Genomic DNA, 227,402 nt, shown 5'->3' on the forward strand with positions numbered 1-227,402 from the left:
TGGGTCACAGACGGCGCCCATGGCGACATGGGCTGGATGGCCGAGACGCTGGACCGCCGCGCCGATCCCCTGACGCTGTGGCCGGACATGCGCAGCGTCATCATGCTCGGCCTCAATTACGGACCCGCCGAAGACCCCCGTGCCGTGCTGGCCCAGAGCAGCGCAGGCGCCATCTCGGTCTATGCGCGGGCCGAGGATTATCACGACATCATCAAGCCGAAGCTCAAGCGCGTCGCCCGCGCGCTGCTGGCGGAGGCAGGCAAACGCGGCGTCACGGCCGACGTGAAAGTGTTCGTGGATACCGCTCCGCTCATGGAAAAGCCGCTCGCCGCCGCCGCGGGCCTCGGCTGGCAGGGGCGGCACACCAATCTCATCTCGCGGGATTTCGGCTCCTGGCTGTTCCTCGGTGCCATCGCGACCACGCTGGAGCTTAAGCCCGACGCGCCCGAAAAGGACCATTGCGGCTCCTGCCGCGCCTGCCTCGACGCCTGCCCGACCGCCGCCTTCCCCTCGCCTTACGTCATCGATGCGCGGCGCTGCATCTCCTACCTCACCATCGAGCACAAAGGTCCGATCCCGGCTGAGCTGCGCCCGCTCATGGGCAACCGCATCTATGGCTGCGACGACTGTCTCGCCGCCTGCCCCTGGAACAAGTTCGCGCAAATGGGCCAGGAGGCGAAGCTCGCCGCGCGGGCCGAGAACGACGCGCCGCCGCTGGCCGAGCTGGTGGTACTGGACGACGCGGCCTTCCGCGCCCGCTTCCCGAAAAGCCCGATCAAGCGGGTGGGGCGCGACCGCTTCGTGCGCAACGTGCTGATCGCCATCGGCAATTCGGGAGATGCCGCGTTTCTGTCCCTTGCGGAGGCGCGGCTGGCGGATGAATCCGCTCTGGTCAGAGGTGCTGCGGTGTGGGCGCTCGGGCGGCTGGCGGACCGCGGGACGATCGCCCGCAGGGGCGCAGAGCGGGAGCCGGCGGAGACCGATCCGGCGGTCGCGGCCGAGTGGGCCGCAGCGACATCCGGGGCGTGAGACCCGCCGCCCATTTCCAATCCTAGCGTTTGCCGGTAGGATCAAAAGCTCACGGAACCATGAAGGGGGCGACAAGAGCTGGCGTCACGATCGCGTCGCGCCCACACGCGAAGATCGACGGCGACAGAACAGGCGACATGCACGAGCCCCGCAAGCTTTATGTGAAGTCCTTCGGCTGCCAGATGAACGTCTACGATTCCCATCGTATGGCGGACACGCTGGCGCGCGAGGGATACGTGGAGACGCAGGACCCGGCCGAGGCCGACCTTGTGATCCTCAACACCTGCCATATCCGCGAGAAGGCCGCCGAGAAGGTCTATTCAGAGCTTGGGCGCCTCAGGAAGCAGAAGCAGGAAGCCGGCTCCGACACCATGATCGCCGTCGCCGGCTGCGTCGCCCAGGCCGAAGGCGCCGAGATCATGCGCCGCGCCCCGGTGGTGGACGTCGTGGTCGGCCCCCAGAGCTACCACCGCCTGCCCGAGCTTCTGGCCGAGGCGAAGGCCGGCAAGCGGGTGGTGGACACCGAATTCCCCGCCGAGGACAAGTTCGATCACCTACCCGCGCCCACCCGCACCGCCACCCGCAAGCGCGGCCCGGCGGCGTTCGTGACGGTGCAGGAGGGCTGCGACAAGTTCTGCACCTTCTGCGTAGTGCCCTACACCCGCGGCGCCGAGGTCTCGCGTCCGGTCACGAAGATCCTCGACGAGGCCGCCCGCCTCCTCGACCAGGGCGTGCGCGAGATCACCCTCATCGGCCAGAACGTCAACGCCTTCCACGGCGAGGGGCCGGACGGCAAGGTCTGGAGCCTCGCCCGGCTCATGGAGCGGCTCGCTGAGATGGAGGGGCTGGCGCGGCTGCGCTACACCACCTCCCATCCTCGTGACATGGGCGACGACCTCATCGCCGCCCACCGCGACCTGCCGCAGCTGATGCCCTATCTGCACCTGCCGGTGCAGTCCGGCTCCGACCGGATTCTGGCGGCCATGAACCGCAGGCACGGCCGCGACCTGTTCCTGTCCCTCATCGAGAAGATGCGCACCGCGCGGCCCGACCTCGCCCTGTCCTCCGACTTCATCGTCGGATTCCCCGGCGAAACGGATCGCGACTTCGAGGATACGCTCGATCTGGTGCGCGAGGTCGGCTTCGCCAGCGCCTATTCCTTCAAGTACAGCGCCCGACCCGGCACGCCCGCCGCCGAGCACGAAGGGCAGGTGCCGGAAGAGGTGATGGCCGCGCGCCTCGAGGAACTGCACAGGCTGCTGGAGGCCTCCAAGACGGCCTTCGACGCCGCCTGCCGGGGCCGCACCTTCGATATCCTGCTGGAGAAGCCCGGCCGCCAGCCGGGCCAGCTCATCGGCCGATCGCCGTATCTCCAGAGCGTGGTGGTGAACGACCCGCCCGCCGGCATCGGCGAACTTCTCACCGTCACCATCACCGACGTCGGCCCGAACAGCCTCGCCGGCGTCCCCGCCGAAACGACCCCTTCCCCCGCCCATTCCCGGCCGCTTGCGGCCATGGAGGCCTGAGCTTGCGCAGATCCGGCAGCGACAACCGTGATCGTCCCCTTGCGGCCTCCGGCCAGCAGGCCTCTCCCGGCCCCGCCCGCGCGGCGGTGACGGCCCCCTGGGCCGATCCGGACGAGCCGGCCGCCGCCCATGTGGTGCTGGCCTTCGACGACAACCGGCTCGCCACCCAGCTGTTCGGCCATTACGGCCGCAACCTTGCCCTCATCGAGCGCAAGCTGGGGGTGAAGGCGGATTCGCGCGGCAACCACGTGACGCTGGAAGGCGAGCGCGATGCCTGCGAGCAGGCTAGGGCCGTGCTGGAGCACCTGTACGAGGCGCTGCGCAAGGGCCGCGACATCAGCCAGGGCGACGTGGACGGCGCCATCCGCGAAGTCACTTCGCAGGGCTCCCTCTTCGATTTCGACCCGGCCGAGCAGCGCCAGTCGTTCGACGAGATCCACCTGCGCCGCCGCCCGGTGCGCGCCCGCACCGCCGCGCAGGATGCCTATATCCGCGCGCTGAAGCGGCACACGCTCGTGTTCGGCAACGGCCCCGCCGGCACCGGCAAGACGTGGCTCGCGGTGGCCTACGCCGTCCATCTGCTGGAGCGGCGGATGGTGGACAAGATCATCCTCTCCCGTCCCGCCGTCGAGGCGGGCGAGCGCCTCGGCTTCCTGCCGGGCGACATGAAGGAGAAGGTGGACCCCTATCTGCGGCCCATCTACGACGCGCTCTATGACCTGATGGACCGCCCCTTCGTCGAGCGGGCCCTGCAGTCCGGCGAGATCGAGATCGCCCCGCTCGCCTTCATGCGCGGACGCACGCTCTCCAACGCCGCGGTGATCCTGGACGAGGCGCAGAATGCCACCTCCATGCAGATGAAGATGTTCCTCACCCGCCTGGGCGAGAACTCCCACATGATCGTCACCGGCGACCCGAGCCAGACCGATCTGCCCGGCGGGCAGATTTCCGGCCTCGCCGAAGCGGTGCGGCTGCTGGAAGGCGTCGAGGGCGTCGGCATCTGCCACTTCAAGGCAGAGGACGTGGTGCGCCACGAACTGGTGCAGCGGATCGTCTCCGCCTACGAGCGCCTGGACGCGGCCAAGATCGAAGCCGCCTCCGCCCGCCTCGCCGGCAAGGCCGGGAGCTGAGCCATGGTCGCGCCCGCCGCCATCCCGCAGGCTCCTGAGATCGACGCGGACATCGACGTCGCGCTGGAGGCCGAGGGCTGGTCCGTCATTCCGGACGCGGAAGCGGTCGCCATCCGCGCCTGCCGGGCGGCGCTGGCCGCCTGCGCGGAGGACGTGCCGGAGCCGTGCGAGGTGGCCATCACCCTCACCGACGACGCGCGCATTCGCGTGCTCAACCGCGACTGGCGGGACATGGACAAGGCGACCAACGTCCTGTCCTTCCCCCAGCCGGACCTGCCGGACGACATCGGCGCTCCCCAACCCCTCGGCGACATCATCGTCGCTTTGGAAACGCTCAGCCGCGAGGCCGAGGCGGAGGGCAAGGCGCCGGCCGACCATCTCGCCCATCTGGTGGTGCACGGAACGTTGCACCTCATGGGCTACGACCATCTCGAAGACAACGAAGCAGAGGAAATGGAGGCGCTTGAGCGCGACATCCTCGCGGGCCTGGGGATCGACGATCCCTATGGCCTGCCGCAGGACTGAAGCGACGGCGGCTTGATAACGAACATGTCCAACATCGACCAACCGACCGAGACCAGCTCCGCGGAGCCGCAAAGTTTTCTCGATCGATTGCGTGCCCTCCTCGGCACGTTCCGCCCGCACGGCTCCCTGCGCACCGACCTCGTGGAGGTGCTCGCCGCGGCGGAGACACCCGAGGAGGAGGGGGAATTCACCCCATCCGAGCGCAAGATGCTGCGCAACATCCTGCACCTGCGGGACGTGGGCATCGGCGACATCATGGTGCCCCGCGCCGAGATCGTCGCCGTGCGCAAGGATGCCCCGCTGGGCGAACTGCTGAAGTTGTTCGTCACGGTCGGCCATTCCCGGCTCGTCGTCTATGACGACACGCTGGATGACCCGGTCGGCATGGTCCACATCCGCGACCTCATCGCTTTCCTCGCGGGCGACCTCGCCTCCGCATCCGGCAAGATCGACCTCGGCAAGGTCAATCTCGACGCGACGCTGGAGACCGCGGGCCTCATCCGCCGCATCCTCTACGTGCCGCCGTCCATGCCGGCGGTGGATCTGCTCGTCTCCATGCAGGCGGCGCGCACCCACCTCGCCCTGGTCATCGACGAATATGGCGGCACGGACGGCCTCGTCTCCATCGAGGACGTGGTGGAGGAGATCGTCGGCGAGATCGAGGACGAGCACGACGAGGCGGCCGAAACCCTTCTGACCCGCCAGCCCGACGGCAGCTATCTCGCCGACGCCCGCACCCCGCTGGAGGCGGCGGTGGAAGTGCTCGGCACCGGCTTCGCGTCGGAAGAGGCGATGGAGGAGGTGGACAGCGTGGGCGGCCTCGTGGTGCGCATCGCCTCCCGCGTGCCGAAATCCGGCGAGGTGATCTCGCTGCCGGGCGGCTTCGACGTGGACGTGGTGGATGCCGATCCACGCCGGCTGAAGAAGCTGCGCATCATCCCGCCCCGGGATCTCGACGGCGCCGCCGCCGGGCACGCCTTGCCCGACGCCTGACCGTCCGCGTGGCTGTTCCCTCCAAGGCCGCTCCTCGCCGCGGCGCGCCCCCGACTGGCATGTCGTGGCGCGGACGCATCCTGATGCTGCGCTTCCTCACCGGGTGGCGGCGGCGGAGCGTCGCATGGATCGCGGGAGCGGTCGGCGCCCTCGCCATGCCGCCGTTCGATCTGTGGCCTGTGCTGGCGATCAGCTTCCCGGTGCTGGTGCTGCTGCTCGACGGCTGCCGGGGCGATCTCAAGACCCGTCTGGTTTCGGCGGCGGGGGTCGGCTGGTGGTTCGGCTTCGGCTATTTCCTCGCATCCCTCTGGTGGATCGGCGCCGCCTTCCTGGTGGAGGCGGACGTTTTCGGCTGGCTGCTGCCGTTCGCGGTGGTCGCCATGCCGGCGGGGCTGGCGCTGTTCACGGCGTTCGGAACGGCAGTGGCCCGGCTGCTGTGGTCCAAGGGGGGCCTCAGGCTGTTCGCGCTCACCTTCGGCCTGACGCTGGCGGAATGGCTGCGCGGACATGTGCTCACGGGCTTTCCCTGGAATACCTACGGCTATGCGGTTTCCGACGACCTGCTGCTGATGCAGGCGGCAGCCGTGATCGGGGTGTGGGGCCTCACCTTCTTCTGCGTGCTGTTGCTCTCGACACCGGTGCTGCTCCTCGTGCCGGGCCGGCGCGGCCTTGCGGCCGTCGGCGCGGCGGCTCTGGTCATCGCGGGGACCGCGCTATGGGGCGGCTACCGCCTCTCGGTGACCCCGCTCGAGACGGTGCCCGGCGTTGCGCTACGGGTGATGCAGCCGAACCTGTCGCAGGACAAGAAGTTCGCCTATGACCGGCGCGAGAAGATCCTGCAAGACTATCTGGCTTTGAGCGCGCAGAAGAGCGCGACTTATCCTGCCGGGCTCGCCGACGTCACCGTTCTGATCTGGCCGGAATCGTCCTTTCCTTTCATTTACGAACGGGAACCCTGGGCGGCCGAGGCCATTGCCTCGGTTTTGCCAGCCAACGTGACGCTGGTGACGGGCGCCATCCGCTATGACCTGCCCCCGCCCGGCCAGCGTTCCCCATTCTTCAATTCCATCAGGGTGATGGACCACCGCGGGCGGGTGCTGGAGAACACCGACAAGGTGCATCTCGTGCCGTTCGGGGAATACCTGCCGTTTCAGGCCGAGCTTGAAGCGCTCGGCCTTGAACAACTTACACGTGTGCGAGGCGGTTTCTCCTCCGGCGCGGCGCTTGCCGCCCTCCAGATCCCGGGCCTGCCGCTGGCGTCGCCTCTCGTATGTTACGAAATTATCTTTCCTGGAAAGGTAGTTCCGGTAGGTCCGAGGCCGGCATGGATGCTCAACCTGACCAATGACGCATGGTTTGGCCTGACGCCCGGTCCCTACCAGCATTTCGCGCAGGCCCGCATGCGTGCGGTCGAGGAAGGGCTCCCGCTGGTTCGCGCCGCCAATACGGGCATCTCCGCGATCGTCGATCCGGTGGGGCGTATTGTCGCATCTCACGATCTCGGAAAGGAGGGCCTGGTGGATGGTCCCCTGCCGAAGTCACTGGAAACGGTTTCTGTTGCTGCCAAGCTTGGCGGTATGGTCATCCTCACGCTTCTCGCCGTTGCTTTTGCCCTAGCTTCCGCACCGCTTTGCGGTTGCATTACACGCAAAGGTTGATCGACGCGTTCCGATTGTGTCCCTATGTTCGCCGGCAATCAGGGCAGCCTTCGCGCAGCGAAGTATCGAGTAATCTTTTCCGACATAGCCGGAGAGACCATGGCCAAGAAGGCGCCGAACCCTATTGATAAGCACGTTGGCTCGCGTGTCCGCATGAGGCGGATGATGGTGGGGATGAGCCAGGAGAAGCTGGGCGAGCATCTGGGCATCACCTTCCAGCAGATCCAGAAGTACGAGAAGGGCACGAATCGCATTGGTGCGAGCCGGCTCCAGCAGATTTCGATTGTGCTTGGCGTTCCTGTCGCCTTCTTCTTCGAGGGCGCCCCCACGGTCGGCCCCGAAGGCGAGGGCTTCTCCGAGGAACAGTCCCCGGCCTACGTCTCTGACTTCCTCGCCACTTCCGACGGACTGACGCTGACCCGGAACTTCATGCGGATCTCGGACGCCCGCGTCCGGCGCCGCATCGTCGATCTGGTGATCGCCATCGCCGGCGAAGCCGAGGCGTGAAGCGTTCGTTTTGGCGAACGATTTCGCGTTGACGACCTTGACCGCCCGCCGCTGCGTTGCCACAAAGGGCGGCCGCACCGTGGCGCGGGCGTAACAGGGGCCGTCATATGGCGCGTCAATCTTATCTTTTCACCAGTGAATCGGTTTCCGAAGGTCATCCGGACAAGGTCTGTGACCGGATTTCCGACGAAGTGGTCGATACCTTCTTCCGCACTGCGGAAACCGAAGGGTGGGATCCGAGCCAGGTTCGCGTCGCATGCGAGACGCTCGCCACCACCAACAAGGTGGTGATCGCCGGCGAAACCCGCGGCCCGTCCTCGATCACCAGGGATCTCCTCTCCCACGCCGCGCGTCTGGCCATCCGGGACATCGGCTACGAGCAGGCCGGCTTCCACTGGGAAACCGCCGACATCGACGTGCTGCTGCACGCCCAGTCGGCGGACATCGCCCAGGGCGTGGACATCGCCGGCAACAAGGATGAGGGCGCCGGCGACCAGGGCATCATGTTCGGCTACGCCGTGCGCGAAACCCCGGAGCTGATGCCCGCTCCCATCTATTATGCCCACAAGATCCTGAAGGTGCTGGCCGACGCCCGCCATTCCGGCGAGACCCATGCCCTCGGTCCGGACGCCAAGAGCCAGGTCACCGTCCAGTATGAGAACGGCAAGCCGGTGGGCGTCACCCAGATCGTGCTGTCCACGCAGCACCTGGACGAGCACCTCACGTCCCACGACGTGAAGTCCATCGTGGAGCCCTACATCAAGAAGACCCTGCCGGACGGCTGGGTGACGGATGCCACCGTGTGGCACGTCAACCCCACCGGCAAGTTCGTCATCGGCGGTCCCGACGGCGACTGCGGCCTCACCGGCCGCAAGATCATCGTGGACACCTACGGTGGCGCGGCTCCCCACGGCGGCGGTGCCTTCTCCGGCAAGGATCCGACCAAGGTGGACCGCTCGGCGGCCTATGCAGCGCGCTACCTCGCCAAGAATGTGGTCGCCGCGGATCTGGCCGACCGCGCCACCATCCAGCTCGCCTATGCCATCGGCGTGTCCGATCCGCTGGCGGTCTATGTGGACCTGCACGGCACCGGCAAGGTGGACGAGGCGAAGCTCGAAAAGGTGCTGCGCGAGGTGATGAACCTGCGCCCCCGCGGCATCCGCGAGCATCTCGGCCTCACCAAGCCCATCTATGCCCGCACCGCAGCCTACGGCCATTTCGGCCGCGCGCCGGAAGCCGACGGCGGTTTCTCCTGGGAGAAGACCGACCTCGTGGACGCGCTCAAGGCGGCCGTGGCCTGAGCCCCCAGGGGCGGCCACTCCGCGCCTTGCCATCTGAGTTGACCCGCCGGCCGGATTGCCCTGCAGTCCGGCCGGCGCCTTTTTCAGCATGACCGCCATGAGCCAGCAGCCGAGCGAACACCAAAGCCAATCCGCGAGCCCCTCCTCCGCCGCTGCGGACTTCGAGGCGCGCGGCGCCTTCTATGGCCGGCGCATCGGCAAGACGCTGCGGGGACTGCAGCAGGACGCCCTCACCCACCTGCTGCCGCGCTACAAGCTCGAACTGGACGCGGCCTCCGTCCCGGCCAGCCTGTTTCCCCAACCGGTGCAGGGATATTGGCTCGAGATTGGCTGCGGCTGCGGTGAGCACCTCATAGACCACGCCGCGCGGCGGCCGGATGTGGGCTTCATCGGCGTCGAGCCCTTCCTCAACGGCCTTGCCCGGATGCTGGTGGACCTCGACGCCCGCGGCCTTTCCAACGTGCGGGTCTTCGACCTGGACGCCGCGTTGCTGCTCGATCGGCTGCCTACGGGAAGCCTCGACGGGGCAGACCTGTTCTATCCCGATCCCTGGCCGAAGAAGCGGCATTGGAAGCGCCGCTTCGTGCGCCCCGACAATCTTGACAGGCTTGCCCGCGTCATCCGCCCCGGCGGCGTGTTTCGCTTCGCCTCCGACGTGCCGCACTACGTGGGCTGGACCCTCGCTCATGTCCGCGCGCACGGTGCCTTCACCTGGACGGCGCAGCGGGCCGACGACTGGCGCAAGCCCTATCCGTTCTGGCCCGGCACGCGCTACGAGGCGAAGGCCATCGCGCAAGGCCGCGTGCCCACCTACCTCACGTTCATCCGGCGCTAGGAAAAGCGTTCACTCGCCCGCGGCGTGGAGTGCGGACAGCCCCTCACGATAGGTGGGATAGCGAAGCCTCACCCCCAGCTCTTCCTTGAGCCGGGCATTGCCCACGCGCTTGTTGCCGGACCAGAAGGAAAGGGCCATGGGGCTCATCTCCCGGGCCGCCTCCTCGAAGGGAATGGCGGCCGGCGGGTCCATGCCGAGCAGTTCCGCCGCATAGGCGATGGGATCGCCGGGCGGTGCGGGCAGGTCGTCGGTGACGTTGAGGATGCCGTCGTAACGGTGCGCTATCGCGGCGCGAATGGCGCAGACGATGTCGTCCACATGGATGCGGTTGAACACCTGCCCCGGCTTGTCGATGCGCCGGGCCGTGCCGACGCGCAGCTGGGCCAGCGCGTTGCGCCCCGGACCGTAGATGCCGGCAAGGCGCAGCACCGCCACGCGGATGCCGTGCCTGCGGCCGAAATCCTGCCAGTCGGCCTCCGCCTTCAGCCGGCGTTCAAGGCGGGCGCTCCCGGCTCGTGGCGGTGTCGCCTCATCTACCCAGCCCCCGTCGTGGTTGCCGTAGACGCCGAGCGTGGTGAGATAGACAACCTGGCGCAGGCGGCCGGACGCGAGGATTTCCGCAGCGCAGCACAGGATGGGGTCGCCCCGATCGTCCGGTGGAGCGGACGCCAGCAGGATCTGGGCGCCAGCCAAAGCACTCGCGAGCCCATCGCACAGCGTCGTTCCGTCGAAGGCGAAGGCCTCCACGTCGGCCGGAAATGTGGAAAGCCGCGCGGCCTCCCGCGAGGTGCCGACGATGCGGCCAAATGCGTCGCGATCCTCGGCGACGAGATGCCGGGCGCAATAGCCGAAGCCGATAGCCGCGAGCGAGATCATGGCCGGGTGATGCCCGAGGTGCCGGCATCCGGCAAGGGCGACTGCACCGCCGGATCGCCCGGCCGGCCGGCGAGGGCGAGGGCGCACAGGCGGCGCACCGTGGCCTCGCTATCGCGCGTCACGCTCTTGCGGTCATGGGCGGCATCGAGCGTCACCGGCGTGCCGAACGTGACCTCCACGTCGATGGCGCCATGGCGCAGCACGTCCATGAGGTGCGGAGCCAGCTCCATGTCCCCGAACCACGCCGCCACGGGCCGGTGGCTGCGGCCCATGGGCAGGCCTTGGAGGCGCACATAGGACACGGCAAGGGGCTGCACCACCACCTCCGTCCCGCCGGCGAAGGCCTCGCGCGCGGCGCCCACCAGAGCGGTGCGGAAGGGCAGCACACGGTTGCCGTCGCTTGAGGTGCCTTCCGCGAACAGTACGACCGGGTCGCCGTCGACAAGACGATCCGCGATCTCCCGGTTCACCGCGCCGGTGGCATGGCGGCGCTGGCGATCGACGAACACGGTGCGCTGGAATTTGGCGAGCAGCCCGATCAGCGGCCAGCCCGACACCTCGCTCTTCGCCACGAAGAACAGCGGCGTCAGCGAACCGACCACTGGAATGTCGAGCCAGGAGGCGTGGTTCGCGAGGATCAGCAGCGGCCGATCGGCGGCCGGCGTGCCGCGCACATGCACGCGCACCCCGATGAGCCGCAAAAGGACGCGATGGTAGAGCCGCGGGATGTGGCGGCGGGCATCAAGGCCCAGCTTCAGCGCGATCCACTGGAAGGGAATGCCCACCAGCGTCACCGTGCCGACCGTGGCGAGCACTCCGGCTAGGCGCAGCCGGTCGAGCAGGCGCGAGAGGGCGGGCTGCTCGGGGCCGAGCGGCGCCAGCCCGGTCGGCGCAGCAGGACCGTCGCCGGAAGCGGGCGCTGCAGCAGGCCCGCCGGAAAGGCTCACTGCTTCTCGTCCTCGTCGAGCGGCACCGCATACAGCTCGAGGCGGTGGCCGCGCAGCTTGAAACCGAGATCCCGGGCAATCTGCTCCTGCAGCGCCTCGATCTGTTCGGAGCGGAACTCGATCACCTGGCCGGACCTGAGATCGATCAGGTGGTCATGGTGCTCGTCGGGCATCTGCTCGTAGCGGGCGCGGCCGTCGCCGAAATCGTGCCGCTCGATGATGCCGGCATCCTCCAGCATCTTCACGGTGCGGTAGACCGTGGAGATGGAGATGTTGTCGTCGATGGCCACGGCGCGGCGGTGCAGTTCCTCCACGTCGGGATGATCCTGCGCGCCGGACAGCACGCGGGCGATGACGCGGCGCTGCTCGGTCATCCGCATGCCCTTGGCCAGGCAGGCTTCCTCAATGAGGCTGATCTTTCCGCTCAAGCGGACCTCCGCGACGACCCGGGGACTTTCCCTTGCCTTATCGCGCCGCCGCCTGCCCGCTGCAAGGGGGCGGACAAAGGCTTGCCACCACTCGCTTGCCGAAGCTCAAAAGTCGCGACGCAGCAGCAGCGCATCGGCACCGTCCGCATAATAGCCCCGGCGCCGACCGACCTCGCCATAGCCGAGACGGGCATAGAGCGTGCGGGCGGCGGCGTTGCCCGCCTCAACCTCCAGGAAGGAGGTCGAGACGCCTTCCGCGGCGAGGCGCGCGAGATGGAAGGAGACCAAAGCCCGGCCGATGCCACGGCGGCGACGGTCGGTGACGACGGCGACGGTCAGGATCTCCGATTCGGGCGGTACGCAATGGGACAGGACGAAGCCCACCGGCGGCTTGCGGGGGCCGAGCGCCGCCACGTGGGCGCGCACGGCGCGATCGGCGAGGAGCCGCTCGAACTCGTCGGCGCCCCAGCCGCGCGCGAAGGCGCGGGCATGGATGGCGGCAAGATGGGGGATGTCCGCGGCCGTGGCGGCCCGCAGCAGCGGCGGGCGCGGCGGAAACAGGCGATCGAGCAGGCGCTTCATCGGCGGGCGATGCGGGCCTTGTCCTGCGGCTTGGCGTCGGGAGGCCGCAGGTAGAGCGGGCGCGGCTCGGCCGCTTCGGGATCGGCGACGGAGCCGAGACGGGCGACCCACGCAACATCGGGGGCGGGCGTATCGTCGACCAGCTCGGGAAGCTTTTCCGCCGGCGGCCAGGCATCGGCCACGAGATGGGCCCCGGAGCCGACAATCCGCACCGCTCCGATGGCCACCGAGCGGGCGGCCTCCCGCACGCTGGTGATGCGCGGCGCGATCAGCGTGCGCCCGCCGACGCCGAACATCTGCAGAAAGACATGGCCGTGGCGGGCATCGATGGCCGAGACCACCGGAACCGCATCGTCGTGGGCGAGATAGGGTGCGGCGAGTGCGGCCAGCGTGGTCACTCCCACCACCGGCCGATTGGCGGTCAGCCCGAAACCACGGGCGGCGGACAGGCCCACCCGAAGGCCGGTGAAGCTGCCGGGCCCCACCGTGACGGCAATGCGCGCCAGATGCTCGAAATCGATACCGGCGGAACTCATGACCTGCTCGACCAGCGGGATCAGCGTTTCCGCATGGCCCCGCTCCATGAGCAGCGAATCGCCCGAGACGATGCTGTCCGTCTCGGTGTCGAGCACCGCGGCGGAGCAGGCGGCAAGCGCCGTGTCTATGGCGAGGACATACATGAACGCGGGCACCCCGATCGCCGCCACGATCAACCGAAACCGTGGCGGGGGGAAGCAACCCGGCACGCTCACTTTCGGGAAAGGTTAATAAGACCGTTCCCGAATACCTCAAATCGGGGTCCGCGCTGTCAGACTGCCCGGACTTCCGCCACTTCCGCCACGAAATGCTTCAACAGATTTTCGATGCCGTTCTTGAGCGTGGCAGTGGAGGAGGGGCAGCCCGAGCAGGAGCCCTTCATGTTGAGGAACACCACGCCGTCCTCGAAGCCCCGGAAGGTGATGTCGCCACCGTCATTGGCGACGGCCGGGCGCACCCGGGTTTCCAGCAGTTCCTTGATGGTGGCGACGATCTCGCCATCCTTGGCGTCAAAAAACTCGTCGCCGTCGCCCACATCCGGCTTCACGCCCTCGGACAGCACCGGGGCCCCGGACATGAAGTGCTCCATGATGGCACCAAGAATGGCCGGCTTGATCTGCGGCCACTCACTGTCGGTCTTGGTCACCGTCACGAAGTCCGAGCCGAGCATGACACCCGACACGCCGCGCACGTCGAACAGGCGCTGGGCGAGGGGGGAAAGCTCGGCGTCCTCGGCCGAACGCAGGTCGAGCACGCCCTCGCCCAGCACCGAACGGCCGGGCAGGAACTTCAGGGTCGCCGGGTTCGGCGTGGTTTCGGTCTGGATGAACATGGCCAATCCTCAAAAGAAACGGTGCGGGGAAAACCCGCCGGTTTCTCTCAAGATAGGGAGGACGCCGCGAAACGGGAAGGGAGGGATCCGGGATCGTCCCGAATTGACACGCCCCGCTTGAGCTTCGCCGAACAGGGCCTGAACGAAAGGCGCGCGAATCACGCGCCGGGCGCTGTTGGCGGTTCGTTCACGCGCGAACCGGGCCGGAGCTCGTCCGGCCCTGCTGCGATGAGCGCGCGAGCGCGCTCAGGTGTACCGCTCAGGTGTTCATGGAATCGAAGAAGTCCTGGTTGGTCTTCGTCTGCCGCAGCTTGTCGAGCAGGAACTCGATGGCATCCACGGTGCCCATGGGGTTCAGGATGCGGCGCAGGACGTACATCTTCTTGAGCGTGTCGGCAGGAACCAGCAGCTCTTCCTTGCGGGTTCCGGACCGGGTGATGTCGATGGCCGGGAACACGCGCTTGTCGGAGACCTTGCGGTCGAGGATGACTTCCGAATTACCGGTGCCCTTGAACTCCTCGAAGATCACTTCGTCCATGCGCGAGCCGGTCTCGATGAGTGCGGTCGCGATGATGGTGAGGGAGCCGCCTTCCTCGATGTTGCGCGCCGCGCCGAAGAAGCGCTTGGGCCGCTGGAGGGCGTTCGCGTCCACACCGCCGGTCAGCACCTTGCCCGAGGACGGCACCACGGTGTTGTAGGCGCGGCCAAGGCGAGTGATGGAATCCAGAAGGATCACCACGTCGCGGCCATGCTCGACCAGGCGCTTGGCCTTCTCGATCACCATCTCGGCCACCTGCACGTGGCGCACGGCCGGCTCGTCGAAGGTGGAGGAAACCACCTCGCCCTTCACCGAGCGCTGCATGTCGGTGACTTCCTCGGGCCGCTCGTCGATGAGCAGCACGATCAGGAAGCACTCCGGATGGTTGGCGGTGATGGACTTGGCGATGTTCTGCAGCAGCACCGTCTTGCCGGTGCGGGGCGGCGCCACGATCAGGCCACGCTGGCCTTTGCCGATGGGCGCCACGATGTCGATGATGCGCGGCGAGAAGTCTTTCTTGCTGCCGGCAGGCTCATCATGCTCGAGCTTGAGACGCTCGTCGGGATAGAGCGGCGTCAGGTTGTCGAAATTGATCTTGTGCCGCGCCTTCTCGGGGTCCTCGAAATTGATCGTGTTGACCTTGAGCAGCGCGAAATAGCGTTCACCCTCCTTGGGAGAGCGGATCTGCCCCTCCACCGTGTCGCCGGTGCGCAAACCGAAGCGGCGGATCTGGGAGGGGGAGACATAGATGTCGTCGGGACCGGGCAGATAGTTCGCCTCGGGCGAGCGCAGGAAGCCGAAGCCATCCTGCAGAACCTCGACGACGCCCTCGCCAATGATCTCCGTCTCGGTGGCGGCCAGCTGCTTGAGGATCGCAAACATCAGCTCCTGCTTGCGGAGCGTGCTGGCGTTTTCCACCTCATTCTCCTCGGCAAAGGCGAGGAGCTCGACGGGGGTCTTGGACTTGAGGTCTTGAAGTTTCACTTCCCGCATAAGGGAAAGCCTCGATGGGTATTGGGGGGCCGGGAGCCGATCGGTCAGGATCGGGGTCGGCTGGTGGAGGGAAGGACGGGATCGCAGGTCTTCAGGGGAAGCCGGGGGCACGCAGCTCGCCGCCTGACGCGCCGGCCGGACCAAGACGGCTCCACCAGGACAGCGTCTTCAAGACGACGCCAAGAGCGGATGCCGGACCGAAGGGAAGCGCGTTCGCCTGCGTTTGGGAAAGCACGCGCAAGATAGGCGCGCCGTCAGGGGTGCGCAAGTCCCCCTAAAGGCGAGGGTCGGATCAAAACGGTTTGACCACCACCAGAATGACGATGCCGATCATCAGCAGCGTCGGTACCTCGTTGGCGATGCGGTAGAAGCGTGCCGGCCGGATGTTCCTGTCCTCGGCGAATTCGCGCACCCAGCGCACGAGGAAACCGTGCATCGCCGACATGGCCAGAACCAGCGCGAACTTGGCGTGAAACCAGCCGGCCTTGTACCAGCCGCCCTCGTAGACCAGCCACAGGCCGGCGAGCCAGGTGACGATCATCGCCGGGTTGATGATGGCTTTGAGCAGCCGCCGTTCCATGACCTTGAAGGTCTCCGACTGCACCGAGCCGACCTCGGCCGCGCAGTGGTAGACCATCAGGCGCGGCAGATAGAGCATCCCCGCCATCCAGGCGATGACGGCGATGATATGCAGCGCCTTGATCCACTCGTAGAGCATTGAAGCAAAAGCCTTATCTGTCGCGTTCAGCGGGCGCGGCGCACCAGCTCGACGAACTTTTCCACATGCTCCAGCGGCGTCTCCGGACGGATGCCGTGGCCAAGGTTGAAGATGTGACGCACCCCGTCGAAGTCGGCGCGGATGCGCGCCACCTCCTCCTCCAGCGCCGCCCCGCCCACGATCAGCCGCAGCGGGTCGAGATTACCCTGGAGCGCCACATCGTCGGAGAGCCGCTGGCGCGCCGCATGGCGGTCGGCGGACCAGTCAAGACCGATGCCGTCGATGCCCGCGTCGGCAAGCCGCTCGAGGGCTTCCAGCGTGGCGCCCTTCGGAAATGCGATGATCCGCACATAGGGATGCTTCGCCTTGAGCCCCGCGACGATGCGGCGCAGGGGTTCAGCGCACCAGCGCTCGAACGAGGCGGGGTCCAGCACGCCGGCCCACGTGTCGAAGATCTGCACCGCGTCGGCCCCGGCCTCGACCTGTCCCGAGAGGTGGGTGATGGACGCCTCCACCAGCCGGTCGATCAGCTCCTGAAACAGCTCCGGCTCACGCAGGGCGAGAAGACGGGCGGGAGCCTGATCGTCCGTGCCCTGGCCCGCCACCATGTAGGTCGCCACCGTCCACGGCGCGCCGCAGAAGCCGATCAGCGCCGTCTCGGCTGGGAGCTGGGCCCGCACGTCGGCGATGGCCTCGTAGACCGGCCCCACCTTGGCGGGATCGAGCCGATCCGACAGGGCGGCCAGCGCCGCGCTATCTGCCACGGGCGTCAGGCGGGGCCCTTCGCCGGCCTCAAACCTCAGTCCGGTGCCCAGCGCATGGGGAATGACCAGGATGTCCGAGAAGATGATGGCCGCATCAAAGCCGTAGCGGCGAATGGGCTGGAGCGTCACCTCGGCGGCGAGCTTCGGCGTGTAGCACAGGGTCAGGAAGTCGCCGGCCTCGGCGCGCACGGCGCGGTACTCGGGCAGATAGCGGCCGGCCTGCCGCATCATCCAGAGCGGAGGTGGGTCCTGGACCGTGCCGTCGAGAACCGAAAGGAAGCGCGATCGCGTGGCAGGAGAGCGGTCCATCCCGTCCCTTCAATCAAAGAGAGATATTTTTAAAAGAGAGAGTCTTTGGTGTCTTAACGGTTGATTAACCAGTTGCCGGCTCCTCGACAACCGATCCACAGCGGAACCCATAGCCGACACGCGACTTGCCGCGGATGCGAAGCCGGCGAAAGGCCGGTTAACAAAGGATTAACGCACCCCCTCCGAAAGGCCGTCCACATCGACGCACAGGCCGGGACTGGAATCTCTCCCGCAGGGTGATCGTGTGGATGGATTTCGCACTTATCCAGAGGCCGCCCTTGCAAGGGGCCAAAGTGCGTGCCTTCCTCAACAGCCTTCCACAGGAGCGGTGGACAAAGTGACTCAGTCGAAGCCGGGCGAGGCCTATTTCCACCTTCACCTCGTGTCGGACGCCACGGGCGAAACCCTTATCAACGTTGGCCGGGCGGCGAGCGCGCAATATGCGAACGTGCTGCCCATCGAACACGTCTATCCGCTGGTTCGTTCCATGAAGCAGCTGGAACGGGTGCTGATCGAGGTGGAGTCCAATCCGGGCATCGTCCTCTTCACGCTCGTGGACAAGGACATCCGCAGCCGCCTGCGCCAGCGCTGCGAGGAACTGGGTCTGCCGCACCTCTCGGTGATGGCCCCGGTGGTGCGGCTGTTCCAGTCCTATCTCGGCGGCGAGCCGACCCCGCGGGTGGGCGGCCAGCACGCGCTGGATGCGAGCTATTTCAAGCGGATCGATGCGCTCAACTTCACCGTCATGCACGACGACGGCCATCTGACCGAAGACCTAGAGCATGCGGATGTGGTGCTGCTCGGCGTGTCGCGCACGTCCAAGACGCCGACCTCCATCTATCTCGCCAACCGTGGGATCAAGGCGGCCAACATCCCGCTCGTCCCCAACGTGCCGCTGCCGCCCAATATCGAGAAGCTGAAGAAGCCGCTGGTGGTGGGCCTCGTCGCCAGCCCCGAGCGCATCGTCGAAATCCGCCAGAACCGGCTCCTCGGGTTGAACGCGGTCGAGACGGGCGGTTCGTCCTATACTGATCGCGAGGCGGTCTCCGAGGAGATCGCTTTCTCCCGCCGGCTTTGCGGCCGCAACGGCTGGCCGCTGATCGACGTGACCCGCCGATCCATCGAGGAGACGGCGGCCAATATTCTCAGCCTCTACAGCGACCATCGGCGCCGCTCCATCGCCGAAACCTGAGGCGGCAATAAAGTGAGGCACGGCGCCGGATTGTGCTGCTCTTCAGTTTGCATCGCGGGCAAAGGCGTGAGATCAGCGCAGTGCGTCATTTTTTGACGGCGGTGCAACAGAGGAGAGACGATCGTGTGGCGTGGCGAACAGCCGCTCGTGCTCGCATCCAAGAGCGCGACCCGATTGACCCTTCTGGTGCATGCGGGCGTGCCGGTGGAAACCGTGGCCGCCGATGTGGACGAGCGGGCCCTTCAGGACACCGCCGGTGACACCGATCCGGCCGGCATTGCCCTTCTGCTCGCCCGGGCCAAGGCGCTGTCGGGATCGAAGGCTGCGCCGGGACGCCTGGTGCTGGGCGCCGACCAGACGTTGGCGCTGGGGCCGAAAATCTACCACAAGCCGGTGTCCGTCGAGGCCGCTCGCGCGCAGCTATTCGAGCTATCCGGGCAAACCCATGCGCTGCATTCGGCGGTCGCGGTGGCCTGCGACGGCGTGGTGCTGTTCGATACGGTGGTGAGCGCTTTCCTCACCATGCGCCCGCTGACCGAGGAGACGCTGTCTGCCTATCTCGCGGCGGCCGGGCCCCGGGTGCTGACCTCCGTGGGCGCCTATCAGCTCGAATCGGTGGGCGTGCATCTGTTCACGCGCGTAGATGGGGACCACTTCACCATTCTCGGCCTGCCTCTGCTGCAGCTTCTGCCCTTCTTCCGTGAGCAGGGGCTGCTGCCATGACGGTGCGGGCCTGTGTCACCGGCCAGCCCGTCACCTATTCGCGCTCGCCCCTGCTGCACGGCTACTGGCTGAAGGCCTATGGCATCGACGGTGCCTATGAGCGCGAGGAGGTGCCGCCCGAGACGGCGGCCGATTTCTACCGGAGCCTTGGCGCGCGCGGCTATGCCGGCTGCAATGTCACCCTGCCCAACAAGGAGATCGCCTTCTCCGTCCTCGACGAGGCGGACGAGAGCGCGGCGGCGCTGGGTGCCGCCAACACCCTCTGGCTGGAGGGTGGCAAGCTCCATGGAGCGAGCACGGACGGCTACGGTTTCATCGCCAATCTCGACGCCTCCGCGCCGGGCTGGGACGGGGCACGCAACTGCGCCCTCGTGATCGGTGCCGGCGGCGCGTCGCGCGCGGTGGTGCATGCGCTGGTGGGCCGAGGCTTCGACCGCGTTGTCCTCGCCAATCGCACGCTGGAGCGGGCCGAGACGGTGGCATCCCTGTTCGGGCCGACCGTGCGCCCGCTCGCGTTCGATCGCATCGCCGAGGTGATGGGCGAAGCGGACATCCTCGTGAATTGCACCTCGCTGGGCATGAAGGGATCGGACCCGCTGACGCTCGACCTTGGCCGGCTGCGCCAGGAGACGGTGGTGAGCGACATCGTTTACGTGCCGCTCATGACGCCGCTCCTGAAAGCCGCCTCCGCCGCTGGCTTCCGCACGGTCGATGGGTTGGGCATGCTGCTGCACCAGGGTGTGCCCGGCTTCCGTCGCTGGTTCGGCGTCACGCCGGAGGTGACGCCGGAATTGCGCGCCGTGCTTGTCGAAGATCTTCGCGCCAAGGGGCAACTGGAGGCCTGACGCCATGTGGGTCCTCGGCCTCACCGGGTCCATCGGCATGGGCAAGTCCGCCACCGCGCGGATGTTCCGGGTGCTGGGGGTGCCGGTGCATGATGCCGACGCGTCGGTCCACGCGCTCTATCGGGGGGCGGCGGTGGCGCCGGTGGAGGCGGCCTTTCCAGGCGTGGCCCGGGACGGCGTCATCGATCGAGCAGCGCTGGGTGCCCGCGTGCTGGGCGATGCCGAGGCGATGAAGCGGCTGGAGGCCATCGTCCATCCTCTTGTGCGCGAAGCGGAGACGGCCTTCCTCACCAAGGCCCGGGAAAGCGGGGCGCGACTGGTGGTGCTCGATATCCCGCTCCTGTTCGAGACCGGTGGGGACAGGCGGGTGGACGCCGTGGCTGTGGTCAGCGCGTCGAAAGCTGTGCAACGCGACCGCGTGCTCGCCCGGGAGGGCATGACGGACGAGAAATTCGCGACCATTCTCGCCAAGCAGATGCCGGACGCCGAGAAGCGCCGCCGGGCCCATTTCGTCATCGACACGGGCCGAGGCTTCGCCGCCGCCGAACATCAAGTGGCCGGCATCGTGCGCGCTCTGTCGGGGCCGGGGCGTCGGAAGGGCTGAGGGGAAATCATGCGCGAGATCGTGCTCGACACCGAGACCACGGGCCTCGAGGCCTATGGCGGCGACCGGCTGGTGGAAATCGGCTGCGTCGAGATGGTCAACCGCATCCTCACGGGCAACGTCTTCCACGTCTATATCAACCCCCAGCGGGACATGCCGCAGGAGGCGTTCAACGTGCACGGCCTGTCGGCGGAATTTCTGTCCGACAAGCCGATTTTCTCCAAAGTCGCCGATGAATTCTTGGAGTTCATCCAGAACGATACTCTGGTCATCCATAATGCGGCGTTCGACATCGGCTTCCTGAATGCCGAGCTGGAGCGCCTGGGCCGGCCGCCGATCGCCCGCGACCGTGTGGTGGACACGCTGGCGCTGGCCCGCCGCAAGCATCCCGGTGGCGGCAATCGTCTCGACGATCTGATGAACCGCTACGGCATCGATTCGTCGCGCCGCGTTAAGCATGGCGCTCTGCTCGATGCCGAACTTTTGGCCGAGGTCTACAGCGAGCTGCTGGGGGGTCGGCAGGCAAGCCTCATCGGTCTTGTCGAAGAGACCACCGAGGCCCCCCGCCTCGTGGTCGCGGCCCGAGCGGCGCATCCCCGTCCGGCTCCCCTCCCCTCCCGCATCAGCGCCGCCGAATCCGAGGCCCACGCCGCCTTCGTCGCGGCCCTGGGCGAAAAGGCGATCTGGCTGAAATATGCGGACGCGCCTCCGGCGGAGAAGACAGCGAGCTGACGGCTCGCGCATGTCGCCTCGCATCCCTGATTCGAATTTCAATCGAAATTCAACCAAAAGTTGATCGATTAGGAAGGCCTCTGGCGGCAAAACCGCTACGGGTCCGACTCAACGGTCATCCGAATTTTCTCGGCCGCTGGTGACTCTCCGAAGCGATTTTAGCGGGGGGTCGTTTCCTTGCGCCGGCTCAGGGTAATGATTTAACCCAAAAGCGCCATCACCGCGGCCTTCACCTCCGCCGGCTCTGTGACAGGCAGGGAACAGCGTTCTCCGACACAGACGAAGGCCGCTCCACCCTCCGGCGCGGCGGCAATGCGGGCGCCGGTCACGCTGTCCGGCGGCGCAGCCACCCCTGCGGCGCGTGCCACCACCCGGAGCGGGAACGGCACCCTGAGCGCCGCAGCTGCCAACGCCTCCCCCTTCTCACCGGTCGTGACGATTTCGGCCAGGCCGAGCCGGGTGGCGATGGCATTCAGCGTCGCGCCATGGGCGAGCACGTTGCGCGCCGCGGCGCCTGAGGCACCGGCAAGGATGCGGTCGGCACGCGTGCGCAGGCTGTCGTTGCCGGTGAGTGCGGCGAGGCGGATGAGGGCATCGGCGGCGACGGCATTGTAGTTCGGCACGGCCTCGTCATGGGTCGCCGAGGGTCGAACGACGAGGCTGTCCCCATCGTCAGCGGTGAGGAAATAGGTGCCCGTCGCCGGGTCCAGATGGTGCTCTTCCAGCGCATCGAGGAAGGTTGCCGCCAGCCGGAAGGGCGCCTTGTCCCCCGTGGCTTCGCCCAATGCGATGCCCGCGCGGGCCATGGCGGCGAGGTCCGAGGCAAGGCCCGGCATCACCATCTTGTCCCCGCACCAGGAATGGGCGATGCGGCCGTCCTTCACCATGTGGGCCGTCACCGCGCCGAAGGCGGTGCGGGCGAGGCCGATCCACTTCTCTTCGCCCAGGAAGGCCCCGGCGCGGGCCAGTGCGGCGATCATCAGACCGTTCCAGTCTGCGAGCACCTTGTCGTCGCGTCCCGGTCGCACGCGTCCCGCCCGTCGGGCCAGCAGCTTCTCGCGCAGCGGCCCAAGCCGCGCCTCATCCTCGGGGGAGACGACACCGGCAGCGGTGCGGTTGAGGATGTTCCCGGCCTCCCAGTTTCCCGCCTTGGTCACGTCGTAGATGCGGGCGAAGACGGCGGCATCCTCGGCCCCCAGCACCTCTTCGATCTCCGCCAGCGACCAGACGTAGAAGCGCCCCTCATGGCCTTCCGAATCCGCATCGAGGCTCGCTGTGAAGGCACCCGAGCGGGCCAGCATCTCCCGTTCCAGCCAGCCGACCGTCTCGCGGGCGCGCTGCAGGAAGAGCGCATCACCGGTGTCCGCATAGGCCAGCGCCAGCAGCTCCAGCAGCAGCGCGTTGTCGTAGAGCATCTTCTCGAAGTGCGGGACGAACCAGATCTCGTCCACCGAATAGCGGGCGAAGCCACCGCCGAGATGATCGTAGATGCCCCCCTCGCACATACGGTTGAGGGTGAGGGCGACCAGCGCCTTCATGGCGTCGTCGCGGTTGAGGGTACCGGCACGCCAGAGCAGTTCCAGCAGGCCTGACTGCGGGAATTTCGGCGCGCCCTTGAGGCCGCCATGCACCGGATCGATCAGCGGCACGAGGCGACGGGCGGCGTCGTGGAGATCGGCCATGCCGATGGAAACGCCCTGTGTCGGCTGCGCCGCCTTCTTCAGGCGGCCGAGGATCGCCTGCGCGTTCTTCTCCACTTTCTCGGGGCTCTCGGAGAAGACGGAGGACACCTGCTGCAGCACTTCGCTGAAGCCCGGGCGGCCATAGCTCGCCTTGGGGGGAAAATAGGTGCCGCCCCAGAATGGCCGGCCTTCGGGATCGAGGAACATGGTGAGTGGCCAGCCTCCGCTTTGGCCGAGCTGCTGGAGCGCGGACATGTAGATCTGGTCCACGTCCGGCCGCTCCTCCCGGTCCACCTTGATGTTCACGAACAGCGCATTCATCAGCGCGGCCGTCTCCGGGTTCTCGAAGCTCTCGTGGGCCATCACGTGGCACCAGTGGCAGGCGGCATAGCCCACCGACAGGAGGATGGGCTTGCCGGTGGCGCGCGCCTCGGCGAACGCCTCCTCTCCCCACGGCCACCAGTGCACCGGATTGTCCTTGTGCTGGAGCAGGTAGGGGCTCGTCTCGCGGGAGAGGCGATTGAGGCTCATGTCGGAAATCCTTCGGCGTCGGACCGGCTTTGAAGGCAACGGGATCGCAGGATAAAGGTTCAGGCGAAGAAACGGGGTGCGGGGCGTATGGTCCGGGGCGCCGTGCAAATCCGCAGCCATCTGCCTGGAGGATCAGGCCATGTCCGGTGAAACCGCCAGCGACACCATCTTTGCCCTATCGTCCGGCCGGCTGCCGGCCGGGGTCGCCGTGGTCCGCATCTCGGGTCCGGAGGCCGGCGTGGCGGCGCTGGCGCTCTCGGGCACCCGGCCTCCGCCGCGCATGGCCCGCTATTCGACCCTCAATCATCCGGCGACGGGCGAGGCCCTGGATCGTGGGCTGGTGCTGTTCTTCCCCGGCCCCGCCAGCGCCACGGGGGAAGACGTGGTTGAGCTGCATCTCCACGGCGGCCGGGCGGTGGTCGCGGCCGTGCTGAGGGCCCTCGGTGCGCTGCCCGGCCTGCGTCCGGCGAACGCGGGCGAATTCACCCGGCGCGCTCACGCCAACGGCAAGCTGGACCTCGCAGAGGTCGAGGGACTGGCCGATCTCATCGCAGCCGAGACCGAGGCGCAGCGGCGGCAGGCCCTGGCGCTCGCTTCGGGCGTGCTCTCTGCCCGCGTGACCAGCTGGCGGGAGAGGCTCGTCTCCGCTCTCGCCCTCCTGGAGGCGGGCATCGATTTTTCCGACGAAGCCGACGTGGCGGAGGATGTGGCTCGGCATGCGATGGACATCATCGGCGGTCTTCAGCGCGAACTGCGCGCGGCCCTGGCCGATGCGGAGCGCGGGGAGCGAGTACGGGATGGGCTGGTCGTCGCCATTGCCGGCCCGCCCAATGCCGGAAAGTCCACCCTTCTGAACCGCCTCGCCGGCCGTGAGGCGGCCATCGTCTCCCCTGTACCCGGCACCACGCGCGATGTGCTGGAGGTGCATCTGGAACTGGCCGGACAGGCCGTGACGCTGCTCGACACCGCCGGCCTGCGCGAGACGGCCGACGCCGTGGAAGCGGAAGGCGTGCGGCGGGCGCTCGCCCGCGCTGAGGCCGCCGATGCGGTGCTCTGGCTGAGCGAGGACGGGAGCGAGCCCCCGGCGGTCTTTTCATCCGCCATTCGGGTGAAGACGAAGATCGATCGGGGGGGCCCCGCGCCGGAGGGATTTATCGGCCTGTCCGCGGCGAGCGGAACCGGCATCGAGGAGGTGGTTGGCGCCATCGCGACGCGGGCTGAGGCGCTGTGCGGCCGTGAGCCGGCGCTGGTGACGCGCGAGCGACAGCGTCTCGCCCTCGAAGTCGCGGCGCGCCATCTGGAGCGGGCGGCCGGCGACTTCGGCGGGCACGAGGAACTGCGGGCAGAGGACGTACGCCTCGCAGTGCGGGCGCTCGACCAGACCATCGGGCGCGTGGATGTGGAGGATGTGCTGGACGCCCTCTTCAGCACCTTCTGCATTGGCAAATGAGCGCTGGCGTGGCGTGTTTCACGTGAAACATTCCGCCCCGCCTTGACGGCGCCCCAGAACCGGCGTTTCCAGAGGGGCAATATCCCTCTGTCCTGGACCCCCATGAACGGAACGCCCCACCCGCACGCCTTCGATGTCATCGTCGTCGGTGGCGGACATGCCGGATGCGAAGCCGCCGCTGCCGCGGCGCGTGTCGGCGCGCGCACGGCGCTCGTTACCCATGCGCAGGCCACTATCGGAGCCATGTCGTGCAATCCTGCCATCGGCGGTCTCGGCAAGGGCCATCTGGTGCGCGAGATCGATGCGCTCGATGGGTTGATGGGGCGGGTGGCGGACCAGGGCGGCATCCAGTTTCGCGTCCTCAACCGGCGGAAGGGGCCGGCAGTGCGTGGACCCCGCGCGCAGGCGGATCGGAAGCTCTATGCCCGCGCCATGCAGCAGGCGCTCTCCGAGCAGCCGGGCCTTGTCGTGATTGAAGGCGAGGCCGACGACCTGCTCGTGCGCGACGGCCGCGTGACCGGGCTGCGCCTTGCCGACGGACGGGAGCTGACCTGCGGCGCGGTGGTGCTCACCACCGGCACCTTTCTCAACGGGCTGATCCATCTCGGCGAAGAGAGCTATCCCGCCGGGCGCATGGGCGAGAAGCCGGCCCTCGGCCTCTCCCCTGCCCTGTCGCGTCTCGGCTTCGCGCTCGGCCGCCTCAAGACCGGAACGCCGGCCCGGCTCGACGGCAGCACCATCGATTGGGTGAGCCTCGAGATGCAGGCCGGCGATGATCCCCCGGAGCCATTCTCCGCGCTCACCACGCGCCTCCCCAATCCCCAAGTGGACTGCGGCATCACCCGCACCACGAACGCGACCCACGCGCTGATCCGGGAGAACCTCTCCCGCTCGGCCATGTATTCCGGCCGTATAGGCAGCACCGGGCCGCGCTACTGCCCGTCCATCGAGGACAAGATCGTCCGTTTCGGCGATCGCGACGGCCACCAGATCTTCCTGGAGCCGGAGGGGCTGGACGATCCGACAGTCTATCCCAACGGCCTGTCCACTTCCCTGCCGGCCGATGTGCAGGTCGACTTCCTGCGCACCATTCCCGGTCTGGAACGAGTGGCGGTGCTGCGGCCTGGGTATGCCATCGAATACGACCACGTGGACCCGCGCGAGCTTGCGCCGACCCTGGAGACGAAGCGCGTGGCCGGCCTGTTCCTCGCCGGGCAGATCAACGGCACCACGGGCTATGAGGAGGCTGCGGCCCAGGGGCTGCTCGCCGGCCTCAATGCGGCGCGGCGGGCAGGTGGGTTGGACGGGATCGTGCTCGACCGGGCCGAGGCCTATCTGGGCGTGATGGTGGACGATCTGGTCACGCGCGGCGTGAGCGAGCCCTACCGCATGTTCACCTCGCGCGCTGAATATCGGCTTACGCTGCGGGCCGACAATGCCGACCAGCGCCTCACCGCCCGCGGCGCGGAACTGGGGCTGGTGGGAGCCGAACGGCTCGCGCACTTCCGGGAACGCACGCTGGCGCTGGAGGCGGCGCGGGTGCTCACCCGCAGCCTCGCGCTGACGCCTACTGAAGGGGCGCGGCACGGGCTTTCCGTGAACAGGGACGGCCAGCGCCGAAGCGCCTTCGACCTCCTCGCCTACCCCGACATCGACATGGCGCGGCTCGCGATGATCTGGCCTGAGCTGGCCGCGCTTCCCCCTGCCATCGCGGAGCAGGTGGAGATCGATGCGAAATACGCGGTCTACCTGGAGCGGCAGGCTGCGGACATCCACACTCTGCGCAAGGACGAGGCGCTCGCCCTGCCGGAAGAGCTATCCTATGCCGACCTGCCGGGGCTGTCGAACGAGCTGAAGCAGAAGCTGGAGCGAGTGCGCCCGCGGACGGTGGGCCAGGCGGGACGGATGGAGGGAATGACCCCGGCCGCGCTCGCGCTCATCGCCACCCACGCGCGGCGGGCCGGCGGGCGATCCGCATGATGACGTCAAGCGGGCTGTGGATCACGGGGATGGAGGCTCGCCGATGAAGGGGGCACCTGCCGCCGGTGACGACGCGGCGCGCGCTGCGGTCGAGCGGATGGTTTCACGTGAAACACTGCGCCGGATCGACATCATCGCCGACCTGCTGCGCAAGTGGCAGAAGACCATCAATCTCGTTGCGCCGGCGACGCTGCCGGACGTGTGGAGCCGGCATATCGCCGATTCGCTGCAATTGATTAACCATGTTCCGGCGGACGCGACCCGGTGGGTTGACCTTGGCTCTGGCGGGGGATTCCCCGGGCTCGTGGTCGCGGCGGCTCTGGCCGAGCGGCCGGGCGCCGAAATCCATCTTGTCGAAAGCGACACCCGCAAGTCCGCCTTCCTGCGCGAGGCGGCACGGGCGGCGGAGCTTCCGGCACATATCCATGCCCAGCGGATCGAGCAGGTTTCCCAAGCCCTTGCGCCGGGAACGCAGGTGGTGTCCGCGCGGGCGCTGGCGCCTCTGCCGAAGCTCCTGGAGCTTGCGGAGCCGTTCCTCGCCGCCGGGGCGCTCGGGGTATTTCCCAAGGGCCGCGACGCCGAACGCGAATTGACCGAAGCCCGCAAAGGCTGGACACTCGATTGCGATCTTCGCGCCAGCGTCAGCGACCGAGAGGCGCAGGTTCTTCTCGTGAGGAGCGCCAGGCGCAGCAGCAAATAGCCACCCCGCCGGGAAGGCGCGCCGCACAAGGCCGGCGCCGCCCGGTGGACGTTCTCATCCGCGGGGCGCGCCGCGCGGAACCAGATCCAAGGGGACCACGGGCCATGAGCCAGGCTGATTATTCCTCGGGAGCCGATCTTTCCCCGTCGCCGCGCGTGCTGGCGCTCGCCAACCAGAAGGGCGGCGTGGGCAAGACCACCACGGCCATCAATCTCGGCACCGCGCTCGCGGCCATCGGCGAGACCGTGCTGGTGGTGGACCTTGATCCCCAGGGCAACGCCTCCACGGGCCTCGGCATCGACCGCCGCTCGCGCAATGTCTCCACCTACGACGTGCTGGTGGGTGAAGCCACCATGCGTGAGACCGTGATGCCGACAGGGGTTCCGCAGCTTTATGTGGCGCCTTCCACCCTCGACCTGTCCGGGCTGGAACTGGAGATCGCCGCCGAGCGCGACCGCGCCTATCGCCTGCGAGATGCCCTCAAAGCCCTCGCCGCCGATCCCGAGGCGCCGCGCTTCTCCTACGTACTGGTGGACTGCCCCCCGTCCCTGTCGCTCCTTACCGTCAATGCCATGGCGGCGGCGGACGCCATCGTGGTGCCGTTGCAGTGCGAATTCTTCGCGCTGGAAGGCCTCTCCCAGCTGATGAAGACGGTGGAGCAGGTTCGAGTGGGGCTCAACCCCAGCCTCACCATCCACGGCATCGTGCTGACCATGTATGACGGCCGCAACAATCTGTCGGAGCAGGTGGTGCAGGACGTGCGTCAGTTCATGGGGGACAAGGTGTATGAGACCATCATCCCCCGGAACGTGCGTGTCTCGGAAGCGCCCTCCTATGGCAAGCCGGTCCTGCTCTATGACCTCAAGTGCCTGGGCTCCCAGGCCTATTTGCGGCTCGCGTCGGAGGTGATCCAGCGCGAACGGGCGGCACGGGCGGCGGCTGCGGCCTGACAGAAGACCAGAGGGACGGGACGAAGATGGCGGATGAACAGCGCTCCCGGCTCGGGCGGGGGCTTGCCGCGCTGATCGGCGAGATGGGGGAGCCGCAGGCGGCACCGGCGCGCAACACTGGCCCGCGGGGCGGGCCGCGGCGCATGCCCATCGAGCAGGTGAAGGCGAACCCGCGCAACCCGCGACGGGCCTTTCTGGAGGAGGGGCTGGAGGATCTTACGGCCTCGATCCGCGAGAAGGGCATCATCCAGCCCATCGTGGTGCGGCCACTGAAGGGCTCGGACAGCTTCGAGATCGTCGCCGGCGAGCGCCGCTGGCGCGCCGCTCAGCGGGCGAGCCTTCATGAGGTCCCGGTGGTGGTGCTGGAGCTGAGCGATCGCGAGGCGCTGGAAGTCGCCATCATCGAGAACGTCCAGCGCGCCGACCTCAATCCGGTGGAAGAGGCGCAGGGCTACGAGGCCCTGATGGACGAGTTCCAATACAACCAGAACGATTTGTCCAAGGTCATCGGCAAGAGCCGCAGTCATATCGCGAACACGCTGCGGCTGCTGAAATTGCCCGCCTCGGTGAAGGGGCATCTGGCGGAGGGGCGGCTCAGCGCCGGTCATGCGCGGGCCCTTCTCGCCGTCTCCGATCCCGAAAAGATCGCCCGCGAGGTGATCGCCAAGGGTCTCACCGTGCGGGACGTGGAAGCCCTGTCCAAGGCGAAGACGTCCCCTGCCCCGGTCACAGGGCGCAATTCCCCCGCTCCTGCCCCCGAGCGCAAGAGCGCAGATACTCGCGCGCTGGAGAAGCGGCTGACTGATGCGCTGGGGTTGGCCGTAAGTCTTGAGGGCAAGGGCGATGCGGGCGAACTGCGCATCCGCTATGCGAGCCTCGACCAGCTCGATGAGATCTGCCGAAAGCTCGGTCTCGATTGACGCCTGCAGGATTTGACTAAGAAAAAGGCCGGGCATCTGCCCGGCCTTGCTTCGTTGAGATCCCGGCCGCGTCTTCTTGCGACGACGCGGCCAAATCTGAAAAAATCAGGCAGCGGCCTTGCGGCGGGTGGTCTTCTTCGCAGGGGCGACAGGCGCCTTCTTGCGGGTCTGGCCGAGGCCCATGTTCTTGGCGAGTTCGGAGCGGGCCGCAGCATAGGCCGGGGCGACCATGGGATAATCCTTCGGCAGGCCCCACTTCTCGCGGTAAGCCTCGGGGGTCATGCCGTAGCTGGTGCGCAGGTGCCGCTTCAGAGACTTGAACTTCTTCCCGTCTTCCAGGCAGATGATGTATTCGGGCGTCACCGACTTCTTGAGCGGCACAGCCGGCTTCTGCTCTTCCACCTGCGGCGCGGCGGGGGTGCCCAGCTGGCCGAGAGCGCGATAGACGGACTCGATGAGACCGGGAAGCTCGGCGGCCGCGACGCTGTTGTTGCTCACGTACGCGGCAACGATGTCCGCAGTGAAGTCGATGAAGCTCGGCGACGGAGTATTGGACGCGGAGTCGCTCACGGGAGTCCCTTTCTGTTCTTCGCTATGGCGAGCGGGCAATGCGGGGAGCGGTTCGAATGCGATCGGGTCAGGATGATCCTCGATCACATGCTCCGCCTGGGCTGACGCCGCATCGGCTGACTAAGTTTCACGGTTAATCTATATCACCTCGTCTTGTAAATACAATCCACACGGAAAAACTCTTCAAAACCGAGCAATAGAGCCGGTTTGCGGCTGTCGAGCCGGTGCCCTTCCCGGATCAGCCGTGCCAGATGATCCTTGTCAGATCAGCGAATCGGGGGCTGGACAGATGAAAACAACGGCACCTGGAAGTGTTCCCGGCCTACCGGTGTCGAAGGCAGGGCGTCCATAGCCGGGGAGATACTAGGGCGAGGGCGGCATGCGCTGTTCTTCTATCAGGCCGGCAACAAGTACATGCACCGATTTGTACAACTTTCGAGTGCGACGCCGGCCGAGGTTTCCCTGGCGTCGCTACCTGCCCTGCCCTGCTTTGGCGGAACGCAGGGCCGTCTTGAGCTTGTCGGTAGCGACCGCATGGGAGCCATGTCGTTTACGCTGGCGCACGGGTGCGAACCGCGTTAGGTGGGGCCGTCCCGGCCCGGGCAGGGGCGGTTTTCAGATTTGCGGTGTGATGGCTCCCCGGGAACTCATCAGCCGCGCCAGGGCTTCCCGCGCGGCGGGGACGAGGATGCCATGCCACGCGCCGTCGCCGGCCCCGAGATCGAGCGTCTGATCCAGCTTCTGGCCCGCCTTCCGGGCCTCGGCCCGCGTTCGGCGCGCCGGGTGGCCCTGCACCTCATCAAGAAGCGCGAGACGCTGATGGCGCCGCTGGCGACGGCGCTGGGCGACGCGATCGGCAAGATCGTCACCTGCCACACCTGCGGGAACGTGGATGTGACCGATCCCTGCACGGTCTGCACCGACCCCACGCGGGATGCGCGCACGCTGGTGGTGGTTGCGGACGTGGGCGACCTGTGGGCGCTGGAACGCGCCGGCGTCCTCAATGCCCGCTATCATGTGCTTGGGGGCGTGCTTTCGCCGTTGGATGGGGTGGGCCCGGACGATCTCAATCTCGCCAGCCTGGTCACCCGCGTGCACGACCAGCACGTCACGGAAGTCATTCTGGCGCTCGGCGCCACGGTGGATGGGCAGACAACGGCCCATTACCTGACCGATGTGCTGCGGGACACCGGCGCCCGCGTCACGCGCCTTGCCCAGGGCGTGCCGGTGGGCGGAGAACTCGATTATCTCGACGAGGGAACGCTCTCGGCCGCTATCCGCGCGCGCACGCAGATGTGATCTGCGGACCGGCAGTCATCCCCAGCTTTCACTGCAGCATCCGCTCGAAGTTGATGACGAACAGCTTGGGGTCGGGGCGCTTGTTCACCTGGACGTTCGACAGGGACACCTGCGTGTCGTAGCCCTGCGGGTCGGTGATGACCCACTGCTTCAGGGCAGAGGTCTTGGCGTCGAACAGGATCAGCAACCGATAGGTGCCGAACATGGGCACCGTCTCCTGCATGACCACCGTCACGAAGCGATCATCCTGGAAGATGCCGGTCACATGGGGCTCGGTCGAGAGATCGATGCGTTCCGCAAGCAGGAAGCGCAGCGGCGTCTGCGACAGGGGCGTGATGTCCTGGGTGTTGAGATTGCGGTCGCGCACGGCCACGGACTGGCCGTTGGAGATCAGCTCCACCGGGCTCGGCGCATCGTATTCGAAGCGCACGCGGCCTGGCTTCTGCATGTAGAAGTCACCGGTCCGCTTGGAGCCGTCCGGATCGATCTGCGTAAAGGTGCCGGTCATGGCCTGCACCGAATTGAAGTAATTGGTGATGCGGTCCACCGTGGCCTTCGGCGCACGACCGTCCGCCGGCTGGGCCGCGGCCTGGGCGGCCGGGGCGCCCTTCATCTGGCCCTGGGGCCGCATGAGGTCGCCGGGGGGCGGCACCGTCTGGGCGCCGGCAGAGCCGGCCGCCACAAGTCCCAGCGCCAGCAGCAGGCCGGCGGCGCCAACGCGGCGCGCCTTGGCCGACGGGGCGCGGGTCTCGCGTGCAGTGCCGAGGGCGGGGCTTTTGGCGGCGGAGCGGATGAGCATCATGGGCATCTCTGGCGCAGGGCGTGTCGCTGGCAGGAAGGTCATTCCCGACGCTCCGATCCCGCCCCGCGCGGGCTGATCGGATGGACAGGGGTCTAATACGCAACTTGCGGCCGGGCTATGGCGAACCTGTGGCCTTGCCGATGCCCGGAAAACCGCCCGGCGTTGCTTCTGTTCCGGTTCGGCCGAAGCTTCAACCGGAACCGGGAACCGCTCAGGTGGGAGAATGACGCGGCACGCTCACTCGGCGGCCTGCTCGGGGAGCAGGATCTCGCGCTTGCCGGCGTGGTTGGGCGAGCCGACGAGGCCCTCCTTCTCCATGCGCTCGACCAGCGAAGCCGCGCGATTATAGCCGATCTGGAGCCGGCGCTGGATATAGGAGGTGGAGCATTTGCGGTCGCGCATCACCACCGCCACCGCCTGGGAATAGAGGTCCATGCCCTCGTCGCCCATGCCGCTCTTGTCGAACACGGCTCCGTCGCCGTCCTCGTCCTCGGCATCCTCGGCGGTCACCGCCTCCACATAGGCGGGGGCGCCCTGGGCCTTGAGGTGCTTCACCACGCTCTCCACCTCCTCGTCGGAGACGAAGGGGCCATGGACGCGGGAGATGCGGCCGCCGCCGGCCATGTAGAGCATGTCGCCCTGGCCCAGCAGCTGCTCCGCGCCCATCTCGCCAAGGATGGTGCGGCTGTCGATCTTCGAGGTCACCTGGAAGGAGATGCGGGTGGGGAAGTTCGCCTTGATGGTGCCGGTGATGACATCCACCGAGGGGCGCTGCGTCGCCATCACCAGATGGATGCCGGCCGCGCGGGCCATCTGGGCGAGGCGCTGGATGGCGCCCTCGATCTCCTTGCCGGCGACGAGCATCAGGTCGGCCATCTCGTCGACGATGACGACGATGTAGGGCAGGGGCTCGAGGTTCATCTCCTCGCGCTCGTAGATGGCTTCGCCGGTCTCGTGATCGAAGCCGGTCTGCACCGTGCGCGCGATGGATTCTCCCTTCTCGCTGGCGTCCTTCACCCGGGCGTTGAAGCCGTCGATGTTGCGCACGCCGAGCTTGGACATCTTCTTGTAGCGGTCCTCCATCTCCTTCACCGCCCACTTCAGCGCCACCACGGCCTTCTTCGGATCGGTGACGACAGGGGCAAGAAGATGGGGAATGCCGTCATAGACGGACAGCTCGAGCATCTTGGGATCGACCATGATGAGTCGGCACTGTTCCGGCTTCAGCCGGTAAAGCAGGCTCAGGATCATGGTATTTATGGCCACCGACTTGCCCGAGCCGGTGGTGCCGGCGACCAGCAGATGCGGCATGCGGGCGAGATCGACGATCACGGGATCGCCGCCGATGGTCTTGCCCAGCGCGATGGCGAGCTTGTGGCCGGTGTCGCCGAAATCCTTGGTGGCGATCAGTTCGCGCAGCAGCACCTTGTCGCGCTTCGGATTGGGCAGCTCGATGCCGATGGCATTGCGGCCCGGCACCACGGCGACGCGGGCGGAGATGGCGCTCATGGAACGGGCGATGTCGTCGGCGAGGCCGATGACGCGGGACGACTTGATGCCGGGCGCCGGCTCCAGCTCGTAGAGCGTCACCACCGGACCGGGCCGAACCTGGCCGATCTCGCCGCGCACGCCGAAGTCCTGCAGCGTCGCCTCCAGTTCGCGCGCGGTGCCGGACAGCGCCTCCGGGTTCACCGCCGGGGCCTTGGAAGGGGGCGCCGGGGTCAGCAGTTCGAGGGAGGGATGCTGGTAGCCGGGGCGGCGGCCACCGCGGCGGGCGGCCCGGCGGCGTGCGGCTGCGCTTTCGGGGACGGCATCCAGCGGGGCGTCGGCCGCGTCGTCGGGCGGGGGCGCGGCAACGCCCCCCAGGCGCGGCTCCTGCCGCAGGTTGGGTCCTTCCGCGGGGGTGGCCGAGGGGGCAGGGGCGGGGATGGCCCGCCGCGCCAGACCGGCACCGGAGAGGCGCGCCTTCCACGAAAGGAAAGTATGGGTGAGGGCGCCGAGGGAAACGGCGGTGCCGTCGTCCTCCTCGTCCTCGTCGCCCACCTCGCCCGGCAGTTCGGAGGCGGGGGCAAGCTTGAGCGGCGTGCGGCGGCCGCCGCTGAGGGCGAAGAAGAGGCCTGCGGCGCCCACCGCGAGGCCTGCGCCACCGATCAGCATCGAATCGAGGGCGGCGAGGGCGCCGCCGCGCATCACGCCGAAGGCGCGGGGAAAGAGGTCGCCCAAAGCGCCGCCGAGGCCGGTGAGGCCCGGCCAGTGATCCGGCTGGGGAATGGCGCCGAGGAAGGCGGTGGTGCCCAGCACTCCGATGAGCCAGCAGGTGATGCGCAGCCGCTCGCGCGCGAAGGGCCGATGGGTCACGAGCCGCCAGCCTGCATAGAGCGGCGGCAGCAGGACCGCGAGCGCCGCGAGCCCGAAGAGCTGGATCAGCAGGTCGGCGATGATCGCGCCGGGCCGGCCCAGAAGGTTCGTGACCGGAGCGTGGGTGGCGTTGGATAGGCTCGGGTCGGCCGCGGACCAGGTGCCGAGCGCCACGAAGGAGGTCAGCGTTGCCAGGATGAGGCCGGTGCCGACGATCTCCCGCCCACGTCGGCGCACCACGAGGCGGATGCTCTCCGGGATCAGTTCGAGGCGCGGCACCTGATGGGGATGGGCGTCCATCCGGCTGTTGATGACGGCATCGGCGGTGGCGGCAGCCTTCGGGCGTCGGCGGGCCATGGGCATGGGCGCGGCTCCCTTCAGAGGGCCGCGACGAGGCGCTTCAGCACCTCCTCGCAGGTGGGCAGATCCTGGACCAGCGCGACGCGCAGGAAACCGGCGGAGGGGTTGGCGCCGGTGAGATCGCGGCGGGCCAGATAGCCCCCCGGGACCGTGCGCAGGCCTTGCTCGCGCCACAGCTTCACGGCCGCCGCCTCGCCGCCGGTGAGGTGGTCGTCGGCAAGGTGGGACACGTCGAGCCAGAGGAAGAAGCCGCCGCCGGGCCGCTCATAGCCGAAGCGGCCGGCGAGCATGCGGTCGGCGAGGTCGAATTTCGCGGCATAGAGGTCGCGGGAGCGGGTGACGTGGGCCTCGTCCTCCAGCGCCGCCACGGCGACCGCCTGCAGCGGCTCCGGCACCTGCGGCGCGGCCACCCAGCGGAAGGCCAGGAAATCCTTCAGGAAGGCCGGATCACCGGCGCAGAAGCCGCAGCGCAGGCCGGGCAAGGACGAGCGCTTGGACAAGGAGTTGAACGCCACCACGCGCGAGAGGTCTGTGCCGGCCACCTCAAGGATGCCGGCCGGCTTTTCCGCACCCAGATAGATTTCCGAATAGCACTCGTCCGAGAACAGGAACGCCCCGTTGCGCCGCGCCAGCTCCAGTGCCTTGCCGAGATAGTCGGCGGAGGCGATGGCGCCCTGCGGATTGGCAGGCGAGGCGATGTAGATCGCGACCGTCCGCTTCAGCAGGTCCGCGTCGAGTGCGTCGAGGTCAGGCAGCCAGCCGCTTTCCTTGGTGGTCGGCACGACCACGGCCTCGCAGCCGGCGGCCTCCGCGCCCGCGGCATAGGCGGCGTAGAATGGATTGGGCAGCAGCATGGCCGGCTTGCCGTTCGCCCCCTTCGCCGGATCGGCGAGGCGCTGGGCGACGATGGCGGCGGAGAACAGGCCCTCGCGGGAGCCGTTCAGCGCCAGCACCTCGCGGTCCGCATCGAGCGGCTTCGCGAGCTTGTAGCGCTGCGCCAGCCAGCGGGCGGCGGCGGCGCGGAAGGTGGGCGTGCCTTCGGCGCGCGGATAGCGGCCGAAACCGGCGAGATTATTGGTGAGAACTGGGCCGACGAAATCCGGCATGGCGTGCTGCGGCTCGCCCACGGCGGCGCTCAGCGGCTGGCGCCCCGGCTCGATCCCCGCAAGGAGGTCGGCCAGCCGAATGAAGGGCGAGCGGCGGTCTTCCGGGGGAGCGGCGGGAGCGGATGGCACGGCTTTGCGGTCTTCTCTGGCGGCTTTCGTCATCCGCTCCAGAATGGGACCAGCCGGTTAAGGTGTGGCTAACTTAACCCGGCGATCCGTCAGACTTCGCGGAGCAGCACCTCGCGCGCCTGCCGCGCATCGGCCTTGATCTGCGCGACGAGGGCGTCGATGCCGTCGAACTTCAGCTCCGGCCGGATATAGGCGTGGAACTCCACCTCGATGGACTGGCCATAGAGATCGCCGGAAAAATCGAACAGGTGAACTTCCAGCAGCGCCCGGCCATTGTCGAAGGTGGGGCGTCGGCCATAGTTCGCCACGCCGTCGAACCGTCCGGCCGGCGTCACGGCACGCACCGCATAGATGCCGAAGGCCAGTTCCAGATCCTGCGGCAAGGCGAGGTTGGCGGTGGGGAAGCCGATGGTGCGGCCACGCTTGTCGCCGTGGATCACCTCGGCCGTCACCGCGAAGGGGCGCCCCAGCATATGGGCGGCATGGCCCACCTGTCCCGAAGCCAGCGCCCGGCGCACGGCGGTGGAGGAAATCGCGTCGTTCTCGTCGCGCATGGGCTCGACCACGGTGACGGCGAAGCCGTGCCGTTCTCCTGCCTCCTTGAGAAAGGCGGGTGATCCGGCGCGCTGGCGTCCGAAGTGAAAATCGAAGCCCACCGCCACGCCGGCAACGCCGTAGCGGCCGACCAGCACCTCGCGCACGAAGTCCTCAGCTTCCATGGCCGCGAGGGCGGCGTCGAAATCGAGCACGATGGCGCCCTTAAGGCCGCTGTCGGCGATGTGACGCAGCTTCTCCATTGCCGGAGTCAGGCGGAAGGGGGCGGTGGCGGGATTGAAGAATGTGCGCGGATGGGGCTCGAAGGTGAGGGCCAGGGCCGGCCCCCCCGCCTCGGCCGCCATGGACCGCGCCGCCGCGAACACTGCCTGATGGCCGCGATGCACGCCGTCGAAATTGCCGATGGCGATGACGGGCCGCGCCAGCGCCGGGGGCAGGGGCTCGGGGCCGCGGACCAGCACGAAATCAGGGGGAAGGGAAACGGTCATCGGCGGGCGCAGGCCTTGCCTTGGTGTTCGGCGGAATGCCCCGGAACCTCGACGGCACCGGGACAGGATATTCGGCCTTCGAGATCGGTCAAACCGCGGGCGAATTCAAGGAACCGAATGTCGCCCGGTCGCAATTACCAGGCGAGCCGGGGCATGACGCCGCGCGGATGGGCATGGCCGGTGAAGAGATCGGCGAGGGATTCGGTATCCGGAATGGCGCCGTCGATGGATTTCAGCTCCTGCGCATGAATGCCGCCGGAGATGAACAGGCTGTCGAAACCTGCATCGTTGGCGCCAGCGATATCGGTACGCAGCGCATCGCCGATGCCGAGCACGCGGGAGCGCTCCACCGCCTCGCCACGGATCACCTCGGCGCGGGCGAAGGCGGTGTCGTAGATGGGCCGGTAGGGCTTGCCGCACCAATAGGCCTTGCCGCCGATCTGCTCATAGGCCTGGGCGATGGCCCCGGCGCAGAAGATGAGCTTGTCGCCCCGCTCCACCACGAGGTCGGGATTGGCGCAGATGAACGGCAGTTCCCGCGCCTTCATGGCGGCGAGGGCATCGGCGTAGTCCTCGGGCGTCTCCACGTCGTCGTCGAGGAGGCCGGTGCAGACCACGAGGTCCGCGTCTTCAAGGCCGGTGAGGGTGAGGTCCAGACCGTCGAACGTGCCCACGTCCCGCGCGGGACCCAGGTGATAGACGCGGGCGCCCGGCCGCGCCTCCAGCATGTCGCGCGTCACGTCGCCGGAGGTAACGATGGCGTCGTATGCGGTGCGCGGCACGCCAAGGCCGTCGAGCATGCCCATGATGAAGCGGTTGGGCCGCGGCGCGTTGGAGACGAGCACCACCGTGGCGCCGCCCGCCCGCACCTTCGTCAGCGCCTCGCAGGCGGAGGGAAAGGACGCGACGCCGTTGTGCAGCACGCCCCAGACGTCGCAAAGGATCAGGTCGTAGGCGCCGGCGAAGGCGGAGAGGCCTTCCACCAGCGGCGGGGCGTGCAGGGGCGTGCGGGTGCCGGTTTCGGCCATCGATCTCTCCATTGTGCGGCGCACAAATGCCACGGAAAGCCTTGAATCACAAGGCCAGCCGTCGGCTCCGGGCGGATTGCGGGGCGGCGGACGAAGCCGGGGCGGGGGTCAGGGATGCCCCTTGCCGGGGTGGCCTCCGGGATGTCCGCCCATGTGGCCTCCCGCACCGTGGGGGTGTCCGCCACCGTGGGGGTTGCCATGGGGATTGCCGTGCGGATGGCCGCCGCCCTTGGGCGGCTCCTTCTGCGCCACCGGCGTAGTGGACCGGGTGCGGGCCTCGATGCCCGGCAGCGCCTGCACCAGCGTGCGGAAGGCGTCGCCGCGCACCTCGAAATTGGGATACTGGTCGAAGCTGGCGCAGGCGGGCGACAGCAGCACCACCGCATCCGCGCGCCCGGCCGCTTCGGCGTCCCGCGCGGCGGCTTCCACGGCCTTGTCGAGGGTGCCGACGATCTCGTGGGGCACCGTGTCCCCCAGCGTCGCGGCGAAATCCTGCGCCGCTTCGCCGATGAGATAGGCCTTGGCGATACGATCAAAGAAGGGCGCGAGCGGCGCGATGCCGCCGGCCTTCGGCTTGCCGCCGGCAATCCAGAAGATGTCGGTGAAGCTCGTCAGCGCCCGCTCGGCGGCGTCCGCATTGGTCGCCTTGGAATCGTTGACGAACAGCACCTTGCCCTTGTTGCCCACCTCTTCCATGCGGTGGGCGAGGCCGGGGAAGCGCTTCATGGCCACCGCGATGACCTCCGGCGCGACGCCGAGCGCACGGCAGGCGGCATAGGCGGCGGCGGCGTTCTGGGCATTGTGCGCCCCGCGCAGGGAGCCGATGCCGCCCAGCGGCAGGCGGAAGACCTCGGCACCACCTTCGGACACCACCAGCGTCTCGCCCTCGCGCCAGATGCCGTCGGGCAGCGGCCGCTTCACCGAGATGCGCACCACATGCTTGCCGGCGCGCTCGGCGCGGTCGGCCATGGCGGCGGAGAAATCGTCGTCCACGCCCACCACGGCGGTACCGGTCTGCTCGACGCCGGTGACGAGGCGTTCCTTCACGGCCGCGTAGTTCTCGAGGGTGCCGTGCCGGTCGAGGTGGTCGGGGGTGATGTTGAGCATCACGCCCACGGAGGGGTCGAGGCCGGGGGCCAGGTCGATCTGGTAGGAGGAGCACTCCACCACATGCACGCGGCCGGGCTTCGGCGGAGCGAGGGAGAGGATGGCGGTGCCGATGTTGCCGCCCATCTGCACATCGCGGCCGGCGACGCGCAGGATGTGGGTGATGAGCGCCGTGGTGGTGGACTTGCCGTTGGTACCAGTGATGGCGATGAACGGCGAGCGGCGCGCGATGGCCTGCCGCTCGCGGCAGAACAGCTCGATGTCGCCAATGATCTCGACGCCCGCGCCCTGCGCCAGCTTCACCGACCAGTGCGGCTCGGGATGGGTGAGCGGCACGCCGGGGGCGAGGATCAGCGACTGGACGATGGTCCAGTCGATGTCGTGGAGATCCTGCACGAGGATACCCGCCTCGCCGGCCTTGCGGCGGGAGGCTTCGGAATCGTCATAGGCGACAACGGTGGCGCCGCCGGCCTTGAGCGCCTCTGCGGTGGCAAGGCCCGAGCCACCCAGCCCGAAAAGGGCGACGGTTGCATCCTTGAAGACGGTGACGGGGATCATGGCGGTAAAATCGTCCGTTGCGGCAATGCAGTCCGGGCATCCGTCTAGAGCATGATGCGAAAAAGTGCGAACCCCTTTCGTAGGCAGAGGCCCGCGCGGCGCGCCTTAAGGGAAATCCCCTGCTTGCCTAGATCGACATTCATATTATTGAATGTATATCGACAGGATGGCGGGGGAGCCCCCGCCGGATCTGGTCGCCGAACTTGGGAGATCGGGATGGTCGCGAACGTGGGTGGCATCGACCGGGTGCTGCGTTTCATTGCCGGGGTCGTGTTGATCCTGGTGCCCTTCGTGGCGCCCTCCGTGCCGGCGCTGGCCGGGCTCGGGCATTGGACCTGGCTGATCGGCGCCGTCGGCGTGGTGATGCTGCTCACCGCCGCCTTCCGCTTTTGCCCGGCCTATCCGCTGCTGGGGGTGAATACCTGCGGGCGGTGAAGTCTTTCGGCGCAAGGCCATAAAAAAGGCCCGCGGGAGCGCCCCCGCGAGCCTTTTTTCGTCAGGTGCTACCGCCGCTCACCGCAGCTTCAGCGTCGCCAATCCCGCCAGTGCGAGCACCACGGCGACGATCCAGAAGCGGATCACCACCTGCGGCTCGGTCCAGCCGAGCTGTTCGAAATGGTGGTGGATGGGCGCCATCTTGAACACGCGCTTGCCGGTGAGCTTGAACGACGCCACCTGCACGATCACCGAGACCGCCTCCAGCACGAACAGGCCGCCCACCACCGCGAGCACGATCTCGTGCTTGGTGGCCACCGCGACGGTGCCGAGCAGGCCGCCCAGCGCCAGCGAGCCGGTGTCGCCCATGAATACCTGGGCCGGCGGGGCATTGAACCACAGGAAGCCGAGGCCGGCGCCCATCACCGCGCCGCAGACCACCGCCAACTCGCCGGCGCCGGCGACATAGTGGATCTGCAGGTAATCGGCGAACCGCACGTTGCCGGACAGATAGGCGATGAGGCCGAAGGTGCCGGCCGCGATCATCACCGGCACGATGGCGAGGCCATCGAGCCCGTCGGTGAGGTTCACCGCATTGCCCGCGGCGACGATGACGAACACGCCGAACACCGCGAAGAACACGCCGAGGTTGAGCAGCAGATCCTTGAAGAAGGGGAAGGCCACCGAGGTGGAGAGGCCGGACTTGCCCATGGTCATGATGATGACCACGGCAACGCCGGAGATCACCGCCTCGATGGCAAGGCGCGTCTTGCCGGAAAGGCCGTTGTGGGTCTGCTTCGTCACCTTCAGGTAATCATCATAGAACCCGATCATGCCGAAGCCGATCATCACCAGCAGGACGGCCCAGACGTAGACGTTGAAGAGGTTGGCCCACAGGAGCGTCGCCACCGTGATGCCGGCGAGGATCATCAGCCCGCCCATGGTGGGCGTGCCCTTCTTGGTGAGCAGATGCGACTGCGGGCCGTCGGTGCGGATGGGCTGGCCCTTGCCCTGCTTCAGCCGCAGCATGGAGATCATCGCCGGGCCGAACAGGAAGACGAACAGCAGCGCCGTCACCACGGCCCCGCCGGTGCGGAAGGTGATGTAGCGGAAGACGTTGAAGGCCGTGAAGGACTGGTGGAGATCGGCAAGCCACTGGAGCATCTGAATTCTATCCTTCGAGCAGCGCATCCTCGGCGGCGCGGAAGCGCTCGGCGAGGCTCTTGACCAGCGGTCCCATGCGGCTGCCGTTGGAACCCTTGACCATCAACGTGTCACCGCCCCGGATGGCGGACGCCACCATGGGCTCGAGGTGGGAGGCGTGGATCGCATAGCCGCCCCGCCGCTCCGAGGGCAGGGCCTGCCAGAGCGCATGCATCTGCGGTCCGCAGCAGAACACCACATCGATCTTCGCCGCGCGGATCGCCTCGGCCAGTTCGGCATGGTGCGCCTCGCCGTCGGGGCCCAGTTCCAGCATGTCGCCGAGCACTGCGATGCGGCGGCCGCGCGGGCCCACCGGGGTGCGGCTGAGCACGTCGAGGGCGGCGCGCATCGAGGCAGGGTTGGCGTTGTAGCTCTCGTCAAGCAGTGTCGCCTGCCCGCCCTTCACCTGCAGGCGCAGCGCGACGCCGCGGCCGGGGGGGGCCTTCATCCGCGACAGCGCGAGGCCCACCAGCGCGAGATCCGCACCGACGAGCTTCGCCGCGGCGAGCACCGCCAGCATGTTCTGCACGATGTGGCGGCCCGGCATGCCCACCTTGAAGGTCACCGGCGTGCCCATCACGTCCGCCACGCCCACCGAGCAGTAGGATTGCAGCGCCGCCTCCTTCAGCCGCACGTCGGCGCCGGCCGTCTCGCCGAAGGTGACGATGCGGTCGATGCCCAGCGCCTGCGCTGCGGCCTTGAGGCGGGGGAAGAGGGGATTGTCGAGGTTCAGCACCACCGCGCCGCCCGGCTCCAGCCCCTGGAAGATCTCCGCCTTGGCGTCGGCGATCTCCTCGATCCCCGAGAATTGGGCGATGTGAACCGGCTCCACGGTGGTGATGATGGCGACCTGCGGGCGCACCAGCTTCACCAGCGGCGTGATCTCGCCCGGATGATTCATGCCGATCTCGAACACGCCGTAGCGCGCCTCGCGCGGCAGGCGGGCGAGGGAAAGGGGCACGCCCCAGTGATTGTTGTAGGAAGCGGCGGAGGCGTGGGTCTCGCCATCGGCGCCGAGGGCGATGCGCAGCGCCTCCTTGGTGGTGGTCTTGCCCACCGATCCCGTCACCGCGACGATGCCCGCCTGCGAGCGCGCGCGGCTGGCGCGGGCGAGGTCGGTCAGGGCAGCGAGCACGTCGTCCACGACGAAGAGGGGGGCGTCGGCGGGGAATTGCTCAAGCTTGTCGCGGGCCACCACGCAGGCCGATGCGCCGGCCTCCAGCGCCTTGCCCACATAGGCGTGGCCGTCGCTGTTCTCTCCGGCGATGGCGAAGAACGCGTCGCCGGTCGCCAGCGAGCGGCTGTCGATGGAGATGCCGGTGGCGTCGCGCGGCGTGCCGCGCACCTCAGCCCCCATGGCCGCCGCCATTTCCGCGACGGAGTGGAGGACCCGGCCTTCCGTTTCGCCCGCATTCATGCCGCGACCTCCTTGAGGGCGGCGAGGACTTCCGCCGCATCCGAGAATGGATATGTCCGGTCGCCGATGATTTGGCCGGTTTCGTGACCCTTGCCGGCAACGAGCAGCGCATCCCCGCTTTCGATGAGGGCAACGCCGGCCCGGATGGCCTCCGCCCGGTCGCCGATCTCGCGCACATTGTCCCGGCCGGCGCCGCGGGCGCCTTCCAGGACCTCGGCGCGAATCGCCGCCGGGTCCTCGCTGCGCGGGTTGTCGTCGGTCACGATCACCATGTCCGCCTTCATCGCGGCGATGGCCCCCATGATAGGCCGCTTGCCCCGGTCGCGGTCACCGCCGCAGCCGACCACCACCACCAGCCGGCCGGGAATGGCGGCGCGCAGGGTGTCGAGCACGGTGGCGAGGGCTTCCGGCTTGTGGGCGTAGTCCACGAAAACCGGCCGGCGCGGATCGTCGCCGATGCGCTCCAGCCGCCCCGGAACGCCCTTGAGGTGGGCGAGGGCAGCGAACGCCTCGGCGCGATCCGCCCCGCAGGCGATGGCGAGGCCGGCGGCGAGCAAAGCGTTGTCCAGCTGGAAACGCCCGACCAGCGGCACGACGGCACTGGAGCCGTCCGCGAACATCACCTTCTGACCGGCCGGCGAGCCCGTCGCGGCGGCGATGTCGATGCCGTCCGACCGTCCCTCGCCGATGGGCAGGAGCCGGAGGCCTCGCGTCTGCGCCCAGGCGAGCGCCGTCGCGGCGAAGGGGGCCGAGGTGACGGCCACGGCGGCGGCGTCCAGCGGCATCACCTCGGTGAAGAGGCGGAGCTTGGCGCGGAAATAGGCGTCCATCGTCGGGTGATAATCGAGATGGTCGCGGCCGAGATTGGTGAAGCCGCCGGCGGCGAGGCACACGCCGTCGAGCCGCTTCTGGTCGAGGCCGTGGGACGAGGCTTCGAGCGCCATATGGGTGACGCCCTCTCCCGCGAGCGCGTCGAGGGTGGCATGCAGCTCCACCGGGTCGGGCGTGGTGAGGCTGCCATAGGTGGCGCCGTCCGGCTTCACCAGCCCGATGGTGCCGAGATACGCCGCGCGATGGCCGAGCCGTTCCCATATCTGTCGCAGGAAGAAGGCGACCGAGGTCTTGCCCGCGGTGCCCGTTATGGCGGCGACGGTCTGCGGCTGGCGCGGATAGACCCGGGCGGCGGCCAGCGACAGGGAGCGCCGGGCGTCCAGCGTGAAGGCGAGGGCCACCTGCGGCGGCAGGATGGGGGCCGGCGCGGTCGGTTCCATCAGCACGGCGGCGGCACCGCGCGCGATGGCGTCGGCGATGAAGCGGGTCCCGTCCGCATGGGTGCCGGGGATGGCGACGAACAGGTCGCCGGGCGTGACGCAGCGGCTGTCCGAGGACAGGCCGGTAATGGGCTCTTGCGCGCCGTCGGGCGTCAGGATGCGGGCGTGGCCGTCGAGGATCTGTCCGAGGGAATGTATGGTCATCGGACCCCTTTCTGGCATTCGCCCGCCCCGGTTGTCACCCCGCGCGGGCTGCCGCTGCGGTGGCGGTAACGCGATCCCGCAGCGGTGACTTCAATGGCGGTCGGCAACCTTGAGCGGCATGCGGAGCAGCTGTTCCGCATCGGGCAGGTTCTGGCGCGGTGCGATGTTGAGCATGGGGGCAATGCGCTCGACGATCTTGCCGGCAGTGGGTGCGGCGTTCCAGCCCGAGGTGGCGAAGCCGTAGGTCTCCGACGTCGCCTTGGGCTCGTCCAGCATAACCAGAACGAGGTAGCGCGGCTTGTCCATGGGGAAGATCGCGGTGAAGGACGTGAGCAGCTTGTTGTGCGCATAGCGCCCGTTCACCACCTTTTCGGCGGTGCCGGTCTTGCCGCCGACGAGGAAGCCGGGCACCTCGGCCTTTTTGGCCGAGCCCTTCTCGGCATTGAGGCGCATGACGTAGCGCATCTTGTCCGAGGTCTCGGGCTTCAGCACGCGCACTGCCAGCTTCTGCGCTTCTTCCGGCGTGCGCTTGATGAAGGTGGGCGGAATGAGGAAGCCGCCATTGACCATGGAATTCACCGCCATCACCGCCTGCAGCGGGGCGACGGAGAGGCCGTGGCCGAAGGCAATGGTGGCCGAGTTCAGTTCACCCCAGCGCTTCGGCACGATGGGCTCGGAGCTTTCCGGCAGCTCGGTCTTGAGCCGGTCGAGCTGACCCATCTTCTTCAGGAACGCCTTGTGCGCCTCCACGCCGAGGGAGAGCACCATCTTCGCGGTACCCACGTTGGACGAGACGAGGAAGATTTCGGGCACCGTGAGGACGCGGTTCTCGGCGTGGTAGTCGTGGATGGCGAATTTGCCGAAATGCAGCGGCGCACGGGCATCGAAGGTCGAGTTCAGGCCGATCTTGCCCGAATCGAGCGCCATGGCGAACGACAGGGCCTTGAAGGTCGAGCCCATCTCGTAGACGCCGGTGGTCAGCCGGTTGAGATAGGCGTCGTCCTTGGGGTTGCCGGAGCTGTTCGGGTCGAAATCGGGGATCGACACCAGCGAAATGATCTCGCCGGTATTCACATCGGTGACCACGCCCATGGCGTGCAGTGCCTGGAACTTGTTCTTCGCCTTCACCAGCTCGTCGCGCACGGCGTGCTGCACGCGCACGTCCATGGCGAGCTGAACCGGCTCCTGCTGGCGGTCAGTGGCGAAACCGGCGAGGTGCAGCTCGGCGAGGCCCCGGCTGTCGATCCACTTCTCGATGCCGGAAATGCCCTGGTTGTCCACGTTCACCCCGCCCATCACGTGGGAGATGATCGGGCCGTCGGGATAGATGCGGCGGTTTTCCTTCAGGAAGCCGATGCCGGGAAAACCGAGGCGGTGGATGGCGCGCATCTGCGCCGGCGTGATCTCGCGCTTCAGCCAGGCGAAGCCCTTGCCGGAATTCAGGCGCTTGCGCGCTTCCTCGACATCAAGGTCGGGCAGCACCTTGAGCAGGCCTTCCAGCGCCTCGTCGGGGTCGATCAGGCGGCGCGGCTCGGCGAAGAGGGACGGGGACTTCACGTCGATGGCGACGATGTCGCCGTTGCGGTCGATGATGTCGGGGCGGGCGGAGGCCACCGCATCCGAGCCGCGCCCGCGTCCGCCGCCGCCGTCCGCGGTCATGGCGAGGTGGGAGAGCTGCACCGCGATGGCGACGAACAGGCAGCAGAAGGCGGCCATCACCAGCTTGATGCGCCCGCGCGCCACCGTATCGGGGTCGGTGCGGTCGAGGCCGAAAAGCCCGCGCACCACATGACGGACGCCGCGCCAGGCGAGGTGGCCGAGATGCACCGTGAACGGCCACAGCACGTTCCAGCTTGCGACGGCGGCCCGCGCGGAGCCGCGTGCGGTGGCGCGGCCGGCGGCCTTGCTGCCGGCGCCGAGACGATCGAGCAGCACCGCGCATGAGGCGTCGGCATCCCGGAGCACGGGGCCGACGGCGGCGACGATGCCGGCCCACATGCGGGCGAGGCGGGCGGAGATGGAAGACAGATCAGCCATTTCGGACCTCGTCAGCGGAAACCGGCCAGGAATCCGGAGAGCTTTTCGAGGGGATTGGTGGGCTCCGGGGGCGGGGCGGGTGCCGGTGCGGCAGCGGCCGGCGCGGGCTGCATGGGGGGCAGGGGCCGCGGAGCTGTGGGACGGGGTGTGGCGGACGCGCTCGCGGCCGGCTTCGACACCGGCGCATTGGCCGGGCGCAGCGCCGAAGTGGCCGGCACCGTGGCGCCACCCGAGCTCGTGGGGGCCGTGGTCGAGGCCGAGGGCTTGGAGCCGGCGGAAGATGTGACGAGCGGGGCGTCCACCAGCGCCTCGATCATGCCGCCGATGCCGTCGCCGCTGGAGGCGGGCTTGGCGGGCAGGTCGTCGAGGCTGGAAATCGAATCGACATCGAGCCGCTTCATGTCGAGATGGCGCTCGGCGAGGCCCTGGATGTAGATGGGCGAGGTGCGGCGCGCCCATTCCGCCCGCATCAGGGCGATGGAATCACGCTCCTTGCGGATCTGGGTGCGCAGGGTGGCGAGCCGCTCGGCCTCGGCGGTGGACGAGACCTTGAGCTGGTAGACCACCGCGGCGGTCACCAGAAGCGCGACGACCATCACGACATTGGCGACCCGAAACATCTCGACTAGCGTCTCCGCCCTGGGCGTTGCGGTGATGGGGGCGGAAGCAGCCCCATCAGGTCACCGCCCGGATGCGCCGGGGCGTCCGTGCGCTCGGCCGCGCGAAGTTTCGCGGACCTTGAGCGCGGGTTGCCTGCCACTTCGTCGGGACCGGGCTCTACGGCTCCCTTCGCCACGAGGCGGAAGGAGGGCTCCGGCCCTTCCGCTTGCGGCTGGTGGCGCGAGGCGGACGGTGCCTTTGACCGGTGTGACAGAAAAGTCTTAACGATCCTGTCCTCTAGGGAATGGAAGGTGACGACCACCAGCCGCCCCCCCGGCCTGAGCGCCCGCTCGGCGGCGGCGAGAGCGTCCACAAACTCCTGCAATTCCTCGTTCACGGCGATGCGCAGGGCTTGGAAGGTGCGGGTGGCGGGATGTACCTCGCCCGGCTTCGCCCAGACCACGCGCGAGACGATCTCGGCAAGTTGCGCCGTGCGGGTGATGGGCGCCTCTTCCCGCGCCTTCACGATGGCTTTGGCGATGGCACGCGAATGCCGCTCCTCGCCGAAGGTCCAGATGATGTGGGCCAGGCGGACTTCATCGAGCGTCGCGCAGAGGTCGGCCGCCGAAAGGCCGTCCGCACCCATGCGCATGTCGAGCGGCCCGTCGCGGCGGAAGGAGAAGCCGCGCTCCGCCTCGTCGAGCTGCATGGAGGAGACGCCGATGTCCAGCACCACCCCGTCGAGCGGCTCGAAATCCTGCTCGGAGGCGATCTCATCGAGCTTTGAGAAACGGTCCTGCACGAGGAGGAGGCGCTTGCCCGAGGCTTCCACCAGCGTCTGCCCGGCGGCGATGGCCGTGGGGTCGCGGTCGATGGCGAGCACCTGGCAGTCGGCCGCGGCGAGGATGGCGGAGGTGTAACCTCCCGCGCCGAAGGTGCCATCCACATAGTGGCCGGCGTCCTTCGGCGCGAGGTGCGCGAGAACCTCGCGAAGCATCACCGGCAGATGACGGGCCGGTCCGCCAGCGGCGTCGGCGGGGCCGACCCCGTGGCCCGTCGTCATGTCCGTTCGCCCCTCGGGTTCTCCGCTCGGGAGCCGATGGCCTGGCGCAGCTCGCGCACCCTTCGGGTGGCCTCCGCGAGATGTGCCTTCAGCCGCTCCGGTTCCCAGATCCGGAACTTGTGTCCCATGCCCACGAACGCCACCTGGTCGGCGATCGCCGCGTGGGCCTTCAAACTCTCCGTCAGCACCACCCGGCCCTCCGGATCGACGCGCAGTGTCTCGCTGGTGCCGTAGAGGGCGGCGGCCAGCTCCTCGCGCGCCTCGGAATAGGGCGGATAGCTGTCGATCAGCGCGTCGATCTCGCCGACCAGACGGTTGCCGCCGGCATCCAGCGCCGGTTCCGCAAGGCTTGGATGGCAATAGAGGCCGTCCGTGCCGTCCTTCATCAGCACCGTCCGATAGGGCGCGGGGATGGAGACCCGGCCCTTTGCGTCAAGGCGCATCGTGTAGGTGGACACGAAGCGGTCCATGGCGCCCGGGTGCCCTCGTGTTGCAACGGGCGCCGTTCAAGGCCGCCCGCGTGACGGCCGAGACCGTCTATCCTGTTCATGGGTATCTATGGGTTATCATGGGCTGACATGGGCCGTCAATAAAACGGCATGGGTGCCGCTGTCCCGGAATGGGACCTTCTCGGCGCTCCACGGAGAACATGGCGCGAACGAATCGCGTGCGAATCGGAGGAGGTCGTCTCTTCTCCTTCCGTTCCCGCACGCCAGCGGCCGCCTTGCCGCCGCCCCCTTGCCCATGGCCATATGCGCCACCGGCCGCAGGGGGCCGGCCATAGGGGCGTCCCATGATCGAGATCGGTCCCAACCTGTTCGTGCTGGTGCTGCTGGTGCTGGCGGTGGCGGTGGTCTTCTCCGGCGTGAAGACGGTGCCGCAGGGCTACCAGTACACGGTGGAGCGCTTCCGCCGGTACACCAAGACGCTGATGCCCGGCCTCAACCTCATCGTCCCGTTCATCGATCGCATCGGCAACCGCGTGAACGTGATGGAGCAGGTGATCGACGTTCCGAGCCAGGAGGTCATCACCAAGGACAATGCCACCGTGACGGTGGACGGCGTGGTGTTCTTCCAGGTGTTCGATGCCGCCCGCGCCAGCTACGAGGTCGCGCGGCTCGACACCGCAATCCTCGCGCTGACCATGACCAACATCCGCACGGTCATGGGCTCCATGGACCTCGACCAGCTCCTGTCCCACCGCGACGAGATCAACGTGCGTCTGCTGGCGGTGGTGGATGCGGCGGCCTCGCCCTGGGGCATCAAGATGACCCGCATCGAGATCAAGGACATCGTGCCGCCGCGCGATCTGGTGAACGCCATGGCGCGCCAGATGAAGGCGGAGCGCGAGAAGCGCGCCGTGATCCTCGAGGCCGAGGGCCAGCGCCAGTCGGCCATCCTGAAGGCGGAAGGGCAGAAGCAGGGGCAGATCCTGCAGGCCGAGGGCCGCCGCGAGGCCGCCTTCCGCGACGCCGAGGCGCGCGAGCGGCTGGCGCAGGCCGACGCCAAGGCCACCGAAATGTTGTCGGTCGCGGTGGCGAGTGGCGATCCGGCGGCGCTCAACTATTACATCGCCGAGAAATACGTGAAGGCATTCGAGACCATGGGTGCCGCGCCCAACCAGAAGGTGGTCCTCATGCCCTATGAGGGCACGGCGCTGCTCTCCTCCCTCGCCGGCATCGGCGAGATTGCCAAGGGTGCATTCGGAGGGGGCGCGTTCGGACCCGGCGCTGCGGCGACCTCCGCCGGGCCGGAGCGCCTGGCCAGCCGGCGGCCCACCGGCCCCGCGACCCTGCCGCCCCGGGAGGATTGAGCCCATGCCGCTCCTCACCCATCTCGGCCCCTGGGCCTGGTTCGTCCTCGGCGGCGTGCTGCTGGTGGCGGAGATCGCGGCGCCGGGCGCCTTCCTGCTGTGGCTCGGTCTTGCCGCGCTGGTCACCGGCGCCATCGCTTATGGGGTCGCGCTCGCGTGGCAGGCCGAGGTGCTGGTGTTCGCCGCGCTGGCGGTGGTGGCGGTCCTCGTCGGCCGACGCATCAGCCCCGCGCCGGGCAAGGCCTCCGACAGGCCGTTTCTCAATCGGCGCGCGGAAGGGTTCGTCGGCCGGGTGTTCACGCTGGATGCCCCCATCCTCGGCGGGGTGGGGCGGGTGCGCATCGGCGATACGGTGTGGCGGGTCGAGGGCCCCGACGTGGCCGCGGGGCATGATGTGCGCGTGGTCAGCGCCGACGGCGCGACACTGAAGGTGGAGCGGGCGGAGGGGTAAGTCTCCGCCTCAGTTCAGCCCGCGCAGCAGGCGCTCCAGATAGTCGAGCTCGATCTGCGGACGCTCCGGCTGTTCCAGCCGGCGACGCAGCTCTTCCAGCACGCGGCGGGCGCGCTGGGCGTCCACCTCATCCGGCACCTTCACGGTGAAATCGTCGCCATAGTCCTGGCTGCGCAGCGGGCGGCCGAGGGGATCGGTGCGCTGCGCGCTCTCCTCGCCGGGACCGCCGGGGCCTTGGCCGTTCTGGTTGCCCTGCTGAGCCTCGGCCATGGCCTGCGCCCCCTGCCGGAGCGACTGGAGGGCGCGGCCCTCGGCATCGAGCGCGCCCTGTCCCTCGCCGCGGCCGAGGGCTTCCTCCGCCTCGCGCATGGCCTGCTCGGCCCGGCCCATGGCCTCGCCGGCCCGGCCCATGGCGTCGCCTTCCCCGCCTTCGCCGTTCTGTCCTTGCTGACCCTGTCCCTGTTGGCCTTGCCCCTGTCCCTCTTGCATCCGGCGCATCTGGTCGAGCATGCGGCCAAGGCGCTTGCGCAGCTCCTGCTGGCCCTGCTGCAAGTCCGAGAAGCCGTTCTCGCCGGGCTGCTGGCCCTGACCCTGCTGCCCTTGTTGACCCTGCTGCCCCTGCTGGCCGCGCTGTCCCTGTTGCCCTTGCTGCCCTTCCCGGTTCTGGCGCCAGGTGCGGTCGCGCAGGCGCTGCTGCTCCTGGATCATCTTGCCGATTTCGCTCTGCTGCTGCTGGCCCTGCTGCTGGCGGCCGGCCTGACGGTTGCCGGGGCGCATGTTCTCCATCATGGCCTGGAGCTGGTCGAGCAGTTCGCGGGCGGCGTCCTTGTTGCCGGAGCGGGCGAGATTCTCGATGCGATCGAGCATCTTCTGCAGGTCCTGCGGACGGACGATGCGGGTGTTGGGATCGAGCGGGCGGGCGTCGGTGCCGCTGTCGCGGCGCGATTCCTCGGCCAGTTGCCGCATCATCTTTTCCATGGCCGCGCGCAGATCCTGCGTGAGGCGCTTGATCTCCTCGTCGCTGGCGCCGCGCTCCAGCGCCTCACGCAGCGCTTCCTGGGCGGCGCGCAGCTCGCGCTCGGCATCGGAGAGCGTGCCGTCCTCGATCAGGACCGCGACCTCCCAGAGATAGTCCACCAGCGCGCGCAGATCGTCATCGTTGCGGGCGTTCTTGGCGCGCGCCAACGCGGTGCGCAGGCCAAGATATTCGCTGGCGCCGGGCGTGAACTGCGCCGGGGCGATGGTGAGGCCTTCCAGCACCGCCACCAGCCTGCGGCGGTTGCTGGCATCGAAGGCGAGGCGGCGGCGCTCGTCGATGAGCGCCTTGGCAAGGGGCTTCGAGAAGGCGCGCGCCGGCAGGCGCACCACCTTCGTCTCGCTGACGCCCTCGTTGCCGGCCTCGTCGCGGGCCATGAGGTGGACCTCCACGCGGGCACCGGCCCATGGATGGGCGACGAGATCCTTCGATGTCTGCGCGGCTCCGGTGCGCCCGCCGGCCGGCAGGGTCAGCTTGAAGTCGGGCGGCGGCACCAGTGGCTGCGCCATCTTGCGCGGCGATGCGCCGGGACGGGGAAACAGCGGCGGTTCGGGCGGCAAAGGCGCGAACAGCGCCTCCGCTTCCTTGACGCCGTAGTCGTCCTCCATGCGGTAGGCCAGCACGAGCGTGTTGCGCTGGCCGGACTGCGGATCCTTGGCGAAGCTGATGGTGGGCTTCTGGTCCGCCAGCACCTTGAAGTGCCACGAGAGGCGGCGCTGGTCGGGACCGAGGAAGGTGACGTCCGCATCCTCGCGGATCGCATAGCGCTTTTCGCCGGCCGCTGTCGGCGCGTCCGCCTCGGGCTTCACCTCCGTGATGCCGCCGTCGAGCTTGAGAGCGGCGGTGTCGATGCCGGAGCCACGCACCACCAGCGTGCTGCCCGCCGGCACCTGCAGCGCGGCGGCGTTCAGCGACGTGGGGTCGTCCGAGCGCAGGCCCGGAAGCACCACGGGGGGGCGGCCGGTATAAGCGGGCGGATCGATCCAGGCGTCGAGCCGGTAGGGCGGGGGCGGGACGATGGTCTTCCAGTCGAAGGCCGCGCCGATGCGGGAGAGATGCTGCCCCGGCGCCATGAAGACCGTGGCCGCCAGCGCCAGCACCGCCAACGCGCGGACAGCGCGCGGGTCCAGCCGCGCGAGGCCGGGCGATGGCGTGCCGGCCTTCAGCGAACGGGCGGCTGCGAGTGCGCGGGCAAGGTGCGCGCGCCACAGGGCGGCGCCGACAGGATCGTCCGGCCGGGTGGCGAGGCTGTCGGAAATGGCGGTGGCGGGGCGGTGGGCGAGGGCGCTTTTGGCGTCGAGGCGCGCCACCGCCTCTTCCCGGCTCGGCCAGCGCAAGGCGAGGAGCGGGCGGGCGGCGAACAGGAGGGTAAGGGCGAACAGGACGACGCCTGCGATGCGCGCCCAAACGGGCGCCGACACCCAGGCACCGGCGAAGGACACGGCCAGAAACAGCGCCAGCGGAACGCCGGCCCGGGCGAGCGCCGGCCAGGCCCGCTCCCAGAACACGGCATAGCGGGCGCGGGCGATGGCGCGCTCGAGCAGGTCACGCGCGTGTTCTTCCGGCGTGCGGTCCTCGGGCCTGCGCGGGCGTTTTCCGTCGCGAGATGCGCTCACACCCTCTCCCTTTCCTGCCCCTTCATTGGTCAGCTTAGCATGCAGCAAGTTCCGGGCCAGATTGCCCTTGCGGAACCCGCTTCACAAATGGGTCAGGCCTTGCGCGCAGCCGTCTCCAATTTGGTGAAGGCGACCTCATCGGCGGCGGCGCCCACGGCGGCCGGATCGAGGCCGAGGAGAGAAAGCGTCTCGCACATATGCGGCGGCAAAGGGGCGCTCACGTCCACTGGAGGTGCCCCGGCCTTGAGCGGCACCACCACCCGTCGCGAATGCAGATGCAGTTTCGGCCCGCCGGGCAGGCGCGAGGCGCCGCCATAGATGGCATCGCCCAGGATGGGCGTGCCCAGGTGGGAGAGATGGGCGCGCAGCTGATGGGTGCGCCCCGTGACCGGGGACAAGGCGATGACGGCGAGATCGCCCGTCCGGTGCAGCACCTGGAAATCCGTGATGGCCTCCTGCGCGCCCGGCGAGCCCTTGGGCACCGCCTGCATCCACCAGCCGCGATGCGGCGAGCGCTTGGCCAAGGGCTGGTCGATCCGCCCCGACTCCGCCGCAGGAGCGCCGAGGGTGACGGCTACGTAGGTTTTCCCCACGGCGCCGCTGGCGAACAGCTTTCCGAGCTGCGCCAGCGCTTTGGTGTGGCGGCCGAGCACGAGGCAGCCGGAGGTGTCCTTGTCCAGCCGATGGGCCAGCTCCGGCGCGCGGGGCAGGCCGAAGCGCAGGGCGTCGAGATGATCGGCCAGCGTCTCCCCGCCCTTCGGCCCGGCATGGACGGGCAGGCCATAGGGCTTGTCGATGATGAGCATCAGCCCGTCGCGGTGGAGGAGCGGGAGATCCCGGCCGGTGTCAGGGACGGGGTGCGATGCCGTGGGCGCGGAGGGCGTCATGATGGAGGTCGGCGGAGCCTTGCGAGAAGCAGCAGAAGACCACGCGGGTCACGCTGCCGGGGCGACCAAGATGGTCGAGGACGGCCTCGACCGCCAGTGGGACGGCGCAATGTTCGGCTACGGTACCGTTGGGGCCATTGCCACCGACACAATGGCGAAAGTGGCCAACAGCGAGAGCCAGATGTGGATAAAAATCCGCAGCTGTGATGGTGAGAATTGATCTTTAAAATCAGAATGGAGTTTGCAATAGAAATTGCCCCAACAAAACAACGGCTCAAATAAGAGAACGGCCATGACCATTGATACGAGCGGGAAAAATAAAACCGCGGGATCGATATGATGGAGAGTTTCATATCTTCTGTATGAAAAGAACACGTTCAAAATGAAAGTCGATGCCACAACAAAGGCGGCTCCGATAACAACCGGAGGCCTCTCCATCGTTTCAAATTTTTCCTGTTTCATGATCCTTGTCCCGCCCCGTTAAGGGAGATGGTGATTTTATCACGACCTTGGGGCGCGTTAGCGCCTTGAGATGCGTGTGTTGCAGGTGCGAGTCCCAAGCAGGGAGGCATTGGCGGCGTTCACGATGGCGTCAGTGGCGAGGCGGGTAATGTCGGCGACGATCACCGCGCAATCCGTGGCGCCGCGCGGGCCCGTGCGATGAGAGGCGGGTGTCTCGTTCATGGCTGGCGATCCTGCGGCAGTCTCACAATCCACATAATCGGCGGCCTAGCCATAGGGGTCGGAAAACAAGAAGGAGATCCGCCCCATGGCCCATCCCCGCAAGACGGAACGCCGCCTTCTCACGGATTCGGAAATCGAGCTGGTGGAGAAGTCCCGCCAGCCCGTGGTGACTGCCCTCGGTGACAGCGAGGTGAATGATCTCGTCGCCCAGCTGCGCGAGCGCCGCGACCGTGCCCTCACCATCGCCAACAACCAGCGGCGCGCGTTGCGCGGCAAGGGTGGTCGCGGTGAAGTGACGTTCGAGAAGGCCGATTTCGGCAACCGCCAGAAGGCTTCCGTGCTCACCGATGCGCTCACCCGTGCGCGCCGCGAGCAGACCCGCCGCCGCACCCAGGCGGCCCGGGCCGAGCTGGTGGAGAATGCCCACAAGGCGCTGGAGCTGAAGCGGGATTCCAAGCGCGCCAAGCGCCCGGCCACCCTGCCGCGCCCCAATACCGGCATGACTCCGAAGGAGCGCACGCGCCTTCAGCGCATCGGCTCCGCATCCGGCGAGGCCGGCCGCGTCACCAAGTTCGTGGCGGTGGCGCAGGCCAAGAAGGATTCGCGCGGCTGAGGGCGCTTTCGGCAGGCCCGCCCCGGCGGGCCCGCCTCAGTCCGCCAGTTCCAGCCTCAGATCCAGCGTCGAGCGGCGGCCGAGGTCGTCGAAATGCTCGGCGAGGAAGGTCTCCGCCGCCGCCCGGCCGAGGTCGCGCAGGTGCTGGAGGAAGGACCATTCCGCATTGAGCTTGGAGGTGGCGTCGAGCGCCGCCAATTGATGCTCGCCGCCGATGCGGTGCAGCCGCACCCGGCGGAAGGGCGAGCCGCCCAGGGTCCAGCGGCTGATAAGCCCCTGCTCGATCAGCTTCGCCGCATTGTCGATGGCCCGCAGCTGTGCGAGCAGCGAGGCATTGAAGGTGATCTCGTTGATCCGGTTCTGGATTTCGCTGGCGGTGCGGGGCGTGGTCTCGCGCACCACCGGATTGATCTGGACCAGAAGGATGTCGTCCGCGTCTGCCATCTCATAGAGCGGGAAGAGCGGCGGGTTGCCCATGTAGCCGCCGTCCCAATAGGGCACGCCGTCGATCTCCACCGCCTGGAACAGGAAGGGCAGGCAGGCGGAGGCCATCACCGCGTCCGCCGTCATCTCTTCGTGTCCGAAGATGCGGGCGCGACCGGTATGAACGTTGGTGGCGGAGATGAAGACCTTCACCTGCGCCTTGCGGATCGCCTCGAAATCCACGTGGGCTTCGAGAATCTCGCGCAGCGGATTGATGTTCAGCGGATTGAAGTCGTAAGGCGACAGGAATCGCGAGGCGATCTCGAAGGCGAGATAGACCGGGTTCTTGGCGAGCGACCAGTTGCCCATGAGCCGGTCGAAGGCCGACCGCTGGATGGGCGACATGCGCCCGTCCCGCGACACGTCCTTCCAGAACTGCGCGAGGGCGTGGCGCGCCTCCTCCGGGTCGCCCTTGGCGAGCCCGGCCGCGAGCACCACCGCGTTCATGGCGCCCGCGCTGGTGCCGGTGATGCCGGCGATGGCGATGCGCTCGTCCTGGAGCAGGCGATCCAGCACGCCCCAGGTGAAGGCGCCATGGGCGCCTCCCCCCTGGAGCGCGAGGCTGAGCGGCTTGACGCCGTCGCGCCGGGTCACGGCCGGTGCTCCGGCGTCACTCCGCGACCCAGCCGCCGTCGATCTGCTGCATGGAGCCGGTGATGGAGCGGGCGTTGTCCGAGCACAGGAACACCGCCAGCGCCGCCACTTCCTCCACCGTCACGAATTCCTTGGTGGGCTGGGCGGCGAGAAGCACGTTCTTCTTCACTTCTTCCTCGGTCATGCCGCGCGCCTTCGCTGTGTCCGGGATCTGCTTCTCAACGAGAGGGGTCCAGACGTAGCCGGGGCAGATCGCGTTGACGGTGATGCCGAAGGTCGCGGTCTCGAGCGCGGCGGTCTTGGTGAAGCCGGCAATGCCGTGCTTGGCCGAGACGTAGGCCGACTTGAAGGGCGAGGCGACCAGAGCGTGGGCCGAAGCGGTGTTGATGATGCGGCCCCACTTCTTCGCCTTCATGCCGGGGATGGCGGCGCGGGTGGCGATGAAGGCTGCCGTCAGGTTGATGGCGATGATGGTGTTCCAGGTGTCGATCGGGAAGTCCTCGATCGGCGCCACGTGCTGGATGCCGGCGTTGTTCACGAGGATGTCGCAGGCGCCAAGCTCGGTCTCGGCGAGCTTCACCATGCCTTCGATCTCGTCCGCCTTCAGCATGTTGGCCGGCGAATAAAGCGCCTTCACGCCGAACTCGCTCTCGATGGCGGAACGCTCCTTCTCGATGGCGGCGGCGTCGCCGAGGCCGTTGATGACCACGTTCGCGCCTTCCTTGGCGAAGGCCCGGGCGTAGGCGAGCCCGATTCCGCTGGTGGACCCGGTGACGACGGCGACCTTCCCCTTGAGCATGGCTATTCCCCGAAAAGGCGGCACGGCCCCTGCGGGGCCGGCGGCACGGTGTAGCGGAACGGTGTGACGCTGCTGTCACGCGGCGCCTGAACGCCGCATTGGCCCGCAGGACCATCACACGCAGGCGTGCCTGCGGCCGGCACATTGCAACGCCGTCCGCTGCGGTGCAATCCGGCGAGCGGGAGTTCCTGTCATGCTTGGCGTCGTCGGCACCGTGGCGAAACCGGCCGACATCCACTAGATTTGCCGGGTGACCCGCTCCGACGCCCATACCAAGGACCACGACCACGGCCAATGCGTGGCAGGCGCCATGACGCGCGTGGAGGAGTGCTGCGCGCGCAAGGGCCTGCGCATGACCCCGCTGCGCCGCAATGTCATGAAGGCGCTCGCCGAGAGCCATGTCCCGCTCGGCGCCTACGAAATCGTCCAGAAGCTCTCGGACGCCGGCGACGGGGCGCCGCCCATGTCGGTCTACCGGGTGCTCGACTTCCTGGTGGCGGAGGGGCTCGCCCACCGCATCGAGAGCCGCAACGCCTTTCTCGCCTGCGCCCATCCCCACGATGATACCGACGTTGTGGTCTTCCTGATCTGCGAGCGCTGCGGCCTGACGCGGGAGGTGGCCTCCCACGCCATCGGCCGCGACCTCGCCTGGGCGGCGCGGGCGGCCGGCTTCGAGCCACGCCAAAGGGTGCTGGAGGTGGCGGGCACCTGCGCCGATTGCCGGGAGGCGGCCTCTGCCGCACCGGCGCCTGCGGCCAAGGACGCGACCAGGCTCGCAGCCAAGGAAACCGCCGGCGGTTGATTCTTTCCCGCCCCCGGCCTACTCGAAACCTTGCCGCATAGACGTCCGTAATGCGGTCCACGCCTGCCCCGGCACCGTACACCTTGCGGATCGCCCGTCGTTCGAGGACCAGACCCATGACCAGCGCCGAAACCCTCGCCAGCGCCGCGCCCGTGGTTCCCGTCGAGCTGCTGGAGGCCGGTCCGGCCCGGCGGCATGTGACGGTAGGCGTCCCGGTCGGCCGCGTGATGGTCGGCGGCGGGGCGCCGGTGGTGGTCCAATCCATGACCAACACGGACACGGCCGACATCGCGGGCACCGTGCGGCAGGTCGCGGCGCTGGCCCGTGCCGGTTCCGAGATCGTGCGCATCACGGTGGACCGTGACGAGGCGGCGGCCGCCGTGCCGCACATTCACGAGAAGCTACTGGCGATGGGCATCGACGTGCCCCTCGTGGGCGATTTCCATTACATCGGCCACAAGCTGCTGGCCGATCATCCGGCCTGCGCGGAAGCCCTCGCCAAGTACCGCATCAATCCCGGCAACGTGGGCTTCGGCGACAAGAAGGACCGGCAGTTCGCCGCCATCGTCGAAACCGCCATCAGGCACGACAAGCCGGTGCGTATCGGCGCCAACTGGGGCTCGCTGGACGGCGAATTGCTCACCCGCCTGATGGACGAGAACGCCCGCCTGCCCCAGCCCGCCGAGGCGCGGGCGGTGACGCGGGAGGCGCTGGTGCGCTCGGCGCTGTTGTCGGCGGCACTGGCGGAGGAGATCGGCCTCGGCCGCGACCGCATCATCCTCTCCGCCAAGGTCTCGGCGGTGCAGGACCTGATCGCGGTCTATTCGGAGCTGGCGCGCCGTTCGGACTATGCGCTCCACCTCGGCCTCACCGAGGCGGGCATGGGCTCAAAGGGCATCGTCGCCTCCACTGCGGCCATGGGCGTGGTGCTCCAGCAGGGCATTGGCGACACCATCCGCGTGTCGCTGACTCCCGAGCCCAACGGCGACCGTACCCGCGAGGTGCAGGTGGCGCAGGAAATCCTGCAGACCATGGGCCTGCGCACCTTCGTGCCGCTGGTGGCCGCCTGCCCCGGCTGCGGGCGCACCACGAGCACCGTGTTCCAGGAGCTGGCGCAGTCGGTGCAGGATATGATCCGCACCCGGATGCCGGTGTGGAAGGCGCAATATCCCGGCGTCGAGACGCTGAATGTGGCGGTCATGGGCTGCATCGTGAATGGGCCGGGCGAGAGCAAGCATGCCGACATCGGCATCTCGCTGCCCGGCACGGGCGAGACCCCCTCCGCCCCCGTCTTCATCGACGGGAAGAAGGCCGTGACCCTGCGCGGCGCCAACATCCAGGAGGAATTCCGCCAATTGGTGGAAGCCTATGTGGAGAAGCGCTTCGGCATCGGCGGGGTAAACGCCGTCGAGAGTGGCACGCCGGCCGACGCGGCGGAGTGACCGTTCTCCGCTACCGCGGCGTTACAAAAATTTCATGCGGGGAGCCCTTCCCCGGCCACGCTCCTCTGCTCATATCCCGGCCATCCACTCACCGGAGGCGGAAATGACCCCCGAGGAACGTGCCCTGATCGACGGCCTGTTCGATCGCATGCGCAGTGTTGCCAGCCAGCCGCGCGATGCGGAGGCCGAGGCGCTCATCGCGCGCCGTGTCGCCGAGGCACCCCACGCCACCTATGCCCTCGCCCAGAGCGTCCTGGTTCAGGAGCACGCTTTGCAGCAGGCCTATGGGCACATCCAGGATCTGGAAGCCCAGCTCGCCGATGCCGAGGCCCGCGCGGCGGAAGCGCAGCAGCGCCAGTCGGGCTCCGGCGGCTTTCTCGGTGGCCTGTTCGGCGGCGGTCGTTCGTCGGTTCCCGCCGCGGGCGCGCGGGATAATGGCCAGTATGCGAGCCAGCCCGCGGGTCAGCCTTGGGGGCAGTCTTCCAGCCAGCAGCCCGGCCAGCCCATGGGGCTGCCCGCCGGCTACGGACAGCAGGGCTACTCTCAGCAGGGATACGCCCAGCAGAGCGGGTATCCGCAGCAGGGCTATCCGCAACAGGGTGGATATGCCCAGCAGGGCGGGCCCTGGGGCCAGCAGGCCGCGCCCCAGCCGCAGCGCAGCGGCGGCGGCTTCCTGCAGGGGGCGCTCGCCACGGCGGCGGGTGTCGCCGGTGGCGCGCTGCTCTATGACGGCATCAAGAACATGATGACCGGGGGCGGCGGCGCGGTGGCCCATGCGGCGGCTGCCGAACTCGGCAAGCCCGAGACCCCCGGCACCGGCAATCTCGGCCAGGATGCCCAAGCGGCGCTGGGCGGGCAGAACGCCGGCACGGATAATTTCTGGAACGGCTCGAGCCAGCAGGAGGCCGGCTATGAAGAGGCCGGCCCCGAAGACGCCGGCTATGACGATATCGGCGACGAGGCCGGCTGGGATGACGGCGGCGGCGAGGACAGCAGCTGGACCTGACGTCCCGACGAGATCGATCGATGACGGACGGCGGCGCCCTGCGCCGCCGTTTTCGTTTGCCGGGCAGGCTTTCCCCCCATGGACTTGCCGCCCGTGATGGCGCTATCCGGGTGATGTGCGGGGCGCGGCCTTCCGGCCTGCCCGCGCGCCACGAAAACGGGTGGAACCACAAGGACCTCGGCATGACGCCCTTCGGACGCCGGGTGCGCGACCTGCGCGCCGAGCGCGGCGTAACCCTCACCGAGATGGCGCGGGCCATCGGCGTCACGCCCACCTATCTGTCCGCGCTGGAGACCGGCAAGCGCGGCAAGCCGACCTGGGCGCTCACCCAGCGCATCATCGCCTATTTCAACGTGATCTGGGACGAGGCGGAGGACCTCCAGCGCTTGGCTGAGCTGTCGCAGCCGCGGGTGGTGGTCGATACCGCCGACCTGTCGCCCCAGGCCACCGAGCTTGCCAACCTGCTGGCCCGCGAGATCGGCCACCTGCCGACAGAGGCGGTGGCCGAGCTTCTGGGGCGCCTCAAGATCCTGCGGCGCAGGGGATAGCGCATTTTCAAGCGAAGTGGATTCCGGTTCGCGTGAAGAAAATGCGTATCGTCAAAGCTCGGAGCATCTCTGCCCGACATGCTCCAGGCGGGCGACGTTGCGCCCTCAAGGCTTGAGGCAGACCGCCACCACCTGCTTCACCGGATGCAGGCATTCCACCTCGGTCTTGTCGCCGCGGGCCGAGAAGACGGCGATGTGCTGCATGCCGCGGTCCACGTTCACGCAATAGCCGCCGATGACGCTCTCCCCGGTCTCGCAGGACGCGAGGCAGCCCGCCTCGGGGCAGGCGGCGGCGCGCAGCGTGATGTTGGCCGCGCCCGGCGCGCCGGCGGCACCGGCCGGGCCGGCCGGACCCTGCGCACCCTGAGGGCCGGCCGGGCCAGCGGGACCGGCGGGGCCCGCCGCACCAGCAGGACCCGCGGGCCCGGCAACGCCGGCCGGACCCTGTGCGCCCGCCGCACCGGCGGGGCCGGCCGGGCCAGGCTTGCCCTCGAAGCAGGCGGTGAGGCTCAGGGCCAAGGCGAGACCCACCACGGCTTTCATCATTCGCATGTGCGCACCCCCCAACGGACTTTCTGATTGGTGCCCCATGGTGGCGCCTTACCTTGCGGGATGCAAGCGGCGAAAGCGCCGGCGTGGCGGTAAAAAGATGATCCGGCTCAGGGGTTTGGTGGGCGCTGCGCTTCCGCGTCAGCCGCGCGCCTTCACCAGCGCCCGGGTGGTCTCCTGAAGGCGCAGCGCGAGGTCGCGCAGCACGGAGCGGGCGAGGGAGGGCGTCTTGTCCAGCAGCGCCAGGAACAAGTCGGACTCCATGCGCAGCACACTCATGGGCGCGCCGGCGCGCACCGTGGCGCTGCGTGCCTCGCCGGTGAGGACGCCCATCTCGCCCACCACCGTATCCTTGGCGAGGCGCGTGATCTCGTGGGTGGTGCCGCCCGCCGTCACCTCGATGACCGCGGTGCCGTCCAGGATGACATAGGCGGCGTCCGGCGCTTCGCCCTGATGGAACAGCACGTCGCCCGGCGCCACATCCAGCCGCGTCGCGGAGAAGGCGAGCAGCCTGAGCTGGCTCGGTTCCAGATCGCGGAACATGGGAATGCGGGAGAGGACGCGGGCCTCGTCTTCAATGCTCATGACCTGATCCTTGTCGGCCCCTCACGTGCCGGTGGCGGAGAGTTCCGCTCCCTCGATGCGCTCGATCTGCCCGTGGGCGAGCACGATCACCTGCGCGAACAATTCGATCGGTTCGGCGGCATCCAGCACCACCAGCGTCGTGCGCCCCGCGCGTCGTTCGAGCACGGTCTCGATCAGCCGGCTCTGGTCGGACGGCGCCAGCGGGGCCAGTGCGTCGTCGATGATGAGAAGATCCGGCTCCGTCACGAGGCAGCGGGCGAGGGTGAGCTTGCCGCGTTCCGCAGCCGAGAGGGGCAGGCCGCCCTCGCCTAAGGCCACGTCGAGGCTCAGGCGTTCCACCCGGGCGATGAAGCCGTCCAGCTTCAGGCAGTCGCGCACCAGTTCGTCCACCATGGCGGCGGCACCGGCGCGGTCAGCCGCGATACGGCCGAACAGGAGATTGTCGCGCACGGTCAGCGCCCGGCAGTAGCTGTCCGGCTGGTAGCGGGCGAGCGGCGTGCCGGACACCGCCTTGAGGTGGGCGAGCTGCGCGCGGGCGGCGAGGGCTCGCTGCTGCCAGTCCTCGTCGATGAGGCCGAAGCGGTGGCGCGGCTCGCAATAGCGTCCGGCGACGCGCAGCAGCAGCGCGCGCTCCTCCGGGGCCAACCCGACGCCGGTGCCGGCATGGGCGAGGAGGGTGCGCGCGCTGGTCATCTCCTCCGCGCGCAGCAGGCCCTTGGTATCGATGTCGGCGATCGCGTCCTGCCCGCCCGCCAGCTCGGCGAGGGTGCGCAGGGTGCTGAGGCCAAGGGTGGTCAGATCGTCGGCGACGCCGAGCCGCTCCAGCTCGGGCATCAGGCCCGGATCGGAGAGGAGCGAGGCGGCGCCGCGCGTGTCGTTCAGCGGTGCCGCGAACAGGATGTTTTCCGCCAGCGTCATGAAGCGGTTGAAGGCGGCGAAGCGGAACGGTTCGATCAGCACGCGTCCCGTCTCCTGCTGGCGGCGGGAGATGGCGTCGGTGACGGCGGCGCGGGCGGTCACGATGCGTTCCGCCAGCGCCGGGCTCGCCTCCGGGTCGAGCCGGCGTTCGAGCCCGAGGCGCACCACCAGGTCGCCCAGCCCCGCGAGGCCGAGGGCGGCGAGGATCGCCCGGTCGAGCTGGACGGCGTCGTCGAGGCCCGAGGGCTCGGGCTCGGTGGCGCCGGGGGCCGGCCGGCCGGGGTGGCGCTCCAGCGCGCACAGCATGTTCTCGCGCAGGGACGCGTTGAGCACGATGGGATCGCCGCCGGCATAGGCGACGTGGCGGCCGATGACGGATTCAGGCACGTTCGCCAGATCGTGCCCGCCGATGCGCACCGTGCCGCTGTAGAGCGAAATGGCGCGGCCGCAGACGCGGGCCACCGCGTGCTTGCCGCCGGCATCCGGCCCCTTGAGCGCCACCGCCGTGCCGGCGGGGACCTCGAAGCTCACCCCGTCGAGGAGAAGGCTGCCAGCCGGGTCCACCACGCCGAGGTCGGCGATCTTCAGCGCGCCATCGAAGGGCACGCCCTCCCAGCCCGTGTCATCCTGCGAGCCCTTGGGCCAGACTTCCTGCGTCTCCAGGTAATAGCGGGCGAAATCGTAGCGCACCTGGGCGACGACGCGCTTCTCGTCCCAGTCGATCAGCTCTTTCAGCGGCTCGGGAATCTGGCCATAGGCCGCCACCACCGCCACCAGCTGGCCGATGTTGATGGCCCCCGTCAGCGCCAGCCAGCCGCCGACGAAGTAGAAGACCAGCGTCGGCACGTCCGACATGAGGAGGTTCAGCACCCGGTCGGTGAAGTTCTGGCGCTTGAGGTCGAGGCTCGCCTCCGACACCACGGCCAGCCGCCCGTCCACCGCGGCACGCTCCCAGGGGCTCGTGGCGAAGCCGTGGACGAGGGGCAGGCGGTCGATGCCCGCCATCACCCGCTTTCCAAGCGCCACCGCCTCGCGCTGATAGACCTGCAGCTTGTGGGCATTGTCGCGCCGCTGGATGCCGAGCAGCACATAGTTGAGCGCGAGGATGCCAAGGGCGCAGCCGCCCAGCGCCGAATTCTGGGTGAAGATGAGGAGCGTCGCCGAGCCGATGAGGCCGGCGGACTTCAGGGGCTGCGCGAAGGCCATGCCGGCGAAGGGGGAGATGGGCCCCACCTCGAACCGCAGCATGTTGCCCACTTCCATCGCCTTGCTCTTCATGGGCGCCTCGGGGCGCAGGCGCTGGATGACGTCGAACAACTGGCGGCGCAGTCCGACGATGATCCGCTCGCCGAGCCGGGCCTTCGCCATCTCGATGAGGCGCGAGATGTGCTGCTGGATGAGCTGCAGCGCGAACAGCAGCGCCGCGAGGCCGGCGAGCAACCCAAAGGCCGAGACGTCGTAGCCGGTCAGGTCGATGATGACGCCGCCGCCGAGGAAGTCCGGCCAGGTGAGGTCGAAGTCGAACAGCTTGGGCACCGTCCCGCCGATGGAATCGGTGACGCCGTTGACGATGAGCCGCGGCAGTTCCAGCGAGGCGTAGTTGAACGGCAGCAGCAGGAGGACGAGGGCGAACAGCTTGATGTGGGACAGCGGCTCGGCGCGCCAGAGATAGGTGAGCACGTCGCGCGGGAGCGCTTCCCGCGTCGCCGGGGTCGTTCCACCGTTAGGGGAGGCTCGATCCGTGCCGCTCATCACGACTTTTCTGCAGGCGCTCTAGCGTGTTGGCAAGGGGTAACGATTGCCGGACGGCGGGTTCAGCCGGAAGCAGCAGGCGCGGCTGCCGGGTCCGGCGCACCCCGGCACCTCTCCCCATAGAGGCCATAGAAGCGGGAGAGCCGCGCCGGAGCGCTCGCCGCCAGTGCCTCCGCGAGGGCTGCCGCCTCTCCGAAGCTGCCGGCGCCGTAGGCGGCCATCAGCGCGGCGTGGCGCTCTTCCAGCCGGGAGAAGGCTGCCGACCGCGAGAAGTCCGGACCGCCGGCAAGGAGATAGAGCTGGCTCGCCTTGGACTTGCCCTTGAGCATGAGGAGGTCGGCTTCGAGGAAAGCGAGGTCGCCCGCCGCCTCCCGCGTCGCCTCGGAGACGAGGATGTCCACCCGCATGGACTTGGTGGCGCCCTCGATGCGGGAGGCGAGGTTCACGTCGTCGCCGAGGCAGGAATATTCGAGCCGCTGCGCCGAGCCGAGATTGCCGACGCAGCACGGCCCGGTGGCGAGCCCGATGCCGCAGCGCACGGGGTGCCACGGCTTCCCTTCTATTTCCGCCGCCCGGCGCCACTCTTCATTCAGCGCCTCCAGCCGCGCCGACATGGCGAGGGCGCAGAGCGCGGCGTTGCGGGCATGGGCGGCGTCGTCCACCGGCGCGTTCCAGAAGGCCATGATGGCGTCGCCGATGTATTTGTCGATGGTGCCGCCGTGGGCGAGCACCACCTCCGTCATGGGCGTGAGATAGGCGTTCATGAAGCGGGTGAGGGCCTGCGCGTCCATGGTCTCGGACAGGGAGGTGAAATCGCGCAGGTCGCAGAACAGGATGGTGATCTCGCGCGTCTCGCCGCCCAGCACCAGGCGCTCCGGATTCTCGGCAAGTCGCTCCACCACCTTGGGCGAGACGAAGCGGCCGAACACCGAGCGCACCCACTTCTTCTGCCGCTGCTCGTCGCGATAGAGGGCGAGCACGCCGAAGCCATAGACTGCGAGGATCGCCGCCCCCGGTCCCATGGGGTCGAGCAGCAGGTCGAAGCGGGTGAAGGCGAGCCAGGCCCCGACGCCCAGCGCCGCCACCACCGCGAGCCCGAGCACCCCGGCCGCGGGCGCCGAGACGCGGGGCAGCACCAGCGCGAGCAGCAGCCCGAGCAGGCCGGTGAGCACGATCTCGGCGCCCCGCGCCCAGTCCGGCCGCACGAGGCGGGCGCCGGCGACGATGTGCTCGATGAGCTGCGCCTGGATTTCCACACCGGGCACGGCGGCATCTAGGGGCGTCGCGCGCGTGTCCATCAGCCCCGGCGCGCTCGAGCCGACGAGGAGGATGCGCCCCTCCACTTCGGCGGACGGCACCTTGCCGTCCAGTACGTCGGCGGCGGAGAGGAAACGGCGGGGATCGGTGGCGGTGAAGCGCACCCGCACCTCGCCCGAGGCGTCCGTGGGCACGTCGAGGGCGCCGATCTTCACCGCCGTGATGCCGGTCTTCGCACCGAAGGCCTGGTCGCCGCTGGCGTTGGAGGCGCGCACCACATAGGTGGACGCCCCCTGCGCCACGCGCAGCGCCTCCGCCGACAGGCTCGGCACCAGCTTGCCGTCGAGGCCGAGGAGGATGGGCACCCGGCGCACCACCTGGTCGCGGTCCGGCAGCCAGTTCAGCGCGCCGATGCCGCGCGCGGCCGCGGCCAGCTCCGGCAAGGGCGCGACGGCGCCGGAGAAGCCCGGCACGAAGCCGCGCGGATCGTCGCCCGCGCTGGCCATGCCCCATTTCTCGGGATAGGCGCCGCCCGTGCCGTGGGTGAGGATGGCGCCGAGGACCGAAGGCGCGGCCGTGAGCGTCGCGGCCAGCTGTTGGTCGGAACTGTCGCGGCCGGCGAGCGCTGCCTCGGCCGGGGCGCGGGCCTCGGCCGGCAGCAGCTTCACCACGGCGGCGGGATCGAGCCGGTCCGGCTCGGAAAACACCATGTCGAAGGCGATGGCCGCCGCGCCGAGGCCGGCAAGCTTCTGCGTCAGTTCGGCCACCGTGGTACGCGGCCACGGCCACTGGCCCACGCGGGCGAGGGAGGCATCGTCCACGTCCACCACCCGCACCGGCAGGTCGGGGTCATACGGGCGGGGCGCGGCGCGCTGGTAGAGGTCGAAAAGGCCGTTGCGCAGGTCCACAAGCGGCGCGGGATTGGCCCCCATCACCAGAAGGCCGGCAGCAAGGGGGCCGCCGACGGCGAGCCAATAGAGGCGGGACCACATGCGGCAGGCGAATTCCGTTGCGACGGCGGGAGCCTAGCGCATTTTCAAGCGAAGTGGATTCCAGGGTGCCGGCGGCAGGGCGAGAGCGGATGCCCCCTCTCCCCTTGCGGGAGAGGGTCGGGGTGAGGGGTGTGGTGCCCTTTGTCCCGAACGGTTGAGCAAGCGGAACCAGCCCCCCCACCCCCGGCCCCTCTCCCGCCCGAACTCGGCTGTTGCCGAGTTCGGTTCGTCAAGGTCGAAGTCGGCAACAGCCGACTTCGAGGGGAGAGGGGAGTCACGACAGGTTTGTGTGGTCCGGGGAACGGGGAGCCTCAGTCCCCCGACACGGCGAAGCGCAACAGCATCGTGCGCTGGAGGGGGCTGAAATTGTCGTCGGAGATCATGGTGAGAAGAATCTCGCCGGAGGCGCTGCGGGTGACGCCGAGGCCTTCCATATTGTCGATCTCGTATCCCATGTCGAAGCGGCCCAGCACCTCGCCAGTGATGCGCGCCCCCGGCTTCACCTCGCTCGCGGGGAAGCGGCGGAGCTGCATGCTCACGCCCTCCAGCGGGGCGTAATGCCGCTCCAGCAGATAGAAATTGCCATCCGGCCCCAGCGCGAGGTCGGTGGCGTCGAACGGGCCGCTCTTGGTCACGGTGAAGCCGCCCGGAGCGGGACCGCCGATGATGAAGCCGGGCAGGTCGTCCGCCTTCTTCGCCCCCTCCTCCCCGATGGCGATGAGCGCGCCCTTGAGCGGGCCTGAGGGCATGAAGGCGAGGCTTTCGAGGCCGGTATTGCGCCTCAGGTTCTTGATGGCCGGCGCCGGCACCAGCGTGCCGTGCTTGCCGAGGGGATCGCGCGGATAGCGCCAGATCTCGTTGATGGTCTCCATCGCCACATAGGCGGCATCCGGCGCCAGGGTGACGGATTCCACATCCTCGCGCGCATTGTCCGCCTGCACCTTGCCCTCCGCGTCAAGCAGCGCCGCGGCGGTGACATCGGCGAGGCCGGTGGGGCGGTCGTTCTCCGTCACGAGCCGGCCGGAGAGGAACAGGCCGGCATCGGTGATGGCGAGGAAGTGCCCATCCTGCTCCAGCGCAAAGCCGGAAATGCCGCCAAACCCCGGAAAGGGCGAGGTCAGCACCAGCCCGCCGAGGAAGGTTAGCGGCCCGAACTTCGTGAGTTCGTCCCCCCGCTTGAAGGTGGCGACGGGCTGTGCGGTGACCGTGATGGCGACCGGCTCGGGCGGCAGAGCGCCCGGCTTGGAGAAGGCGAAACTGAACAGCAGCGCGCCGCCGAGCACCCCGGCGGCGACAATACCTGCGGCGCGCAGGCGCCGTCTCAATGCAGGCGGCCGCCCCGCGGCGCTCCCCTGCCGCCGCCTCCGGGCGTTTCCTCGAACAGCTCGGCGAGCTTCTCCGTCATCACCCCGCCCAGCTCCTCGGCGTCCACGATGGTGACGGCGCGGCGGTAGTAGCGCGTCACGTCGTGTCCGATGCCGATGGCGATCAGCTCCACCGGCGAGCGGGTCTCGATCTCGGTGATGATATGGCGCAGGTGGCGTTCCAGATAATTGCCGGCGTTCACCGAGAGGGTGGAATCGTCCACCGGCGCGCCGTCGGAGATCATCATCAGGATCCGCCGCGCCTCGGTGCGGGCGAGCAGGCGCTTGTGCGCCCAGTCCAGCGCCTCGCCGTCGATATTCTCCTTCAGCAGGCCCTCGCGCATCATCAGGCCGAGGTTGCGGCGGGCGCGGCGCCAGGGGGCGTCGGCCGACTTGTAGATGATGTGCCTGAGATCGTTGAGGCGGCCGGGCGCTGCAGGCTTGCCGGCAGCGAGCCAGGCCTCGCGGGACTGGCCGCCCTTCCAGGCGCGGGTGGTAAAGCCCAGCACCTCCACCTTCACGCCGCAGCGCTCCAGCGTGCGGGCGAGAATGTCGGCGCAGGTGGCGGCCACCGTGATGGGCCGGCCGCGCATGGAGCCCGAATTGTCGATGAGCAGCGTCACCACCGTGTCGCGGAAGTCGGTGTCGCGCTCGCGCTTGAAGGAGAGCGCGGCCATGGGGTCCATGATGACACGTGGCAGGCGCGCGGGATCGAGCACGCCCTCCTCAAGGTCGAACTCCCAGGCGCGGTTCTGCTGCGCCAGCAGCTTGCGCTGCAGCCGGTTGGCGAGGCGCGCCACGACGCCCTGGAGGTTGGCGAGCTGCTTGTCGAGATAGGAGCGGAGCCGCGTCAGTTCCTCGGGGTCGCAGAGGTCCTCGGCGGAGGTCTCCTCGTCGAACTTGGTGGTGAAGGCGTGGTATTCCGGCCCGCGATTGTCCTGCGTGACGGGCGGGCGGGGCGACCACGGCTCGGCCGGCTCCTCGCTGTCGCCCATCTCGGTGCCGTCGGGCACGTCGGCGGGGGGTGCGGCCTCGCTCTGGGCGGCAGAGTCGGGCATTTCCTCTTCGGAAAGCTCGGCCTCCATCTCGGTGGCGCCCTGCTGGCTGTCGTCCTCGCGGCTCTCGCCGTTCTCGCCACCCTGCTCCTCGGCGCCGCCCTCGTTCTCGGCCTCCTCAGGCTCCTGCTCGGTGTCGAGGCCGCTTTCCTCGCCCATGTCGAGGGAGGCGAGCAGATCGCGGGCGATCTCGCCGAACTTCTTTTGGTTCTCGATGCTGTCGAGGAGCCGCGCGAGGTCGCCCTCGGCCCGTTCCTCGATGAAGGGGCGCCACAGGTCCACCACCCGGCGGGCGTCGGGAGGCGGCGGCTCGCCGGTCAGCCGCTCGCGCACCATCAGGGCCACCGCATCGGCGATGGGGGCCTCGGAGCGCTCGGTGATGTCGGCGAAATTGGCGCGGTGGTAGCGGTCCTGCAGCATGGCCGCGAGATTGCGCTTCACGCCCGGCATGCGGTTGCCGCCGATGGCTTCCACGCGTGCCTGCTCCACCGCTTCGAACACGCCACGGGCGACCTCGCCCTGGGGCAGCATCTTGCGATGGACGCCGGGGTCATGGCATGCGCGGCGCAAAGCGAGGGAATCCGCATGGCCGCGCACGATGGCGGCGTCCTGCAGGGTGAAGCGGCGCGGCGGCTCGGGCAGGCGCACCCGGTCCGGGCCGAGCGCGGGACGCTCGGAGGCGAAGGACACCTCGAACTCGGAAACGCCGGCTATGGCCTTGAAGCAGCCGGTGACGGCGCGCTTGAACGGCTCGGCGGGAGCTTCCTTGGGGGCCTTGCCGGTGGTGCGGTTGGTGGCCATGGCGCGTGCTTCTTCGGCTCTTGCGTCTTGTCGGATGCGCTTCGGGCGAGGCGCGTCCTGCGGGGCGACAGGCCGCGCCGGGGCGCAGCCTGTTCAATGCAAGGCGCGGCTGAGCCGCACCGGTTCAGGAGAGAGCGACGTTCACCGTGCTCTCGGCCAGCTCCTGGCCGAAGCAGCGCTGATAGAACTCCGCCACCAGCGGGCGCTCCAGCTCGTCGCACTTGTTGAGGAAGGTCACGCGCAGAGCGAAGGCGATGTCGCGGAAGATGTCCGCGTTCTCGGCCCAGGTGATGACCGTGCGCGGGCTCATGACGGTGGAGAGATCGCCATTCATGAACGCCTGCCGGGTGAGGTCGGCGAGGCGGACCATGCGGTTCACCGTGTCGCGGCCCTCCACGTTCTGGAAGTGCTTCGCCTTGGCGAGGACGATGTCCACTTCCTTGTCGTGGGCGAGATAGTTCAGCGTGGTCACGATGGACCAGCGGTCCATCTGCGCCTGGTTGATCTGCTGGGTGCCGTGATAGAGGCCGGTGGTGTCGCCGAGGCCGATGGTGTTGGCGGTGGCGAACAGCCGGAACGCGCCGTGCGGGCGGATCACGCGGCTCTGGTCGAGCAGGGTCAGCCGGCCGGAGGACTCCAGCACGCGCTGGATCACGAACATCACGTCCGGGCGGCCGGCGTCATATTCGTCGAACACGAGGGCGACGTTGTTCTGGTAGGCCCAGGGCAGGATGCCGTCGCGGAATTCGGTGACCTGGAGGCCATCCTTCACCACGATCGCGTCCTTGCCGATGAGGTCGATGCGCGAGATGTGGCTGTCGAGGTTGATGCGCACGCACGGCCAGTTCAGCCGCGCCGCCACCTGCTCGATGTGCGTGGACTTTCCGGTGCCATGGAAGCCGGTGACCATCACGCGGCGGTTGCGGGCGAAGCCGGCGAGGATGGCGAGGGTGGTCGGCCGATCGAACAGATAGTCCGGGTCCAGCTCGGGCACATGCGGGTCGGCTTCGGAGTAGGCCGGGACCTCCATGTCGATATCGATGCCGAACGTCTGGCGAACCGACACCTTCATGTCCGGCATCGGGGCAGTGGTCTCCAAACCGCTCATAACTCCTCCGTCGGCGCGCCCCGCGCGCCCCTTTTCGTGTTCGTGTCCATCGCGGCGCGGTCCAGGGGGCCGCCTCCGCGTCGCCGGCGATCCTGAGGACCGCTCAGCAGAAACCTGCCTGCTTGAGGCTGTTATAGGCCTGAATGACGCTGCGCAGGCGATCCTCCGACGACCGGTCGCCGCCGTTCGCGTCGGGGTGGTGCAGCTTCACCAGTTCCTTGTAGCGGGCCTTGATCTCGACCGCGCTGGCCGACATGTCGAGGCCCATCACCTCCAGCGCCCGCCGCTCGGCGGTGCGCACGATCTTCCCGTCGGGCTCCGGCCGGTCGGCGCGGAAGGCGCCGCCCATCTCGGCGGTGAAGCCGAAGGGGTCGCCCATGCCGTCGGTCGCGTCCGCGCTGGCGCGGCGGCCGCCGGCCCCCTTCATGCCCATCTTCCATGTGGGCCGATGGCCGGTCAGCGCATCCTTCTGGTAGGCATATACCGCATCGTCGGTCATGCCCGAGAAATAGTTGTAGGATTGGTTGTACTCGCGCACGTGGTCCAGGCAGTAGGACCAGTACTGGCCTTCCTGGTGCCGCCCCTTGGGCGCCTTGTGCGTGCCCTCCGCCGCGCAGCCCGGCCATTGGCAGCCTGTCAGCGACATCCGGCTGCGGGGCCGGTCGTCGGCGGGCTTGACCCGGATGCGGTCGAAGAGGGGGGAGTCGAGTTTCATGGCTGGTCGATTATGTGCGCCGTTCCGCGACGCGGCAAGGAATTGCGGTGCAGCGCGCGGAGAAAGCGCAGTTCCACAGGGGTAGCAGGGGATGCTCTCGGGGCAGTCAGGTCAGGCACGGACGCGGCTGAGCCGGTCTCATCGTGGCCGAGGGTGGCAGGCCGCGACAAGCCCCATATAATGCCGCCCACGCGGGAGCGCCATAACCGGCCGCCCCGTTTGGTCCCTTCCATTGCACAGAAGCCCTTTCATCATGTCCGAAACGTCTCTTGCCTCCATCCGCCAGACCCTCGAGGCCGGCCTTACCCCCCTCGCCCTCGAGCTTGAGGACGAAAGCCACAAGCACGCCGGCCATGCCGGCGTGATGCACGATCACAAGGGCGCCAACCGCGGCGACGGCGGCATCACCCACCTTCGGGTGCGGGTGGTTTCCCCGAGCTTCACCGGCAAGAGCCGGGTGGAGCGTCACCGCATCGTCAACGGCCTGCTTCAGGGCGAGATCGCGCGCGGCCTGCACGCGCTCGCCATCGAGGCCAAGGCGCCGGGCGAATGAGTTTGAATTCGGTCAAGAGGTCGCCCGCGCATGGCTGAGGCCGCGTTGCATCGGGAAGAGGGCGCCCTCGTCCTCTTCTCCGGCGGGCAGGATTCCGCCACCTGCCTTGCCTATGCGCTGGAGCGCTTCGGGCGGGTGGAGACCCTCGGCTTCGACTATGGCCAGCGCCACGCGGTGGAGCTGGAGCGCCGCCCCGTGCTGCGCGCTGCCTTCCGTGCCCTCAATCCGCTCTGGGCCGCGCGGCTCGGCGACGACCATGTGCTGGACCTGCCGGTGCTCGGCCAGATCTCCGACACGGCGCTAACCCGCGACGTCGCCCTCCACATGGAAACGAACGGCCTGCCGAATACGTTCGTGCCCGGCCGCAACCTCGTATTCCTCACCTTCGCCGCCGCCCTTGCCTACCGCCGGGGGCTCCGGCACATCGTCGGCGGCATGTGCGAGACGGACTTTTCCGGCTATCCCGACTGCCGGGACGACACCATCAAGGCCATGCAGGTGGCGCTGAACCTCGGCATGGAGAAGCGCTTCGTTCTCCACACGCCGCTCATGTGGATCGACAAGGCCGAGACCTGGCGCCTGGCGGAGCATCTGGGCGGCCGGCCGCTGGTGGATCTCATCGTCGAGGAGACCCATACCTGCTATCTCGGTGATCGGGGCCACCGCCACGCCTGGGGTTATGGCTGCGGCGAGTGCCCCGCCTGCAGGTTGCGGGCGGACGGATTTACACGCTACAGCGCCGGCTGAATGGCCTCTAAATGGCCGTCGAGCCTTGGAAAACGCAGGAAAACAAGCGCGACCGCCACCAAATAGCCGCCGCTTTGCGCTAGATTTGCAACACGTACCAGAACCGAATCGGAAGTTTCCATGGCCGAACCCGTGCCCGCCGCGTCGCCCGACGACTACGGCGCCCAGTCCATCCAGGTGCTCAAGGGCCTCGATGCGGTCCGCAAGCGTCCCGGCATGTACATCGGTGACACGGACGACGGCTCGGGCCTGCACCACATGGTCTACGAGGTGGTGGACAACGCCATCGACGAGGCGCTGGCTGGCTGGGCGAAGGAAGTCACCGTCACGCTGGAGGCCGACGGCTCGGTGACCGTGACCGACGACGGCCGCGGCATCCCCACGGACCTGCACCCGGAGGAAGGGGTTTCCGCCGCCGAGGTCATCATGACCCAGCTGCACGCGGGCGGAAAGTTCAACCAGAATTCCTACAAGGTCTCCGGCGGCCTGCACGGTGTGGGCGTCTCGGTGGTGAACGCGCTCTCGACCACGCTCGACCTCACCATCTGGCGTGACGGCAAGGAGCACTACATGCGCTTCCGCCACGGCGACGCGGAGGCGCCGCTCAAGGTGGTGGGCCCAGCGCCAGCGGGCAAGCGCGGCACCAAGGTGACCTTCCTGCCGAGCCCCGAGACCTTCACCCGCATCGAGTTCGACTACGCCACGCTGGAGCATCGCCTGCGCGAGCTGGCCTTCCTCAATTCCGGCGTGCTCATCGTGCTCACCGACGCGCGCGGCGCCGAGCCGAAGCGCGAGGAGCTGCACTACGAGGGCGGCGTCGAGGCCTTCGTGAAGTATCTCGACCGCAACAAGACCGCGCTCATCGCCAAGCCCGTGGTGATCCGCGCCGAGAAGGACGGCATCACGGTGGAGGCCGCGCTCTCGTGGAACGACGGCTACCACGAGAACGTGCTCTGCTTCACCAACAACATCCCCCAGCGTGACCGCGGCACCCATTTTACGGGCTTCGCCGCCGCGCTGACCCGGCAGGTGCTGGGCTATGCCAACACCTCGGGCATCTCCAAGAAGGAGAAGGTGGACCCCACCGGCGAGGACTGCCGCGAGGGTCTGACCGCGGTGCTCTCGGTGAAGGTGCCCGACCCGAAATTCTCGTCCCAGACCAAGGACAAGCTCGTCTCCTCAGAGGTTCGCCCGGTGGTGGAGAACCTGGTCGGCGAGGCGCTCGCCAACTGGTTCGAGGAGAACCCGGTCGAGGCGAAGAGCGTGATCGGCAAGGTGGTCGAGGCCGCCGCCGCCCGCGAGGCCGCCCGCAAGGCGCGCGACCTCACCCGCCGCAAGAGCCCGCTGGATGTCGCCTCTCTGCCCGGCAAGCTTGCCGACTGCCAGGAGAAGGACCCGGCCAAGTCCGAGATCTTCATCGTCGAGGGTGACTCGGCCGGCGGCTCCGCCAAGCAGGGCCGCGACCGCGCCTTCCAGGCCGTGCTGCCGCTGCGTGGCAAGATCCTGAACGTGGAGCGCGCGCGCTTCGATAAGATGCTGTCGTCCGAGCAGATCGGCACGCTCATCACCGCGCTCGGCACGGGCATCGGCCGCGACGATTTCGACATCGCCAAGCTGCGCTACCACAAGATCATCATCATGACGGACGCCGACGTGGACGGCGCCCACATCCGCACCCTGCTGCTGACCTTCTTCTTCCGGCAGATGCCGGAGATCGTGGACGCGGGCCACCTCTTCATCGCCCAGCCGCCGCTCTACAAGGTGGCGCGCGGCAAGTCCGAGACCTACCTCAAGGACGAGAAGGCGCTGGAGGACTACCTAATCACCACCGGCCTTGAGGAAGCTTCCCTCCACCTCGCCTCGGGCGAGGTGCGCACCGGCGCCGATCTCGCCCATGTGGTGGACGTGGCGCGCCAGCTGCGCAGCGCGCTTGCCGCGCTCCATCCCCGCTACAACCGCGCGGTGGCCGAGCAGGCGGCGCTGGCCGGCGCCTTCGCCCCCGCCGCGCTGGAGGACGAGGCCACCGGCACCGCCGCGGCCGCGGAAGTGGCCCGTCGCCTCGATGCCCTGGCGGACGAGACCGAGCGCGGCTGGACCGGCCTCTGCGACGAGACCGGCTACGCCTTCTCCCGCACCGTGCGCGGCGTCGCCGAGGTGGCGCGGCTCGACCACGCCTTCATCGCCTCCCCCGAGGCGCGCCGGCTCGACACCCTCGCCCGCGACCTCGACGGCGTGTTCGCCGCCGCCGCGACCCTCAAGCGCCGCAGCGACGAGCAGGTGCTGTTCGGCGCCGTGGACCTGTTCGACGCCGTCACCGATTCCGGCCGCAAGGGCCTCTCGCTCCAGCGCTACAAAGGCCTCGGCGAGATGAACCCCGAGCAGCTGTGGGAGACGACGCTGGACATCAACGCCCGCTCGCTCCTCCAGGTGCGCGTGAAGGAGGTCGACGCCGCCGACGACCTCTTCAACCGCCTGATGGGCGACACGGTGGAGCCGCGCCGCGAGTTCATCCAGGAGAACGCGCTGCGCGCCAGCGTGGACGTGTGAGGGGACGGGGCGGCGCTACGGAATCCAGATGGCGGCATCTTTGTCGCCATAAGCGGTGGCCCGCCCCTCCAGGGTTTCGATCCCCACCCATGCGCACACGACTGCATCGAGTTTGTCTTCAAAAGACTTGAGTTCGGTGCCGCGGCTGGCGGGGCCGGGAAGCGGAAGAGCTTTGGCGACACCACCGATACGCTCCTCCAGCGATAAGACGAGGGTGGACCAGACGTCCATGAGCTGAGCGCGGCGCTCAGTGGGCAAGGCTCCAGGCCAGTAGTTTCTTATTTTCTGCGCCTTATAGGGCAAACGCTCCTGCGCACCGGTCAGGGCCAGGAGCGCAGGGTGGGGATAGACCTCGATGGTGCACGGCGGCACGACCACGGCCGTCGCGAGGGGATAGCCGGCGGCTGCCAGATCCTCCTGGAGCTGCCGGCCGATAGCGCCGGGGCGGTCCTTGCCGGGAGAATGCGTGCCGCACTTCCGCCCCCCGAACGTGCGTGACACGGCGTTGTCTGCCTCGCGCCTTCCTTCGATCGGCCTCAGCGATAGGGGCATGTCCACCGCGACGAGATCCGGCGGGCCCCCGGCGATCGCGGTTGCAGCCGAGATGAGGAGCGCGCCCTGAGCCTGCGCCGTCTGCCCCGTGAATGCAGCATAGGATCCGAAAACGCCCGACAACGTCCATCCGTCGGCGTTGCGAACCGCCACAGCGAGGCCGCTCGGGTTGCGTTCGGTCCACGCCGCGTCGATTCCCAGCACGACCTTGTTCATGCCATCCCCCGAAACGTTTCCGAGGATGCGCCGATCGATCGTGTCGCAGCGGAAACACCAGCCGGCCTGTAAGCCGGGTTCTGTACGGCGGGCTTGCACCCGCGTGGCGACCATTCCTCTGGGACGCCGGTTGCCCGGCGCCTCTAGCAGTCAACCCGGACGGCGCCCCGTAGACAGGGGTGGTTGCCCGTGCCGTCCCTATTCGACTTTGCTCCCGGTGGGGTTTGCCGTGCCGCTCCCGTTGCCGGTCGCGCGGTGGGCTCTTACCCCACCGTTTCACCCTTACTCGCGCACGCGCGAGCGGTCTGATTTCTGTGGCACTTTCCCTGGGGTCGCCCCCGCCGGACGTTATCCGGCACCGTGTCTGCGTGGAGCCCGGACTTTCCTCGACACCGAAATGCCGCGGCCGCCCGGCCGGCTGGTGCGGGAGGAATGGGGGTTTCGGGCGGGGGCGTCAAGGGGCGTGAGCCGGCGAAGGGCTCCTCACCCCACCAGCTCGAACCACTCGTCCTCGGTGATGACCCTCACCCCCAGCGCCTGCGCCTTCTCCAGTTTCGAGCCCGCGCCGGGGCCGGCGACCACGAGATCGGTCTTGGCGGAAACGGAGCCCGCGACCTTGGCGCCCAGCCGCTCGGCCATGGCTTTCGCCTCGTCGCGGGTCATCTTTTCCAGCGACCCGGTGAAGACGACCGTCTTGCCCGCCACCGGGCTTTCGGCGGCGATGCGTTCCATGGGGGCGGGCGTCACCTCCGCCAGCAGGGCCGCGACCACCTCGCGATTGCGCGGCTCGTGGAAGAATTCGATGACGGCTTCCGCCACCACGTCGCCCACGCCGTCGATGGCCAGCATCTCCTGCCAGGCCTCATTGCCCTTGGGGTGTTCCTCGCCCGGGATGACCGCGGCCAGCGCACCGGCCTCCAGCGCTTCCACGGTGCCGAAATGGCGCATCAGGCGCTTGGCGTTGGTCTCGCCCACGTGGCGGATGCCGAGGGCGAAGACGAAGCGGTCCACCGCCACGTTGCGGCGGGACTGGATGGCCGCGAACAGGTTGGCCGCCGAGGTCTTGCCCCAGCCCTCCCGGTTCTCCAGCCGCTGGAGGCCTTCCTTGTTCCGTGCCTCAAGGGTGAAGATGTCGGCGGGAGAGGCGATGAGCCCCCAGTCGTAGAAGGCGCGCACCTGCTTCTCGCCCAGCCCCTCGATATCGAAGGCGTTGCGCGATACGAAGTGGCGCAGCCGCTCCACCATCTGCGCCGGGCAGATGAGCCCGCCGGTGCAGCGGCGCACCACGTCCATCTTGCCCGTCTTCGTGTCCACCTCCCGCACCGCATGGGAGCCGCAGGCGGGGCACAGGGTGGGGAACTCATACGGCTTCGACCCCGCCGGCCGCTTCTCCTCGATCACCCGCACCACCTGCGGAATCACGTCGCCGGCGCGCTGGACCACCACCGTGTCGCCGACGCGGATGTCCTTGCGGGCGATCTCGTCCTCGTTGTGAAGGGTGGCATTGGCGACCACCACGCCGCCCACCGTCACAGGCATCAGCTTGGCGACCGGGGTGAGGGCGCCGGTGCGGCCCACCTGGATGTCGATGGCCTCCAGCACGGTGGTCGCCTGCTCGGCCGGGAATTTGTGGGCGATGGCCCAGCGCGGCGAGCGGGAGACGAAGCCGAGGCGCCGCTGCAGATCGAGCCGGTCCACCTTGTAGACCACGCCGTCGATGTCATAGGGCAGGCTCGCCCGCTGCGCCTCGATGGAGCGGTAGTGGGCGATCAGCTCCGCCGCGCTGGTTACACGCACCATGAGCGGATTGGTGGAGAAGCCCCAGCGGGCGAAGGCCTCCACCATGCCGTGCTGGGTCGCGGCCGGCAGCGGCGTCGCCTCGCCCCAGGCATAGGCGAAGAATTTCAGCGGCCGGGAGGCGGTGATGGCGGGGTCGAGCTGGCGCAGGGAGCCGGCGGCGGCGTTGCGCGGATTGGCGAACACCTTCTCCTCCGCCGCCGCCTGCCGGGCATTCAGCGCCTCGAAGTCGGCCTTCGCCATGTAGATCTCGCCGCGCACGTCGATGACGTCAGGCACGCCGGCGCCATGGAGCCGGTTGGGGATGTCGTCGATAGTCCGCACGTTGGCGGTGACATCCTCGCCCTCGGCACCGTCGCCGCGGGTGGCGGCCACGTCCAGCCGGCCGTCCACGTAGCGCAGCGAGCAGGACAGCCCGTCGATCTTGGGTTCGGAGGTGAACGCCACTTCTTCGTCCGCGCCGAGCCCGAGGAAGCGCTTCACCCGCGCCACGAACTCCTCCACCTCCGTGTCGGAGAAGGCGTTTTGCAGGGACAGCATGGGCACGCCATGCACCACCTTGCCGAACTTTTCGGACGGCGCGGCGCCCACCTTTGCCGAAAGGCTGTCCTCGCCGACGAGGCCGGGGAAACGTGCTTCGATGGTCTCGTAGCGGCGGCGCAGGGCGTCATATTCCGCATCGGAGACGACCGGCGCGTCCTCCCGGTAATAAGCTGCGTCATGGCCCCGGATCTCCTCGGCGAGGGCCGCGTGCTCGGCGGCGGCGTCTGAGGGGGAGAGATCCTCCACCTTGAGGGAGCGCAGGGGCAGGGCGGGCTTGGTCATCGTCGGCGGTTCCCGGAAGGCGTCCGCCGGCGCCGGCGGGGGCCTGAGCTATATCCCCTCCGTGTCGTTCCGGATCAATGTCGCGTTCCTGAAAAATGTCTAAGGTACGCCCGACCGCCGAATCGTCCTGGGGGGAAAATATGGTCAGGGTGTCCCGATATTCGCGCCGGCTCGCGGCGCTGGCTGCGGCCACGTTCCTCGGCGCGGCAACGCCCGCCCTGGCCCAGTTCGCCCCGGACCCGTCTGCGGATCCCGCGCTGGTGGCGCGGGGCGAGTATGTCGCCAAGGCGGCCGACTGCATGCCCTGCCACACGGGCGACAAGTCCAAGCCCTTCGCCGGCGGCCTTGCGCTGAACACGCCTTTCGGCGCCATCTACTCGCCCAACATCACCTCCGACCGCACCACCGGCATCGGCCTGTGGACCTACGACCAGTTCGTGAACGCGGTGCGCAACGGCATCCGTAAGGACGGCGCCTATCTCTACCCGGCCATGCCGTTCGATGCGTACACGCAGATCACCGACGACGACATGAAGGCCCTGTGGGCCTATGCGCGCGCCATTCCCCCGATCCCCAATACGCCGCCGGACAACCAGCTGGAATTCCCGTTCAACATCCGGCTCGGGATGCTGGCGTGGCGCGAATTGTTCTTCGATCAGGGCCGCTTCCATCCGACGGCCGGCAAGAGCGACGAATGGAACCGCGGCGCCTATCTCGTCAATGCCCTCGGCCATTGCGGTGACTGCCATACCCCGCGCAACCTGATGGGCGCGACCAAGGCCAAGGCCGCCTTCCTCGGCGCCAACATCGACGGCTTCTGGGCGCCGGACATCGATACCGCGTCCCTCAAGAAGACCTGGACGCCGGAGACCCTCGCCACCTTCTTCGCCACCGGCTCCGCGCCGGGCAAGACCTCGGTGTTCGGCCCCATGGCCGAGGTGATCCATGATTCCGTGAGCAAGCTCACGGCGCAGGACCGGGCCGCGCTCGTCACCTATCTGTTCGATGCACCGGCTCCGGCGGACAAGCCGTCGGTCCAGAAGGCCTCGCCGCTGTCGCCCGATGTCTATGCGCGGGCGTCCAAGCTCTACATCGACAATTGCGCCGTCTGCCACATGGACAAGGGCGTGGGCCGCGGCGACAGCGTGCCGGCCCTCAGCGGCAACCCGGCCGTGATCGCGGCCGAGCCTTACAACATCCTCATGGCCGTGCTCGGCGGCCTGCCGGCCGGCGGCACCTACGGTGCGATGCCGTCCTTCGCCGGGCGGCTGAATGACCAGCAGGTGGCGGATCTCGCCAATTATGTGCGCACCTCGTGGGGCAATGCGGCCGCGCCGAACGTGAACGCCTCGATGGTCGCCGCATGGCGCGCCGCCGCCAACGCGCCGGACTACGGCACCCAGGCAGCGTCGGCCTTCACCTGCCCGGACGTGGGCGGCGCCCCCGGCTCGGATGGCCCGGATGCGAAGGCGGTCGCGGCGCTCTCCGCAATGATGGCCGGCGGCCAGCGTTCCATTTCCATGATGGTTGACACCTACAAGGCCGCCTCCGGCTCGTCCGGCTCGGGCGCGATCGTGGACGCCCTCACCGCCGCCTACTGCCCGGTGGTGGCCAAGAGCAACGCGCCCGACTGGCAGAAGACGGCCGAGCTGCGCCGCTTCACCCTCCAGACGGCCATGGAAGTGTCGCGCCGCACCGTCACCGGCCCCGTGGACAGCCAGTCCATCGCCTGGGCGCTGCCGGTTGGTCCCGGCCTCGTGCTGAAGGAGCCGGCGAGCCTCGCCGACAAGCTCGCCTGCCCGGCCGATGACGGCAAGGCCGTGCCGGCCGACCTCTCGGCGGGAGCGGCCAAGCTGCTCACCGGCGTGAAGCCGCCCATGCAGGGCGCGGCCATCGCCTCGGCGGCGACCACGCTCTACCAGCAGAACCCGAAGGCGCGGCCGTCCGACGTCGCCAACGCCCTCATCGCCTCCTATTGCCGGATCGTGGCGCAGGTGAAGAGCTCGGTGGCGGAGCAGAACGCGCTCCTCAACCAGTTCGCTGGCCAGGCCGTGCAGACGCTGCAGCTTCTGCCGCCGCGCAAGACGGTGGTGGATGCGGCCCCGGCTGCGTCGGCCCCCGCTGCCGCTCCTGCGGTTCCTGCTGCTCCGGCGACCAAGAAGTGAGGTAAGGCCCCGGCACGTCCGGGGCCTTCACACCTCCGCCGGCCGGAGCCGTCCGAATAGCGGACGGTCAGAGCGGGAGGCAGGGCTTTCAGGGTCCGTTAACCCTGTTTCATGTGAAACGGCCGCTCCGGAAACCGGGGCGGCCGTTCGTTTTTGCGCGGAAAGAATCAGGTCGCCGCCGCACGGCGCCCGGCCTCAGTCGTGGCTCTGGAGGCCGTCGTGGACCTCGAACACCACATTGCCCTGACGCCAGGCGAACGGGGCGCTGGGATCCTGCACCTTGATCTCGCTCTGCGGGATGAGCTTGTCGCAAAGCATTACCAGAATGTCCTCGAGCGGGGCGCTGGTGTCATTCTCTTCGGTCATGCGATCGATGGAGATTTCGCCGCCTTCCACGCCATCATCCTCAATGTGGACGATGAAGATTTCTTCGTGGCCGTGAATGCCGTGGGCGGTGACGCGGAATGTCTCTCCCTGATACTCAAATTCCCGAACCATTGTTCATTCTCACTGTTGTCATTGAAAAATACGCTGGGACGCAACGGTACTAGCGGGGCAAACCCCAAAAAGCGGCGAAATCTAGAATCGTGACTATGGATTGGTCAAGGGCTGATCGGCCGAGGTCAGATTGCTTAAGAAATAATCAGATTAGCGCTGCCCGTTATCGCGCCGCCGTCTCGCGGGCACGCGCCACCAGTTGCTCCGCCGTGGGCAGGATGCCGGCGACGATGCGGTCCACGCCTTCCGGCGTGGGATGGAGCCCGTCCGGCAGGTTCAGCGTGCGATCGCCGGCGATGCCTTCCAGGAAGAAGGGATAGAGCAGCACACCCTCGGCGGCGGCGATGTCCGGGAAAATCTGATCGAACGCCTCCCGGTAGGGCCGGCCCATGTTGGGCGCGGCCTTCATGCCCGCCAGCAGCACCGTGATGCCGCGCTTGCGCAACCGCTGGACGATCTCGGTGAGCGCCTTGCGCGTCACGGCCGGGTCGAGCCCGCGCAGCATGTCGTTGGCGCCCAGTTCCACGATCACGGCGTCCGTGCCCTGCGGCACCGACCAGTCGAGGCGCGCGAGGCCCTGGCTCGCCGTCTCGCCGGAGACGCCGGCATTCTCCACTTTCACGTCCAGCCCCTTCGCCCGGAGCGCGGCTTCAAGCCGGGCCGGGAAGGCGGCGGTGCGCGGAATGCCGTAACCGGCCGTCAGGCTGTCGCCGAGGGCGACGATGCGCAGCGGCGCCGCCTGCGCCCCTGACGCGAACGTGAAGAGGAGGAAAGCGGCGATCAGCCCCGCCAGCGCCTTAAATGCCGGTTCCCATGGAGCAACCGGCAGGTACCGCCTTCTTCCCTGCCCCACCCGACGCAGCACCGGACGCACGGCAAATCCTGGCATGGACGATCTTTCCTCTCCGCTTCGCACCATCGCGCTGAAGCATGTGGACCTTTCCCTCGGTTCGGGGGCGGCCCGGGTTCATGTCCTGAAGGACATCTCTGTCGAGATCGGGGCAGGCGAGGCCGTGGGCCTCGTCGGACCGTCGGGGTCCGGCAAATCGACGCTGCTCATGGTGATGGCCGGCCTGGAGCGGGTGGATTCGGGACAGGTGAGCGTCGCCGGCACGGATATCACACGCCTCGGCGAGGATCCGCTGGCGCGCTTCCGTGGCCGGCATGTGGGCATCGTCTTCCAGTCCTTCCACCTCATCCCCACCATGACCGCGCTGGAGAACGTGGCGGTGCCGCTGGAACTCGCCGGCCGCGCCGATGCCTTCGAGCGGGCCCGGCAGGAACTTGCCAATGTGGGCCTCGCCGAGCGCGCGCAGCATTATCCGGGCCAGCTCTCCGGCGGCGAGCAGCAGCGCGTGGCCTTGGCCCGCGCCCTCGCCCCGGAACCGCCCATCCTCGTCGCCGACGAGCCCACCGGCAATCTGGACGAGGCCATCGGCCGGCAGGTCATGGACCTCATCTTCTCCGTCCATCGCGCGCGGGGCACGACGCTGGTGCTCGTCACCCATGATGCGGCGCTGGCCCGCCGCTGCAGCCGGGTGGTGCGCCTGCGTTCCGGGGTGATCGAGGAGGACAGCAAGTCCGGTCTCGAGGTCGCCGCCCGATGAGCCTCGCCTCTTCGCGCCTTCCCGTGCCGCTGCGTCTCGCCCTGCGTGAACTGCGCGGGGCGCGGCGCGGCTTCGGCATCTTCCTCGGCTGCCTCGTGCTGGGCGTCACCGCGATCGCCGGCATCGGCTCCTTCGCAGGCGCCCTCACCCAGGGGCTGGAGCGCGAGGGCCGCGCCATCCTCGGCGGCGATGCCGGCTTCAGCGTCGTCCAGCGGGAAATGACGGCCGACGAACGCGCCAGCCTCGACCGCCATGGCACCCTCGGCCGCGTCGCCCTGCTCCGGGCCATGGCCCGGACCGAGGCGGGCGATGCCTCCCTCGCCGAACTCAAGGCGGTGGATGGCACCTATCCCCTCGTCGGAACGGTGGGGCTCGATCCCCCCATGCCCGTCGCGGATGCCTTGAAGGAAAAGGCCGGCGTGTTCGGTGCTGTCGCCGATCCGGTGCTGCTCGGCCGCCTCGGTGTGAAGACCGGAGATCGCATCCGGGTGGGCGAGGCCACCTTTGAGGTCCGCGCCGCGCTCACCAGCGAGCCGGACAAGCTCTCCTCCGGGGTCGGCCTCGGTGCCCGCCTCCTCGTCTCGCAAGCGGCGTTGCCCGCCACGGGACTCATCCAGCCCGGCAGCCTCGTGCGCTGGAGTTATCGCCTGCTGCTGGACGACCCCTCGCCGCAGAATCTCAAGGCGGTGATGGAAGAGGTGCGCGAGCCCATGGGCCGCGCCGGCTTCGAGGTGCGCACCCGAGACGGCGCGACGCCCCAGCTGGCGCGTAATGTGGGGCGCATCAGCCAGTTCCTCACCCTTGTGGCGCTCACCGCGCTGCTGGTGGGCGGGGTCGGTGTCGCCAACGCAGTTTCGAGCCACCTTGCCGGCAAGCTGGAGGTCATCGCCACGCTGAAGGCGGTGGGCGCGACCCGCCGCGACGTGTTCCTCACCTATGGGGCGGAGATCGGCCTTATCGCCGCTTTCGGCATCGTGATCGGCCTGATGCTGGGCGCGGCGCTGCCCTTCGTCGCCACCGCCGCCATCGGCGCGCTGGTCCCGTTCCCGCTGGAGCCGCAGATCGACTGGCCGGCGCTGGGGCGGGCGGCGCTCTACGGGCTGCTGGTGGCCGCCGTGTTCTCGGTGATCCCTCTGGCGCGGGCGCAGGAGGCCCGGGTTTCCGCCCTGTTCCGGGATGCTATCGGCGAGACGCGGCGGCGTATCGCGCTGCCCTATCTGCTGCTCATCGGCGGCCTCGGAGCGGCGCTGGTGGCGCTCGCCCTCCTGACTTCGGACGACAAGCGGGCGGCCGCCGTCTTCCTCGCGGCGGCGGCGGGCGTGTTCGTGCTGCTGCGGCTGGTGGCGTCCGGCCTGATGGCCCTCGCCCGGCGGGCGCCCCGGCCGCACGACGCGGCGGCCCGGCTCGCGCTCGGAAACATCCACCGGCCGGGCGCGCTGACGCCCTCGGTGGTGCTCTCGCTGGGGCTGGGCCTGTCCTTGCTGGTGGGCGTTTCGCTGGTGGACGCGAGCCTCAACCGCGAACTGAACGGGCCGGTGCGCGAGAATGCGCCGAGCTTCTTCTTCGTGGATGTGCCCAACAGCGAAGAGCCCGAGTTTCGGGCCTTCCTCGCCGAGCAGGCGCCGGGGGCGGTGGTGAAGTCGGTGCCCATGCTGCGGGGCCGGATCACCCAGGTGAAGGATATTCCCGCCGAGGAGGTGAAGCCGCGCCCCGACGCCGCCTGGGTGCTGCAGAGCGACCGCGGCATTTCCTCCTCCGCCACCGTGCCGGACGGCTCAACCGTGGTCGCCGGAAAATGGTGGACGGGGGAGGAGACCGAGCCCCTCGTCTCCTTCGACAGCGAACTCGCCGCCGGCCTCGGCCTGAAGCTCGGCGACACGGTTACGGTGAGCGTCCTGGGCCGCAGCGTCACCGCCCGCATCTCCAATTTGCGGCAGGTGAAGTGGGAGCGGCTCGGCATCAATTTCGTCATGGTGTTCTCGCCCGCGACCTTCGCCGGCGCGCCTTATACGGTGCTCGCCACCCTCGCCTTTCCCGATGGCGGCGACACGGCACGGGAGATCGCGCTGCTCAAAGCCATGGCCGCCCGCTTCCCCGCCATCACCACGGTGCGGGTGAAGGAGACGCTGGAGGAGGCGCAGAAGATGCTGGACAACCTCTCCCTCGGCATCCGGGCGGCGAGCCTCGTCACCCTCATCACTTCGGTCTTGGTGCTGGCGGGCGCGCTCGCCGCCGGGCGTGAGCGGCGCATCTATGATGCGGTGATCCTCAAGACGCTGGGCGCCACCCGCGGCCGGCTGACCCTGGCCTACGGCCTCGAATATGCCGGGCTCGGCCTTGCCGCTGCGGTGGTTGCCGCTGCGGCGGGCACGGCCGCGGCCTGGGGCGTGGTGACGCAGGTGATGGACATCCCCTTCACCTTCGCGCCCTTGGCGGCCTTCGGCGCGATGGCGGCCGCGCTTGCGGTCACGCTAGTGGTCGGGCTTCTCGGCACGCTGCGCGCCCTCTCGACACCGCCCGCGCAGGTTTTGAGGCACCTTTAGGCAAGTATTTGTGAACGCGATATTCTTCGTCGGCTCCACGAAATCTTTACCGGCGTCGGAAGAGGAGTGCTACCAAATTGGGCCCCGCCGACACCTCGCGAATCGGCGCGGCCCCGGATGCGCGCCGCTTCCGGCACGATCCCGGACAGACCGGCCGGCACCCCGCCGGACCGAACAGGGAGCAAAAGACATGCGCTCTTTCCGTCAGTTCGCCCTCGCCTCGGCGACGGCCGTCGCCCTCGGCACGGTCTTCGCGGGCGGCATCGCTTCCGCCCAGCCGGCGCCCGCCGCTCCCGCCGACGCCGCGCCCTACACGGCTGAGGACGCCGCGGCCGTGCTCGACGCCCGCCTCGCCGCGCTCAAGACCGTGCTGCGCCTCACCCCCGACCAGGAGAAGCTCTGGCCGCCGGTGGAAGCCTCCATCCGCGACGCGGTGAAGGGCGCCATCGAGCGCCGCGAGAAGCGCCTCGCCGCCCCGCCGCCGGCCACCGTGCTGGACGTGCTCGGCAACGTGGCCGCCGCCGAGCAGGCCCGCGGCAAGGCGCTCGCCAACTTCGTGGAGGCGGCGAAGCCGTTCGTCGCCGCGCTCACCCCGGCCCAGCGCAATCGCATCCCCACCTTCCTCGGGGTGCATGACAACGGCCAGCAGCCCAACACCTCCGAGCTGTGGATCTTCGAGGAGGAGGAGTGATGCGCGCTCTGACCCTGCTCGCCCTCGCGGCTCCGGCACTGGGCGCGCTCGCCACGCCGGCCGCCGCCTTCCCGCTGCCGCAGGCGCCCCAGGTGGCGACGGTCCAGACCGTGGCCGGCGGCTGCGGCATCGGCTTCCATCGCGGTCCGTGGGGCGGTTGCCGCCCCAACGGCGCGGTCTATGTGGCGCCGCGGCCGGTGGTCGTCGCGCCCGGCCCCGTGGTGGTGGCGCCCGCGCGTCACTGCTGGTGGCGTGCCGGCCCCTACGGCTCGGTCCGCGTCTGCAACTGAGGCGCCGCTGAAGCGTTTGCAGGGCGGCGGCCTGATCGCCGCCCTGCCTCTTGCGTCAGAAAACGGCGGCGGTCGTGCCGCCTCGCTCTCGGCAACAGGAGAGACATCATGCGCAAACAGATCCTGATCGCCGCTGCCGCCGCCGGCCTCTTCGGGCTCGGCACAGGCGCCGCGGCTGCCTTCCCGGCGCCGCAGCCGCTCGACCGCCTGGCCACCGTCCAGACCGTCGCCGGCGGGTGCGGCATCGGCTGGCACCGTGGCCCCTGGGGCGGCTGCCGCCCGAACTACTGGGGACCGTATTACGGCCCGCGCTACTGCTGGTGGCGTCCCGGCCCGTGGGGTCCCGTGCGCGTCTGCCGGTAACGACGGCCGGACGCTGGACTGACGCAGCTTTGACGCCATCCGCCCCGCCCGGTGCGACCACAGGGCGGCCGCCGAACGCTTGATCGGACGGCGCCGCCGTGCCAGCACGGAAAAAACGGCAGGGGAGCGCCATCATGACCAGAGGCGAGGCGGATCTCGTCATCGGCGAGGGGCGGGCGCTCAGCGCCCATCCGCTCAGGGCCGCCGTCCTGAGAGAGCTTCACGCGCGGCCGTTCGTGCCGGTCTCGGCGCCGCGCCGCATGCTCCACGCCGCCTTCCTGCTGGATGCCGCGGGCGCGCAGGCCGACCGCGCCGCGCTCGCGGCCCTCTGCAACGCCCGGGGGCTGCCCGCTCCCGCGCCGGGGGCGAAGTATCACCACGTCTCGTTCGGCGGCGCCGAGCTGCGCTGGGAGAGCCACGCCGAGTTCTGCACCTACACCTGGGACCTGCCCTCGCTTGACCTTGCGGAGGGGGGGCTGCCCTTCCAGCCGCCGGCCGCGACGCTGGCGAGCCCCTTCGGCGAGGTGCCGCAGCCCGGTCCTCTCCTGGTCGCCATCGATCTCCATTTGTTGCGCGACACCGCCGAGGATTTTTTCCTCGAAAAGGTGTTCGACCGCTCCAGCCTCGCCCGTGCCGACGTGAACGACGGCTTCGCCGAGATCGCCACCGACTTCATGGCCGATCCCTCCGGCTTCGTGCGCATCCTGGTGCGCGATCGCGGCCTCGGGGCGGATGCGTGCGGCGCGCTGGTGCAGCGGGTGCTGGAGATCGAGACCTACCGGACCCTGGCCCTCCTCGGCCTGCCGGAGGCCCAGCGCCTCGCCCCCGAGGTGGCGCGCATCGAGCAGCGCCTCGCCGGCTCGGCCACCGAGATGATGTCGGCCAAGGGCCTTTCCGACAACAACCGCCTGCTGGACGAACTGGTGGCGCTCGCGGCCGAGCTGGAGGCGGGGGCCACCGCCTCGCTGTTCCGGTTCGGCGCCAGCCGCGCCTATATGGAGATCGTGCGGCTGCGTCTCGCCACCATCCGCGAAATGTCGGTGCCGGGCTTTCCGACCTGGCAGCAGTTCCTCGATCGCCGCATGGCGCCGGCCATGCGCACCTGTTTCACGCTGGAAGAGCGGCAGGAAAAGATCGCCCAGAAGCTCGCCAATGCGGCCGATCTGCTGCGCACTCGCGTGGACGTGGAGCTGGAGCAGCAGAACCGCGACCTGCTCACCTCCATGAACGACCGCACCCGCCTGCAGCTGCGCCTGCAGCGGACGGTGGAAGGCCTGTCCGTCGCGGCGATTTCCTATTATGTCGTCAGCCTCGTGCATCACCTCGCGGACGGCATCCACGAGAGCGGTGTCGACGTGAAGACACTCGGCATCCATCTCGACGTGGGGCTGGTGACCGCCGCCGCCGTGCCGCTGGCGCTGCTTGGCGTGTGGTCCGTGGTGCGGCGCATCCGCAACGCCCACGGCGACGGGGAGTGAGCGGCGGGGATCGTAACGGGGTTAGGGGAGCGCCGATGGACCACGAGGTCGAATACAACAACCGCGCCCGCGTGCCGGACCATCCCGCCATCTTTGAGCGCTGGGCCCACAGCTCGGCGGCCATGCGCGGCGCAGCGGCGGCGGCCGACCTCGGCGTTCCCTACGGCTCCGGCCCGCGGCAGATCCTCGACATCATCTGGCCGGGCACCGACCGGCAGGCGCCGGTGGTGCTGTTCATCCACGGCGGCTACTTCCAGTCGCTGCACCCGCGCGATTTCACCTTCGCCGCGGCCGGCTGTCTCGCCCATGGCGTCGCCATGGCGTTCGCCGGCTACGACCTCGCGCCGCTGGTGCCGGTGGGTACCATCCTTGCCCAGGCGCGCGCGGCGGCCATCACGCTCTACCGCCTCGTCGGCCGGCCGCTGGTGGTGTGCGGCCATTCCGCCGGCGGCCACCTCGCGGCGGCGCTCACCGCCACCTCCTGGCGGGAGATCGACGTGGACACGCCGGACAACCTGATCCCTTCGGGGCTCGGCATCTCCGGCGTCTATGAGCTTGAGCCGCTCGTCCCCACGTCCATGAACAAGGCATTGCGCCTCGACGAGGGGGAAGCGCAGCGCCTGTCTCCCGCCTTCTGGCCGGTGCCGGCGGGACGCAGCTTCGATGCCTTCGTCGGCGGCGCGGAGAGCGCGGAATTCCTGCGGCAGGCCCATGACCTTGCCGCCAACTGGCGCGCCAAGGGCATTGCCGCACAGGCATTCGACGTGCCGGGCGCGAACCATTTCACCGTGGTGGACGCCCTCGCCGATCCTTCCTCGCACATGGTGCGCCGGCTTGTGGAGATGGCCCGCGCCATCTCCCAGTGACCGGCGGATGACACGACAGAACGGACCTTTCATGCAGCCCATCCAGATTGCCGTCGTGCCGGTGACGCCGTTCGAGCAGAACTGCTCCATCCTGTGGTGCACCAAGACCATGAAGGGCGCGGTGATCGACCCGGGCGGCGACCTCGACCGCGTCCGCGCCGCCATTGCAGAGACCGGCGCGACCATCGAGAAGATCCTGCTCACCCACGGGCATGTGGACCACGCCGCCGGCGCCGCCGAACTGGCCGAGAGCCTCGGCGTGAAGGTGGAAGGCCCGGGCGCTGAGGACCAGTTCATCATCGACGACATCCCCCGCATGGCCCAGAAGTACGGCATCGAGGGTGCCCGCTCGGTCACGCCCGACCTTTATCTGAACGAGGGCGACACGGTGAGCGTGGGGGATGTCTCGCTCGACGTGCTCCACGTGCCGGGTCATACGCCGGGGCACGTGGTGTTCGTGCATCGGCCGGTGGGCCTCGCCATCGTCGGCGATACCCTGTTCCGCGGCTCGGTCGGGCGGACGGACTTCCCCTATGGCGACCCTGACCTCCTCATCAAGGGCATCAAGGAAAAGCTGCTGCCGCTCGGCGACACCATGGTCTGCCTGCCCGGTCATGGTCCTGTCACGAGCATCGGAGACGAGAAGGCGCACAATCCCTTCCTGCGCTGATCCCCAGGAGTCCGCCCGTGACCGCCCAGCGCCGCTACGCCGTCTACCTCGCCCCGCCCGCCGATAGCGTCCTCTGGCGATTCGGCTCGGCGGTGCTCGGCTATGACGCGGAGACGGGGGCGGCGCCGACCGCTCCCGACATCGCCGGCTTCGACGCCATTGCCTGGCAGCGGGCGACGGCCGAACCCCGCCGCTACGGCTTTCACGGCACGCTGAAGGCGCCTTTCCGCCTTGCCGACGGCGCGGGCGAGGACGATCTGGCTCACCTCATGGCCCGCTGTGCCGCCGGCCATCATGCCTTCGAGATGCCGCCGCTGGAGGTACGGGCCATAGGGCCGTTCGTGGCGCTGGTGCCGGCCGTCGCGGCACCCAAGCTCGAAGATCTGGCCCGCTCGGCCGTGCTGGAGCTGGACGCCCTGCGCGCGCCCCTCTCGGCCTCCGAGATCGCACGGCGCAGGCCCGAGCGGCTCTCGGCGCGGCAGCTCGGCTATCTGGAGGCCTATGGCTACCCTTATGTCCTCGACGAATTCCGCTTCCACATGACGCTGACCGGTCCGCTGCCGGAGCCGGAGCGGGTTCAGGCGCTGAACGCGCTCACCGCCGCTTACGCCGCCAGCGGCGCGGACGTCCCGGCAACCATCACCGACATGGCGCTCTATGTGCAGGAGCCGGGGGCGCCCCAGTTCCGTCTGGCGCAGCGGTTTGCGCTGGGAGCCGCCCAGTGAAACAGCTTGGCGAGGCGGCGCTCATCGATCCCACGGCGCAGGTCCGCGCCTCCACTCTCGGCCGCTACACGGAGGTCGGTCCGCGCACCAAGCTGCTCGAAGTGGAGATGGGCGACTATTCCTACGTGGTGAACGATTCCGACATCGCCTATGCGCATATCGGCAAGTTCTGCTCCATCGCCGCCATGACCCGGCTCAATCCGGGGAATCACCCTACATGGCGGGCCTCCCAATCCCATTTCCTCTATCGCGCCTCGGCCTATTTCCCCGGCGAGGAAGACGAGGCGGACTTCTTCCAGTGGCGGCGGGACCAAAGGCTCACCATGGGCCATGACGTGTGGATCGGCCACGGCGCGGTGGTGCTGGCCGGCCGCAGCATCGGCACCGGGGCCGTGGTGGCGGCGGGGGCCGTGGTGTCGAAGGACGTGCCGGCCTATGCCATCGTCGCCGGCGTACCCGCGCGCCTCGTGAAGTGGCGCTTCCCCGAGGACATCGCCGCCCGCCTCCAGGCGCTTGGCTGGTGGGACTGGACCCACGCGCAGCTGCGCGCCGCTTTGCCGGATTTCCGCAGCCTGCCCATCGAGGCGTTCCTGGAGAAATACGAGGGCTGAAGCTGCTCTCCGGTGAACGGGATATCGTCGCCGCGCGGCCGCTCCCCTTCGGCGCGGAACGGTGCTAATCATCGGCGATGATGCGTTCTCCGGTGAACAAGTCTCCCGCCGACGGCGATCCCGAAGGTTCTGGCGAGATGTCCGTCCCCCATGTCCATCCCGCGTCCGTGGTTTCGGCGCTCGCCACCCTCGATGCGGAACGGGCCGGGCTTGAAGCCCTTGCCAAGGCCATGGCCGGGCCGCTCGGTGCCGCCTTCGACGTGGCGGTGGCGACCATCCAGAATTCCCACGGCCGGGTCATCATCACCGGCATGGGCAAGAGCGGGCACGTGGCGCGCAAGATCGCCGCGACGCTCGCCTCCACCGGCACGCCGGCCCACTATGTCCATCCCGCCGAGGCGAGCCACGGCGACCTCGGGATGATCACCACCGACGACGTGATCGTCGCTCTGTCGTGGTCCGGCGAGACGGTGGAACTGCGCGACCTCGTGGAGTATTCGCGCCGCTTCGACGTGCCGCTCATCGCGTTCACCTCCAATGCCACCAGCGCGCTTGCCTCATCGGCGAGCGTGGTGCTGACTCTGCCGGTGGCGCAGGAGGCCTGCCCGCATGGGCTCGCTCCCACCACCTCCACCCTCATGCAGCTGGCGCTGGGCGACGCGCTGGCGGTGGCGCTGCTGCAGAGCCGCGGCTTCACCGCGCTCGACTTCCGCCAGCTCCATCCCGGCGGCAAGCTCGGCGCGAGCCTGAAGTTCGTGCGCGACGTGATGCGTGCTGGCGAGGCGGTGCCGCTGGTCAAGAGCGGCACGCAGATGGGCGCGGCATTGGTGGAGATGAGCGCCAAGGGCCTCGGCTGCGTCGGCGTGGTGGCCCCGGACGGGGCGCTCGCCGGCATCGTCACCGACGGTGACCTGCGCCGCCACATGGCCAACGATCTCGCCGCCCGCACTGTGGACGAGATCATGACCCCCGGCCCCAAGACCGTGCGGCCGGACCAGCTCGCCTCCGAGGCGCTGAACATTCTGAACGCGCGCAAGATCACCGCGCTGCTGGTGGTGGAGGACAGGGCGCCCGTGGGCGTGCTGCACATCCACGACCTGCTGCTCACCGGCATCGCCTGAGGAGCGGGCGCGGCGTGTCCGCGCGTCGCTGAGCGAAGCGAGATCCCGCGTCGCCTCAGGCCACCGGGATGGAACGCTCCGGCCGGGTCGCGATCAGGTTGCGCAAGGTGAGCAGGGTGGAGGCATCCGCCACCCCGTCCACCTGCGAGGGGCGGAAATGGCGCTGGAACGCGGCCACCACCTCGGCCGTGGCGGCGTCATAGGCGTCGTCGAGGGCGATGCCGTAGCCGTACCAGGCCAGCATGGCCTTCAGCGCCGCCACCGGCTCCCCGTGGTCGCCGGGCATGAAGAACCGCCCTCCGGTGATGTGCGCTTCCGGCACCAGATGGCCGACCCCCGCCTCATGCAGCGCCGCCCACGGAAACCGTTCGCCGGGATCGCGCTTGCGCGCCGGGGCGATGTCGGAATGGGCGAGCACTCGGTCGGCGCGGATGCCATGGCGGGCGATGATGTCCTGCGACAAAGCGATCACCCGCGCGATCTGCGCATCGGGAAAAGGCGGCAGGCCGAAATCGTGGCCGCCGTTGACGATCTCGATGCCGACGGAGCGGGAATTGGTGTCGGTGATGCCTTCCCACGAGGACAGCCCCGCGTGCCACGCCCGCGCGCCTTCCGCCACCATCTGCACGATGCTGCCGTCCTCGCGGACCACGTAATGGCAGGAGACCTCGGCCGCCGGCGTGCGCAGCAGCTCGATGGCGGCGTCGGCGCTTTCCATGCCGGTGTAGTGCAGCACCAGCATGTCCACGGCGGCCTTGCGCAGGCCGAAATTGGGGGAGGGGACGAGGGTGTCGACCAGCCCCGAATCGGGGGCGGACAGGGCGGGCGCGTCCATCACAGCCCCCTCTGCCGGGCGATGGCGGAATAGGCGGCGTTCAGTGCCGCCACCCGATCATTGGCGAGCTTGATGGCGGCGGGCGGCAGGCCGCGGCCGGCAAGCCGGTCGGGATGGTGGGTCGAGACTAGCGCGCGCCAGTGGGCCTTCACCTCGTCGTCGCTGGCGCCGGGGTCGAGATCGAGCACGGCATAGGGATCGCCCGGCCGGCGCACATGGCGGGCCTCGATGCGCTCATAGGCCAGTCCCTCGAAGCCGAGGATGCGGCCGACCTCGGCGAGGAAGACGAGTTCCTTCTCGTGCAGGGCATGGTCCGCCTTGGCCACGTGGAACAGCGCGTCCATGAGGTCTTCCCGCGTGTCCGGCGCATCGGCGAACATGTCCGCGACCTGGCGGGCGTAGGCCTCGAAGCCGGCGGTGTCCTGCTTGGCGAGATTGTAGAGGCGCGCCACCGCATCGAGGTCCTCGGGCGGGATGTCGAACACCTCTCGGAAGGCCTCCACCTCCGCCGGCACCACCACCCCGTCTGCCTTGGCCATCTTGGCGGACAAGGCGATGAGGGCGATGGAGAAGGCGGCCGGCTTGGGCGCGGGGGCGAGCAGAACGCGGTCGATCACATGGCCGGCCAAGGCCCCGAGCAGGGCGCCGAGCGGCCCCCCCAGCGCAAAACCCACACCTGCCCCGCCGATGAGACCGTAAGCCACCTGATCCTCCGCATCCGCTCCGGCGGAGCTAGAGCAGGGATGCGGCGCCGGCAAGGCGGAAGAGGGAATCCAGAGCGGCAGGGTCCTTCAAACGCCGTGCCTCAGCTTCCGTTGCCCGGGAAGGTCCGCGCGAAGATCTTGCCCTCGGTATCCTCGGCGCGCACCGAGACGGGATCGGCGGAGGGGGTGAAGCTGAAGCGGAAGGTGGGGTCCTCGCTGATGGAAATGCCGCCCTCCATGGCGAAGATGAGCTTTGAGCCCTGCTTCACCTGAACCTCGCGCACGAACCAGGCCGGCGTGTAGCCGCGCGTCGTCTCGTCCATCTGCAGGCCGGAGAAATTGGGATGGCGGATCTGGACCTGCGCCTCCGGTCGGCCGGCATCGGCGAAGGAGCGGAAGCGGATTTCCCCGAGCTTGGCGATGCTCTCCGCCGTGTCCTTGGTGGCCGGAGCGGAGCAGCCGCCCGCCGCCTTCACATAGGCCTTCGTCATGATGAGGGCGCCGTCGCTGGTCTCGGCCACCGCGCGCACCCAGCTATAGGAATTCACCCGCACCCGCACGGAGAGGGAGAAGGTGCGGATGCCGTCGCCGAAGGCGAAACGGCCGGCCACCGGTGACGGGTTCTCATCGATGATGAGCGTCACCGCCTTCAGCGTGCGCGGATCGTCCTTGGGTAGTTCGAGGGCGAGGGTGAGCGGCACGAGGGCGGCATCCTCGGCGCGGCCCGGCGCGTCGATCCGCACGGCATTTCCCGCGTCGCCGATCTTGGCCGTGGGGAAGATGTCGCCGCGGATGGACGACCAGGTGGTCTCCGGCCGGTCGGGATCGGCCTGCGCGGACTGAGCGGCGGCGGGGCTGGCCAGCATGCCGGCGAGCGGCGTCGCCGCGAGCAGGGCTGCGAGCACCGCGCCCGCGGTGCTGGCGGAAGAGCGCAGGACTGAGCGCTTCATGGCGTTGCCTCCCAAAACTCGTTCTTGGCCGCTCGGGCCTTATTGTCGCGCCGACACTGGCGGCTCAATGCCCCCGCCTAGGGGCGCGGTTCCACGGCTTCCAGCGGCAACCCGGCCTCGCCCCAGCCGTCCACGCCGGTCGGAAACCAGGAGACGTTTGTGTAGCCATAGGACATCGCTCGCTTGGCGGCATTCCATGACATCCAGCAATCACGCTGGCAGAAAATCACCAGCGGCGCGTTCACATCGCCGCGCGTGACGGCGGACAGGCCGGTGCGGAAATATCCCTCGGTTTCCGCATTGAGCGCGCCGAAGCCCACATTGGGCAGCCACACGGCGCCGGGAATGCTGGAATGGGGTTGGTCGCGCCACACGGTTCCCGCCGGGAGGCCGGCGGGTTTGGGTGGGCGTGGAAGCACGTCCACGAAGGCGACCCCGCCCTTGCGCCACAGCTCCGCCGCTGCGGCGGCATTCAGCACGCGGGCGCCGCTGAGCGTTGCCGGGACCGGGGCGCGATAGGCTTCGAGCCGGTAGCCCTCGGGTTCGGCCGGCGTGGCCGCGGCAGCGGCAGGAGGCGCGGCCGGCTGGGCGAGCACGGGAGGTGCGAGGAGAGCCAGCCCCCCCAACATGGCGGCGGCGAGCCAAAGGCGGGCGCCTGCGTGCTCGGCGCTCCGGCTCACTGGCCCGGCGTCCCGGAGGTCGACACGATGGGCTGACCGTCCTCGTCCAGCAGCGGGACGTGATAGGCGACGAGCACCTTCTCGATGTCGTCGGCGCGCTTGCGCAACACGGTGTTCAGCGTCTGCTTCCAGATGTGGTCGGTGGGGCGCACGCCCATGGTGATTCGGTAGGCGAGCGCCGGGCGCGCCGCCTCCTTCACCAGCGGGATCACCTTGAGCGGCGTTGCGGACTGCGCCGCGAAGTAGCCGGCTGAAGGCCCCCAGAGCAGGCCGCCGTCGATCTCGCCAGCGTTCAGGCTTGCGAGCATTTCCTCGGCCGGGGACGCGTAGCGCCGGTCCACGAGGAGCGAATAGGTGCGGGCGTTGCCGATGAGCCCGAGTTCCAGGAGGTGGTCGGCGGGCGGGGTCGCGGCGATGACGCCGAGCTTGGCGGTCTTCAGCTTCGGATCCGACAATTGGGTCACGCCGTCGAGCGGACCGCCGGCCTTCACCACCAGCACGAACACCGATTCGTAGTAGGGATTGGTGTGCAGCACGAGGTCGGCCCCGGCGACATAGCCGATGATGACGTCGCACAGGCGCCGGCCGAGCGAATTGCGCACGAAGCCCGGGCCTTGCGGCATCAGGTACGTGCGCAGGGGCAGTTTGAGCTCGTCGGCGACGATGGCCGCGATCTTGTTCTCGAAGCCCTCGCCGGCGGCGTTCGAGAACGGCATGTTGGCGGGATCGGCGCACACCCGGAGGGCGTCCGCCGAAACCTGGTCGGGAATCTGCTGCCCTCCGGCCCCCGAAGGGCTGAGCAGCAGGATGGCGGCGAGGGCTGCCGTCGCGATCGACGCCAGCAGGGGCGCGAACCGTTCCCTACTCGCCGAGGCAGGCCTTCTCGGCATCGGCAATCTCCTTCGACTTCTCGTCGCGCTTGGCGGGGCGGACGCGGCCGAGCGCGTCGTCGGAACGGGCGCGCAGATAGACGTAGAGGTCGTCCAGGTAGCACATCACGTTCTTGTTCAGGCCGAACGAGGGCATCACCCGGTCGTTGCCGTTATTCAGGTTCTGGCGACCGCCGACGACGACCTCGCTGAACTGCTCGAAGTTCATTGTCTTGAGCGATTCCGCGAGCGCGGGCGCGTACGTGGAGCCCATGCCGTCGGGGCCGTGGCAGACGTGGCATTCGGCGTGGTAGCGGCGGTAGCCGGAATAGGTCAGCCAGTCCACCTGGCCATCGGGCTTGATGTTGTAGGTGGGCGCGCCGTCGACGTCGTAATAGCGGCCACCCTCTTCCTTCACCGGCTTCGGATCTGCCGGCTTGGTGGTCTCGGCGACCGAGGCGGTGCTGCCGAGGGCGAGCGAGAACGCGGCGAGGAAGAATGCGCCGGCACGGGTCAGGGGGACTGATGAAACCACACGATCTCTCCAAAACGACAGACGAAGGGCGAAGACGGCGCTCGGGGGGATGGGCGGGTCCGTCTCCGGTTTCGCGGGAAGAGCCTGAGGGGCGCAGCCTTGGGGCCGCGCTCCGGGCCTCGGCCAGGGGCCTCGGCGGCAGACGACGGCGTGGGGCTGCGGACACAGGGAGCCGTTCCGGCGTTCACCGGCAAAGCCCCCTGCCCCTGGAAAAGGATCGGGCCGGCGGGGGGGTCCCCAGGCCGGCCCGAATGCGCATGGAATGCGCCTGGCCTTAACGCCGCCCGATCATTGCGGGACGGCGAAGACCGTCAGCTGACCGCCGAGGGCGGTGTAGTTGCTGAGGGCTGCATAGCCGCCCACCGCGCCGAGGCCGGCGTTCGGATCGGTCAGGCCGGCCGCGAGGCCGATGCCGGCCCAGCCGCCGACACCCGAGAGCACAGCCACGTACTGCTTGCCCTTGTGGGTGTAGGTCATGACGTTGCCGATGATGCCGGACGGGGTCTTGAACTTGTAGAGTTCCTTGCCCGTCTTGGCGTCGACCGCCTTCAGGTAGCCCTCGAGGGTGCCGTAGAACACCACGCCGCCGGCAGTGGAGAGAGCGCCGGACCACACGGAGAACTGCTCCGGGTTGGACCACACGATCTTGCCCTGCTTGGCGTCCCACGCGATGAAGTTGCCCATGCCGCCATGGCTGCCGGGAGCCGGGAACATGGAGAGCGTGGCACCCACATAGGGCTGGCCGGGGGTGTAGCTGACGCGGAACGGCTCGTAGTCCATGCACACATGGTTGGTGGGCACGTAGAACAGGCCGGTGTCAGGCGAGTAGGACGCAGGCTGCTGGTCCTTGGTGCCAAGCGCCGCCGGGCAGATGCCGGTGGAGTTCACATCTTCGCCGTTCTGCTCGGTGGAATACTTGGCCACGACCAGCGGACGACCATAGGTCGGGCTGTTCTTGTCCATGTCCACCTTCGAAGCCCAGTTCACCGCCGGATCGAACTTCTCGGCCACGAGCAGTTCGCCGGTCTTGCGGTCCAGCGTGTAGCCGAAGCCGTTGCGGTCGAAGTGCACCAGCGTCGGGCGGGTCTGTCCGCCGATCTGCTGGTCGGCGAGGATCATCTCGTTGATGCCGTCATAGTCCCACTGGTCGTGGGGCGTCATCTGATAGACCCACTTGGCGACACCGGTGTCGGCGTCACGGGCGAAGATGGTCATGGACCACTTGTTGTCGCCCGGGCGCTGCTTCGGGTTCCAGGTCGAGGGATTGCCCGAGCCGTAATAGATCAGGTTGAGCTGCGGGTCGTACGAATACCAGCCCCAGGTGCAGCCGCCGCCGGTCTTCCACTGGTCGCCCTGCCAGGTGGCGAGGGACGAATCCTTGCCAACGGGCTTGCCGAGCGCAGTGGTCTTCTCGTCGAACAGGATCTGGCTGTCCGGGCCGACGGAATAGGCGCGCCACGCCTGCTTGCCGGTGTTGATGTCGTAGGCGGTGACGTGGCACTGCACGCCGAACTCGCCGCCGGAGATGCCCACGAGGACCTTGTCCTTCACCGGCATGACGGTGGCGGTGTTGGTCTCGCCCTTCTTGGGATCGCCGTTCACCACCGACCAGGCCACCTTGCCGGTCTTGGCGTCGAGCGCCACGACCTTGGTGTCGGCCTGATGCAGGAACACCTTGCCGTCGGCATAGGCGAGGCCGCGGTTCACCGTATCGCAGCACATCACCGGAATGACGGTGGGATCCTGCTTCGGCTCGTACTTCCAGATGATCTTGCCTTCGTTGTTGAGGTCGAGGGCGTAGACGATGTTCGGGAAGGGCGTGTGGACATACATGATGTCGCCCACGACCAGCGGAGAGCCCTCATGGCCGCGCAGCACGCCGGTGGAGAAGGTCCAGGCAACCTGGAGCTTGTTCACGTTGTCGGTCGTGATCTGCTTGAGCTTGGAATGGCGGGTGTTGGCGTAGTCGCCGGTCTGGAGAACCCACTGGTTGGGGTCCTGGGTAAGCTTGAGAACACTGTCATTCGCGCTGGCGGGCGCGCCGAAAAATGCGGTTGCCGCCGCCGTGGCGGTCAAAACCAAAAGACGTCTCATCCGGGCTTCCTCCGATGGATGCGGGTCCGCCTCCACGCGCATGTGGAGCGGGAAACGCACTGAGCGTTTGTTTTCGCCTTGGGGGACTCCATCTACTTCGGCAGCGTGTCACGACCGGCGTGATGCCCTGAAGCCTTGCGGTGACAAGTGCGTCCCGCAGGCCTGCGAACCAACCCCGCGTTCCCCGCACGGAGTTGTTGAAGCCGAAGCTGTGAGGAACGTAAGCAATGTTTTCGCCCAAGGCAATACGCCAAATGTCCCGTTGACGAGGCGATTTATACTGCGAGCGCGAAGTCGCGTTGCGTAATATTGCGACGCAGCAATATTCGCGTTTGGCATCCCGCGGCCGCCTATTCCCATTCCAGCTCGTGGTAGGCCGCGGTTGCATTGCGGGCGTTGAAGTCGTCGAACAGCTGCCAGTCCGGTGCTTCCGCGCGGCCTGCCGAGCGGGCCGCCTCGGCCATGGTGCCACCAGCCTTGACCGTGGCGCGCACGTCGGCGACGAGGCGATTGAGATAGCGCTCGGTTGGCGCCGCCGCCTCGGGCCAGGGGACCGAGGCGGGGCCATGGCCGGGCACCACGCGGGCCGCCGGGCGGCGCTTCATCTCGTCCAGGATCGCGATCCAGCCCAAAGCCTTGCCGTCGAGAGCGGGGACGTGGCCAAGAAAGAGGAGATCGCCGAGGAACCAGGTGCTTGTCTTTTCGTCGAACACCGTGAGATCGGTGGCGGTGTGGGCGGTCTGCCACGCTTCGAGACGCAGCGGGCGCTCTCCGAGATCGATGGTGCGCACCGTGTCCACCGTCTCGTCCGGCAGGATCACCCGCGTGCCCTCCGCGGCCTGTGGCCCGATGAGACGCTCGGTGGCGGAAAGATAGGAGGCGGCCCGCGCCGAAAGCGCTTCCGGCAGATTGTGATGGCCGATGAAGGTCACGCCCGGCCCCGCGAACGCGGCATCGCCGAGGACGTGGTCGGGGTGCATGTGGGTGTTGATGACATAGCGGATCGGCAGCGCGGTCCGCGCCCGGATCGCCGCCTTCAGCGCCTCCCCCGACGCCTTGCTGCCGCCGGTGTCGATCACCGCGACCGCATCGTTGCCGACGATGAAGCCAGCATTGCCGACGAAGCCGAGATTCTTCGGCAACGCAAGGGCATAGGGGGCCTGATGGACGAACACCCCGGGGGCCACCTCGCTGACCGCGAAAGGCTCCGGCTGCGCTTGCGCTGCAGCCGGGATCGCGGCGACCAGCAGCGCCGTGAGGGCCAGACCGGCGGCGACGCGCTGCACCCTCGGGGGGGCGCAGCCATGGGCTCCGCAACACGCCATCTCACCCCTCCCGCAGCAGAGGAAAGCGCGCAGCCAGGGCCGCGCGCTCGGCCTCGATCCATGGACCATCGCGCATGGCTCGCGGCAAGGCGAGACACACCTCCTCGACGACATAGGTCGGCCGTGGGGCCAGCATCACCACGCGATCCGCCAGCTCCAGTGCCTCGCGCACATTGTGCGTGACCATGAGCACGCTGGTCCCGCCATCCGCCGCCAGCGCCACGTAGCGCCGCAGCTCGGTGGCGGCCTGGGCGTCGAGGGAGACGAATGGCTCGTCCAGCACCAGAAGGTCCGGCTCCAGTGCCATGGCGCGCGCCAGCGACACCCGCCGCGCGAGGCCCAGGGACAGCTCGCCGGGATAGCGCGTGGCGTGGGCGGAGAGGCCGAAGCGTTCGATCAAGGGAGCGAGGTCCATGGCCCTTCGCACCTTCGGCAGCACGAGGCGGATGTTCTCCTCCACCGTGCGCCACGGCAAAAGGCGCGGTTCCTGGAAGGCGACGCCGATGGAAAGGGTCGCAGGGTCGGGCCTTACTTCGCCTTCGAAGGCGCGGTCGAGCCCGGCGAGAATGCGCAGCGTCGTCGTCTTGCCGCAGCCCGAGGGCCCGATGAGGCAGACGAATTCGCCCCGCGCGATCGCCAGCGTGATCCCGCGCACGGCCTCCATCGGCGCGCCATCGGGCCGCCGGTATGTCTTGGCGCGGATGACCGCCTCAATGAGCGGTGAGGCGCCAGCGTCGGACATGGGCTTCATAGGGCTGCAGCACGCCGTATTCGATGGCCAGCATGACCGCCATGAAGGCCAGCGAATAGCCGAGCACGGCGGTCACGTCGAACAGCTGGAAATAGACCGAGATGGCGTAGCCGACGCCATTGGGGCGCCCCAGCAACTCCACCACCAGCACGATCTTCCACACCAGCGCGAGACCCGAGCGCGCCGCCCCCGCGATATGGGGCTGCAATTGCGGGATCAGCACATGGCGCAGCCGGTCCATCCGAGACAGGCGGAAGGCGCTCGCCATCTCGTCCAGGTCCGGGGAGAGCGCACGGGTGCCCTCGCGCATCAGGACCGCGACGGTGGGAATCTTGTTGAGCGCCACGGCGAGCACCGCCGCCGCCTCGGTCAGTCCCAGCCAGATGTAGCAGAGCACGGTGATGACCAACGCGGGCGTATTGAGCAGCACGATCACCCAGGTGTCGAAGGCGGTGTCGAGCCTGCGCGAGCGGCCGAGCGCGACGCCGATGGCGCAGCCGAGCGCCATGGCCACCACGAAGGAGACGACGACCCGCGCCAGGGTGATGGCGATGTTGGAGAGAAGATCGCCCCCGGTCGCCTCCCTTACGATGAAGGCGAACACCGCATGTGGCGCCGGAAGAGAACGGCTGTGCGCCAGGGTCGCCGTGATCTCCCACGCCAGCAGCAGCAGGACGAGCGAGGCCGCCCGCGCCACGGCGCCGGAGGACAAAAGCTTCATCGCGCCGCCGGAGACTGGAAATAGAGGTCCGCCGGCAGGCGGGTGGCGCTGCCCACCAGCTTCGCGCCGCCCAGCTTGACCAGCACCGAATAAAGCTGCGCGGCAAGCGTCTGCTCTTCCGCAAGGGACAGTCCGGGAATGCCAGCGAGGAAGCCGCGGCGCAGCGCCTCGAAGGTGGCTTCGTCGCCGGCCTGCATCTGCGCCCGCGCCGCCGCCCAGCCGGGCCCGGAACGGGCGGGATCGGGATCGGCCAGCGCCGCCTTGGTGGCCCGCGAGGCCGCGGCGAAGGCGGCGACCGTGCCGGGGTTCGCGCGGGCGAAGGCGCCGTCGAACACATAGCCCACCAGCGTCGGCTCATGGGCGAGGCCGAAGCCTTTCACCATCTCCTCCACGGTCAGCATCTGCCGGAAGCCCTTGGCTTCGAGCCGCGCGGCGAAGGTCCAGTAGATCAGCGCGGCATCGAGATTGCCGGCCTCCAGCTCGGCGGCGAGCAAGGGCGGTGCGGCGAACACGGGCTGGGTGGCGGTCTGGAGATCGAGCCCCGCCTTTTCCAGCGCCGTCGCCTTGAGCATGAGCCAGCTCTTGTCCAGCGGGCCGCCGGCGACGCCCAGCCTCTTGCCGGCGAGGTCCGCGACGGAGCGGATGGGGGAGCCCTTGGGCACCATCACCGCGCCCTCGGAGGAGGAGAAGGGGATGTAGACGAGATCGCGCCCGTCCGCCTTCACCCGGGCCGCCCAGAGCAGGTCGCTGACGATGGCGTCCGCCGCGCCCGCCATGAAGGCGACACGCCCGGCATCGTTGTTGGCATAGCGGGTGACGTCCAATGTGACGCCGTTGGCGGCATCGAGCCCCAGCGCGCCCATGGCCGCGATTTCCCAGGCGGCCGAGCCGAATTGCAGGATGCCGAGGCGGATGGCCGGCGGCGCGGCACGCGCGGGAGAGAGCGGCCCGACGGCGGCGCCGGACAGCGCGGCGCCCGTAAGCGCCAGCAGGCGGCGGCGCGTGAGCATGGCCTTCCTCCCGAAATCCTCCGGCCGGCGCCGCGCCTGCGGCCCCGCCCGATGCGCCGCCACTGTGGCGGCGCCGGGAAGAAGTGTCCATAACGATCTGAAACAAAAGGCTTTTCTGAGAGGAATTTAAGAAGGTGCGCGGGAAAGAGTTCCCGCTTCACACGGGACGGCGATCCTCGATGGTCTTGGCGTCGACGGGCAGCGTGCCCGGGGAGAGCACCACGAGCCGGCCGCGCAGCTTGGTGGCAGAGCGGATGTCCTCCAGCAAGGCATCCTGCGAGAGCGCGGCGGCGTCGGCCACTTCGATCTCCAGTGCCATGTCGTCCTGGTCGCCCGTGCGATCCACCACGAGGCGGGCCTTCGCCACGGCGGGATGCTTCTTCACCGCCGCCTGCACCTGCACGGGGTGCACGAACATGCCGCGGATCTTGGTGGTCTGGTCGGCGCGGCCCATCCAGCCCTTCAGGCGGATGTTGGTGCGCCCGCAAGGGCTCGCGCCCGGCATCACCGCGGAGAGGTCGCCTGTGGCGAAGCGCACGAGGGGGTAGTCCGGCTCGAACAGGGTGACGACCACCTCGCCGACCTCGCCCTCAGCCTCTACCGGATCGCCGGTTCCGGGGCGCAGGATTTCCACGAGGCAGCCCTCGTCCACGATCATCCCGTCCTCGGCCTCGCTCTCATAGGCAACGAGGCCGAGATCGGCCGTGCCGTAGCACTGGCGGGCGGTGATGCCGGCAGCCTTCAGCTCGGCCCGATGGGCCGGAAGGAACGCTTCGCCGGACACCAGCGCCTTGGTGAGGGAGGAGATGTCGGTGCCGGTCTCGCGCGCCTTGTCCACGAGGATCTTCAGGAAGGAGGGCGTGCCGCCATAGCCCTGCGGCCGGATGTCGGCGATGGCGCGCAATTGCAGGTCGGTCTGGCCGACGCCGGCCGGCACCACGGCGCAGCCCAGGGCATGGGCGCCGCTTTCCACCATCGAACCGGCGGGGGTCAGGTGGTAGGAAAAGGAATTGTGGACGATGTCGCCGGCCCGGAAGCCGGCCGCGAACAGGCCGCGGGCGAAGCGCCAGAAATCGGGGCCATGGCCCTCCACGTCATAGATGGGGCCGGGCGACATGAAGATGCGGGCGAGCTTGCCCGGTGGCGTCGCGTTCAGCCCGCCGAAGGGGTAGCTCCGCGGCTGTATCGCCAGAAGGTCCGACTTGCGGGTGACCGGCAGCTGCGCGAGCGCCGCCCGCGTGGTGATGGCAGCCGGGTCCACATCCTTGAACAGCGCGGCGAAATAGGGCGCCTTCGCTTTGGCGTGCGCGACCTGCGCGGCGAGCGCCTGAAGCAGGGCCTGCTCGCGCGCTTCCGGGTCGCGGGTCTCGCTGGCGTCGTAGTGGCGGTTCGGATCGGTCATGGTCGGACTCTTGTCGAAAGCGGGCCGGGTAACGTGCTCTGCTCCCCGGCCGACTGGAGCGCGAGCGGAAGGAGAGCCGGGGTCCAGCGCTCAAGTTCGCCGAAGGCAGCCGGATCGGAACCGCAGGGGGGATCGGGCCGGCCTCGCCGAAGTGTCTGCTGGACCTCGGATCGGCGCTCCGGCTGCGCCGTCGCTTGTCCGGCGCACGACTACAGCCACCGCTTCCGGCGCTTGAAGCTCTTCAGGTTCTTGAAGCTCTTGCGCTCCTCGCCGCCGCCCTGGCCGAGGTAGAATTCCTTCACGTCCTCGTTGGTCTGCAGCATCTCGGCGCTGCCATCGAGCACGATCTTGCCCTGCTCCATGATGTAGCCGTAGTCCGCGACCGAGAGCGCCACGCGGGCGTTCTGCTCCACCAGGAGGATGGTGACGCCGAGGTCCTGGTTCAGCTTCTTGATGATGGAGAACACCTCCTTCACCAGAAGCGGCGAGAGACCCATGGAGGGCTCGTCCATGAGGATGAGCTTGGGGCGGGACATGATGGCCCGGCCGATGGCCAGCATCTGCTGCTCGCCGCCGGAGAGATAGCCGGCAAGACCCGTGCGCTCCTTGAGGCGGGGGAAGTATTCGTAGACGCGCTCGATGTCGCTCTTCACCTCGTTGTCGCGGCGGGTGAAGGCGCCGAGGCGGAGGTTCTCGAGGCAGGTCATGTCGGCGATGATGCGGCGGCCTTCCATAACCTGGAAGATGCCGCGGCGGACGATCCTGTCCGGCTCGATGCCGTTGATGCGCTCGCCCATGAAGGTGACGTCGCCACGGGTGATCTCGCCGTCCTCGGTCTTCAGGAGGCCGGAGATCGCCTTCAGCGTGGTGGACTTGCCCGCGCCGTTGGAGCCGAGCAAGGCGACGATCTGGCCCTTCGGCACCTTCAGGGAAAGGCCGCGCAGGACGAGGATGACGTCGTTGTAGACCACCTCGATATTGTCCACCGACAGGAGTGGCGGCGCGGTCTCGGCGGCGGGTTCGAACTTCAGTGCGGCCTCGGCCATGGCGGTCTCCGGTTTCTTGCCAGACCGTCATCCCCCGGCTTGTCCGGGGGATCCACCTCTGTGGCAGGGCCGTCCCCGAAGGACGATCACCGCTGCGGCGAATGAGTGGATGCCCCGGACAAGCCGGGGCATGACGTCGATCAAACGGGAGGCAGGCGGACCTGCCTCCGTGACCTCACCAGCCCTGTAGTTCCGTCTTGCGGGGCAGGTCGATGGTGGCGACCTTTTCGAGCTTGATGGTGCCGGCCTTCACGAGGTCCGAGACGGACGCGTCGGTGGGGCCCGTTACCACGGAGCGGTAGAGGTCCACGCGGGTGGTGGGGCGATGGTCGGTGGCGGTCCAGGTGGAGGGATTGCACACGCCGTCCATGCCCTTCGGCACCCAGTCCTTCTTCTGGTACATGCCGTCGCGGATCTTCACGCCGGTCACGCCGCCGTTCTTGTCCGCCCACTCCATGGCTTCCTTCATGTAGAGGGCGGTGCAGATGGCGGTGAGGTAGTGCACCGGGCGATAGGCGGTGCCCGACGGGTCAGAAATCTTTGAGATTTCCTTCGCGGTGGCGAGGCCGGGCGCCGAGCCGTTCCAGGTCACGGCAGTGCGGACCGGGAAGACGACGCCGTTGGCGGCCTCGCCGGCGGCCTTCATGGCGTTCTCGTCCATGCCCCACACGTTGCCGAGGAACTGCACGTCCACGCCGGCCGTCTTGCAGGCCTTCAGCACCGATATGTTCGATCCGGCCGTGTTGCCGAGATAGGCGTAGTTGGCGCCGGACTGCTTCAGCGTCAGGCACTGTGGCGTGTAGTCACCCGGCGTGAGGGCGAAGGTGATGGGATCGAGCACCTCGAAGCCCAGCGACTTGGCGTATTCCGCCGCAGCTTCCTTGGGCGAGTTCGGATAGGGGTGGTTGGCGCCCATGTGGACCCACTTGGGCTTGCCTTCCTTGCCCTTCTTCTTCCAGTCGTCGGCGGCCCACTGCACCATGGCGCGGGCGGCGTCCGAATAGGACGGGCCGTAGAAGAAGTTGAACGGCGCGGCGCGCTCGCTCTTCGGGTTCACCTTGCCCACGGGGTCGGTGAGGGAGGCGGAGTAGGAGCCCGAGTAATAGGGAATCTCCTCCTTCGTCACCATGCCCACGAGGGCTTCGGTGTCGGCGGTGCCCCAGCCCTGGATGGCGACGACCTTGTCGGTGCCCACCCACTTCTTGAAGGCGGCCAGCGCGCGGGGCACCTGGTAGCCGTATTCATTGAAGTCGGAATTGATCTTCTTGCCGTTCACGCCACCATTGGCGTTGATCCAGGCGATGGTGTCCTGGATGCCCTGACCGTAGGGCTGGCCCACGTCCGAGGTGCCGCCGGAATAATCGGCGAGGTGGCCGATGTTGATCGACTGCGCGAGCGCAGGCGTCGCGGCGGTAAGCGCCAGCGCCGAGACGAGGGAAAGGGTCAGTCGCTTCATCTGTGGCTCCTTGGTTTCCTCATGTACCGGGCGGTCTGCGCCGCCTCGGCACGGGTTTCGTCGGGGACTGCAACGCGTCAGTAGGAGAAGGGGTAGAGCTTCCAGTAGGCCTTGATAAGCCGCCAGCGGTGGGCGAGGCCGTCCGGCTCGAAGATCAGGAACAGGATGATGGTGGCGCCGATCAGCATCTCGCGCATGTAGGTGATGCCATCCTTCAGGTGCAGCGCCTGGTCGATGGCCGAGCCTTGCAGCGCGGAGGCGAGCCAGCCGGTGGCCTCGGGCAGCAGCACCATGAACACGGTGCCCATCAGCGAGCCCATGATGGACCCGAGCCCGCCGATGATGATCATGCCGAGGAACTGGATGGAGAACAGGATATCCAGCCCTTCGACCGACATGAAGCCCACATAGTGCGCGTAGAGCGCCCCGCCGATGCCGGCATAGAAGGACGAGATGCCGAACGCCATGGTGCGATACTTGGTGAGGTTCACGCCCATCATCTCGGCGGAGAGATAATGGTCGCGTACCGCGATCAGCGCGCGTCCGTCGCGGCTGCGCATCAGGTTCGTGGCACCGATGTAGCCGACCACCACGAAGAACAGCACCACGTAGAAATAGCGCGCATCGCCCGAGAGGTCGTATCCGAACAGGGTGAAGGGCGCGGCGATGGCGCCATGGGTGCCGCCGGTAAACCACTCGGCGCGTACGAAGAAGTCCTGCAGGATGAACTGGGCGGCGAGCGTCGCGATGGCGAGATAGAGCCCCTTCACCCGTGCCGCCGGCAGGCCGAAGATGAGGCCCACCACCGTGGTCCACAGCCCCGCCAGAACGATGGCGAGCGGCACCGGCACGCCCTTGTCGGCGAGGAAGGCCGAGGCGAAGCCGCCAAAGCCGAAGAACACCGCATGGCCGATGGAGATTTGGCCGGAAAAGCCGACCAGGATGTTCAACCCCAATGCGGCGATGCCGAGATAGCCGATCTGGATCATCAGGCTCAGCACGTAGCGCGAGGCGAACAGCGGCGCGCAGCACAGGGCCACGATGGCGAGGATGATGAAGATCAGCGTCAGCCGCGTCTGGAAGATGGTCTGGTCGGCCTTGTAGCTGGTGCGATAGTCGCCGCACGGCCGCATGGTGGTGAGTGCCATGGCCTCAGACCCTCTCGATGTCGCGGGTGCCGAACAGCCCGTAGGGCTTGATCATCAGGATGATGATCAAGGCGTAGAAGGGGATAATCTCGTAGAGATTGCCCCACTTCAGATACTGGCTGTCCACGTATTGCCCGAGGTTTTCCAGTAGGCCGACGATGAGGCCGCCCACCACCGCGCCGAACACGCTGTCGAGGCCGCCGAGGATGACAGCCGGGAACACCTTGATGCCGAAGTAGGAGAGGGCCGACGACACGCCGTTGACGATGCCCACCACCACGCCTGCGACCGCAGAGACCGCCGCCGAGATGCCCCACGAGAGCGCAAACACCTGGCGCACCGAGATGCCGAGCGACTGCGCCACCTGCTGGGAGAAGGCGGTGGCCCGCATGGCGAGGCCGAGGCGCGAATATTTGAAGAACCAGGCGAAGCCCGCCATGATCGCGAGGCTGACGCCCGTGGACATGAGATAGGCCGTCTGCACCTGCAGCCCCAGGATGTTCACCTGCGCCACCGGGAAGATGGGCGGGAACGGCTGGGCGAAGGTGCCGAACATCCACTTCATCAGCGCCTGGAAGAAGATGGAGAGGCCGATCGTCACCATGATGACGGAGATGATGGGCTCACCGATGAGCGGTCGCAGCACCACCATCTGCACGGCGATGCCGAACACCATCATGAAGCACACCGCGATGAGGAAGCCCCAGAAGAAGGGGATGTTCCACGCCGTGAGGAGCCACCAGCAGGTCCAGGCGCCGATGAGCAGGAACTCGCCCTGGGCGAAGTTCACCACCTGCGAGGCCTTGTAGATGAGCACGAAGCACATGCCAACGACGCCATAGAGCGTGCCGATGATGAGCCCGTTGATGATGAGCTGAAGCAGGAGCTGGGATTGCATCAGACGGGCTCCCTCACGATGAAGTTCAAACGGAAGGTGCCCATCACGCCGCCCTCCTCTTGCCGTCGTCCTTCACCGGCGGCGGAGCGCCGAGATCGATGACGTCGAGCTTGGTCTTGATGCGCTGGCGGGTGCCGTCTTGGAAGGTGATGGTGGTGTCCACGTCGATCACCTTCTGCCCCTCGTACATGGCGTCGATGATGGTGCCGTAGCGCTCGTTGATGACGCCGCGGCGCACCTTGCGGGTGCGGGTCAGCTCCCCGTCGTCGGCGTCCAGCTCCTTGTAGAGGAGGAGGAAGCGACCGATGCGCTGCTTTTCGGCCAGCGTCTTGTTCACCGCCTCCACTTCCTTCTTCAGCAGCGCGATGACTTCGGGTTTGGCCGAAAGATCGGTATAGGTGGTGAAGGCGATGCGGTTCTTCTCGGCCCACTTCGAGACGATGGAGAAGCGGATGCAGATGAGCGCCGCGAGGCTGTCGCGCCCGTCGCCCAGCACCACGGCCTCGGCCACGTAGGGCGAGAACTTCAGCTTGTTCTCGATGTATTGCGGCGAGAACCGGTCGTTGTGCGACGTCTTCGCCATGTCGCGGATGCGGTCGATGACGACGAGATGGCCCTTGCCGTTGAAGAAGCCGGCATCGCCGGTGCGCATCCAGCCTTCCTCGGCGAAGGACTTCTTGGTCTCCTCGTCGTTGCGGAAATAGCCGGTGAACATGTTGCCGTGGCGGGTGACGACCTCGCCGAGGCCGTTGGGATCGGGGTCGTCGATGCGGATCTCGACGCCCTCGAACGGCACGCCCACCGTGTCGAAATCCACGTCGCTTTCCTTGTGCAGCGTGTACGCGCCGAGCAACTCCGTCTGGCCGTAGAGCTGGCGCATGGGCACGCCCAGCGCGAGGAAGAAACGGAAGGTGTCCGGCCCCAGCGCCGCCCCGCCGGTGGCGGCGGATTTCAGGTGCGAGAAGCCGAGCCGATCGCGCAGCGCACGGAACAGGATGAAGTCGGCGAGCGGCGAGCGGCGGCCCTCGTCCAGCGCCTTCAGGCCGAGCTTCATGCCAAGGTCGAACATGCCGCGCTTGAGGGCGGAGGAATCCATCATGCGCGAGCGCACGTCGGCGGCGATCTGCTCCCACACGCGGGGAGCGAACAGCACGAAGGACGGGCCGATCTCCCGCATGTCGGCCATCAGCGTCTCCTGCTCCTCCACGAAGTTCACCTTCATGCGGGAGATGAGTGCCTGACCGAAGGCGTAGATCTGCTCCATGATCCACGGCATCTGCAGAACACTGACGTATTCGTCCGTGGGCAGGCGCGGGTCCATTTCCAGATAGGCCCGGCAATGCCGCAGCAGGGCGCCGCCGGTGAGCATGGCGAGCTTGGGGTGGGAGGTGGTGCCCGAGGTGGTGCAGAGGATGGCGACATCTTCCCCCTTGCCGGCATCCACGAGGCGGTCGTAGGCGGCGGCATCGCGGGCGGCCATTTCCGCCCCGCGCTTCTCCAGATCCTTGAGCGAGATCAGGCGCGGATCGTCGTATTTGCGGATGCCGCGGGGGTCGGAATAGACGATGTACCGGACGGTGGGGATCTTCTCCTCAAGGGAGAGCAGCTTGTCCACCTGCTCCTCGTCCTCGGCGAAGATCACCGCCACGTCCGCATAGGTGACGAGATAGGCCACCTCGTCGGCCAGCGCATCGCGGTAGATGCCGAGGGACATGCCGCCCAGCGCATGGGCAGCGATCTCGCCCATCAGCCATTCCGGCCGGTTGTCGCCGATCAGGCCCACGACGTCGCCGCGGGCGACGCCCAGCGTGGTGAGTCCGAGGGTCATGTCGCGCACGCGTGTCGCGACCTCGCCCCAGGTGTAGGAAATCCAGATGCCGAGGTCCTTCTCGCGCAGCCACGTCTCGCCGGCGTGGGCCTTCGCGTTCAGCCGCAGCAGCTTCGGAAGGGTGTCGTGGACCGTGACGTCCGGATAGGCGGGAACGGGAGCCATGGTGCGCCTCAGCCTTGCCGCATCACGCGGACACGGCGGCGGGCGCCGCCTCTTCGATCTCAAGATCCTCCTCACCGAGGTAGGCCTTGCGAACGTGCGGATCGGCCAGCACGGCGGCGGGCTCGCCCTCCACCAGCTTGCGGCCGAAATCGAGCACCATCACCCGGTGGGAGATGTCCATCACCACGCCCATGTCATGCTCGATCATGATGATCGTCATGCCCCATTCCTCGTTGAGATCGACGATGTAGCGGGCCATGTCCTCCTTCTCCTCGAGGTTCATGCCCGCCATGGGCTCGTCGAGGAGAATGAGCTTGGGCTCCAGCGCCACTGCGCGGGCGAGTTCGACGCGCTTGCGGAGCCCGTAGGAAAGGGTTCCGGCGGTGGCCTTGCGGACGTGCTGGATGTCGAGGAAGTCGATCACCTCCTCCACCTTGCGACGATGCTCCAGCTCTTCCTTCTGGGCGCCGCCGATCCAGTAGAGCGCGCCGGTGAGGAAGTTGTTCTTCAGGAGATGATGGCGGCCGACCATGATGTTGTCGAGCACGCTCATGTGGCTGAACAGCGCGAGGTTCTGGAAGGTGCGCCCGATGCCGATTTCCGCGCGGCGGTTGGGCTTCAGCTTGGTCACGTCGGCGCCATCGAACACCACGCGGCCGTCGCTCGGCGTGTAGCGGCCGGAGATGCAGTTCAGCATGGAGGTCTTGCCGGCGCCGTTGGGGCCGATGATGGAGAACAGCTCGCCCGGACGCACATGGAAGCTCACGTCGGACAGCGCCTTGAGGCCTCCGAAGCGGAGCGAGATGTTCTGCACATCAAGCAGGGCAGACACGCCCGTTGCAGCCCCGGCCGAAGCGGCAGGTAGCGACATGGTCCCCTCCCTATCCCGCATCGCGGGTTTGGCTTCTATGAGCCGCTATCTCATATTATGAGACGCTAATTAACATCATTATCGAACGACCGTTTGAATCTTTCAAGAGCATCTTTCTGCAATGGAGAAAATTATTGCGATCTCACCAAAAACGTCTCACATATTGAGACATGTCTTCTTCTTCAGATATGGATGTCGCCTCGCCCAGGGGGGCCCAAAGCCTTTCCCGTGCTGTGTCCGTGCTGCGCGTCGTGGCGGCGGCGCCGACGCAGGGCGCGCGCCTTGCCGAGCTGGTGAAGGGCACCGGACTGTCCAAGGCGACGGCGCATCGCCTGGCGGCCGCGCTCGTCCACGAGGGCCTGCTCGCCTACGATCCGGCCAGTCGATACTATTGCCTCGGCCAGTTCCTGCTGGATGCCGGAAGTCGCGCGGGCGGGGCGGCAGCCGGCAGCGTGGCCGAAGCCGATCACGCCCCCGACCCGAGCCTGTACCAGCGGCCGGAATACCGCGGGGAAGCGATTGCCCTCGCCCATCTGCTCTGCGACCGGCATCTGCCCGGCAAGCGCGCGCATCCGGCCATGATCCACGAAACCGTTTCGGGCCAGACATCGGAACTGAGCTTCGGCAAGCTCGCGGAATATTCCGCCCGCTTCGCGCGCGTGCTGGCATCCGTGGGGGTCAGGAAAGGCGACTGCGTGGCAGTCATGTTGCCCAAGGGGGTCGAGCTGGTCATCGCCGCCCTGGCCATCTGGCGCGTGGGCGCAGTCTACATGCCGCTGTTTTCCACCTATGCCACGTCGGCCGTGAACTCCCGGCTGGAATCGGGGGAGGTGAAGGCCATCGTCGCAACCCGCACGCTCGTAGACCGGGCTCGGAATTATATCGATTCCTCAACCCCTGTATTCCTTATCGAGGGGGAGCAAATCAACAGAATTGACGGTATCGTCAAGCAATTCTGGTCGTCGATATATTCTTCGGAGCCGCTGGATGACGTCGAGGTATATGGAGAAAACGATCCATTCATAATGACATATTCGCCCAAATCGATAGCAGCAAAATTGGGCTTGATGATACCGGTGCGGGCGCTGGCTGAATTCGAGCAATGCATGCGCGTCGGGCTCGATGTCCGGGACGAGGACGTCTACTGGAACATGGCGGACCAGGGGTGGGAGTACGGGATCTTCTATGGTCTTGTCGGGCCGCTGCTGATCGGTTGCTCGATCCTGTTCTGCGATGGTCCCTATGACGTGTCACAGGGCTATCGCGTCCTGTCCAAGTTCCGCGTGACCAACCTCACGGCGGCACCGTCCCAGATCAAGGCGTGGCGGCGCAGGGACCTCACCCGGGCACCGAACCGGCTCGCGCTACGGCTGGTTTCGGTCTGCGGAGAGCCGCTGCCGCCCGATCTCGTTTCCTGGGTCACGCAGAAGCTGGAAGTGCCCCTCGTGAACCAGTATGGGCAGCGGGAAACGGGGATGATCATGGGCATGCGGCATGATCCGCACAATCCGGGCTCCCTCGGCCATGCCTCGGTCGGTCGGATCGCGGCGGGGTTTTCCCTCGTGGTTCTCGACCCGGACGGCGCCGTGCTCGGCGCGGGGGCGGAGGGCACGCTGGCGATCGATGTCCGGCGTTCGCCCTTGTTCTGGTTCCGCGGCTACCGGCAGGACGATCCGGGCACCCAGGCGCGGTTCAGGTTCGGCGACGATTATTTTATCCTCGGAGATACCGGCCATATCGATGCGGACGGCTTCGTCCACTACAGCGGGCGCGCATCCCACGCGATCTCCATGCAGGGATGACGGATGCCAGGGCCGCTGGCCCGGCGAGATAAAAAATCGAACGTTCTTTTCAATCTGGCCAAGCGCTGGCTCTTGCCGCAAGATATCGTTCCATCTGGCGGCCGGGAAGCTGGTTCGCCATCGTGGTTTCCGTCCGGACCGGGTTTCGACGTCAGCTTCTGCGCCGATTGTGCCGAGTCCGGACCTTGAACGTTCGAAGGCAATGGCGCGCACCATCGGTTCCAACGGCGCACGCACCGCGGAAGCCATCCGGCAGGCGGGCGTCAAGCTCATCTACAGGCACGGCTACGAGGCCATGAGCCTGCGCCAGCTCGCGGCCGAGGTGGGCCTGCAGTCCGGCTCGCTCTACAAATATTTCGACAACAAGCAGTCCCTCCTGTTCGACATCGTGCGCGACCACATGGAGGATCTGCTCGCCAAGGCCGAGGCGGACCTCGCCGGGGTGGAAGATCCGCTGGCGCGCCTCAAGGTCTTCTGCGCCTTCCATCTGCGCTACCACATGACGCGGCTTGCCCACGTCTTCATTGCCAACATGGAGATCCGCAGCCTCGACGAGGCGCACCGCGCCGTCGTGGTGGGCCTGCGCCGTCGCTATGAGGGGCTGCTGGAGGGCATCCTGCGTCAGGGGGTGGAGCTAGGCGTGTTCGAGACGCGCGAGCCAAAGGTCGCCACCTACGCCATCATCTCCATGCTCACCGGCATCTGCATGTGGTACCTGCCCGGCGGCCGGCTGAGCCAGGACGAGATCGTGGATACCTATACCGCGCTCGTCATCGGCGGCGTCACGGGCGGGGCGCCGCTTCCGGCGGCTCTCGAGGCTCCCCACGCCGCGCCCCTTGCTGCATCGGCGGAACCGCCGGTGCGCGAAAAGCCGGCGCGCAGGGCGGCCGCCGCCATCCCAAAGGCCGCGCGGGCTTGATGGGGAGGTCGAGCCTGGCGCCCGGAATGACAGCGCGAAAGCCCTTGCGCCGGGATTAAAAAAACGTACGATCGTTTCCAAGCCGGCAGCGACCGGCGCCGAGGGAAGACGTCCGAGCCGCCGTGCGCTTATTGCGCCGGCATTGGCGCGCCCCTTTGTGCGCCCTGTTGCCGGATCGCGAGAGCCGGGCTCCTTCAGGATCATCCATTCCTGTGGAGGTCGTTTCTTTTGAGGCGAGAGGGCGTGTGCAGCCGGCGGATCATCGCGCCGGCGGCCGAGCGCCCGGGCATTGGGGGCGAGAGCGCTCATGGCGATCATCGAGGATGCGGTCGACCGCCGCTCCGACGCATTCCGCCGCAACCGGGAGGCGCTGGAAGCCTCCGTTGCGGAGCTTCGGTCCGTCGTGGAGAAGGTGGCGGAAGGCGGCGGCGCCGTCGCCCGCGAGCGCCACCTGAAGCGCGGCAAGCTGTTGCCCCGGGACCGCATCCGGACCCTGCTAGACACCGGCTCGCCGTTCCTGGAGTTCAGCCAGCTCGCCGGCTACGGCATGTATGACGACGAGGTGCCGGCCGCCGGCATCATCACCGGCATCGGCCGCGTCTCGGGGCGCGAATGCGTCATCGTCGCCAACGACGCGACGGTGAAGGGCGGCACCTATTTCCCCATGACGGTGAAGAAACACCTGCGCGCCCAGCGGGTGGCGCAGGAAAACCACCTGCCTTGCATCTATCTCGTAGATTCCGGCGGCGCCAATCTGCCCAACCAGGACGAGGTCTTCCCCGACCGCGAGCATTTCGGCCGCATCTTCTTCAATCAGGCCAACATGTCGGCCGCCGGCATCCCGCAGATCGCGGTGGTGATGGGCTCCTGCACGGCGGGTGGGGCGTATGTGCCGGCCATGGCCGACCAGTCCATCATGGTGAAGAACCAGGCCACCATCTTCCTCGGTGGCCCGCCGCTGGTGAAGGCGGCGACCGGCGAAGTCGTCACCGCCGAGGAACTGGGCGGGGCGGACGTCCACACCCGCACCTCCGGCGTCGCCGACCACATGGCGGAGAACGACGCCCATGCGCTGGGCATCGCCCGCTCCATCGTGGCCGATCTCAACACCACCAAGGCCCATTCCCTTGACATCCGGGAGCCCCGCGCGCCGCTCTACGACGCCAAGGAGATCTACGGCATCGTCTCCGCCGATCCCAAGCAGCCGTTCGACGTGCGCCAGATCATCGCCCGCATCGTGGACGGCTCCGAATTCGATGAGTTCAAGCCGCTCTATGGGCCGACGCTGGTGACGGGATTTGCCCGCATCTTCGGCTATCCCGTGGGGATCATCGCCAACAACGGCATCCTCTTCTCCGAGAGCGCGCTGAAGGGCGCGCATTTCGTGGAACTGTGCTGCCAGCGCAATATTCCCCTCGTCTTCCTCCAAAACATCACCGGCTTCATGGTGGGGCGGAAGTATGAGGCGGGCGGCATCGCCAAGGACGGTGCGAAGTTCGTCACCGCCGTGTCCTGCGCGTCCGTGCCGAAGTTCACGGTGGTGATCGGCAATTCCTTCGGCGCCGGAAACTATGGCATGTGCGGACGAGCCTTCGATCCGCGCTTTCTGTGGATGTGGCCGAATTCCCGCATCTCGGTGATGGGCGGCGAGCAGGCGGCGAACGTGCTGGCACAGGTGAAGCGCGACGGCATCGAGGGCCGTGGCGGCAACTGGCCGCCTGAGGAAGAGGAGGCTTTCAAGGCCCCCATCCGCCACCAGTACGAGGTGCAGGGCCACCCCTATTATTCCTCTGCCCGGCTGTGGGACGACGGGGTGATCGACCCGGCCGACACCCGCATGGTGCTGGCGCTCGCTTTGTCCGCCGCCCTCAACGCCCCAGAGCAGGAGACGCGCTTCGGCGTGTTCCGCATGTGATGGCAACGTCCAGCCCCGGCCTCACCACAGCCGTCGAAGATGGCGTCGCCATCCTCACCCTCGACCGACCCGAGGTGCGCAACGCCTTCGATGACGCGCTGATCGCCGCGCTGACCGAGGCCTATGAGGCGGCCATTGCAGACCCGGCCGCCGTCGCCATCCTGCTGCGCGCCAACGGGCCGGTCTTCTGCTCCGGCGGAGACCTCAACTGGATGCGGCGCATGGCCTCCTATTCGCCGGAGGAGAACCTCGCCGATGCCATGGGCCTCGCGAAGCTCATGCGCACCATCGATCTCTCGCCCAAGCCCACCCTCGTGCGCATCCACGGTTCAGCCTTCGCCGGAGCGACCGGGCTCATCGCGGCGAGCGACATCGCGGTGGCGGTGCCGGAGGCGGAATTCGCCGTCACCGAGGTGCGCATTGGCCTCATCCCGGCGGTCATCAGCCCCTATCTGGTGCGGGCCATGGGCGCGCGGCAGGCGCGGCGCTATTTCCTCACGGCCGAGCGCTTCTCGGCGGTGACCGCGCGGGAGCTGGGCCTCGTCCATGAGGTGGTTCCGGCGGAGGAGCTGGACGCCGCCATCGCCCGCCACCTCAAGGCGCTGAAGTCGGCCAGTCCCGCTGCGCTCGCCGCCACCAAGGCGCTCGTCGCTGCCGTGGACAAGCCCCTCGACGACCACGTCATCACCGACACCGCCCATCGCATCGCCGACCAGCGCGCCAGCGCTGACGGCCGCGAGGGCGTCACCGCCTTCCTTGAAAAGAGAAAACCCAATTGGGGGGCCGCATGATCCGTCCCATCCGCACCCTGCTCATCGCCAATCGCGGCGAGATCGCCGTGCGCGTGATGCGCACAGCCAAGGCCCTCGGCCTGCGCACCGTGGCCGTCTATTCGGAGGCGGATGCGAACGCGCTCCACGTGGCGATGGCGGACGAGGCCTATCCCATCGGCCCGGCGCCGGCGCGCGAGAGCTATCTGCGCATCGACGCCATTCTCGAGGCCGCGAAGAAGAGCGGGGCGGATGCGATTCATCCCGGCTACGGCTTCCTCTCGGAAAACGCCGCCTTCGCTGACGCTTGCGAACAGGCGGGCATCGTCTTCGTCGGCCCGCCGGCCTCGGCCATCCGCGCCATGGGCTCCAAGAGTGCCGCCAAGGCGCTGATGGAAAAGGCCGGCGTGCCCCTCGTGCCCGGCTATCACGGCGAGGACCAGGATGCGGGCCTGCTCGCCCGCGAGGCGGCGCGCATCGGCTTCCCGGTGCTCATCAAGGCCTCGGCCGGCGGCGGCGGCAAGGGCATGAAGGTGGTGCGTTCGGCGGAGGACTTCCCCGAGGCCCTCGCCTCCGCCCAGCGCGAGGCGAAGAGCGCCTTCGGCGACGACAAGGTGCTGGTGGAGAAATATCTCACCACCCCGCGCCACATCGAGGTGCAGGTCTTCGCCGACAGCCACGGCAATTGCGTCTACCTGCATGAGCGCGACTGCTCCATCCAGCGCCGCCACCAGAAGGTGGTCGAGGAAGCCCCCGCACCGGGCATGACGCGGGAGCGCCGCGCCGCCATGGGCAAGGCGGCGGTGGATGCGGCCAAGGCGGTCGGCTATCGCGGCGCCGGCACGGTGGAATTCATCGCCGAGGGCGAGCATTTCTATTTCATGGAGATGAACACCCGCCTCCAGGTGGAGCATCCGGTGACGGAGGCCATCACCGGGCAGGACCTCGTGCAGTGGCAGATCCGCGTCGCGCAGGGCGAGACGCTGCCGCTGGCGCAGGAGGAAATTCCGCTTGAGGGTCACGCCATCGAGGTCCGGCTCTATGCGGAGGATCCCGCGCGGGACTTCCTGCCCCAGGTGGGCCGGCTGGACCATCTCGTGCTGCCGTCCCACCTCGACCACACGCGGGTGGATACCGGCGTGCGGGCGGGGGATACGGTCTCCATTCACTACGATCCGATGATCGCAAAGATCATCGTCTCCGGCGCCGACCGCCTGGAGGCGGTGCGGCGGCTGGAAGCGGCGCTCGCGGCCACCGAGGTGGTGGGGCTCGCCACCAACCGGGTGTTCCTGAAGGCCATCGCGGCCCATCCGGCTTTCGCTGCAGCCGAACTCGACACCAATTTCATCGCTCGGCACCAGGACGTTCTTCTGCCCGCGCCGCAGCCGGTGGACGACACCGCGCTGGCGCTTGCCGCCCTCTTCGTCCTCAAGGAGGAGGCGCGCCAGTCGGCCGAGGCGGTGGATGCGGCCGATCCCTGGTCGCCCTGGGGCCTCGCGCCCGGCTGGCGGCTCAACCGCGACGCCCATGTGGATCTCACGTTTGCCGACCGCGAGCGCCGCATCGACATCCGCGCCCATTTTCGCCCCCACGGCTTTGTCCTCGCCCTGCCGGGCGGCGACATGGCGGTGGAGGGAGAGGCTGAGGCGGACGGCAGCCTGCGTGCCCGCCTCGACGGGGTGGCGCTGTTGGCGCGAGTGATCCGCACCGGCAACCGCCTCACCGTGTTCGTGCGCGGCGGGGAATATGCGGTGGATTTCATCGACCCGCGCCTCGCGTCGCAGGCCGCTACCGGCACCGCCGGCCGGCTCGTCGCGCCCATGCCCGGCACCATCATCCGCATCGCAGTGGAGGAGGGGCAGGAGGTGACCAAGGGCGCCGCCCTCGTGGTGGTGGAGGCGATGAAGATGGAACACACCGTCGCCGCCCCGCGCGACGGCAAGGTGAAAGCGCTGAAATTCGCCGTGGGCGACCTCGTGGACGAGGGCGCCGAGCTTCTGGTTCTGGAGGACGCCTGATGGCCCGCCCCGCATCCGTCCGCATCGTCGAGGTCGGTCCCCGCGACGGGCTGCAGAACGAGCCCGGCATCGTGCCCCTGGATGCCAAGGTGGCGCTCATCGACGCCCTCGCCGACGCCGGGCTGAAGATGATCGAAGCCGGCTCCTTCGTCTCGCCCAAGTGGGTGCCGCAGATGGCGGACACCGCCGAAGTGCTGGGCGCCATCAACCGCCGGGCCGGCGTGCGCTACACCGTGCTGGCGCCAAACCTGAAGGGGCTGGAACTCGCGCTAGCCTGCGGCATCGAGGAGGTGGCGGTGTTCACCGCGGCCTCTGAGGCCTTCACCCAGAAAAACATCAACTGCACCATCGCCGAGAGCCTGGAGCGCTTCACGCCCCTCATCGACCTCGCCCGCGCCCGCGGCGTCGCCGTGCGCGGCTATGTGAGCTGCGCGCTTGGATGTCCCTATCAGGGCGAGGTGCCGGTGGCGAAGGTGGTGGAGGTGTCGGAAGCCCTCACCGCCATGGGCTGCTACGAGGTGTCGGTGAGCGACACCATAGGCGTCGGCACGCCCGACAAGGCGCAGGCGGTGACCGGCGCGGTCGCCGAGCGCATCGGCCTCGAGCGCACCGCCATCCATTTCCACGACACCTACGGGCAGGCGCTGGCCAATGTGCTGGCCTGCCTCGATATCGGCGTCGCGTCCGTGGATTCGGCCGTGGCGGGGCTCGGCGGCTGTCCCTATGCCAAGGGCGCGTCCGGCAATCTCGCCACCGAGGATCTGGTCTACATGCTGAATGGCCTCGGCATCGAGACCGGCGTGGACCTTGACCGCCTCGCGGCGGCCGGGCGGGCCATCACCGCGGCGCTCGGCCGCACGCCCGCCTCCAAGGTGGCGCAGGCGCTGGCCGCCAAATGCAACTGAGGCGGCGCCGGTGGCAATGGTTGCCCATATCCCGTAACCTTAACGGCAGTTGAAGGGGGCGCTCCGTTGCCTTGACGGGATGCAGCCCCTAACTGTCGCAAAGTGAAACCGGCGCAGGGTCTGCCGGTCAGTCCGGGATCGCGCTCATGCCCGCGTCGAATGCCGCTTTGACCGTTTCGGGGCGTGCCGTGCGGCGGCTCGCGGTGGCGACTTTTGCGATTGCCGCTGTTGCCGCTCCCTCGGCTGCGCAGGAGCTGACGCGCCTTTATGCGCCGAAGCCGCCCACCGGCTCGGCATATGTGCGTGTGGTGGACCTTGCCGCGAGCGGGGCGCCCATCGGGATCGGAAGCGCCGCTGCGGCACCTGTTCCCGCTGGCGACACCGCCACCATCTACCGCATCGTGAAGGGCGGCGCGCCCCTCTCCGTCAGCCTCGCGGGTAAGCCCGCCGAGGGCAGCATCGTGCCGCCGGCCGATGCCTTCTCCACCGTCATCGTCCCGACCAGCGGCCCGGCGGTGGTGATTGCCGACCCCACCGAGGGCCGCAACGACCTCAAGGCGCAGCTGCGCGTCTACAACCTCGTGCCCGGCTGCGCGGCGAGCGTGGCGGTGTCGGACGGCGGCCCCGTCGTGTTCGAGGGCGTCGCCACCAACGACACCCGCCAGCGCGCCATCAATCCCATCGAGGCGGTGCTGGCGGCTTCCTGTGGGGCGGCGGTGTCGCAGCCGCTGAAGCTGCCGCCGCTGAAGGCGGGTGACCATTACAGCCTGTTCCTGCTGCCCGGTGCCAACGGGCCGAAGCTGGCGGGACAGCGCGACGAGACCGAGCCCTATCGCGGTCCGGGCAACTGATCCGGCCCCATGGTCTTCGCCTCCGACAGCTTCCTCTTCCTGTTCCTGCCGGTCTTCCTCATCGTCTATGCGCTGACGCCCGGCATGGCGCGCAACGTCGCCATCCTCGCCTTTTCCTGGCTCTTCTATGCGTGGTGGCGGGCGGACTTCCTGCCGCTCATCGTCTCCATCGCCATCTGGTCGTGGGCGACGGGCCTGTGGATCTCCCGCGCGGAAGGGCGGGCGCGGGGCTGGGCGCTCTTCGTCGGCATCGTCTGGCCGCTCGCGTCCCTCATCTGGTTCAAATACGCCAACATGCTGGTGCATTCGACGGAGGTGCTCACCGCCTCGGTCTGGGGCTGGCCGGACGTGCTCCTGCCCATCGGGCTTTCCTTCTTCGTGTTCGGCGCCATCTCCTATTCCACGGACGTGTTTCGCGGGACGGTGAAGGCCGAGCCTTCGTTCGTGAACTATGCCACCTACCAGTCCATGTTCGGCCACCTCGTGGCGGGGCCGGTGGTGCGCTACGAATGGGTGGCGCAGCGCCTGAAGGAGCGCACCTTCCACCGCGCCGAGTTCATGTTCGGCGTCGAGCGCTTCATGCTCGGCTTCGCCCAGAAGGTGCTGATCGCCGATACGCTCGCCCCCATGGTGGATGCCGGCTACGCCATCGCCCATCCCACCACGGCGGACGCGCTGCTTGCCGTTACCGGCTACACGCTCCAGCTCTATTTCGACTTCTCCGGCTACAGCGCCATGGCCATCGGCCTCGGCCTCATGGTGGGCCTCAAGTTCCCGGAGAATTTCGACAACCCGTATCTTTCCACCTCGCTGGCGGAGTTCTGGCGGCGCTGGCACATCTCATTGTCGAGCTGGCTGCGGGACTATCTCTACATTCCGCTGGGCGGCAATCGCGGCTCCACCGGCCGGGTCTCGGCGAACCTTCTCATCACCATGGGCCTCGGCGGCCTGTGGCATGGTGCGAGCTGGACCTTCCTCGTCTGGGGGCTGTGGCACGGCTTCGGCCTCATGGTGGGCCGGGTGTGGAAGAATCTCGGCCTGCCGGGGACCGGAGCATTGGCCGGCCATATCCTCACGCTCGCCTTCGTCATGGTCGGCTGGGCGCTGTTCCGGGCGCAGAGCTGGAATGAGGCGAGAGTGATCTTCTCCGGCCTCGCCGGTGCCAACGGCGTGGCGCTGAGCCCGGCCATGGGCGCGGCCATCCGCCCGGTGGAGATCGCGACAGTGGTGCTGGGCATCGGCCTCGTCTATCTGCCGAAACTCATGCGCATCGACCCCTCCGCGCCCAATCCCGGCCATTGGCTTCGCGCCTGGGCGGCGCTGCCTTTGTTCCTGTTCGCCGTGCTGGTGCTGCAGGGACGGATGGTGGTGCCCTTCCTCTATTTCCAGTTCTGAGGGGGGACGATGCCGCATCTCGCCCGCGCCCTCGCAACCCTCGCCTTCCTCGCACTGATGCTGACCGGCCTCGGCTTTGTCGCCGCGCATCTGAAAGGCGAAGAGGCGCGCACCGCGCTCGCCGCGGCGGCGACCCCCGAGAATGCCCTGAACGGCCGCTTCACCGCCGTGCTCGACAAGCAGATCACCGCCGCCTTGCCCAAGCTGACGGGACTTGAGGATGTGCTCTCCGGCGTCGCCTACAAGGTCTTGGGCGATGCCGGCGATCTCGTGCGCGCGGGCTGCCCCGGCTGGCTATTCTACCGCGAAGAACTGATCGAGACGCCGCAGGCGCGGGCGAATTTCGAGGTCCGGCTGAAGATCGCCGCGAAGATCCGCGATGCGTTCGCGGCGCGAAATCTCGCCTTGGTGGTGCTTCCCGTTCCGGACAAGGCGCTTCTGGCGGCGGATCATCTGTGCGGCGCCTCCGTCTCCGGCGAGGCGCGCTGGCGGTCGGAGGCGTGGTGGGCGCAGAGCCGGGCGCTCGGGCTCGACCAGGTGGAGATCGCGCCCGGCTTTCCCGGCGCGGACGGCTTCCTGCGCACGGATACCCATTGGAACGTCGCCGGCGCGAAGCTCGCCGCCGGCCGCGTGGCGGAGGCCGTGCGCAAGCGCATTGGGCCGGGCACGCAAAAGATCAGCCTTTCGGAAAGCCCACCCAAGCCGCGCGTCGGCGACCTCATGCGCCTCGCCGGGCTTGAGCGCACCTATCGCTGGTCCGGCCCGCAGCCGGACCAGGAGCCCGAAGTGTCCGCCACCATCTCCCGCACCGGCGGGCTGCTGGATGACGTACCGGGACCGCAGGTGATCCTTGCCGGCTCGTCCTTCTCGCGCAATTCCGGCTTCCTCGAGTTTCTTCAGGCCGCCTCCGGCACCGAAGTCGCACAGAAGAGCCGCGACGGCTCCGGCTTTGCCGGCCAGCTTCTCGAACTTCTGATGGACGAGCCGCAGATTCTGGCTGAAACCCGCCTCGTGGTGTGGGAATTCCCCATGCGGGCGCTCACCCGGCCGCTGACGGATGTCGAACGCCGCTTTCTGGGAGATGCGAAATGACGACGTTTGCCGGCGCTGGACGCGCATTCACCCGCCGCCGCTTGCTGGCGACGAGCATGCTGGCGGGCGGCCTGATGGCGGTGGGCATGCTCGGTGCGCCGCTGCCGGCTGCGGCGCAGAACAGCGGCATCATCGCCGGCAAGGACGGCTGGCTGTTCCCGGGCTGGGAGAGCATCAGCGTCCTCAACCGCGCCGGCATCACCGCCAACGTCGCCCTGATGCAGGAGGCCAAGACGGCGCTGGCGACGCGCAACGTCACCCTGATGGTCATGGTCGTCCCCATGAAGGCGCCCTTCTACAAGGAGAAGCTGCCGGACGGGACGACGGTCTCCGCCGACGTCGCCGGCCAGTATGATTTCATCCTCGACCAGCTGAGGAAGGCCGGCATCGACACGGTGGACCTGCGCCCGGCTTTGAAATCGGTGCAGACCGGCAAGCAGACCAGCTTTTACCGCGCCGACTACCATTGGACCGCCTGGGCTTCCGAGGCGGCCGCGGATGCGGTGGCGCAGGCCATCAAGGCCAAGGTCGGCAAGCTCGCCGGCACCCCGCCCGGCGACAAGCTCGGCGAATGGGTCACGCAGCGCCATCTCGGTGATCTCGCCCAGCGCTTCCTCACACCGGACCAGCAGAAGCAGATCGGACCGGACCTCTATACTGTGCGCACGCCGGCGCCGGCCAAGACATCGCTGGTGGATTCCGCGCCCGCGCCGGTCCACATTATCGGCAACAGCTTCGTGCAGCCCTATCTCGGCTTTCCGCAGAAGCTGTCCAATGCGCTCGACCGGCCGGTGTCGCTGACCTGGAACCCGGGCAATGTCGGCCCATGGGCCACATTCCTCCAATACGTGACCTCGCCGGATTTCGCGAAGAGCCCGCCGCAGGTGCTGCTCTGGCAGTTCAACGAGGGGCCGTTCCACAGCGGGCCGCAGGCGACCGACCAGTGGGACGTGCCTTCGATCATGCCGCCCCAGACCTGGCGCGACCGCATGCTGGCGGCCGTGCGCCGGTAGGGTTTCGGTTAACATCTCCTGCCGAAGTATTAACGGTGCGCGAGGGAAACGCCCCTTGCGCGCCGTTTCCGTTTACGATTTCGCAAGAAACGGGTCACCAAAGTAAATGATCCGTTTACGGCATCCGATTATTGCATCTCGTTGTTAAGGTTAACTGGGGTTTAAGTAATCGCTGCCAAGGTGGGCCCATGACCACCGCGATTCACTTCCGTCCCTCCTCCGCGCCGACCCTCGACCGGGACCGGAAGAGGCTCCTGCGCGGCATCGCTATGGGCCTTGTGCTGGCGACGTCGATCGCAGCCCTGACGCTTTCAGCCGGACCGGCGGGGGCGCAGTCGCCCCAGCCATCTCCGGCACCGCAGGCCACCCCGGCACCGCAGCCACCGGAACTGACCGGTGCGGCGTGGGCGGCTGCGGATCGCGCCTATGCGGCCCAACGCGAGAAGAGATACGCGGACGTCGTGACCAATGCCCGCGAGGCGCTCAAGCTGCGTCCAGATGTGCCGCGGCTCTGGTTGCTGCTGATGGATGCGCTGGACGCCCAGGGCAAGACCGCCGAAGCGGTCGTCGCCGGCAACGCGGCCATCGCCGCCGGAATCACCGATCAGGCGCTCACGGCCCGGGTTCGCGCGCAGAGCCGCGTCCTGGCGCAGGAGCCCTCGGTCGCCGCCAACAAGGCGCTGGAAGCAGCCAACCCGAAGGCCGCCATCGAGCAGGCCCGCAAGGCCATCGCGCTGGTGCCCGACGACCTCAGCTATCGCGTGCTGCTGATCTACACCCTCCTCGCCGACGGACAGCTGGAGGCGGCCGACAAGGCAGCGAGCGAGGCGATCCAGGTGGATCCCCAGTCCTTCCTGCCGCGGACCCTGCGCGGCTACGTCCGGCTGCGCCTCGGCAAGGTGGCGGAGGCGGAACAGGATTTCGACACGGCGCTGAAGGATGAGGTGCTGTCGGGCCCCACCGCCCACGACGTGCGCCTGGTGATGGCGGACGCCGCCATCGCCGCGAACCACCCCCAGCGGGCGATCAAGCTTCTCGAAACGGTCGAGCCCGATGCCGCGGTGCAGGCGCGGCTGCGCGTCGCCCGTGCGCAGGAGCGCAATCCCAAGATCGTCCCCGCCAACGCGGCCCAGACGCTGCCGGTGCCGTTCCAGAAGTGCACCGACACGCCCTATGGCCCGTCCTGCAGCCTCATCCCCGCGACCACGCCGCCCGGCGGCGGGGTCAGCGACACCCCCGGCTACGATGCCGCGCTCGAGGCCTTCGGCGCCTATCGCGAGGGTAATGACAACCTCTCCGAGGCCCGCATCCGGGAAGCGCTGAAGGAAAACCCTGGCAATGCCCAGTGGCGGCGCCTGCTGATCGATTCGCTCGATCGCTCGAAGAAGTACAAGGAGCTGGACGTCGCCATCCGCGACGCCATCAGCCAGGGCGACAACGACCCCTCCCTGGTCGCCCTGCGCGCGGCCAACGACAAGCGCCTCGCCGAGCCGATGGCCGTGCAGGCCATCAAGGACATCGGCCGCGGCAAGGCCTCTACCGCCGTCACCTCGGCCCGGCAGGCGGTGGAGCGGGCGCCGGATGCGCTCATCTTCCGCATCGTCCTCATCGACGCCCTGATGGCGGCCAGCCAGTTCAAGGACGCCGAAACGGCAGCCTCGGGTGCCGTCGCGGACAATCCGAACGAGCCTCTGCCCCACATCCTGCGCGCGTGGCTGCTGCAGAAGACCGGCCAGCGCGACGAGGCGGCGCGCGAATTCGACACCGTGCTCAACAGCAACCTGCTGACCGACCTCGAGGAGCTGAACTACCGGCTCATCGCCGCCAATGCGGCCATGGCGGCCGGCAAGCCCGAGGACGCGCTCAAGGCGTTGGAGCCGCTCGACGCGGGCAAGAACAAGGAGGTCGGCGTCCTGCGCAAGCAGGCGGAGGCGCAGGTCAAGGCGCCCAACGCCGCGAAGCCCTCCCTCCAGCAGCCCGCCGTGCTGTGCCAGCCCACCAGCTACGGCGTCATCTGCTCGGTGTTCGCCAATCCGCAGATGCAGGCACCGGGCGTCGCCGGCCTCAATCCCGGCTCCCCCGGTTATGCTGCCGCCAGCGCCGCCTATGCCGCGTTCGCCCGCAAGGACTATGCGACCGCCATCACCGAGGCGCGCCGCGCGGTGGATGCGGAGCCGGGCAACCGCAATTATCAGACCCTGCTGCTCAACGCCTTGTCGTCGGCAGGCCGCTACGCCGAGGCCGAGGCGGTGGCGAGCCGGCTGCTGGCGGCGAGCCCGCGCGATGCCACGCTGCTGGTGCAGCGGGCCAATCTGCGCATGCAGGCGAAGGACTTCTCCGGCGCCGTCGCCGACTACAAGGCGGCGCTCGGTTCGCCCAACCTGCCGCCGGCCCAGGTGCGCATCGTGCGCCTTGGCCTCGCGGATGCGGCGCTCTCCGCCAAGCAGCCGGAGCTCGCCATCTGGGCGCTCCAGCCCTATGCCAACGAGGACAGCTACGAGGTGCAGGCTCGGCTCGGCTTCGCCTCCCTCGCGCTCGACGACAAGGAAGGCGCGCTTGCGGCCTTCAACCGGGCCGCGGCCCGCGCGCGCAACCAGCAGGAGCGCATGGCGATGCTCTCCGCCCGGCTCGGCGTGCTCTCGCAACTCGGCCGCAAGGACGAGGCACGGGAACTGTTCCAGGCTGCCTACAACAGCGGCGCCCTGCGGAACATGAAGCCGGTGGACCTCGCGGTGCTGGCGAGCCAGGCGGGCGAGGACGAACTCGCCTACGAATACTTCTCCGAGGCGAACAGCCGCTGGCGGCTGCGCGGCACCAACCTCATCAATGCCGCGTACAATGCGCGCCGCACCTATCACAACGCCGAGGCCGTCGATTACTTCAAGTCGGCCATCGACGAGGCGCGGGATGGCAAGCTCCAGCTCGACCCGCAATATCTCTTCGGCCTCCGGCGCGAGGTGGCCGAGCTGACCCGCACCTGGGGCGCCTATGCCTCGGTGAGCTACGGTCCGGTGGGCGTGGCGCCGGGCTCCTACCTCGTCCCGCAGACCTCGAATGGCGCCAACCACACGGTGGGTGCCGGCGGTGAAATCTACTGGCGCCCGCCGGGGATCGGCTATCGCGACGGCTCGATCTTCGAGCTGTTCGTGCGCGGCTTCGGCACGGTCTATGCGGACAACGGCGGGGCTACCGGCTTCGACACCATCCAGGGCTCCGTCGGCGCGCGCTGGAAGCCGTTCAAGACCGAGAACCTGGTGTTTGAAATCTCGTATCTCTTCCCGGTCGGCCAGTTCTCCCGCAACGATCTTCTGCTGCGCGCCGCCTATTCCAAGGCGGAAGGCACCGATCTTCGGGTCGACGTGGACAACTGGCGGGCATGGCAGATCTACGCCGACTACAATTACTTCGTGAGCCTGCCGGAGACGGTGGCCACCTTCGAAGGGCGCTACGGCCAAGCCTTCCGGATGGACGCCATCTCCGACCATCTGGTGCTGTGGCCCTATCTCGCCATCGGCGGCGGCTATGACACCGCCTATGCGACGCCGTTCGCCATGGGCATCGGGCCGGGCATTACCGCCCGCTACTGGTTCAACGAGGACGAATACACCGCACCGCGCTCCTACCTCGACTTCACGCTCCAGTATCGCTGGAAGCTTGCGGGCGACGACCGGGCCCAGGGCATCTTCGCCGGCGCTTTCCTCTCCTACTGAGCCGGGGAGAGGCAACAAGCGCGTGAGGGAACAAGGGCTTGCGCCACATCAAGGCGCAGGCCGGCCGCGGGCGGCATCGTCGCGGCATGATCTGCCCCGATACCAATACCCTCCTCGCCCGCTATGGGCAGCCGGTGCCGCGCTACACCAGCTACCCCACCGCGCCGCATTTCTCCCCGGAGGTCGATGCCGCGACCTACGCCCGCTGGCTCCAGGAGCTGCGGCCCGACGGCACGGTTTCCGTCTATATCCATGTGCCATTCTGTGCCGAGCTGTGCCTCTATTGCGGCTGCCAGACCGCCGTGGCGCGCAGCCGCACGCCGGTGAAGGCCTATGCCGACCGGCTGGTGGACGAGATCGGCCTCGTCGCCCGCCACCTGCCGGGACGGATGAGGCTCAGCCACCTGCATTTTGGCGGGGGCACGCCCACCATGCTCGCGGACGAGGACTTCGCCGCGCTCATGCTGGCACTGCGCGATGTCTTCGCCTTCGCCGACGATGCTGAGATCGCCATCGAGATCGACCCCCGGGTGATGGACGCGGACAAAGTGGCGGTGCTCGCCCGCGAGGGCTTCAACCGCGCCAGCCTCGGCGTGCAGGATTTCGACCCGACGGTGCAGGAGGCCATCGGCCGCCACCAGTCGCTGGAGGAGACGCAGCAGGTCGCCGACGCGCTCCGCGCGGCGGGCATTTCGGCGCTGAACCTCGATCTCATGTATGGGCTGCCGCATCAGGATCAGGCGTCCGTGCGCCGCACGGTGGAGGCGGCGCTGGCGCTCGATCCCGATCGCATCGCCGTGTTCGGCTATGCCCATGTGCCGTGGATGAAGAAGCATCAGGCGCTGATCCCCGAGGCGGCCCTGCCTGGTCCTGCCGAACGCCTTGCGCAGGCGGAGATGGTCGCCAGAATCCTGGCGGAGCATGGCTATCAGGCGGTGGGGCTCGACCATTTCGCCAAGGTGGACGATCCGATGGCGCGCCGCGCCGTCGAGGGCTCGCTCAAGCGCAATTTCCAGGGCTACACGACGGACGACGCGCCGGTTCTGATCGGCTTCGGCGCCTCGGCCATCGGGGCGATGCCCCAGGGCTATGTGCAGAATCTTCCCGCCACGCCCCAGTGGCACAAAGCGGTGGAGGCCGGGGCATTGCCCATCGCCCGGGGGATCGCCGTGAGCGACGAGGACCGGCTGCGGCGCCATGTCATCGAGCGCCTCATGTGCGACCTCGCGGTCGATCTCGACGCCGCGTGCCGAAGCTTCGGCTTCCCGCCGGAGACGTTCGCGGACGAGTTCGAGGCGCTGGAGCCCCTGATCGCCGACGGGCTGGCGGTGCGGCGCGGCACGGTCGTCGAAGTGCCGGAGGCGGCGCGGCCCTTCACCCGGGTGGTCTGCGCCGTGTTCGATGCCCGCCTCGTGGCGAGCCGGGCGGCGGCGCCGGAAAAGAAGCGGCACGCGGCGGCCGTTTAGGCTGGACAGCCCCGGACGCAGGTCCGGGGCTCAGCCCAGCGAACCAAATCCAATCAACTCAAGCCCACAAAAGAAAAGGCCCGCTGAGGCCGGGAGGCCGGAGCGGGCCAAGGGGGAACGCTGCTAATCGGAGAGAGCGCAGCGTGCCGGGGGAAGAACTCAGGAATTCAGGCGCTTCAGCGTCGCACCGTCCCGCAGCACCACGCGGCGCGAGGACGGCAGGGCGATGGCGGAAATCTCTTCGAGATGGGTGAGGGTGCGCGACACGGTCTCGATGGTGAGGCCGAGGAAGTCGGCGATGTCCTGCCGCGACATGGGCAGCGTCACCTCGATCCCGTTCGGACCCTGGCCCGCGCCGGCGCGCTCGGCCATGTCGAGGAGGAAGGTGGCGACCCGCTCCTGGGCGGTCTTGCGGCCGAGGACGAGCAGGTGATTCTGGGCGCGGCCAAGCTCGGCCGCGGTCAGCGCCCACAGGGCATGGGCGAGTTCCGCGTCGTCGGAGGCGCGGGAGAACAGGATCGAGCGCTTCACCCGCACGATCTTGCATTCGCTCACCGCCTCGGCGGAGAAGCGATGGCGGCCGGTCATCTCCCAGCCGAACACGTCGCCGGGCAGGCAGAAGGTCTCGATCTGGCGCCGGCCATCGCCGAGCAGCTTGCAGATGCGCACCGCACCGGACAGAACAATGTAGAGGTTTTCGGCCGGCTGATCCTCGCCGAAAATCTCGGCGTTGCGGGCATAGCTCGCAACCACTCCGAGGCGCGCGACCACTTCGGTGGGGGTTCGCGTGTCAGCCTCCTCGGTCCAGCGATGGGCGGGCCGTGCGGAAGCCATGGGTTCAGCGTAGGACTTGCTGCTGTAGGCCCGGGGCTGGGCATAGGTCTTGTGGGCGATCGCTGCTGCGGGGCTCGGCATCGGTTGACCCTTCCATCGGAGTTGAGAAAGGGATAACCGGCGGAACGCACGGGAAAAATTCGGATCGAACACTTAAGTCGGTCCCCTTAGGTACTATTACGTAGGGGCGGGACGTCGCATAGATTGGCGGTCGGCATGGCTTTGGCGGTGGAGGACGGGGCAGTGGCGCGCGGGAGAGGGCAGATGCTTGGCGATGCCGTGCGCGGCGCGGCCGCGGCGCTCGTCGCCCTGCTGCTGTGCCGGGTTGCCGGGCTCCAGCCGCTCGGCGGCGACGCGCTGCTGCTGCAACTGGCGGTCATCATTCTGGTGTCGGGGCGAGGCCTCGTGGCGGGTGGCGCGGCGGTCGCCGTTTCCTTTGCCGGCAGTGTCGCGCTGCGCGGCCTCGCCGGTCTCGATGCCCGGCTCGATCTGGCGGCGCCGGCGCTGTTCCTTGCCGTGGGGCTCGGCATCGCGGTGCTCGGCGAGCGCCTGCGCCGCACCCGGCTCGATGCGGCGGCGCGCGATCGCGACCTGCTCGCCCGCGAGGCGCACCTCTCCTCCATCCTCGATACCGTGCCGGACGCCATGGTGGTGATCGACGAGCGCGGCATCATGCGCTCCTTCTCCACCGCGGCGGAGCGTCTGTTCGGCTACACCGCGGCCGAGGCGGTGGGGCAGAATGTCTCGGTGCTCATGCCGTCCCCCCATCGCGAGGGACACGACGGCTACATCGCGCGGTATCTTGCCACAGGCGAGCGCCGGATCATCGGCATCGGACGCGTGGTGGTGGGCGAGCGCAAGGACGGCACGACCTTTCCCATGGAGCTGGCGGTGGGCGAGATGCGCTCCGCTTCGGAGCGGTTCTTCACCGGCTTCATCCGCGACCTGACCGAACGGCAGCAGACCGAGGCCCGCCTGCAGGAGCTGCAGGCCGAGCTGGTTCATATTTCGCGCCTCACCGCCATGGGCGAGATGGCCTCCACGCTGGCGCATGAACTCAACCAGCCGTTGTCGGCGATCGCGAACTACATCAAGGGTTCGCGCCGCCTTCTCGACGGCGGGACCGTGCGGGTGGAACTGCTCCAGGGGGCGCTGGAGAAGGCCGGCGAGCAGGCCCTGCGCGCCGGCCAGATCATCCGCCGCCTCCGGGATTTCGTCTCCCGCGGCGAGAGCGAGCGGCGGGTGGAGAGCCTCGCCAAGCTGGTGGAGGAGGCGAGCGCCCTCGCCCTGGTCGGGGCGAAGGAACATGGTATTCAGGTGCGCTTCCTCTACGACCCCAAGTGCGATCTCGTGCTGGCGGACAAGGTGCAGGTCCAGCAGGTGCTGCTGAACTTGATGCGCAACGCCCTGGAGGCAATGATGGAGACACCGCGTCGCCAGCTTCTGGTCAGGACGGAGGCGGTAGAGGACGACATGGTGATGGTCAGCGTCTCGGATACCGGGCACGGCATCTCCGCGGAGGTGGGCGCGCAGCTGTTCACGCCGTTCGTCACCACCAAGCGGCACGGCATGGGCGTGGGGCTTTCCATTTCCCGCACTATCATCGAGGCGCACGGGGGCCGCATCTGGGCCGAGCCCAATCCCGGCGGCGGCGCCGTATTCCGATTCACCCTCCGCGCCGTGGGCGATGCGGAGGCGGTGCATGACTGAGCAGGAGACAGCGGTGATCCACGTCATCGACGACGACGATGCGGTGCGCGAATCCCTCGCCTTCCTGCTCTCGACCGCCGGCCACGTGGTGCACGAGCACGCATCCGCGCGCCTGTTCGTGGAGGCGGGACTGCCCGCCGCCGACCCGGCCGCGAGCTGCATCATCACCGACGTGCGGATGCCCGGCATGACCGGCATCGACCTGCTCCAGCACCTGAAGGACAAGGGCTCCAGCGTCCCGGTCATCGTCATGACCGGCCATGGCGACGTGCCGCTGGCGGTGGAGGCCATGAAGCTCGGCGCCGCGGACTTCCTCGAGAAGCCGTTCGACGACGTGGCGATCCTCGACACCGTGAAGTCGGCGCTCGACCGCCGCCAGAAGACCAGCCAGCACGACGCCATGCGCGAGCAGGTGGTGGACCGCATCGGCGGCCTGTCGCAGCGCGAGCGGCAGGTGCTCGAATGTCTGGTGGCCGGACAGGCCAACAAGACCATCGCCTACGAGCTGGGCATCAGCCCGCGCACGGTGGAGGTCTACCGAGCCAACGTGATGACCAAGATGAAGGCGCAGAGCCTGTCGGAACTGGTGCGCATGGCTCTGCTCGCCGGCATCGCGCCGCGACCGGCGTGACCGGGGTACCGTTCTGCTCTTTCATCCCGTTCGGCCAGTGAGGGCTTGATCTAACGCAAGGCCCCCGACCCCCTCCCAAAGTAGGTTGGCACAGACCGACCACGCAGACCCGCGAGCGGGTCGTGGGAGAAATGATGGGATGATGGCGTCGGAAGAGCCGCCCGCGTTCGTCGTCCATATCGTCGACGATGACCCGGCGGTCTGCAATTCACTGAAATTTGCCTTGGAAGTGGACGGCTTCAACGTGCAGACCTATGCGCGCTCGGAGGATGTGCTTGCGGCCGACATCTCCTGCGGTGGTTGCATGATTGTGGACTACAATCTCCCGGGACTCAATGGTCTTGACCTGCTGCGGGAGCTTGACCGGCGCCACGTGCATCTCCCCGCCTTCCTCATCACCAGCAATCCCGCCCTGCACGTGCGTCGGCGCGCCACCGACCAGGGTGTCGCGATCATCGAGAAGCCGCTCCTCGGCAACCAGCTGGCCGAGGCGGTGCGCGACAGCTTCGCGCGCTCGCGGCCCTGCTGACGATTTCGCCTTTCCCACTTGCCCCGTTTTCCCTAGCGTTAACGACGGACCGCCGGGCCGAGCCTGAGGCCGGGCCCGAAGCATCGAGGCCGCCATGACCACGCGCAATCTCGACGCCCTCTTTCATCCCCGTGCCATTGCCCTTGTGGGCGCCAGCAACCGTACCGGCACCGTCGGCGCGCTGGCTGCGCGCAACTTGTTCGAGGCGGGATTCGAGGGGCCCATCCTCTCCGTCAACCCGAAGGAGCGGGCGATCCGCTCCTCGCTCAACTACGCCTCGGTGGCGGACCTGCCGATCCCGGTAGACCTCGCCGTGGTCGCCGCGCCGCCGGACCAGGTGCCGGGCGTCATCTCCCAGCTAGGTGAGAAGGGCTGCCGCGCGGCGGTGGTGCTGCCCGCCGGCTATGGGCCGGGCGAGCAGTTCGACGGGGCGGAGCAGCGCCAGGCGCTGCTGGACGCGGCGCGTCCGCACCTCCTGCGCATCATCGGGCCCAACGGCCTGGGCTTCATCTCCACCCGCGCCCACATCAACGCCAGCATCGCCCACCTGATGCCCGCCAAGGGTGATGTGGCCTTCGTCAGCCAGTCCGACACCATGACCGCGGCTGTACTGGACTGGGCCCACGCCCGCGGCTTCGGTTTTTCCCACGTGGCGGCGCTGGGCGAGAAGGCCGACGTGGATTTCGGCGACCTGCTGGACTATCTCGCCCTCGACAACACCACCCGCGCCATCCTGCTCTATGTCGAGAGCATCGCCGACGCCCGCAAGTTCATGTCGGCAGGGCGCATCGCGGCGCGTGCCAAGCCGGTCATCGTCATCAAGGCCGGGCGCAGCGTGGCCGGGGCGCAGGCCGCCTTGTCCCACACGGGCGTGCTCGCCGGCAGCGACCTCGTGTTCGATGCCGCCCTGCGCCGCGCCGGCATGCTGCGCGTCCACGAGATGCGTGAGCTGTTCGAGGCGGTGACGACGCTCTCTGCCGGCATCCGCCTCGCCGGCGAGCGGCTCGCCATCCTCACCAATGGCGGCGGTGCCGGCGTGGTGGCGGTGGACGCGCTGGAGGGCAGCGCCGGCCGGCTCGGCACTCTGCTGCCGGAAACGGTGGAAGCCCTGGACAAGGCGTTGCCCCGTACTTGGTCGCGCTCCAATCCGGTGGACATCCAGGCGGATGCGGACGGCGCGCGCTATGGCGCCGCCCTGAAGGCGCTGCTCGCCGACAAGGGCTCGGACGCCGTGCTGGTTCTGCACGCCCCCAACGCCTTGTCGGACAGCAGCGCCGCCGCGGAAGGGGTGATGGCGGTTCTGGAAGCCCGCCCGCGGGCGCCGGTGCTCACCTGCTGGCTGGGCGAGAGCGCGGCCGCCAACGCCCGCCGCCGCTTCGCCGCCCGCCGCATTCCCACCTATGACACGCCGGACGAGGCGGTGCGCGCCTTCGGCCATCTGGTGGCCTACCAGCGCAACCAGACCCTCCTGATGGAGACCCCGCCGGCGCGCTCGTTCGACGAGCCCGACCGCCCTGCCGCCCGACGGCTGGTGGAGGGGGTTCTCGCGGCCGGCCGCTCCGCCTTGACCGAGGTGGAGGCGAAGGCGGTTCTGGCCGCCTATGACATTCCGGTGGTGGACACCCGCATCGCATCGAGTCCCGAGGAGGCCGGGCGCCTCGCGGGGGAGATCGGCTTTCCGGTGGTGGTGAAGGTGCTGTCCCACGACCTCACCCACAAGTCCGACGTGGGCGGCGTGCGGCTCGACCTGCGCACGTGCGCCGCCGTCGAGGATGCCTGCCGGGCCATCATCGCCTCGGTGGCGGAGAAGCGCCCCGGCGCGCGCATCCAGGGCTTCACGGTGCAGGCGATGATCCGCCGGCCGAACGCCCAGGAACTGATCGCGGGCATCGGTTACGACAGCACGTTCGGCCCGGTGGTGCTGTTCGGGCAGGGCGGCACGGCGGTGGAGGTCATCGGCGACCGTGCCGTGGCGCTGCCGCCGCTCAATGGCGTGCTGGCCCGCGAGATGATCGAGCGGACCCGCGTGGCGAAACTGCTCGCCGGCTATCGCGACCACCCGCCCGCCGACATGAATGCGGTGGCCGGCACGCTGGTGAAGGTGGCGGAGCTGCTGGCCGACCTGCCGCAGATCGCCGAGCTGGACATCAACCCCCTGCTCGCCGACGAGCACGGCGTGCTCGCCCTCGACGCCCGCATCGTGGTGCATCCGACGCGGGTGGAGGGCACCCACCGCTTCGCCATCAAGCCCTACCCCTCCGACATGTCCAAGAAACTGGACCTGACCGATGGTTCCACGGTGGCGCTGCGGCCGATCCGCCCGGAGGACGAGCCCGGCCTCGTGGACGTGGTGCATCGCTCCGACCCGCAGGACGTGCGCATGCGTTTCCTCGGCTCGGTGAAGGACTTTCCGCACCTGATGGCGGCGCGCCTCTCACAGATCGACTACGACCGCGAGATGGCCTTCGTGGCGCAGGAGGACAATGGCGACATCTGCGGCGTGGTCCGCATCATCGCCGATCCCGACAACGACGCGGCCGAATACGCCATCATGGTTCGGTCCGATTTCAAGGGCAAAGGCCTCGGCTTCCAGCTGATGAGCGAGATTCTCGCCCATGCCAGGAAGAGGGGACTGAGGCAGGTGTTCGGAGACGTGATGCGTGAGAACGGCCCCATGCTGCGCCTCGCCGAGGACCTCGGCTTCAAGGCGACGCCGGGCAGCGAGGATCCCTCGGTGATGCGCGTGGTGCTCAACCTGGACGTGCCGTCGCCCGTTGGTGTCCAAATACCAGAGGAAGCTTGACGGCTGTGAACCTTGCGGCGATATCCCTATTGCCACCGCTCCGGGGAGGCTCCACGATGCCGTTGGTTTCCGAGCTCGGACAACCGGCGACGACGAGCGCTGGAAGGGTTCGGGGGAGGAAAAGATGCGCCGGAGGCCGCCCGACCATCCGCTTGATGGCAGGGAACGGGAACGCCGTCGCCATGATCGGCAAGAGTGAATCGTGAGCGATGCCAATGAAGTAGCGCGAGGCCCCTGGCAATCGGAATATCTTGCGCTGCATGATCCCGTGACCAGTCTGCCGAACCGCCTTCTCATGATGGAATTCCTCGCCGGCGCGCTCAGCTCGCCGCAGGAGGGCCGGCGCACGCTCGCCGTGTTGGCGCTCGACATCGATAATTTCCGTCAGCTGAACGAGATGTACGGCCTGGCCTCGGGCGATCTGATCCTCGCCGAGACCGCGCGCCGGCTGCGCCGCTGCGTGCGCGACAACGACCTCGTGGCCCGAGTCGGCGCCGACGAATTCATCCTGATCGCCACGGGCCTCGCCGATTCGAAGGCGGTGGACGGCCTCCACCGTCGGTTGCAGGCGGCGCTGAGCGTTCCGGTGGCGCTGCCCTCCGGCGCGGTGGCCTATCCGCAGGCCGACATGGGCATCGCGCTCGCGCCGCTCGACGCTCACGAGCCCGACAGCCTGATCCACTGCGCCGAGCTCGCCCTCAACCGCGCGAAGCAGGAGGGGCCGGGTGCCTGCTGCTATTTCGCCGCCGACATGAACGACGAGATGGCCGGGCGCCGGACGCTGGAAGGCGACCTGCGGCGCGCCATCGTGTCCGATGAGTTCGTGCTGCTGTTCCAGCCGCGCTGTGACGCGCGCACGCTGGAACTGCTCGGCGTGGAGGCTCTGATCCGCTGGGACCATCCCCAGCTCGGCCGCCTCGCCCCCGACGAGTTCGTGCCCATCGCCGAGAAGAGCGGTCTTGTGATCCCGCTCGGTGAATGGGTGCTGCGCAAGGCCTGCGATACGATCTCCCGCCTGCCCGAGTTGAACGTCTCGGTGAACGTCTCCGTGGTCCAGTTCCGCAATGGGGAACTGGTGGGCACGGTGGAATCGGCGCTCAAGGCGACCCGGCTGCCGGCTCACCGGCTGGAGCTGGAGATCACCGAGAGCGTGCTGATCGAGAATACCGACAAGGCGCTCGACATCCTCGAAGGGCTGAAGAAGCTCGGTGTCCGCCTGTCCATGGACGATTTCGGCACCGGCTATTCCTCCCTCGGCTATCTGCGCACCTTCCCGTTCGACGCACTCAAGATCGACCGCCGCTTCGTCGGCGACCTCGACCAGAGCAAGGGCGCGCTCGCCATTGTGCAGGCCATCCTCGGCCTCGGCCGCGCGCTGGGGATGCAGGTGGTAGCGGAAGGTGTGGAGACGGAGAGCCAGCTCGCCGTCCTGAAGGCCGATTCCTGCGACGAGGTGCAGGGCTTCTATCTCGGCCGCCCCATGACCGAAGAGGCGCTGCGCGCCTATATCGCCGAGCGCCGGCTGGCGAGCTGAAGCGCTCGCGCTACGCCTTGTTTCGGCGGGATCAGAGCCAGGGCGCCGGCCGGTCCAGCGCGATCAATGCCGCGGGTTCGACCCGCGGGCGCACCACCGCCGCCTCCGGTCCGCGCACCAGCACCTCGGGGATGAGGGCGCGGGTGTTGTAGGTGCCGGACTGCACGGCGCCATAGGCGCCCGCCGTCATCACCGCCAGCAGGTCGCCGGGCTTCACCTCCGGCAGCGGCCGGTCGAGGGCCAGGAAATCGCCGGTCTCGCAGACCGGACCGACCACATCGGCCACGGCCACGGCGGCGTCCGCGGCCGGCTCGGCCACCGGCACGATGTCGTGGTGGGCCTCGTAGAGGGTGGGGCGGATGAGATCGTTCATGGCGGCGTCCACCACCACGAAGGTCTTGCCCTCGCCCTTCTTCACATAGACCACGCGGGTGACGAGGATGCCGGCATTGGCCACCAGCATCCGTCCCATCTCGAACACCAGCGGCAGCTTGATGTCGCCGAGCGCCCGGCCCACCACCTCGGCATAGGCGGCGGGGGAGGGCGGCACCGGGTCGGAGGCGGCATAGGGCACGCCGAGCCCGCCGCCGAGGTCCATGTGGTGCAGCTTGTGGCCGGCAGCCATGAGGTCGCGTGCCAGCTCGGCGAGCAGCGTCACGGCATTCTCGAACGGCGCCATGTCGGTGATCTGGCTGCCGATATGCATGTCCACGCCTGATATGGCGAGGCCCGGCAGGCGGGCGGCGTAGTCGTACACGTCCCGGGCGCGGGAAATGGGGATGCCGAACTTGGTGGCCGACTTGCCGGTGGAGATCTTCTTGTGGGTCTTCGCGTCCACGTCCGGATTGACGCGGATGGAGACCGGGGCCGTCACGCCCTTGGACCGGGCGACCTCGGACAGGGCATCGAGTTCAGGCTCGCTCTCGACATTGAAGCAGAGGATGCCGGCGTCGAGCGCCTCGCCCATTTCCTCCCGCGTCTTGCCGACGCCGGAGAAGACGATGCGCTCGCCCGGCACGCCGGCGGCCCGGGCGCGCATCAGCTCCCCGGCGGAAACGATGTCCGCCCCCGCGCCAAGGCGGGCGAGGGTCGAGATCACGGACTGGTTGGAATTGGCCTTCAGCGCGTAGCACAAAAGCACGTCGCGGCCGGCGAACGCCTCCATGAACACGCGGTAGTGCCGCTCGAGCGTGGCCGTGGAATAGCAATAGAAGGGCGTGCCCACCTCGGCGGCGAGGGGGGTGAGGTCCACGTCCTCGGCATGGAGGCGGCCGTTGCGATAGTCGAAATGGTGCATCGGGGCGGCTTGTCGAAGGCTCGTTCTGCGCGCCGGCCGGGGCGGCGCCGTCAGGCGGGCGCCGGGGAGCGAGGGAGGGGTTGCTGTGCGGAAGGCCGTTGGGCGTGGCCTTCGGGCCTGCGGATCAGAGCAGGCCGTCGATGAGGAGCGGCTGGTCGGGGCGGTCGATGCCCTTGAGCAGCTTGTCCGAGCTGTTGGTGGAGCCTGCCGCCTTCTTCTTCTCCCAGGAGGCGTGCGGCACGGCGCTCTCGTTGAACTCCGCCGCTGTCTTGGGCGGGGTATATGGAACGGCGCCGTCCGCGGCGGCCGTGGCCGTGGCGGGCTTGGGCGGCGGGGGCGCCGCGTGGGCGCCCGGCGGGGGCTCCAACGGACCCTTCACCCCGCACGCCGCGAGGGCGAGGGTGCCGCAAAGGGCCATCAGGGTCGCAAGGGTTCGCATCTTCGTCCGTGCCATTGGCATCAAGGTCGGCGCCACTATAGCCCGCGCTGCGGTAAAGGCGAGCCCCCGGGGCGACCGGGGGCTGCTGCCCGTCCGCATCAGCTCGCGTCCGGGGCCGCGCCGAGGCGCTTCAGCCAGCGCCGCGCCTGGGCCCGCACCCGCTGCGGCGCGGTGCCGCCGTAGCTCGTGCGGCTGCGCACGGAGCGCACCACGGACAGCACGGAGAAGACGTCGCCGGTGATGCGCTTGTCCACTGCCTGCATGTCCTCGAGCGGCACCTTGTGCAGCGCAATGCCGCGGTCGGAGGCCAGTGCCACGATGCGCCCGGTGATGTGGTGCGCCTCGCGGAACGGAATGTTCAGCGCCCGCACCAGCCAGTCGGCGAGGTCGGTGGCGGTGGAATAGCCCTGGCCGGCGGCAGAGGCCATGCGCTTCTCGTCGGGCACGAGGTCCCGCACCATGCCGGCGCTGGCGGCGATGACGAGCGAGAGGGCCGAGAAGGCGTCGAACGCGCCTTCCTTGTCCTCCTGCATGTCCTTGGCATAGGCCAGAGGAAGGCCCTTCATGACCACGAGGATGCCGGTGAGCGCGCCGATGATGCGCCCGGCCTTGGCACGCACCAGCTCGGCGGCGTCGGGATTGCGCTTCTGCGGCATGATGGACGAGCCGGTGGTGAAGGCATCCGACAGCTTCACCAGCGCGAAGGACGGCGAGGTCCAGATCACCACCTCCTCGGCGAAGCGCGAGAGGTGGACGGCGCAGATAGACGCCGCCGAGAGCGTCTCCATCACGAAGTCGCGGTCGGAGACGGCATCGAGCGAGTTGGCGGTGGGCCGGTCGAAGCCGAGCGCCGCGGCGGTGGCCTCGCGGTCGATGGGGAAGGAGGTGCCGGCCAGCGCCGCTGAGCCCAGCGGGCATTCGTTGAGGCGCGCCCGCGCGTCCGCGAAGCGGCTGCGGTCGCGCGCCACCATTTCCACATAGGCCATCAGATGGTGGCCGAAGGTCACCGGCTGGGCGGTCTGCAGATGGGTGAAGCCGGGCATGACGGTGGCGGCGTGGGCCAGCGCCTTCTCGGCCAGCGCCCGCTGGAGATCGGCGAGCTGGGCGTCGAGGGCATCCACCGTGTCGCGCACGTAGAGGCGGAAGTCGGTGGCCACCTGATCGTTGCGCGAGCGGGCGGTGTGGAGGCGGCCGGCTGGGGCGCCGATCAGCTCGGCGAGGCGCGATTCCACGTTCATGTGGATGTCCTCCAGCTCGCGCCGGAAGGAGAACTTGCCCGCCTCGATCTCTGACAGGATCGTGTCTAGACCCTTGGTGATCTTCTGGGCATCTTTCGCCGCCACGATGCCCTGGGCGGCCAGCATGGCCGCATGCGCCTTGGAACCGGCGATATCCTGCGCATAAAGACGCTGGTCGAAGCCGATGGAGGCGTTGATCTCCTCCATGATGGCGTCGGGGGCAGTGCTGAAGCGCCCGCCCCACATCTTGTTGCTCATGACGGACCCTCCGGTGATGACCAATGCCGACGACAGCCGCGCGACAGACTCTCAGGACACGGCAACCGGCCCCGGGCCGGGTGCGCCGGTGGTGAGGCGCTCTTCCGCGGTGAGGACGATCGGCGTGGTCGCGCTGGCGACGCTGGCGGGCGCCGTGGCCGGCGCGCTCGCCCTATACGGGATGAACCGCCTCCCCGGCAATGCGCCGCAGGGCCAGAGCGTGGCCAACGTGCCCACCGCCGCCCCTTCGGTCGCCGCCGCCGATCCCGCCTGCACCGGAACCGTGGAGCGGGTGCGGGCCTTCGCGCCCCTCGCCAAGGGCGAGCTTGCGGCGCTCGCGCTGGCGAGCGAGCCGCGCCGCCTGCCGCCACTCACCTTCACCGACGCCGCGGGCAAGCCGGTGACGCTGGCCGATTTCAAGGGTCGGGTGGTGCTGCTCAACCTCTGGGCCACCTGGTGCGTGCCCTGCCGCAAGGAGATGCCGGCCCTCGACCATCTGGAGAAGCGGCTCGGCGGGCCGGATTTCGCCGTGGTGGCGGTCAATCTCGATACCCGCGATCCGGACAAGCCGCGCGCCTTCCTGTCGGAAATCGGCGTGAACAGCCTCGCCTTCTATGCCGATCCGGCGACCAAGACCTTCCAGGCCCTGCGCGGCGTGGGGCGGGGCTTCGGCCTGCCCACCACCCTCCTCGTCGATCGGGACGGCTGCGAGATGGCCTATCTGGCAGGCCCGGCCGAATGGGGCGGTGCCGATGCCGAAGCGCTGGTGAAGGCCGCCATCGGCGCCGGCCGGGCGGATGCCGGAACCACCCGCTGAGCTGTAGCTTGGGGGCAGGGGGACCTGCCCCAGCGGCGTTAGCCACTTCCCAAAGTGCAAAAATATCGCCCCGCTTAAAGCTCTTGCAACCTTCGGGCGGCAGAGTGCTCTGCAACCAGGGGGATGGGGAATCGGGGCGCGGCCGGGGCGGCGGCGAAGCGCTGCCGTTTACCTTTCTTTCACTCCTTTTTCATTTGCGCGAAATGAGCTGGTATATCTTGCTCTTGACAGCACGCTTGCGCGCGTTCATTCGAAGTCGAATCACCGGTGGCGACCATTGAAAATACTATCGATTTTCGGAACGCGCCCTGAGGCGATCAAGATGGCGCCGGTGGTGCGGGCTTTGGGCCGCGAGCCGACCATTCAGTCGCTGGTCTGTGTCACGGGACAGCACCGGGAGATGCTGGACCAGGTTCTCCGCCTCTTCGACCTGACGCCCGACTTCGATCTGGGTCTGATGTCTCACAATCAGGGGTTGAACCGCCTTGCCGGCGGGGCCCTCGCCGCCCTCGACAGTGTGCTGGAGGACGTGAAGCCGGATCGCGTGCTGGTCCATGGCGACACCACCACCGCCATGGCAGCAGCGCTCGCCGCCTTCCATCGCCGCATTCCGGTGGGGCATGTGGAAGCGGGCCTGCGCACCTACCATCTCGGCCAGCCCTTCCCGGAGGAGATGAACCGCCGCATCGCCGATCTGTGCTGCGATCTCCTGTTCGCGCCCACCCCCGGCTCGCGCGACAATCTTCTGTCGGAGCAGCTCGAGGGGCAGGTCTTCGTTACCGGCAACACGGTGATCGACGCGCTCCAGGCCGTGCAGCGTCGCCTCGACGCCGATCCGGACCTGCGTGCGACCATCGACGCCGAACTCCCGCAGCTCGATCCGCGCCGGCCCATCCTTCTGGTCACCGGGCACCGGCGCGAGAATTTCGGCGACGGATTCCGCAACATCTGCGAGGCGCTGGACGAGATCGCCGACCGCGGCGACGTGGAGATCGTCTATCCGGTCCACCTCAATCCCAACGTCAAGGGACCGGTGACGGCCGCGCTCGCCGGCCGGCCCAACGTGCATCTCGTGCCGCCGCTCGACTATCTGCCGTTCCAGCGGCTGATGCAGCGCTCGCACATCGTGCTCACGGATTCCGGCGGCGTGCAGGAAGAGGCGCCCGCGCTGGGCAAGCCCGTCCTCGTCATGCGCGAGGTGACGGAGCGGCCGGAGGCGGTCCACGCCGGAACGGTCCAGCTCGTGGGCACGGGCCGCACCGCCATCGTCAACGCGGTGTCACGCCTTCTCGACGACCCGGCGGCCTATGCGGCCTACGCCGGACGCATCAACCCCTACGGCGACGGGCAGGCCTGCCGCCGGATCGTGGACTGCATCTGCGGGCGGCCGGTGCAGGAATTCTCCCCCCTCCAATCCCCGCCTGCCGCGTCCGCTCCTCGGCGTCCCGCCGGCCTCGACGCCCTGCTCGTGAGAGACTGACATGCGACACGTTTCCACCTCCATCGCCCGTGGCGGGGCCGCCCGTGGCCTTCGCGCCCGGCGCTTCTCGACCCTGGCCGCTGCGCTCGTCCTGCCGGTGAGCCTGCTTTCGGCCTGGCCGGCTGCCGCGCAGTCGCGCAGCCCGGCGCCGCCGGTGGTTGCGCAGGCCCCCGTCGCGCAGGCCCCCGTCGCGCCGCAGCCGGTCTACGTGGCGCCGGCCTATGTGCCGCCGGTGGACCCGATCCTCTCGGCCATCCAGGAGCGGGCGGCGGACACCCGCGTCACGCGGTCCTTCACCCTCGGCGACCTCGGCATCGAGGGCCCGGTGGTGCTGCAGGGCATGGATGCGCGGCGCGACATCTACCTGCCGGTTCCGGCCGGCGTGCCGCTGGAGAATGCCAGCATCGCCGTCGAAGGCGAATATCTGCGCGGCGACGGCGGGCGCACCACGATGGTGTTCTCGGTGGACGGCACGCCGGTGTTTTCGCGGCGCCTGGAAGGCGACAACGGCGGCGCCAGCGCGACGATCGCCGTGGATGAGCGCACCCGCGATACAGGCTTCGTGCGTTTCGGCACCGCCTGGTCGTCGGTGATCGGCGAGGCGCTCTGCGCCGACGAGCGCGGCATCGGCAACGTGCTGAAGCTGCGCCCGAGCACCCGCTTCACCTACAGCTATGATGCCGGACAGGTGCGCAATCTCGCCACCGCCTGGAGCGGCATGCCCGGCTCGGGCTCGCTGCTGGTGGCGGGCGGCACCCTTTCCAGGGACACCTATGACACCGCCTGGCGGCTCGGCCTCGCCCTCGAGACCGCGGGCAAGCGCCTCGTGGTGAAGACGCTGCCGTCCATCGGCGACGAGGTGGACCTCTCCAATCTGGACGTGCCGGCCTCGCTGCGCGCCGTCGCGCCCTTCTCCAGCTTCGTCGGCGTCAAGAGCTACCGCATCCGCGATGCCTCCGAACTCGGCGCGCTGCTGGTCCTGCCCGGCTCCCCGCTCGGTGCTGACGTGGCGGTGGCGGACGTCGCCCTGCTGTCCGGCATCCGCGGCGCGCTCGACGCCCTCGGTGCCCGCCTCGGCACCGCCTCTGCCGCCTTCACCGAATGGCGCGCCCGGGCGGCGAGCCTCGGATCGGCCAGCATCGCTCCCGACGAGGTGAGCCTGCAATTCCTCGCCGGACGTCCGGTGATCGCGGTCGGCGGCGCTGCCGGCGGCAAGGCCACGCAGCTGTTCGACAGCTTCTGGCGCTCCTCGCTGACCTCCGGCACGGTGATGATCCGCGCCGTGGACGTGGGACCGGAGAAGCCCTCCTCCGTGCCGCTGTCGAGCCTCGGCCCGACCGACGGCAATCTCGACGTGCTTGCCCGCGGCGACTGGGTGGTGACGTTCGATCTCGCCGCCGCCACCGGCGGCCGGAGCCTGCCGAGCCGGCTGAACCTCGATGTCGCCGCCGCGCCCGGCGCCTCGACCTCCGAGCCGGTGGTCGCGGTATTCCTCAATGACGTGCTGCTGGCCGCCAAGCGCCTCGACGCCACCGGCCATCCCGAGCGCGTCTCGGCCGCCGTGCCGCCCTATGCACTGGCGGCCCGCAACGTCCTGCGCGTGACCTTCCAGCGCCAGCCGGTGAGCGACCGCTGCCGCGAGACGCCCCAGGCCTTCCCGGTCTCGGTCCTGCCCACCAGCCATTTCGAGCTGGGTGGCGCGGCGCCGGGCGGCGACTTCCTGGGCGTGATCTCGGCCATGGCCTCGGGCGGCAAGCTGCTGGTGCCGGACAGCTACCTTGCAACTTCCAAGTCCAGCCTGCCGCGCGTGGTGCGCGCTGCTGCCGCCGCCGGCATGCCGGCCGGGACCAGCACCTTCGAGGTCTCCTCCGTGGGCACGCCGTTCCGCGCCACCGGCGGCTTCCTTGCCATGGACGTGCCGGTGCAGGGCGTGACGGCGAAGGCCAAGGTGGATGGCGACCGCCTCATCGTCGGCAATGACGAAAAGGCGCGCCTGCTCGACATCACCGGCCTCAAGAACGTGGCCCTGGTGCAGGCGGTGCGCGGCGACGATGCGCGCGGCATCCTGTGGCAGAGCATCGGGCCGGTGGCCATGACGCCGGCCAAGCCCGTGCGCCTGTCGAAGGGCGACGTGGCCCTGGTGGGCGTCGAGGGCACCCTGACGGAGCTTGCCGCCTCCGGAGCGGCGCCGGGGACGGTGCGTGTCGCCGACACCGACGGTGCCGCCGGCACCCTGCAGCGGCTGTGGCAGAATTCGTCGGACTGGGGCCTGCCGCTCGGCATCGGCGCCGCCGCCCTGTTCTTCCTGCTGCTGATCCGCGCGTCGCAAGTGCGTCGCCGCGGCAACTGACCGGATCGGGACCGCCGCCATGGAACTCTACTGGCCCTATCTCCTGGCCGATTACATCCGCGTGGTCGAATACGTGGCGGCCGTGGTGGCGGTCATCATCCTGATCTCGTCCATCGACGACCTGTTCATCGATGTCTGGTACTGGGGGCGGCGGATCTACCGCCGCTTCGTCATCGAGCCGTTCATCCGTCCGCTCACCCCGGCCATGCTCTACCAGAAGGACGAGCAGCCGCTGGCTATCATGATCCCCGCCTGGCTCGAATCCCCCGTGATCGCGGCCATGATCGAGAACATGGTGAGCGTGCTGGACTACCGGCGTTACACGATCTTCGTCGGCACCTATCCCAACGACCCGGAGACCATCGCCGAGGTCGAGCGCATGCGGCGGCGCTACAAGCAGCTGGTGCGGGTGGAGACGCGCAACCCCGGCCCGACCAACAAGGCCGACTGCCTCAACGCCGTTGTGCGCGCCATCTTCCAGCACGAGCAGATGACCGGCGTCGAGTTCGCCGGCCTGGTGCTGCACGATGCCGAGGACGTGCTGCATCCGCTCGAGCTGCGGTATTTCAGCTATCTCCTGCCGCGCAAGGATCTGATCCAGGTGCCGGTGCTCTCGCTGGAGCGCCACTGGTCGGAGCTGGTGGCCGGCATCTACATGGACGAGTTCGCCGAGTGGCACGCCAAGGACCTCGTGGTCCGCGAGAGCGTGGCCGGCTCGGTGCCATCGGCCGGGGTGGGCACCTGCTTCTCCCGCCGGGCGATGCTCCACCTTCTGTCCGACGGCACGGGCGAGGTGTTCAACACCGCGAGCCTCACCGAGGATTACGACATCAGCGCCCGCCTCTATGCGGCGAACATGCAGTCGATCATCGCCCGCCTGCCGGTGGAATACATCGTCAAGCGCGAAAGCCTGTTCGGCTTCGGCCAGGAGAAGGAAATCCTCCTTTCCATGCCGCTGTGCGTGCGCGAGTTCTTCCCCGATACGTTCCGCACCTCCTACCGGCAGAAGGCGCGCTGGTCCCTGGGCATCGCCTTCCAGGGCTGGCGGCACATGGGCTGGCGCGGCAACTGGGCGACGAAATACTTCCTGTTCCGCGACCGCAAGGGCATCGTCACTTCGCTCGTCGCGGTGCTCGCCTATGTCGTCGCCGCGCACTTCCTCCTCTTCATGGGCGCCGAGAAGCTCGGCCTGCTGCCCGCCCGCTACCCCTCCATCTTCGCCACCGAGACCTGGCTGCTGGCGGTGCTGACCGGCAACGCCGTCGCGTTCGGGCTACGGCTGGTGCAACGGTTCTACTTCGTGGCCAACGTGTATGGCTGGGAACAGGGACTGATGTCCGTTCCGCGCGTGGTCATGTCCAACTTCGTCAACTTCGCAGCCACCGTTCGGGCGTGGAAGCTGTTTCTCGGCCACCTCTTCTTCGGCCGGAAGATCGTGTGGGACAAGACCGCCCACGACTTCCCGGACCAGCTGGAGCTTGGCCAGCAGCGCCAGCGCCTGGGCGAGCTTTTGCTCACCTGGCAGGCCGTTCTGCCGGAGCATGTGGAGGAGGCCCTGGCCCTGCAGGCCGAGCGTCAGCAGCCTCTGGGACGCATCCTGGTCTCGCGCGGCTGGCTCGACGAGGAGACCCTGGCGGAGGCCATGGCCTTTCAGTCCAACCTGCCGCGGACGACCGTCACCGAGGCGATGGTGCGCCAGTTCAACGATCTGCTTCCCATCGACATGATGGTGCGGCGGCGCGTGCTGCCCATCGGGCGCGATCCCCGCGGGCGCCTGATCGTCGCGGTGCCCTCGCCGCTGGGCGACAAGGCGATGGAAGAGCTGCGCCGCGCCATCGGCGACGAGCCGCTCCAGCGCATCGCCCGCGAGAGCGAGATCAACGACGGCCTGCGCCTGCTGCGCGGCGTGACCGGCACCGCGGACGGCCAGAAGTCGCCACCTCTGCTCGGCGACCTGCTGCTGGAGAAGGGGCTGATGCGGCGCGAAGCCTTCGAGGCCGCCATGGAGAACTACCACCCCGACGAGGATGGCCGGATCGGCGAATATCTCGTGCGCTCCGGCGTGGTGACGGAGGAAGCCCTGCGCGCCACGATCCGCGAGCAGGAACGCCGCGTCGCCGCGTCGCTCGCGCCGGTATGATCCTCGGCGCGCCCGGCAAAGCCGGCCTGACGGCCTCCGGCCGGGCCAAGTCCGGGCGAGCAACGTCCGGGCTAGCAACGTCCGGGCGGGCGACCTCTGACCGAGCGGGGTGCCCGTGGCGCATTTTCCATCAAGACGCGTCATGGCGCGGCTGAGCCGGCGCGCCGCGCTCGGCCTCGGCGCGGCCGCCGCGAGCACGGGCCTTCTGGGTCTGGACCTTGCGCTGGGCGCGCGCGACCGCCGTGCCGGCGGGCTCATCGACGGCATCGTCTGGCAGGTCCATGGCGGTGCGCTCGATCCCCGCGGTGACTGGGATTTCATCGGCGCGAGGAGCCTGCTGGTGCAATGGTTGGTGGCCGACGGCACCGCTTTCGTGCCGCTGCCGAAGCTCGGCCTCAAGCTCATTCCCGATGCGCCGAACTGGAAGCGCATCGCCCGCGAGCCGTGGGCCAGCCAGATCATCGCCGGTCTCGCCAGTGACTTCTCCGAGCCGAAGGCCCGCGCGAACGTGGTGGAGCTTGGCGCCTTGTCGGCCAAGGTGGCGCGACAGAAGCTGCCGTTCCGCCCGGCCGGCTTCTATTTCCCGGTTGAGGCCGATCCCACCTGGAAGGAGGTGGGGCGGATGCGCGAGGCCCTCGCCCCCATTCCGCGCCCGCTGTGGGTGAGCTGCTATGACAATTCCAACGTCGGCCCGGAGGCGCTGGCCGACTGGATCGAGCTCTGGCTGCCGCGCGACGTGGGGCTGTTCTTCCAGGACGGCTGCGGCATCTACACCCGCGCACCTGAGGCGGCCCGCCGCTATGCGGAGGTGATCTCCCGGCGCCTCGGTGCCCGCCGCTTCAAGATCATCGCCGAGGCCTTCCGTCCGTCCGGCAACGGCGCCTTCCGCGCCGCGACCGCCGCGGAGCTGCTGCCGCAGCTCAAGGCCTACGAGGGCTTCGAGGTCTTCGTCTTCGACGGCCCGCACTATGTGGACCGCCTCATCGTGCAGCAGTTGATGGCCGGCTGACCGCGCCGCGGGCGCGTTGGCCAACACAGCCGGCGCTGCACATCAGGTGGCCCACTCGGCCCTTTCGGGGCCGATGGCATCAATGCCGGAAGTGGCGCACGCCCGTGAAGACCATGGCAAGGCCGGCCTCGTCGGCGGCGGCGATCACCTCCGCGTCGCGCATGGAGCCGCCAGGCTGGATCACCGCCGTGGCACCCGCCTCCACCGCCGCCAGCAGGCCGTCTGCGAAGGGGAAGAAGGCGTCCGAGGCGACCACCGAGCCCTTGGTGAGCGGCACCGAAAGGCCCGCCGCCTCGGCCGCATCCAGCGCCTTGCGGGCGGCGATGCGCGCCGAATCCACGCGGCTCATCTGGCCGGCGCCGATGCCCACGGTGGCGAGGTCCTTGGCATAGATGATGGTGTTGGACTTCACATGCTTCGCCACGCGGAAGGCGAAGCGCATGTCGGTCAGCTCCTGCTCGGTCGGCGCGCGCTTGGTGACGACCTTCAGGTCGAGATCATCGGCGCTGGCGTTGTCGCGACCCTGCACCAGCAGGCCGCCGGCCACGGTCTTCACGGTGAGGCCGGGGGCGCGGGGGTCGGGCAGGCCGCCGGTGAGGAGCAGGCGGAGGTTCTTCTTGGCGGCCACCACGGCGATGGCTTCCTCGGTGGCGTCGGGGGCGACGATCACTTCGGTGAAGATTTCCACCATGGCCCGGGCGGCCTCGGCGTCCAGCGTCCGGTTCACGGCGATGATGCCGCCGAAGGCCGACACCGGATCACAGGCGAGCGCCTTCTTGTAGGCGGCGGCGAGGTCCGCGCCCTCGGCCACGCCGCAGGGGTTGGCGTGCTTCACGATGACGACCGCCGCCGTGCGGGCGGGGTGGAATTCGGCCACCGCCTCGAAGGCGGCGTCGGTGTCGTTGATGTTGTTGTAGGAGAGCTGCTTGCCCTGCACCTGCCGGGCCGTGGCGACACCGGGACGAATCTCGTCCGAGGCGTAGAAGGCCGCCGACTGGTGCGGGTTCTCGCCGTAGCGCAGCGCCTCGATGAGCTTGCCGCCGAAGGCACGGAAGGCGGGGGCCTCCTCCTTCAGCTCGCGGGCGAACCAGTTGGAGATGGCCGCGTCATAGGCAGCGGTGCGGGCATAGGCCTTCTGCGCCAGCTTGCGACGCAAAGCGAGGGTGGTGCCGCCATGCTCGGCGATCTCATGCAGAACCGCCTCATAGTCCACGGCCTCCACCACCACGGCCACGTCGTTGTGGTTCTTGGCCGCGCCGCGGATCATGGAGGGTCCGCCGATGTCGATGTTCTCGATGGTCTCCTCGAAATCCGCCTTGCGGGCGACGGTCGCCTCGAACGGATAGAGGTTCACCACCACCAGATCGATGGGGGCGATGGCGTGCTCGGCGAGGGAGGCCTGATGGCCGGCATCGGCGCGGATGGCGAGGATGCCACCGTGGACCTTGGGATGGAGGGTCTTCACCCGGCCGTCCATCATCTCGGGGAAGCCGGTCAGCTCGCTCACGTCCTTCACCGGCAGGCCGGCGTCGGCGATGGCCTTGGCGGTGCCGCCGGTGGAGACCAGCTCCACGCCATGGGCGACGAGCTTGGTCGCGAACGGCACCAGCCCCGTCTTGTCGGACACCGAGAGGAGGGCGCGGGTCACGGGACGGATGTCGGCGGTCATCGATGGGCTCCGGGAAAAGATTGCCGCTCGCCTAGCACCAATGGCCGCACATCGCCAGCCGCGCGGGTCCGCGCAGATGCATGGCCGGTATTGGCGGGGGGCATGCGGGCAGGGATTGCCCCTGCAGCGCGCTTTTCCTGTCGATGCGCGGCTGCGGCGCGCTGACAGGCGCGGCCCCGCCCGATACCGTGCGGCCATGCGCCCGACCGCCACCAAGACCGCTGCAAAGACCGCCGCCGAAGAGGCGCCTTCCGAGGAAGCGCCCGCGCCCGCCAGTTCTGCTTCCGCCAAGCCTGCGCCCGCGAAGGCGGACGAGACGCGCGTGACGCCCATGATGGCGCAATACATGGAGATCAAGGCGGCGAACCCGGACAGCCTCCTGTTCTACCGCATGGGCGATTTCTACGAGCTGTTCTTCGGCGACGCGGAGCAGGCCTCGCAGGCGCTGGGCATCGTGCTCACCAAGCGCGGCAAGCACCTCGGCGAGGACATCCCCATGTGCGGGGTGCCCATCGAGCGGGCCGAGGAATATCTGCACAAGCTCATCGCCCTCGGCTTCCGGGTGGCCGTTTGCGAGCAGCTGGAGGACCCTGCCGAGGCGAAGAAGCGCGGCGGCAAATCGGTGGTGCGGCGGGATGTGACCCGTCTCGTCACCCCCGGCACCATCACCGAGGACTCCCTGCTCGACGCCCGGCGCGAGAATGTGCTCGCCGCCCTCGCCCGGGTGCGCGCCGGCTCGGGGGCGGACGATTTCGCCTATGCGATCGCCTTCACCGACATGTCCACCGGCGCTTTCCGGGTGGCCGGCACCACGCGCGCCGCGCTGTCCGGCGACCTCGCGCGGGTGGACCCGGCGGAACTGCTGGTCTCCGACGCGCTCATGGACGACGCCGAACTGCGGGCGCTTCTGCGCGATCTGCCGGCGGTGACGCCGCTGCCCCGCCAGTCCTTCGACGGGGCGGGGGCGGAAAAGCGGCTGGCGGATTTCTACGGCGTCGCCGCGCTGGACGCCTTCGGCGCCTTCTCCCGTGCCGAGCTGATCGCAGCGGCGGCGGTGGTGGCCTATGTGGACCGTACCCAACTCGGTGCCACGCCGCTGCTCGCCCGTCCGGAGCGGGAGGCGGAGGGCGGCATCATGGCCATCGATGCCGGCACCCGGGCCAATCTGGAGCTGGTGCGCACCACCTCCGGCGACCGGCGTGGCTCGCTGCTCGCCGCCGTGGACCGCACCGTGACGGCGGCTGGCGCGCGCCTGCTCGCCCGTCGTATCGCCGAGCCCTTGACCGACCTCGGCGCCATCCGCGCCCGGCACGACGCGGTGGGGCATCTGTGCGAGGACGGCGCCTTGCGGCGCGCGCTGCGGGACGCGCTCGCCCGCGCCCCCGACATGGCCCGCGCCGTCACCCGCCTCGCCTTGCAGCGCGGCGGCCCGCGCGATCTTGCGGCGGTGCGCGACGGCCTGGATGGGGCGCTTTCCATCGCCGCCCTCATCGGTCCCGAGGCTCCGGACGATCTCGCCCGCGCCGCCCGCGCCCTCTCCCGCGCCCCCCATGCGGTGGCGCTGGACCTCGCTTCTGCGCTGGCGGACAACCTGCCGGCCCACCGCCGCGACGGCGGGTTCGTGCGCGAAGGCTGCGACGGCGAACTCGACGCCACCCGCGCCCTGCGCGACGAGAGCCGCCGCGTCGTCGCCGCGCTGGAGCGCCGCTATGTGGAGGAGACGGGCGTTCGCGCCCTCAAGATCCGGCACAATGCGGTGCTCGGCTATTATGTCGAGGTGTCCCAGCAGAATGCGGACCGCCTGCGCGAGCCGCCGCATGATGGCGTCTTCGTCCATCGCCAGACCATGGCAGGGGCCATGCGCTTCTCGTCGGTGGAACTGGGCGATCTGGAAAGCCGCATCGCCAGCGCGGGCGAACGGGCGCTGGCGCTGGAGCAGGCCATTTTCGAGCGCTTGTCCGCGGCCATCGTGGCCGAGACGGAGGCCATCCGGGCCGCCGCCGAGGCCCTCGCCGAGCTGGATGTAGCGGCGGGCCTCGCTGAACTCGCGGCCACCGAGGCCCACGTGCGCCCGCACATGGAGGAGGGTGTCGCCTTCGCCATCGCCGGCGGGCGTCACCCGGTGGTGGAGCAGGCGCTGGCCAAAGACGGCGGCCCCTTCGTGCCCAACGATTGCGATCTCTCTCCGCCGGAAGGGGACAAGGACGGCCGCATCGTGCTCGTCACCGGGCCCAACATGGCCGGTAAATCCACCTTCCTGCGGCAGAACGCGCTCATCGCGGTACTGGCGCAGGCGGGGGCCTTCGTGCCGGCCCGTTCTGCGCGGATCGGCGTGGTGGACCGGCTGTTCTCCCGCGTCGGCGCGGCCGACGATCTGGCGCGCGGGCGCTCCACCTTCATGGTGGAGATGGTGGAGACGGCGGCGATCCTCAATCAGGCGACGCCGCGCTCCCTCGTCATCCTCGATGAGATCGGCCGCGGCACGGCGACCTTCGACGGCATGTCCATCGCCTGGGCAAGCCTGGAGCACCTTCACGAGGTGAACCGCTGCCGGGCGCTGTTCGCCACCCATTTCCACGAATTGACTGCGCTGTCCCAGCGCTGCCGCCGCCTCTCCAACGCCACCGTGAAGGTGACGGAATGGCATGGCGACGTGATCTTCCTGCACGAGGTGGTGCCGGGGGCGGCGGATCGCTCCTACGGCATCCAGGTGGCGAAGCTGGCGGGCCTGCCGGAGGCCGTTATCACCCGGGCGAAGGCCGTGCTGGCGGAGCTGGAGGCGGCGGAGCGCGCCTCGCCGGCGCAGAAGCTGATCGACGATTTGCCGCTGTTCGCCGTCCGCCCGAAGCCGGCCGAGAAGTCCGCGCAGGCCGATCCCGCCGCCGAGGCGGTGCTGGGAGCTCTCGATGGTCTCGATCCCGACGCACTGAGCCCGCGCGAGGCGCTGGATGCGCTCTATCGGCTGAAGGGGCTGCGCCGCGAGGGCTGAGAGTGGCCAGCGGGATGAGAGCGGAGGGGGCCTTGCGCCCTCACGTCATCAGTTGCTGCTGCCGCCGCCGTCCGACGTTGCCGGAGCCTGCGGGCGCTGGAGCAGCTCGCCCCAGGCGGAGAAGGCATCGTTGAACGCCTGCTCGCCGGCCACCCCCTTCTCGAAGGCGATCACGGCCTTCTTGTTGTTGGTGTAGGTCAGGAGCACATCGAGCCAGGGATAGGCCTGCAGCAGAGCGACGTTGCGCTGGCGGTCGGCCGCCTTTTCCGAGAGGCCCACCAGGAACAGGGTCGGGTTGACGCGCACGGCGAGGCCAGCAAGCGGGGTGCCGAGGGCCTGCTGGTTCGGCTTCGCCCGCACCGCGTCCACGTTGGAGACGCCGCCGAAGGGGAAGTCGTCCGGCAGCTTGAAGCCGATCTCGATGGTGTGGGACGCCGGCAGGGTCTGGTCGGTGTTGCGCCGGAGCACGAAGCTCATGGCGATCTTGCGCTCGGGAATGACGAGGTCGCCGCGCAGGCCGATGTCGGGGGGCAGGCCGGGGCCGGCGTTCACGGTTTCCGTGCGCCAGGTGATGGTGCCCTCGAAGTTCTGGGGCTGGGCGCTGCCGGGGGATTCCTCGATCAGCACGGCACGCGCGCTACCGGAGGTGGCGCCGGGGCGCTGGGCCGGTGCGCGGCGCGCGGCATCGCCCGAGGTCTTGGTCATGCGATCGGCCGACTTCGCCTGATCGGACGCAGCGGTACCGGACGCGGCGGGTGCCGCCGCATGCTGCTCGCCCTCGCTGTCGCCGAAGAGGCGGTCGCGGTTCACCACGGCGAAGGCGATGCCGCCCAGCACCAGCAGCACGAGAACGGCGATCGCCAGGAACTTCTTCCATGAAGCGCCGCCTTCCGAGCGGCCGCGACGGCCGCCGGTGGCGGCGGCCCCGCGGCTGCGGACCTCACCGCGCCGCAGCGGCGGGCGGCGGTCGCCCTCGGTTTCCTCTTCGCTGCGCTGGCGCGGCGGCAGCCGGCGGTCGGGCCGGGCCGGCGGCTCTGCGGGCGCGCGGTCTTCGGGATCGGAGCTTTTTGCGGGGTCCTCGGCCGGGGCGGCCGGGGGCTTCGGCGGCTCGAACCGGGCCGGCGGCGAGGGGGGAGCGGCAGCCTCCGCCTCCTCCTCGTAGATCTCGTCCTCGTCTTCCGGCTGGGGCTCGGGCGTGTTGTCCTGCTGGGCAAACTCCGCCTCCACCCGGCGGATCGCCTCCTCGAGACCCATGCGCTCGCGGGTGATCTCGCCTTCCGGAAGCGGCGGGTCCACCCCGCGCAGCTGACGCATCAGGGCGGTGCGGGCACGATCATAGACGGCGCGCCGGCTCTCCCCGGTCTTCTGGGGCAGGCTGGAGATCGCGCGGACCAGGAGGGGATAGTAGTCAGCCATCGGAGCGGTGAGGTTCCCCTTGAGCCGTCAGATCGGCATTATGCCTGAAACGGGTTGTGAACAAGGATCGTGTCGTCGCGTTCCGGGCTGGTCGACAGCACCGCCACCGGACAACCGATCAGCTCTTCCACGCGCCGCACGTATTTCACCGCCTCGGCCGGCAGGTCGGCCCACGAGCGGGCGCCGGCGGTGGAATCCTGCCAGCCTTCCATGGTCTCGTAGATGGGCTCGGCCCGGGCCTGCGCGCCGCTTTCCGCCGGCAGATAGTCGATTTCCTTACCGTCAACCTTGTAGCCGACGCAGACTTTCAACTCGTTAAAGCCGTCGAGCACGTCGAGCTTGGTGAGGGCGATGCCGTGGATGCCGCAGGTGCGCACCGTCTGGCGCACCAGCACCGCATCGAACCAACCGCAGCGGCGGGCGCGGCCGGTGACGACGCCGAACTCGTGGCCCTTGGTGCCCAGCGTCTTGCCCACGTCGTCGAGAAGCTCGGTGGGGAAGGGGCCTTCGCCCACGCGGGTGGTGTAGGCCTTGGTGATGCCGAGCACGTAATCGAGGGCGCCCGGCCCGATGCCGGTGCCGCTCGCCGCAGATCCCGCCACCGTGTTGGAGGAGGTGACGTAGGGATACGTGCCATGGTCGATGTCGAGCAACGCGCCCTGCGCGCCCTCGAACAGGATTTTGCGGCCGTCGCGGCGGGCCTTGTCGAGGAGCTCCCACACCCGGTCCATGAAGGGCAGGACCTTGGGGGCGAGCGCCATCAGCTCGGCGACCAGCGCCGCGCCATCCACTTCCGCCATGCCGAGGCCGCGGCGGATGAGATTGTGGTGGGTGAGCAGGCGATCGACCTTGGCCGGCAGGGTCGCCGGGTCGGTCAGATCCACGAGGCGGATGGCGCGGCGGCCGACCTTGTCCTCATAGGCCGGGCCGATGCCGCGCTTGGTGGTGCCGATGCGCGCGCCTTCCGCCGTGGCGCTTTCGCGCAGGGCGTCCAGCTCGCGGTGCAGCGGCAGGATCAGCGGCACGGTCTCGGCGATGCGCAGCCGGTCGGGACCGATCACGATGCCCTGGGCGGCGAGCCGCGCCAGTTCGTCCACCAGCGCCTGCGGGTCGAGCACGACGCCGTTGCCGATCACCGACAGCTTGCCGGGACGCACCACGCCGGACGGCAGCAGGGACAACTTATAGGTGACGCCGCCGACGACCAGCGTATGGCCGGCATTGTGGCCCCCCTGGAAGCGGACGACGACGTCCGCCTGCTCGGAGAGCCAATCGACGATCTTGCCCTTGCCTTCGTCGCCCCACTGAGAGCCGACCACGACCACATTGGCCACGCGGTGGTGCCTCCTGAACCCGGCACGGGAGGTTCGGACCTCGACCGCGCGCACAAAGGAAAGCCCCGGCTCTGGTCCGGGGCGTTACCAAAGCGTCTTACGGGATCGGGGCTGGCGAGGCAAGGTTTGCGCGGCGGGCCGGCCGTCGGGCGACGTTCCGTCAGCGGTAGCGGCGGGAGGTGCCGGAGGGGACGCCCTTTGGAGCGTTGGCGGGCAGGCCCGGTTCGTGCTCTACCTTCCCCGATGAAGACACCCCGCAGCGCTCCCGCTCCTTCCCGCCGCCCCGGCGGCAGCCCCAAGCCCGTTGCCGCCACCCCCGGATTGTCCGCCCGCGCCGTCGCCGTCGATGCGCTGGAAGCCGTGCTGCGGCAGGGCGCCGCGCTGGAAGAGGCGCTGGACGGCCCGACGCTGGAGCCGCGCGACCGGGCGCTCGCCTATCGCATCGTCGCCACCGCCTTGCGGCGGCTCGGGACGCTCCGCGCCGTGCTCGGCAAGCTGATGGAGCGCGGCTTCCCCAAATCCGCGCCGCGGCTGGAATCGGTCCTGCTGGCCGGAGCGACGCAGATCCTGTTCATGGACGTGCCGAGCCATGCGGCGGTGGGTCTCAGCGTGGACCTCGCCCGCGCCGACCGCTCCACCGTGGGCTTCGCCGGCCTCGTCAACGCCGTGCTGCGCCGGGTGGCGCGGGAGGGCGAGGCGCTGATGGCCGGGGTCGATCCCGATTTCGCCGATACGCCCGACTGGCTGCGCCAGCGCTGGATCAAGGCCCATGGCGCCGAGACCGCCCGCGCCATGGCCGCCATGCACCGGGTGGAGCCACCCCTCGACATCACGGTGAAGACCGACCCGGACGGCTGGGCTCAGAAGCTCTCCGGCGAGGTGCTGCCAACCGGCACGGTTCGCATTCTCCAGGCCGGGCCGGTGCGTGCGCTGCCCGGCTTCGCGGAAGGCGAATGGTGGGTGCAGGACGCCGCCGCCGCGCTTCCCGCCCGGCTGCTCGGTAATGTCCACGGGCTGAAGGTGGCGGACCTGTGCGCCGCCCCCGGCGGCAAGACGGCGCAGCTCGTCGCCGCGGGGGCGCAGGTGACGGCGGTGGACCGCTCCGGCGCCCGCCTCACCCGGCTTCGGGACAATCTGGCGCGGCTCGGCCTCTCCGCGACCGTGGTGGAAGGCGATGCCGCGACCTTCGCCGGCGGGCCGTTCGATGCGGTGCTGCTGGATGCGCCCTGCTCGGCCACCGGCACCTTGCGCCGGCATCCGGACATCGCGGTGTCGAAGCGCCCGTCCGACATCCCGACCCTCGCCACGCTGCAGGCCCGGCTGCTCGACCACGCCATCGACCTCGTGAAGCCCGGCGGCCTCGTCGTCTATTCCACCTGCTCGCTTGAGCCGGAGGAGGGCGAGGCCCAGGTGGAGCGGCTTCTGGCCGCCCGTCCGGAGGTGGAACGCGTCCCGCTGCGCCCCGGAGAGGTGGATGGCCTCGATTTGTTCATAACTCCTCAAGGGGATGTGCGCACTCTTCCAAGTCACTGGATGCGGGGGGAGGCGGAGCGGTCGGGACTCGACGGCTTCTTCGCCGCCCGGCTGCGGCGCAGGGCAAGCCCAACGGCCTGATCCCCCGCGCCCCGGCCTCCCGCTTGGGCTAGAGGCTGGTGAAGACAGGCGCATGGGTATCTGGAATGGATCGGCGGGCCCGCTGCAGGCCGTGGCCAGAAATCTGGTCGGCACGCTGGCCGGGAAGGGCCACGCCCACCCGACGGGAGGCGCCGTGAGCCGAGGCGGGCTGAAAGAGCGCACGCAACTGGCGACCCTCCTGCTGGAGCTTTGGTCGCAGACGGTGCTCGCGCGCATCGGCGGCCGCGCCGTGCCGCTCGGCTATGTGCCGGTGCCGGTGCCGGAACGCCTTCTCATTGCCCCGCAGGACTTGAGGACCGGCGACGCCACCGTCGCCAGCGAAATCTATTCCGGCCGCTTCGCTTTCGCCGGCAAGGTGATGGCGCTCGACGGCCGCACCGCGTTCGAATTGGTGCCGCCCTCGGTGGAATGGGCCGAAGCGCTGCACGGCTTCGGCTGGCTGCGGCACCTGAAGGCGGCCAACACCACCATCGCCCGCGCCAATGCCCGCGCCCTCGTCGGTGATTTCATCCGCGATCCCGGCAAGGCCAAGGCGGTGGCGGCACGCCCGGACGTCGCGGCGCGGCGCATCATCTCCTGGCTCACCCAGGCGACCTTCCTGCTGCAGGACGCCGACCACGATTTCTACCGACGCTTCATGCGCTCGCTGGCCAAGCAGGTGCGCCAGCTCCGCCGCATGGCGAGCGATGCGCCGGACGGCTATCCGCGCCTCATCGCCATCGTCGCGCTGGTGTTCGCCGGGCTGTGCATGTCCGATCAGCCGCGCCTCCTCAAGGCGGCGCAGAAGCGCCTCGCCGAGGAACTGGACCGGCAGATCCTGCCGGACGGCGGACCGCTGACCCGCAATCCCGGCATGCTTATCGAGCTGCTGCTCGACCTTCTGCCGCTGCGCCAGGCCTTCACCGCGCGCAACCAGCAGGCCCCGGCCGCGCTGATGAATGCGGTGGACCGGATGATGCCCATGCTGCGCTTCTTCCGGCACGGCGACGGCGCCTTCGCGCATTTCCACGGCATGGGCCATACGGCGGCGGACCAGCTGGCCACCATCCTCGCCTTCGACGATGCGCGCGGTGCGCCCGTCGCCAACGCGCCCTATTCCGGCTATCAGCGGCTTGACGCCCGCTCGCTGATGTTGATTGCCGACACCGGCCCGCCGCCGCCCGCCGTGGCGAGCTGGGAGGCGCATGCGAGCTGCCTCGCCTTCGAATTCTCCTCGGCCCGCCAGCGCATCGTCATCAATTGCGGCGTGCCGGAGGTGCACCGGGAGATGTGGCGGCAGGTGGCGCGCTCCACGGCGGCCCATTCCACCGCCGTGATCGCAGACACCTCCTCCTGCCGCTTCCTGCAGGGAGGCTCCATGACGCGCATCTTCGGCGCGCCCATCGTTGCCGGCCCGAAGCATGTGGAGGTGCAGCGCGGCACGCGAAACAACGCGCTTTTGCTGCGCGCCAGCCATGACGGCTATGCCGAGGCCTTCAACCTGCTGCACCAGCGCTCCTGGCGGCTGGCACTGGAGGGCAACCGGCTCGACGGGGAAGACATCTTCAAGCCAGTGGAGGAGGGTGGGGCGCTGCCGGCGGAGACCTTCGCCATCCGCTTCCATTTGCACCCGTCCGTGACGGTGGAGCGGCTGGACGATCCACACACCGCCCTGCTCAGCCTGCCCAACGGCGAAGCCTGGGCGTTTGCCGCCCCGCATCTGCCCCTCGTGGTGGAGGAGAGCGTGGACCTCGCCGCCAGCGGCGGGCCGCGCCGCACCTCCCAGCTCGTGCTCACGGGCGAGGTGGCGCGCACGCCGCGCGTCATCTGGACCTTCGTGCGCACCCGGGAAGCGCAGAGCGTGCCTCCGGTGCGGCCGGGCCGGGGCTGAAGCTCACCCCCAGGGGCGGCGGCGCGTCTGCGCCGGGGCCGGTGCAGTAAAACCTGCGCCACCCATACGCTGCGACAGATCGCGCAGGGCCGCGATACGGTTCTCCACCGCCGGATGGGTGGAGAACAAATTATCCATCCGCGCCCCGGACAGGGGATTGATGATGAACATGTGGGCAGTCGCGGGGTTCGCTTCTGCCTCATAGTTCGGCACCTGATGCGCCTCGCCGGAGATCTTCGCCAGCGCCGAGGCGAGCGCCATGGGCCGCCCCAGTATCTCCGCACCGCCCCTGTCGGCCTCGTATTCGCGCGAACGGGAGATGGCCATCTGCACCAGCATGGCGGCCATCGGCGCGAGGAAAACCATCAGAATGGTGCCGATGAAGCCGAAGGGATTGTTGTTGTCCCGGTTTCCACCGCCGAACAGCAGGCCGAAATTCGCCAGCATGGAGATGGCGCCCGCAATGGTCGCCGTGATCGTCATGGTGAGGGTGTCGTAGTGCTTGATGTGCGCCAGCTCGTGCGCCATGACGCCGGCCACCTCTTCGGGCGTCAGCGTCTGCAGCAGGCCGGTGGTGGCGGCGACCGCGGCGTTCTGCGGATTGCGTCCGGTGGCGAAGGCGTTGGGCTGGGGGTTGTCCATGATAAACACCCGGGGCATGGGCAAATCCGCCCGCCGCGCCAGCTCCCGCACCATGCCGACAAACTCCGGCGCGGTACGCTCGTCCACCTCCCGCGCGCCGTACATGCGCAGGACCATCTTGTCCGCATTCCAGTAGCTGAACAGGTTCATGCCTGCCGCCACCACGAATGCGATCATCATTCCGCCGCGTCCGCCGAGGGCGAAGCCCACGGCCATGAACAAGGCGGTCATGCCGGCGAGCAGGATCGCCGTCTTCAGGTGATTCATCCATCCCTCCCGGTGCCGCGCGCATGTCGCGGACCTTGGACTAGAGGATGGGAAGGCACCGGCCCGCGTTCAAGGGCGGGCATGCCCCTACGTCATTGAGAGGCTGCCGCCGCGCCGTTCAGATGTCGCGCATGAGGCGGTCGGCGGCGACGCACTTCCAGCGGCCGATCTGCCACTGGGGGTGGCTCTCGCTCCACTGGGCGATGGCCTGCTGCGAGGACATCATGCAGGTCATGGGCGCGCTCGCTTCCATGGAGAAGCTGAGTTTCTCCTCCCGGCAGGTGGCCGGGGCGCTGATGAGGCAGGCGTAAAGAACAATGAACATGACCAGGGTTCCTGAGATCGGCGCTGCGTGTGCCACTCCCCTGCTTCCGTCCCTCTGCGACAAACCTTCTCTTGCCTTATACGCTGTACTGTCCCGGCAGGCTGCCTTCTCACGGGCAATCTGTGCAAAAATTAAGAAGCAAGACAGGGGCCAACAGGAATGTTTGGCAAGCTTGTTCGGGAAGATTGGTATTGAACAACCGCAATACTTCCCGCCACGTTTTGCCGATGGCGCCCGGCCCTGGGGCCTCCTGTGCCGCCGCAGGGGCAGGTCACTCGTCCTGCCGGCGTGCCTCTCGCGCGGCGGTAAGCCAGCGTTTTGCCGGCCAATTTTTCACGCTGCGGCGCGGCATGGATTCGCGGCCGCGGCGGCTTGCAGGCGAGCCTCCGCGCGGCTAGGCTCCGCGCGCTATCTGGTGAACCGGTTCGGCATTCCGCGCCGAGCGCTGACAACAAGGGTAGGCGGCATAGGACCGCCGTCCGGAACTGTCTTCGGGGGCGGTCATCCCTAGTCGATCTACGAGGGAGGACAGAAGGTGGCTAAGATTAGCAAGGTTCTGGTTGGTGAGGCGCTCGTCGGTGACGGCAACGAGGTGGCCCACATCGACCTCATCATCGGCCCGCGCGGCAGCGCGGCCGAGACGGCGTTCGTCACCAGCCTGACGAACAACAAGGATGGCTTCACGTCCCTCCTCGCGGTGCTCGCGCCGAACCTGCCCTGCAAGCCCAACACCGTGATGTTCAACAAGGTGACCATCAAGGACGCCCGGCAGGCCGTGCAGATGTTCGGACCCGCCCAGTACGGCGTCGCCAAGGCGGTGCAGGACTCCGTGGCCGAAGGCGTGATCCCGGTCGAGGAAGCGGACGACCTGTTCATCTGCGTCGGCGTGTTCATCCACTGGGAAGCGGCGGACGACGCCAAGATCCAGCAGTTCAACTACGAGGCGACCAAGCTCTCGATCGCTCGCGCCGTGGCCGGTACCCCCACCGCCAAGGAAGCGACCGACAAGCGTAACGACGCCAAGCACCCCTTCGCGGCCTAGAGCGGAAACCACCCTGGACAGAGCGGCAACCCTCCGCCCATGCCGAAGGGTCTGCTCCAGCGGTTGGCCGCAATCTTTCTGCGATAGAGGCCAAAAGAACGACGACCGGCGGGTTTCCCGCCGGTCGTTTTCGTTCAGGGCCTTGCGGCGGGGTTTCCCGCCGGTCGTTTTCGTTTCGGGTGCTTGCGGCGGGCTTCCCGCCGGTCGTTTTCGTTTTCAGGGGCTGTCGTCGAAAGCGCGTGTCAGGGCGTCCGGCGCAGGAAGATGCCGAAGGCGCGGGGGCCGTCGCCGACCTCGAGGGTCGAGACCACCTTGAGGGTCTGCGTGTCGATCACGCTCATGGAATTGTCGAACCAGTTCACCACATAGACAGCGCGCCCGTCGTCCGAGGCGGCGATGCCCTCGGGATACTCGCCCACAGGAATGGTGGCGCGGGGCGCGAGGGTCGTGGTGTCGAACACGCTCACCGTCCCCGCATACTGGTTGGTGACGAAGGCCAGCGGACCGGCCAGCGCCACCGCATAGGGCCGGTTGCCCACCTTCACCGTGCCGACCACCCTGCGGGCGGCGACGTCGATGATGCTCACGTCGTTCGAGCCCACATTGGCCGTATAGGCTGTGCGGCCGTCCTCGGACAAAGTGATGCCGAACGGGCGGGTGCCCACCTTGACCACGGCGACACGCTCCAGCGTCGCCGCATCGATGATGGAAACCTGATCGTCGTCCCGATCGGCACTGAGCACGAGGGCGCCGTCTGGCGTCACCGCCACGCCGGAGGGGGATGCGCCGGTGTGGGCGATACGCTGCGCATCGGGCTTGTCGGGATCCACCACCAGGAGCCGCGCCGCATACCAGTCCGCCACATAGACGGGCTTGCCGGATGGCGCGACCGCCACGCCCAGCGGGCCGCCGTCCACATGGATGCGCTTCTCGACCGTGCGGGTCGCCGTGTCGATCACCGACAGAGCCTTCCCCTCGGGGCTGGTGACGAAGGCGCGGCTTCCGTCCCGCGACACGGCGATGCCGGCCGGCTCGCCGGGCACCGGAATGCGCGCGACGAGTTTGGGCGGGGCGGCGGCGCCGTCGAGCGCTACCACCGCCACCTCATTGCCGGGCTGGTTGGTGATGAAGGCCTCGGCCGCGACCGAAGGCCGGGGCGCGGCGAAGAGCGTTGCGACGAGGAGTGTCGCGGCGAGCCCCGCCGCGACTGCCGCGCGCCGCAGGGGGGGCATCAGGAGCCCTTTTCGACCTTGGCCTTCAGGGCGTCGAGACCGCCGCGATAGACCGCGGTCACGGCGGCGACGGCCGCTTCGTCGCTCAGTTCCGGCGGCGGGTCGTTGTTGGGATAGCCGCGATAGAAGGCGCCGCGCCACTCCACCTTGGTGTGGGTCGCATCGACGGGAATGACCGCAATGGTGGAGGAATAGTTGGTGACCGGCAGCACTTTCACGTCCACCGCGTTGATGCGGTAGGAATAGGTCTTCTGCTCCGGCTCGTATTTCACCAGCACCTCGTCGAGGGTGCCGCCGCCCTTGAGGGTGAGCAAGCGCGTGGCATCCACGGCGTTGCCGCCCTTGCCCTCCTGCTTGTCGACGGCGGGATGCCAGCTCATGTCCTGGAAGTTGGAGATCACGGCCCAGACCTTGTCGGCCGGCGCGTTGATTTCGACGCTCTCCGTCACCTTCTTGCGGGTGGGGCCGTGGGCGTCAGCGGCGAGCGGGATCATCGCGACCGCAAGCGCCGCCGCGGCGGCAATCATCTGCCTCATGGAAACGTTCCTCCAACAGTTCTTGGTCGGTGTTGAACGGGCCGGACGGCCGCGTCATTGGGAAAGCTCGGGCAGGCCCGGGGCGAAAATGCGGTTCTTCACCAGGTAGCGCACGCCGCGCAGCCAGGATTCGTCGGTGTTGCCGCGGATGTCCACCTGCCCGGCGCGCACCACTTTGGCACTGCCTTCCACCCCCTTCAGGTCGACTTCCTTCACCTGCAGCTCGATGGACAGGATGAGGTTCGACACCTTGCGCACCACGCCCACGACCTCGAACCGCGCTCCGGCGTCCGAGGCGATCTCGTTCTCGCAGGCATTGCACTTGAAGAAGGGGGAGGCCTCATCGATGCGCGCGGCGAAGGGCTTGAGATCGACGGGCCCGATCTGCCCGGACTCGACGAGGAGGCGCAACAGCTCGGCATTGATGAGCTTGAGCCGCGCGTCCTGTTCCGCGCGGATGCTGTCGCGCTGGTCTGCCGTATCGTCAAATAACTCGAAGCCGAAGATGGCCGCAGGCACGGGCGCGGCAAAGCTGCGGCCTGTTACGCCGAAAAATGTTGCGCCTGCGAAAAGAAGGGCAAAGACGAAACGGACGCCGGACATCATCGGGAACCTTTGGTAGGCGGGAGCGTGTCACAGCCCGCCCGCCGCTGGCAAGGAGAGATCATCTTATTGTTTTCTTATGTCTATTCGGTTGCCGTTTTTGGCTGATGATGGCTACATCTTCCCCTCGCGAAGACCCGGATCGACTGAGCCCCGATTGCCCATGAGCCTTCACTGGCGCCTCGAATGGCCGCGGCTGCGTCGGCCCCGCCTGCTTCTCACCTTTGCCTGCGCCGTGATGCTGGGCGCGGCGGGCTCCATCGGGACGTCGCTGGCGCAGCAGCCGGACGGCGCCGCGGCCCAAACGCCCGCCTCCGCCGAGCTGCGGCTCGGCCTTCTCACCCGCGAGGTGCCTCCGCCCCCGCTCTATGATCTTCTGGCGGTTCCGGCGGACGATGCGGTGGCGGGCGCCGAACTCGCCATCAAGGACAACAACACGACGGGCCAGTTCACCGGCCAGAGCTATGCGCTGGAGCCGGTCGTGCTCGCCGAGGACGAAGACGCGGGCGCGGCGGCGCAGAAGCTTGCGGATGGCGGCATCAAACTCGTCATCGTCAACCTGCCGGCGGCAGACCTGCTGAAGGTGGACGATGCGGTGAAGGGCAAGGGCGTCACCCTGTTCAACATCGGCGCCACCGACGATGCGCTGCGCGCCGAGCAGTGCCGGGCCGATATCTTCCACGTCGCGCCGAGCCGGGCGATGCTGGCGGACGCGCTCATGCAGTTCCTTGCCATGAAGCGCTGGACCAAGCTGTTCCTCATCGTCGGGCCGAACCCGGAGGATCAGCTTTACGCCGATGCGCTGCGGAAATCGGCGAAGAAGTTCGGCCTCAAGATCGTCGCAGACAAGCCATGGACCTTCGGCCCGCTGGGGCGCGACCGCTCCGACAGCATCACCCGCTCGGACGCGCTGGTGTTCAGCCGCGGCGTCGATGCGGACGTGCTGGTGGTGGCGGATGAGGCCAACGACTTCGGCAATTACATCCCCTTCCGCACCTTCGAGCCGCGCCTCGTGGTGGGCACGCAGGGCCTGACCGCCGGCACCTGGCATCCGGCGCAGGATGCGTGGGGATCAGCCCAACTCCAGAACCGCTTCCTGCGCGCCGCCAACCGCCCCATGCGCGCCACCGACTATCAGGCATGGCTCGCCGTGCGCATGGTGGGCGAGGCGGCGACCCGGGCCAAGACGACGGACCCGGTGGCGCTGGCGAAATTCATGCGCACGCCCGACTTCAGCCTCGCCGCCTTCAAGGGCGTGCCGGTGAGCGTGCGGCCGTGGGACCAGCAGGTGCGCCAGCCGCTCCTCATCGCCCAGCCCCTCGGCATCGTCTCGGTGGCGCCAGAGGAGGGCTTCCTGCACCAGAAGACCCCGCTCGACACGCTCGGCGTGGACGAGCGCGAATCCAAATGCCGGCTGAACTGAAATGCCGGGGCAAAAGCGCAACAAGCGCGCGAATTCTGGAGGAAATCCGATGATCCCGACCGCCCCGCGCCGGCTCGCTGCCCTTCTCGCCGGCGCCGCCGCGCTGATGGCGGCGGATGCGGCCTCCGCCTACACGGTCTACGTCTCCAACGAGCGCGGCAATTCCATCACGGTCATCGATTCCACCACGCTGGAAGCCAAGCAGACCGTGAAGATCGGCCGCCGGCCGCGCGGCATCACCATGAGCCCGGACGGCAAGGTGCTCTTCCTGTGCGCCAGCGACGACCATGCGGTGCTGGCCATCGATCCCGCGACGCTCAAGGTCCTGCGCAAGCTGAAGTCCGGCCCCGACCCGGAACTCTTCGCGCTGCATCCCTCGGGCAATCCGCTCTACATCGCCAACGAGGACGACAACCAGGTCACGGTCCTCGACGTGGAGCAGAACAAGGTGGTGGCGCAGGTGCCGGTGGGCACCGAGCCGGAAGGCATGGCGGTGAGCCCGGACGGAGCGACGCTGGTGGCGACCTCCGAAACCACCAGCATGGCCCACTTCATCGACACCAAGACCAACAAGATCTTCGCCAACGTGCTGGTGGACGCGCGCCCGCGCTTCGCCGAATTCTCCAAGGACGGCAAGCGCCTGTGGGTCTCCGCCGAGGTCGGTGGCACGGTGTCCGTCATCGATCCCGAGACGCGCAAGATCATCCACAAGGTCACGTTCCAGATTCCCGGCGTGTCCAAGGAGGCGGTCCAGCCCGTGGGCGTTCGGCTAACGAAGGATGGCAAGACCGCCTTCGTCGCGCTGGGCCCGGCGAACCGCGTGGCGGTGGTGAACGCCGAGACGTTCGAGGTGCAGAAATATCTCCTCGTCGGCCAGCGCGTCTGGCAACTCGCCTTCACTCCGGACGAGAAGCTGCTCTTCACCACCAACGGCAACTCCAACGACGTGTCGGTGATCGACGTTCAGGATCTCAAGGTGGTGAAGTCCATCAAGGTCGGCGGCGCGCCGTGGGGCGTGGTGGTCTCGCCGCAATGAGCGATGGCGTGCAGGCTGCGGCTTTGGAGATCGAGGCGGTGAGCCATGCCTTCGGCGCGCGCCGCGCGCTGGATGGCGTCTCGCTCACCGTTCCGGCCGGCCGCTTCGTGGCGCTGCTGGGACCGAACGGGGCGGGCAAGACAACCTTGTTCTCGCTGGCGACGCGGCTCTATGCGACGCGCGAGGGGCGGGTGCGCATCTTCGGGCATGACCTCTCCCGCGCGCCCTCCGCCGCGCTGGCGGAGCTGGGCGTGGTGTTCCAGAGCCGCACCCTCGACCTCGACCTGTCGGTGCGGCAGAACCTCGCCTATCACGGCGCCCTGCATGGCATGGCGGGACGCGAGGTGAAGGCCCGCATCGCCGAGCTGCTCGCGCTGGTGGGGCTCGCCGACCGCATCGACGACAAGGTGCGCACCCTCTCGGGCGGCCAGTCGCGGCGGGTGGAGATCGCCCGCGCGCTCATCCACCGCCCCCGCCTGCTGCTGCTGGACGAGGCGACGGTGGGGCTCGATCTGCCGTCGCGCTCCGCCATCGTCGAGATCGTGCGGCGGCTCGTGGACGAGGAGCATCTCGCGGTGCTGTGGGCCACCCACATCTTCGACGAGGTGCGCGCCGACGATCTCATCTATGTCCTCGACAAGGGCCGCATCATTGCCCACGGCACCGCGCGCGAGGTGACCGGCGCGCATCTGCGGCCGGCGGAAGAGCGCGCGCCCGACGGCCCGACGGCGGCTTTGGAGGCGGCTTTCCGGGCCATGACGGCGGCCCGGGCGGAGGACGCGGCATGAGCGAGGCGGCCTTCGACAGGGCGCCTTCCGCGCCCGTGCGACACCTCGGCCCCTCCGGCTATCTGGTGTGCATGTCCGGCATCGTCGGACGCGAATTGCTGCGCTTCGTTCAGCAGAAGGAGCGCTTCCTTTCCGCGCTGGTGCGGCCGCTGGTGTGGCTCTTCATCTTCGCCGCCGGCTTCCGCTCGACCCTCGGCGTCTCGATCATCCCGCCTTACGAGACCTACGTGCTCTACGAGGTCTACGTGACGCCGGGCCTGGCGGTGATGATCCAGCTGTTCAACGGCATGCAGTCGTCCCTCTCCATGGTCTACGACCGGGAGGTGGGCTCCATGCGGGTGCTGCTGACGAGCCCGTTCCCGCGCTGGTATCTCCTGCTTTGCAAGCTGGTGGCGGGGGTCAGCGTGTCGCTGGCGCAGGTCTATGTCTTCCTCGCAATCGCCCGGCTGTGGGAGGTGGACATCCCGCCCATGGGCTATCTCACCGCGCTGCCCGCCTTCATCCTCACCGGGCTGATGCTAGGGTCCATCGGGCTCGTCATCTCCTCGCTGATCCGGCAGCTGGAGAATTTCGCGAGCGTGATGAACTTCGTGATCTTCCCGATGTTCTTCGCCTCCTCGGCGCTCTACCCGCTCTGGCGCATCCGGGATGCCAGCGAAACGCTCTACATCGTCTGCCTTCTGAACCCCTTCACCCATGCCGTGGAGCTGGTGCGCAACGCGCTCTACGGCGTGTTCGAGCCGCAGGCCTTCGCCGTCGTGCTCGGCACCACCATCGTCTTCTTCGCCCTCGCCGTCGTCGCCTACGATCCGGGCCGCGGCATCATGGGGCGTCGGGGCGGGCCAAAAGGAGAAGCCGCGTGATCCGTTCGCTTGCCGCCGCCACGGCCGCCGTTGCGGCCGCCGCTCTCCTGACTGCGGCCCCGCTCGCCGCCCAGCCAAAGCCTGATCCCGACTGGCCCTGCCCGCAGCGCAAGACGCCGGAAATCGACCTCGCGCAGGTGTGGAGCGGCCCGGACCCGGCCTCCGCCGGCAAATGGACCGACGACCAGGACGCCGCCGGCCTCGCCGTGAAGCTCGCCTCCCGCCGCACGCCCGCGAAGGAGTTCGGGCCTTTGCTCGACGGCTTCGTGAAGGAGGCCGGTGCCGAGGCGGACAAGGGGCTGCTGCGGGTGATGGCGGGGGTCTACGAGATCATCAACGACCAGCGCAGCAAGCTCGTCCACGGCATCGAGCGCTATGCCCGCGGCCAGCAGCGCCTCGCCGACCGCATCCGCGAGGAGGGCGACCAGTTGAGCAAGGCGCAGACTTCCATCACCGCGCCGGAGACCGCCGAGAGCCGAAAGCTCGACGAGCAACTCAACTGGGACACCCGCATCTTCGACGAGCGCGCCAAGTCGCTCATCTATGTCTGCGAGACGCCGGTGCTGCTGGAGCAGCGGGCCTTCGACATCGGCCAGCAGATCCAGGCCCGGCTGAAGGTGAAGGGCTGAGAGCCAGGGGCGGCGGGCGCGACGGCTATTCCAGCCCCTCCACGTGGCCGATGAAGGGCAATTGGCGGAAGGCGTGGGCGACGTCCATGCCGTAGCCGACCACGAACACGTCGGGACAGGTGAAGCCGACGAAATCGGCCTCGATCTGCACCGCCCGTTTGCCCGGCTTCTCCAGAAGCACGCACACCAGCACCCGCCGCGCGCCGCGCGCCATGAGCAGGTCCTTGGCGAAGGCGAGGGTGCGGCCGGACTCCAGAATGTCGTCGATGAGCAGGACGTCGCGGTCGCGCACGTCGCTCTCCACGTCCTTCAGGATCTCCACCTGGCCGGAGGAGATGGTCGCCTCGCGATAGGAGGAGAGGTGCATGAACTCCACCTCCGGCGCGAGGCCGGACGTGTGCATGGCGCGCAGCAGGTCGGCGGCGAAGATGAAGGAGCCCTTCAGCACCGCCACGGCGAGCAGCCGCTCCGGCGCGAGCGCGGCGATCTCCACCGCCAGGGCGTGATTGCGCGCGGCGATGCGGTTCTCGTCATAGAGGACGCTGACGTTCGGCAGGTTCATGGTCCCTCTTCGCCAGAGCGCGCTTTGCCATCGGGGCCGCGGGCGCCCTCCCGAGATAGCCGCCGGGCCGGGCGCGCGCAATGCGGGACAGCCCTTCCTTCCGGGCAGGGCCGGCCTTCCGCGCCCCTGTGGCGACGCCTTCCGCTTCGTTTATGGTGTGGCGGGGCGCCACGGCGCGATTCGAGTGAAGGGTTGGGGCGTGGTCCGGTTCGAGAACGTCGGCCTCAGGTACGGCATGGGCCCGGAAGTGCTGAAGGATGTGTCCTTCGGCATCGAGCCCAATTCGTTCCAGTTCCTGACCGGCCCGTCGGGGGCCGGCAAGACGACGCTCATGCGCCTTCTCTTCCTCCAGCTGAAGCCGACGCGCGGGCTCATCACCCTGTTCGGGCGGGACGTGTCGTCCCTCGACCCCGACGAGGTGGCGGTGCTGCGCCGGCGCATCGGAATCGTCTTCCAGGATTTCCGCCTGCTCGACCACCTCACCACCTACGAGAACGTCTCCCTGCCCCTGCGCGTGCTCGGCAAGGAGGAGGCGAGCTATCGCGGCGAGGTGACGGAGCTTCTGAGCTGGGTCGGCCTCGGCGACCGGATGCACGTTCTGCCGCCGGTGCTGTCGGGCGGCGAGAAGCAGCGCGCCGCCATCGCCCGCGCCCTTATCGGGCGGCCGGAATTCCTGCTGGCGGACGAACCCACGGGCAATGTGGACCCGACGCTGGCCCGCCGGCTGCTCCGCCTGTTCATCGAACTCAACAAGTCCGGCACGTCGGTGCTACTGGCCACCCATGACATCGCGCTCATGGACCAGTACGACGCCCGCCGCCTCGTGATCGCCGACGGCCGCCTCTATGTCTACGACTGACGCCGCCACCCAGCCCCCGAACCCGCAGCCCAAGAAGCCGCCGGAGGCGGGCGAGGCCCCGCGCGCCAAGGCGCGGGCGCTGGCCTCCATCGTGCCGTCCTCCACCATCGCCGGGCGGGCCCTGGTGGCGGTGGTGGCCATCATGACCTTCCTCGCCGGCCTCACCATCGGCACGGCGGTGGCGGTGCGCGCGACCGCCAGCCAATGGCGGTCCGACGTGACGCAGGAAGTCACCATCCAGATCCGCGCCGGCGAGAAGCAGGCCACCGACGCCCAGGTGCAGGCCGCCGCCGACATCGTCCGCAAGACACCCGGCATCTCCGACGTGCACATCCTCACGCCCGAGGAGACCTCCCGGCTGCTGGAGCCGTGGCTCGGCTCCGGGCTCGACCTCGGCGATCTGCCGGTGCCGCGGGTGCTCGTGGTGCGCCTCGACGGGTCGAGCCCGCCCGATCTCGCGCGGCTCAAGCGCACCCTGACCGACCGCATCCCCACCGCGACGCTTGACGACCATCGCGGCTGGTCGCGCCGCCTCGTGGCGGTGACGGACGGGGTGATGCTGGTAGCGGTGGTGCTCCTGGTGCTGGTGGGGCTCGCGACCGTGCTCTCGGTGGTGTTCGCCACCCGGGCGGCGGTGGCCACCAACCGTTCGGTGGTGGAGGTGCTGCACTTCGTGGGCGCCCGGGACGGCTTCATCGCCGCCCAGTTCCAGCGGCATTTCCTCAAGATCGGCGCGGAAGGCGGCCTGATCGGCGGGCTCTCGGCGGCGGCGGTGTTCGGGGCGCTCGCCGCGCTTCCCCGCCTCGGCCTCGGCGGCGATCCCGAGCTGCCGACCGTGCTCGGCTGGCTCAATCCCGGCTATCTCGGCTTCTTCGGCATCGCTGCGTCGGTGGCGATCGTGGCGCTGGCGACGGCGCTGACCTCCCGCGTCACCGTTTACCGCACGTTGAGGACGATCACATGATCGGCCGCGCGACGATGGATGCGGCCGTCGCGGAGGGTGCGTCACCTCGTCTCTGCCGCATTCCGGCGGCATCGTCGGCTGCATGACCATGTCGAGCACCGAGCGCAGGATGAGGGCGCAGATCGGTCCCGGGCAGTCCGATACCGGCACGGCCAGACGCGGGGCAAACAATGGCGCGACTCGCAAGGGCACGCGGCCGTCTCCGGCACCGCGCCGCAGCCTGCTGCGCCGGCTTGCCGTCGGCGCACTGGCGCTCGGCGGGCTGGGCATCGTCGCCGCCGGAGCGGGCTTCGTTGCATTCACCACCCAGATCGCCGGGCGTGAGCCCGCGGGGGTAAAGCCCGCCGATGCCATCGTCGTGCTCACCGGCGGCCCCTCGCGCATCGTCGATGCCATCTCCCTGCTGAACGAAGGGCTCGGCCAGCGCCTGCTCATCACCGGCGTCAATCCCACCACCTCGCCTGACGAGATGCGGCGCGCCCTGCCGGACGGCGAGCGGTTGATGGATTGCTGCATCGATCTCGGCCACAAGGCGCTGAACACACGCGGCAATGCCCTCGAGGCCGCCGAGTGGACGCGCGAACGGCGGTTCCGCTCGCTGGTGGTGGTGACATCCTCCTGGCACATGCCCCGCGCCATGATGGAATTGTCGCGTGCCCTTCCCGATGTGGAGCTGGTGGCCTATCCCGTCGTCACCAGCCGCACCGAGCCGGAACACTGGTGGACCGATACCGGAACGCTGAAGCTGCTGGTGAAGGAATATCTGAAGTACATCATGGCCACGGTGAAGATCCGTCCCGCCCAGGCGGTGGCTGGTCCTCAGGCCGCTGCCGCGCCGTCGGGCGGGTCGGCCGCCGCGCCGCACTGAACACGCGCTCCCGGCCGCCCGGCCGCGGGGCAGGGAGACCGCCTTGACCTTCCTGCGTTCGCTCGTCTTCCAGATCGCCTTCTATCTGGTGACGACCCTCTACATGCTGGCCTTCCTCCCGGCGCTTCCCTTCCTGTCGCGCAAGGGCCTGTGGCGGACCGGGGTCATGTGGTGGGTGGATACCATCACGTTCCTGCTGCGGGTCATCGTGGGGACGCGGGCGGAGATCCGGGGCATCGAGAACATCCCGGAAGGCCCGCTCCTCATCGCCTCAAAGCATCAATCGGCGTGGGAGACGCTGGCGCTGCTGCCGCTGTTCTCGGACCCGGCCTTCATCCTGAAGCGCGAACTCATGTCGATCCCCGTCTTCGGCTGGTTCGCGGCGCGGGCGCGGATGATCCCGGTGGACCGCAAGGGCGGCTCGGCGGCGCTCAAGGCGATGACCCGGCGGGCCCAGGCCGACATGGCCGAGGGCCGGCAGATCCTGATCTTTCCGGAAGGCACCCGCCGCCCGCCCGGCGCGCCGCCGGACTACAAGTTCGGCGTGGCGCATCTCTATTCCAGCCTCGGCGTGCCCTGCCTGCCCATCGCGCTCAATTCCGGCCTCTACTGGCCGCGGCGGACCATTCTCAAGCGGCCCGGCACCATCCTGGTGGAGATCCTGCCGCCCATCCCGCCGGGGCTGCCGCGGCAGAAGATCACCGCGCGCCTTCAGGCCGACATCGAGGCCGCCAGCGACCGTCTTCTCGCGGAGGGATTGGCCGAACTCGGGCCGCGCGCACCGGCCAATCTGAGGGGTCGCGCGGGAGCCGATTCTTCCCCGTTGTCCACCCCTGTGGAAAACTCTTGATCGGGTGCGGGGGATCGTTCTAGTTTCGTTCTCATGAACGCAACTGATTCGCTCCTTGTCCCCCTGACGGACGCCGGTGGCCTGAACGGCCTCAAGCACGACGCTCTCGGCGCGCGCTACCGTTTCTGGCGCGACGAAGACGGCCTGCGCCACGTGTTCTCGGTCTATCGGCCCGACGCCGCTCCGGATTATCCGGACGCCCTCGCCGTGGTTTCGCGGCGCACGCCCGCGGGCTCCATCGCCATGTGGGCGGGCCCTGCGAGCCATGCCCGCACGGCCGCGCTCAGGATGCGCGGCGATGAAATCCACATCCATGTGTTCGGCGAGGAGAATGCGCCCGCCTTGCGTCGCCTGATGGACCGCAGCCTGATGGGTCGTTCCTCGGTGGATCGCGGCGAGGTCCCGGCGCTTCCCCGCCCGGCCGTCCAGGCGCTCAGCCTGCCCGCCCGCCGCCACGCGGCGTAAGGGGCGCCGGCTCAGGGAGACCCGTCGCCTTCCGCATCATCCGGCAGCACCGGCGGCAGAGCGTGGCTCGCCGTCAAATGTTGGGTGAGATAGGCGAGGCCCGGATCGCGGATGCCAAGGCTCTCCAGAGCCTTCACCGTCGCCACCACATAATCCGTGTTCGGCCCCGACTTGCCGTGGGAACGGCGCACGAGGGCCAACTGGTCGTCGAGGGTCAGGCCCCGCGCATATTGGGGATGGGCACGGTTGACCAGATAGGCCACGGCCGCGGCGTCCCGTCCCGATCCGTCCAGCAGGCGCACCCGCCGCATCACCTCGCGATAGACACCGGAGATCTGCTCGCGCTCGGTAAGATAGGCGTGGGTCTGCGGCCATTCCGCCGCCGCCACCCGGTAGGCGATGCCCCGGCAGGAGCCGCCGAGATCGAGGCCAAGCACCAGCCCCGGCTTCTCCGGCGTGCCGCGGTGGTGGAAGGAATAGACACACAGGGTGCGGTGGGCGCCCACGAGCCGCGCTTCGCAGCGTTCGACAAAGGCGAAGCCCGGATTCCACATCAGCGAGCCATAGGCGAACACCCAGACGTCGCCGTGCATCCCGGCCGTCGCAGCGGAAGGCGTGACCGATTGCCCCGCCGCCTTCGGCGCGTTGCCGCCTCCGCTCGCCGACCGCTTGTCCGCCATGGCCCCGACATACCTTCCCGGCGTTGACAGAAACGCCGGACCGTCGCCTAACAGCCGGCAAGGACCATCGCAAGCCACGGGCGACCGTGGCCAGCCGCAAGGATGTCCATGTCTGACCCCGTCCCCTCCGCTCCCGTTCCCTCCGCTCCCGTTCCGCCAGCGCCTCCGGCGCCGGGGAGCCGCCCGAAGCCGTGGCTCGTCATCGTTCCGGTGGCTCTGGTGGTGGTTGCCGCCATCGTCTGGAGCGGCCTGTGGTTCTATGCGGCGGGCCGCGCCGAGCGCGAGATCGACGCCTGGATCGGGCGCGAGGCGAAGCTCGGGCGCATCTGGACCTGCACCGACCGCCACCTCGCCGGCTTCCCCTTCCGCTTCGAGCTGCGCTGCCTGATGCCGAAGCTGGAGACCGTCGGCGGCGACGCCATGCGCTTCACCGCGGCGTCGGTGGAAGCGGTGGCGCAGGTTTGGGCGCCGAACCACATCGTCGCCGGGTTCAGCGGACCGGCACGGGTGGAGGATCTCAACACCGGACAGTCCTATGTGGCCGTGTGGTCGCTGCTGCAGATGAGCGGCGTCGGCGATCTCTCCGGCCGGCCGGAGCGCTTCTCGCTGCAGGCGCACGATCTCAAGCTCGAGCAGCCGGCCGCTACGGGCGCGCAGCCGGTGCCGATCCTCTCCGCTCACCTGTTCGAGTTCCACGCCCGCCGTTCGCCTGGTCAGGACGGCAAGCCCGATGGTGTGGATTACGCATCCGGCTTCACGGGCGGACAAAGCGCGCTGCTGAACAAGCTCGGCGCGGAGGGGCCGGTGGAGATGGCGCTCCAGGGCACAGTGACCGCCTCTGCCGACCTCAGGCCCATGTCTGTCGCGCAGCGCATGCGCGCCTGGGCGGACGCGGGCGGCGTTGCCAAGCTCGACCGCTTCCACATCACTTCGCCCAAGATCGCCGTGACGGCCACCGGCGCAGTGGCGCTCGATCCGCAAGGCCGGCTCAACGGCAAGCTCGACCTCGGCTTCGCCGGCATCAACGATCTCGTGCAGGGCCTCGACAAGGCCGGCGCCATCCCGCGGGAGATCGCGCCCATCGTCAGCGCCCTCGCCATGGTGGGTAAGCCGGGTCAGGTGGAGGGACGCAAGGGCGCCATCTTCGCGCTCTCGTTCGATGCGGGAACGCTCAAGCTCGCCGGCTTCCCGGTGGGCATCGTGCCGCCGCTGTTCTGACCCTTCTGATCCGAGGCGCGGCGCGTCAGAAGACGCGCTCGCCTTCCACCAGCACGTGGCGCACCACCGGCGTGCCCTCGACGATGCGGAAGCGCACCACATCGGCCCGCAGGCCCGGCTCCAGCCGGCCGCGATCGTCGAGGCCGGCCATCCGCGCCGGATTGCGGGTGACGAGGGCCATCGCCTGGGGCAGGCCCATGCCGTCCACGGTGTGAAGGCGCGTCGCCGCCTGCAGCAGGCTTGCCGGCACATAGTCGGAGGCGAGGGCGTCGATCAGTCCCTCCTGCGCCAGCGCGCCCATGGCGACGCCGCCGGAATGGGAGCCGCCGCGCACCACGTTGGGCGCCCCACCGATGGTGGCGAGATCGGCCGCGCGCGCCGCCAGCGCCGCCTCGCGCGTGGTGGGAAACTCGCTGACCGTGCAGCCGGCGGCCTGCGCCTCGGCCACATGATCTTGGGTGGTGTCGTCGTGGCTTGCCAGAACGAGGCCGGTTGAGGCCAGCATCTCCACCAGCGGCGGCATGTTGCGGGCCACGTTGGCGCGGCCGCGGGCGGTACGCTCGCCGATCTCGCGCTCGGCCTCGGCGGCCTCCTTGCCGATGCCCAGCAGGAAAGTGCGCAGCACGTCCACGTTGCGCCACTGGCGGGCGCCGGGGGTGTGGTCCATCAGCGAGGCGAAGGCGAGGCCCGGTCGGGAGAGGGTCGGCTCCACCAGATCGAGCAGGTCCGGGTCGGTCATCTCGCACCGCAGGTGGACCTTATGGTCGGCGCGGAACAGGGGCGTCCCCAGTTCCACCGCATCCAGCATGGTCCCGAACAGCTGGCGCCGCTCCGCCTTGGCCTGGTCGAAGCCGCCGGCGCAGATGGCGTCGAAGACCGTGGTGATGCCGCTCGCCACGGTCTGCCCGTCATGGGCGAGGGCGGCGGCCCGCGCATCCGGCCAGAACACCTTGGGGCGGGGGACGAAATGGCCCTCCAGCGCGTCCGTATGCAGGTCGATCAGGCCGGGGGCGATGAAGTCGCCGTCGCAATCAACGGCGGCTGGCGTGGTGGCGCGGCCCTCGTCGATGGCGAGGATGCGCCCGTCGCGGAGCGTGATCGTCCCCGCGACGACGGCATCGTCGAGGACGAGGCGGGCGTTGGTGAGAACGGTGTCCATGGGGGCTCCGGAACTGGCAGTCGAAATGAATGCGCGGGCCGGCCTTCCGGCCGGACCCGCGGGATGTTCTGCGTTGCACCCTATCGTGACACCGCGGTGACGTCGCCCCAGCCGTGCCGGCTCAGGAGGGCGGGGCAGGCGGGCGCGGCACCACCTCGTAGAGCTGGAAGCGCTCGCCCTCGGAGATCAGCTTCAGGTGGTCGCTGTCGGGATTGGGCGCCCCGCGGTCGGTGAACAGCAGATAGACGTAATCGAACTTCGACGGCCACAGGTCCCAGTAGCGCGGGCCGTCGGGCGTCGGGTCGTCCTCGGTGATGAGGAGCTGTTCGGTCTGGGGCGGGGTGCCGTCCTCGGTGTCCACCTGCTCGTTGTAGGGCTTGCGGGCGCGCAGGATCTGCTTGCCCTCCACCGTGAAGGCGGTGGTGACAAGGGACGACTTCTCGATCATGGCGAGGCAGGCGGCGTGCATCAGGCCGAGGTCGGTCGGATCGTTGCCGCCCTGGATGTCGGCGTAGGCGACGAGCACGCGCGAGCCGGGGCGGATGCGGGTGACCGATTCGCGGAACGCCACCGTCCATTGCGACAGGCGATCCCACACCACCTGCACTTCGCCGACGCGGACCGCCAGCATCAGGATCAGAACCACAGCGAATCCGCGCCGGGCGAGGCGGTGGCGCAGGTCCACGCGCATGGCGGCGATCACCATGAAGACGATGGCCGCCGGCAGGCGCTGGTCTGCCATGTAGGTGGCGAACACCACGCGCGGCATGGCGAGATAGACCAGACCCGCCACCAGCAGCAAAGGCAGCATGAAGGAGTGGACGTAGAGCAGCCGGTGCCGCGCCGCCCAGACACCGGCCACGATGAAGATCGCCGCCACGGCGACCGCAACATGGTCGACGTAGACGTTGAAGATCATCTCGATGCCGGTGATCTTGCCCTGCGGCTCCCAGTAGTTCTGTCCACTGAGGCCCCAGGTGGGGCTCGCCAGCAGCAGCGGCAGGATGGGCAGGAAGGGCAGGCCGCCGCTGACGAACACGCCGATGCGCGGCCAGATTGGGCCTCGGCTGAGGCGCAGCCGGTCGAGCTCGTAGGCGAGGATGCCGATGCCGTAGATTCCCGCGGTGAACAGGTGGCAGAAGAACAGCGCCACCACGAACAGCGCCGAAACCAGGTAGCGCCACGGCCACCACTTGTCGCGCAGCGCCACCCAGGCGCTCAGTGCGAATAGGGCCAGACCGATGCCGAAATAATAGTTCATCACCCCGATGAGGAAGATGCCGTTGTAGAGCAGCGGGAACGCCAGCAGCGGCAGCGCCGACCACACGCCGAACAGCGCGCGGTTCAGCGTCATCGTGCCCGCGGCGATCAGCGCGAAGCACATCAGGGTGTAGATTTCGCCGGCGGTGTAGATGCCCACCACCCTGTCGATGACCGGGACCACGAGGTCCATCATCAGGTTCGGCAGGATGGACCATTTCAGAGTGTAGAAGCGCGCGAGGTCCTGATCCCCAGGGATCGAGGCGATCACGTGCATCCGGGCGAGATGGTTCACATAGTCCGACAGGGGCGGGATCGGATGGGTCAGGATCGGAATGGAGACGAGGCCGAGGCACGCCACGAACAGCAGCAGGATCTGCGAGGGGCGCAGATCGTGGGGCCGGCGCTCCGGCGGGTGATGGGCGTGCGCGGCGGCGCTCGTGGGGTGCGTGGCGGGTAGAATCGGGGGGGTCATGAAGGCCGGGTCTCTCTGGCGACGGCTGGAGCAGCGGCGGTGCGGGCTGTGGCGGGCGAACGGGTGACGGGAGTTGACGCCGCCATTGTGTCGGGCGCGCCTGCTTCTCATCACCTTTTCGCGAGGGAAGGAAGCCCGGACGGGGAGATTTTCGCAGCGCTGCCCGGCGGCCGGCGGGCTGCCGGGCTTTCACCGCTCAAGGGAAACCGCTAGAAGGGCGCCGCCCGGCGGCCTCCGCCGCGGCCCCGCGAGCATCCACCTGCGAGCCCCCCATGACCGAGCCGAAGTCCCAGTCCGTGTCGGAAGCCCAGCACGAGGCCGAAGTGCTGGCGCGGGCGCTGCCGCACATGCAGCGCTATGACGATGCGATCGTCGTGGTGAAATACGGCGGCCACGCCATGGGCAGCGAGGACGTGGCGCGCACCTTCGCCTCCGACATCGTGCTCATGGAGCAGTCGGGCATCAACCCGGTGGTGGTGCACGGCGGCGGCCCGCAGATCGGCGCCATGCTCAGCAAGCTCGGCATCAAGTCGGAATTCGCGGCCGGCCTGCGCATCACCGACAAGGCGACGGTCGAGATCGTCGAGATGGTGCTGGCTGGCTCCATCAACAAGCAGATCGTCGGCTTCATCAACGAGGCGGGCGGCAAGGCCATCGGCCTGTGCGGCAAGGACGGCAACATGGTGCGCGCCCGCAAGGCGAACCGTGTGGTGGTCTCTTCCGGGGATGATGCGCAGGAGGTGGACCTGGGCTTCGTCGGCGAGCCCGACACCGTGGACACCACCGTGCTCGACCAGATCCTCGGCCGGGAGTTGATCCCCGTGCTCGCCCCGGTGGCTGCGGCGGTGGACGGCGGCACCTACAACGTCAACGCCGACACCTTCGCTGGCGCCATCGCCGGTGCGCTGGGCGCCAAGCGGTTCCTGCTGCTCACCGACGTGCCGGGCGTGCTCGACAAGAACAAGCAGCTCATCCCGAAGCTCACCATCTCCGAGGCCCATGCGTTGATCGCCGATGGCACCATCTCTGGGGGCATGATCCCCAAGGTGGAGACCTGCATCTACGCTCTGGAGAAGGGCGTGGAGGGCGTCGTGATCCTCGACGGCAAGGTGCCCCACGCCGTGCTGCTGGAGCTGCTCACCGACCACGGCGCGGGCACGCTGATTACCCGCTGACCTCAGCCCTTGAGGAGGTCGGCGTCCGCGGGAATGGTGCTCGCGCCCTCGCCAAGGGCGCGCTGCATCAGGACCGTATCGATCCACCGGCCGAACTTGAGGCCGGTGGCCGGCAGGGTGCCGATGGAGCCGAAGCCGCAGGCGCGGTGCAGCGCGATGGAGCCGGCATTGCCGCTGTCGCCGATCACCGCCACCATCTGGCGGAAGCCCAGCGCCTCGCATTCGGCGATCAGCGCCTCGAGCAGCCGGCGGCCGACCTTCTGGCCCCGGGCCGCCTCGTCCACATAGATGGAATTCTCCACCGTGTAGCGATAGGCGACGCGCGGCCGGAAGGCGCTGGCGTAGGCATAGCCCAGCACCTTGCCGTCTTCTTCCAGCACCAGATAGGGATAGCCGCCCTCCATGAGCGCGGCCTGGCGGCGCGCCATCTCCTCGGGACCCGGCGGTTCCAGCTCGAAGGAGGCGGTGCCATTGCGGACCGCCTCGTCATAGATGGCGGTGATGGCGGGAATGTCGGCGGGGGTGGCGGCACGGATCGGCATACCCTCTTTTAGGACGCCGCCGCGCATCCGCCAAGCTTGCCGATCGTTCAGGCCCGCGTGATCGTGCCCGGTGCGACGGTGAAGCGCGCCGCCGTCTCCAGCGCCGCGAAGGCGGAGGGGTCGGCCCCCGTCATCCAGACCTGCGCCCCGAGCCGCGCGAGCGCCTCGAACAGGCCGGCGCGCCGCTCCGAATCGAGATAGGCCACCACGTCATCCAGCAGCAGCACCGGCGAGAGGCCCTGCATGCTCCCCACCAGCCGGGCGTGGGACAAGGTGAGGCCGATGAGGAGGGATTTCTGCTCGCCGGTGGAGCAGCGCGCGGCGGGCAGGCGCTTCTCGCCATGGCTCACCTCCAGATCGGTCAGGTGGGGGCCTTCCAGCGTGCGCCCGGCGGCGCGGTCGCGCGGGCGGTTGTCGCGCAGCAGCGCCCGATAGCGGTCCTCCACCTCCAGCGCCGGATGCTGGGCGATGAGGCGCTCCACGGCGCCGTCGAGGGCGAGCTCGGCGAAGGGGAAGGGGGAGGCCTCGTCGCGATGGGCGGCGATCTCCGCCGAGAGGCGCGCCACCGTCTCCAGCCGCGCGGCGGCCACCGCCACCGCCAGCTCGGCCACCTCGTGCTCCACCGCATCGAGGAAGCGGGCGGAGCCATTCTCCTCCAGCAGCCGGTTGCGGGAGCGCAGGGCGCGCTCCAGCCCGTTGACCCGCGTGCCGTGGGAAGCGTCCACCGCCAGCACCAGCCGGTCGAGATAGCGGCGGCGGTCGCCGGGCGGACCGAGGAACAGGCCGTCCATCTCCGGCGTCAGCCAGAGCACCTTGAGATGGTCGAGGAAGGCATTGGCCGAGGGCACGGCCTCGCCGTCGATGCGGCAACGCCGCTGGCCGCCTTCCTGCGCCGGATCGTAGCCGGTGCCGAGGCGCACCTCGCCCAGCGCGCCCTCGATGAAGGCGGAGACGGCCCACGGCGCGCCATCGGCGTCCGGCATATGGGCGCCCGGCGGGCGGTGGCCCACGTCGGCGAGCTGCGCCCGGCGCAGGCCGCGGCCGGGGGAGAGGAAGGACAGGGCTTCGAGAATGTTGGTCTTGCCGGCGCCGTTCGGGCCGGTGAGCACAATGGCGCGCGCCTCCACAGCGACCTGCGCCGCCGGATAGGAGCGGAAGCCGGTGAGCGACAGCTTCAGGATGGCGGCGTGGGGCATGATATCACGATCGCCGCGGCATCAGGCGTGCCGGGCCAGCCCCATGGCCTCACACCCGCATGGGCATGAGGACGTAGAGCGCATCCGTCTTGGTGGAATCGCGCACCAGCGTGGGCGAGCCGGGATCGGCGAGCTTCAGTTCCGCCGTGTCGCCTTCGAGCTGGGAGGTGATGTCGAGCAGATAGCGGGAGTTGAAGCCGATATCGAGGGGCTCGGCGGTGTAGTCCACCTCCAGCTCCTCGGTGGCGCTGCCCGAATCGGGATTCGTGACCGACAGCACCATCTTGCCGTCGCCCAGCGACAGCTTCACCGCGCGGCCGCGCTCGCTCGACACGGTGGACACGCGGTCCACGGCGGCGGCGAACTCGTCCTTGTCGACGATGAGGGTCTTGTCGTTGCCCTGGGGAATCACCCGTCCATAGTCCGGGAAGGTGCCGTCGATCAGCTTGGAGGTGAGCACGATGGCGCCCACCTGTACGCGGATCTTGGTGGCGGAGAGGGAGATGGTGACCTCCGCCTCCTTGTCCTCCAGCAGCTTCTGGATCTCGGCGACGGTCTTGCGCGGCACGATGACGCCCGGCAAGCCCTGCGCGCCGGCCGGCGCCTCAAGCTCGGCCTGGGCCAGGCGGTGGCCATCGGTGGCGACCGCGCGCAGCATCTGCTTTCCCCCGGCATCGGTCACATGGAGATAGATGCCGTTGAGGTAATAGCGCGTCTCCTCGGTGGAGATGGCGAACTGCGTCTTGTCCACGAGACGCCGGAACTCCGCGCCCTTGAGCTTGAAGGTGTGGGAGAACTCGCCCGCGGCGAGGTCCGGGAAATCGGCTTCCGGCAGGGTCTGGAGCGAGAAGCGGGCACGGGAGGCGCGCACGGTGAGGGTGCCGCGCTCGCCGCCGGCTTCCAGCTGCACCTGCGCGCCGTCGGGCAACTTGCGCACGATGTCGTAGAGCACGTGGGCCGGCACGGTAGTGGCGCCCGCCTGTCCCGTTTCCGCCGGTACGCTCTCGACCACTTCCAGGTCGAGGTCGGTGGCCTTCAGCTCCAGCGCGCCCTTGGCGGCCTTGATGAGCACGTTGGCGAGGATCGGGATGGTGTTGCGCCGCTCGACGACACGGTGCACGTGGCTGAGCGATTTCAGAAGCTCGGCGCGCTCGACGGTGACCTTCATCGTCCTGGCCCGTTCACTCTTCGCTTCCGAGCCGGCCTGCCGCGGGATCGCATGTCCCGCCGGTGGGTCCGCCTCGACATTCTAAGGATGACGCTCGCGGACCCCCTCATCCGCCGGTGCGGTCGAGGGGCGCGTGCGCCGGTGTGGCGTGGCGCGACGGCGTGAGGCGCCGTCAGGCGCCCGAGAGGACGGGCGCCGGGCCGCCGACATTGCCGCCCCAAGGGGCGCAAGGCAAGGGTGAGCGGGGAGATTTTCTGAAGGGCGTATGTTTCGCGGCGCAGGACCCTGCGGCACCGGCCCGGCGCCGCCCGCTCCTGTTGCCCCGTGGCGGGCTCAGCTTTCGAGACTCAGCTTTCCAGGGCGAGCCGCTTCAGCACCTCGATCTCGTCGGCGAGCGCGCGGTCGGTGGCGACGAGCCCGTCGATCTTGCGCACTGCGTGAAGCACGGTGGTGTGGTCCCGCCCGCCGAAGCGGCGGCCGATCTCCGGCAGGGAGCGCAGGGTGAGCGTCTTGGCGAGATACATGGCGATCTGCCGCGGCTTCACCACCGTCGCCGTGCGGCGCTGGGAGAGCAGGTCCGCGCGCGAGACGTTGTAGTGCTTGGCGACCACGCGCAGGATGTCGTCCACCCGCACGCGCTTGGGATCGGTCGGGCGGATGAGGTCCTTGACCGCATTTTCCGCCATGTCGAGGGTCACCGGCTCGCCGGTGAGCTGGTTGAAGGCGAGCAGCTTGTTGAGCGCGCCGTCGAGGTCGCGGCCGGACTGGCCGACGCTGCGGGCGAGGAATTCCAGCACGTTGGCCGGCACGGCGAATCCCTGGTGCTGCTCGGCGAGGGTCTGGTAGCGCGCCTTCAGGATCTCGAGGCGCAGGTCCTCCTCCAGCGGCGCAAGCTCCACCACGAGGCCGCCGGCGAGGCGCGAGCGCACGCGCTCGTCCAGGTGCTCAAGCTCGCCGGGAAGGCAGTCGGCCGCCAGGACCACCTGACGCCCGCCATCCAGCAAGGCATTGAGGGTGTGGCAGAATTCCTGCTGAAGGTTGTTGCCCTTCAGGAACTGCAGGTCGTCGATCACCAGCGTGTCGATGGTGCGCAGCGTGTCCTTGAAGGCGATGGCCGAATGGGACTTCAGCGCCGACACGAAGCCGTACATGAAGCGCTCGGCCGTCAGGTAGGTGGTGCGCCGGCCATGGGCGGCACCGGCCCGCGCCACCGCCTGGAGAAGGTGCGTCTTGCCGAGGCCGACGGCCGCATGGAGATAGAGCGGATTGTAGACCGGCGCGGCGCCGCTCGGGGTTTCGGCCACCTTTCGCGCGGCGGCAAACGCCAGCGAATTGGACTTGCCAACCACGAAGGTTTCAAAGGCGAGACGCGGGTCCAGCGGCGAGCCGGAGGCGACGTCACCTCCGGTGGCCACGATTTCGCGATGCTCGCCGCGCGCCTCGGTGACGCGGGGCGCGGGTTTCGCCTCGACGGGACGCTCGGTGCGCTCGGTCACCACCTCACGCGGGGTGGACGCCTTCAAGGCGACGGGGCGCGCAAAAGCGCTCCGCACGGCGAGATCGACGCGTCGTCGCGCGCCGCTCTCCTCCGCCCAGATGTCGGCGATGCGCGGCAGATAATTCTCCTGAATCCAGGACTTCAGGAATCGCGTGGGCACCGAAAGGCGCACCACGTCCGAGGTCAGCGCGTCGAGGTCCATGCGCGCGAACCAGCTGGTGAACTTTTCCTCGCCGATCTCCTCGCGCAGGCGCTGGAGCACACGGTCCCACGGGGCCGAGGGTGCGCTGGGGTTCGACGCACAATCCATCTCGGCGGCCTCCGCAAGGGCTGACTGAAAAGGAACGGTGCGCGCGGCAACCGGCGCATGAGGCTTGAGCATAAAGATCGCGACCGCGCGAAAGGCGGTTCCCTGGTTGGAGACGCAAAAGCCGTCCGCGCCCTGGGGCGGGCAGCGCGGCCTCGGTCTCGTGGGGAGTTTCGGAAACGGGTGCTAAGGCACCCACGGCATCAGCGCAACGGGTTCAGCACACCGTCATGCGCGGTCCTGGCCGTTACAGGGCGGCGGGGCGCAACTGGAGCGGAGCACAGCGCTCCGAAAGGCTCGAACGCAACGCGTAGCCGAATAGATCGAGGGACCTGTTCCTGTGTCCGCTGCCGCGCATGTGCCCGAAGTCATAGCCGCCCCATCTCCGACGATGCCAACCATCGACGGGTGTTGGAATGAACCAGTTTTTTGTTTGGTCTCGTAGATGCCCGAAGGCGGATCAGATGCCCGCCCTTAGCATAGCTCCAACGAATGAAGGTAACGCAGAGTACGGATACGGCCGAAGACGAGGGGTACGTGAACGAATTCAGACACGATACATCCCCTCCTCATCCACGAAGAGCCGTGAAAACTTCATTCTATCGGTGAACCCCGAGGTCGCTCCCGGAGTGAGGTTGAACATACACAGCCGGTTTGGGGGGTGCAACGCCTTTGACCCCCGCGGGGGGATAGCGGGCAAAAGCCGGTGCGCCTGCGCCACACCCCCCGCTTTGCTGTCAGCCGGCAAACCTCTGTCCGGACAATGAGATTCGCGGAGCCGGCGCAAGGATTGCGGTGCCCTGCCACGGTGGGGCACATGGTTCTGGAATACTCCTTCAAAGGGGCCGTTTTGGCGTCTTCCGCCCTTTGGCCTCTAAGCCGTTCTCTTGGATCGGGTTTTTCTGATCGGTCGAGATCGCGCGGAGGCAGCGGGAAAACCGCGCCGGGGCTAAAAAAATCCCTGGCTTCCGCGACGCTTCGGGGGGCTCCACCCTTGACGGGCGGCGAGAATCGGACTCTGCCCGGAGCGGGCGAGGGGGAGACCTTTAAGGCCAAGCCAAAGCAAAAAGGCCCGGCAAAGCCGGGCCTTCAAGATAAGTCAGTCTGCTTGATTGATCTAAATCAAGCGCTGAGCTTCTTCACGCGGGCGGCGAGGCGGGAAACCTTGCGCGACGCGGTGTTCTTGTGAAGGACGCCCTTGGTGACGGCGCGCATGATTTCCGGCTCGGCCGCCTTGAAGGCAGCGGAAGCAGCCGTGGCGTCGCCGGTGGCGAGGGCGTCTTCGAGCTTGCGCAGATAGGTGCGCACGCGAGACCGGCGAGACCGGTTGACCTCGGTGCGGCGCTCGATCTTGCGGACCGCCTTTTTGGCGGAAGGCGTATTGGCCATCGGCCGTCCTTGCTGGTTCGCGCCCGGCGGCACGGCCATCTGGCCACTTCGCGTCGCGCATGAATGAGTGAACAAGCCGGCAGCCCATGCCGCCAGCTAGGTGGCGGGCTTATACGGTCGCTCGGCTCCCGCGTCAACACGTTGTACGGAAAAGTCGTCCACGGCGTGGCACCTTGGCGGCTTTACGGGACCGGCCGGCATCGCGTATGTGCTGCGCGCACTCTATATATGGCATGCCGGCACGAAGGCATGCCGGCGGCGCGAGGCTGAAGCCGGCGCGGCGCATCAAGGCGGGGGTTCGGCATGAGCGATGTGACGGTGACCGATCGTCCGGTGAACGACAGCTTGGTGACGGTCTTCGGCGGCTCCGGCTTTCTCGGCCGGCATGTGGTGCGGGCGCTGGCCATGCGCGGCTATCGCGTGCGCGTCGCGGTGCGCCGGCCCGAGCTGGCCGGCTTCCTCCAGCCGCTGGGCTTCGTCGGCCAGATCCAGATTTCCCAGGCCAACGTGCGCTATCCCGAGAGCGTCGCCCGCGCTGTCGACGGCGCCGAGGCGGTGGTGAACCTCGTGGGCGTGCTGGCCGAGGGCGGCCGGCAGACCTTCGATGCCGTGCACGCCTTCGGAGCCCGCGCGGTTGCCGCCGCGACCGCTGCGCAGGGCGTGCCGCTGGTGCATCTCTCGGCCATCGGCGCCGATGCCAATTCCCCCTCTGGCTACGGCCGCAGCAAGGCGGCGGGCGAAGCCGCCGTGCGCGCCGCGGTGCCGGACGCGGTCATCTTCCGCCCGTCCGTCGTGTTCGGGCAGGAAGACGAGTTTTTCAACCGCTTCGCGGCGATGGCGCGGATGTCGCCGGCGCTGCCGCTGATCGGCGGCGGGGTGACCAAGTTCCAGCCGGTATTCGCCGGCGATGTGGCAGCGGCCGTGCTCGCCGCCGTGGATGGCAAGGCCAAGGCCGGCACCACCTACGAGCTGGGTGGCCCCGAGGTGCGCACCTTCCGCGAGCTGATGGAGCTGATGCTCGCCGAGATCGGCGCCAAGAGGGTCCTCGTGGACCTGCCCTTCGGCCTCGCGACCTTCATGGCCAAGCTCACCCAGTGGGCCCCCGGCGCGCCTCTCACGGTCGATCAGGTGGAAATGCTGCGCTCGGACAATGTGGTGTCTGAGGCCGCCGTGGCCGACGGCCGGACGCTGGCCGGCCTCGATCTCACCCCCACCTCCCTCGCGGTGGTGCTGCCGACCTATCTCTGGCGGTTCCGCAAGGCGGGGCAGTTCACCCGCGTCGAGACCTGACCGGCACGCCGGTCCCTTCCCGACGCATCGCGAGGGCCGTTGAAATGGCGGCTCTCACCTCTACGGTGTGAAGGTTCACGACCGGCACCCTCAGGTTCACCCCATGGCTCGCGACGACAGGCGCTTAGAGATCAAGATCTGCGGCATCCGCACGGCGGATGCGCTTGAGGCCGCCCTCGATGCGGGCGCCGATCTCGTCGGCTTCGTCCATTTCCCGAAGAGCCCGCGCCACCTCGCGCTCGCCGATGCGCCGGCCCTGGTCGCCCGCGTCGCCGGCCGCGCCGGCAAGGTGGCGCTGCTGGTGGACCCGGACGATGCGCTCCTTCGGGACGTGATCACCGCCTTTTCGCCCGACATTCTCCAACTGCACGGCCATGAGACGCCCGAGCGCGTCGCCGACATCCGCGCCCGCTTCGGCCTGCCGGTGATGAAGGCGCTGCCGGTCGCCCGCCGGGAGGACCTTGCCGTCCTGCCCGCCTATGCGGCGGTGGCGGACCGCATCCTGTTCGACGCAAAGCCAGATCCGGGGGCGCTTCTGCCCGGCGGCAACGGCCGGCCCTTCGACTGGGCGCTGGTCGCCGGCCTTGACGTCAACCGGCCTCTCATGCTTTCCGGAGGCCTTACCGCCGACAACGTGCCGCAGGCCCTCGGATTGGTCCGGATGGACGGCGTGGACGTATCGTCTGGCGTGGAGGACGCGCCCGGCGTGAAAAGTCCCGACAAGATCCGCGCCTTCATCGCTGCGGCGCGCCGCGCCGCATCCACCTCATCCTTGCAAGACCCCCTATCGAAGGCCCGCGCGTCGTGACCGTTCTCAATTCCTATCGCACCGGCCCCGATCACCGCGGCCATTTCGGCATCCATGGCGGCCGCTTCGTCGCCGAAACGCTGATGCCGCTCATTCTTGAGCTGGAAAAGGCCTATGAGGCGGCCAAGGTCGATCCCGCCTACCACGCGGAGATGGCCGGCTACCTCACCCATTATGTGGGCCGCCCCTCGCCGCTCTATTTCGCCGAGCGCCTCACCAACCATCTCGGCGGCGCCAAGATCTATCTGAAGCGCGAGGAGCTGAACCACACTGGCTCCCACAAGGTGAACAACGTGCTCGGCCAGATCCTGCTCGCCCGCCGCATGGGCAAGGAGCGGGTGATCGCCGAGACCGGTGCCGGCCAGCATGGCGTCGCCACCGCCACCATGTGCGCCCGCTTCGGCCTGAAGTGCGTGGTCTACATGGGCGCCGTCGACGTGGAACGTCAGGCCCCTAACGTGTTCCGCATGAAGATGCTGGGCGCCGAGGTAGTGCCGGTGCAGTCCGGCTCGCGCACCCTCAAGGACGCCATGAACGAGGCGCTCCGCGACTGGGTGACCAACGTCCACGACACCTTCTACTGCATCGGCACGGTGGCCGGGCCGCATCCCTATCCGGCCATGGTGCGCGACTTCCAGTCCATCATCGGCCGCGAGACCCGCGAGCAGATGCTGGAGATGGAAGGCCGCCTGCCGGACAGCCTCTTCGCCTGCGTCGGCGGCGGGTCCAACGCCATGGGCCTGTTCCACCCCTTCCTCGACGATCCCGAGGTGAAGATCTTCGGCGTGGAGGCGGCGGGCCGGGGCGTCGACACCCACGAGCATGCGGCCTCCATCGCCGGTGGTCGCCCGGGCGTGTTGCACGGCAACCGCACCTATCTGCTCATGGACGGCGACGGCCAGATCATCGAGGCGCATTCCATCTCGGCCGGTCTCGACTATCCCGGCATCGGGCCGGAGCATTCCTGGCTGCACGATGTGGGCCGCGTCACCTATCTGAACTGCACCGACCAGGAGGCGCTGGACGCCTTCCAGCTGCTGACGCGCCTTGAGGGCATCATCCCGGCGCTGGAATCGGCCCATGCCATAGCCAAGGTGATCGAGCACGCGCCCAAGCTGCCGGCGGACCACCTGATGGTCGTCAACCTTTCCGGCCGCGGGGACAAGGACGTCCCCCAGGTGGCGGAGATACTCGGGACTCGTCTGGGGGCGTGACCATGAAGAGCATCTGGGGGAAAGTCGTCTCGTCCGCGATCGTCGGCGCGACGATCGTTGTCAGCCTTGGCGCCGCGCAGGCGGCCGACCTCGAGCTGACGCCGGGCAAGATCTATACGGACGCGGCCGGCGCCTACGTGTCGGTGGCAGTGAAGAACACCGGCACGGCCACGGTGGCCGAGGTCAAGGTCAACTGCGAGTTCTTCGCCGGCAAGCGCTCCCTCGGCAAGTCGTCCACGACGCTGTTCTCCATCGTCGGAGGCGTCACCGGAACCGATCAGGTGCGCTTCCTCGGCGGCACCAGCGCCACCAGCGCCACCTGCACCCTCGCCGGGCAGAAATAGAGCGCGTCCCCTCTCATCCAGGCAGGCCCATGACCACCCGCATCTCCGAACGCTTCGCCGCCCTCAAGGAAGAGGGGCGGCCGGGCCTCGTCACTTTCGTCACCGCCGGCGACCCGGACGGCGAGACCTCGCTCGCCATTCTCAAGGCGCTGCCGGGCGCGGGGGCCGACGTGATCGAGCTGGGCGTGCCCTTCACCGATCCCATGGCCGACGGTCCGGCCATCCAGGCGGCGGGGCTGCGCGCGCTCAAGGGCGGGCAGACGCTGGCCAAGACGCTGGAGATGGTCCGCCTCTTCCGCGGCGAGGACCAGACCACGCCGGTGGTGTTGATGGGCTACTTCAACCCCATCTACGTCTATGGCGTGGAGCGTTTCCTCGTCGACGCCAAGGTCGCTGGGGTGGACGGCCTGATCGTGGTCGACCTGCCGCCGGAGGAGGACGACGAACTCTGCATCCCGGCGCTCAATGCCGGGTTGGACTTCATCCGCCTCGCTACCCCGACCACCGACGACAAGCGCCTGCCCACCGTGCTCGCGAACACCGCGGGCTTCGTCTACTACGTCTCCATCACCGGCATCACCGGCGCGGCGACGCCGGACGCGAATGCCGTGGCCACAGCCGTTGCGCGCATCAAGAACCACACCGCGCTGCCCGTGGCCGTCGGCTTCGGCGTGAAGACCCCAGAGCAGGCCGCGGCCATCGCCGCGGGTGCCGACGCCGTGGTGGTGGGCTCGGCGCTGGTCGAGGTGGTGCGCCGCACGCTGGACGAAGAGGGCAAGGCCACGTCCAACACCGTTATCGGCGTGGAAGCCCTTGTTAGCGAGCTCGCCGAGGCGGTGCGCGGCGTGCGGCGCTGAGCCGGCTTCGCCCCGACGTCAGCAAGGTGGTATGATCGGCGGGAACAGCGGCGACCGCCGTACTTTCGCCGTGTCAGACTTGCCATAAGGGCGGAGGGGGGACTATGTGCGCTGCAGCGCGGCGCCGCGCCCCTCCGTACCGGAGATGATCCCGTGAACTGGATTTCCAACGTCGTCCGCCCGAAGATCCGCGACTTCCTGGCGCGGCGCGAGGTGCCCGAGAACCTCTGGGTGAAATGCCCCGAGACCGGGCAGATGGTGTTTCACAAGGATCTGGAAGCGAACCTCTACGTCATTCCCGCGTCCGGCTACCACATGCGCATGGATGCGGTGACGCGGCTCAAGAACACCTTCGACGACGGCGCCTATGAGGAAGTCACCCTTCCCGAGGTGGCGGTAGATCCGCTCAAGTTCCGCGACGAGCGCCGCTATGTGGACCGCCTCAAGGACGCCCGCACCAAGACCGGCTACCATGACGCGGTGAAGGTGGCGACCGGCATGCTCACCGAGCTGCCCGTGACCATCGCCGTGCAGGATTTCGGCTTCATGGGCGGTTCGCTCGGCATGGCCGCCGGCGAGGCGGTGGTGAAGGGGCTGGAGACCGCCGCCGAGCGCGGCACGCCCTTCATCATGTTCGCGGCCTCCGGCGGCGCGCGCATGCAGGAGGGCATCCTCTCCCTCATGCAGATGCCGCGCACCACGGCCGCCATCCAGGAACTGCGTGAGACGAAGAAGCCCTACATCGTCGTGCTCACCAACCCGACCACGGGCGGCGTCACCGCCTCCTACGCCATGCTGGGCGACATCCAGATCGCCGAGCCCGGCGCGCTCATCGGCTTCGCTGGCCCACGCGTCATCGAGCAGACCATCCGCGAGAAGCTGCCGGACGGTTTCCAGCGCGCCGAATATCTGCGCGACCACGGCATGCTCGACATGGTGGTACATCGCCACGAGATGCGCGACACCCTCGGCCGCCTGTGCCGGATGCTGACCAAGGCGCCGGCGCTGCCGCCCAAGGGCCGGCTGCCGCGCCCGCAGGCAGCGTAAGGGAGGCCTGATCGCGGGCCCCATGGGCCCCGGCTCGACGCACCATGGCACTGCCCCTGCCCGCCCGCGCCACGGACGAGATTCTCTCCCGCCTCGCCGCGCTTCACCCGAAGAAGATCGATCTGTCCCTCGCCCGGATGGAGCGTCTGCTGGAGGCGCTCGGCCATCCCGAGCGGCGCCTGCCGAAGGTGATCCACGTCGCCGGTACCAACGGCAAGGGCTCCACCATCGCCTTCATGCGAGGGATGCTGGAGGCGGCCGGCCAGAGCGTCCATGTCTATACCTCGCCCCATCTGGTGCGCTTCAACGAGCGCATCCGCCTCGGCGCGCCGGGCGGCGGGCGGCTCGTCTCCGATGCGGCGCTGGCCGACGCCCTCGACCGGGCCGAGATGGCCAATGACGGCGCCCCCATCACCTTGTTCGAGATCACCACGGCGGCGGGCTTCCTGCTGTTTGCGGAGCACCCGGCGGACGTGCTGCTGCTGGAGGTGGGCCTCGGCGGCCGGCTCGACGCCACCAACGTGGTCGAGAAGCCGCTGGCGAGCGTGATCACCCCGGTCTCCATCGACCATGTGGACTTTCTCGGCAATTCGGTGGAGGCCATCGCGGGGGAGAAGGCGGGCATCATCAAGCCGCGTTGTCCCGTCGTGATCGGCGCCCAGTCGCCGGAGGCGCTGGCGGTGATCGAGCGGGCGGCGGCGAAGAAGCTCGCGCCTCTGTTCGTGCGCGGCCAGCAGTGGAACGTCCAGGAGGAAAGCGGCCGGCTCGTCTATGCGGACGAGGACGGCCTGCTCGACCTGCCGCGCCCGCGCCTCGTGGGTCCGCACCAGATCGACAATGCGGGCCTCGCCGTCGCGGCGCTGCGCGCGGTGAAGCTGCCTGCGGCCCATGAGGCGGGAATTCTGCGGGCCGACTGGCCCGCGCGCCTTCAGCGCCTTCCGCCCGGCCCGCTCTCCGCGCGGGCACCGGCGGGTGTGGAGCTGTGGCTCGACGGCGGCCACAACGCCGCCGGCGGTGCCGCCCTCGCCCATGCCCTGTGCGAGCTGGAGGAGCGCTATTCACGCCCCCTCGTGCTCATCCTCGGCATGCTCGGCACCAAGGATGTCACCGGCTTCCTCCAGCCCTTCGCCGGCCTCGTGCGCGAGGCCATCGCGGTGCCGGTGCCCGGCGAGCATGCGGGCCTGAAACCGGAGGACGTGGCGGCCGCCGCCGTCGGCCTCGGCATGAAGGCGAGCGTGGCGCGGGACGTGGGCAGCGCTCTGGATGGCATCGCCCGCGAGGCGGTGGTGCCGCCGCCGCGCGTGCTCATCGCCGGCTCGCTCTATCTGGCCGGCGCCGTGCTCGCCGCCAACGGCACCGCGCTGGGCTGAGGGGCTGAACGCCTTTGCGGCTCTCCTCATCCCGTCATCGCCCGCCTTGTGCGGGCGATCCACGAATGGGCTGTAGGGGTGTCTGAAACCACAGGCCGCCGGACGAGCGGCGGAGTGGATCCCCCGGAAGCCGGGGGATGACGGTTGTCGTTCCTCACACCGCCGCGAAGATTGACGCTCCGTTCTCCGCCTCGCCCACGGCGGCGCGGAAGGGAGCGAATAATTCGCGCCCGACGCCCACATGGCTGGCGGAGAGGTCGGCGTTGGCGCTGGGCCGCGCCGCCCATTCGCCGGGCGGGACCAGCACTTCCAGCCGGCCCGTCACCGCATCGACCCGGATCATGTCGCCGTCGCGGATACGGGCGATGGCGCCCCCGTCCAGCGCTTCCGGCGTGACGTGAATGGCGGCCGGCACCTTGCCGGACGCACCCGAGAGGCGGCCGTCGGTGACGAGGGCGACCTTCTGCCCCCGATCCTGCAGCACGCCGAGGGGCGGCATGAGCTTGTGAAGCTCCGGCATCCCGTTCGCCTTCGGCCCCTGGAAGCGCACCACGGCCACGAGATCGCCCGTGAGTTCGCCCGCCTTGAACGCGGCCTGAAGCTCCTCCTGCGAGTGGAAGACCTTGGCCGGCGCCTCGATCACATGGCGCTCCGGCGCCACGGCCGAGGTCTTGATGACCGCACGGCCAAGGCTGCCATCCAGCACCTTGAGGCCGCCCGTGTGCTGGAAGGGCGCTCCCACCCCGCGCAAGACCTTGTCATCGCCGCTTTCCGCCGCACCGTCCCGCCAGTCGAGGGTGCCGTCGGCCGCCAGCACCGGCTCGCGGGTATAGGCTTCGAGGCCGCGGCCGAGGATGGTCTCTGCATCGGCGTGCAGCAGGCCGGCGGAGAGCAGCTCGCGTACCACGAAGGGCACGCCGCCGGCCGCATGGAAGTGGTTCACGTCCGCCGAGCCATTGGGATAGACGCGGGCGAGCAGAGGCGTCACCTCGGCGAGCACGGAGAAATCGTCCCAGCTCAAGGCGATGCCCGCCGCCGCCGCCATGGCGACGAGGTGGAGCGTGTGGTTGGTGGAGCCGCCGGTGGCGTGCAGGCCGACGATGCCGTTCACGAACGCCTTCTCATCCAGCATACGCCCGGCGGGGATATGGTCGTTGCCGAGCGCGGTAATGGCGAGCGCGCGCTGGGCAGCGGCCTTGGTGAGGGCATCGCGCAAGGGCGTGTCCGGCGTCACGAAGGAGGCGCCGGGCAGGTGCAGGCCCATGATTTCCATGAGCATCTGGTTGGTGTTGGCGGTGCCGTAGAAGGTGCAGGTGCCGGGGCCGTGGTAGGACTGGCTCTCCGCCTCCAAAAGCGCGTCGCGCCCGACCTTGCCCTCCGCATAGAGCTGGCGGATGCGGGACTTCTCGTTATTCGGCAACCCGCTGGTCATGGGGCCGGAGGGGATGAACACCGCCGGCAGGTGGCCGAACGACAGCGCGCCAATGACGAGGCCGGGCACGATCTTGTCGCAGATGCCGAGGAAGACCGCGGCATCGAACGTCTGGTGGGAGAGGGCGACGGCGGTGGAAAGCGCGATCACATCGCGGGAGAAGAGCGACAGCTCCATCCCCGCCTCGCCCTGGGTGATGCCGTCGCACATGGCCGGCACGCCGCCCGCAACCAGCGCCGCACCGCCGGCCTCGCGCGCCGCCTCGCGCAGCAGCTCGGGATAGCGCTCATAGGGCCGGTGGGCCGAGAGCATGTCGTTGTAGGCGGTGACGATGCCCAGCGAAGGGCCGTCGCCTGCCCGCAGCATGGCCTTGTCCGAGGGCCCGCAGGCGGCGAAGCCGTGGGCCTGGTTGGCGCAGCCCAGCGCCTGGCGCTGGGGCCGGCGCTGGGCTGCTGCGTCGATGCGGTCGAGATAGCGGCGCCGCGCGTCGTGGCTGCGCCGCGCGATGCGTTCGGTGACCTCGCCGACGCGAGCGTCGAGCATGTGCTGTGCGGCCATGGGGGCTCCTCCTTGCCGCGATCCTCCACCCTGAGCGACGCCCGGCGCAAGGGTTGGACGACCTCTAAAGGACGAGTTCGCCGTCGTCTTCGCCGTTCCACCAATGCAGGCGCTGCGCCGCGACCTTGATAAGCACGAGGCCCGGCGTGTCGATGCCGGCCGGGAACCAGCGGTCGAGATCGGAGGTCCAGCGGGCCTCGAAGGCGGCCTTGTCGCGGATGATCTGCGCCTTGCCTTCCACGGTGGCGAAGAAGGGGCGCTGGCCGAGGATGCCGCTCGTGCCCTGAAGGGCGAGCCCCACGTTGGGGTCGCGGGAAATCTCGCTCACCGCGCGGGCATCTTCCTGCGCGAAGAAGAAGCTGCTGCCGTCATAGTCCACGTCGCCATTGTTGCTCATGGGCCGCCCGGCCAGCGCGCCACCCTCGCTCTTGGTGAAGAGGGTGGTGAAATCGATGTCGCGCATCTTCTCCACCACTTCGTCCAGCGTCATCTCGGCCATGGCGTCGTCGCTCCAGCTTGTGTCCTGCAGTCAATGCCGGCGGGGCGGTTTGGTTCAGGCGGGTGTGAGGTGGGCGGGATTGGCGGAAACCGGATTGGATGGCATTGACAAGTTACCGGCCTCATGTAACCTTAAAAAAATAGTATAAAAGGTTACTGTTTGGCGACCGCCATCGTGCGCCGCTCGCCCATCGGGAAAGGACACATCGTGACATCAAGGACGATCGCCGCCGCGCTTCTGCTCGCCGCCGCCTCTTGTGCCGGTCCCGCCACGGCGCAGGTGGGCTATAGCGGCTATGCGCTGCCGCTTGCTCTCGCGGTGGAGGCGGCGACGGCGGCGGTGAAGGCGTGCGAGGCCAAGGGATGGCCGGTCACGGCCACGGTGGTGGACGCGTCGGGCCTCGTGAAGGCGACGCTGAAGGCCGACCATGCCACGGTCCACACGCCCGACACCGCTTTCCGCAAGGCCTACACGGTGGCCACGCTCGGCCCCATCTTCAAGTTCGACCGATCCAGCGCATTCGCCGAGATCGTCGCGAAATATCCCGGCGGCGCGGGCACCTCGCTCACCACCATCCCGAACGTGATCGCGCTGGCCGGTGGCGTGGGCGTGATGCACGGCAACGAGATCGTCGCCGCCATTGGGGTCGGCGGGGCGCCGGGTGGCGACAAGGACGAGGCGTGCGCGAGCGCCGGCCTCGCGGCCATCGCGGACCGCGCCAATACGCACTGAGATGGAAGATTGGTGCGCCAGAGCGGAGCGGTGGCGTGCAGCGCGATGGGTTGGCCGGCGGCATCGCGCAAGCAAAACGCGATGGGTTTGCGGGCGACATAGCGCGAGGAAAGATGGTGCGGGCGGTCGGACTCGAACCGACATATCCGTGAGGACGGCGGATTTTGAGTCCGCTGCGTCTACCAGTTCCGCCACGCCCGCAGCCGAAGCCTCTTTATAGGCTTGCCGGCCGGGCGCCAACAGGAAAGCGGCGGGACTTATCCCCCGCCGTCCAGTCCGAGGGCGTTCTCACGCGCCGCGCGGCAGCGCGCTTGAGCCCCAGCCCACCGGCAGGCGCACGATGCTGCGCACCGCGGCGCGGGGTAGGGCTATTTCGCGGCGCTCCGGCTGCGGTTCGGGCGCCAGCGCCGCGAGGAAGTCCTCGGCCCAGCGGTTGATGTCGTGGGCGTCCAGCACCCGCATCATCCGGCGATGGCGCTCGCGCCGCTCCGCCAGCGGCATCTCCAACGCCCGGCGCAGCGCGGCAGCCACGCCCTCGGTATCGTGCGGATTGACGATGAGTGCCCCCGTCCCCAACTCGCTCGCCGCCCCCGCGAATTGGGACAGAAGCAGCACGCCGGGGTCGGCCGGGTCCTGTGCGGCGACGAATTCCTTGGCGACGAGGTTCATGCCATCGCGCAGCGGGGTCACCATCGCCACGTCGGCGCGGCGGTAGAATCCGGCAAGGGCCGAGCGCGAATAGGTGCGGTTCACGTAGCGCAGCGGCGTCCAGGACACGTCGCTGTAGGCACCGTTGATCTGCCCGGCCCGGTGGGAGACGTGCCGGTCCATGTCCTGGTATTCGGGCACGTCGGTGCGGCTCTTGGGCGTGATCTGCAGGTAGGTCACGCGGTCGTGCCAGTCCGGCTCCGTGCGCAGGAAATGGTCGTAGGCGTCGAGCCGGTTGGGGATGCCCTTGGAATAGTCCAGCCGGTCCACGCCGATGATGAGCTTGCGGCCGGAAAGGCTTTCGTCGAACGCCTTCACGAAGCGGGTGCGGCTCGCGTGCCGGGCCCGCCGCGCGAAGGCGCCTGTCTCGATGCCCACGGGGAAGGTGCCGAGGCGCACGCGCCGGCCGCCGATGTCGCAGCCGGTACCGTCGGGCGTGGACTGGCCGCCGCGGGTTTCCAGATAGCGAGCGAAATTCTCGCGGTCGCCTTCGGTCTGGAAGCCGACGAGATCGTAATGGGCGAGCGCCCCCACGGTGTCGGCATGCTGCGGCAGGGCCTGGATGATGTCCGCCGGGGGCATGGGAATGTGCAGGAAGAAGCCGATGCGGTTGTTATGGCCGCGTTCCCTGAGATATTTGGCAAGCGGCATCATGTGGTAGTCGTGAATCCACAGGATGTCGTCCGGCTGGATGATCTTCTCCAGATGATCAGCGAACATCCGGTTGACGCGGATGTAGCCGGAAAGATCCGAGCGGAAGAATTCCGAGAGATCCACCCGGTAGTGCAGCACGGGCCACAGCACCCGGTTGGCGAAGCCGTTGTAATATTCCTGGTAATCCTCGTTGGTGAGGTCCACCACGGCATAGGTGACGCCGGCGTGCTTTGTCGACTGCGGCGTGTCGGAGGGGTCCGGCGCGATCCGCCCGCTCCATCCGAACCATATGCCCCCACGGTCCTTGAGGGCGGCGTTGACGGCGACGGCGAGGCCCCCGGCCGGCGCGCCGGACTTCTGGGGGAGGGCCACTCGGTTCGATACGACCACGATGCGGGACACGGAGGTCACCTCCTTCGTTGCCGCGGCTCGGCCGCGAGATGGGTGATGAGGGCGCGGACCGAGCGCGGGTCCGGCAGAACGGTGTGGGCGCCGTCGCGGGGCGCGCCGACCGCCACGGCGATGCCGCCCGCCTGGTTCACGGCCCGGAAGCCGGCCTCATCGGTCACGTCGTCACCGATGAAGACGGGCCGACGCCCGGCGAAGGGGGCCGCGGCCATGAAACGCGCGACGGCGGATCCCTTGTCGATGCCTTCCCGGCGCACCTCGAACACGCAGTGCCCGGGCATGATCTCGACGCCCGGCCGCGGGCCGACCACCTCGAAGAGGGCGCGTTTCAGCACGGGCGCCACTTCCGGGTGGGCTCGGTAGTGGATGGCGACCGCGTGGTGCTTGTCCTCGGCGAACACATCCGCGAACTCGGCCGCGACGGCACCGAGGGCGCGCCTCAGATCAGTGTCGAGGGCGGCAGCCCGATCGGACGGCCGACCTGCGGCGAGGCGGATGTCGGCGCCATGCACGCCGGCGGCGGCGAATGTGTCGGCCCCGAACAACTGGTCCAGCGAGGCGAGCGAGCGACCACTGACCAGGGCCAGCGCCCCGCCGGCACGCTCGGAAAGGACCGTCAGGGTATTGGTAAGGCCGGGGGGAACCAACACCGCCTCGGGCCGTTCCGCGATATCGATCAGCGTCCCGTCCACGTCAAGAAAGAAGGCGTGCGTCGCAGGGTCGAGGGCGACAAAGGCCCCCGGCAGTTCGGCCTCTCTTGCAGGCAGTGATCCCTCAAGCATACCGGACAACGCACGGACCCCTTCATATTTCAGGTAAGATAACGCCGTTGCGGCGCCACGGTTCCCCCTCAGCTTCGACCCAATGCCGCCACAGGCTCTCGCGAAATGGCTCCGCTCCGGCTTCCTGGGCGGAACCGGAGCGGTTCGGCGGCGTTCGTCTCGGCGTCACGGGAGACAGCATATGCTCGGCTTGCACAGGAGTTCGACCGACGGGTTTTCCCGGCGCCTCTCGGCGTTGCGGGATGAACTCGACCATCTCCAGTCCTCGTTCCACAGGCGGGAGCGTGAATGGGGGCGTCTCGCCTCCGATGTGGCGTCCGATGCCCAGGACTGGGTGGCGGAGCGGGCGGAATCGCTTCCGAGCCTGTCTCTGGACAGCCTTCGCCGGCACCTGCCCGCGTTGCCGCAGCGCCCGTTCCGCGCGGAGCCGGCGGCGCTTCCGGTCATCGTCGCTGCGGTGGCGGTGGGCGTCGGGGTGGGGTGCGTGCTATATGCCGTTACGTCGCGTGGGCGCCGGTCCGCCCACGGTCCGGTTCCTGAGGACGAGCTCAAGGCTGCGCCCGAGGGGATGGAGTAGTGGGTTCCGCCTGACGCCTTTTGGGGGTCAGGCGCGGTGTTTCGCCCTCGTGCCCTGAAGCGGCGCAAGGGGCAGGATGGATGTCCGGCATGCCGCCGGCAGGGCAAGGGAGAAAAAGATGAAAGCGGCTCTCATGATTGGCGTGATGGCACTCGCCCTTGGCGGTTGCAGCGAATATTCGCGCCAGGATCGTGCCGTGGGCGGTGCCGCGATCGGCGCCGGTACCGGCGCGCTGATCGGCGCCGCCGCCACGGGCACCGGCACGGGCGCTCTGGTGGGCGGCCTCATCGGCGCGGGCACGGGTGCCATCATCGGCGCCGAGACCACCCCCCGCGCCTGCTGGGCGCGCGACGCCTATGGAAATCGCTACCGCGTGCAGTGCCCCTGAGCGGCACGCAGACAGGTTGAAGAACGAAAGGCGCCCCACCGGGCGCCTTTTTGTTTTGGGGGTCCGGCGGGGGCCGTTAGCGGGACCTTTACCTTAGCAAACTATCACTGGAGCCATCTCCAAGTGACTTCAGGGCGGCCCGGGACCCCTCCGGACCGCCCTGTTTTTTTGACCGCTTCCGTGCGTGGGTGCGGACGGATCAGACTGGGCCGCGACCGCGGCGCATCAGTCCCATCACCGCGGAGATGAGGAACAGGATGATCGCGACGAAGAAGATGATCTTCGCGATTTCAATCGCCGTGCCCGCAATTCCGCCGAAGCCCAGGACTGCGGCGATCAGTGCGACGATGAGAAAGGTAATCGCCCAGCTCAGCATTGCCGTGTCTCCTTGCCATTTTCCTGAATGAATATGCAGCGCCGGCTGGAGACGGTCGTTACGCTCAGCAACCAGCTGTTCGGCGCGCGTTTGTTACACGGATTGTGAACTGCGCAACTGTCGCGCTTGTTCCCAAGTGACCCTCGCGTTCTCCACGCGGCGCGTATGGGGTGTTCCCCCTACGCGGGAGGAGTGCGGTTTCGGCGGGACGCGATGGAACAAATCCGCCCGCCCCGCGTTTTCTCGTCGATCTGGGAGACTCGGGAGGAGGCGGATGAGCGGATTGCGACACGAACCCCTGCCGGGCGGCTCCGCCCTGCCTGATACGGGCGCGCAGAAGACGGGCGTGGACGATGCCCCGCACGGCTATGATCCCGTGGAATTCGGTCCCGGCGAAAGCCGGCGGGACTTTCCCCCGCGGCGGGAACGTTCCGCTGACGAGGAGCGGCGCCTGCTCAAGGAATTCCAGGCGGCGTTCGACGGTTCCGACAAACGCCACGACGTGGACGACGGACCGGACGTGGATGCGGCCGGTCCCGAGACCGATCTGGACACCGGGCACCTGTCGCGGCTTTACCGTGACTGAGGCCCGCGTGTTCAAAACCATATTGCAACGCACGTGGACGTGTCCCATCTTGAGACCGCCCGCGTCTGTCAGAAGACCCCCGCCATGCGATCGGCACGCTTCCAAGGTCCCCTCGACACACCCATGACGACGCAGCACCAGAAAGAGGCAGGCGGCATGCGAACGCCTCATCGCCGCGACATCTCCGCACGGCAGGATCTGCTGGGACGCGAGCTGCGCCAACTGTTTGACGACTACACCCAGGAAGACATGCCGGACGAGCTGCAGAGCCTCGCCGAGCGTCTTCAGGCCGCCTTCGAGGGCCGCGAGCCGGAGGCCGAGGCGCCCGAAGCCGGCGCGGCCGATGGCGCAGCCCAGCCGGCAGCCGAGCCCAAGAAGGACTAAAGGGCTCCAGGCTCTCGTCCGAACTGGACTAAGGCTTCCGGTGCTCCACCCATGGTTCGCGCCGTCCGGCGCGACTTGCCGAGGCGACGCTTCGGCGGCTCACTTGCATTATTCGTCCGCTTTTTCGAACCCCATCCCCTCCGTCGCGACTTGCGTTGCGGAAGGGCGTGGGGTTCTGACTTTTCAAGGGGCTGCGGCCGCTTTTGCGGTATTTGGCGGCGGGCCTTAACCCCTTTGCAAGGCGCCCTACGCAAGGTGGGGCCATGTCGCGTGACACGCCCCGCATCTTCCTCGCCCTCCTCCTTCTGGCCGGCGCCCTTTCGGGCTGTCGCTTCGGCCTGGAGGAGCGCGATTCGTGGCGCTCCCAGGCCGAGGAACAGTGCCTTGCGGCCAAGGCGGTAGTCCCGTCCGTCTTCATGGAGCCGCTTCCCGCCGTCCAGGGCCCGGGCGCCTGTGGCATGGATCATCCGTTCCGCGTGACTGCGCTGGCGCAGGGGAATGTGGTGCTGGAGCCCGCCGGAAAGCTCGCCTGCCCGGTGATCTACCAGGTGGACATGTGGGTGCAGGAGGTGGTGCAGCCGGCGGCGCTGGCATGGCTCGGCCAGCCCATCGTCGCCATCAGCCAGATGTCGGCCTATTCGTGCCGTGGCATGAACGGCGATCCCAACGCCAAGATTTCCGAGCATGCCTTCGGCAACGCGCTTGATATCGGCGGCTTCCGCACCGCGGACGGGCGGTGGATCACCGTGAAGAACGGCTGGAAGGGCTCGCCCGAGGAGCGCGGCTTCCTGCTGCAGGTGCAGGCCGGGGCGTGCGAGCGCTTCACGACCGTGCTCGCGCCCGGGTCCAACATCTTCCACTATGACCACATCCATGTGGACCTGATGCGTCACGCCAAGGGGCGGACCATCTGCAAGCCGGCGCCGCGTCCGATGCCCGCGCCCTCCATGCCCACCAAGGCGCCGCCCATGGTTTCGGAAGCCCCGCCCAGCGCGCCGGTGGCAGAAGCGGCGCCCGTCTATGCCCCGGCGCCGCAGCCGGTCGCGGCCCCCGCGGAGCAGCCGTCCTTCTTCTCTACCCTGTTCGGCGGGGCGCGGGCCGCGCCGCAGCCGGCCCCGGTCGCTGCCGAGCCGCCGCCCCCCTTGCCGCCGGTCGAGGCCGCGCGGGCGCCGCAGCCGCAGATCATCGCCTCGCCGGCGCCGCCTCCGCCCGCCGGATATTCCCCGGCGAGCTATCCGCCCTCCAATTATCCCCCCTCGAACTATCCCCCCGGCGCCGTGGGCAATGCCCCGGCTCCCGCCGCCGCACGCGCGCCGGCACCTCCGCCGTCGGCGCCGCAGAAGGGCGGCCTGCCGCCGGGCTGGCAGGTGGGTCCGCAGGGCATCCCCATGTCCTCCGCCTCCTCCAGCAATCCCGAGACCGGCTCCATCAAGCGCAAATATTACGCGGCGCCGATTCCCCAGCCCTCCACCATCCCCCTGCCCAAGGCCAAGGCCGGCGAGGACTGAGATGATGCTCGCGGATCTGCCCTTCGCCGGCATCGATGGCTGCCGGGGCGGCTGGGTGATCGCGCAATGGGACGGCGCAGATCATCTCCAGCTGTTCCGCCGCACCCGCGTGGAAGAGCTGTTCGATGCGCCGGATGCTCCCGCTATAGCCTGCGTGGACATGCCCATAGGTCTGCCCGAAACCAGCGAGATCGGCGGCCGGTCGGCGGAACGCGCGGTGCGCCCCCTGCTAGACAAGCGGCAATCGTCCGTCTTCTCCGTTCCGGCTCGTGCTGCGGTCATGGCTGGCGTCGGACCGGGGGACGAGCGGGAGCGGTTCGCAGCAGCCTGTGCCGCAGCGCTCGCCCATTCGAGCCCGCCGCGCAAGGTCTCCATCCAGTGCTTCAACCTCTTCCCCAAGATCGCCGAGCTGGACGAGCTGCTGCTGCGCCGCTCCGAACTGCGGGAGCGCCTCATCGAGTGCCATCCGGAGGTGTCGTTCCGCATCATGAACGGCGCGCCGCTCGAGGTGGCCAAGAAGGTGAAGAGCCGGCCGTACCCGCCCGGTCTCGAGTTGCGGATCGACCTTCTCGCCCGTGCGGGCGTGCCAACCGATCTGCTTCACGCGAAGACCGCGACTGCGCTTGGCGCAGGGCTCGATGATCTGGTGGATGCCTGCGCCTGCGCCGTCACCGCAAAAAGAGTGTTCGAGGGCAAGGCCTTGCGCTTTCCCGACCCGCCGGAGCGGGATGCCTTCGGCCTGCCGGTGGCGATCACCGCCTGAGCGGCCTTCCCTTTAAGTTGAATTCCGGTGGCGCCGCGCACCTCGCTATGCGCAAGGGATTGTCCTCTCGACGGAATTGCCGACATGCCCGAGAACCGCATCCGCCTCTCGTCCTTGCGTGACAGGATCGTCCCGGCCGAGGAGGCCGCTGCGCTCATCGGCGACGGCATGATCGTGGGCATGAGCGGCTTCACCCGCGCCGGCGAGGCGAAGGCGGTGCCCATGGCGCTGGCCGCCCGCGCCAATGCCGCCCATGCCCGGGGCGAGCCGCTGCGCATCACCCTCATCACCGGCGCCTCGCTGGGCAACGACCTCGACAAGCAGATGGCGGAAGCCCACCTGCTCTCCCGCCGCATCCCGTTCCAGTCCGACCCGGCCCTGCGCAAGGCGATCAATGCCGGCGAGGTGATGTTCGTGGACCAGCACCTGTCCGAGACGGTGGAGCATTTGCGCACCAACCAGCTCGGCCCCATCGACGTGGCGGTGATCGAGGCGGTGGGCATCACCGCGTCGGGCGGCATCATTCCCACCACCTCGGTGGGCAATTCGGCCACCTTCGCCATTCTGGCGAAGAAGGTGATCGTCGAGATCAACCTCACCCAGCCGGCGGAACTGGAGGGGTTGCACGACATCTACATCCCCACCCGCCGCCCCTTCCGCGAGCCGATCCCGGTGGTGACACCGGAAAGCCGGGTGGGCCTGCCCTTCATTCCCATCGACCCGGAGAAGATCGCCGCCATCGTGGTGACGCGGAAGCTCGATTCCGCCTCCAACGTGCTGCCGCCCGACCCCGAGACCGCTGCCATCGCCGGCCATCTCATGGAATTCCTGAAGCACGAGGTGAAGCTCGGCCGCATGACCAACCGTCTGCAGCCGCTGCAGGCCGGCATCGGCACCATCGCCAATGCGGTGATGCACGGTTTCATCGAGAGCCCGTTCTCAGACCTCACCATGTATTCCGAGGTGCTGCAGGATTCGACCTTCGACCTGTTCGACGCCGGGAAGCTGAACTTCGCCTCGGGCTCGTCCATCACCCTGTCCAAGGCGAAGTACGACCAGGTGATGCCGCGCATCACCGACTACAAGTCGCGCCTCATCCTGCGGCCGCAGGAGATTTCCAACCATCCCGAGATCATCCGGCGGCTGGGCCTCATCGGCATCAACACGGCGCTGGAATTCGACCTCTACGGCAACGTCAATTCCACCCATGTGGGCGGCACCCACATGATGAACGGCATCGGCGGCTCCGGCGATTTCGCCCGCAACGCCTATCTCTCGGTGTTCGTCACCAAGTCCATCGCCAAGGGCGGGGCGCTCTCCTCGGTGGTGCCCATGGTGAGCCACGTGGACCACACCGAGCACGACGTGGACATCCTCGTCACGGAGATCGGCCTCGCCGACCTGCGCGAGCTGGCGCCGCGGGAGCGGGCGCGCGTCATCATCGCCAATTGCGTGCATCCGCTCTACCGCGATGCGCTGTCCGACTATTTCGAGCGGGCGACGGCGCGGGGCGGGCACACGCCGCACATCATCGAAGAGGCGCTCTCCTGGCATGTGCGGGCCCGCGAGCAGGGCGCCATGCTCCCGGAAATGACACGGAAGATCGCGTAAGCGCCACGGCGGCGTCACCTTGCCGCCGCGGCAGGGGGAACTAATCCCAAGCGCAGCCGTTCGTTCGGTCACGAATCCGTGCTATCTCGCGACCGCGAAATTTTGCGTGCTGCGGAGGAATGGTGCCCATGTTCCCGACGCCGAAGCCGGTCCTGACGCCCAATACCTACGCCTACGAGTCCGAGCCCATGGTGAAGCCGACCGGCTTCCGGGAGTACGACGCCCGCTGGTTGTTCCAGAAGGAAATCAACCTCATGGGCGTGCAGGCCCTCGGCATGGGCCTCGGCACGCTGATGCACGAGATGGGCGTGAAGCCGGAGATCGTCACCGGCCACGACTTCCGCTCCTATTCCTCCTCCATCAAGCTGGCGCTGGTTTCCGGCCTGATGGCGGCGGGCATCAAGGTGCACGACATCGGCCTCGCCATGTCGCCCATGGCCTATTTCGCCCAGTTCGCGCTGGACGTACCCGCCGTGGCGATGGTCACCGCCTCGCACAATGACAATGGCTGGACCGGCGTGAAGATGGGCGTGAACCGCCCGCTGACCTTCGGCCCGGACGAGATGACCCGGCTCAAGGAGATCGTGCTCGGCGCGAAGTTCAACCTGAAGGGCGGCGGCGCCTACGTGTTCGTCGAGAACTTCCCCGAGGTCTACATCAAGGACCTCACGAACCGGCCGAAGCTGAAGCACCCCATCAAGGCCGTGGTGGCCTGCGGCAACGGCACGGCCGGCGCCTTCGCTCCGAAGATCCTGGAGGCGCTGGGCGTCGAGGTGGTGCCGCTCGATACCGAGCTGGACCACACCTTCCCCAAATACAATCCCAATCCCGAAGACATGGAGATGCTCCATGCCATGCGGGACGCGGTGCTGGAGCACAATGCGGACGTGGCCCTCGGCTTCGACGGCGACGGCGACCGCTGCGGCGTGGTGGACAATACCGGCGAGGAAATCTTCGCCGACAAGGTGGGCGTGCTGCTCGCCCGCGACCTCGCCAAGCTCCACCCCAACGCCACCTTCGTGGTGGACGTGAAGTCCACCGGCCTGTTCGCCACCGACCCCGAGCTCATCAAGCTCGGCGTGAAGGCGGACTACTGGAAGACCGGCCATTCCTACATGAAGCGCCGGGTGAACGAGACCGGCGCGCTGGTGGGCTTCGAGAAGTCCGGCCACTATTTCTTCAACAAGCCGGTGGGCCGCGGCTATGACGACGGCCTCGTCTCGGCCATCGCCGTGCTCGACATGCTGGACCGCAACCCCGGCAAGAAGCTTTCGGAGCTGCGCGAGGCGCTGCCCAAGACCTGGTCCTCGCCCACCATGTCACCCCACTGCGCGGACGAGGCCAAGTATGGCGTCGTCGCCAAGGTGGTGGAGCATTACGAGAAGCTGGCGGCTGAAGGCGCTACCGTCACCGGCCAGAAGATCCGCGATCTCGTCACGGTGAACGGCGTGCGCGTCACTTGCGAGGACGGCTCCTGGGGCCTGCTGCGCGCCTCCTCCAACAAGCCCGAGCTGGTTGTGGTGGTGGAAAGCCCGGTCTCCGAAGCCCGCATGCGCGAGATGTTCAAGGAGATCGACGGCGTGCTGCGCCAGCACCCCGGCATCGGCGAGTACAACCAGACCATCTGACATGATGGAGTTGAAGCCCTCCGGTGATTCCGGAGGGCTTCAACCTCTTTGCCGCCCTCAATGCGCCGTCGCACCCTCCTGGGTGGCGCGGGGGATGATGGCGCCGCGGTGCATGATGACTTCGGCGGCGAGGCGGTGGCCGGCCTGGGCGGCGGCTTCGGGCGTCGCGCCGGCGATGCGGGCGGCGAGATAGCCGGCGTTGAAACTGTCGCCAGCCCCCGTGGTGTCGAGGGGGGAGACCGTGCGCTCCACCGGCACTTCCACGGTGCGGCCCTCGGCATGAACCAGCGCGCCGCCGGCCCCGTTCTTCACCACCACTTCGCTCACCCCATAGGTCGTGATGCGCTCAATGGTGGCGGCGGGGGAGGCATCGCCCCAAAGGGCCGCCTCGTCCTCGAAGGTGGGCAGCGCCATGCTCGAGCGCTTCAGCGCCTCGGCGAACACGGTGCGGGCGCGGGAGAGGTCGCCGCCCCAGCCGCGCGGGCGGAAATTGCCGTCGAACACCCGCCAGGCGGGCGGACCGTTGCGGCTGTCACCGGCCCCGCCCGCCATCTCCAGCGCGGCGAGGAAGCGGCCGAGCCCCTGGTTGGAATAGAGCGACAGGGTTATGCCGGAATAATAGACCGCGCCCGCCCCCACCAGCGCCGCCGCCACCTCCTGCCAGCCGTCCGCCTCGAACAGGGAACGGGCGGGGGCGGTGTCGCGCCAGTAATGGAAGCTGCGTTCGCCGGCATTGTCCGTGGTGATGAGGTAGAGGCCGGGAACCTTGCCGCTGACGCGCGGGATCAGGTTCATGTCCACGCCCTCCGCCGCGCCGAGGGCGAGAATGTCGCCGGAAAAGGCGTCGTCGCCGAGCGCCGTGGCATAGGCCACGTCCACCCCCGCGCGGGCGAGATAGACTGCGGTGTTGAAGGTGTCGCCGCCGAAGGCGAGGCCGAAGCGCCCGTCGGAACCGCGGGCGAGTTCCACCATCACCTCGCCCACACAGACCACTTTCGCCACGGCTGCCTCCGATTGTCCTGCCCTGCGTCGTCCCGCCCTGCGCCGGGCGCCGGACCCTATCACAGGGATCAGCTCATTCCACCGGCGGCGGCACCGCATGGGTCCAGGTGCCGTCGCGCGGCGCGGGGCCGGTCGGGCCCGGCTTGGCAGGGTCGCCGTCCACCTGGGGCGAGCCGTAGCGGGCGCGCAGGTCGGCGGCGCGGCCGCGGTTGGCGGCGATGAGGCAGAGCGAGCGCTGCTCGAAATTGCCGATGCCGCGCGGCCCCTCGAACGGCGCGACGCCCTGGCAGTCGAGATTGCGGAACAGGAGGAAGCGCGACTGCGCCTCGTCGAGCTGGGTTTTCCAGCGCGCACGCTGGGTGCCTTGCAGATCGGTGCGCGCCTCGATGACGGTGAAGGCGTTGGCCAGTTCCGCCTCCAGCGCCTGCTCGGACGTGCGGGTCACGTCATAGAGGCAGCGATTGTACTGGCCGCCCGACACCTTCTCGCGCGGGCAGGCGACGACCACCTTCCAGCGCTCCGGCGTCGCCGCATCGCTGCCGCCCGCGCGGGGCGGCTGAGGGCGCGCCTGGGACGGGCCCGGCGGCAGGTCCGCATCGGCCGGAACGGCGGGCTCCGGCTCGGGCTCCGGCAGAGCAGGCGCGACCATGGGGGCGGGACCGTCCGGCGGCGGGCGCGTCAGCACCAGCAGCACGGGCGAGAAGGCCAGCAGCACGAGGGCGAGGGCGAGAAGCGCCCGCCGGCCCGTCCACCGCCGTGCCGCCCCCACGCCTCAGGCCACCTTGCGGTTGGCGGTGAGGAAGTCGCCCATGCGGCCGAGCGCTGCGGTGATGTTCTCCCGCGAGGTGGCGTAGGAGAGGCGCAGGTAGCCCTCGCCATGGACGCCGAAATCCGGCCCGCCGATCACCGCGACGCCCGCCTCCTCCAGCAGCGCCGAGGCGAGCTTCTTGGCGGCGGTCCAGCCGGTGCCGGTGATGTTGGGGAAGGCGTAGAAGGCACCCTTGGGTGTCGCGCAGGTGACGCCGGGCAGCGCATTCAGCCCCTCCACCACCATGCGGCGCCGGGCGTCGAATTCGGCGGTCATGGCGAACACCGCATCCTGTGGACCTTCGAGCGCTGCGATGCCGGCATATTGTGTCGCGGCGTTGACGCAGGACCAGCAGTTCACCGCCAGCTTGCGCACCTGGTCGTAGAGGCTCTTCGGCCAGATGGAATAGCCGAGGCGCCAGCCGGTCATGGCGTAGGTCTTGGACCAGCCGTTGAGCAGGATCAGCCGGTCGCGGATCTCGGGATAGGCGAGGAGGGTGCGGTGCTCCTCCCCGTCGAACAGGAAGCGGTCGTAGATCTCGTCCGACATGAGCGCGACATGGGGATGGGCGGCGAGGCCCTTCACCAGTTTGTCGATCTCTGACGCGGGGGTGACGCCGCCGGTGGGGTTGGCCGGCGAATTGATGATGAGCAGGCGCGTCTTCGGCGTGATGAGGGCCAGCGTCTCCTCGGCCGAGAAGGCGAAGCCGTTCTCCTCGCGGATTGGCACCGGGATGGGTGTTGCGCCGGTGTGCTCGATCATGGAGCGGTAGATGGGAAAGCCGGGGTCGGGATAGAGGATTTCCGCGCCGGGCTCGCCGAACAGGCGGATGGCCGCATACATGGTGACCTTGCCGCCGGGCACGATCATCACGAGGTTCGGGTCCACCTCGACGCCGTAGCGGCGGTTGAGATCGCCGGCCACCGCCTCGCGCAGGGGCAGGATGCCGACCGAGGGGGTATAGCCGTGCTGGCCGTCGCGCAGCGCCTTCACCGCCGCCTCGACGATGTGGGCCGGCGTCTGGAAGTCCGGCTGGCCGATGCCGAGGTTGAGGATGGAGCGCCCCTCCGCCTGAAGCGCCGTGGCGCGGGCGAGCACGGCGAAAGCGTTCTCCTCGCCGATGCGGTCGAAGGAGGGATTGGTGGTGAGCATGGCCGGCAGATCCTTGGGGCATATCCTTGGGGCGCGCGGCGTCTTGTGCGCCGCGTTCAAAATGGACGCCTTGGATAGCACCGAAGGTCCCGGGTGGGGAGTGGGCGAAAATCTGCTGCAGCGCGCAAAGCTTGGCCATGGCCAACATGTTACGAGGGGCGGCGTGCCGAATCGCGAGGAGCCCTCATGCCTGCACCGACCGCCCCCCTGCCATTCGAGGACACCGAGATCGCCATCGTCGGCGCCGGCATTGTCGGCCTGTCGGTCGCCCATGTGCTGACGCGCCTCGGCATCTCCGTGCGCTGCTTCGATGCCGGCGCGGCGGGGGGCGCCCAGTCGGCTGGCGGCTCGCGCATCATGCGCGCGGCCTATAACGACCCGAAGATGCTCTGGCTCGCCCGCAAGGCCAGCGCCGGCTGGGCGCGGTGGGAGGAGGAGGCCGGCCGCCCCCTCATCGAGCGCACCGGCTCCTTCCTCATCGTGTCCGAGGCCGAGGCGGAGCTGAGGCGCCTCGCCGGGCTCGACCTCAAGGTCCGCTTCGTCTCTCCGGCCGAGCAGGAAGAGATGCTGCCGGTGCATCGCCCGTGGTCCCGGCCGGTGATCCTGGAGGAGGAGGCCGGCACCATCCGCGCCCGCGACAGCATCGAATGGCTTGCGGCGACGCTGGGCGATGCGCTTCACGAGCATACGCCGGTGCTGGGCCTCACCCAAAGGTCGGGCCATGTGCTGGTCTCCACTCGCAGCGCCATCTGGCGGGCGCGGCGGGTGCTGGTGGCGGCGGGCATGCAGACGCCGGTGCTCTCCGGCGCCATGGGCGTGAAGGTGCCGCAGGTCTACAGCGTCCACCAGCGCCTGCTCTTCCCCATGACCGGCGATCTCGCCGCGCGGCCCATGGTCTCCTTCCGCGACAAGAGCGACCACCGCCATGGCGTGCTCTATACCTACGGCCTGCCGGCCCTGCATGACGGCCTGTTCGCCGTCGGGCTGGAGCCGAGCGACACCGACCGCAGCGGCGGGGGCCATCCCGACCAGGTGATCGAGCACACGCTGGCGCTGGCAGCCGAGACGCTGCCCGGCCTCGACACCTCGCGCTTCACCATCGAGAGCTGCGTTTCCACCTCGCTGGAGCATCCCGACGACGGCGCGCCGTGGGAATCCGAGCGGCTGGAAGTGGTGCGGCGGGGCGCGGTGGACTTCTTCGCTGGCGGCCACCTCTTCAAGTTCGCCCCGGCTTTGGGCGAAATGCTCGCCGGCATGGTGCTGGGCGAGGACGTGCCGGATATGCTCAAGCCGGAGTGAGGCTTCTCGCCAATAAGAATCCCCGAAGGAAACGCCATGCACCTGCCCGAGAATCCGTTCAAGCGCGCGCTCCATGCCGGCACCCAGCAGATCGGCCTGTGGTGCGCCGTGCCCTCCAACTATGTCTCGGAGATCCTGGCCGGCGCGGGCTTCGACTGGCTGGTGTTGGACACCGAGCACGCGCCCAACGAGCTGCCCAACGTGTTCAACCAGCTCCAGTCCATGGTGGGCTACGCCACCCAGCCGGTGGTGCGGGTGCCGTGGAACGATGCGGTGACGCTGAAGCGCTTCCTCGATATCGGCACCCAGAGCTTCCTCATCCCCATGGTGCAGAATGCCGAGGAGGCCCGCGCGGCGGTGGCGGCGACACGCTATCCGCCGGACGGCATCCGCGGCTATGCGGTGGCCTCCCGCGCCACCCGATTCGGCCGCATCGGCGATTATTTCACCCGCTACGCCGACGAGATGTGCGTACTGGTGCAGGTGGAGACGCTGGAAGCGCTGGAGAAGGTGGAGGAGATCGCCGCCGTGCCGGGCGTGGACGGCATCTTCATCGGCCCCGGCGATCTTTCCGCCTCCATGGGCCTCCTGCACCAGCCCACCCATCCGAAGGTCGTGGAGGCCATCGAGGACGGGCTCAAGCGCATCACGGCCGCCGGCAATCGCGGCGGCGTGCTGGTGGTGGGGGACGAGGCGCTGGCCCGCCGCTACATGGCGGCCGGCTCGGTGTTCACTGCCGTGGGGGTGGATGCGGCATTGTTCGCACGCAGCGCCGACGCGCTGGCGCAGCAATACAAGGCTTAGGCCGCTGTTTGTGGCGACGCGTTTTCTTCACGCGAACCGGTCCCCACTTCGCTCGAAAACGCTTTACTCCCGCAGCATCCGGCGGATCACCTTGCCGGTGGTGGTGAGCGGCAGTTCGTCCACGAACTGGATCTCGCGGGGATATTCGTAGGACGCGAGGCGGGTGCGCACGAAGTCGCGGATTTCCGCTTCCAGCTCCGGCGTGGGCTCCACGCCGGGCATGGGCACGATGACCGCCTTGACGATCTCCGTGCGCAGCGGGTCCTTCTTGCCCACGGCGGCGGCCATGGCGACGGCGGGGTGCTTCAGCAGCACGTCCTCGATCTCCGCCGGGCCGATGCGGTAGCCGGCCGAGGTGATCACATCGTCATCGCGGCCGAGGAAGTGGAAATAGCCCTCCTCGTCCCGCGTCGCGAGATCACCGGTAAGGAGCCAACCGTTCTTCACCTTGTCGGCGGTGGCCTCGGGGCGGTTCCAGTAATTCAGGAACATCACCGGGTCCGGCGCGCGCACCGCGATCTGGCCCATCTGGCCCGGCGGCAGGATGCGCCCGTCCTCGCCCAGCACCGCCACCTCATGGCCGGGCACCGCCTTGCCCGTGGCGCCGGCTTTGGCCACGCCCAGCGCGGCCGAAGAGCCGATGACGTAGTTGCATTCCGTCTGGCCGTAGAACTCGTTCACCGGAACGCCGAGGGCCTCGCGGCCCCACTCGAACGTCTCCGCGCCCAAAGCCTCGCCGGCCGAGCCCACCGTGCGCAGGGCGAAGCCGAATTTTTCGCGGGGGTTCTGCACCTGCCGCATCATGCGGAGCGCGGTAGGCGGGATGAAGACGTTGCGCACCTCGGCGGTCTTCATCAGAGCGAAGGCGGCTTCGGGATCGAACTTGCCGCGCGGCTGCGCCACCACCGGCACACCCAGCGCCAGCGCCGGCAGCACGGTGTTCAAGAGCCCACCGGCCCAGGCCCAATCCGAGGGCGTCCACATGCGGTCGCCCGCCTGGCCGATGCCGTCATGGGTGAAGGTGACGCCGCTGACATGGGCGAACAGCACCCGGTGGCCGTGCAGCGCGCCCTTGGGCTGGCCGGTGGTGCCGGAGGTGTAGATCATCAGCGCCGGATCATCCGGGCCGGAGGCGATGGGGAGCGGACGGTCTGAGGCCGCCTCCACCAGCGCGGAGAAGCCGACGGCGCCATGGCGCGGGCCGTCCACATTCACAACCAGATCGAGCGTTTCCGGCCGTGCGACCAGCTTGGCGAGGCCGGCATCATCGGTGACGAGGGCGCGGGCGCCGGAATCCAGAAGGCGATAGGCGATGGCATCCACGCCGAACGCGCCGGCGAGCGGCACCGCGATGGCGCCCATCTTGTAGACGGCGAGATGGGTGACGAGCACTTCGAGCGACTGGGGAAGGAGAATGGCCACCCGGTCGCCGGGCCGGATGCCCTGCGCGACGAGCGCATGGGCGAGCCGGTTGGAGAGCCGCGCCAGCGCGCCATAGGAGACGGGGGAGAAGCCGTTGCCGTCGGGCAGGAAGAGCGCGGGACGGTCCGGATGCTGCGCCGCGATGGCGTCGCAGGCGTGGACCGCCATGTTGTAGCGCTCCGGCACCATCCAGAGGAAGGCGCGGCGCCGGCGCTCGTATTCGCTGGAAACTGCGCCTGATCCCGATGCGCCCGTGCTGTGCGCCAGCATCCCGACCCGTGCCTTTCCGCCCCGCCCTTTTGTTGCGGTGCACGCTACAGGCTCGGACGCCCAAGGTCCACCCGGCCGTTAGCCGGGGTAACGCACGGCGGATTCGGGGTGGATCAGGCGGGCGGCCGGACGGCTCAGCGCCGGACGCCTTCTTCCTGCATCAGGGCCTCGGTGGCGGCGATGGCGCCTTCCAGCTCGGAAATCTTGCGCAGCATGCCGTCGGAGGGGAGGGTGGAGCCCTTGGCTGCGGTGAGGACCAGCTCGCGCTGGGCCGCCTTGAGGCGATCGAGAAGGCTTGCGAGGTCAGCCTCGGCCTGTTGCGCCATGTTCGTGTTCAACTCCGGCATCGCCAGCAGGCTGGGCCTGCGAACGGAAACTGCAAAAACGGAAACGGCGCCGCGCTTGCGCCCGGCACCGCTGGTTGCATTGCTCTTCACCGCCGCCCGGAAGAACCGGCCGGCGGCGAAGGGATCTGCGAGATCAGTCGGCGAGCTCGATGCCGCGGGCTTCCGGACCCTTGGGGCCCTGACCCACCTGCACCACCACGCGCTGGCCCTCGGCGAGATCGCTGAGGCCCGAACGGGAGATGACGGTGACGTGCACGAACACGTCCTTGCCGCCGCCCTCAACCGCGATGAAGCCGAAGCCCTTCTCGGGGTTGTACCACTTCACGGTGCCCACGCGCTCTTCGGTGGGGCCGGTCGCGGCACGGGGGCCGCCGCCGGCGCGGGGGGCGCCGCCGAAGCCGCCGCCGCCACCACCGAAGCCGCCGGGACGGTCGCCGAAGCTGCGGCGGGCCGGAGCGGCCTCCGCGGTCGAGGTGTCGACTTCGAGCACTTCAGTGACCTGACGGCCCTTCTGGCCCTGGCCGACGCGCACCGACAGCTTGGAGCCGGGGGGCACGCTTTCCTGGCCGGCGGCCTCGAGGGCGCGGGCGTGCAGGAACACGTCACCCGAACCGTCGGACAGCTCGACGAAGCCGAAACCCTTCTCAGGGTTGAACCACTTCACGGTGGCGTCGATGGGCGGGCCGGAGGGGGCGGGGGCGCTGAAGCTGCTGCTGGGCGAGGAAAAGGGGCGGTCCCCTCCGAAGCCGCGGTCACGCGGCGGCGCAAAATCGTCGTCAAAGCCACGGCGGCGCGGCTCTCGGAAGTCTCGGTTACGGCTCATGTGTATTTCCGTTGAGGTCAGTCGCCAATTTTGGCTTAGGGCCATCCACCACTGCCGGACAATGATGCGTTTCTACGTGCCACACTTTAACTTGCACGCTCCGGGCGTCTTGATATCCGCCTTCGCACAACGCCTGTTCCAGCCACCCGCGTCTCGCCTCGCAGCCTATATGACAGGTCGGAAAACATGCCCACGCACTCGGGCGCACGGCTCCGACCAACATGCAGACTAACACATCTCTCCCGCTTTGGTACATGAATGTTGGGCGACGGCGCCGCTTGATTTGTTGCGCAGCATGGGGCGGGTCATTCCTTGACCTGACGGCCCCGCCCGCGCGGGGAGGTGATGGGCCAGTGGCGCGGGCCATGCGAAGACTTCTAGTTCGATTGTACCTCATTCTATTTTGCGGCGGCGCATCTATTCATGAGCGCTCCCCGCCCGTTCCGAAGGAGGCCGCCATGGCCGAGGCCGCCGCATCGCAATCCGCTGATCCGCAGGCTCCCTCCCGCCCGCACGGCCACGGCGCGGCGGTCGCCTATGAGGCGCCGCTGGCGGATGTGCCGGTGTCGTCCGCGACGCTCGACCTGCTGGAGACGCGCCGCTCCCTGCCGCTCCGCGCGCTGCTCGCGCCCGGCCCCACGCCGCAGGAGCTGGACCGCATGCTTGCCATCGCCGCGCGGGTGCCGGACCACGGCCGGCTGGTGCCGTGGCGCTTCATCGTCATCGAGGGGGAGGCGCGCGAAGCCGCCGGCGTGCGGCTCGATGCGCTTTATGCCGCGCAGAACCCGGGCCTCGCGCCGGACAAGGCGCGCATGTGGCGGGACTATCTGATGCGGGCTCCGGTGACCGTGGTGGTGGTCAGCCGGGCGGACCCCGCTGCGAAGATCCCCGAATTCAACCAGATCCTCTCGGCCGGCGCGGCGGCGATGAATCTCGTGGTGGCGGCGACGGCGCTGGGCTTTTCCGCGCTGTGGCTGCTGAAATGGCCGGGGCGCGACCCTGCGGCGGCGGCGCTCATCGGCGTCGGGGCGGGGGAGAAAGTGGCCGGCTTCATCCATATCGGCCGGCCGGCGACGCGGCCGGAGGATCGTCCGCGCCCGCCTCTGGCCGACGTGGTGACGCGCTGGCAGCCGTGAGGCGGCTCAGGTGAGCGACATCTCCACCGCATAGGCGCGGCGGAAATACTTCACCGAGATGTAGACCCCGAGGAGGCCGAACAGGGCCATCAGGGCATATTCGCCGATGTCGCCGAGGTGCATCAGACCGGCCAGCGCCCAGCCGGCGGCAATGGCGGTGGCGATGGCCTGGGTGGCGACCAGCGTGGTAGCGCTCGCCACTGTGAACAGGCTGCCGCCCCCAGTCTTGCCCAAACCCGCCATTCCAGTCTCCCGATACCGTTCGGCGCGATCCGGCCGAACCGCGCGGCGGGCGTCGGACGCTGGAGTCTTTCGCCGGCCGCTGCTCTATAAGGGGCGGAAACTGCGCTGGGCGCGTCGCCGGGTCAAGTCCGGGGCCGCGCCATCCCTCTCCCGTCCTGCCCGCGAGGAGCCCCGATGCTGGCCGCCGAAGAGTATGAAAGCACCCACGCCGCCCGCGGCATCGTCGCCGCGCCGCACCACCTCGCCGCCGCGGCCGGGCAGGAGGTGCTGGCCGAGGGCGGCAACGCCGTCGAAGCGATGATCGCGGCGGCGGCGGCCATCGCCGTGGTCTATCCGCACATGAACCATGTGGGCGGCGACGGCTTCTGGCTCATCCGCGAGCCGTCCGGGCGGGTGCGCTACATCGAGGCGTGCGGCTTCGCCGGCAGCCTCGCCACCATCGCCCGCTACCATGAGCTCGGATTCGAGACGATCCCCACCCGCGGGCCTAACGCCGCCGTCACCGTGCCCGGCGCGGTGGGCGGCTGGGCGCTGGCGCTCGATGCGGCGCGCAGCCATGGCGGGCGGATGACGCTGCGCCGGCTGCTGGAGCCGGCCATCCGCTTCGCGCGGGGAGGCGTGGCGGTGACGCGCTCCCAGACGCGGCTCACCCGCGAGAAGCGGGCAGAGCTGGAGACGGCGCCCGGCTTCGCCGACGTGTTCCTGCCGGGCGGCGCCGTGCCGGAGGAGGGCACGCTCCAGCGCCAGCCGCGCCTTGCCGACACGCTGGACCATCTCGCCGCCGCCGGCCTCGCCGATTTCTACCGGGGCGATGTGGGTCGCGAGATGGCGGCGGACCTGGAGCGCATCGGCAGTCCAGTCACCCGCGCCGACCTCGAGCGCTACACCGCCCGCGAGCGCCCTCCGCTGGAGATGAAGATCGGTCGCGCCCGCCTGTTCAACGCGCCTCCGCCGACCCAGGGCCTCGCCTCCCTCCTCATCCTTGGCCTGTTCGACCAGCTCAAGGTGGCGCGGGCGGAGACGTTCGAGCACATCCACGGCCTCGTGGAAGCCACCAAGCGCGCCTTCCTGGTGCGCCAGCAGGTGGTGTGCGATCCCGAGCACCTGCCGCACGATCCCGCCTCGTTCCTTGATCCCAAGGCGCTGGCGCAGCGGGCGGCGAAGATCGACATGGGGCGGGCGCTCGCCTGGCCGCACGAGGCGAAGCCCGGCGATACCATCTGGATGGGCGCCGCCGACGCCTCGGGGCTGGCGGTGTCCTACATCCAGTCCATCTATTTCGAGTTCGGCTCGGGCTGCGTGCTGCCTTCGACGGGCGTGCTGATGCAGAACCGCGGCTCCAGCTTCGTGCTCGACCCCAAGGCGCTCAACCCGCTGCTGCCCGGCCGGCGGCCGTTCCACACCCTCAACCCAGCCCTCGCGGAACTCGCCGACGGGCGCATCCTCGCCTACGGCACCATGGGCGGAGAGGGCCAGCCGCAGACGCAGGCGGCGGTGTTCACCCGCCACGCGCTCTTCGGCGTGCCGCTGGCCGAGGCCATCGCCCGGCCGCGCTGGCTCCTGGGCCGCACCTGGGGCGACCAGGAGACCAATCTGAAGCTTGAATCCCGCTTCGACGGCAATCTGGTGGACCGCCTCCTGTCCGTGGGCCACGAACTGGTGGTGCTGCCGGAAGCCTACTCCGACACCATGGGCCATGCCGGCGGCGTGGTGATCCACCCCGGCGGACAGCTTGAAGGCGCCCATGATCCGCGTGCGGACGGCGGGGCGGCGGGCGTCTGATGGCTTGAGCTTGACGTCCGCCACGGCCGGCGCCGACCATGCCGCGAACAACCAGAATGGGAGCGCGCCAATGGTCGGACGGGGAATGATCGGGCGACGGTCTTTGGTGAAGGGCATCGCCGGGCTCGGCCTCGCGGCGCTGGCCGCCGGCCGCGCTTCCGCGGCGGGCGAGCAGACGTTCGCCGGCGAGCCGCCCACCCGTGGGCCGGTCCAACTCACCAGCGAGCGGGTGCTGGGGCAGAGCGCCATCCCCGTCTACCGCTACCGGGTGGTGAAGGTGCATCCGCACGATACCTCCTCCTACACGGAAGGCTTCATGCTGGAGGGCGGGACCATCTATGAAGGCACCGGCCTCTACGGACGCTCGCGGCTCATCGAGTGGGATCTCAAGAGTGGGCGGGTGCTGCGCGAGCGGGCGCTGGACCCCAACGTCTTCGGCGAAGGCGTGACGGTGATGGGAGACCGCATCTACCAGCTCACCTATCTCGACAACCACGCCTACGTCTACGACCGCAGGAGCTTCGAGCGGATCGGGGACTTCCGCTACACCGAGCAGGGGTGGGGGATGACCCATGACGGCACCCACCTCATCACCAGCAACGGCTCCTCCTCCATCGTCTTCCGCGATCCCGCCACCTTCGAGCGGGTGCGCACCATCTTCGTCTCCGATGCGGTGGCGCCGCTGGGCTTCCTGAACGAGCTGGAATATGCGGATGGCAAGCTCTACGCCAATGTCTGGCAGAGCCACTTCATCGCGATCATCGATCCGGTGGACGGGAAGATGCTCGGCTGGATCGACCTCTCGGGCCTCAATCCCGACCCGGCGAAGCTGGTCTATCCTTATGTGCTGAACGGCATCGCCTTCGACACCGCGACGGGCCATCTGCTGGTGACCGGCAAGTGCTGGCCGCATGTCTGGGAGATCGCGCTGGAACCGCGCTGAGGCTGGCCGGCCTGAGCCGGACATGAACTTGGCCCTGACATGAATCCGGCTGCCGTCCGGGGAAGACGACAGCCGGGGAGCTTCGGCTGCGCCGGCGGAGGAAACCGCGGCGCCGCACGGGTCACAGCCCGGCGCAGATCGCGCCGCTGCTAAGTCTTGGCGTCAAGCTGACCTCCTTGCTCGATGCCGCGCGCGCAGCCCGGCCCGCACCTGCGCCTGCAGGCGCGCCGGACCCCGGCGGGGCGTTCTTGATCTTGTTGCGAATGTCGCTGATGCGGACATGAGGGGGCATGAGACGTCTCCATGCCGGCGCCCCCGCCTGCTCAGCGTTGCCATCATAGCGTGCCGGGAGGCCGCGTACACCCCGCCCGGGCTGCCGCGCGAAAACTTGATCCGGGCGGGAGAGGGGCTGAGGGCGATGGGGGCACGGGCCCGGCGCCGGACAAGCAAAAAAAGAACCCGGCTTGAGGCCGGGTTCCTGTCGCTCGCCGTGTAACACTGGACCCAGAACGCCAGATGCTGGACGCTCAGGCGGCCTCTTCGGCTTCCATGTCCTGGTCGAGGTCGGCCTCGTCAGCCACCTTGGCGGCACCGCGGCGCGGACCCTTGAGGAGGTTCTGCTCGATGAGCTTCACGGCCTCGGTCTCGGTGATGTTCTGCACCGCCGACAGCTCGCGGGCCATGCGGTCGAGGGCGGCCTCGTAGAGCTGGCGCTCGGAGTAGGACTGCTCGGGCTGGGCCTCGGAGCGGTACAGGTCGCGCACCACCTCGGAAATGGCGACGAGGTCGCCGGAATTGATCTTCGCTTCGTATTCCTGCGCGCGGCGGCTCCACATGGTGCGCTTGACGCGGGCGCGACCCTGCAGGGTCTCGAGCGACTTCTCGACGATGTTGGTCTCGGAAAGCTTGCGCATGCCGACGCTGGCGATCTTGGCGAGGGGCACCCGCAGCGTCATCTTGTCCTTTTCAAACGAGATCACGAAGAGTTCGAGCTTGAAACCGGCGACTTCCTGTTCCTCGATGGCCATGATCCGGCCAACACCATGGGACGGGTAAACAATGTGCTCGCCCGTCTTGAAGCCGAGACGGGCCTGCGCGTTCTTCTTTGCCGACATGCTCTTGACACTCCTGATCCGGCCCGCGAAAACGGGCCGAACCTGTTGGTGCGCCGGCCGGCCGGTCCGGTCCCGGGACGGCGCGCACCTTCAGCTGCGGATATGGGTCGCGGCCGGAACGCCCGCCACCCCGCTCTGCCAGACGATGTACAGACAGCCTTGGTGCCGCGCCGCAGGAAAACGGCCGGCACAATATTCTCGCCCCTTTGTTCCCGAGAATGCGCCCTGGAATGTGCGCGAACACATTGCGGGCGCGATGTGGCTGGTGCTGGAAGCAATCGACTGTAAAGTCACGTATATCACAATTTTTGTCGGAATCAAAGCGCGCGTGTCGCCAACCTTACCTTCGCTGGTAAGGGGCCGCGACTTGGGCGACGACTGGACGTTGACTCGCGGCCGACTTGCGGCGCGTTGAACGGCCACGCTTTGCGCTGCCTCCCGCCGGTATCATATAAGCATTTCTTTATATCCTTATTGCCCGCTTGGGGCCGCCGTGCTATTGGGCGCGCCACGATTGGCGGCCCGCACTGTGCCGCCCCGAGCCGATCTCAAGCGGAGCGATCCATGAGCAACGATTACGTGGTGAAGGACATCAACCTCGCGGACTGGGGCCGCAAGGAACTGGACATCGCCGAAATCGAGATGCCCGGCCTGATGGCCACCCGCGCCGAATACGGTCCCGCGCAGCCGCTCAAGGGCGCCCGCATCGCCGGCTCGCTGCACATGACCATCCAGACCGGCGTGCTCATCGAGACGCTGAAGGCGCTCGGTGCCGACGTGCGCTGGGCCTCGTGCAACATCTACTCCACCCAGGACCACGCCGCGGCCGCCATCGCCGCCGCCGGCACTCCGGTCTTCGCCATCAAGGGCGAGACGCTGGAGGAATACTGGGAGTACACCCACCGCATCTTCGAGTGGGCGGATGGCGGCACCCCCAACATGATCCTCGACGACGGCGGCGACGCGACGCTGCTCGTCCACCTTGGCAAGCGCGCGGAAGAGGGCGACACCGCCTTCCTCGACGGCGCCACCAACGAGGAGGAGGAAGTCCTCTTCGCCGCCATCAAGCGCCGCCTCAAGCACAAGCCGGGCTGGTACTCGCTCCTCGCCAAGAACATCCAGGGCGTGACGGAAGAGACCACCACGGGCGTGCATCGCCTTTACGAGATGCAGAAGAAGGGCACGCTGCTGTGGCCCGCCATCAACGTGAACGACAGCGTCACCAAGTCGAAGTTCGACAACCTCTACGGCTGCCGTGAATCGCTGGTGGACGGCATCCGCCGCGGCACCGACGTGATGATGGCCGGCAAGGTGGCCATGGTCGCGGGCTTTGGCGACGTGGGCAAGGGCTCTGCCGCCTCGCTGCGCAATGCCGGCTGCCGCGTGATGGTGTCCGAGGTCGATCCCATCTGCGCCCTGCAGGCGGCGATGGAAGGCTACGAGGTCGTCACCATGGAAGAGGCGGCGCCCCGCGCCGACATCTTCGTGACCGCCACCGGCAACGTGGACGTCATCACGGTGGAGCACATGCGCGCCATGAAGGATCGCGCCATCGTGTGCAACATCGGCCACTTCGACAGCGAGATCCAGGTCGCGGCGCTGAAGAACTTCAAGTGGCACAATGTGAAGCCGCAGGTGGACGAGGTCGAGTTCGCCGACGGCAAGCGCATCATCCTCCTGTCCGAGGGGCGCCTCGTGAACCTCGGCAACGCCACCGGCCATCCGAGCTTCGTGATGTCGGCGTCGTTCACCAACCAGACGCTTGCGCAGATCGAGCTGTTCACCAAGCCCGGTCACTACGACAAGAAGGTCTATACCCTGCCGAAGGCGCTGGACGAGAAGGTCGCGGCGCTCCACCTCGACAAGATCGGCGTGAAGCTCACCCGCCTCACCGACCAGCAGTCCGCCTATATCGGCGTGGCCCAGCAGGGCCCCTTCAAGCCCGAGCACTATCGCTACTGATCGCGGCTGATCGCGTCTTTCCATACGGTTGCGAACGCCGGCCCTCGGGCCGGCGTTCTGCGTTCAGGCGCGCTCCGCGGCCTCCGTGTGGCACCGCATTGTGTTCACCTGCGAACGGGGATAGGTGTTGGTGACCCGCGACGCGCGGGAAGCCGGTTCCGTGATCGCCATGCGGCGGGGTGTCGGAACGGATCGATCCGGGGCATGCCGCGCTCCGGGCGAAGGCTTCCGGCGAGGAGCGGGGGCGGGTTCGGGCCTCGGGATGACCGGGGCCGAGACCTGCAGCGGGGCATGTGCGGGGGCTGGTTGCGGGGGCTTGGCCTTGGACGGTTACGTGCGACGCTCGCGAGGCGCCTACCTGCGCGAAGCATCCTGTTGCGATGCGCATTCCCCCGCCGGCCGGAGCGCCGGCCGCGGTTCGTCACGCTCACCCCTGACGTTCGCGCCCGGCTGAGAGGCAGCCGCCCTTCATGTCCACCAGCTTTTCCCGCGACCGTTCGCGCACCGTGCCGTTCGCTGCGGAGATCGGCGCCCTCGGCGTCGTCTTCGGCGACATCGGCACCAGCCCCCTCTACGCCCTCAAGCAGGGCGTGCTGGCGGTGGGCGGCACCAATTTCATCGGCGCCGACGTGCTCGGCCTGCTGTCCCTCATCACCTGGAGCATCATCCTCTCCGTCACGGTGAAGTACGTCTTCCTTGTGCTCAGGGCGGACAATGACGGCGAAGGCGGCATTCTCGCCCTCGTGACGCTGCTCGATCTCCATCGCAGCGCCATCGGCCTGAGATGGTACCTGCTTGCAGCCGGCCTGCTCGGCGCCGCCATGCTGATCGGTGACGGCGTGCTCACGCCGGCCATGTCGGTGCTCTCCGCCATCGAGGGCCTGCAGGTCATCGCGCCGGAGCTGGAGCACTGGGTGGTGGCGCTCACCTGTCTGGTGTTGCTCGCCATCTTCTTCTCCCAGCGCCTGGGCACCGAGCGCATCGCCTCCTTCTTCGGCCCGGTGATGCTGCTGTGGTTCGGTTCGCTCGGGGCGCTCGGCGTCTACGGCATCCTCCAGGCGCCGCAGGTGATCGCGGGCCTCGATCCGCGCTACGGCATCATGCTGATGGTCCAGCATCCCGGGCTCGCCGGCGTCATCCTCGGCGCCTGCTTCCTCGCGGTGACGGGCGGTGAGGCGCTCTATGCGGACCTCGGCCATTTCGGCCGGCCGGTGATTGCGCGGGCCTGGCTGTTCGTGGCCATGCCGGCGCTGCTGCTCAACTATTTCGGGCAGGGCGCCATCCTGCTGGTGGACCCGAGCGCGGTCCGCAATCCCTTCTACGACCTCTGCCCCGACATGTTCGACATTCCGCTGCTGTTTCTCGCGACGGCGGCGACCGTGATCGCCTCGCAATCCATCATCACCGGCGTGTTCTCGCTGGCGAAGCAGGCCATCGAACTCGGCTACCTGCCGCCCATGCGGATCCGCTACACCTCCGAGCACAACGAGCAGCACATCTATGTGGGCCGGCTGAACTGGCTTCTGATGATCGCCTGCATCGCCGTGGTGCTGGGCTTCGAGGCGTCCGACCGGCTGGCGTCGGCCTACGGCATCGCGGTGGCGTTCGCCATGGTGACGACCTCCATCCTGTTCATTGCCCAGGTGAAGCGGGCGTGGGGCTGGCCCTCCTTCGCGGTCTGGGCCATGGCGGCGGGCCTGCTGACGGTGGATTTCGCCTTCGCCTCCGCCAACATGACCAAGATCCACGACGGCGGCTGGCTGCCGCTTTCCATCGCCGCCGTCATCATCTTCGTGATGGTCAGCTGGCGGCGGGGCCTGGAAGCTGTGGTGGCCCAGCAGGTGCGCTTTACCGAGCCTCTGGACAATTTCGTCGCCCGCAAGGACCGGGTGAACGACGTGGAGGCGCCGCGCACTGCCATCTTTCTGTCTCGTGCGGGTGCGATGACGCCCGTGGCGCTTTCCCGTATGGCAGATCTCCTGAAGGTCCGCTTCGAGAAAGCGGTGATCGTCTCGGTCTGGATCGCCGCCCGCCCCAGGGTGTCGGTGGAGGACCGGGTCAAGGTGACCACCCTCAACGAGGGGTTCGTGCGGGTCGATCTGCGCTTCGGCTACATGCAGCAGATCGACGTGCCGTCTGTGCTGGGTCCGGCGCTGAGCGCGCGGGGCATCGATCCGGATGCGGCGATCTACGTGATCGGCCACGAGCGGATCATCCCGCCCGACGAGGTCATCAAGCTGAGGGACGTGGTCGCCCACGTCTTCGCGTTCCTCGCGCGCAATGCCGAGCGTTCGGTGGACCGGTTCGGCCTGCCGCGCGCCCGGACGGTGGAGATCGGCTATCCGGTGAAGCTCTGAGCATCCGCTCCGGCACCGGCGGCCAGTCCGATCCCAGCCTCAGGCAGGGCCTAAAGTGTATCACGAACCCCAAGACGGCCTGACCACGACCGAGACGCCGCAAAAAAATGCTCCCCATAGGGCAGGGGAGCAAACTACAACAGGGGCGTCCGACGTCGTCGCGGGCGGGGGGAACGGTGACGATATGGCTGCGCGCACTTTGGCAGTGAGAGTATCGACGTTCTTCAAGGAACGCGTGGGGCTGCACGGCCTCGGCTTCATCCTGAGCCTGATCGTGATCGCCTTCGCGGCGGTCGTGCTCTACCGGATGCTGCACAACCTCAAATGGTCGGACGTGCTCGACGCCCTGCGCGAGAAGAATCCGCGCGACGTCGCCATCGCCTTCTTCCTGGTGGCCGGCGCCTATCTGACGCTCACCTTCTATGACTGGTTCGCCCTGCGCACCATCGGCAAGGGCCATGTGCCCTATCGCACGGCGGCGCTGGCCGGCTTCTGCTCCTATTCGGTGGGGCACAATGTGGGCTTCACCGTCTTCACCGGCGGCTCGGTGCGCTACCGCATCTATTCGGCCTGGGGCCTCGGTGCCATCGATGTGGCGAAGATCTGCTTCGTCGCCGGCCTCACCTTCTGGCTCGGCAATATCGCCGTGCTCGGCCTCGGCATCACGCTGCACCCCGAGGCGGCCACCGCCGTGGACCAACTACCGCCCTTCGTGAACCGGCTGATCGGCGTCGGCGCCCTGTGTGCGCTGGTGGCCTACGTCACCTGGGTATCGCTGGCGCCGCGTACCATCGGCCGCTCGACCTGGTTCGTCACGCTCCCGCGCGGCCCCACCACCCTGCTGCAGGTGGGCATCGGCATCCTCGACCTCAGCCTGTGCGCCGCCGCCATGTACATGCTGATGCCGGCCTCGCCCTATATCGATCCCATCAGCCTCGCGGTCATCTTCGTCACCGCGACCCTGCTCGGCTTCGCCAGCCACGCGCCGGGCGGTCTCGGGGTGTTCGACGCGGCGCTGCTCGTCGCGCTGCCGCAGTTCGACAAGGCCGAGCTTCTGGGCGCTCTGCTGGTGTTCCGGCTGTTCTACTACATCGTGCCCTTCGCCTTCGCCCTGACCCTGCTGGGCGCCCGCGAACTGAGCCTGCGCATCGCCGGCAAGGAGCAGGCGGCGGCCGAGAAGGCCGAGGCCAAGGCCCGCGCCGCCGCGTCCAAGACACCGGCCGAGTGACTCCGCGCCCGCGGATCGGTCTTCCGCGGGCCTGACTGCCGGCTTCGCATGCGGCGGCCGTTGCAAACGCAGTGCGGCCGATATAAAAAGCGAGCGCTCGCTCGTTTTTCTCATCGCATCCCGAGGGCGCACCATGGACTTCACCATTTCGCCGGCCCTGGAAGACCTCCGCCGCCGCATCGCTGCCTTCGTCACGGATGAGATCATCCCGCTCGAAAGCGATCCCGCCACCTACGACGCCCACGAGAACATCGCCGCTGAGCCGCTCGAGCGCCTGCGCGCCAAGGCGAAGGCGGAAGGGCTGTGGTGCCTCCAGCTGAAGCCGGAGAACGGCGGTCTCGGCGTCGGGCGCATGGGCATGGCGGTCTGCTACACCGAAATGAACCGCTCCATCTTCGGCCCGGTGGTGTTCAATTCCGCGGCCCCCGACGACGGCAACATGATGGTGCTGGAAGAGGTGGGCACTCCCGACCAGAAAGCCCGCTGGCTCGCCCCCATCGCGCGCGGCGAGGTGCGCTCCGCCTTCGTCATGACCGAGCCCCACCCCGGCGGCGGCTCCGACCCCTCCATGATGCTCACCCGCGCCGAGAAGCAGCCGGACGGTTCCTATCGCATCTATGGCCGCAAGTGGTTCATCACCGGCGCGGAGGAGGCGGCGCACTTCATCATCGTTGCCCGCACCTCCGATGATGCGCGCAAGGGCCTGACCGCCTTCGCCTTCCACCGCGACGCGCCGGGCTGGCGCATCGTGCGGCGCATCCCCATCATGGGGCCGGAGGAGCACGGCGGGCATTGCGAGCTGGAGTTCGACGGCCTCGCCATCCCGCCCGAGGACGTGCTGATGAAGGAGGGCGACGGCCTGAAGGTCACGCAGATCCGTCTCGGCCCTGCGCGGCTTACCCACTGCATGCGCTGGCTCGGCCTCGCCATGCGCTCGGTGTCCATCGCCCGCGACTATGCGGCGGTGCGCGAGGGGTTCGGCATCCGCCTCGCGGACCGGGAGAGCGTGCAGACCATGCTCGGGCGCATCGCCATGGAGATTGAGATCGGCCGTCTGCTGGTCATGAAAGCGGCGTTCGAGCTCGATCGCGGCGGGCTCGCGCGCAAGGAAATCTCCATGGCCAAGATCAAGGCCGCCAACACCCTGCACCTCGCCGCCGATACCGCCATCCAGATCAACGGCGCGCGCGGCTATTCCAAGGACACGGTGCTGGAGTGGATCTACCGCTATGCCCGTCAGGCCCGCATCGTGGACGGGGCCGATGCGGTACACGAAATGGTGCTGAACCGCTTCCTCGAGAAGGAAGGCGACGGCTTCTGGAACTGGCCGGTGGCGGGAGAGACCGCGTGAGCGCGCCCGCCTCGTCCCTCGGCTTCGATGCCGCCGCGCTGGACGCCTGGCTGAAGGCGCGCGTGCCGGGCCTGTCCGGCACGCCGAGGTTCGATGCCATCTCGGGCGGACAGTCCAACCCGACCTTCTTCGTCACCTATGACGATCGCGCCCTCGTGCTGCGCAAGCAGCCGCCGGGGGAGCTGCTGCCCTCCGCCCATGCGGTGGACCGCGAATATCGCATCATGCACGCGCTTGCCGGGACCGGCGTGCCGGTGCCGCCCGTGCTTGCCCTGTGCGAGGACAAGTCCGTCATCGGCACCCTCTTCTATGTGATGGAGAAGGTGGACGGCCGGGTCTTCCACGACTGCACCCTGCCGGGCGTGACGCCGCAGGAGCGCCGGGCCATGTACACCGCCATGGCGACGACGCTGGCGGCTCTACACAACGTGGACCCGGCCGCTGTCGGCCTCGCCGATTTTGGCCGCCCCGGCAATTATTTCAGCCGCCAGATCGCGCGCTGGACCCGCCAGTGGGAACTCTCCAAGACCCGCGAGGACGCAAACATCGACCGTCTCGTCACGTGGCTGCCGGCGCATGTGCCGGCTGACGACACGAGCCGCATCGCCCATGGCGACTACCGCATTGGCAACCTCATGTTCCACCCTACCCGTCCCGAGGTGGTGGCGGTGCTGGACTGGGAATTGTCCACCCTTGGCCATCCTTTGGCGGACCTCGCCCATTGCGCCATGGCCTGGGTGTCGCGGCCGGAGGAATATGGCGGCATCGACGGGCTCGACCTCGATGCGCTGGGCATTCCCGCGCGTACCGATTTCGTCGCGACCTATCAGGCGGCGGCGACCCATGGGGCGCAACTCACCGACTTCCACATGGCCTTCGCCTTGTTCCGCTGGGCGGTGATCTTCGAGGGCATCGCCGCGCGGGCGAAGGCGGGCAATGCCGCCGCCGAGGGCGCCGCCGACACCGGGCGCCTCGCCGAAGCCTTCGCCGCGCGGGCGGCGGCGTTCATCTGATGGGTCAGGCCA

General features: G+C 68.6%; 201 protein-coding genes, 1 tRNA gene, 1 other RNA gene and 1 pseudogene (2 of these 204 cut by a window edge). 108 read left to right on the top strand and 96 right to left on the bottom strand.

The genetic code is table 11. From position 1 onward, the window contains the following. From queG to trmB, 9 genes are all read left to right on the top strand, one after another. Nucleotides 1-1,029, top strand: partial view of a tRNA epoxyqueuosine(34) reductase QueG gene (gene queG, locus ACT535_RS08475; protein ID WP_476364698.1) — the 3' portion only. 120 nt of this gene lie to the left of the window's left edge; the window shows 1,029 of its 1,149 coding nt (coding positions 121-1,149); the start codon falls outside the window, past its left edge; the stop codon is at nucleotides 1,027-1,029. 137 nt (nucleotides 1,030-1,166) lie between these two features. Continuing rightward, the gene (gene miaB, locus ACT535_RS08480; protein WP_476364053.1) at nucleotides 1,167-2,555 is read left to right on the top strand and encodes a tRNA (N6-isopentenyl adenosine(37)-C2)-methylthiotransferase MiaB; all 1,389 of its coding nucleotides are present in this window, start codon (nucleotides 1,167-1,169) and stop codon (nucleotides 2,553-2,555) included. 86 nt (nucleotides 2,556-2,641) lie between these two features. Beyond that, complete coding sequence (locus ACT535_RS08485; protein ID WP_168458798.1) at nucleotides 2,642-3,685, top strand: PhoH family protein; 1,044 nt, start codon at nucleotides 2,642-2,644, stop codon at nucleotides 3,683-3,685. A gap of 3 nt (nucleotides 3,686-3,688) precedes the next feature. After that, nucleotides 3,689-4,210 carry an rRNA maturation RNase YbeY gene (ybeY, locus tag ACT535_RS08490; protein ID WP_476364054.1) on the top strand — a complete coding sequence of 174 codons (522 nt, stop codon included), beginning with the start codon at nucleotides 3,689-3,691 and terminating at the stop codon, nucleotides 4,208-4,210. Nucleotides 4,211-4,234: 24 nt separating this feature from the next. Continuing rightward, complete coding sequence (locus tag ACT535_RS08495; RefSeq protein WP_168458691.1) at nucleotides 4,235-5,203, top strand: hemolysin family protein; 969 nt, start codon at nucleotides 4,235-4,237, stop codon at nucleotides 5,201-5,203. 83 nt (nucleotides 5,204-5,286) lie between these two features. Further along, a complete protein-coding gene (gene lnt, locus ACT535_RS08500; protein WP_476364055.1) occupies nucleotides 5,287-6,861 on the top strand; it encodes an apolipoprotein N-acyltransferase in 1,575 nt (524 codons plus the stop codon). A 99-nt stretch (nucleotides 6,862-6,960) separates the two neighbouring features. Beyond that, entirely contained in the window at nucleotides 6,961-7,368 is a 408-nt protein-coding gene (locus ACT535_RS08505) for a helix-turn-helix transcriptional regulator (protein ID WP_168458689.1), read from the top strand. Nucleotides 7,369-7,475: 107 nt separating this feature from the next. Next, nucleotides 7,476-8,669, top strand: coding sequence for a methionine adenosyltransferase (metK, locus tag ACT535_RS08510; protein ID WP_476326215.1), 1,194 nt, complete (start codon nucleotides 7,476-7,478; stop codon nucleotides 8,667-8,669). Nucleotides 8,670-8,766: 97 nt separating this feature from the next. Further along, nucleotides 8,767-9,504: a tRNA (guanine(46)-N(7))-methyltransferase TrmB gene (gene trmB / locus ACT535_RS08515; RefSeq protein WP_476364056.1), complete on the top strand. Its 738-nt coding sequence runs from the start codon at nucleotides 8,767-8,769 to the stop codon at nucleotides 9,502-9,504. Nucleotides 9,505-9,513: 9 nt separating this feature from the next. Here trmB and ACT535_RS08520 read toward each other — a convergent pair whose 3' ends face one another. The 9 genes from ACT535_RS08520 to hemE all read right to left on the bottom strand — a co-directional run bounded on the left by ACT535_RS08520 (nucleotide 9,514) and on the right by hemE (nucleotide 17,028). Beyond that, nucleotides 9,514-10,380 (bottom strand): NAD-dependent epimerase/dehydratase family protein, encoded by an 867-nt coding sequence (locus ACT535_RS08520; protein WP_476364057.1) that lies wholly within the window; start codon nucleotides 10,378-10,380, stop codon nucleotides 9,514-9,516. Further along, complete coding sequence (gene olsA / locus ACT535_RS08525; RefSeq protein WP_476364058.1) at nucleotides 10,377-11,327, bottom strand: lyso-ornithine lipid O-acyltransferase; 951 nt, start codon at nucleotides 11,325-11,327, stop codon at nucleotides 10,377-10,379. The genes ACT535_RS08520 and olsA overlap by 4 nt, the downstream gene beginning before the upstream one ends. Continuing rightward, nucleotides 11,324-11,707: a Fur family transcriptional regulator gene (locus tag ACT535_RS08530; protein WP_476326460.1), complete on the bottom strand. Its 384-nt coding sequence runs from the start codon at nucleotides 11,705-11,707 to the stop codon at nucleotides 11,324-11,326. Before ACT535_RS08530 ends, olsA begins: the two co-directional genes overlap by 4 nt. 153 nt (nucleotides 11,708-11,860) lie before the next feature. After that, complete coding sequence (locus ACT535_RS08535) at nucleotides 11,861-12,337, bottom strand: GNAT family N-acetyltransferase (RefSeq protein WP_168458684.1); 477 nt, start codon at nucleotides 12,335-12,337, stop codon at nucleotides 11,861-11,863. After that, the gene (gene tsaB / locus ACT535_RS08540; RefSeq protein WP_168458795.1) at nucleotides 12,334-13,017 is read right to left on the bottom strand and encodes a tRNA (adenosine(37)-N6)-threonylcarbamoyltransferase complex dimerization subunit type 1 TsaB; all 684 of its coding nucleotides are present in this window, start codon (nucleotides 13,015-13,017) and stop codon (nucleotides 12,334-12,336) included. Before tsaB ends, ACT535_RS08535 begins: the two co-directional genes overlap by 4 nt. A gap of 128 nt (nucleotides 13,018-13,145) precedes the next feature. Beyond that, on the bottom strand, nucleotides 13,146-13,706 hold the full coding sequence (locus ACT535_RS08545; RefSeq protein WP_476364059.1) for a NifU family protein: 561 nt from the start codon (nucleotides 13,704-13,706) through the stop codon (nucleotides 13,146-13,148). A 259-nt stretch (nucleotides 13,707-13,965) separates the two neighbouring features. Continuing rightward, nucleotides 13,966-15,237 carry a transcription termination factor Rho gene (rho, locus tag ACT535_RS08550; RefSeq protein ID WP_168458682.1) on the bottom strand — a complete coding sequence of 424 codons (1,272 nt, stop codon included), beginning with the start codon at nucleotides 15,235-15,237 and terminating at the stop codon, nucleotides 13,966-13,968. Nucleotides 15,238-15,529: 292 nt separating this feature from the next. Then, nucleotides 15,530-15,955 carry a protoporphyrinogen oxidase HemJ gene (hemJ, locus tag ACT535_RS08555; protein ID WP_476364060.1) on the bottom strand — a complete coding sequence of 142 codons (426 nt, stop codon included), beginning with the start codon at nucleotides 15,953-15,955 and terminating at the stop codon, nucleotides 15,530-15,532. 26 nt (nucleotides 15,956-15,981) lie between these two features. Further along, on the bottom strand, nucleotides 15,982-17,028 hold the full coding sequence (gene hemE / locus ACT535_RS08560) for a uroporphyrinogen decarboxylase (protein WP_168458680.1): 1,047 nt from the start codon (nucleotides 17,026-17,028) through the stop codon (nucleotides 15,982-15,984). A 337-nt stretch (nucleotides 17,029-17,365) separates the two neighbouring features. Here hemE and ACT535_RS08565 point away from each other — a divergent pair, with 337 nt between their 5' ends. The 5 genes from ACT535_RS08565 (at nucleotide 17,366) to dnaQ (ending at nucleotide 21,124) form a co-directional block, all read left to right on the top strand. Further along, entirely contained in the window at nucleotides 17,366-18,220 is an 855-nt protein-coding gene (locus ACT535_RS08565; protein ID WP_476326205.1) for a pyruvate, water dikinase regulatory protein, read from the top strand. A 123-nt stretch (nucleotides 18,221-18,343) separates the two neighbouring features. After that, nucleotides 18,344-18,943 (top strand): Maf family protein, encoded by a 600-nt coding sequence (locus ACT535_RS08570; protein WP_168458678.1) that lies wholly within the window; start codon nucleotides 18,344-18,346, stop codon nucleotides 18,941-18,943. Next, nucleotides 18,940-19,788 carry a shikimate dehydrogenase gene (locus ACT535_RS08575; RefSeq protein ID WP_476364061.1) on the top strand — a complete coding sequence of 283 codons (849 nt, stop codon included), beginning with the start codon at nucleotides 18,940-18,942 and terminating at the stop codon, nucleotides 19,786-19,788. The genes ACT535_RS08570 and ACT535_RS08575 overlap by 4 nt, the downstream gene beginning before the upstream one ends. 4 nt (nucleotides 19,789-19,792) lie before the next feature. Beyond that, entirely contained in the window at nucleotides 19,793-20,392 is a 600-nt protein-coding gene (gene coaE / locus ACT535_RS08580) for a dephospho-CoA kinase (protein ID WP_476364062.1), read from the top strand. A 9-nt stretch (nucleotides 20,393-20,401) separates the two neighbouring features. Further along, a complete protein-coding gene (dnaQ, locus tag ACT535_RS08585) occupies nucleotides 20,402-21,124 on the top strand; it encodes a DNA polymerase III subunit epsilon (RefSeq protein WP_168458675.1) in 723 nt (240 codons plus the stop codon). A 200-nt stretch (nucleotides 21,125-21,324) separates the two neighbouring features. Here the strand turns inward: dnaQ and ACT535_RS08590 are convergent, their stop codons facing one another. Next, entirely contained in the window at nucleotides 21,325-23,337 is a 2,013-nt protein-coding gene (locus ACT535_RS08590) for a thioredoxin domain-containing protein (RefSeq protein WP_476364063.1), read from the bottom strand. Between the two features lie 139 nt (nucleotides 23,338-23,476). Between ACT535_RS08590 and mnmE the strand changes: the two genes are divergently transcribed. The 5 genes from mnmE (at nucleotide 23,477) to ACT535_RS08615 (ending at nucleotide 29,337) form a co-directional block, all read left to right on the top strand. Continuing rightward, nucleotides 23,477-24,787, top strand: coding sequence for a tRNA uridine-5-carboxymethylaminomethyl(34) synthesis GTPase MnmE (gene mnmE / locus ACT535_RS08595; RefSeq protein WP_476364064.1), 1,311 nt, complete (start codon nucleotides 23,477-23,479; stop codon nucleotides 24,785-24,787). Between the two features lie 102 nt (nucleotides 24,788-24,889). After that, entirely contained in the window at nucleotides 24,890-26,767 is a 1,878-nt protein-coding gene (gene mnmG, locus ACT535_RS08600; protein WP_476364065.1) for a tRNA uridine-5-carboxymethylaminomethyl(34) synthesis enzyme MnmG, read from the top strand. Nucleotides 26,768-26,810: 43 nt separating this feature from the next. Continuing rightward, nucleotides 26,811-27,467, top strand: a complete 657-nt coding sequence (gene rsmG / locus ACT535_RS08605) for a 16S rRNA (guanine(527)-N(7))-methyltransferase RsmG (protein ID WP_476364066.1) — start codon at nucleotides 26,811-26,813, stop codon at nucleotides 27,465-27,467. Nucleotides 27,468-27,571: 104 nt separating this feature from the next. Continuing rightward, nucleotides 27,572-28,417, top strand: coding sequence for a ParA family protein (locus ACT535_RS08610; protein ID WP_168458671.1), 846 nt, complete (start codon nucleotides 27,572-27,574; stop codon nucleotides 28,415-28,417). A gap of 26 nt (nucleotides 28,418-28,443) precedes the next feature. After that, nucleotides 28,444-29,337, top strand: coding sequence for a ParB/RepB/Spo0J family partition protein (locus tag ACT535_RS08615; protein ID WP_476364067.1), 894 nt, complete (start codon nucleotides 28,444-28,446; stop codon nucleotides 29,335-29,337). 105 nt (nucleotides 29,338-29,442) lie between these two features. On the opposite strand, the gene ACT535_RS08620 is transcribed toward ACT535_RS08615, so the two are convergent. After that, on the bottom strand, nucleotides 29,443-29,907 hold the full coding sequence (locus ACT535_RS08620) for a Ros/MucR family transcriptional regulator (protein ID WP_168458669.1): 465 nt from the start codon (nucleotides 29,905-29,907) through the stop codon (nucleotides 29,443-29,445). 693 nt (nucleotides 29,908-30,600) lie between these two features. Here ACT535_RS08620 and recR point away from each other — a divergent pair. After that, nucleotides 30,601-31,206 (top strand): recombination mediator RecR, encoded by a 606-nt coding sequence (gene recR, locus ACT535_RS08625; RefSeq protein WP_168458668.1) that lies wholly within the window; start codon nucleotides 30,601-30,603, stop codon nucleotides 31,204-31,206. Between the two features lie 28 nt (nucleotides 31,207-31,234). Here the strand turns inward: recR and ACT535_RS08630 are convergent, their stop codons facing one another. The 6 genes from ACT535_RS08630 to murD all read right to left on the bottom strand — a co-directional run bounded on the left by ACT535_RS08630 (nucleotide 31,235) and on the right by murD (nucleotide 39,697). After that, nucleotides 31,235-32,050, bottom strand: coding sequence for an outer-membrane lipoprotein carrier protein LolA (locus tag ACT535_RS08630; protein WP_476364068.1), 816 nt, complete (start codon nucleotides 32,048-32,050; stop codon nucleotides 31,235-31,237). A 195-nt stretch (nucleotides 32,051-32,245) separates the two neighbouring features. Further along, nucleotides 32,246-34,729 carry a DNA translocase FtsK gene (locus ACT535_RS08635; RefSeq protein ID WP_476364069.1) on the bottom strand — a complete coding sequence of 828 codons (2,484 nt, stop codon included), beginning with the start codon at nucleotides 34,727-34,729 and terminating at the stop codon, nucleotides 32,246-32,248. A 14-nt stretch (nucleotides 34,730-34,743) separates the two neighbouring features. Further along, complete coding sequence (locus tag ACT535_RS08640) at nucleotides 34,744-35,994, bottom strand: aminotransferase class I/II-fold pyridoxal phosphate-dependent enzyme (protein WP_476364070.1); 1,251 nt, start codon at nucleotides 35,992-35,994, stop codon at nucleotides 34,744-34,746. A 56-nt stretch (nucleotides 35,995-36,050) separates the two neighbouring features. After that, nucleotides 36,051-37,004, bottom strand: a complete 954-nt coding sequence (locus ACT535_RS08645; RefSeq protein WP_476364071.1) for a bifunctional riboflavin kinase/FAD synthetase — start codon at nucleotides 37,002-37,004, stop codon at nucleotides 36,051-36,053. Nucleotides 37,005-37,138: 134 nt separating this feature from the next. Further along, nucleotides 37,139-38,032, bottom strand: a complete 894-nt coding sequence (locus tag ACT535_RS08650; RefSeq protein ID WP_168458665.1) for a TIGR01459 family HAD-type hydrolase — start codon at nucleotides 38,030-38,032, stop codon at nucleotides 37,139-37,141. A gap of 108 nt (nucleotides 38,033-38,140) precedes the next feature. Continuing rightward, nucleotides 38,141-39,697, bottom strand: coding sequence for a UDP-N-acetylmuramoyl-L-alanine--D-glutamate ligase (murD, locus tag ACT535_RS08655; protein WP_476364072.1), 1,557 nt, complete (start codon nucleotides 39,695-39,697; stop codon nucleotides 38,141-38,143). A gap of 216 nt (nucleotides 39,698-39,913) precedes the next feature. Here murD and ACT535_RS08660 point away from each other — a divergent pair, with 216 nt between their 5' ends. Continuing rightward, entirely contained in the window at nucleotides 39,914-40,132 is a 219-nt protein-coding gene (locus tag ACT535_RS08660; protein ID WP_476364073.1) for a YgaP family membrane protein, read from the top strand. Nucleotides 40,133-40,210: 78 nt separating this feature from the next. On the opposite strand, the gene mraY is transcribed toward ACT535_RS08660, so the two are convergent. From mraY to ACT535_RS08695, 7 genes are all read right to left on the bottom strand, one after another. Continuing rightward, a complete protein-coding gene (gene mraY / locus ACT535_RS08665) occupies nucleotides 40,211-41,296 on the bottom strand; it encodes a phospho-N-acetylmuramoyl-pentapeptide-transferase (RefSeq protein ID WP_168458660.1) in 1,086 nt (361 codons plus the stop codon). A 7-nt stretch (nucleotides 41,297-41,303) separates the two neighbouring features. Continuing rightward, nucleotides 41,304-42,752, bottom strand: a complete 1,449-nt coding sequence (locus ACT535_RS08670) for a UDP-N-acetylmuramoylalanyl-D-glutamyl-2,6-diaminopimelate--D-alanyl-D-alanine ligase (protein ID WP_168458659.1) — start codon at nucleotides 42,750-42,752, stop codon at nucleotides 41,304-41,306. Then, nucleotides 42,749-44,227 (bottom strand): UDP-N-acetylmuramoyl-L-alanyl-D-glutamate--2,6-diaminopimelate ligase, encoded by a 1,479-nt coding sequence (locus tag ACT535_RS08675; protein WP_476364074.1) that lies wholly within the window; start codon nucleotides 44,225-44,227, stop codon nucleotides 42,749-42,751. Before ACT535_RS08675 ends, ACT535_RS08670 begins: the two co-directional genes overlap by 4 nt. Before the next feature lie 90 nt (nucleotides 44,228-44,317). Next, a complete protein-coding gene (locus ACT535_RS08680; protein ID WP_476364075.1) occupies nucleotides 44,318-46,264 on the bottom strand; it encodes a peptidoglycan D,D-transpeptidase FtsI family protein in 1,947 nt (648 codons plus the stop codon). An 11-nt stretch (nucleotides 46,265-46,275) separates the two neighbouring features. Next, nucleotides 46,276-46,884 (bottom strand): cell division protein FtsL, encoded by a 609-nt coding sequence (ftsL, locus tag ACT535_RS08685; protein ID WP_168458657.1) that lies wholly within the window; start codon nucleotides 46,882-46,884, stop codon nucleotides 46,276-46,278. A gap of 5 nt (nucleotides 46,885-46,889) precedes the next feature. After that, nucleotides 46,890-47,927, bottom strand: a complete 1,038-nt coding sequence (gene rsmH / locus ACT535_RS08690) for a 16S rRNA (cytosine(1402)-N(4))-methyltransferase RsmH (RefSeq protein WP_476364076.1) — start codon at nucleotides 47,925-47,927, stop codon at nucleotides 46,890-46,892. Then, nucleotides 47,924-48,397 carry a division/cell wall cluster transcriptional repressor MraZ gene (locus tag ACT535_RS08695; protein WP_168458655.1) on the bottom strand — a complete coding sequence of 158 codons (474 nt, stop codon included), beginning with the start codon at nucleotides 48,395-48,397 and terminating at the stop codon, nucleotides 47,924-47,926. Before ACT535_RS08695 ends, rsmH begins: the two co-directional genes overlap by 4 nt. A 323-nt stretch (nucleotides 48,398-48,720) precedes the next feature. Between ACT535_RS08695 and ACT535_RS08700 the strand changes: the two genes are divergently transcribed. Together ACT535_RS08700 and ACT535_RS08705 are read left to right on the top strand one after the other, a co-directional pair. Next, a complete protein-coding gene (locus ACT535_RS08700; protein WP_476364077.1) occupies nucleotides 48,721-49,740 on the top strand; it encodes an SPFH domain-containing protein in 1,020 nt (339 codons plus the stop codon). Nucleotides 49,741-49,744: 4 nt separating this feature from the next. Continuing rightward, nucleotides 49,745-50,191, top strand: a complete 447-nt coding sequence (locus tag ACT535_RS08705; protein ID WP_168458653.1) for an NfeD family protein — start codon at nucleotides 49,745-49,747, stop codon at nucleotides 50,189-50,191. A 9-nt stretch (nucleotides 50,192-50,200) separates the two neighbouring features. Here the strand turns inward: ACT535_RS08705 and ACT535_RS08710 are convergent, their stop codons facing one another. Then, the gene (locus tag ACT535_RS08710) at nucleotides 50,201-52,843 is read right to left on the bottom strand and encodes a TIGR02302 family protein (protein ID WP_476364078.1); all 2,643 of its coding nucleotides are present in this window, start codon (nucleotides 52,841-52,843) and stop codon (nucleotides 50,201-50,203) included. 92 nt (nucleotides 52,844-52,935) lie between these two features. Then, on the bottom strand, nucleotides 52,936-53,730 hold the full coding sequence (locus tag ACT535_RS08715; RefSeq protein ID WP_476364079.1) for an RluA family pseudouridine synthase: 795 nt from the start codon (nucleotides 53,728-53,730) through the stop codon (nucleotides 52,936-52,938). Here ACT535_RS08715 and ACT535_RS08720 point away from each other — a divergent pair. Beyond that, nucleotides 53,729-53,950 (top strand): hypothetical protein, encoded by a 222-nt coding sequence (locus ACT535_RS08720; RefSeq protein ID WP_476364080.1) that lies wholly within the window; start codon nucleotides 53,729-53,731, stop codon nucleotides 53,948-53,950. The two genes, ACT535_RS08715 and ACT535_RS08720, sit on opposite strands and share 2 nt — an antisense overlap. A 335-nt stretch (nucleotides 53,951-54,285) precedes the next feature. On the opposite strand, the pseudogene ACT535_RS08725 reads toward ACT535_RS08720, so the two are convergent. Continuing rightward, a pseudogene (locus tag ACT535_RS08725) lies at nucleotides 54,286-54,414 on the bottom strand (O-acetyl-ADP-ribose deacetylase); the annotation flags it as partial. Between the two features lie 85 nt (nucleotides 54,415-54,499). Between ACT535_RS08725 and ACT535_RS08730 the strand changes: the two are divergent. After that, entirely contained in the window at nucleotides 54,500-55,027 is a 528-nt protein-coding gene (locus ACT535_RS08730) for a hypothetical protein (protein WP_476364081.1), read from the top strand. A gap of 36 nt (nucleotides 55,028-55,063) precedes the next feature. Here ACT535_RS08730 and ACT535_RS08735 read toward each other — a convergent pair whose 3' ends face one another. Together ACT535_RS08735 and ACT535_RS08740 are read right to left on the bottom strand one after the other, a co-directional pair. Next, the gene (locus ACT535_RS08735; protein WP_168458648.1) at nucleotides 55,064-56,104 is read right to left on the bottom strand and encodes a patatin-like phospholipase family protein; all 1,041 of its coding nucleotides are present in this window, start codon (nucleotides 56,102-56,104) and stop codon (nucleotides 55,064-55,066) included. A gap of 16 nt (nucleotides 56,105-56,120) precedes the next feature. Then, nucleotides 56,121-56,903 carry a 3-hydroxybutyrate dehydrogenase gene (locus ACT535_RS08740; RefSeq protein ID WP_476364082.1) on the bottom strand — a complete coding sequence of 261 codons (783 nt, stop codon included), beginning with the start codon at nucleotides 56,901-56,903 and terminating at the stop codon, nucleotides 56,121-56,123. A gap of 310 nt (nucleotides 56,904-57,213) precedes the next feature. Between ACT535_RS08740 and ACT535_RS08745 the strand changes: the two genes are divergently transcribed. The 4 genes from ACT535_RS08745 to ACT535_RS08760 all read left to right on the top strand — a co-directional run bounded on the left by ACT535_RS08745 (nucleotide 57,214) and on the right by ACT535_RS08760 (nucleotide 60,701). After that, on the top strand, nucleotides 57,214-57,705 hold the full coding sequence (locus ACT535_RS08745; protein ID WP_476364699.1) for a Fur family transcriptional regulator: 492 nt from the start codon (nucleotides 57,214-57,216) through the stop codon (nucleotides 57,703-57,705). A gap of 116 nt (nucleotides 57,706-57,821) precedes the next feature. After that, the gene (gene ispG, locus ACT535_RS08750) at nucleotides 57,822-59,147 is read left to right on the top strand and encodes a flavodoxin-dependent (E)-4-hydroxy-3-methylbut-2-enyl-diphosphate synthase (protein WP_476364083.1); all 1,326 of its coding nucleotides are present in this window, start codon (nucleotides 57,822-57,824) and stop codon (nucleotides 59,145-59,147) included. A 103-nt stretch (nucleotides 59,148-59,250) separates the two neighbouring features. Next, nucleotides 59,251-60,153: a DUF2076 domain-containing protein gene (locus ACT535_RS08755; protein WP_476364084.1), complete on the top strand. Its 903-nt coding sequence runs from the start codon at nucleotides 59,251-59,253 to the stop codon at nucleotides 60,151-60,153. Nucleotides 60,154-60,335: 182 nt separating this feature from the next. Continuing rightward, entirely contained in the window at nucleotides 60,336-60,701 is a 366-nt protein-coding gene (locus ACT535_RS08760) for a helix-turn-helix transcriptional regulator (RefSeq protein ID WP_168458644.1), read from the top strand. Nucleotides 60,702-60,806: 105 nt separating this feature from the next. On the opposite strand, the gene ACT535_RS08765 is transcribed toward ACT535_RS08760, so the two are convergent. The 8 genes from ACT535_RS08765 to ACT535_RS08800 all read right to left on the bottom strand — a co-directional run bounded on the left by ACT535_RS08765 (nucleotide 60,807) and on the right by ACT535_RS08800 (nucleotide 71,797). Continuing rightward, entirely contained in the window at nucleotides 60,807-61,253 is a 447-nt protein-coding gene (locus ACT535_RS08765) for a hypothetical protein (protein WP_476364085.1), read from the bottom strand. 138 nt (nucleotides 61,254-61,391) lie between these two features. Further along, nucleotides 61,392-61,835: a Crp/Fnr family transcriptional regulator gene (locus ACT535_RS08770; protein WP_168458642.1), complete on the bottom strand. Its 444-nt coding sequence runs from the start codon at nucleotides 61,833-61,835 to the stop codon at nucleotides 61,392-61,394. A gap of 21 nt (nucleotides 61,836-61,856) precedes the next feature. Continuing rightward, the gene (locus ACT535_RS08775) at nucleotides 61,857-64,505 is read right to left on the bottom strand and encodes an ABC transporter ATP-binding protein (RefSeq protein WP_476364086.1); all 2,649 of its coding nucleotides are present in this window, start codon (nucleotides 64,503-64,505) and stop codon (nucleotides 61,857-61,859) included. Between the two features lie 62 nt (nucleotides 64,506-64,567). Then, nucleotides 64,568-66,754 (bottom strand): CHASE2 domain-containing protein, encoded by a 2,187-nt coding sequence (locus ACT535_RS08780; RefSeq protein ID WP_476364087.1) that lies wholly within the window; start codon nucleotides 66,752-66,754, stop codon nucleotides 64,568-64,570. A 311-nt stretch (nucleotides 66,755-67,065) separates the two neighbouring features. Then, nucleotides 67,066-68,079, bottom strand: coding sequence for an esterase-like activity of phytase family protein (locus ACT535_RS08785; RefSeq protein WP_476364088.1), 1,014 nt, complete (start codon nucleotides 68,077-68,079; stop codon nucleotides 67,066-67,068). Beyond that, nucleotides 68,076-69,974, bottom strand: coding sequence for a cobaltochelatase subunit CobT (gene cobT, locus ACT535_RS08790; RefSeq protein ID WP_476364089.1), 1,899 nt, complete (start codon nucleotides 69,972-69,974; stop codon nucleotides 68,076-68,078). The genes ACT535_RS08785 and cobT overlap by 4 nt, the downstream gene beginning before the upstream one ends. 124 nt (nucleotides 69,975-70,098) lie before the next feature. Then, nucleotides 70,099-71,082, bottom strand: a complete 984-nt coding sequence (cobS, locus tag ACT535_RS08795) for a cobaltochelatase subunit CobS (protein ID WP_476326134.1) — start codon at nucleotides 71,080-71,082, stop codon at nucleotides 70,099-70,101. Between the two features lie 103 nt (nucleotides 71,083-71,185). Continuing rightward, nucleotides 71,186-71,797 carry a J domain-containing protein gene (locus tag ACT535_RS08800; RefSeq protein ID WP_476364090.1) on the bottom strand — a complete coding sequence of 204 codons (612 nt, stop codon included), beginning with the start codon at nucleotides 71,795-71,797 and terminating at the stop codon, nucleotides 71,186-71,188. Nucleotides 71,798-72,050: 253 nt separating this feature from the next. Between ACT535_RS08800 and ACT535_RS08805 the strand changes: the two genes are divergently transcribed. The 3 genes from ACT535_RS08805 to gyrB all read left to right on the top strand — a co-directional run bounded on the left by ACT535_RS08805 (nucleotide 72,051) and on the right by gyrB (nucleotide 75,644). Then, complete coding sequence (locus ACT535_RS08805) at nucleotides 72,051-72,350, top strand: BolA family protein (RefSeq protein ID WP_476326130.1); 300 nt, start codon at nucleotides 72,051-72,053, stop codon at nucleotides 72,348-72,350. Between the two features lie 30 nt (nucleotides 72,351-72,380). Beyond that, on the top strand, nucleotides 72,381-73,097 hold the full coding sequence (queC, locus tag ACT535_RS08810) for a 7-cyano-7-deazaguanine synthase QueC (RefSeq protein WP_168458635.1): 717 nt from the start codon (nucleotides 72,381-72,383) through the stop codon (nucleotides 73,095-73,097). Nucleotides 73,098-73,217: 120 nt separating this feature from the next. Continuing rightward, the gene (gyrB, locus tag ACT535_RS08815) at nucleotides 73,218-75,644 is read left to right on the top strand and encodes a DNA topoisomerase (ATP-hydrolyzing) subunit B (RefSeq protein WP_476364091.1); all 2,427 of its coding nucleotides are present in this window, start codon (nucleotides 73,218-73,220) and stop codon (nucleotides 75,642-75,644) included. A 15-nt stretch (nucleotides 75,645-75,659) separates the two neighbouring features. Here the strand turns inward: gyrB and ACT535_RS08820 are convergent, their stop codons facing one another. The 3 genes from ACT535_RS08820 to ligA all read right to left on the bottom strand — a co-directional run bounded on the left by ACT535_RS08820 (nucleotide 75,660) and on the right by ligA (nucleotide 79,034). Then, nucleotides 75,660-76,412: a DUF429 domain-containing protein gene (locus tag ACT535_RS08820; protein ID WP_476364092.1), complete on the bottom strand. Its 753-nt coding sequence runs from the start codon at nucleotides 76,410-76,412 to the stop codon at nucleotides 75,660-75,662. A 53-nt stretch (nucleotides 76,413-76,465) separates the two neighbouring features. Continuing rightward, nucleotides 76,466-76,834, bottom strand: an RNA gene (rnpB, locus tag ACT535_RS08825) — RNase P RNA component class A. Between the two features lie 61 nt (nucleotides 76,835-76,895). Beyond that, a complete protein-coding gene (gene ligA / locus ACT535_RS08830; protein WP_476364093.1) occupies nucleotides 76,896-79,034 on the bottom strand; it encodes an NAD-dependent DNA ligase LigA in 2,139 nt (712 codons plus the stop codon). Nucleotides 79,035-79,174: 140 nt separating this feature from the next. Here ligA and ACT535_RS08835 point away from each other — a divergent pair, with 140 nt between their 5' ends. Further along, nucleotides 79,175-81,199 (top strand): c-type cytochrome, encoded by a 2,025-nt coding sequence (locus tag ACT535_RS08835; RefSeq protein ID WP_476364094.1) that lies wholly within the window; start codon nucleotides 79,175-79,177, stop codon nucleotides 81,197-81,199. 195 nt (nucleotides 81,200-81,394) lie between these two features. Here ACT535_RS08835 and ACT535_RS08840 read toward each other — a convergent pair whose 3' ends face one another. Beyond that, complete coding sequence (locus tag ACT535_RS08840; protein ID WP_168458631.1) at nucleotides 81,395-81,697, bottom strand: hypothetical protein; 303 nt, start codon at nucleotides 81,695-81,697, stop codon at nucleotides 81,395-81,397. 163 nt (nucleotides 81,698-81,860) lie between these two features. Further along, entirely contained in the window at nucleotides 81,861-82,586 is a 726-nt protein-coding gene (locus ACT535_RS08845; RefSeq protein WP_476364095.1) for an arylesterase, read from the bottom strand. Between ACT535_RS08845 and ACT535_RS08850 the strand changes: the two genes are divergently transcribed. From ACT535_RS08850 to ACT535_RS08900, 11 genes are all read left to right on the top strand, one after another. Further along, a complete protein-coding gene (locus tag ACT535_RS08850) occupies nucleotides 82,585-83,304 on the top strand; it encodes an ABC transporter ATP-binding protein (RefSeq protein WP_476364096.1) in 720 nt (239 codons plus the stop codon). The genes ACT535_RS08845 and ACT535_RS08850 overlap by 2 nt on opposite strands. Beyond that, entirely contained in the window at nucleotides 83,301-85,847 is a 2,547-nt protein-coding gene (locus ACT535_RS08855) for an ABC transporter permease (protein ID WP_476364097.1), read from the top strand. Before ACT535_RS08850 ends, ACT535_RS08855 begins: the two co-directional genes overlap by 4 nt. A 190-nt stretch (nucleotides 85,848-86,037) precedes the next feature. Then, the gene (locus tag ACT535_RS08860; protein ID WP_168458627.1) at nucleotides 86,038-86,538 is read left to right on the top strand and encodes a Spy/CpxP family protein refolding chaperone; all 501 of its coding nucleotides are present in this window, start codon (nucleotides 86,038-86,040) and stop codon (nucleotides 86,536-86,538) included. Next, the gene (locus ACT535_RS08865) at nucleotides 86,538-86,828 is read left to right on the top strand and encodes a GCG_CRPN prefix-to-repeats domain-containing protein (RefSeq protein ID WP_168458626.1); all 291 of its coding nucleotides are present in this window, start codon (nucleotides 86,538-86,540) and stop codon (nucleotides 86,826-86,828) included. Before ACT535_RS08860 ends, ACT535_RS08865 begins: the two co-directional genes overlap by 1 nt. A gap of 108 nt (nucleotides 86,829-86,936) precedes the next feature. Next, a complete protein-coding gene (locus ACT535_RS08870; RefSeq protein WP_168458625.1) occupies nucleotides 86,937-87,191 on the top strand; it encodes a GCG_CRPN prefix-to-repeats domain-containing protein in 255 nt (84 codons plus the stop codon). Nucleotides 87,192-87,325: 134 nt separating this feature from the next. Continuing rightward, a complete protein-coding gene (locus tag ACT535_RS08875) occupies nucleotides 87,326-88,669 on the top strand; it encodes a DUF3422 family protein (protein ID WP_476364098.1) in 1,344 nt (447 codons plus the stop codon). A gap of 35 nt (nucleotides 88,670-88,704) precedes the next feature. Continuing rightward, nucleotides 88,705-89,535: an alpha/beta hydrolase gene (locus tag ACT535_RS08880; RefSeq protein WP_168458623.1), complete on the top strand. Its 831-nt coding sequence runs from the start codon at nucleotides 88,705-88,707 to the stop codon at nucleotides 89,533-89,535. A gap of 31 nt (nucleotides 89,536-89,566) precedes the next feature. Beyond that, nucleotides 89,567-90,205 carry an MBL fold metallo-hydrolase gene (locus tag ACT535_RS08885; protein WP_476364099.1) on the top strand — a complete coding sequence of 213 codons (639 nt, stop codon included), beginning with the start codon at nucleotides 89,567-89,569 and terminating at the stop codon, nucleotides 90,203-90,205. 17 nt (nucleotides 90,206-90,222) lie between these two features. Continuing rightward, on the top strand, nucleotides 90,223-90,930 hold the full coding sequence (locus ACT535_RS08890; RefSeq protein WP_476364100.1) for a DUF1045 domain-containing protein: 708 nt from the start codon (nucleotides 90,223-90,225) through the stop codon (nucleotides 90,928-90,930). Next, nucleotides 90,927-91,541 (top strand): LbetaH domain-containing protein, encoded by a 615-nt coding sequence (locus tag ACT535_RS08895; RefSeq protein WP_476364101.1) that lies wholly within the window; start codon nucleotides 90,927-90,929, stop codon nucleotides 91,539-91,541. The genes ACT535_RS08890 and ACT535_RS08895 overlap by 4 nt, the downstream gene beginning before the upstream one ends. Nucleotides 91,542-91,678: 137 nt before the next feature. After that, nucleotides 91,679-92,662, top strand: coding sequence for a KpsF/GutQ family sugar-phosphate isomerase (locus ACT535_RS08900; RefSeq protein ID WP_476364700.1), 984 nt, complete (start codon nucleotides 91,679-91,681; stop codon nucleotides 92,660-92,662). Between the two features lie 55 nt (nucleotides 92,663-92,717). Here ACT535_RS08900 and ACT535_RS08905 read toward each other — a convergent pair whose 3' ends face one another. From ACT535_RS08905 to ACT535_RS08990, 18 genes are all read right to left on the bottom strand, one after another. Further along, nucleotides 92,718-93,497 (bottom strand): N-acetylmuramoyl-L-alanine amidase, encoded by a 780-nt coding sequence (locus tag ACT535_RS08905; RefSeq protein ID WP_476364102.1) that lies wholly within the window; start codon nucleotides 93,495-93,497, stop codon nucleotides 92,718-92,720. Then, complete coding sequence (locus ACT535_RS08910) at nucleotides 93,497-94,201, bottom strand: TerB family tellurite resistance protein (protein ID WP_476364103.1); 705 nt, start codon at nucleotides 94,199-94,201, stop codon at nucleotides 93,497-93,499. The genes ACT535_RS08905 and ACT535_RS08910 overlap by 1 nt, the downstream gene beginning before the upstream one ends. A gap of 101 nt (nucleotides 94,202-94,302) precedes the next feature. Continuing rightward, nucleotides 94,303-95,151: a quinoprotein dehydrogenase-associated SoxYZ-like carrier gene (locus ACT535_RS08915; RefSeq protein ID WP_476364104.1), complete on the bottom strand. Its 849-nt coding sequence runs from the start codon at nucleotides 95,149-95,151 to the stop codon at nucleotides 94,303-94,305. A 77-nt stretch (nucleotides 95,152-95,228) separates the two neighbouring features. Then, on the bottom strand, nucleotides 95,229-95,780 hold the full coding sequence (locus tag ACT535_RS08920) for a PQQ-dependent catabolism-associated CXXCW motif protein (protein ID WP_168458786.1): 552 nt from the start codon (nucleotides 95,778-95,780) through the stop codon (nucleotides 95,229-95,231). 47 nt (nucleotides 95,781-95,827) lie between these two features. Next, entirely contained in the window at nucleotides 95,828-96,721 is an 894-nt protein-coding gene (locus ACT535_RS08925) for a substrate-binding domain-containing protein (protein WP_476364105.1), read from the bottom strand. Further along, the gene (locus tag ACT535_RS08930) at nucleotides 96,693-97,235 is read right to left on the bottom strand and encodes a c-type cytochrome, methanol metabolism-related (protein ID WP_476364106.1); all 543 of its coding nucleotides are present in this window, start codon (nucleotides 97,233-97,235) and stop codon (nucleotides 96,693-96,695) included. Before ACT535_RS08930 ends, ACT535_RS08925 begins: the two co-directional genes overlap by 29 nt. A gap of 288 nt (nucleotides 97,236-97,523) precedes the next feature. After that, nucleotides 97,524-99,329 (bottom strand): lanthanide-dependent methanol dehydrogenase XoxF5, encoded by a 1,806-nt coding sequence (gene xoxF5 / locus ACT535_RS08935; RefSeq protein ID WP_168458614.1) that lies wholly within the window; start codon nucleotides 99,327-99,329, stop codon nucleotides 97,524-97,526. A gap of 350 nt (nucleotides 99,330-99,679) precedes the next feature. Further along, nucleotides 99,680-100,654: a quinoprotein relay system zinc metallohydrolase 2 gene (locus ACT535_RS08940; protein ID WP_476364107.1), complete on the bottom strand. Its 975-nt coding sequence runs from the start codon at nucleotides 100,652-100,654 to the stop codon at nucleotides 99,680-99,682. Nucleotide 100,655: 1 nt separating this feature from the next. After that, on the bottom strand, nucleotides 100,656-101,396 hold the full coding sequence (locus ACT535_RS08945) for an ABC transporter ATP-binding protein (RefSeq protein WP_476364108.1): 741 nt from the start codon (nucleotides 101,394-101,396) through the stop codon (nucleotides 100,656-100,658). Continuing rightward, entirely contained in the window at nucleotides 101,365-102,126 is a 762-nt protein-coding gene (locus ACT535_RS08950) for an ABC transporter permease (protein ID WP_476364109.1), read from the bottom strand. Before ACT535_RS08950 ends, ACT535_RS08945 begins: the two co-directional genes overlap by 32 nt. Continuing rightward, on the bottom strand, nucleotides 102,123-103,136 hold the full coding sequence (locus ACT535_RS08955) for an ABC transporter substrate-binding protein (protein WP_476364110.1): 1,014 nt from the start codon (nucleotides 103,134-103,136) through the stop codon (nucleotides 102,123-102,125). The genes ACT535_RS08950 and ACT535_RS08955 overlap by 4 nt, the downstream gene beginning before the upstream one ends. 157 nt (nucleotides 103,137-103,293) lie before the next feature. Beyond that, nucleotides 103,294-104,538 carry a phenylacetate--CoA ligase family protein gene (locus ACT535_RS08960; protein WP_476364111.1) on the bottom strand — a complete coding sequence of 415 codons (1,245 nt, stop codon included), beginning with the start codon at nucleotides 104,536-104,538 and terminating at the stop codon, nucleotides 103,294-103,296. Between the two features lie 209 nt (nucleotides 104,539-104,747). Beyond that, on the bottom strand, nucleotides 104,748-105,584 hold the full coding sequence (locus tag ACT535_RS08965; protein ID WP_476326082.1) for an ABC transporter ATP-binding protein: 837 nt from the start codon (nucleotides 105,582-105,584) through the stop codon (nucleotides 104,748-104,750). A 175-nt stretch (nucleotides 105,585-105,759) separates the two neighbouring features. Beyond that, nucleotides 105,760-107,040 carry an ABC transporter substrate-binding protein gene (locus tag ACT535_RS08970; RefSeq protein ID WP_476364112.1) on the bottom strand — a complete coding sequence of 427 codons (1,281 nt, stop codon included), beginning with the start codon at nucleotides 107,038-107,040 and terminating at the stop codon, nucleotides 105,760-105,762. Nucleotides 107,041-107,117: 77 nt separating this feature from the next. After that, nucleotides 107,118-108,188, bottom strand: coding sequence for a branched-chain amino acid ABC transporter permease (locus tag ACT535_RS08975; protein WP_476364113.1), 1,071 nt, complete (start codon nucleotides 108,186-108,188; stop codon nucleotides 107,118-107,120). Between the two features lie 4 nt (nucleotides 108,189-108,192). Then, nucleotides 108,193-109,086: a branched-chain amino acid ABC transporter permease gene (locus ACT535_RS08980; protein WP_168458607.1), complete on the bottom strand. Its 894-nt coding sequence runs from the start codon at nucleotides 109,084-109,086 to the stop codon at nucleotides 108,193-108,195. Nucleotides 109,087-109,129: 43 nt separating this feature from the next. After that, on the bottom strand, nucleotides 109,130-111,079 hold the full coding sequence (locus ACT535_RS08985) for an AMP-binding protein (RefSeq protein WP_476364114.1): 1,950 nt from the start codon (nucleotides 111,077-111,079) through the stop codon (nucleotides 109,130-109,132). A gap of 22 nt (nucleotides 111,080-111,101) precedes the next feature. Beyond that, a complete protein-coding gene (locus ACT535_RS08990; protein ID WP_210254439.1) occupies nucleotides 111,102-111,950 on the bottom strand; it encodes an ABC transporter ATP-binding protein in 849 nt (282 codons plus the stop codon). Nucleotides 111,951-112,138: 188 nt separating this feature from the next. On the opposite strand from ACT535_RS08990, the gene ACT535_RS08995 reads away from it, so the two are divergent. From ACT535_RS08995 to hemN, 12 genes are all read left to right on the top strand, one after another. Further along, nucleotides 112,139-113,752, top strand: a complete 1,614-nt coding sequence (locus ACT535_RS08995; RefSeq protein WP_476364701.1) for an AMP-binding protein — start codon at nucleotides 112,139-112,141, stop codon at nucleotides 113,750-113,752. Nucleotides 113,753-113,954: 202 nt separating this feature from the next. Then, nucleotides 113,955-114,671 (top strand): TetR/AcrR family transcriptional regulator, encoded by a 717-nt coding sequence (locus ACT535_RS09000; RefSeq protein ID WP_476364115.1) that lies wholly within the window; start codon nucleotides 113,955-113,957, stop codon nucleotides 114,669-114,671. 307 nt (nucleotides 114,672-114,978) lie between these two features. Then, a complete protein-coding gene (locus ACT535_RS09005; protein WP_168458603.1) occupies nucleotides 114,979-116,586 on the top strand; it encodes a carboxyl transferase domain-containing protein in 1,608 nt (535 codons plus the stop codon). Continuing rightward, nucleotides 116,586-117,377 (top strand): enoyl-CoA hydratase/isomerase family protein, encoded by a 792-nt coding sequence (locus ACT535_RS09010; RefSeq protein WP_476364116.1) that lies wholly within the window; start codon nucleotides 116,586-116,588, stop codon nucleotides 117,375-117,377. The genes ACT535_RS09005 and ACT535_RS09010 overlap by 1 nt, the downstream gene beginning before the upstream one ends. Further along, a complete protein-coding gene (locus tag ACT535_RS09015; protein WP_476364117.1) occupies nucleotides 117,374-119,374 on the top strand; it encodes an acetyl/propionyl/methylcrotonyl-CoA carboxylase subunit alpha in 2,001 nt (666 codons plus the stop codon). Before ACT535_RS09010 ends, ACT535_RS09015 begins: the two co-directional genes overlap by 4 nt. Then, nucleotides 119,374-120,279, top strand: a complete 906-nt coding sequence (locus ACT535_RS09020) for a hydroxymethylglutaryl-CoA lyase (protein ID WP_476364118.1) — start codon at nucleotides 119,374-119,376, stop codon at nucleotides 120,277-120,279. The genes ACT535_RS09015 and ACT535_RS09020 overlap by 1 nt, the downstream gene beginning before the upstream one ends. 146 nt (nucleotides 120,280-120,425) lie before the next feature. Next, nucleotides 120,426-121,130 (top strand): alginate O-acetyltransferase AlgF, encoded by a 705-nt coding sequence (locus ACT535_RS09025; RefSeq protein WP_476364119.1) that lies wholly within the window; start codon nucleotides 120,426-120,428, stop codon nucleotides 121,128-121,130. A gap of 9 nt (nucleotides 121,131-121,139) precedes the next feature. Further along, nucleotides 121,140-122,525: an MBOAT family O-acyltransferase gene (locus ACT535_RS09030; RefSeq protein ID WP_476364120.1), complete on the top strand. Its 1,386-nt coding sequence runs from the start codon at nucleotides 121,140-121,142 to the stop codon at nucleotides 122,523-122,525. A gap of 9 nt (nucleotides 122,526-122,534) precedes the next feature. Further along, nucleotides 122,535-123,617: an alginate O-acetyltransferase AlgX-related protein gene (locus ACT535_RS09035; protein ID WP_476364121.1), complete on the top strand. Its 1,083-nt coding sequence runs from the start codon at nucleotides 122,535-122,537 to the stop codon at nucleotides 123,615-123,617. Further along, nucleotides 123,614-124,630 (top strand): alginate O-acetyltransferase AlgX-related protein, encoded by a 1,017-nt coding sequence (locus ACT535_RS09040; protein ID WP_476364122.1) that lies wholly within the window; start codon nucleotides 123,614-123,616, stop codon nucleotides 124,628-124,630. Before ACT535_RS09035 ends, ACT535_RS09040 begins: the two co-directional genes overlap by 4 nt. 188 nt (nucleotides 124,631-124,818) lie before the next feature. After that, the gene (locus ACT535_RS09045; protein WP_476364123.1) at nucleotides 124,819-128,340 is read left to right on the top strand and encodes an NfrA family protein; all 3,522 of its coding nucleotides are present in this window, start codon (nucleotides 124,819-124,821) and stop codon (nucleotides 128,338-128,340) included. A gap of 38 nt (nucleotides 128,341-128,378) precedes the next feature. After that, nucleotides 128,379-129,806 (top strand): oxygen-independent coproporphyrinogen III oxidase, encoded by a 1,428-nt coding sequence (hemN, locus tag ACT535_RS09050; RefSeq protein WP_476364124.1) that lies wholly within the window; start codon nucleotides 128,379-128,381, stop codon nucleotides 129,804-129,806. A gap of 159 nt (nucleotides 129,807-129,965) precedes the next feature. On the opposite strand, the gene ACT535_RS09055 is transcribed toward hemN, so the two are convergent. Further along, a complete protein-coding gene (locus ACT535_RS09055; protein ID WP_168458595.1) occupies nucleotides 129,966-130,721 on the bottom strand; it encodes a helix-turn-helix domain-containing protein in 756 nt (251 codons plus the stop codon). Between the two features lie 183 nt (nucleotides 130,722-130,904). On the opposite strand from ACT535_RS09055, the gene ACT535_RS09060 reads away from it, so the two are divergent. From ACT535_RS09060 to ACT535_RS09080, 5 genes are all read left to right on the top strand, one after another. Next, nucleotides 130,905-132,350, top strand: a complete 1,446-nt coding sequence (locus ACT535_RS09060) for a sensor histidine kinase (protein WP_476364125.1) — start codon at nucleotides 130,905-130,907, stop codon at nucleotides 132,348-132,350. After that, a complete protein-coding gene (gene fixJ, locus ACT535_RS09065) occupies nucleotides 132,343-132,981 on the top strand; it encodes a response regulator FixJ (protein WP_168458593.1) in 639 nt (212 codons plus the stop codon). The genes ACT535_RS09060 and fixJ overlap by 8 nt, the downstream gene beginning before the upstream one ends. Nucleotides 132,982-133,120: 139 nt before the next feature. Continuing rightward, nucleotides 133,121-133,510, top strand: a complete 390-nt coding sequence (locus ACT535_RS09070) for a response regulator (RefSeq protein WP_168458592.1) — start codon at nucleotides 133,121-133,123, stop codon at nucleotides 133,508-133,510. 94 nt (nucleotides 133,511-133,604) lie between these two features. Then, nucleotides 133,605-136,313, top strand: coding sequence for a bifunctional acetate--CoA ligase family protein/GNAT family N-acetyltransferase (locus tag ACT535_RS09075; protein ID WP_476364126.1), 2,709 nt, complete (start codon nucleotides 133,605-133,607; stop codon nucleotides 136,311-136,313). 202 nt (nucleotides 136,314-136,515) lie between these two features. Next, nucleotides 136,516-137,847, top strand: a complete 1,332-nt coding sequence (locus tag ACT535_RS09080) for an EAL domain-containing protein (RefSeq protein ID WP_168458590.1) — start codon at nucleotides 136,516-136,518, stop codon at nucleotides 137,845-137,847. 31 nt (nucleotides 137,848-137,878) lie between these two features. Here the strand turns inward: ACT535_RS09080 and lysA are convergent, their stop codons facing one another. The 3 genes from lysA to argH all read right to left on the bottom strand — a co-directional run bounded on the left by lysA (nucleotide 137,879) and on the right by argH (nucleotide 141,079). Then, entirely contained in the window at nucleotides 137,879-139,144 is a 1,266-nt protein-coding gene (lysA, locus tag ACT535_RS09085) for a diaminopimelate decarboxylase (protein WP_476364127.1), read from the bottom strand. 124 nt (nucleotides 139,145-139,268) lie between these two features. Beyond that, nucleotides 139,269-139,583, bottom strand: coding sequence for an LPS translocon maturation chaperone LptM (lptM, locus tag ACT535_RS09090; RefSeq protein WP_168458588.1), 315 nt, complete (start codon nucleotides 139,581-139,583; stop codon nucleotides 139,269-139,271). A 98-nt stretch (nucleotides 139,584-139,681) separates the two neighbouring features. Continuing rightward, a complete protein-coding gene (argH, locus tag ACT535_RS09095; protein ID WP_476364128.1) occupies nucleotides 139,682-141,079 on the bottom strand; it encodes an argininosuccinate lyase in 1,398 nt (465 codons plus the stop codon). A 16-nt stretch (nucleotides 141,080-141,095) separates the two neighbouring features. Between argH and tlpA the strand changes: the two genes are divergently transcribed. The 5 genes from tlpA (at nucleotide 141,096) to ACT535_RS09120 (ending at nucleotide 148,875) form a co-directional block, all read left to right on the top strand. Next, complete coding sequence (gene tlpA, locus ACT535_RS09100; RefSeq protein WP_476364129.1) at nucleotides 141,096-141,896, top strand: thiol:disulfide interchange protein TlpA; 801 nt, start codon at nucleotides 141,096-141,098, stop codon at nucleotides 141,894-141,896. A 277-nt stretch (nucleotides 141,897-142,173) separates the two neighbouring features. Continuing rightward, complete coding sequence (wecB, locus tag ACT535_RS09105) at nucleotides 142,174-143,376, top strand: non-hydrolyzing UDP-N-acetylglucosamine 2-epimerase (protein ID WP_168458585.1); 1,203 nt, start codon at nucleotides 142,174-142,176, stop codon at nucleotides 143,374-143,376. 1 nt (nucleotide 143,377) lies between these two features. Continuing rightward, nucleotides 143,378-145,726: a hypothetical protein gene (locus ACT535_RS09110; protein WP_476364130.1), complete on the top strand. Its 2,349-nt coding sequence runs from the start codon at nucleotides 143,378-143,380 to the stop codon at nucleotides 145,724-145,726. A 19-nt stretch (nucleotides 145,727-145,745) separates the two neighbouring features. Further along, complete coding sequence (locus ACT535_RS09115; protein ID WP_168458583.1) at nucleotides 145,746-147,866, top strand: glycosyl transferase family protein; 2,121 nt, start codon at nucleotides 145,746-145,748, stop codon at nucleotides 147,864-147,866. Nucleotides 147,867-148,008: 142 nt separating this feature from the next. Next, nucleotides 148,009-148,875 carry an alpha-amylase family protein gene (locus ACT535_RS09120; RefSeq protein ID WP_476364131.1) on the top strand — a complete coding sequence of 289 codons (867 nt, stop codon included), beginning with the start codon at nucleotides 148,009-148,011 and terminating at the stop codon, nucleotides 148,873-148,875. 79 nt (nucleotides 148,876-148,954) lie between these two features. On the opposite strand, the gene purH is transcribed toward ACT535_RS09120, so the two are convergent. Then, entirely contained in the window at nucleotides 148,955-150,544 is a 1,590-nt protein-coding gene (purH, locus tag ACT535_RS09125) for a bifunctional phosphoribosylaminoimidazolecarboxamide formyltransferase/IMP cyclohydrolase (RefSeq protein ID WP_476364132.1), read from the bottom strand. Between the two features lie 196 nt (nucleotides 150,545-150,740). On the opposite strand from purH, the gene mutS reads away from it, so the two are divergent. Continuing rightward, nucleotides 150,741-153,533: a DNA mismatch repair protein MutS gene (mutS, locus tag ACT535_RS09130; protein ID WP_476364133.1), complete on the top strand. Its 2,793-nt coding sequence runs from the start codon at nucleotides 150,741-150,743 to the stop codon at nucleotides 153,531-153,533. Nucleotides 153,534-153,581: 48 nt separating this feature from the next. Here the strand turns inward: mutS and ACT535_RS09135 are convergent, their stop codons facing one another. Then, complete coding sequence (locus ACT535_RS09135) at nucleotides 153,582-154,949, bottom strand: hypothetical protein (protein ID WP_476364134.1); 1,368 nt, start codon at nucleotides 154,947-154,949, stop codon at nucleotides 153,582-153,584. Nucleotides 154,950-154,987: 38 nt separating this feature from the next. After that, nucleotides 154,988-156,283, bottom strand: coding sequence for an adenylosuccinate synthase (locus ACT535_RS09140; protein WP_476364135.1), 1,296 nt, complete (start codon nucleotides 156,281-156,283; stop codon nucleotides 154,988-154,990). Nucleotides 156,284-156,526: 243 nt separating this feature from the next. Here ACT535_RS09140 and ACT535_RS09145 point away from each other — a divergent pair, with 243 nt between their 5' ends. Both ACT535_RS09145 and ACT535_RS09150 read left to right on the top strand, forming a co-directional pair. Next, on the top strand, nucleotides 156,527-157,897 hold the full coding sequence (locus tag ACT535_RS09145; protein ID WP_476364136.1) for an RsmB/NOP family class I SAM-dependent RNA methyltransferase: 1,371 nt from the start codon (nucleotides 156,527-156,529) through the stop codon (nucleotides 157,895-157,897). 52 nt (nucleotides 157,898-157,949) lie between these two features. Further along, entirely contained in the window at nucleotides 157,950-159,788 is a 1,839-nt protein-coding gene (locus ACT535_RS09150) for a heparinase II/III family protein (protein WP_476364137.1), read from the top strand. 3 nt (nucleotides 159,789-159,791) lie between these two features. Here the strand turns inward: ACT535_RS09150 and htpX are convergent, their stop codons facing one another. Then, entirely contained in the window at nucleotides 159,792-160,697 is a 906-nt protein-coding gene (gene htpX, locus ACT535_RS09155; RefSeq protein WP_476364138.1) for a zinc metalloprotease HtpX, read from the bottom strand. A gap of 118 nt (nucleotides 160,698-160,815) precedes the next feature. Continuing rightward, complete coding sequence (locus ACT535_RS09160) at nucleotides 160,816-161,022, bottom strand: hypothetical protein (protein ID WP_024276641.1); 207 nt, start codon at nucleotides 161,020-161,022, stop codon at nucleotides 160,816-160,818. Nucleotides 161,023-161,557: 535 nt separating this feature from the next. On the opposite strand from ACT535_RS09160, the gene fae reads away from it, so the two are divergent. Further along, on the top strand, nucleotides 161,558-162,064 hold the full coding sequence (fae, locus tag ACT535_RS09165; protein ID WP_168458574.1) for a formaldehyde-activating enzyme: 507 nt from the start codon (nucleotides 161,558-161,560) through the stop codon (nucleotides 162,062-162,064). Between the two features lie 242 nt (nucleotides 162,065-162,306). Here the strand turns inward: fae and ACT535_RS09170 are convergent, their stop codons facing one another. From ACT535_RS09170 to ACT535_RS09180, 3 genes are read right to left on the bottom strand one after another with little or no spacing between them, the layout of a single operon-like run. Further along, the gene (locus ACT535_RS09170) at nucleotides 162,307-163,296 is read right to left on the bottom strand and encodes a YVTN family beta-propeller repeat protein (RefSeq protein ID WP_476364139.1); all 990 of its coding nucleotides are present in this window, start codon (nucleotides 163,294-163,296) and stop codon (nucleotides 162,307-162,309) included. After that, nucleotides 163,296-163,832, bottom strand: coding sequence for an SRPBCC family protein (locus tag ACT535_RS09175; RefSeq protein WP_024276644.1), 537 nt, complete (start codon nucleotides 163,830-163,832; stop codon nucleotides 163,296-163,298). The genes ACT535_RS09170 and ACT535_RS09175 overlap by 1 nt, the downstream gene beginning before the upstream one ends. Nucleotides 163,833-163,886: 54 nt before the next feature. Beyond that, nucleotides 163,887-164,351 carry a DUF3280 domain-containing protein gene (locus tag ACT535_RS09180; protein WP_476364140.1) on the bottom strand — a complete coding sequence of 155 codons (465 nt, stop codon included), beginning with the start codon at nucleotides 164,349-164,351 and terminating at the stop codon, nucleotides 163,887-163,889. 247 nt (nucleotides 164,352-164,598) lie between these two features. Here ACT535_RS09180 and ACT535_RS09185 point away from each other — a divergent pair, with 247 nt between their 5' ends. From ACT535_RS09185 to ACT535_RS09205, 5 genes are read left to right on the top strand one after another with little or no spacing between them, the layout of a single operon-like run. Continuing rightward, nucleotides 164,599-165,858 carry an ABC transporter substrate-binding protein gene (locus tag ACT535_RS09185; protein WP_476364141.1) on the top strand — a complete coding sequence of 420 codons (1,260 nt, stop codon included), beginning with the start codon at nucleotides 164,599-164,601 and terminating at the stop codon, nucleotides 165,856-165,858. A gap of 49 nt (nucleotides 165,859-165,907) precedes the next feature. Continuing rightward, nucleotides 165,908-166,894 (top strand): YVTN family beta-propeller repeat protein, encoded by a 987-nt coding sequence (locus ACT535_RS09190; RefSeq protein ID WP_168458570.1) that lies wholly within the window; start codon nucleotides 165,908-165,910, stop codon nucleotides 166,892-166,894. After that, nucleotides 166,891-167,682 (top strand): ABC transporter ATP-binding protein, encoded by a 792-nt coding sequence (locus ACT535_RS09195; RefSeq protein WP_476364142.1) that lies wholly within the window; start codon nucleotides 166,891-166,893, stop codon nucleotides 167,680-167,682. Before ACT535_RS09190 ends, ACT535_RS09195 begins: the two co-directional genes overlap by 4 nt. Further along, complete coding sequence (locus ACT535_RS09200; protein WP_476364143.1) at nucleotides 167,679-168,545, top strand: ABC transporter permease; 867 nt, start codon at nucleotides 167,679-167,681, stop codon at nucleotides 168,543-168,545. The genes ACT535_RS09195 and ACT535_RS09200 overlap by 4 nt, the downstream gene beginning before the upstream one ends. Next, nucleotides 168,542-169,174, top strand: coding sequence for a hypothetical protein (locus ACT535_RS09205; RefSeq protein WP_476364144.1), 633 nt, complete (start codon nucleotides 168,542-168,544; stop codon nucleotides 169,172-169,174). The genes ACT535_RS09200 and ACT535_RS09205 overlap by 4 nt, the downstream gene beginning before the upstream one ends. A 25-nt stretch (nucleotides 169,175-169,199) precedes the next feature. Here ACT535_RS09205 and hpt read toward each other — a convergent pair whose 3' ends face one another. Continuing rightward, nucleotides 169,200-169,736, bottom strand: coding sequence for a hypoxanthine phosphoribosyltransferase (hpt, locus tag ACT535_RS09210; RefSeq protein ID WP_168458566.1), 537 nt, complete (start codon nucleotides 169,734-169,736; stop codon nucleotides 169,200-169,202). Between the two features lie 199 nt (nucleotides 169,737-169,935). Between hpt and ftsE the strand changes: the two genes are divergently transcribed. From ftsE to ACT535_RS09235, 5 genes are all read left to right on the top strand, one after another. Next, nucleotides 169,936-170,595, top strand: coding sequence for a cell division ATP-binding protein FtsE (gene ftsE, locus ACT535_RS09215; protein ID WP_024276652.1), 660 nt, complete (start codon nucleotides 169,936-169,938; stop codon nucleotides 170,593-170,595). Then, a complete protein-coding gene (locus tag ACT535_RS09220) occupies nucleotides 170,582-171,559 on the top strand; it encodes a cell division protein FtsX (RefSeq protein ID WP_476364145.1) in 978 nt (325 codons plus the stop codon). Before ftsE ends, ACT535_RS09220 begins: the two co-directional genes overlap by 14 nt. A gap of 109 nt (nucleotides 171,560-171,668) precedes the next feature. Continuing rightward, nucleotides 171,669-172,427 (top strand): YdcF family protein, encoded by a 759-nt coding sequence (locus tag ACT535_RS09225; protein WP_168458565.1) that lies wholly within the window; start codon nucleotides 171,669-171,671, stop codon nucleotides 172,425-172,427. Between the two features lie 103 nt (nucleotides 172,428-172,530). Then, nucleotides 172,531-173,277, top strand: coding sequence for a lysophospholipid acyltransferase family protein (locus ACT535_RS09230; RefSeq protein ID WP_476364702.1), 747 nt, complete (start codon nucleotides 172,531-172,533; stop codon nucleotides 173,275-173,277). Between the two features lie 33 nt (nucleotides 173,278-173,310). Continuing rightward, a complete protein-coding gene (locus ACT535_RS09235) occupies nucleotides 173,311-173,742 on the top strand; it encodes a hypothetical protein (protein WP_168458564.1) in 432 nt (143 codons plus the stop codon). Between the two features lie 11 nt (nucleotides 173,743-173,753). On the opposite strand, the gene ACT535_RS09240 is transcribed toward ACT535_RS09235, so the two are convergent. Continuing rightward, on the bottom strand, nucleotides 173,754-174,335 hold the full coding sequence (locus tag ACT535_RS09240) for a gamma-glutamylcyclotransferase (protein ID WP_476364703.1): 582 nt from the start codon (nucleotides 174,333-174,335) through the stop codon (nucleotides 173,754-173,756). A 195-nt stretch (nucleotides 174,336-174,530) separates the two neighbouring features. Here ACT535_RS09240 and ACT535_RS09245 point away from each other — a divergent pair, with 195 nt between their 5' ends. Next, nucleotides 174,531-175,640: a DUF2125 domain-containing protein gene (locus ACT535_RS09245; RefSeq protein ID WP_476364146.1), complete on the top strand. Its 1,110-nt coding sequence runs from the start codon at nucleotides 174,531-174,533 to the stop codon at nucleotides 175,638-175,640. A 25-nt stretch (nucleotides 175,641-175,665) separates the two neighbouring features. Here ACT535_RS09245 and ACT535_RS09250 read toward each other — a convergent pair whose 3' ends face one another. Together ACT535_RS09250 and ACT535_RS09255 are read right to left on the bottom strand one after the other, a co-directional pair. Beyond that, nucleotides 175,666-176,799 carry an alpha-D-ribose 1-methylphosphonate 5-triphosphate diphosphatase gene (locus ACT535_RS09250; RefSeq protein ID WP_476364147.1) on the bottom strand — a complete coding sequence of 378 codons (1,134 nt, stop codon included), beginning with the start codon at nucleotides 176,797-176,799 and terminating at the stop codon, nucleotides 175,666-175,668. A gap of 121 nt (nucleotides 176,800-176,920) precedes the next feature. After that, on the bottom strand, nucleotides 176,921-178,534 hold the full coding sequence (locus ACT535_RS09255; RefSeq protein ID WP_168458561.1) for a hypothetical protein: 1,614 nt from the start codon (nucleotides 178,532-178,534) through the stop codon (nucleotides 176,921-176,923). A gap of 272 nt (nucleotides 178,535-178,806) precedes the next feature. Here ACT535_RS09255 and argB point away from each other — a divergent pair, with 272 nt between their 5' ends. Then, nucleotides 178,807-179,709, top strand: a complete 903-nt coding sequence (gene argB, locus ACT535_RS09260) for an acetylglutamate kinase (RefSeq protein WP_476364148.1) — start codon at nucleotides 178,807-178,809, stop codon at nucleotides 179,707-179,709. 2 nt (nucleotides 179,710-179,711) lie between these two features. Here argB and ACT535_RS09265 read toward each other — a convergent pair whose 3' ends face one another. From ACT535_RS09265 to rpsT, 5 genes are all read right to left on the bottom strand, one after another. Beyond that, nucleotides 179,712-180,251, bottom strand: a complete 540-nt coding sequence (locus ACT535_RS09265; protein WP_168458559.1) for a GNAT family N-acetyltransferase — start codon at nucleotides 180,249-180,251, stop codon at nucleotides 179,712-179,714. Between the two features lie 47 nt (nucleotides 180,252-180,298). Beyond that, nucleotides 180,299-181,447, bottom strand: a complete 1,149-nt coding sequence (gene recF, locus ACT535_RS09270) for a DNA replication/repair protein RecF (protein ID WP_476364149.1) — start codon at nucleotides 181,445-181,447, stop codon at nucleotides 180,299-180,301. Between the two features lie 49 nt (nucleotides 181,448-181,496). Further along, nucleotides 181,497-182,615, bottom strand: coding sequence for a DNA polymerase III subunit beta (gene dnaN / locus ACT535_RS09275; protein WP_168458557.1), 1,119 nt, complete (start codon nucleotides 182,613-182,615; stop codon nucleotides 181,497-181,499). Between the two features lie 347 nt (nucleotides 182,616-182,962). Further along, complete coding sequence (gene dnaA / locus ACT535_RS09280; protein WP_168458556.1) at nucleotides 182,963-184,423, bottom strand: chromosomal replication initiator protein DnaA; 1,461 nt, start codon at nucleotides 184,421-184,423, stop codon at nucleotides 182,963-182,965. Between the two features lie 1,119 nt (nucleotides 184,424-185,542). Continuing rightward, nucleotides 185,543-185,809, bottom strand: a complete 267-nt coding sequence (rpsT, locus tag ACT535_RS09285; protein WP_168458555.1) for a 30S ribosomal protein S20 — start codon at nucleotides 185,807-185,809, stop codon at nucleotides 185,543-185,545. Nucleotides 185,810-186,112: 303 nt separating this feature from the next. Here rpsT and ACT535_RS09290 point away from each other — a divergent pair, with 303 nt between their 5' ends. The 7 genes from ACT535_RS09290 (at nucleotide 186,113) to ACT535_RS09320 (ending at nucleotide 192,739) form a co-directional block, all read left to right on the top strand. After that, nucleotides 186,113-187,099, top strand: a complete 987-nt coding sequence (locus ACT535_RS09290; RefSeq protein ID WP_476364150.1) for a complex I NDUFA9 subunit family protein — start codon at nucleotides 186,113-186,115, stop codon at nucleotides 187,097-187,099. A 103-nt stretch (nucleotides 187,100-187,202) separates the two neighbouring features. Further along, on the top strand, nucleotides 187,203-187,907 hold the full coding sequence (locus ACT535_RS09295; protein ID WP_476364151.1) for a phosphoribosylanthranilate isomerase: 705 nt from the start codon (nucleotides 187,203-187,205) through the stop codon (nucleotides 187,905-187,907). Continuing rightward, nucleotides 187,904-189,121 carry a tryptophan synthase subunit beta gene (gene trpB / locus ACT535_RS09300; RefSeq protein ID WP_476325975.1) on the top strand — a complete coding sequence of 406 codons (1,218 nt, stop codon included), beginning with the start codon at nucleotides 187,904-187,906 and terminating at the stop codon, nucleotides 189,119-189,121. Before ACT535_RS09295 ends, trpB begins: the two co-directional genes overlap by 4 nt. A 2-nt stretch (nucleotides 189,122-189,123) precedes the next feature. Beyond that, nucleotides 189,124-189,465: a hypothetical protein gene (locus ACT535_RS09305; RefSeq protein ID WP_476364152.1), complete on the top strand. Its 342-nt coding sequence runs from the start codon at nucleotides 189,124-189,126 to the stop codon at nucleotides 189,463-189,465. Nucleotides 189,466-189,494: 29 nt separating this feature from the next. Further along, entirely contained in the window at nucleotides 189,495-190,322 is an 828-nt protein-coding gene (gene trpA, locus ACT535_RS09310; protein ID WP_476364153.1) for a tryptophan synthase subunit alpha, read from the top strand. 153 nt (nucleotides 190,323-190,475) lie between these two features. Continuing rightward, a complete protein-coding gene (accD, locus tag ACT535_RS09315) occupies nucleotides 190,476-191,369 on the top strand; it encodes an acetyl-CoA carboxylase, carboxyltransferase subunit beta (protein WP_476364154.1) in 894 nt (297 codons plus the stop codon). Between the two features lie 44 nt (nucleotides 191,370-191,413). Beyond that, nucleotides 191,414-192,739 carry a bifunctional folylpolyglutamate synthase/dihydrofolate synthase gene (locus ACT535_RS09320; protein ID WP_476364155.1) on the top strand — a complete coding sequence of 442 codons (1,326 nt, stop codon included), beginning with the start codon at nucleotides 191,414-191,416 and terminating at the stop codon, nucleotides 192,737-192,739. 154 nt (nucleotides 192,740-192,893) lie between these two features. Here the strand turns inward: ACT535_RS09320 and edd are convergent, their stop codons facing one another. Then, complete coding sequence (edd, locus tag ACT535_RS09325) at nucleotides 192,894-194,729, bottom strand: phosphogluconate dehydratase (protein WP_476364156.1); 1,836 nt, start codon at nucleotides 194,727-194,729, stop codon at nucleotides 192,894-192,896. A gap of 64 nt (nucleotides 194,730-194,793) precedes the next feature. Then, nucleotides 194,794-195,228 (bottom strand): pyridoxamine 5'-phosphate oxidase family protein, encoded by a 435-nt coding sequence (locus ACT535_RS09330; protein ID WP_476325964.1) that lies wholly within the window; start codon nucleotides 195,226-195,228, stop codon nucleotides 194,794-194,796. 207 nt (nucleotides 195,229-195,435) lie between these two features. Between ACT535_RS09330 and ACT535_RS09335 the strand changes: the two genes are divergently transcribed. Beyond that, entirely contained in the window at nucleotides 195,436-195,960 is a 525-nt protein-coding gene (locus tag ACT535_RS09335) for a GlcG/HbpS family heme-binding protein (RefSeq protein ID WP_476364157.1), read from the top strand. A 114-nt stretch (nucleotides 195,961-196,074) separates the two neighbouring features. Here the strand turns inward: ACT535_RS09335 and ACT535_RS09340 are convergent. The 3 genes from ACT535_RS09340 to otsB form a co-directional block, all read right to left on the bottom strand. Further along, a tRNA-Leu gene (locus ACT535_RS09340) sits at nucleotides 196,075-196,161 on the bottom strand. An 87-nt stretch (nucleotides 196,162-196,248) separates the two neighbouring features. Then, nucleotides 196,249-197,724, bottom strand: a complete 1,476-nt coding sequence (gene otsA, locus ACT535_RS09345; protein ID WP_168458545.1) for an alpha,alpha-trehalose-phosphate synthase (UDP-forming) — start codon at nucleotides 197,722-197,724, stop codon at nucleotides 196,249-196,251. A gap of 5 nt (nucleotides 197,725-197,729) precedes the next feature. Next, nucleotides 197,730-198,512 (bottom strand): trehalose-phosphatase, encoded by a 783-nt coding sequence (otsB, locus tag ACT535_RS09350; protein ID WP_476364704.1) that lies wholly within the window; start codon nucleotides 198,510-198,512, stop codon nucleotides 197,730-197,732. 181 nt (nucleotides 198,513-198,693) lie between these two features. Here otsB and ACT535_RS09355 point away from each other — a divergent pair, with 181 nt between their 5' ends. Beyond that, on the top strand, nucleotides 198,694-199,089 hold the full coding sequence (locus ACT535_RS09355; protein WP_476364158.1) for a hypothetical protein: 396 nt from the start codon (nucleotides 198,694-198,696) through the stop codon (nucleotides 199,087-199,089). Between the two features lie 118 nt (nucleotides 199,090-199,207). Then, nucleotides 199,208-199,477: a YMGG-like glycine zipper-containing protein gene (locus ACT535_RS09360; RefSeq protein ID WP_024276680.1), complete on the top strand. Its 270-nt coding sequence runs from the start codon at nucleotides 199,208-199,210 to the stop codon at nucleotides 199,475-199,477. A 199-nt stretch (nucleotides 199,478-199,676) separates the two neighbouring features. Here the strand turns inward: ACT535_RS09360 and ACT535_RS09365 are convergent, their stop codons facing one another. Further along, a complete protein-coding gene (locus ACT535_RS09365) occupies nucleotides 199,677-199,853 on the bottom strand; it encodes a DUF1328 domain-containing protein (protein WP_394082142.1) in 177 nt (58 codons plus the stop codon). A 274-nt stretch (nucleotides 199,854-200,127) separates the two neighbouring features. Here ACT535_RS09365 and ACT535_RS09370 point away from each other — a divergent pair, with 274 nt between their 5' ends. From ACT535_RS09370 to ACT535_RS09395, 6 genes are all read left to right on the top strand, one after another. Beyond that, nucleotides 200,128-200,439, top strand: a complete 312-nt coding sequence (locus ACT535_RS09370) for a hypothetical protein (RefSeq protein ID WP_476364159.1) — start codon at nucleotides 200,128-200,130, stop codon at nucleotides 200,437-200,439. Between the two features lie 156 nt (nucleotides 200,440-200,595). Beyond that, nucleotides 200,596-200,823, top strand: a complete 228-nt coding sequence (locus ACT535_RS09375; RefSeq protein ID WP_476325955.1) for a hypothetical protein — start codon at nucleotides 200,596-200,598, stop codon at nucleotides 200,821-200,823. A gap of 263 nt (nucleotides 200,824-201,086) precedes the next feature. Further along, nucleotides 201,087-202,331, top strand: a complete 1,245-nt coding sequence (locus ACT535_RS09380) for an extensin-like domain-containing protein (protein WP_476364160.1) — start codon at nucleotides 201,087-201,089, stop codon at nucleotides 202,329-202,331. Nucleotide 202,332: 1 nt separating this feature from the next. Next, complete coding sequence (locus tag ACT535_RS09385) at nucleotides 202,333-203,094, top strand: DUF429 domain-containing protein (protein ID WP_476364161.1); 762 nt, start codon at nucleotides 202,333-202,335, stop codon at nucleotides 203,092-203,094. Nucleotides 203,095-203,178: 84 nt separating this feature from the next. Next, a complete protein-coding gene (locus tag ACT535_RS09390) occupies nucleotides 203,179-204,705 on the top strand; it encodes an acetyl-CoA hydrolase/transferase family protein (protein WP_476364162.1) in 1,527 nt (508 codons plus the stop codon). 128 nt (nucleotides 204,706-204,833) lie between these two features. Next, nucleotides 204,834-206,333 (top strand): phosphomannomutase/phosphoglucomutase, encoded by a 1,500-nt coding sequence (locus ACT535_RS09395; protein ID WP_476364163.1) that lies wholly within the window; start codon nucleotides 204,834-204,836, stop codon nucleotides 206,331-206,333. A gap of 57 nt (nucleotides 206,334-206,390) precedes the next feature. On the opposite strand, the gene ACT535_RS09400 is transcribed toward ACT535_RS09395, so the two are convergent. From ACT535_RS09400 to ACT535_RS09410, 3 genes are all read right to left on the bottom strand, one after another. After that, complete coding sequence (locus ACT535_RS09400; RefSeq protein WP_476364164.1) at nucleotides 206,391-207,335, bottom strand: sugar kinase; 945 nt, start codon at nucleotides 207,333-207,335, stop codon at nucleotides 206,391-206,393. A 73-nt stretch (nucleotides 207,336-207,408) separates the two neighbouring features. Beyond that, nucleotides 207,409-208,104 carry a lysozyme inhibitor LprI family protein gene (locus ACT535_RS09405; RefSeq protein ID WP_476364165.1) on the bottom strand — a complete coding sequence of 232 codons (696 nt, stop codon included), beginning with the start codon at nucleotides 208,102-208,104 and terminating at the stop codon, nucleotides 207,409-207,411. Between the two features lie 3 nt (nucleotides 208,105-208,107). Then, nucleotides 208,108-209,295: a pyridoxal phosphate-dependent aminotransferase gene (locus tag ACT535_RS09410; protein ID WP_476364166.1), complete on the bottom strand. Its 1,188-nt coding sequence runs from the start codon at nucleotides 209,293-209,295 to the stop codon at nucleotides 208,108-208,110. Nucleotides 209,296-209,481: 186 nt separating this feature from the next. On the opposite strand from ACT535_RS09410, the gene ACT535_RS09415 reads away from it, so the two are divergent. Further along, entirely contained in the window at nucleotides 209,482-210,594 is a 1,113-nt protein-coding gene (locus ACT535_RS09415) for an NAD(P)/FAD-dependent oxidoreductase (protein ID WP_476364167.1), read from the top strand. A gap of 36 nt (nucleotides 210,595-210,630) precedes the next feature. Then, entirely contained in the window at nucleotides 210,631-211,398 is a 768-nt protein-coding gene (locus ACT535_RS09420) for an aldolase/citrate lyase family protein (protein WP_476325935.1), read from the top strand. A 63-nt stretch (nucleotides 211,399-211,461) separates the two neighbouring features. Here ACT535_RS09420 and ACT535_RS09425 read toward each other — a convergent pair whose 3' ends face one another. The 3 genes from ACT535_RS09425 to ACT535_RS09435 form a co-directional block, all read right to left on the bottom strand. Further along, nucleotides 211,462-213,090: an AMP-binding protein gene (locus ACT535_RS09425; RefSeq protein WP_476364168.1), complete on the bottom strand. Its 1,629-nt coding sequence runs from the start codon at nucleotides 213,088-213,090 to the stop codon at nucleotides 211,462-211,464. A gap of 134 nt (nucleotides 213,091-213,224) precedes the next feature. Further along, complete coding sequence (locus ACT535_RS09430) at nucleotides 213,225-213,416, bottom strand: hypothetical protein (protein WP_029556187.1); 192 nt, start codon at nucleotides 213,414-213,416, stop codon at nucleotides 213,225-213,227. Nucleotides 213,417-213,570: 154 nt separating this feature from the next. Beyond that, on the bottom strand, nucleotides 213,571-214,260 hold the full coding sequence (locus ACT535_RS09435; RefSeq protein ID WP_168458530.1) for a cold-shock protein: 690 nt from the start codon (nucleotides 214,258-214,260) through the stop codon (nucleotides 213,571-213,573). 458 nt (nucleotides 214,261-214,718) lie between these two features. Here ACT535_RS09435 and ACT535_RS09440 point away from each other — a divergent pair, with 458 nt between their 5' ends. Further along, a complete protein-coding gene (locus ACT535_RS09440; RefSeq protein ID WP_476364169.1) occupies nucleotides 214,719-215,396 on the top strand; it encodes a nitroreductase family protein in 678 nt (225 codons plus the stop codon). A 6-nt stretch (nucleotides 215,397-215,402) separates the two neighbouring features. Here the strand turns inward: ACT535_RS09440 and ACT535_RS09445 are convergent, their stop codons facing one another. Further along, entirely contained in the window at nucleotides 215,403-215,639 is a 237-nt protein-coding gene (locus tag ACT535_RS09445; protein WP_168458528.1) for a hypothetical protein, read from the bottom strand. Nucleotides 215,640-215,813: 174 nt separating this feature from the next. Between ACT535_RS09445 and ACT535_RS09450 the strand changes: the two genes are divergently transcribed. Together ACT535_RS09450 and ACT535_RS09455 are read left to right on the top strand one after the other, a co-directional pair. Next, complete coding sequence (locus ACT535_RS09450) at nucleotides 215,814-217,421, top strand: gamma-glutamyltransferase family protein (RefSeq protein ID WP_476364170.1); 1,608 nt, start codon at nucleotides 215,814-215,816, stop codon at nucleotides 217,419-217,421. A gap of 70 nt (nucleotides 217,422-217,491) precedes the next feature. Then, a complete protein-coding gene (locus ACT535_RS09455; RefSeq protein ID WP_476364171.1) occupies nucleotides 217,492-218,364 on the top strand; it encodes a glutaminyl-peptide cyclotransferase in 873 nt (290 codons plus the stop codon). 527 nt (nucleotides 218,365-218,891) lie between these two features. Here ACT535_RS09455 and ACT535_RS09460 read toward each other — a convergent pair. Further along, nucleotides 218,892-219,479: a CarD family transcriptional regulator gene (locus ACT535_RS09460; RefSeq protein ID WP_168458525.1), complete on the bottom strand. Its 588-nt coding sequence runs from the start codon at nucleotides 219,477-219,479 to the stop codon at nucleotides 218,892-218,894. Between the two features lie 564 nt (nucleotides 219,480-220,043). On the opposite strand from ACT535_RS09460, the gene ahcY reads away from it, so the two are divergent. The 5 genes from ahcY to ACT535_RS09485 all read left to right on the top strand — a co-directional run bounded on the left by ahcY (nucleotide 220,044) and on the right by ACT535_RS09485 (nucleotide 227,390). Further along, nucleotides 220,044-221,441 (top strand): adenosylhomocysteinase, encoded by a 1,398-nt coding sequence (gene ahcY, locus ACT535_RS09465; protein WP_168458524.1) that lies wholly within the window; start codon nucleotides 220,044-220,046, stop codon nucleotides 221,439-221,441. 470 nt (nucleotides 221,442-221,911) lie between these two features. Then, nucleotides 221,912-223,798 carry a potassium transporter Kup gene (locus ACT535_RS09470; protein WP_476325922.1) on the top strand — a complete coding sequence of 629 codons (1,887 nt, stop codon included), beginning with the start codon at nucleotides 221,912-221,914 and terminating at the stop codon, nucleotides 223,796-223,798. 184 nt (nucleotides 223,799-223,982) lie between these two features. Beyond that, nucleotides 223,983-225,026 (top strand): lysylphosphatidylglycerol synthase domain-containing protein, encoded by a 1,044-nt coding sequence (locus tag ACT535_RS09475; RefSeq protein ID WP_476325920.1) that lies wholly within the window; start codon nucleotides 223,983-223,985, stop codon nucleotides 225,024-225,026. Nucleotides 225,027-225,159: 133 nt separating this feature from the next. After that, entirely contained in the window at nucleotides 225,160-226,377 is a 1,218-nt protein-coding gene (locus ACT535_RS09480; RefSeq protein WP_476364172.1) for an acyl-CoA dehydrogenase family protein, read from the top strand. Then, entirely contained in the window at nucleotides 226,374-227,390 is a 1,017-nt protein-coding gene (locus ACT535_RS09485) for a phosphotransferase family protein (RefSeq protein WP_476364173.1), read from the top strand. The genes ACT535_RS09480 and ACT535_RS09485 overlap by 4 nt, the downstream gene beginning before the upstream one ends. Before the next feature lie 4 nt (nucleotides 227,391-227,394). Here ACT535_RS09485 and ACT535_RS09490 read toward each other — a convergent pair whose 3' ends face one another. Beyond that, nucleotides 227,395-227,402, bottom strand: the final stretch of a protein-coding gene (locus ACT535_RS09490; protein ID WP_476364174.1) for a TetR/AcrR family transcriptional regulator. The gene runs 694 nt beyond the window's last position; only the last 8 of its 702 coding nucleotides appear in the window; its start codon lies off the right edge, out of view; its stop codon occupies nucleotides 227,395-227,397.

Source organism: Xanthobacter sp. DMC12 (assembly GCF_056314105.1).

Coding starts and splice junctions, on each gene's coding strand:
- miaB (WP_476364053.1), top strand. CDS start 1,167: ATGCACGAGCCCCGCAAGCTTTATGTGAAGTCCTTCGGCTGCCAGATG.
- ybeY (WP_476364054.1), top strand. CDS start 3,689: ATGGTCGCGCCCGCCGCCATCCCGCAGGCTCCTGAGATCGACGCGGAC.
- ACT535_RS08495 (WP_168458691.1), top strand. CDS start 4,235: ATGTCCAACATCGACCAACCGACCGAGACCAGCTCCGCGGAGCCGCAA.
- lnt (WP_476364055.1), top strand. CDS start 5,287: ATGCTGCGCTTCCTCACCGGGTGGCGGCGGCGGAGCGTCGCATGGATC.
- ACT535_RS08505 (WP_168458689.1), top strand. CDS start 6,961: ATGGCCAAGAAGGCGCCGAACCCTATTGATAAGCACGTTGGCTCGCGT.
- metK (WP_476326215.1), top strand. CDS start 7,476: ATGGCGCGTCAATCTTATCTTTTCACCAGTGAATCGGTTTCCGAAGGT.
- trmB (WP_476364056.1), top strand. CDS start 8,767: ATGAGCCAGCAGCCGAGCGAACACCAAAGCCAATCCGCGAGCCCCTCC.
- ACT535_RS08520 (WP_476364057.1), bottom strand. CDS start 10,380: ATGATCTCGCTCGCGGCTATCGGCTTCGGCTATTGCGCCCGGCATCTC.
- ACT535_RS08530 (WP_476326460.1), bottom strand. CDS start 11,707: ATGCGGATGACCGAGCAGCGCCGCGTCATCGCCCGCGTGCTGTCCGGC.
- ACT535_RS08535 (WP_168458684.1), bottom strand. CDS start 12,337: ATGAAGCGCCTGCTCGATCGCCTGTTTCCGCCGCGCCCGCCGCTGCTG.
- tsaB (WP_168458795.1), bottom strand. CDS start 13,017: ATGTATGTCCTCGCCATAGACACGGCGCTTGCCGCCTGCTCCGCCGCG.
- ACT535_RS08545 (WP_476364059.1), bottom strand. CDS start 13,706: ATGTTCATCCAGACCGAAACCACGCCGAACCCGGCGACCCTGAAGTTC.
- rho (WP_168458682.1), bottom strand. CDS start 15,237: ATGCGGGAAGTGAAACTTCAAGACCTCAAGTCCAAGACCCCCGTCGAG.
- hemJ (WP_476364060.1), bottom strand. CDS start 15,955: ATGCTCTACGAGTGGATCAAGGCGCTGCATATCATCGCCGTCATCGCC.
- hemE (WP_168458680.1), bottom strand. CDS start 17,028: ATGGACCGCTCTCCTGCCACGCGATCGCGCTTCCTTTCGGTTCTCGAC.
- ACT535_RS08575 (WP_476364061.1), top strand. CDS start 18,940: ATGACGGTGCGGGCCTGTGTCACCGGCCAGCCCGTCACCTATTCGCGC.
- coaE (WP_476364062.1), top strand. CDS start 19,793: ATGTGGGTCCTCGGCCTCACCGGGTCCATCGGCATGGGCAAGTCCGCC.
- dnaQ (WP_168458675.1), top strand. CDS start 20,402: ATGCGCGAGATCGTGCTCGACACCGAGACCACGGGCCTCGAGGCCTAT.
- ACT535_RS08590 (WP_476364063.1), bottom strand. CDS start 23,337: ATGAGCCTCAATCGCCTCTCCCGCGAGACGAGCCCCTACCTGCTCCAG.
- mnmE (WP_476364064.1), top strand. CDS start 23,477: ATGTCCGGTGAAACCGCCAGCGACACCATCTTTGCCCTATCGTCCGGC.
- mnmG (WP_476364065.1), top strand. CDS start 24,890: ATGAACGGAACGCCCCACCCGCACGCCTTCGATGTCATCGTCGTCGGT.
- rsmG (WP_476364066.1), top strand. CDS start 26,811: ATGAAGGGGGCACCTGCCGCCGGTGACGACGCGGCGCGCGCTGCGGTC.
- ACT535_RS08610 (WP_168458671.1), top strand. CDS start 27,572: ATGAGCCAGGCTGATTATTCCTCGGGAGCCGATCTTTCCCCGTCGCCG.
- ACT535_RS08615 (WP_476364067.1), top strand. CDS start 28,444: ATGGCGGATGAACAGCGCTCCCGGCTCGGGCGGGGGCTTGCCGCGCTG.
- recR (WP_168458668.1), top strand. CDS start 30,601: ATGCCACGCGCCGTCGCCGGCCCCGAGATCGAGCGTCTGATCCAGCTT.
- ACT535_RS08630 (WP_476364068.1), bottom strand. CDS start 32,050: ATGACCTTCCTGCCAGCGACACGCCCTGCGCCAGAGATGCCCATGATG.
- ACT535_RS08635 (WP_476364069.1), bottom strand. CDS start 34,729: ATGCCCATGGCCCGCCGACGCCCGAAGGCTGCCGCCACCGCCGATGCC.
- ACT535_RS08640 (WP_476364070.1), bottom strand. CDS start 35,994: ATGACGAAAGCCGCCAGAGAAGACCGCAAAGCCGTGCCATCCGCTCCC.
- ACT535_RS08645 (WP_476364071.1), bottom strand. CDS start 37,004: ATGACCGTTTCCCTTCCCCCTGATTTCGTGCTGGTCCGCGGCCCCGAG.
- ACT535_RS08650 (WP_168458665.1), bottom strand. CDS start 38,032: ATGGCCGAAACCGGCACCCGCACGCCCCTGCACGCCCCGCCGCTGGTG.
- murD (WP_476364072.1), bottom strand. CDS start 39,697: ATGATCCCCGTCACCGTCTTCAAGGATGCAACCGTCGCCCTTTTCGGG.
- ACT535_RS08660 (WP_476364073.1), top strand. CDS start 39,914: ATGGTCGCGAACGTGGGTGGCATCGACCGGGTGCTGCGTTTCATTGCC.
- mraY (WP_168458660.1), bottom strand. CDS start 41,296: ATGCTCCAGTGGCTTGCCGATCTCCACCAGTCCTTCACGGCCTTCAAC.
- ACT535_RS08670 (WP_168458659.1), bottom strand. CDS start 42,752: ATGAATGCGGGCGAAACGGAAGGCCGGGTCCTCCACTCCGTCGCGGAA.
- ACT535_RS08675 (WP_476364074.1), bottom strand. CDS start 44,227: ATGACCATACATTCCCTCGGACAGATCCTCGACGGCCACGCCCGCATC.
- ACT535_RS08680 (WP_476364075.1), bottom strand. CDS start 46,264: ATGGCTGATCTGTCTTCCATCTCCGCCCGCCTCGCCCGCATGTGGGCC.
- ftsL (WP_168458657.1), bottom strand. CDS start 46,884: ATGTTTCGGGTCGCCAATGTCGTGATGGTCGTCGCGCTTCTGGTGACC.
- rsmH (WP_476364076.1), bottom strand. CDS start 47,927: ATGACGACGGGCCACGGGGTCGGCCCCGCCGACGCCGCTGGCGGACCG.
- ACT535_RS08695 (WP_168458655.1), bottom strand. CDS start 48,397: ATGGACCGCTTCGTGTCCACCTACACGATGCGCCTTGACGCAAAGGGC.
- ACT535_RS08700 (WP_476364077.1), top strand. CDS start 48,721: ATGATCGAGATCGGTCCCAACCTGTTCGTGCTGGTGCTGCTGGTGCTG.
- ACT535_RS08705 (WP_168458653.1), top strand. CDS start 49,745: ATGCCGCTCCTCACCCATCTCGGCCCCTGGGCCTGGTTCGTCCTCGGC.
- ACT535_RS08720 (WP_476364080.1), top strand. CDS start 53,729: ATGATGGAGGTCGGCGGAGCCTTGCGAGAAGCAGCAGAAGACCACGCG.
- ACT535_RS08715 (WP_476364079.1), bottom strand. CDS start 53,730: ATGACGCCCTCCGCGCCCACGGCATCGCACCCCGTCCCTGACACCGGC.
- ACT535_RS08730 (WP_476364081.1), top strand. CDS start 54,500: ATGGCCCATCCCCGCAAGACGGAACGCCGCCTTCTCACGGATTCGGAA.
- ACT535_RS08740 (WP_476364082.1), bottom strand. CDS start 56,903: ATGCTCAAGGGGAAGGTCGCCGTCGTCACCGGGTCCACCAGCGGAATC.
- ACT535_RS08745 (WP_476364699.1), top strand. CDS start 57,214: ATGACGCGCGTGGAGGAGTGCTGCGCGCGCAAGGGCCTGCGCATGACC.
- ispG (WP_476364083.1), top strand. CDS start 57,822: ATGACCAGCGCCGAAACCCTCGCCAGCGCCGCGCCCGTGGTTCCCGTC.
- ACT535_RS08755 (WP_476364084.1), top strand. CDS start 59,251: ATGACCCCCGAGGAACGTGCCCTGATCGACGGCCTGTTCGATCGCATG.
- ACT535_RS08760 (WP_168458644.1), top strand. CDS start 60,336: ATGACGCCCTTCGGACGCCGGGTGCGCGACCTGCGCGCCGAGCGCGGC.
- ACT535_RS08765 (WP_476364085.1), bottom strand. CDS start 61,253: ATGCGAATGATGAAAGCCGTGGTGGGTCTCGCCTTGGCCCTGAGCCTC.
- ACT535_RS08770 (WP_168458642.1), bottom strand. CDS start 61,835: ATGAGCATTGAAGACGAGGCCCGCGTCCTCTCCCGCATTCCCATGTTC.
- ACT535_RS08775 (WP_476364086.1), bottom strand. CDS start 64,505: ATGAGCGGCACGGATCGAGCCTCCCCTAACGGTGGAACGACCCCGGCG.
- ACT535_RS08780 (WP_476364087.1), bottom strand. CDS start 66,754: ATGTGGTCCCGCCTCTATTGGCTCGCCGTCGGCGGCCCCCTTGCTGCC.
- cobT (WP_476364089.1), bottom strand. CDS start 69,974: ATGGCCACCAACCGCACCACCGGCAAGGCCCCCAAGGAAGCTCCCGCC.
- cobS (WP_476326134.1), bottom strand. CDS start 71,082: ATGAGCGGTTTGGAGACCACTGCCCCGATGCCGGACATGAAGGTGTCG.
- ACT535_RS08800 (WP_476364090.1), bottom strand. CDS start 71,797: ATGAAACTCGACTCCCCCCTCTTCGACCGCATCCGGGTCAAGCCCGCC.
- ACT535_RS08805 (WP_476326130.1), top strand. CDS start 72,051: ATGTCCGAAACGTCTCTTGCCTCCATCCGCCAGACCCTCGAGGCCGGC.
- queC (WP_168458635.1), top strand. CDS start 72,381: ATGGCTGAGGCCGCGTTGCATCGGGAAGAGGGCGCCCTCGTCCTCTTC.
- gyrB (WP_476364091.1), top strand. CDS start 73,218: ATGGCCGAACCCGTGCCCGCCGCGTCGCCCGACGACTACGGCGCCCAG.
- ACT535_RS08820 (WP_476364092.1), bottom strand. CDS start 76,412: ATGAACAAGGTCGTGCTGGGAATCGACGCGGCGTGGACCGAACGCAAC.
- ligA (WP_476364093.1), bottom strand. CDS start 79,034: ATGACCAAGCCCGCCCTGCCCCTGCGCTCCCTCAAGGTGGAGGATCTC.
- ACT535_RS08835 (WP_476364094.1), top strand. CDS start 79,175: ATGGTCAGGGTGTCCCGATATTCGCGCCGGCTCGCGGCGCTGGCTGCG.
- ACT535_RS08840 (WP_168458631.1), bottom strand. CDS start 81,697: ATGGTTCGGGAATTTGAGTATCAGGGAGAGACATTCCGCGTCACCGCC.
- ACT535_RS08850 (WP_476364096.1), top strand. CDS start 82,585: ATGGACGATCTTTCCTCTCCGCTTCGCACCATCGCGCTGAAGCATGTG.
- ACT535_RS08845 (WP_476364095.1), bottom strand. CDS start 82,586: ATGCCAGGATTTGCCGTGCGTCCGGTGCTGCGTCGGGTGGGGCAGGGA.
- ACT535_RS08855 (WP_476364097.1), top strand. CDS start 83,301: ATGAGCCTCGCCTCTTCGCGCCTTCCCGTGCCGCTGCGTCTCGCCCTG.
- ACT535_RS08860 (WP_168458627.1), top strand. CDS start 86,038: ATGCGCTCTTTCCGTCAGTTCGCCCTCGCCTCGGCGACGGCCGTCGCC.
- ACT535_RS08865 (WP_168458626.1), top strand. CDS start 86,538: ATGCGCGCTCTGACCCTGCTCGCCCTCGCGGCTCCGGCACTGGGCGCG.
- ACT535_RS08870 (WP_168458625.1), top strand. CDS start 86,937: ATGCGCAAACAGATCCTGATCGCCGCTGCCGCCGCCGGCCTCTTCGGG.
- ACT535_RS08875 (WP_476364098.1), top strand. CDS start 87,326: ATGACCAGAGGCGAGGCGGATCTCGTCATCGGCGAGGGGCGGGCGCTC.
- ACT535_RS08880 (WP_168458623.1), top strand. CDS start 88,705: ATGGACCACGAGGTCGAATACAACAACCGCGCCCGCGTGCCGGACCAT.
- ACT535_RS08885 (WP_476364099.1), top strand. CDS start 89,567: ATGCAGCCCATCCAGATTGCCGTCGTGCCGGTGACGCCGTTCGAGCAG.
- ACT535_RS08900 (WP_476364700.1), top strand. CDS start 91,679: ATGTCCGTCCCCCATGTCCATCCCGCGTCCGTGGTTTCGGCGCTCGCC.
- ACT535_RS08905 (WP_476364102.1), bottom strand. CDS start 93,497: ATGGACGCGCCCGCCCTGTCCGCCCCCGATTCGGGGCTGGTCGACACC.
- ACT535_RS08915 (WP_476364104.1), bottom strand. CDS start 95,151: ATGAAGCGCTCAGTCCTGCGCTCTTCCGCCAGCACCGCGGGCGCGGTG.
- ACT535_RS08920 (WP_168458786.1), bottom strand. CDS start 95,780: ATGTTGGGGGGGCTGGCTCTCCTCGCACCTCCCGTGCTCGCCCAGCCG.
- ACT535_RS08925 (WP_476364105.1), bottom strand. CDS start 96,721: ATGCCGAGAAGGCCTGCCTCGGCGAGTAGGGAACGGTTCGCGCCCCTG.
- xoxF5 (WP_168458614.1), bottom strand. CDS start 99,329: ATGAGACGTCTTTTGGTTTTGACCGCCACGGCGGCGGCAACCGCATTT.
- ACT535_RS08940 (WP_476364107.1), bottom strand. CDS start 100,654: ATGGCGTGTTGCGGAGCCCATGGCTGCGCCCCCCCGAGGGTGCAGCGC.
- ACT535_RS08945 (WP_476364108.1), bottom strand. CDS start 101,396: ATGTCCGACGCTGGCGCCTCACCGCTCATTGAGGCGGTCATCCGCGCC.
- ACT535_RS08950 (WP_476364109.1), bottom strand. CDS start 102,126: ATGAAGCTTTTGTCCTCCGGCGCCGTGGCGCGGGCGGCCTCGCTCGTC.
- ACT535_RS08955 (WP_476364110.1), bottom strand. CDS start 103,136: ATGCTCACGCGCCGCCGCCTGCTGGCGCTTACGGGCGCCGCGCTGTCC.
- ACT535_RS08960 (WP_476364111.1), bottom strand. CDS start 104,538: ATGACCGATCCGAACCGCCACTACGACGCCAGCGAGACCCGCGACCCG.
- ACT535_RS08965 (WP_476326082.1), bottom strand. CDS start 105,584: ATGGCCGAGGCCGCACTGAAGTTCGAACCCGCCGCCGAGACCGCGCCG.
- ACT535_RS08970 (WP_476364112.1), bottom strand. CDS start 107,040: ATGAAGCGACTGACCCTTTCCCTCGTCTCGGCGCTGGCGCTTACCGCC.
- ACT535_RS08975 (WP_476364113.1), bottom strand. CDS start 108,188: ATGGCACTCACCACCATGCGGCCGTGCGGCGACTATCGCACCAGCTAC.
- ACT535_RS08980 (WP_168458607.1), bottom strand. CDS start 109,086: ATGCAATCCCAGCTCCTGCTTCAGCTCATCATCAACGGGCTCATCATC.
- ACT535_RS08985 (WP_476364114.1), bottom strand. CDS start 111,079: ATGGCTCCCGTTCCCGCCTATCCGGACGTCACGGTCCACGACACCCTT.
- ACT535_RS08990 (WP_210254439.1), bottom strand. CDS start 111,950: ATGTCGCTACCTGCCGCTTCGGCCGGGGCTGCAACGGGCGTGTCTGCC.
- ACT535_RS08995 (WP_476364701.1), top strand. CDS start 112,139: ATGGATGTCGCCTCGCCCAGGGGGGCCCAAAGCCTTTCCCGTGCTGTG.
- ACT535_RS09000 (WP_476364115.1), top strand. CDS start 113,955: ATGGCGCGCACCATCGGTTCCAACGGCGCACGCACCGCGGAAGCCATC.
- ACT535_RS09005 (WP_168458603.1), top strand. CDS start 114,979: ATGGCGATCATCGAGGATGCGGTCGACCGCCGCTCCGACGCATTCCGC.
- ACT535_RS09010 (WP_476364116.1), top strand. CDS start 116,586: ATGGCAACGTCCAGCCCCGGCCTCACCACAGCCGTCGAAGATGGCGTC.
- ACT535_RS09015 (WP_476364117.1), top strand. CDS start 117,374: ATGATCCGTCCCATCCGCACCCTGCTCATCGCCAATCGCGGCGAGATC.
- ACT535_RS09020 (WP_476364118.1), top strand. CDS start 119,374: ATGGCCCGCCCCGCATCCGTCCGCATCGTCGAGGTCGGTCCCCGCGAC.
- ACT535_RS09025 (WP_476364119.1), top strand. CDS start 120,426: ATGCCCGCGTCGAATGCCGCTTTGACCGTTTCGGGGCGTGCCGTGCGG.
- ACT535_RS09030 (WP_476364120.1), top strand. CDS start 121,140: ATGGTCTTCGCCTCCGACAGCTTCCTCTTCCTGTTCCTGCCGGTCTTC.
- ACT535_RS09035 (WP_476364121.1), top strand. CDS start 122,535: ATGCCGCATCTCGCCCGCGCCCTCGCAACCCTCGCCTTCCTCGCACTG.
- ACT535_RS09040 (WP_476364122.1), top strand. CDS start 123,614: ATGACGACGTTTGCCGGCGCTGGACGCGCATTCACCCGCCGCCGCTTG.
- ACT535_RS09045 (WP_476364123.1), top strand. CDS start 124,819: ATGACCACCGCGATTCACTTCCGTCCCTCCTCCGCGCCGACCCTCGAC.
- ACT535_RS09055 (WP_168458595.1), bottom strand. CDS start 130,721: ATGCCGAGCCCCGCAGCAGCGATCGCCCACAAGACCTATGCCCAGCCC.
- ACT535_RS09060 (WP_476364125.1), top strand. CDS start 130,905: ATGCTTGGCGATGCCGTGCGCGGCGCGGCCGCGGCGCTCGTCGCCCTG.
- fixJ (WP_168458593.1), top strand. CDS start 132,343: ATGACTGAGCAGGAGACAGCGGTGATCCACGTCATCGACGACGACGAT.
- ACT535_RS09070 (WP_168458592.1), top strand. CDS start 133,121: ATGATGGCGTCGGAAGAGCCGCCCGCGTTCGTCGTCCATATCGTCGAC.
- ACT535_RS09075 (WP_476364126.1), top strand. CDS start 133,605: ATGACCACGCGCAATCTCGACGCCCTCTTTCATCCCCGTGCCATTGCC.
- lysA (WP_476364127.1), bottom strand. CDS start 139,144: ATGCACCATTTCGACTATCGCAACGGCCGCCTCCATGCCGAGGACGTG.
- lptM (WP_168458588.1), bottom strand. CDS start 139,583: ATGCGAACCCTTGCGACCCTGATGGCCCTTTGCGGCACCCTCGCCCTC.
- argH (WP_476364128.1), bottom strand. CDS start 141,079: ATGAGCAACAAGATGTGGGGCGGGCGCTTCAGCACTGCCCCCGACGCC.
- tlpA (WP_476364129.1), top strand. CDS start 141,096: ATGACCAATGCCGACGACAGCCGCGCGACAGACTCTCAGGACACGGCA.
- ACT535_RS09110 (WP_476364130.1), top strand. CDS start 143,378: ATGCGACACGTTTCCACCTCCATCGCCCGTGGCGGGGCCGCCCGTGGC.
- ACT535_RS09115 (WP_168458583.1), top strand. CDS start 145,746: ATGGAACTCTACTGGCCCTATCTCCTGGCCGATTACATCCGCGTGGTC.
- ACT535_RS09120 (WP_476364131.1), top strand. CDS start 148,009: ATGGCGCGGCTGAGCCGGCGCGCCGCGCTCGGCCTCGGCGCGGCCGCC.
- purH (WP_476364132.1), bottom strand. CDS start 150,544: ATGACCGCCGACATCCGTCCCGTGACCCGCGCCCTCCTCTCGGTGTCC.
- mutS (WP_476364133.1), top strand. CDS start 150,741: ATGCGCCCGACCGCCACCAAGACCGCTGCAAAGACCGCCGCCGAAGAG.
- ACT535_RS09135 (WP_476364134.1), bottom strand. CDS start 154,949: ATGGCTGACTACTATCCCCTCCTGGTCCGCGCGATCTCCAGCCTGCCC.
- ACT535_RS09145 (WP_476364136.1), top strand. CDS start 156,527: ATGAAGACACCCCGCAGCGCTCCCGCTCCTTCCCGCCGCCCCGGCGGC.
- ACT535_RS09150 (WP_476364137.1), top strand. CDS start 157,950: ATGGGTATCTGGAATGGATCGGCGGGCCCGCTGCAGGCCGTGGCCAGA.
- htpX (WP_476364138.1), bottom strand. CDS start 160,697: ATGAATCACCTGAAGACGGCGATCCTGCTCGCCGGCATGACCGCCTTG.
- ACT535_RS09160 (WP_024276641.1), bottom strand. CDS start 161,022: ATGTTCATTGTTCTTTACGCCTGCCTCATCAGCGCCCCGGCCACCTGC.
- ACT535_RS09170 (WP_476364139.1), bottom strand. CDS start 163,296: ATGCCCCCCCTGCGGCGCGCGGCAGTCGCGGCGGGGCTCGCCGCGACA.
- ACT535_RS09175 (WP_024276644.1), bottom strand. CDS start 163,832: ATGAGGCAGATGATTGCCGCCGCGGCGGCGCTTGCGGTCGCGATGATC.
- ACT535_RS09185 (WP_476364141.1), top strand. CDS start 164,599: ATGAGCCTTCACTGGCGCCTCGAATGGCCGCGGCTGCGTCGGCCCCGC.
- ACT535_RS09190 (WP_168458570.1), top strand. CDS start 165,908: ATGATCCCGACCGCCCCGCGCCGGCTCGCTGCCCTTCTCGCCGGCGCC.
- ACT535_RS09195 (WP_476364142.1), top strand. CDS start 166,891: ATGAGCGATGGCGTGCAGGCTGCGGCTTTGGAGATCGAGGCGGTGAGC.
- ACT535_RS09200 (WP_476364143.1), top strand. CDS start 167,679: ATGAGCGAGGCGGCCTTCGACAGGGCGCCTTCCGCGCCCGTGCGACAC.
- hpt (WP_168458566.1), bottom strand. CDS start 169,736: ATGAACCTGCCGAACGTCAGCGTCCTCTATGACGAGAACCGCATCGCC.
- ACT535_RS09220 (WP_476364145.1), top strand. CDS start 170,582: ATGTCTACGACTGACGCCGCCACCCAGCCCCCGAACCCGCAGCCCAAG.
- ACT535_RS09225 (WP_168458565.1), top strand. CDS start 171,669: ATGAGGGCGCAGATCGGTCCCGGGCAGTCCGATACCGGCACGGCCAGA.
- ACT535_RS09230 (WP_476364702.1), top strand. CDS start 172,531: ATGCTGGCCTTCCTCCCGGCGCTTCCCTTCCTGTCGCGCAAGGGCCTG.
- ACT535_RS09235 (WP_168458564.1), top strand. CDS start 173,311: ATGAACGCAACTGATTCGCTCCTTGTCCCCCTGACGGACGCCGGTGGC.
- ACT535_RS09240 (WP_476364703.1), bottom strand. CDS start 174,335: ATGCACGGCGACGTCTGGGTGTTCGCCTATGGCTCGCTGATGTGGAAT.
- ACT535_RS09245 (WP_476364146.1), top strand. CDS start 174,531: ATGTCTGACCCCGTCCCCTCCGCTCCCGTTCCCTCCGCTCCCGTTCCG.
- ACT535_RS09250 (WP_476364147.1), bottom strand. CDS start 176,799: ATGGACACCGTTCTCACCAACGCCCGCCTCGTCCTCGACGATGCCGTC.
- ACT535_RS09255 (WP_168458561.1), bottom strand. CDS start 178,534: ATGACCCCCCCGATTCTACCCGCCACGCACCCCACGAGCGCCGCCGCG.
- argB (WP_476364148.1), top strand. CDS start 178,807: ATGACCGAGCCGAAGTCCCAGTCCGTGTCGGAAGCCCAGCACGAGGCC.
- ACT535_RS09265 (WP_168458559.1), bottom strand. CDS start 180,251: ATGCCGATCCGTGCCGCCACCCCCGCCGACATTCCCGCCATCACCGCC.
- recF (WP_476364149.1), bottom strand. CDS start 181,447: ATGCCCCACGCCGCCATCCTGAAGCTGTCGCTCACCGGCTTCCGCTCC.
- dnaN (WP_168458557.1), bottom strand. CDS start 182,615: ATGAAGGTCACCGTCGAGCGCGCCGAGCTTCTGAAATCGCTCAGCCAC.
- dnaA (WP_168458556.1), bottom strand. CDS start 184,423: ATGGATTGTGCGTCGAACCCCAGCGCACCCTCGGCCCCGTGGGACCGT.
- rpsT (WP_168458555.1), bottom strand. CDS start 185,809: ATGGCCAATACGCCTTCCGCCAAAAAGGCGGTCCGCAAGATCGAGCGC.
- ACT535_RS09290 (WP_476364150.1), top strand. CDS start 186,113: ATGAGCGATGTGACGGTGACCGATCGTCCGGTGAACGACAGCTTGGTG.
- ACT535_RS09295 (WP_476364151.1), top strand. CDS start 187,203: ATGGCTCGCGACGACAGGCGCTTAGAGATCAAGATCTGCGGCATCCGC.
- ACT535_RS09305 (WP_476364152.1), top strand. CDS start 189,124: ATGAAGAGCATCTGGGGGAAAGTCGTCTCGTCCGCGATCGTCGGCGCG.
- trpA (WP_476364153.1), top strand. CDS start 189,495: ATGACCACCCGCATCTCCGAACGCTTCGCCGCCCTCAAGGAAGAGGGG.
- ACT535_RS09320 (WP_476364155.1), top strand. CDS start 191,414: ATGGCACTGCCCCTGCCCGCCCGCGCCACGGACGAGATTCTCTCCCGC.
- edd (WP_476364156.1), bottom strand. CDS start 194,729: ATGGCCGCACAGCACATGCTCGACGCTCGCGTCGGCGAGGTCACCGAA.
- ACT535_RS09330 (WP_476325964.1), bottom strand. CDS start 195,228: ATGGCCGAGATGACGCTGGACGAAGTGGTGGAGAAGATGCGCGACATC.
- otsB (WP_476364704.1), bottom strand. CDS start 198,512: ATGCTTGAGGGATCACTGCCTGCAAGAGAGGCCGAACTGCCGGGGGCC.
- ACT535_RS09355 (WP_476364158.1), top strand. CDS start 198,694: ATGCTCGGCTTGCACAGGAGTTCGACCGACGGGTTTTCCCGGCGCCTC.
- ACT535_RS09360 (WP_024276680.1), top strand. CDS start 199,208: ATGAAAGCGGCTCTCATGATTGGCGTGATGGCACTCGCCCTTGGCGGT.
- ACT535_RS09365 (WP_394082142.1), bottom strand. CDS start 199,853: ATGCTGAGCTGGGCGATTACCTTTCTCATCGTCGCACTGATCGCCGCA.
- ACT535_RS09370 (WP_476364159.1), top strand. CDS start 200,128: ATGAGCGGATTGCGACACGAACCCCTGCCGGGCGGCTCCGCCCTGCCT.
- ACT535_RS09375 (WP_476325955.1), top strand. CDS start 200,596: ATGCGAACGCCTCATCGCCGCGACATCTCCGCACGGCAGGATCTGCTG.
- ACT535_RS09380 (WP_476364160.1), top strand. CDS start 201,087: ATGTCGCGTGACACGCCCCGCATCTTCCTCGCCCTCCTCCTTCTGGCC.
- ACT535_RS09385 (WP_476364161.1), top strand. CDS start 202,333: ATGATGCTCGCGGATCTGCCCTTCGCCGGCATCGATGGCTGCCGGGGC.
- ACT535_RS09390 (WP_476364162.1), top strand. CDS start 203,179: ATGCCCGAGAACCGCATCCGCCTCTCGTCCTTGCGTGACAGGATCGTC.
- ACT535_RS09395 (WP_476364163.1), top strand. CDS start 204,834: ATGTTCCCGACGCCGAAGCCGGTCCTGACGCCCAATACCTACGCCTAC.
- ACT535_RS09410 (WP_476364166.1), bottom strand. CDS start 209,295: ATGCTCACCACCAATCCCTCCTTCGACCGCATCGGCGAGGAGAACGCT.
- ACT535_RS09415 (WP_476364167.1), top strand. CDS start 209,482: ATGCCTGCACCGACCGCCCCCCTGCCATTCGAGGACACCGAGATCGCC.
- ACT535_RS09420 (WP_476325935.1), top strand. CDS start 210,631: ATGCACCTGCCCGAGAATCCGTTCAAGCGCGCGCTCCATGCCGGCACC.
- ACT535_RS09425 (WP_476364168.1), bottom strand. CDS start 213,090: ATGCTGGCGCACAGCACGGGCGCATCGGGATCAGGCGCAGTTTCCAGC.
- ACT535_RS09430 (WP_029556187.1), bottom strand. CDS start 213,416: ATGGCGCAACAGGCCGAGGCTGACCTCGCAAGCCTTCTCGATCGCCTC.
- ACT535_RS09435 (WP_168458530.1), bottom strand. CDS start 214,260: ATGAGCCGTAACCGAGACTTCCGAGAGCCGCGCCGCCGTGGCTTTGAC.
- ACT535_RS09440 (WP_476364169.1), top strand. CDS start 214,719: ATGGCCGAGGCCGCCGCATCGCAATCCGCTGATCCGCAGGCTCCCTCC.
- ACT535_RS09445 (WP_168458528.1), bottom strand. CDS start 215,639: ATGGCGGGTTTGGGCAAGACTGGGGGCGGCAGCCTGTTCACAGTGGCG.
- ACT535_RS09450 (WP_476364170.1), top strand. CDS start 215,814: ATGCTGGCCGCCGAAGAGTATGAAAGCACCCACGCCGCCCGCGGCATC.
- ACT535_RS09455 (WP_476364171.1), top strand. CDS start 217,492: ATGGTCGGACGGGGAATGATCGGGCGACGGTCTTTGGTGAAGGGCATC.
- ACT535_RS09460 (WP_168458525.1), bottom strand. CDS start 219,479: ATGTCGGCAAAGAAGAACGCGCAGGCCCGTCTCGGCTTCAAGACGGGC.
- ahcY (WP_168458524.1), top strand. CDS start 220,044: ATGAGCAACGATTACGTGGTGAAGGACATCAACCTCGCGGACTGGGGC.
- ACT535_RS09470 (WP_476325922.1), top strand. CDS start 221,912: ATGTCCACCAGCTTTTCCCGCGACCGTTCGCGCACCGTGCCGTTCGCT.
- ACT535_RS09475 (WP_476325920.1), top strand. CDS start 223,983: ATGGCTGCGCGCACTTTGGCAGTGAGAGTATCGACGTTCTTCAAGGAA.
- ACT535_RS09480 (WP_476364172.1), top strand. CDS start 225,160: ATGGACTTCACCATTTCGCCGGCCCTGGAAGACCTCCGCCGCCGCATC.